The organism is Streptomyces sp. BBFR25, assembly GCF_044590125.1.
In the GTDB taxonomy this organism is placed as follows: domain Bacteria; phylum Actinomycetota; class Actinomycetes; order Streptomycetales; family Streptomycetaceae; genus Streptomyces; species Streptomyces canus_D.
In genome coordinates this window covers 7213839-7444524 of sequence record NZ_CP172447.1, presented here as the reverse complement: position 1 = coordinate 7444524, position 230686 = coordinate 7213839, and the positions used below count along the sequence as shown (strand labels likewise).

The window sequence follows — 230686 nt, the reverse complement described above, 5'->3', positions numbered from 1 at the left end:
CGCACTGGGCGCCGCCTCCCTCATGCTGGCGATCCCGGCGTCGGCGGCGGCCCACTCCCCCGGCGCTCCGGGCATCGGCGACCCCTACTACCCGGCCTACGGCAACGGCGGATACGACGTCTCGCACTACGACCTGCGCCTGAAGTACCAGCCGGCCACGGACCGGCTGGAGGGGACGGCGACGATCCTGGCCCGCACCACCGCGGACCTGTCGCGGTTCAACCTGGACTTCCTGCTGGACGTCGGCGAGGTGCGGGTGAACGGCGCGAAGGCGTCGTTCACGACCTCGGGCGAGCACGAGCTGGAGATCACGCCGAAGCGGCCGCTCGACAAGGGCACGCCCGTCACCGTGGTCGTCCGCTACAGCGGAGTGCCGTCCTCGAAGCAGGCGTACGGCTTCACCAGTTGGCACCGCACCCCGGACGGCGGGGTCGCCGCGAACGAGCCGGAAGCGGCGGCGTGGTGGTTCCCGAGCAACGACCACCCGCTCGACAAGGCCACCTACGACGTGTCGGTGCAGGTGCCGGACGGCACCCAGGCGATCTCCAACGGCACGCTCCAGTCGACGAGTTCGCGGCTCGGCTGGACGCGTTGGAACTGGCGCTCGGACCGGCCGCAGGCCACGTACCTCGCCACGCTGGCGGTCGGGAGGTTCGACCTCACCACCGGCACCACCGAGGGTGGCATCCCGGTCGTCAACGCCTACAGCAGGGACCTGGGCGCGAACGACGGCGCGGCGCGGGCCAGCGTGGAGCGGACCGGGGAGGTCGCCGACTGGCTGAGCGACTACTTCGGGCCGTATCCGTTCAACGCGCTCGGCGGCTACGTCCCGAACACCGACACCGGGTACGCCCTGGAGACGCAGACCCGGCCGTTCTACAGCCCGCGGCAGTTCGCGAACGGGTCGAACGTCTCGGTCGTCGTGCATGAACTGGCCCACCAGTGGTACGGCGACCTGGTCTCGGTGCGCGGCTGGAAGGACATCTGGATCAACGAGGGCTTCGCGCGGTACGCCCAGTGGCTGTGGTCCGAGCACGAGGGCGAGGGCACGGCGCAGGAACTGGCCGACTACACGTACGCCTCGCACCCGGCCGACGACGCGTTCTGGACGGTGAAGCCCGGTGACCCGGGTCCGGAGAACCAGTTCGGCGGCGCCGTCTACGACCGGGGCGCGCTGGCCCTCCAGGCGCTGCGGAACGAGATCGGGGACGAGGACTTCTTCGCGATCCTGAAGGGGTGGCCCGCGAAGTACGCCCACGGCAACGCGTCCGTCGCCGACTTCCAGCGGTACGCCGAGGAGGTCTCGGGCGAGCCGCTGGCCGCGCTGTTCGACACCTGGCTGTTCCAGCCGTCGAAGCCGGACGCCCCGGCGGCCCGCGCGCGGTCGCTCACGACGGCCTCCGAGACGCCCGCACAGCCCCGCTCCTGGCGGAAGATCGCGGCGACGAACGACGTGCACGAGCACTGAGTCGCGGACCGTCCTGGGCGGTGTCCCCGTGGTCGTAGACGGTCACGGGGATGCCGCGCCGGGCGAGGCGGTCGGATATGAGCGGCTCCACGCGCGACCACTTGCCGCCGGCCAGGCCGCAGCCGATGCGGGGCATGTGCACGGACGCGCCCAGCTCGGCCGCCTTGTCGGCGAGGCCGCCGAGCGCGGTGCCGATGGCCTCGTAGCGCACGGGGACGCCCTTGCTGCCGGTTCTCGTGCCGCGCTGGCCGATCATGTTGGCCACCCACACGTACGGCTCGACCTGGACGAACTGGACCGCTCCGAGGCCGAAGTCGTTGGACGCGCGGTCGCGGTGCCAGGCGCGGTACGCCGCCTCCGGCTCGGGCCAGCGGCGGGAGACGGCCAGGACGAAGCCCTTGCCCCAGCCGCCGAGGTCGTTGCAGACGTGGGCGATCACCTTGACGCCCTTGACCGAAGGCGCGGTGGCGTCACCCCGGACATAGCTGATCTCCGACATGACGCCACCGTAGAGGCTGCCACTGACAGTGGCCCCGGGCGCTACTTCTTCGGCGGCGGCAGCTCCTGCCCGGCCTGCTGCGCGACCCGGCGACGGACGCCGAACCAGCCGGCCACCAGCATCACCGCGATCACGGGGACCAGCAGCACGGTCTTGCGGCCGACCTCCTCGTCGTTCCACATCAGGCCGATGACCGCCAGCAGGAAGGCGATCGTGACGATCTCCGTGACGGGGCTGCCGGGCAGCCGGAAGCTCGGCCGTTCGACCAGGCCCGCGCGCGCCCGGCGGACGAACACCAGGTGGCAGACCATGATGATCACCCACGTGCTGATGATGCCCAGGGAGGCGACGTTCAGCACGATCTCGAAGGCCTTGCTCGGCACCAGGTAGTTCAGTCCGACACCGAGGACGCACACCGCGCAGGTCAGCAGGATGCCGCCGTAGGGGACCTGGCTGCGGCTCATCACGCCGGTGAACCGGGGTGCGGAGCCCGCCATCGCCATGGAGCGCAGGATGCGGCCGGTGGAGTACAGGCCGGAGTTCAGCGACGACATCGCGGCGGTGAGGACGACGAGGTTCATCACGTCACCGGCGGCCGGCACACCGATCCCCGACAGCACGGTGACGAAGGGGCTCTCGTCGCCCGAGTAGAGCGAACTCGGCAGCAGCAGGGCCAGGAGCACGACCGAGCCGACGTAGAACAGGGCCACCCGCCACATGATCGAGTTCACCGCGCGGGGGACGATCTTGTGCGGCTCGGCGGTCTCGCCGGCGGCGACGCCGACCAGTTCCAGGGCCGCGTAGGAGAAGATCACGCCCTGCATGACGAGGACGACGGGCATCACACCGTGCGGGACGATGCCGCCGTGGTCGGTGATCATGCCCACGCCCGGGGTCTGCCCGCTCACCTCGTGCTGGGTGGCGAGCAGGAAGATGCCGATCAGCATGAAGCCGACGAGGGTGGCGACCTTGACGATCGCGAACCAGAACTCCATCTCGCCGAAGATCTTCACCGAGATGAGGTTCACGGCCAGGACCACCGCGAGGGCGACCAGCGCGAGCACCCATTGGGGGATGCTCGTGAACATGCTCCAGTAGTGCGTGTACAGCGCGATCGCGGTGATGTCGGCTATGCCGGTCGTCGACCAGTTCAGGAAGTACATCCAACCGGCGACGTAGGCGCCCTTCTCGCCGAGGAACTCGCGCGCGTACGACACGAAGGAGCCGGACGAGGGCCGGTAGAGCACCAGCTCACCGAGTGCCTTGACGACGAAGAAGGCGAAGACGCCGGCGACGAGGTAGGCGATCGCGAGCGCCGGTCCGGCGTCGCGCAGACGCCCTCCGGCACCGAGGAAGAGGCCGGTGCCGATCGCGCCGCCGATGGCGATCATGTTGACGTGGCGGGCCTTGAGGTCCTTGCTGTAGCCGGCGTCGCCCGCGTCCGCGGGTCGTTCGGCCGCCTGGGGGTGGTCGGCGGCCTGTGCCGTGGCGACGGCGTCCTTGCTCACGGGTGGTTCCACTCTCTGGTGCGCCCGGGCGGAAAGGCGCCCGGGTCGTCCGTACAGTGACAAGGCCCGCACCACCCTCGCGGCACAGACCAAGGCAGCACCTTCCCACGACGCTGCGTAGACATGCGGTGTCTCATGTCACACAGCGTGACTTCTCACATGATCAACCGAGGGTCTCCACCTGGTGCACAAGAGATGTCACGAGAGGTGTCACAGCATTGGTGAGACAGCGATACTGCTGCGCATGACGACGAGCGACACCGAGGCGGCCGACGCCGGGGGGCAGACCCTCACGATCGACGAGCTGGCCGCGCGGGCCGGCGTCACCGTGCGCACGGTCCGCTTCTACGGCACCAAGGGGCTGCTGCCGCCGCCGGTGATCGGCCCGCGCCGGGTGGGGCGCTACGACGGGGAGCACCTGGCCCGGCTGGCGCTGATCGAGGAGCTGCAGCACCAGGGCATGACGCTGGCCGCGATCGAGCGGTATCTGGGGCAGCTGCCGTCGGACCTGAGCGCGCACGACTTGGCGCTGCACCGCGCGGTGGTGGCTTCCTGGGCGCCGGAGACGGTGGAGCGGGTCAGCCGCGACGAGCTGGCCAGGCGGGCGGGGCGGCCGCTCACCGACGAGGAGGTGGACCGGCTGGGGGCGATGGACGTCGCGGTGCCCGACGGCGACGGATACCGCGTCGACGCCGGGCTGCTCCGGCTCGGCGTCGAGCTGCTCGACGTGCCCTTCTCCCCCGAGACGGTCCTCGCCGCCCGAACCGCCCTCCTGGAGCACTCCCGCGCCGCCGCGCGCGACCTGTCGCGGCTGCTGCGCGACGCGGTCGCCGAACGCGACGCGCCGGACGTGCGGTCCCTGTCCGCGCACATGCACCCGCTGGTGGTGCAGGCGCTGCTCACCACGTTCCAGCGGTCGCTGCGCGAGGAGCTGCGGGAGTGGCTCGACAAGGAGGCCGGTGAATGATCCGGCTCAGCGGCCGTCCGTGAAGACCTCGCCCTTCTCCGCCTTCTCCACCAGCAGGGCGGGCGGGGTGAAGCGCTCTCCGTAGCGGTCGGCCAGCTCGCGCGCGCGGGCGACGAAGCCCGGGAGGCCTCCCTCGTAGCCGTTGATGTACTGGAGGACGCCGCCGGTCCAACCGGGGAAGCCGATGCCGAAGATCGAGCCGATGTTGGCGTCGGCGACGGAGGTCAGGACGCCCTCCTCCAGGAGCTTGACGGTGTCCAGCGCCTCCGAGAAGAGCATGCGCTCCTGCATGTCGGCGAACGGGATCTCGTACCCGGGCTTCGTGAAGTGCTCGCGCAGACCCGGCCAGAGACCGGCCCGCCTGCCGTCGTCGCCGTACTCGTAGAACCCGGCGCCGCCGGAACGCCCGGGGCGCTCGAACTCGTCGACCATGCGGTCGATGACCGCCTCGGCGGGGTGCGCGGTCCAGGTGCCGCCCGCCTCCTCCACGGCGCGCCTGGTCTCGGTGCGGATCTTCCGCGGGAGGGTCAGGGTCAGCTCGTCCATCAGGGACAGCACCTTGGCCGGGTAGCCGGCCTGGGCCGCCGCCTGCTCGACGGAGGCGGGCTCGATGCCCTCGCCGACCATCGCGACGCCCTCGTTGATGAAGTGGCCGATGACCCGGGAGGTGAAGAAGCCCCGCGAGTCGTTGACCACGATCGGCGTCTTGCTGATCTGCCGGACCAGGTCGAACGCCCGCGCCAGCGCCTCGTCCCCGGTCCGCTCCCCCTTGATGATCTCCACCAGCGGCATCTTGTCCACCGGCGAGAAGAAGTGCAGCCCGATGAAGTCGGCCTGCCGCTCGACGCCCTCGGCCAGCGCCGTGATCGGCAGCGTCGACGTGTTGGAGCACAGCAGGGCGTCGGGGGCGACGACGTGCTCGATCTCCTGGAACACCTTGTGCTTGAGCGAGGTGTCCTCGAAGACCGCCTCGATCACCGCGTCGCAGCCCGCCAGGTCGGCCGCCTCGGCCGTCGGCGTGATCCGGGCCAGCAGCGCGTCCGCCTTCTCCTGGCTCGTACGGCCCTTCGCGACGGCCTTGGCGCACAGCTTCTCCGAGTACGCCTTCCCCTTGAGGGCCGATTCCAGGGAGACGTCCTTCAGCACCACCTCGATGCCCGCGCGGGCGCACGAGTAGGCGATGCCCGCGCCCATCATCCCCGCGCCCAGCACGGCGACCTTGGTGACCTTCCGGGACTCGACGCCCTTCGGGCGGTTGGCGCCCGAGTTGACCGCCTGGAGGTCGAAGAAGAACGCCTGGATCATGTTCTTCGAGGTCTGCCCGGCGGCCAGCTCGACGAAGTAGCGGGCCTCGATGACCTGGGCGGTCTCGAAGTCGACCTGGGAGCCCTCGACGGCGGCGGCCATGATGTTGCGCGGCGCCGGGTAGGGGGCGCCGTTCGTCTGCTTGCGCAGGTTGGCCGGGAAGGCGGGCAGGTTGGCCGCGAACTTGGGGTGGGACGGGGTGCCGCCGGGGATGCGGTAGCCGGGCCGGTCCCAGGGCTGGGCGGACTCCGGGTGGGCGTCGATGAAGGCGCGGGCCTTGGCGAGCATGTCCTCGCGGCTGTCCGCGACCTCGTCGACCAGGCCGTTCTCCCGGGCGCGGCGCGGGTTGTACTGGGTGCCCTGGAGGAGGACCTTGAGCAGGGCGTCGGTGATGCCGAGCATGCGCACGGTGCGGACGACGCCGCCGCCTCCGGGGAGCAGACCGAGGGTCACCTCGGGGCAGCCGATCTTGGAGCCGGGGGCGTCGAGGGCGACGCGGTGGTGGCAGGCCAGCGCGATCTCGTAACCGCCGCCGAGGGCCGCGCCGTTCATGGCGGCGACGACGGGCTTGCCGAGGGTCTCGATGCGGCGCAGGTTGCGCTTGATGGCCATGCCGCCGTCGAAGAGGTCCTGGGCGGTCTCCGGGGTGACCCGGATGAGGTCGCGCAGGTCGCCGCCCGCGAAGAAGGTCTTCTTGGCGGAGGTGACGATGACGCCGCGGATCGAGTCCTTCTCGGCCTCCAGGCGGTCGGTGACCGCCGCCAGGGAGTCGCGGAACGCCTGGTTCATGGTGTTCGCGGACTGGTCGGGGTCGTCGAGGACGAGGGTGACGACGCCGGTGTCGTCCTGTTCCCAGCGGATGGTGGTGGGCTCGGTGCTCATGAGGGTGTGCTCCAGGTGGTCCGTCGTGGCCGTCGTATCCGTCGGGAGGGGGTCAGATGCGCTCGACGATGGTGGCGATGCCCATGCCACCGCCCACGCACAGGGTGGCGAGGCCGTAGCGCTTGTCCTGGCGCTCCAGTTCGTCGACGAGGGTGCCCAGGATCATCGCGCCGGTGGCGCCGAGGGGGTGGCCGAGCGCGATCGCGCCGCCGTTGACGTTGACCTTGTCCAGCGACAGGCCCATGTCCTTCGCGAAGCGCAGGACGACCGCCGCGAAGGCCTCGTTGATCTCGACCAGGTCGATGTCGTCGATGGTCAGCCCGGCCTTGGCGAGCGCCTTGCGGGTGGCCGGGGCGGGCCCGGTGAGCATGATGGTGGGCTCGGAGCCGGAGACGGCGGCGGAGACGATCCGGGCGCGCGGGGTGAGTCCGTGGCGGTCGCCGACCTCCTTGGAGCCGATGGCGACCAGCGCGGCGCCGTCGACGATGCCGGAGGAGTTGCCCGCGTGGTGGACGTGGTCGATCTTCTCCACCCAGTGGTACTTCTGCAGCGCCACGGCGTCGAAACCGCCCAGCTCGCCGATGTCGGCGAAGGACGGCTTGAGCTTCCCGAGGGAGTCGGCGGTGGTGCCGGGACGCGGGTGCTCGTCGTGGTCGAGGACGGTGAGACCGGCGCGGTCCCGCACCGGCACGACGGAGCGCTCGAAGCGGCCCTCCTTCCAGGCGGTGGCCGCGCGCTCCTGGGACAGGGCCGCGTACTCGTCGACGTCGCGGCGCGAGAAGCCCTCGATCGTGGCGATCAGGTCGGCGCCGATGCCCTGGGGGACGAAGTTGGTGGCGAGGTTGGTCATCGGGTCGTTGAACCAGGCGCCGCCGTCCGAGGCCATCGGGACGCGGGACATGGACTCGACGCCGCCCGCGAGGACCAGGTCCTCCCAGCCGGAGCGCACCTTCATGGCCGCCATGTTGACGGCTTCCAGGCCCGAGGCGCAGAAGCGGTTCTCCTGGACGCCCGCCACGGTCTCCGGGAGTCCGGCGGCGATGGCCGCGATGCGGGCGATGTCGGAGCCCTGGTCGCCGACCGGGCCGACGACACCGAGCACGATGTCGTCCACGGCCGCCGGGTCGAGGCCGGGGAAACGGGCGCGGATCTCGTGGATGAGGCCGACGACCAGGTCGACGGGCTTCGTGCCGTGCAGGGCGCCGTTCGCCTTGCCGCGTCCGCGCGGGGTGCGGATCGCGTCGTACACGTACGCTTCGGTGCTCACTGGCAGGCCTTTCACTGAGGGTTGTGCACTGCGGGATCGGGGAGGGAGGCCGGGGGCGGGGCCGCCCAGCCGGGGGTCAGCCCCCAGTCGCGGACCACGGCCGCGGTGTCGGCGCCGGGCAGGGCGGGCCCGGTGCGTACGGCGGTGGGGGTCGCGGAGAAGCGGGGCGCGGGGGCGGGCTGGGTGATGCCGTCGTGGTCGGTGAAGGTGGAGCGGGCCGCGAGGTGCGGGTGGTGCGGGGCCTCGCGCAGCGACAGGACGGGCGCCGTACAGGCGTCGGAGTCCGCGAAGACCGCTGTCCACTCGTCGCGGGTGCGGGTCCTGAACCGGGCGGCGACGGCCGCCCGCAGCTCGGGCCAGCGGGCCATGTCGTCGCGGGCCGGTGCCAGGTCGGGGATGCCGAGGAGCCGCGTGAACTCGGCGTAGAACCGGGGCTCCAGGGCGCCGACCGCCATGTACCGGCCGTCGGAGGTCTCGTAGGTGCCGTAGAAGGGGCAGCCGCCGTCGAGGAGGTTGGCGCCGCGCCGGTCCTGCCAGCTTCCGGCGGCGAGCATGCCGTGGATCATCGTGGAGAGATGGGCGGTGCCGTCGACGATGGCGGCGTCCACGACCTGCCCGGTGCCGCTCTCGCGCGCGTGGTGCAGGGCGGCGAGGACGCCGACGACCAGGTAGAGGGAGCCGCCCGCGTAGTCGCCGAGGAGGTTGGCGGGGGCGGTCGGGGGCCGGTCGGGGTCGCCGGTCATGCCGAGGGCGCCGGTGAGCGCGATGTACCCGATGTCGTGTCCGGCGCGCGGGGCGAGCGGGCCTTCCTGGCCCCAGCCGGTCATCCGGCCGTACACGAGGCGCGGGTTGCGGGCGTGGCAGTCCCCGGGTCCGACGCCGAGCCGTTCGGCGACGCCGGGGCGGTAGCCCTCGATCAGGACGTCGGCGCGTTCGACGAGGTCGAGGACGCGGGCCGGACCGTCCGCCGCCTTGAGGTCGACGACCACGGAGCGCTTGTTGCGGTTGGTGACGTCGTGGGCGGGGTCGATGCCGAGGCCGGGCCCGCCGGGACGGTCGACGCGTACGACGTCGGCGCCCAGGTCGGCCAGGAGCATGGCGGCGAAGGGTCCGGGACCGATACCGGCCAGCTCGACCACGCGCACACCGGCGAGCGGGCCCTCGGTGCCCGGCGTCCGCGTCGGCGTCTCCGCTTGCGACATTCAGCCCCCAGTCTGTGACACAACCGATGTAACACCAGTGATGCTAAGAACGTGTTCCACTGGGCACAAGACCCGGGCGAGCAAGCGCTTAGCCCATTATGGTGCAGGCTCCTCTCCTGGGCGCGCGTTCCTCACGCTAGCCTCGGCCACCGGCAACGGCGCGTGCTGCGGACCCAGGGGTTGCCGACGGGTGACGAAGGGATGTCATGAGCAGGCTGAAGGCGGCCGACCGGCCGTACGACATCGTGCTGTTCGGGGCGACGGGGTTCGTCGGCGAACTGACCGCGCGGTACCTCGCCGCGCACGCACCGGACGGACTGCGCTGGGCGATCGCCGGCCGCGGCGAGGAGAAGCTGCGCCGCCTGCGCGAGCGGCTGACCGGTGCGACGGGCACCGCGGCGGACGTCGGCGTGCTGCTCGCGGACGTGTCCGATCCGGCCTCCCTGCGCGAACTCGCCGGGCGGGCGCGCGTGGTGGCCACGACGGTCGGCCCCTACGTCCAGTACGGCGACGCGCTGGTCGCCGCCTGCGCGGAGGCCGGCACGGACTACCTCGACCTCACCGGCGAGCCCGAGTTCGTGGACCTGACGTACGTCCGCCACGACGCCCGCGCGCGGGAGACCGGTGCCCGTCTGGTGCACGCCTGCGGCTTCGACTCCGTCCCGCACGACCTCGGCGTGTACTTCACCGTGCGTCAGCTGCCGGAGGGTGTGCCGCTGAGCGTGGACGGCTTCGTCCGGGTCGGCGCCACGTTCTCGGGCGGTACGTTCGCCTCCGCGCTCGGCCAGTTCGCGCGCGGCCGCGCGCTGCGGGCCGCCGCGCTGGAACGCCGGCGGCACGAGCCCCGGCTGGTCGGCCGCCGCGTGGTGACGCCGGCGGGGGCGCCGCGGTTCGCCGGGGAGGTGGGGGCGTGGGCGCTGCCGCTGCCGACCGTGGACGCGCAGATCGTGCGCCGGTCCGCGAAGGCCCTGGACCGCTACGGCCCGGACTTCCGCTACCGCCACTACGCGGCCGTACGGCGGCTGCCCGTCGCGGTGGGCGGGGTGGCGGCCGTGGGCGCGCTGCTGGCGGCGGCCCAGGTGCCGCCCGCGCGGCGCTGGCTGTCCGGGCGGCTCGCGCCGGGCGAGGGACCGAGCGCCGAGCGGCGGGCCAAGAGCTGGTTCTCGGTCCGCTTCGTGGGCGAGGGCGGCGGCCGGACGGTGTACACCGAGGTCGCGGGCGGCGACCCCGGGTACGACGAGACGGCCAAGATGTTCGCCGAGGCGGCGCTCTGCCTCGCCCTCGACACCCTGCCGCCGACGGCCGGGCAGGTCACCACGGCCGTGGCGATGGGCGACGCGCTGACCGAGCGGCTGCGGGCGGCGGGCATCGGCTTCCGGGTGGCCGCGACCCGCTGACGGTCCGTTCCGCGAGGCGGACGGCGGTGCGGCGGTGCGGCGGTGCGGCGGTGCGGCGGCCTAGCCGGACCATCCGGCGATCGTGTAGATCATCCCGCCGATCCAGGCCAGCCCCGCGCCCACCGCCAGCACCAGCCCGACGACCACGGTCCGCTCGACGGGGCGGCCGGGCCGGGCCGAGTACTTGGGTGCGCGGTGTGTCGTCATGCCGTCCACCCTGCCGGGCCGCGGGCGGCGGCACATCCGTACGGATACTCAGCTCCGCCTGAGCGCCCGGACCGGCCGATTTGAGACTTACAGGGCGCCCTTCACGGTGTGATCGGGCATCGTGCGCGGCAAAGTGCCAAAAAGGAGTTCAATGAAACCCTTGAAGGCATGAAGTTCCTTCTCGAAGTCACCATGGACGAGGGCGCCCTCGCCGAGGACCCCGCGGGCGAACTGCAGCGGATCCTGCGGTACTGGGGCGGCAACCTGAAGCACTACGCGCTGCGGCCCGGCGACGGCTCGGCGGTCTACGACTCGGCGTACCGGGAGGTGGGCCGCTGGAGCATCGCGGATCAGGCCGGGTAGGCGGCGTCCCGCAGGGCCGCGCGGCACCGGGCGTCGGCCCTGCGGGTGGTCTCCGGCAGCCGGTAGGCGGGTGTCAGGGCCAGGGTGTGGGCGCAGGCCTCGGCGAGGCCCACCCGGTGCCCGACGGAGACGAAGACCGGCTTCACCCCGTCGCGGGTGCGCACCGCGCGCCCGACCTCCTCCGCCCCGGCGAGCAGCGGGGACGTACTGCCGCGCGGGGTCTGCGGGTCGTCGTACGTGAAGGTGAACGGGTTCTTGGCCACGCCGATCGTGGGCAGGCCGGTGAGCACGCCCAGGTGGCTCGCGAGGCCGAAGCGGCGCGGGTGGGCCAGGCCGTACCCGTCGCACACGACCAGGCCGGGCGGGCAGGGCAGCGCCTCCAGGGCGGCGAGCACGGTCGGGATCTCCCGGAAGGCCAGCAGACCGGGCACGTAGGGGAAGGAGATCCGCCCGACGGCCGTGGCCTCGGCGACGACGGCGAGGGTCGCGGCGTCCAGCACGACGGCCGCCGCGGCGACGACGTCGCGTTCGTCGTCGTAGGCGACGTCCACGCCGGTCACCAGGCCGGTGCCGGGCGGCGGGCCGGGCTCGTCGAGCACCACGCGGGCGCGCAGTTCGTCCTGGACCGCCCGGGCCCGTTCCTCGGTCGTGGGCCAGTCGGCGGGGGTCTGCGCGCTCACGGTCGTCATGGTGGCCGCCAGCCTAAGGGAGCGCGAGTAGGCTCGCGATCATGTTCGTACTGGAGCTGTCCTACACCGCCCCGCTCGACGCCGTCGACGCCGTGCTGCCGGACCACGTGGTCTGGCTCGACGGGCTGTACGAGCAGGGCGTGTTCCTGGCGTCCGGGCGCAAGGAACCCCGCGACGGCGGGGTGATCCTCGCCGTCGCGGGGGACCGTGCGCGGATCGAGGAGATCACCGCGGGCGACCCGTTCGTCCGGGCGGGCGTGTGCGAGTACCGCGTCACCGAGTTCGTCGCCACGAAGACGGCGCCCGCGCTGGAGCGCTACCGGGAGACGCTCGGCTGAGGGCGTCGGCTCACTTGCCGAGCGCCTGGCGCAGCTCGCCCTTCTTCATGCTCGAACGACCTTGGACGCCACGGCGCTTGGCCTCCTCGTACAGCTGGTCGTAGGTGGGTCCCTGGGGTCCCTGCCGGTTCCCGGACCGCTGGCCGCCGCGCTTGCTCGGCGACTTGTCCTGCGTCGAGGTACGGCTGGCGGTCTTCGACTCGCCGGACTGCGCGCGCTCCTTGTTCACCGTCCGCGCCGCGATCTCCTTGGCGCGGCCGGTGCTCTCGCCGCGGTCCTTCGCGCTCTTCTTGATGTGCTCGTACTGCCGCTCCCGCTTGGAGCTGGAACCGCTCGGCATGTCCGCTCACTTCCTCTCACGTTCAGCGAACGGTTACCCACGTTACGGACAAACACCCCCGCCCGCCCGGCGTCAGCGCTCCAGCCGGGCGACCCGGCCCTGCTCGCCCGCGGCCCAACAGCCCAGGTCCGGGGTGCAGTCCACGGTGTCGTAGGACCCGGTGTCGACCGTCCGCCAGGTGTGGCCGCCGTCCGTGGTGAGGTCGGTGCCGGTGGGGCCGACGGCGAGGGCGGCGCTGCGGCTGTGCGGCAGCCAGGCCACGCCGGAGCGGTAGGCGGGCGGCGGCCGGTCGGCGGGGCGCCAGGTGCGGCCGGTGTCGGCCGTCCGGGCGGCGGCCCGCGGTGAGGACTGCTCGGGGCGGTAGTCGCCGCCGACGGCGAGGCCGTGGGCGCGGTCGCGGAAGGCGAGGCCGAAGACGCCGCGGGCGGGGTCGCCGGCCGGAATCGGGGCGTCCGTGGCCGTCCAGGTGAGCCCGCGGTCGGCGGAGTGCAGAACGCGCGCGCGTGCGGCCCCGCCGGTGGCCAGCCACACGTCCCTCGGCCCGGCGGAGACCAGGCACTGGCCACTGGCCGCGAAGCCGGCCTCCCCCGTCTGCGCGGCCGGCATTCCCGCGGCGGGCAGCACCTTCCAGGAGCGGCCGCCGTCGCTGGTCGACAGGATGCGGAACCTCCCGTCCACCGGGTCGCTCATGGCGAGGCCGTGCCGGCGGTCGAAGAAGGTGAGGCAGTCGTAGAAGGCCCGCGCGTCGGTGTTGCGGAAGGACTCCGTCCAGGTCGCCCCGCCGTCGTCGGTGCGGTAGACCCGGGACGCCTCGCCCTCGCCGATGGACAGGACCACGGCCCGGCGGGCGTCGAAGGCCTCGATGTCCCGGAACTCCAGTTCACCGGCACCGGGCGGGGAGACGTCGCGCCAGGTGCCACCGCCGTCGGTGGTGCGCAGGACCGTGCCCCCGGTACCGGCCACCCAGGCGGTGTGCCGGCTGACGGCGGCGAGCCCACGGAACCGGACGTCGGAAACCCCGGTGTCCTTCACGTCCCACTGCGGCCGCGGGTGCGCCTGGGCGGGTACGGCCGTCAGCGCGGCCAGCGCCGCCGCGCAGACCGCCCCCGCGAGCGCCACCCGCCCGGTACGCCTGCCACCGGCTCGAACGGACCGTACCGTGCGTCGCGTGCTTCCCAAGCGCCTCATGGCGGGCGAAGCTAGCCCACGGCCCGCGCGCCGTCCAGAGGGCCGCGACCGTTCACGCGCGGGGTGCCGGGCGGACCCGCAAGTGCCCCGCGGGGCACGGGAGGAGAGGCGTGTCACTCCTGGGCCCTCCCGGGCATGAACGCGGTGACAGAGGTCACTCGCTCGTCGTGTGCACGGATGGGCTGATTCCGACGTCTCTTCAAGTGTCCGGCCCGCACCATCCGCGAAGCCCGTCCAGCCGTCACGAGGGAGCAAGGCGTTGTCCACCGTCATCGATCAGCCCGTCGAGGCGCGTCTCGTCGCCGCCGCGCCGCGTATGCCGAACATCCCCGCCACCCTGCACTACGACCGCGCCGACCCGTTCGCCGTCCGCATGACCTTCCCGGCCCCGGCCACCCTGGAGGGCGTGGAGGTCTGCTGGACCTTCTCCCGCGACCTGCTCATCGCCGGGATGCGGGAGCCGGACGGCCACGGCGACGTCCGGGTGCGCCCGTACGGGTACGACCGCACCGTCCTGGAGTTCCACGCGCCCGAGGGCACGGCCGTGATCCACGTCCGCTCGGGCGAGCTGCGCCGGTTCCTCCGCGCGGCCGACGAACTGGTGCCGGTGGGCCGGGAGCACCTCCAGCTGGACCTGGACCACGACCTGGCGGAGCTGATGCGCGGCAGCTGCTGACCCGCTCCCGGGTCCCGCGGCGCCGGACGCCGCTCAGCCGCGCGCGGACGCCGGGGTCCGCGCGCTCTCGTCGCTCACCGCGTCCCACACCTCACTCACGATCTTCCGCATGCCGGGTGCGGCACTCGCGCACCGCCGGGCCAGCTCCGTGGTCCGGTCCCGTCCGCGCACCCCGCCCACCGTGTCCCGCGGGATACCCAGTCCGGCGGCGGCCGCCAGCGCGGCCAGGGCCGCGTCCCGCTCGGAGACCTCCCCGGCCGGCACCGGCCCCTGGAGGACGGAGCGCGCCTCCTCGCGCAGCGCCCGCGCCACGGCGGCCCGCGCGAGCACGTACTCCACGGACGGGAACACGCCGAGCACGCGCTTCTTCTCGGCCCGCAGGTACCCCTCAGCCACCAGTTGCTCCCGCACGGCGTCGAAGGTGACCCGGGCGTGCAGCCGCACCCAGGTGCGCCACCGGTGCGGCAGCGACTCGCGGACGAGTTCGAGGAGCCCGTCGAGGACGGCGTCCCCGGTGCGGGAGTCGAGGTCGGCGGGGGTGGCGATGCCCTCGTCGTCGGTGAGCAGACCGCGCTGGGCCAGTTCGGTGAGCGCGCCGGCGCGCACCAGGTGGTGGACCCGGGCGGTGTCGGCGGCGGTGGACCCCGCGGGGTCCCAGGCCAGCAGGCAGAGCCGGGCCGGCAGTGAGAGCGAGCCGTTGGGCACGGGGGCCTCCTCGGGTTCCGCGTAAATGCGTTGACAGGCCAACCGGGTCTTTCCTAGATTCGACATCGCTTCTGTTGCCGCCGATTGGAGAAGGACGTTGCTCGTCTGAGGTCCTGAGACACCGCGTCACACGTATCTCACGTGTGTACGCCGCGTGCGACCTCGGCGTCCGAGCCGTCCCAGCCTCTGACGGAGCAGGGCTTCCTTCGTGCCCTCCCCTCGCCCGACGGCGGCCGCCCGCTTCCGGTGTCTCGATACGCGTTTGCCCCTGACCGCTTCGAGCAACCGCGGAGACCCGTATGTCTCATTCCCCCACTTCCCTCGTCTGTACGTCCCTGTCCTTCGCCTGGCCCGACGGCACCTCCGTCTTCGAGGGGCTCGACGTCGCCTTCGGTCCCGGCAGGACCGGGCTCGTCGGCGTCAACGGAGCAGGGAAGTCGACCCTGTTGAAGCTGATCGCCGGGCGGCTCACCCCGGCCGACGGCACCGTCCGGGTGGCCGGCGAGGTGGGCTACCTGCCGCAGAACGTCACGCTCGACACCGCGCTGCGGGTCGACGAGGCCCTCGGCATCGACGCGCGGCGGGCCGCGCTGCACGCCATCGAGGCGGGTGACGTGGGCGAGGAGCACTTCGAGACCGTCGGCGACGACTGGGACGTCGAGGAACGCGCCCTCGCCACGCTCGGCGAGCTGGGACTGGGCCACATCGGCCTCGACCGCACCGTCGGCGAGGTCTCGGGCGGCGAGTCGGTACTGCTGCGGCTGGCCGCGCTGCTGCTGCGCCGGCCCGACGTCCTGCTCCTGGACGAGCCCACCAACAACCTCGACGTCTACGCCCGCCGGCGGCTGTACACGGCCGTCGAGTCCTGGCCGGGCGTGCTGGTCGTGGTCAGTCACGACCGCGAGCTGCTGCAACGGGTCGACCAGATCGCCGACCTGCGGTCCGGCTCGGTCACCTGGTACGGCGGCAACCTCACGGCGTACGAGGAGGCACTGGCCGTGGAACAGGAGGCGGCCGAGCGCATGGTGCGGGTCGCCGAGTCGGACCTGCGCAGACAGAAGCGCGAACTGGCCGACGCCCAGGTCGTCCTGGCCCGGCGCAGGCGCTACGGGCAGAAGATGTACGACACCAAGCGCGAGCCCCGGGCCGTGATGAAGCTGCGCGCCCGCACGGCCCAGCAGTCGGCCGGCAAGTACCGCATCATGCACGAGGAGAAGCTCGCCGAGGCGAAGGAACGGCTCGACGACGCGGTGGAGGCCGTGCGGGACGACGACGAGATCCGCGTCGACCTGCCGTACACGGCCGTGCCGCCGGGCCGGACCGTGCTCACCCTGCGGGAGCTGGAGCTGGCCCACGGCGCCCGGGTGACGGGCGGCCTCGATCTGCACGGCCCCGAGCGGATCGCGCTGGTCGGGCGCAACGGGGCGGGCAAGACCACGCTGCTGCGCACCGTCGCCGGGGAGCTGGCGCCGGTGGCGGGCGAGGCGACGGCGCACGTGCCGCTGCGGTTCCTGCCGCAGCGCCTCGACGTCCTCGACGACGAGTTGAGCGTCGCCCAGAACGTGGCCCGGTTCGCGCCGGGCGCCACCCACAACCGGGTCCGGGCGCGGCTGGCCCGCTTCCTGTTCCGGGGCGCCCGCGCCGACCAGCGGGCGGGGACGCTGTCCGGCGGCGAACGCTTCCGGGCGGCGCTGGCGGCGCTGATGCTGGCCGAGCCCGCGCCGCAGCTGCTGATGCTGGACGAGCCGACCAACAACCTGGACCTGGCGAGCGTGCGGCAGCTCACCAGCGCGCTGGAGGCGTACGAGGGGGCGCTGATCGTGGCCAGCCACGACCTGCCGTTCCTGGAGTCGCTGGGCATCACGCGCTGGCTGCTGTTCGCGGAGGGAGAACTGAGGGAAATCACGCCAGAAGCTGTCGGGTATCCCGCCTAGCGTCCCTCGCATGAGCGAGTTCATCAGCATCACCGGGGCCAGGGAGAACAACCTCCAGGACGTCACACTCCGCATCCCGAAGGGTCGGCTGACCGTGTTCACCGGCGTTTCGGGATCGGGCAAGTCGTCGGTCGTGTTCGACACGATCGCGGTGGAGTCGCAGCGCCAGCTGAACGAGACGTTCCCCTGGTTCGTGCGCAACCGGCTGCCCAAGTACGAGCGGCCGCACGCGGACGCCCTGGAGGACCTGACCCCCGCGATCGTCGTCGATCAGCGGCCGGTCGGCGGCCACTCCCGGTCCACGGTCGGCACGATGACCGACATCCACTCGGTGCTGCGGGTGCTGTTCTCCCGGCACGGCACCCCCAGCGCCGGAGGGGCGACGGCGTACTCGTTCAACGACCCGTCGGGCATGTGCCCCGGCTGCGACGGCCTGGGCCGCACGGTGCAGCCCGACTGGGACCGGATCCTGGACCCGGCCAGGTCGCTGGCCGACGGAGCGGTCCGCTTCCCGCCGTTCGCGGCCGGGACCTGGCAGGGGCAGACCTACACCAACACGGAGGAGCTGGACACCGGCAAGCCGGTCGGCGACTTCACGGAGGCCGAGCGCGCCTTCCTGATGCGCGGGCGGCCCGGCGGCAGCAAGGTCACCGTCAGCGGCTCGGGCGGGACGTGGAGCACCGACTACGAGGGGCTCGCCGACCGGTTCGAACGGCTGTACCTCAAGCGGGACCTGTCCGGCATGAGCGAGCGGACCCGGGACCTCGTGCGCGGCTTCCTGGTCGAGGCCCGCTGCCCCGACTGCGGCGGGGCCCGGCTGAACGCGGCCGCGCTCGCGACCCGGATCGACGGGCGCTCCATCGCCGACTGCTCGCGCATGCAGATCACCGACCTGATCGCCGTACTCAAGGAGATCGACGACCCGGTGGCCCTGCCCGTCGCCGCCGCCGCGGTGGCCGCGCTGGAGCGGGTGGAGGCGATCGGCCTGGGCTATCTCAGCCTCGACCGGGAGACCGCCACCCTGTCCGGCGGCGAGGGGCAGCGGCTGAAGACCGTCCGGCACCTCGGGTCCAGCCTGACCGGGATGACGTACATCTTCGACGAGCCCAGCGTCGGTCTGCACCCGCGGGACGTCGGGCGCCTCGGCGACCTGCTGCTGCGGCTGCGCGACAAGGGCAACACCGTGCTGGTGGTCGAGCACGACCCGGACGTCGTCGCGCTGGCCGACCACGTCGTCGACATGGGGCCGCGGGCCGGTGCCGACGGCGGGCGGGTGGTGTTCGAGGGAACGCCGGGCGAGCTGGCCGCGTCGGACACGCTCACCGGGCGGTGCCTGGGGCGGCGTACGGCGGTGAAGGAGACCGTGCGGACGGCGACCGGTGAGCTGTGGGTCAAGGGCGCCGACCGGCACAACCTGCGGGATGTGACGGTGGCGTTCGCGACCGGGGTGCTCACCGCGGTCACCGGCGTCGCCGGGTCGGGCAAGAGCACGCTGGTCGCCGCGCTGACCGCCGCCCACCCGGACGCCGTGGTCGTCGACCAGTCGGCCATCGGCATCTCGGCCCGCTCCACCCCGGCGACGTACCTCGGGATCATGGACACGGTGCGGAAGATCTTCGCGCGGGAGACCGGTGCCGAGCCGGGGCTCTTCAGCTTCAACTCGGCGGGTGCCTGCGGCACCTGCGAGGGGCGCGGGATCATCCACACCGACCTCGCCTTCATGGACCCGGTGACGACCACCTGCCACGACTGCGAGGGACGCCGCTTCCGGGAGGAGGTGCTGCGGCTGACGATCGACGGCCGGTCCGTCGCCGACGTGCTCGCGATGACCGCCGACCAGGCCCTCGGCTTCTTCTCCGACACCGGCGTACGCCGTCGGCTGCGCGCCCTGCGCGACGTCGGCCTCACCTACCTCACCCTCGGGCAGCCGCTCTCCACGCTCTCCGGCGGGGAACGGCAGCGCATCAAGCTGGCCACCCGGCTGCACCGCACCGGCGCCGTCTACGTACTGGACGAGCCGACCACCGGACTGCACATGTCGGACGTGGAGGGGCTGCTCGCCCTGCTGGACCGGCTGGTGGACACCGGCAACACGGTCGTGGTGGTCGAGCACAACCTGGAGGTGGTGGCGCACGCCGACCGGGTGATCGACCTCGGCCCGGACGGGGGGCGGGACGGCGGCCGGGTGATCTTCGAGGGCACCCCGCGCGAGCTGCTCGCGGCCCGCGGCTCCAGCACCGCGGAGCATCTCAGGAGGGCTACGAGGGGCTGACGGGGGTTCCGTCCGCCCAGGTCCCCGCTGCATGATGGCGAACCGGCGCCCGTCACGGGCGCGCCCCCTCCGGCGCCCGACCCGCGCCGGTCCGCGCCGACACGAAAGGTCCCGCGTGCCCAGCAAGAAGGCCCTCGTCCGCCGCCCCAGCCCCCGGCTCGCCGAGGGGCTGGTGACGCACGTCGGGCGGGAGGAGGTCGACCACGACCTGGCCCTGGAGCAGTGGGACGCCTACGTCGAGGCACTCGGAGCGCACGGCTGGGAGACGCTGGAGGTGGATCCGGCGGACGACTGCCCGGACTCGGTCTTCGTCGAGGACGCGGTCGTCATGTACCGCAACGTCGCGCTGATCACGCGGCCCGGCGCCGAGTCGCGGCGCGCGGAGACGGCCGGTGTCGAGGAGGCCGTGGCCCGGCTCGGCTGCTCGGTCAACTGGATCTGGGAGCCGGGCACCCTCGACGGCGGCGACGTCCTGAAGATCGGCGACACGATCTACGTGGGGCGCGGCGGGCGGACCAACGCGGCCGGTGTCCAGCAGCTGCGGGCGGCGTTCGAGCCGCTGGGCGCCCGGGTGGTCGCGGTGCCGGTGAGCAAGGTGCTGCACCTGAAGTCGGCGGTCACGGCGCTGCCGGACGGGACGGTGCTCGGGCACATCCCGATGACGGACGCGCCCTCGCTGTTCCCCCGGTTCCTGCCGGTGCCGGAGGAGTCGGGGGCGCATGTGGTGCTGCTCGGCGGGAGCAAGCTGCTGATGGCGGCGAGCGCGCCGAAGACGGCGGAGCTGCTCGCCGACCTCGGCCACGAGCCGGTGCTCGTGGACATCGGGGAGTTCGAGAAACTCGAGGGCTGTGTGACGTGCCTCTCGGTCCGGCTGCGGGGGCTGTACGCCTGAGCAGGGTGCACCGGCGTCCGTACGGCCGTTGGACCTGCGGGTCTCGGGGCCTCGCGGGGTACCGCCGGACGGCGGCTGATCAGCGACCTTTACAGTGCGTTTAACCTACGCTCTCGTAACCTACGGTTTCGTAGCCTACGATCCCGTAGGTTCCCCGGCACCGCTCGCCGGCCGCACCGCACTGTCGTACGTCCCCCTGGAGTTATTCGTGACGATCGTCTCCCCGCACCTCGGCACTTCCGCAGAATGGACCGACGCCCGGCTGCTGTACGCGCTGGAGGAAGTGGTCGAGAAGGAACTCAACCGTCATCTGCAGGTCGCCAAGGACTGGATGCCGCACGAGTACGTGCCGTGGAGCGACGGCCGGAACTTCCCGGGGATCTTCGAGGACGGAGAGGCCTGGGAGAAGGGCCAGTCCAAGGTCACCGAGATCGGCCGGATCGCCCTCGTGGTGAACCTCCTGACGGAGGACAACCTCCCCAGCTACCACCACGAGATCGCCAGCCTCTTCGGCCGCGACGGCGCCTGGGGCACCTGGGTGCACCGCTGGACGGCGGAGGAGGGCCGGCACGGCATCGTGATGCGCGACTACCTGCTCGCCTCGCGCGCGGTCGACCCGGACAAGCTGGAGCAGTTCCGCATGGCCCACATGAGTGAGGGCTTCGAGTCGGACAACCGGCACTCGATGCTGCACTCGGTGGCCTACGTGGCCTTCCAGGAGCTGGCCACCCGCATCTCGCACCGCAACACGGGCCACCAGTCCGGCGACCCGGTCTGCGACCGCATGCTGGCCCGCATCGCGACCGACGAGAACCTGCACATGGTCTTCTACCGGAACCTGCTCAAGGCGGCCTTCGAACTGGCACCCGACCTGACGATGCAGGCGGTCCGGGACGTGGTCGTCAACTTCCGGATGCCCGGTCACGGCATGCCGGGCTTCGAGCGGGCCGCCGCGCAGATGGCGATCGGCGAGGTCTACAACCTGCGCATCCACCACGACGACGTGATCCAGCCCGTGCTGCGCTTCCTGAAGATCATGGAGATCGACGGCCTCGGTCCCGACGGGCAGGCGGCCCAGGAGGAGCTGGGGCTGTACATGGGCGGGCTGGACGCCGAGGCGTCCAAGTTCGACGAGAAGCTGGCGGCGCGCAGGGCCCGGATGGCGGCCCGCGCCGCGGGCTGACCGCACCCGGTCCCCGTTCCCCCACCCGGTTTCCGCGCGCCGACCCGGCGTCACTCGTAGACCGTCGTCTCCTCCAGCGCCGCGTCGCGCACGTCGGGGACCGGGTGCCGGCGCAAGGCGCGCAGCAGTTCCCGCCAGGGCGCGGGCCAGTCCTCGCGTCCGCCGAGCGCTCCGGTGACGGCGACGGCCATCAGCCCGTGGGCGTGGCCGCCGTGCTCGGCCAGCGCCCTGGCCTCGGCGAGCAGCACGGCGGCGTCGCCGGGCAGTTCCCGGCGCTGCAGGCGTTCGCCGACCTCCTCGGCGATCCGCGCGGCGAGCGCCGGGCGGTCGGAACCGACCAGAGCGGCCAGCCGGTCCAGGCGGGGCGGTACGGCGGTGAGGTCGACGTGGGCCGCCGCGAGCCCGGCGGCCCGCGCCACGTGGGCGTCGTACCCGCAGAGCAGTTCGGCGGCGGCGCGGGCGACCGGGCGGACCGCCGCCTCGGAGCGGAAGCCGGTGGCCCCCAGCCCGGAGACGAGGTATTCGACGCGCTGCCGGGCGGGCTGGTCCCGCCGCTCCCCCGCGTCGTCGTCCTCCGCGGTCTCCACCCCGGCGAGCGCGCGCAGGGTGTCCAGCAGGCCCGACCTTCCCTCCGGAGCGCTCAAGGCCGCGCTGACCAGTGCGTTCGCCGCCGCGTGCCAGGTGCCGCGGTTCGCGAGGTCCGTGACGGCCGCGGCCAGCACCGCGGCCCCCTCGGCCGACCAGGGGATCCACTGGCCCAGGGCGTGGAAGGCGAGGAGCGCGGTGGCGGGGTCGTCCTCGGTGGCGGCGACCTCGCGCACCAGGCGGGCGTACCGGCGGCGGTGCGCCTCGGGCAGGTGCTGCGGCACCGTCCGCAGCAGGGCGGCCCGCAGCACCGGAGCACCGCCCGCGGCGTCGTGCAGCAGGTCCCAGACCTCCTCGCGCGCGAGGAGCCCCGCGGCGAAGGCGACACAGGCGGCGCGTACGTCCGGGTGGGTGTCCGGGCGGGCGTAGACCTCGGTGATCAGGGCCGCCGCGTCCGGCACGGGGAGGCGGGCCGCGGCGAGCCGGACCGCTTCCTTGCGGCTGGTCACCTTGGTGTCCGACGCCCCCAGCACGTCCCGCAGGGCGCCCGCGAGGCGGGACGGGGGCGCCTGCCGGGACGCCTGGGTGACCGCGTACACGGCCACCCGGGCCCGGTCTCCTCCGGCGTGCGCCAGCAGCTCGGGCAGCGCCTCGGCGGCCCGGTCGGTGCGGGCCAGGGCGGCGAGCGCGGCCTCGGCGAGGACGACGTCCGCCGCTGCGGTCCAGCGGCGTACGAGGTCGGCGCCGTCGTCGGGCACGGCGGCCGCCCGGGCGACGGCGTTCGCGCGCGCGTGCAGCGGCAGTCCCGCGTCGGCGGCCAGGGCGGCGCACTGCCGGAGCAGCGCGGCGTGCTGGCGCGGCACCCACCGGCTCACCTCGTGCGCGGCCACGGGTACGGACCAGGGGGTGCCCTTGGTCAGGAAGCGGCCGTACGGAGGGGTGGCGGCGAGCAGCGGGTCGAGCAGGTCGGTGCGGCGCCTCACGAGCACGGCGCGCACCGGTTCCAGGGCCGCCGCCGAGGGTTCGTGGGCGAGGACGCGGGCCGCCCGTTCGTCGCGGGTGGCGGAGGGTTCGAGCCAGAGGCCGATCGCGGTGCGCGCGGTCGTGTCGTTGCCGTAGCGGACGGCCTGCCACAGCATGTCCTGGAGTTCCGCCATTTTGGCGGCGCGCGGGCCCACCGCGCGGGCGAGCGCGAAGACCAGACCGTAGTCGGCCTTCTCGGCGCCCGCCTCGATCCACGGGCGCAGCGCCTCGTACACCTGGTGCTCCTGGCCGCGCCGCAGGGTGCGGTCGAGGCGGCCGAGGTCGGCGCCGCCCGTGGTGCCGGATATCCGGACGAGGGTGCGCAGGGACCAGTTCACCAGCGTGCGGGTGCCGCCCGCCGCGTGCTCGCACAGCACGGCCAGGGCGAGTTCGCCGAGCGCCCGGCGGGTGTGGGGCGAGGAGTCGCGCGCCTCGACGGCGTCGGTGGCCAGGCGGGCCAGGTGCTCGGCGGCGTCCTCGGTGAACAGCGCGGCCGGGACGGTACGCACCGCCCACAGCGCGGCGCACCGCACCGGGTCCTGTTCGTTGCGCAGCCGCGTCATGTCCTCCAGCACGGCGGTGACGGCCGCCGGGTCGCCGGAGCGCGCGGCGTTGCGGATCAGCAGCGGCCAGGCCCGCGCGCGGTCGTCGGCGTCCGGGCGCCGGGTGGCGGCCAGCAGGCCGTCGTGCGCCTCGGCCACCGGGAGGAAGGACTCGGCGAGGAGGATCGTGTTCTCGCCCGCGCCCGCCTCCCGCGCGCGTGCGGCGGCCGTCCGGGCCTCGTGCGCGGCGTGTCGGCGCGGCAACACGTCGAGCAGTGCCTCGTCGACGCCGATGGTGCCGCCGGTCCCCCGCCCCTCGCCCACGGCCGTCCACAGGGCGTGGCGCCGGGCGGGCGGGAGCGCCTTCAGCAGCTTCGGAAGGTAGCCGAGGGGCAGCAGGGTCCGGGCGTAGGCGACGAGTTCGGGCGAGTCGGCGCGGGTCAGCCGGTGCAGCACCGTGCGTCCCAGTCCGCGCGCGCCGATGACGGAGGCCCAGGCAGGCGTGAGCAGCAGGCGCAGTACGCGCCGCGGATCGGCGCCGGCGAACGCGGGAAGGAGGCCGCGCAGTGCGTGCGGCAGGCGGCTGGGTCCCCGCTCCTCCAGCATCCGCAGCACCCGCGCGGGCTCGGCGGGTGCGAGCGTGGCCACCGCGGGCGCGTACCGGCGCCACCAGTCGTCGCGCAGGGCCTCGGGCCGGGCGTTCAGGTCCGCCTCCAGCACGGCGAACAGTGTCGCGCGGTGCCGCTTGGCCAGCGGGTTCCAGGACTGGACCGCGTAGAGGAGACCGGGCAGCAGCCGGGCGGCCTTCGGCGTGGTGCAGCCCGGCAGCAGACGGGTCGCCTCGGTGTCGCCCCAGTCGCGGCGCACCTCGTCGACGAGCCGGTCGGCGAGGGCGGTGCGTCCACCGGCGGCGACGGCGCGCAGCAGGCTCCGGCGGACCGCCTCGGGGGCGTCGTCGAGCCCCGCCTCGAAGGCGGCGTCGGGCACGCCCAGCTTGTCGGCCGCCCGCAGGGCGTGGCCGCGTACGTACGGGTCGGGGTCGGCGATCCGGTCCGCGATCCACCGGGTGTCGCGGACGGCGGACGCGGCGACGACGGCGAGCCGGCGTCCGTACGCTCCGTGCCGTTCCAGCTCGGTGAGGAGGGCCCGCGCGTCGGCCGACTCCCTCGCGCGCGCCACGAGTTCCCGCATGCGCCGCGGGTGGGCGAGCGGATCGAGGGCGTGCAGCAGGCTCTCGGCCTCGTGCTGTGCGGCGGTTCGGGACATGCCGGGATTCTGCCTGGCGGAACGGGTCCGGCACAGCGAATTACGGCGGGCGCGCTCGGGTGCGGCTCGGGCGTGTGGCAGAGGCGGGCGGCTCAGGCGTGTGGCACAGGCGTGCGGCTCAGGGTGCGGTGCGTCGCAGGGCCAGCCGCTCCTTCTCCGACAGGCCGCCCCAGACGCCGAAGCGCTCGTCGTTGCTGAGCGCGAACTCCAGACAGGTCGAGCGGATCGGGCACAGGGCGCAGATCCGCTTCGCGTCCCGTACGGAGCTGCCGGGCTCGGGGAAGAAGAAGTCTCCCCCGGTCTGGGCGCACAACGCCTCCTCCTGCCAGCTGAGGTCGGGCGTCGCGATGGTCTCGGTGTGCATGCGCAGCAGCGTGCCTTGGGGTGAAAAACGTTCGATCAACGCGGTATCAACGCCGTGCGTCCGCCGCCCCCAGCCGATCAGATCGTCCTCCGCCGCGCACGGCGGCGCACGGCGGCGCGCGGGAGCGGTTGTCAGTGGTCGGTGGAAGACTCGTGAGAGCAGGCAACGGGGACCATTCCGAGGAGGGCGATCATGCTCACCACCCGTTTCGTCACCGGCGCTCCGAACTGGCTGGACGTCGGCACCTCCGACCTCGACGGCGCCACGTCGTTCTACGGCGGCCTCTTCGGCTGGCGGTTCCGGTCGGCGGGGCCGGAGGCCGGCGGTTACGGCTTCTTCGAGCTGGACGGCCGGATCGTGGCCGGCGGCATGGGGACGACGCAGGAGCAGGGCCCGCCGTCCTGGACCGTGTACTTCCAGGTCCCGGACGCCCAAGCCGCCGCCAGGGCCTCCGAGCAGGCGCACGGCGGTGTCCTAGTGCAGCCGATGGACGTCATGGACCAGGGCACGATGGCGATCCTCGCCGACCGGGCCGGGGTGCCGTTCGGCCTCTGGCAGCCGGGGCGGCGCGGCGGGCTGGACGTGGTCGGCGAGACGGGCGCGCTGTGCTGGGTCGAGCTGCACACGGCGGACATCGCGGCCGCCGCCGCGTACTACCGTGCGGTGCTCGGCCTGGAGACCTCCGCCGTCTCCTTCCCCGGCGGCTCCTACACCTGCGTCAATCCGGCCGGTGAGGGCGAGGAGGCGATGTTCGGCGGCATGGTGCCGCTCGCCGAGGACCCGGCGGACACGGACCCCGGGTGGCTGCCGTACTTCGCGGTCGACGACGCGGACACCACGGTCGCCCGCACCAAGCAGCTGGGCGGCACGGTACGGATGCCCGCGACGGACATCGAGGGCGTCGGCCGCGTCGCCCACCTCGCCGACCCGTACGGCGCCCGGTTCGCCATCCTCAGGCCTGCGCCGGGCGAGGGGTAGGCGCAGGCACAGGGGGCGCCGGGCGGGGGCGCGGGTGGGCGGGTCCCTTCGGGCTTGGGGGGCGTGTGGGGAAACGCCGTGGCGTGACCGGCTCACGCCGTGGCGCGGTGGACCAGGGTGGTCGGCAGGATCACGCCGGGTGGGGCGGGGGCCGGTGCTTCCGCGCCGTCGGTCGTCCCGCCGTCCAGGCCGCGCAGCAGCAGGCGGGCCATCAACCGGCCCATCCCCTCGATGTCCTGGCGGACGGTGGTCAGCGGCGGCTCGGTCTGCTCGGCGACGGGCAGCATGTCGTCGAAGCCCACCACGGCCACGTCCTCCGGCACCCGTCGCCCCCGCTCGCGCAGCACGCGCAGCGCGCCCGCCGCGGTGAGGTCGTTGGCCGCGAACACGGCGTCCAGGCCGGGGCACCGGTCGAGCAGTACCCGCATCGCCCGCTCCCCGCCGCCCGAGGTGAAGTCCCCCCGCGCGATCAGCCCCGGGTCGGCGTCCGCCCGGACGTCGCGGAAGCCCTCGAGCCGGTCGGCCGCGGAGGTCTGGTCGAGCGGGCCGGTGATGTGCGCGATGCGGGTGCGGCCGAGCCCGGCCAGGTGGTGGACGGCCGAACGGGCGCCGCCGCGGTTGTCGCTGTCCACGTAGACCACGTCGTCGCGTCCGTCGTCCCAGTCGGGCCGCCCGCCGAAGACGGTCGGCACCCCGGCGCTGCGGACGAGGCCGGGCAGCGGGTCGTGCAGGTGCAGGGAGAAGACGAGGGCGCCGTCGACGTGTCCGCCGGCGAGGTAGCGCCCGACGCGGGCGTGGTCCTCGCGGCCCTCGGTGAGCAGCAGCACGAGCTGGTTGTCGTGAGCCGTCAGTTCCTTGCTGATCCCGCGCAGTTGCTGGGCGAAGTAGGGGTCGGCGAAGACCCGTGTCTCCGGTTCCGCGGCGACCACGGCGACGGCCTGGTGCCGCCGGGTCACCAGGGAGCGGGCGGCCTGGTTGGGTACGTATCCGAGTTCCTCCACCGCGCGCCGGACCCGCTCGGCCAGCGCGTCCCGCACCCCCTGGGCACCGTTGACCACGCGGGACACGGTGGCCCGCGAGACCCCGGCGCGCTCGGCCACGGCCTCGAGCGTGGGGCGCGGCGCGGTCTCGGTCACGTGCGGCTCCTCCTCGGCGGCTGCGGCTCAGAATAGCGGCAGGCCGCGGCGCGGGAGGGGGCGCTCCGGGGACCGAAAACGTTCTTGCGGGGAGGCGGGTGCGGTCGTCAGCATGGGCCTATGTACTGGAGAACGGTCCACGACAGCTGACCGGCGGCGCCGCTGGCGGCGCCGGGCGGCCTCGGCTCAGTGCTCGTGTTCGTGCGCGGGTGCCTCGCCCGACGCCGTCCCGCCGTGCTCGTGCGGCTCGTACCCGGGGATCGTGCCGTCCGGCTTCTTCACCAGGAACAGGCCCACCATCCCCATGTCGGAGTGGCTCTGCACGTGGCAGTGGTACATCCACGCCCCCGCGCCCACCCCCTCCCCCGCGATGATCTGGAAGCCGAAGGAGTCCGCCGGGCCGGTGATCTTGTTGTCGATGACCCGGCTCGGGTCGTCGGGGCCGGTGAGCAGACCGGTGCGGTTGTCCGCCCAGCGGTGACCGTGCATGTGGAAGGTGTGGTAGTACTCGCCGTGCGTGATCATGACGATCTCGACGCGGTCGCCCACGGTGGCCTCGAAGTCGGGCCCGGTGTGCGGTTTGCGGTTGTTGATGGTCATGTCGTTGAAGACGATCGTGTGTGTGGCGTCCGGCAGCACGTCCCCCTTGCGGCGCACGATCACCGGGCCGTACAGGCCGTTGCGGATGCCCCCGGTGCCGTGTTCGGTGCCGACGACGTGGTCGTGGTAGTGCCAGTAGCCCGCGCTGCCCGGCCGCCAGGTGCCGTCGTCGCGGCGTCCGGGCTTGTGGGTGCGCCAGGTGTAGGTGCGGGTGCCGCCCGGCTCGACGTCGCTCTTGTTCATCGCGGTGCCGTCGCTGGAGATCTCGTAGTCCAGGCCGTGGACGTGCAGACTGGCCCGTACGTCCATCGTGTTGGTGAACTCGATGTGCAGCGTGTCGCCCTCGTTGACCTCGATGAGCGGGCCCGGGACGGATGCCTTGCCCTTCTCGAAGCCGTAGCCCATCTGCCCGTCGGGCAGCTTCTCGGCGTACATCTTGAGGTGTCTCACCTCGCCCCCGGCCGGCGCCGTCCTCGCCGTGACCCCCTGGGCCTCGACTGCCGCGCCCACGGCCTCCGGTGCGACCGACAACGATGTCGCGACGGCCGCGCCGCCCAGCAGTACCCGTCGGTTGAAGCCTCGCCTGTCCATGCCGAACTCCCCACGCCGATACGGAATGTGCGCAGACCCAGGACCTGATTGGCTGTGATGAGCCTGTGGGACCGTACCGGTTGCCGCCGTGTTTATCCACACTCAGGACAAAGTTCGTTCGATCCCGGTCATACCTATTGGCGTACCGCGCAAAGAGGTCTAGCTTCCTTGGCGCTGCTGCCGTGACCGAGGAGGTGCCCATGCCCTTGAGAGGGTTGAGCGCGAGAAGAAGAGGCTGGGCGGCGTGCGCCACCGCCGCTTTCGTCGCCGCGGGACTGCTGGCTGGCCCTGCCGCCAGCGCACGTCCGGCGCCGGACCCATCCCTGACAACGATGTCGATCAAGTCGCCGCCCGGCGGCGCCAACGTACGGGTGCTGATCTTCTACGGTTCCGCCGCGGCCGGGGACGAGTCACCGGTCGTGAACGCCGGTATCTCGGCCATCGAGCGGATCGGTCTTTCCGGGCCTGCCAAGGAGCAGTTCACGGTCGAGGCCACGGACAACGCCAACGTCTTCACCAACGAGAAGAGGCTCGGCCGCTTCAACGCGGTCGTGTTCCTGACCGGCGGCGGTGACGTCCTGACGCCCGCTCAGGAGGCGGGCCTGGAAGCGTACATGGAGGCCGGCGGCGGGTTCGTCGGCGTCCACGACGCGGCCCGCGCGGAGCCGTACTCGGACTGGTTCACCGGTCTGGTCGGCGCCCGCCCGGCCGCCGGAAGCCCGACGAAGGTCCAGCGGGCCACGGTCGAGGTCGGTGACCGGCGGCATCCGGCCACCAAGGACCTGCCGCTGGAGTGGAAGCGCCCCGACGAGTGGCTGAACTGGCAGAAGAACCCGTCCGGTGAGGTCCACACCGTGGCCCGGGTGCGCGAGTCGACGTACGCGCCCGGGACGAGCGCCAACGGGGCCGACCACCCGGTCAGCTGGTGCCGGGACTACGACGGCGGCCGGTCGTTCTACACCGGCATGGGCGGCACGGTGTCGTCGTACGACGAGTCCGACTTCCGCACCCATCTGCGCGGCGCCCTGATGTGGACGACCCGCCTGTCGCAGGCCGACTGCAAGGCGACCATCAACGCCAACTACAAGGCCGAGCGGCTCACCGACCCCAACCAGCCCGGCCAGAACGACCAGATCGGCGAGCCGCACGGCCTGGTCACCGCCCCCGACGGCCGCGTCTTCTACATCGGCCGCGGCGGCACGGACTCCTCCCACCCCGTGGTGACCGACTGGAACGACCCGAACGTCGGCAAGGGCACGGGCGAGATCCACGTCTGGGACCCGAAGACCGACAAGGTCACCCTCGCCGGTGCGCTGACCGTCTTCGGCAACAAGGGCGGCGGCGACGAGCTGACCAAGGTCGAGGAGGGCCTGCTCGGCATCGAGCTGGACCCGAAGTTCGAGGAGAACGGGTGGGTGTACCTGCACTACACCCCGCACTCCCAGATCAACCGGGACACCCACATGGCCGAGCGGCGGGTCTCCCGCTTCACCCTCGACCGGGCGACCAACAAGCTGGACCTGGGCAGCGAGAAGGTGCTGCTGAAGTGGCCGGTGCAGATCCACAGCTGCTGCCACGCGGGCGGCGGGATGGCCTGGGACTCCAAGGGGAACCTGTACATCGCCACCGGTGACAACAACTCCAGTGGTTTCAGCGACGGTTACTCGGGCAACAACCCGCAGCCCAACTTCAAGGGCGTGTCCTTCGCCGACGCGCGCCGCACCGCCGGAAACACCAACAACCTCAACGGCAAGATCCTGCGCATCCACCCGGAGCCGGACGGAACGTACACGCTCCCGGAGGGCAACCTCTTCACCGGCAAGGAGACCGCCGAGGGCGGCGGCAAGACGCGCGGCGAGATCTACGTGATGGGTGTGCGCAACCCGGCGCGCATCTCCGTCGACAAGAAGACCGACACCCTGTACGCGGGCTGGGTCGGCCCGGACGCCGGTGCTCCGTCGCCGACGTGGGGTCCGGCCAAGTACGACACGTTCGCCACCATCACCAAGGCGAGCAACCGCGGCTGGCCGTACTGCATGGGCAACAAGCAGCCGTACCGGGACCGGAACCTGCCGGACCCGTCGAAGCCGCTGGGCTGGTACGACTGCGACCACCCGAAGAACGAGTCGCCGAACAACGACGGCCTGGTGAACCTGCCGCCGGTGACCGGAAACAACATCTGGTACTCGCCGCAGGGCGGCGGCCCCGACTTCCCGCGCGACGAGAACGGCATCCCGTCGTACGAGCAGGACGAGGCCACCTACAAGCTGCCCTGGCTCAAGGGCGGCGGCCAGGCCGCGATGAACGGCCCGCTCTACCGCTACGACGCGGACAGCACCAGTGACACCAAGTGGCCCGCGTACTGGGACGGCAAGTGGTTCGTCGGTGACTTCTACGACGCCGACCAGCCGCGCAACGCGGTGCTGATGGACCCGAAGACGCAGGGCGACGGCGGTCTGCCGGTGCACTCGGAGTCCCTGAAGAAGATCGTGCCGGTCGGCAACGACGGCATCAAGAACCTGATGGGCTGGAAGTTCGGCCCGGACGGCGCGCTGTACGTCCTGGACTACGGCCGCGGCTTCTTCACCTCGGACTCCAAGTCGGCCCTGTGGCGGGTCACCTACGAGGGCGGCGGCCCGACGCCGGCCGCCGGACAGCTGGCGAGGGGGACCGAGTGATACGTCAACGAAGAATGTGGGCCGCGCTGCTGGCCGGCCTGCTGATGGTGCTCGGACTGCAGGCGACGTCCGCCTCCGGACAGCCCGCGGCGGCACCGGCCGCGGCCGCCGCCGACCAGGTGCTGACCTGGACCGCGGGCGACGACATCACCAAGTACACGTCGGCGCCGGAGACGGCGGTGGCCGGACCGGCCACGATCGTCTTCGAGAACAGTGAGGCCACCGGCAACACCACCGGCATGCCGCACACGCTGACGTTCATGACCAGCGACCCCGCGTATAACCAGGACGTCCAGCTGAACATCCTGGCCAACCCGAACGACGCCCAGGGCGGCAAGCACACCGCCGAGGTCACCCTCACCCCGGGCAAGTACATGTACCACTGCACGATCCCGGGCCACGGCCAGATGACGGGTGTGCTCGTGGTCACCGAGGGCGGCGGCGGCGAGGACACCACGGCGCCCGCCACCTCGGCCGACGTGGGCGGTACCCAGAACGCCGACGGCGCGTACGTCGGTTCCGCGACCGTGAGCATCGCCGCCACCGACGAGGGCGGCTCGGGCGTGGAGCGGATCGAGTACGCGCTCGGTGCCGACGGCGCCTGGCAGCCGTACACCACGCCGGTCGTCGTCGACCAGGTCGGTGAGCACGTGGTGCGCTACCGGGCGTTCGACAAGGCGGGCAACGCCGCCGAGGAGAAGAGCGTCACGTTCGCGGTGGCCGCGCCGGACACCGACGACACGACCGCGCCGGAGACCTCGGCGACGGTCAGCGGGGAGAAGAACCCGGACGGCGCGTACATCGACATGGCGACGGTGACCGTCACCGCCTCCGACACCGGTTCCGGGGTCAACACCATCGAGTACGCGGTCGGCGACGGCGCCTGGACGGCGTACACGGCGCCGGTCATGGTGCACGAGGTCGGCGAGCACACGGTGCGCTACCGGGCCACCGACAAGGCGGGCAACGTCGCCGCGGAGAAGAGCGTCGCCTTCACCGTGGTCGCCGCTCCCCCGCAGGACACCACCGCTCCGGTGACCGGCGCGACCGTGGACGGCACCAAGAACTCCGACGGCGCCTACGTCGGCAGTGCGAAGGTGACCGTGAACGCCACGGACGAGGGCGGTTCCGGTGTCGCCGGTGTGGAGTACTCGCTGGACGCCGGGCCCTACCTGGCGTACACCGACCCGGTGGTCGTCGACCGCGTGGGCCGGCACACGGTGGCGTACCGGGCGAGCGACAAGGCGGGCAACACCTCCGAGCCGCTGACCGTGAGCTTCACGGTGGTGGCCGGCGGGGTTCCGGCGCCGCCCTGCCCGGAGTACGACGAGCGCCTCACGGTGATCGTCGGGACGGTCGACTCGGGGGTGCCGAACCGGGTGACCAACAACCGGTGCCGGATCAACGAGATGATCGAGGACGAGAAGGAGTGGACGTCCCAGGCACTCTTCCTCAAGCACGTCCGTGAGGTCATGGACGGCCTCCTGGACGAGGGCGTCGTCGACAGGCGGGAGTACCGGGCGGTCAACAAGGCCGCCAAGCAGTCGAAGATCGGGCTGCCCGGCCAGACCGAGGGCTACCGCACGATCATGGACGGCAGCCAGGAGTCCTTCGGCAAGTGGGAGCAGGTGGGCGGCGGTTCGTTCGGGCTGAACCCGGACGGGTCGATCACGTCCAGCACCAGCACGCCCGGCATGGGCATGCTGTGGTTCCCCGAGCGCAAGTACGGCGACTTCTCGCTGAAGCTCCAGTGGCGTGACGACGCGGCGGGCACCGCGAACACCAACGGCGGCGTCTTCGTGCGCTTCCCGCAGGTGCACGACCACCCGGAGGAGTCGCGTCCGGAGTGGGTCGCCATCAAGTACGGGCACGAGATCCAGGCGTTCGACAGCCCGACCGGCGACATGTACAAGTCCGGTTCCGTCTACGGCTTCGACCGGGTCGGCCTGGCCGGCGCGGGCGTCACCGAGAAGGGCACCTGGAACGACTACGAGATCCGGGTGGTGGACCAGCACTACTCGATCTACCGCAACGGTGTGCTGATCAACGAGTTCGACAACTTCGGCGGGCAGACCTTCTACCCCGAGCGCTCGGACGACCCGGGCACGGACGGGCGGCGGTTCGCCTCCGGCTACGTCGGACTGCAGGTGCACAGCACGTCGGACGTCATCTCGTACCGCGACGTCCGGATCAAGGACCTCTAGGGGTCCGCGTCGTGGCTCAGTCCGGGCCGGGAGCCTTCTTCCTGGCCCGGCTGGGCTGGACCCGGCTCGGCTCGCCCGGCATCTTCGGATACTCGGGCGGGTAGGGCAGATCACCGAGCCCGTGGTCGTGCTCGTCCTTCGTCGCCAGCTCCAGCAGGGCGTCGAGGGAGTACCTCGTTTCGTCCATGCCCGCGTGCACGTCGCCGAGTTCGGCGAAGCGCGCGGGCATCGTCGTGATGTCGAAGTCCTGCGGGTGCGCGACGCCCACCTCGTCCCAGGTCAGCGGCGCGGAGACCGGGGCGCCCGGGCGGGGCCGCACGGAGTAGGCGGAGGCGATGGTGCGGTCGCGGGCGGTCTGGTTGTAGTCGATGAAGATGCGCTCGCCGCGCTCCTCCTTCCACCACTTGATGGTGACCCGCTCGGGCATCCGCCGTTCCATCTCCCGGCCGACGGCGATGGCGGCGCGCCGCACCTGGGTGAAGGTCCAGCGCGGCTCGATCGGCACGAAGACGTGGATGCCGCGCCCGCCGGAGGTCTTGGGCCAGCCGCGCAGCCCGCCGAACTCCTCCAGCACGGCCCGCAGTTCGTGCGCGGCGCGGGCGGCGTCGTCGTAGTCGGTGCCGGGCTGCGGATCGAGGTCGATGCGCAGTTCGTCCGGGTGGTCGACGTCGTCGCGGCGCACCGGCCAGGGGTGGAAGGTGAGGGTGCCGTACTGCGCGGCCCACAGCACCGCCGCCTCCTCGGTGGGGCACATCTCGTCGGCGCTGCGTCCGCTGGGGAAGGTGATGTGCGCGGTAGGAATCCAGTCGGGCATGCCCTTGGGCGCGCGTTTCTGGTAGAACCACTCGCCGGTGACGCCGTCCGGGTAGCGCTGCAGCGTGGTGGGCCTGTCCCGCAGGGCGCGCAGGATGCCGGGGGCGACGGCCTGGTAGTAGCGGGCCACGTCCAGCTTGGTGTACCCGTGCTCCGGGAAGAACACCTTCTGCGGACTGGACAGCCGCACGGTCCGCCCACCCACCTCAAGCTCCACCGCTTCCGCCATGCGAGCCACGGTAGGCGTGCCGCCTTCGCTTCGCATATCGGACGTCACGGAGCAGACAGCACGCAGCCCACGGCTTGCGCGGGAGGTCGGCCGTCTACTTGCCGACGCTGATCCGGTCGTTGTCGAGGAGCGCGGTGTGAGTGGCAGCGGTGATGATCAACAGGACCATGAGGAATCCCGGGACGGGGTTGGTGTCATCGGCGTCGGGGCTGATCGCGATGGCGGCGGAGAAGACGGCGACCTCCCCGACGATGTACACCCCCGCCAACCAGGGCTTGACCACGCCCTTGACCGCGGCCACGACGAACGGAACGGCGGCGGCGAGCCCCAGGGTGACGACCGGAACCAGTGTCCAGATCACCTTGGCCAGGCTCGACGCGTACATGCGAGGGCGGGCCGGTGTGAGCGGCGCGTTGAGGTAGGGGCTGGCCATGGATTCTCCCTTTGCGTCGACGACGTGCAGGAAGTGTGGCGTCAAGGTGTCGAGCTGTCCGGCCGATTCGACAGGCTCGACCCGATCGAGTGAGCGAGGCGGCAGAGTCGCCTCCGATGAAGGCTCACGAGACGTCCACTCGCCTGACGACGGCGATGTCCCGGTGCGGCGCTCGACAGGCGGGATGCCGTCGGCGGCGCGCAGAATCGGACCATGGATCTCCCCATCATGCCGCCCGTGAAGCCGATGCTTGCCAAGTCCGTGGTGAAGATTCCGCCGGGGATGCACTACGAGGCGAAGTGGGACGGGTTTCGGGCCATCGTGTTTCGGGACGGGGCCGAGGTGGAGCTGGGCAGTCGGACCGGCAAGCCGCTGACCAGGTACTTTCCGGAGTTGGTGGCGGCGGTGCGGGAGCGGTTGCCCGAGCGGTGCGTGGTGGACGGGGAGATCGTGATCGCGCGGGACGGGCATCTGGACTTCGACGCGCTCACCGAACGGATCCATCCGGCGGACTCCCGGGTGCGGACGCTGGCGGAGCGCACTCCGGCCTCGCTGGTGGCCTTCGACCTGCTGGCGCTGGACGACGAGTCCCTGCTCGACGTGGGGCTGGCCGACCGGCGGGCGCTGCTGGTGCGGGCGCTGGCCGGGGTGACGCCGCCGGTGCACGTGGCGCCGGCGACGGACGACATCGAGGTGGCCCGGCAGTGGTTCGAGCAGTATGAGGGGGCCGGTCTGGACGGGGTGGTCGCCAAGCCGCTGGACCTGCGTTACCGGCAGGACGAGCGGGCCATGTTCAAGATCAAGCACGAGCGGACGGCGGACGTGGTGGTGGCCGGTTACCGCTTCCACAAGAGCGGGCCCGTGGTGGGCTCGCTACTGCTCGGGCTGTACGACGACCGGGGTGTGCTCCAGCACGTGGGGGTGTGCGCCGCGTTCACCATGAAGCGCCGGGCCGAACTGGTGGCGGAGCTGGAGCCGCTGCGCATGGACGACGCCGGCGGTCATCCGTGGGCCAGGTGGGCCGAGGAGGCCGCCCACGAGTCGGCGCGGCTGCCCGGCGCTCCCAGCCGGTGGTCCGGCAAGAAGGACCTGTCCTGGGTGCCGCTGCGCCCCGAGCGGGTCGTCGAGGTGGCGTACGACCACATGGAGAACGGGGCGCGTTTCCGGCACACGGCCCGCTTCCGCCGCTGGCGCCCGGACCGGGCCCCCGAGAGCTGCACCTACGCGCAGCTGGAGGAGCCGGTCCGGTACGACCTGGCGGAGATCCTGGGCGGGCCCTGACCCGGTGGGCCCCGCGCCGCCTACGGCTTCATCAGCACCTTGACCGCGCCGTCCTGCTTCTTCTGGAACATCTCGTACGCGTGCGGCGCGTCCGTCAGCGGCACCCGGTGGGTGGCGAAGCCGTCGACACCGAGCGGGTCCTGGTCGGTCAGGTACGGGACGATCTCGTCGCTCCAGCGGCGTACGTTGGCCTGGCCCATCCGCAGCTGGACCTGCTTGTCGAACAGGGTGAGCATCGGCATCGGGTCGGCCATGCCGCCGTACACGCCGGACAGCGAGATGGTGCCGCCGCGGCGCACCAGGTCGATCGCGGTGTAGAGGGCGGCGAGCCGGTCGACGCTGAACCGCTCCGCCAGGGGACCGCCGATGGCCCGGGGGATCACCGCGGCGGTCTGCTGCACCAGCTTGGCCACCGCGCCGCCGTGCGCCTCGGTGCCGACCGCGTCGATCACGGCGTCGGGGCCGCGGCCGTCCGTCCGGTCCTGGATCGCGGCGACGAGTTCCTTCTCGTTGTCGAAGGACCGCAGGTCGTACGTCTCCACGCCCCGGGCGCGGGCCCGCTCCAGCCGCTCGGGCACGAGGTCCACGCCGAACACCTTCTCGACGCCCTTGAGCCGGGCGATCCGGCAGGCCATGTCGCCGATCGGGCCGAGGCCCAGTACGGCGAGGCTGCCGCCCTGCGGGACGCCCGCGTAGGCGACCGCCTGCCAGGCGGTGGGCAGGACGTCGGAGAGATAGACGAAGCGGTCGTCGGCCGGGCCCTCGGGCACCTTGATCGGACCGTACTGGGCCTGCGGCACGCGCAGGTACTCGGCCTGCCCGCCGGGCACCGCGCCGTACAGCCGGGTGTAGCCGAAGAGCGGGGCGCCCATGCCCTCGCCGGTGACCTGGGTGGTCTCGCACTGGGTCGGCAGCCCGGTGTCGCACATGTAGCAGTGTCCGCACGCGATCTGGAACGGGACCACGACCCGGTCGCCGGGCCTCAGGTTGGTCACCTCCGGACCGACCTCCTCCACGATGCCCATCGGCTCGTGGCCGAGGATGTCGCCCGGCGTCATGAACGGCGTGAGCACTTCGTAGAGGTGCAGGTCGGAGCCGCACAGTCCGGACGAGGTGACGCGGATGACCGCGTCGGTCGGTTCCTCGATCCTCGGGTCCGGCACGTCCTCGACCCGCACGTCCCGCTTGCCCTGCCATGTCACTGCCTTCATCGCCCCGCGCTCCCTCCGTCGCCGTGCGCGTCGGTTCTGCGTGGCGGCCGGGTACCCCAGGGCTCCCGTCGCCGAACCCGGCGGTCTTTTCGGCCGAACAGCGGATTATCTGTCCCGTTCCGTGTGCCGTATCGGATTCGGTCAGGTATGGCACTAAATGCTTCAAGAAGCGCACAATCAATGACACGGGATGGGTGGACGGATGGTCGGGATGCGACGAGGGACGCGCGCAGGGCGGTATTCCGCCCTGCTGACGGCGGCGGTGGCGGTCTCGCTGGCCGCGGCGGGCTGCACGGCGGGCCCCGGACGTGAGGACGACGGGCGGGCGCCGGAACCGGAGCGCTCGCACAGCGCGGCCCCCGCCTCCGGCCCCGCGCTCGCCGTGAAGGTGGACAACGTGCGCGCGGCCCGCCCGCAGTCGGGTCTGGAGGCCGCGGACGTCGTCTACGCCGAGCCGGTGGAGGCCGGACTGAGCCGGCTGATGGCGATCTACGCCACGGAGCTGCCCGCGTCGGTGGGGCCGGTGCGCAGCGCCCGCGAGTCCGACCTGGAGCTGCTCGGCCAGTTCGACCGGCCGGTGCTGGCGTTCTCCGGCGCGCAGCGCAAGCTGCTGCCGCTGATCGACAAGGCGCCCCTGCGCGCGGAGCCGCCGGGCGAGGACTCCGACGCCTACGTCCGCGCCGCGGACCGGCAGGCCCCGCACAACCTGTACCTGCGGCCCGGCGAGCTGCTCCCGGAGCCCTCGGGGAAGGCGGCCCTCACCACTGGGTTCACCTACGGCAAGGCCCCCGCGGGCGGCCGGGCGGAGTCCTCGCACACGGTGCGCTACCCCTCGGCGAGCTTCACGTTCACCTGGTCCGGCAGCCGGGACCGGTGGCTGGTCTCCCTGGACGGCGACCCGGCCCGCACGGCCGACGGCGGGCGGCTGGCCCCGGCCACGGTCGTCGTGCAGCACGTGAAGGTGCGCGAGTCGGACTTCCGCGACTTCCGCGGCAGCAACTCGCCCTACGTCGAGTCGGTGGGCTCCGGGAAGGCCGAGGTACTGCGCGACGGGCGCGCGTACGAGGCGACCTGGAAGCGGGGGGCGGCCGCGGACGGCACCACCTTCACCACCGGGGAAGGCAATCCGCTGAACTTCGCCGAGGGCCAGGTGTGGGTGGTCTTCGCGGGCGACTCCTGAGCCGCCCGCGCCCGTCCGACGGCGGCGCCGGTCAGCCCGGTGCCGCCGTCGGCTCCGCCGGGTTGCGCAGCCCCTCCGCGGCGTCCGCGACCCGGCGGACGAGGTCGACGAACACCGTCTGCTCGTCGGGGGCGAGCGGGGCCAGGAACACCTGGTTCATGCGGGCGATGCGCACGCCCAGCCTGCGGTGCACGCGCAGCCCCTCGTCGGTGAGCCGGAGCAGGGACCGGCGGCCGTCCTGCGGGTCCCGGACCTTGTCGAGCAGCCCGCGGCGGCCGAGCCGGCTGACCACCTCGGCGATGGTGGACCGGTCCAGGCCCACCCTCTCCCCCACGGTGCGCTGGTCCAGTCCCGGCTCGGCGACGAGGGCGTTGAGGACGGCGTACTGCGGCGAGGTGGTCTCCTCCGAGACCATCGTGTTCCACAGCAGGTAGTGCGCCTGCTGCAGCCGCCTGGCCAGGTGGCCGGGGTGGGTGGTCAGATCGACCGCTGCCATGCGCACACTCCCGTGGTCACTTTCATCGGTGCACTGACGATACACGGCGCCCAGCACGAGCGCCGGGGAACACCTCATACGATCTACCTCGCACTTTGCGGGTCTTGACGCCCCGGCCGCCCGGTGGCAGCGTGTGGGCCACCTCGCTTAAATACTCAGTGCCCTGACTATCTCCTCCCGGGGCGCGCGGAAGAGATGGGGCTTCTCGGATGGACAAGGTGGTGGCCACGGCCGGTGCGGCGGTGGCCGACGTACCCGACGGCGCGTCGCTCGCGGTGGGCGGTTTCGGGCTGAGCGGTGTGCCGAACGTGCTGATCCAGGCGCTGTACGAGCGCGGGACCGGCGGGCTGTCGGTGGTCTCCAACAACTGCGGGGCGATGGACTCCGGGCTGGCCGTCCTGCTGGCCGCCGGGCGCATCGCCCGTGTGACCGGGTCCTACATCGGCGCGAACAAGGAGTTCGCGCGCCAGTACCTCGGTGGGGAGCTGGAGGTGGAGATGATCCCGCAGGGCACCCTGGCCGAGCGGCTGCGGGCCGGTGGCGCGGGGATACCCGCCTTCTACACCCCCGCCGGGGTCGGCACCCAGGTCGCCGACGGCGGACTGCCGTGGCGGTACGACGGCTCGGGCGGGGTCGCGCTGGCCTCGCCGCCGAAGGAGGTCCGCGAGTTCGACGGGACCCAGTACGTGCTGGAGCGCGGCATCCGCACCGACTTCGCGCTGGTCCGCGCGGCGAAGGGCGACCGCCACGGCAACCTGGTCTTCGCGAAGTCGTCCCGGAACTTCAACCCGCTGGCCGCGATGGCCGGACGGGTGACGGTCGCCGAGGTGGAGGAGCTGGTCGAGCCGGGCGGGATCGACCCGGACGCGGTGCACCTGCCGGGGATCTTCGTCCAGCGGGTGGTGGCGCTCACTGCGGAGCAGGCCACCGACAAGAAGATCGAGAAGCGGACGGTGAGTTCCTGATGCCATGGACGCGTGAACAGATGGCCGCGCGGGCCGCGCTGGAGCTGCGGGACGGCCAGTACGTCAACCTCGGCATCGGCCTGCCCACCCTGATCCCGAACTACCTCCCCGAGGGCGTCGAGGTCACCCTGGAGTCGGAGAACGGCATCCTGGGCACCGGCCGGTACCCCACCGAGGCCGAGGTCGACCCCGACCTGATCAACGCGGGCAAGGAGACGGTCACGGTCCGGCCGGGCGCCGCCTTCTTCGACTCGGCCCTGTCCTTCGGCATGATCCGGGGCGGGCACATCGACGTGGCGGTGCTCGGCGCGATGCAGGTCTCCGCCGCCGGCGACCTCGCGAACTGGGCGATCCCGGGCAAGATGATCACCGGGATCGGCGGCGCGATGGACCTCGTCCACGGCGCCCGCACCGTCATCGTGGTCATGACCCACACCGCCAAGGACGGCTCCCCCAAGATCCTTGCGGAATGCGCCCTGCCGCTCACCGGCAAGGCCTGTGTCGACCGCGTCATCACCGACCTCGGCGTCCTCGACGTCACCGACGACGGCCTGGTCCTGGTGGAGACCGCGCCGGGAGTGAGCGTCGACGAGGTCGTCGCCAAGACCGATGCCGAACTCGTCGTCCCGGAGGGCCTGAAGTGAAGGACGTCTACATCGTCGACGCGGTGCGCACCCCGTTCGGCAAGTACAACGGCGGCCTGGCGGGCGTCCGCCCGGACGACCTGGCCGCGCACGCGATCCGTGCACTCCTCGGCCGCACCCCCGGCCTGGACCCGTCCCGGATCGACGACGTGTACTTCGGCAACGCGAACGGCGCAGGCGAGGAAAACCGCAACGTCGCGCGCATGGCCGCCCTCCTGGCCGGCCTGCCCACCACCGTTCCCGGCGTGACGGTGAACCGGCTGTGCGCGTCCGGCCTCGAAGCGGTGATCCAGGCCGCCCGTGCCATCGCCGTCGGCGACGCCTCGGTCGCTCTCGCGGGCGGCGTGGAGTCGATGACGCGGGCGCCGTACGTGCTGCCCAAGTCGGACCGGCCCTTCCCCGCCGGGCACACCGAGATGTACTCGACCACCCTGGGCTGGCGGATGGTCAACCCGGCGATGGACCCGCAGTGGACGATCCCGCTCGGCGAGTCGGCTGAGCTGATCGCGGACAAGCACGGGATCACCCGCGAGCAGCAGGACGAGTACGCCCTCGCCTCGCACCACAAGGCTGCCCGCGCCCGGGCCGACGGCCTGTTCGACGCCGAGCTGGCGCCCGTACCCGTACCGCGGCGCAAGGGCGAGCCGGTGGACTTCGCCGCCGACGAGTGCGTACGCGCCGACGCCTCCCTGGAGGCGATGGGGAGGCTGAGGCCGTCCTTCCGCGATACCGGGGGCACCGTGACCGCCGGGAACGCCTCCCCGCTCAACGACGGCGCCGCCGCCCTGCTCCTGGTCGACGAGGAGGGTCTGCGGGCCACCGGACGCGAGCCGCTCGCCCGGGTCTCGGCCACCGGGGTCTCGGCGACCGACCCGCAGTACTTCGGCCTCGCGCCCGTCGAGGCGGTGAACCGGGCGCTGGCCAGGGCCGGACGGACCTTCGCCGACCTGGACGTGCTGGAACTCAACGAGGCCTTCGCCGCCCAGGTGCTGGGCTGCGTCGCCGAGTGGCCCAAGTTCGACCCCGCGGTCCTCAACCCGCGGGGTGGCGCCATCGCCCTCGGCCACCCCCTCGGCGCCTCCGGCGCCCGCCTCGCCGGCACCGTCGCCCACCAGCTCGCCCGCAAGGGCGGCGGCACCGGCGTCGCCACCCTCTGCATCGGCGTCGGCCAGGGCCTCGCCCTCGTCCTCGACCGCTAGCCACGTCACCCACGGGAATCACGATGACTCTCACCCAGCACGACATCGACGCGGAGATCGCGGCCGAGCACGCCGCCTACGAGAAGCGGGTCGCCGACGGCGCGCCCGTCGAGCACCACCCGCGCCGCGACTACGCCCCGTACCGCTCCTCGGTGCTGCGCCACCCGAAGCAGCCGCCGATCGCCATCGACGTCACCAAGGACCCGGAGCTGGTGGAGCTGTCCTCCCCCGCCTTCGGGGAGCGGGACATCACCGGCATCGACAACGACCTGACCCGGCAGCACACCGGTGAGCCGGTCGGCGAGCGCATCACCGTCTCCGGCCGCCTCCTCGACCGCAGCGGCAGGCCCGTGCGCGGACAGCTCGTGGAGATCTGGCAGGCCAACTCGGCCGGACGCTACGCCCACCAGCGCGAGCAGCACGACGCTCCCCTGGACCCGAACTTCACCGGCGTCGGCCGCACCCTCTCCGACGACGACGGCTTCTACCGCTTCACCACCGTGCAGCCCGGCCCCTACCCGTGGCGCAACCACGTCAACGCCTGGCGCCCGGCGCACATCCACTTCTCCGTGTTCGGCTCGGCGTTCACCCAGCGCCTGGTCACGCAGATGTACTTCCCGAACGACCCGCTGTTCCCGTACGACCCGATCCTGCAGTCGGTGACGGACGACGCGGCGCGGCAGCGGCTGATCGCGACGTACGACCACAGCCTGTCGGTGCCGGAGTTCTCGCTCGGCTACCACTGGGACATCGTGCTGGACGGCCCGAACGCCACCTGGATCGAAGAAGGACGCTGACCCGCCATGACGAGGATCGACACCAGCAGCGCGGAGACCGTGCCGCCCACGCCTTCGCACACGGTCGGCCCGTTCTACGGGTACGCGCTGCCCTTCCGCGGCGGCGAGGACATCGCGCCCGCCGGACACCCGGACACGATCACCGTGCACGGGTACGTGTACGACGGCGAGGGCGAGCCGCTGCCCGACGCCCTGCTGGAGCTGTGGGGGCCGGACCCCGAGGGCCGGGTGCCGACCGCCGACGGCTCGATGCGGCGCGACCCCGCCTCCGGTGGCTTCCTGGGCCGCAACGGCGTGGAGTTCACCGGCTTCGGGCGCATCCAGACCGACGCGAACGGCCACTGGTACGCGCGGACGCTGCGGCCCGGGGCACGCGGGCAGAGCGCGCCGTACGTGAGCGTGTGCGTGTTCGCGCGCGGGCTGCTGGTGCACCTGTTCACCCGGATCTACCTGCCGGGCGAAGCGGCCGTGCTCGCCGCCGACCCGCTGCTGTCCCGGGTGCCGACCCAGCGCCGCGACACGCTGATCGCGGCGGACGAGGGCCACGGCACGTACCGTTTCGACATCCGCCTTCAGGGCGAGGGCGAGACGGTCTTCCTGGAGTTCCAGTGACATCACCTGCCGACCCCGCCGAGGTCGACGCCGCCGCCGACACGGGCCTGCTCGCCCCCGGGTGGGCGGGCTCGCCGGCCGCCTCCGCGACCGGTGACCGCGCGTATCTGCGGGCCCTGCTCGACGCGGAGACGGCGCTGACCCGTGCCCAGGCCGCGCTGGGGCTCGCCCCGGCCGAGGCGGCGGACGCGGTGGGCGCGGCCGCCGCCGACCCGGACGCCTTCGACGCGCGCTCGCTGGCCGAGCGGGCCCGGGGCGGCGGGAACCCGGTCATCCCCCTGGTGGCCGATCTGACGCGGGCGGTCGGCGAGCCGTACGGGCCGTATGTGCACCGGGGTGCGACCAGCCAGGACATCCTGGACACGGCGACGATGCTGGTCGCCGCCCGCACCCTGGACCTGCTGCTGCCCGACCTCGCCCGCACGGAACGGGCGCTGGCCCGGCTGGCCGCCGAGCACCGGGACACGCCGATGCCGGGCCGGACGCTCACCCAGCACGCCGTGCCGACGGCCTTCGGACTGAAGGCGGCCGGATGGCGCGCGCTGGTGCTGGACGCACGGGACCGGATCACGGCGGTGCGCGACGCACTGCCCGCCCAACTCGGCGGTGCGGCGGGAACCCTGGCCGCCTTCGCGGCGTACGGCGCGACGGACCCGCTCGCGCTTCCGGCGGCCTACGCGCGCGAACTGGGCCTGCGCGAGCCCCTGTTGCCCTGGCACACGCTGCGCACCCCCGTCGCCGACCTGGCCTGCGCCCTCGCCTTCACCGCGGGGGCGCTAGGGAAGGTCGCCGCGGACGTGCTGACGCTGTCCCGCACCGAGATCGGCGAGGTCGCCGAGGGCAGCGGGGGCGGCTCGTCGGCGATGCCGCACAAGGCCAATCCGGTGCGGTCCACGCTGATCGCGGCGGCCGCCCGGCGCGCACCGCAGCTCGCGGCCACGCTGTACGGCTCGCTGGCCGCCGAGGACGAGCGGCCGGCCGGGGCCTGGCACGCCGAGTGGGAGCCGCTGCGGGACCTGCTGCGCCTGACCGGCGGCGCGGCCCGGGACGCCGCGGAGCTGGCCGAGGGGCTGCGGGTGCGCCCGGACGTGATGCGGGCGCACCTCGGGCTCACCCACGGGCTGATCGTCTCGGAGCGGCTCTCGGCCGAACTGGCGCCGGTGCTGGGGCGGGCCCGCGCCAAGGAACTGCTCACCGAACTGGCGGCGCGCGCCTACGCCGAGGACCGCAGCCTGGGCGAACTGCTGGCCCAGGTACCGGAGTTGCGGGAACTCGACCTGGCCGCCGCGACCGACCCCGCCCGCTACACGGGGGCCGCCGCCGCCCTCACCGACCGTGCTCTGGAGCGACGTTGACCCTCACCCTCAACCACCTGTCCGAAGGCCCCGATTCCGCTCCCCCGCTGCTGCTCGGCCCGTCGCTGGGCACCTCGTACGCGCTGTGGGACCAGGTGGCGCCCGAACTGTCCATCGGGCACCGCGTGATCCGCTGGGACCTGCCGGGGCACGGAGGTTCACCGGCCGAGCTGATCGGGCCCGGCGCCACCGTCGCGGACCTGGCCGACCTGGTGCTCGCGCTCGCCGACTCGCTCGGGGTGGAGCGGTTCGCCTACGCCGGGGTGTCCCTGGGCGGCGCGGTGGGACTGCACCTGGCCGTGCACCGTCCGGAGCGGGTGTCGTCCCTGGCGGTGATCTGCTCGTCGGCGCACTTCAACGGCGCGCAGCCGTGGGAGGAGCGGGCGGCGCGGGTGCGCGAGGAGGGGCTGGGGCGGCTCGCGGAGAGCGCCGACGCGCGGTGGTTCACTCCGGGGTTCACCGTGCCGGGGCTGGTCCGGGACCACCGGGAGGCCGATCCGGGCGCGTACGCGGCGTGCTGCGACGCGCTGGCCGCGTTCGACCTGCGGGACCGACTCGGGGAGATCTCCGCGCCGACGCTGCTGATCGCGGGGCGCGAGGACCCGGCCACGCCGCCCGCGCACCTGCGGGAGATCGCCGACACGGTGCCGGGCGCGACGCTGACGGAGATCCCGGGCGCCTCGCACCTGGCGCCGGCCGAGCGGCCGGAGGCGGTGCTGACGGCGCTGCGGGCCCACTTCGACGGCGGGGCCCGGCGGGGCATGGCGGTGCGGCGCGAGGTGCTGGGCGACGCGCACGTGGACCGGGCGCAGGGGCGGCAGACGCCGTTCACCGCTCGCTTCCAGGACTTCATCTCGCGCTACGCCTGGGGCGAGATCTGGACCGACGAGACGCTCTCGCGCCGCGAGCGCAGCATGGTCACGCTGACGGCACTGGTCGCGCACGGCCACTACGAGGAGCTGGCCATGCATGTGCGGGCGGCACGGCGCAACGGACTGACGCCGGACGAGATCGGGGCGGTGCTGCTCCAGACGGCGGTGTACTGCGGGGTACCGGCGGCCAACTCGGCGTTCGCGACGGCCCAGCGGGTGCTGGCCGAGGAGACGGACGCCGCCGCCGAGTGAGCGCGCTCGGCGCGGTCTGGGCGGGCGTCAGCCTGCGTGTCCCGGCCGGTGCGCGTCGCTGACGCAGATCCGATCGGACTCCGCACCTGACACCGGCCGAGCGGCCGGAGGCGGCGCTGACGGCACTGCGGGACGCACTACGCCCGCCACGGCCCAGCGGGTGCCAGCCGAGGAGACGGACGACGCCGCCGAGTGAGCGCGCTCGGCGTGGTCTGGGTGGGGCGTCAGCTCGCGTGGTCCGCTGCCAGGGCCTGGCGGGCGCGGGCCGCGAGGCCGTCGGCGCCGCAGGAGTCGGCCAGGGCCAGGCCCCGGTTCAGCTCGGCCGCCGAGCGGGACGCGATGCCGTACTCCACGCGGGCGGCGGCGTGCTCGTACTGGCAGGGTGAGGCCTCCAGGTAGGCGACGGCCTGGGCGGCCAGCCGGACCGCGCGCTGGCCGGTCTCCAGTGCGGCGGCGCAGCGCAGGGCCTCTCCTATCGCCGTGTCCGTGCCGAAGCGCTCGGCCTGGCGGCGGGCGTCCGCGGCCAGTTGGGCGGCGCGGCCGGGGTCCTCGGTGGCCAGCGCCCGCGCCAGTTCGGTCGCCCAGGGGACGACCACCGGGTTGTGCCGGCCGCGCGCCGCGGCGGCCTTCTCGGCGGCCTCCAGTTCGTTGACGGCCTCCTTGGTCCGGCCGGTGGCGAGCAGCAGCCGAGCGCGCACCGGGCGGGGGTCGGGCAACACGATCGTCGACGGGTAGGGCGGTGCGAAGCCGTACTGGTCGGCGAGGGTCCGGGCCTCCTCGACGTGGCCGCGGGCGAGCAGGGTGTCGATCAGGTTGCAGATCGCCGACCAGTACAGCGGCAGGCCGCGGCCGACGCGCTCGGCGATGCGCAGTGACTCGCGCAGCGACTGCTCGGCCTCCTTGAGGCGGCCCCTCCTGCGGTGGCCGAGACCGACGTAGGCGTGCGCCAGGGAGAGGTGGCCGCCGCTCCAGCCCGCGCTCTCGTAGGCGCGCAGAGCCTCGGTGAACAGGGCCTCGGCGCGGTCGAGCCGGTCGGCGTAGGCGTAGGAACTGGCCAGCATCATCGGCAGTTCCAGGCCCCACTCGGTGTCGGTCCAGCCGAGTCCGGGAGCGAGGCGGCCGTTGACCAGGGCGCGGTCGCACAGTTCGACGACCTCTTCGGCGCTCTCGCCGTGGGTCATGGCGTCGAAGCCGCGCAGGATGAGCAGGGCGCGCTCGGCGTTGTCGCGGCCGGTGCAGGTGGCGGCGAGTTCGGCCAGGCGGGCGGAGCGGTGGGGCGATGAGGTCTCGCCCGCGTGGATGCCCTCCCACATGTACTGGGCGGCCTGGAGGCGCAGCCGCGCCGAGGGGTCCGGGTTGCGGGCGGCCTCCGCCTCGACGGTGCGGACGGCCTCCTCCAGCTGGTCGTTGTGGAGGAGGGCCTGGGAGAGCCGGAAGACGGCGTCCACGCGCTGCTCGCCTTCGAGGCCGGGCATGGCGAGCGCGGTGCGCAGGTGGCCGATGGTGGTGGCGGGCGCGGTCAGGAGCGTGGCGCAGCCCAGCTCGAACAGCACGCGGGCGTGGGATTCCGGCAACGGCGGTTCCTGCAGGGCCCGTTCAAGGCAGCGCCGGGCCGCGTCGGGGGCTCCGACGGCGAGGTGCTCGCGGGCGGCCTCGCGCAGTTGGGCCACGACCTCCTGGTCGTCGTCTGGGTGCACCTTGAGCAGGTGCCGGGAGGCGGCGGCCGCGCCGAGCCCGGAGTCGGCGACCAGTTGGGCCGCTATGCCGTGCATCGCCGTGCGCAGGGCGTCGGGGATGGAGTTGTAGACGGCGGTGGCGATCAGCGGGTGGACGAACTCCAGCTCCCCCGCGCCCGGCTGACCGGCGGTGGCGTCGGGTACGGACAGGATCCGGGCGCCCCTGAGCAGTTCGGCGCAGCGGGCGGCGTCGGCCCGGTCCAGGGTGGCGAGCCGGGCCACCATGTCGACGGTGATGCCGCCGCCGAGGATGGCCGCGGCCCAGGCGAACCGGGTGGAGTCGACGCCGAGTTGCTCCAGGCGGGCGACGAGGCCGCCGCCGCGGGCGGTGCGGTTCAGGGCGCGCAGTTCGGCGGCCTCCGCCTCGACGGGTTGCAGTTCGCTGTCCTGGACCTTGGCGAGGAGTTCGACGGTCTCGTAGGGGTTGCCGCCGGTGACGGCCCAGACCTCGCGGCAGAAGGCGGCGTCGGCGTGGTCGCCGAGCGTGGCGCGGGTGAGTCCGGCCGTCGCTTCCGGGGTGAGGGCGTTCAGCGGGGCGAGGGGCCTGCCCACGGCGGTGGCCGCCTCCAGGTGACGGGCGCTGTCGCCGCTGACGTCGCCGGGGCGGCGGGCGATGACGACCAGGACGGAGGTCTCGTCGAGCCGTTCGGCGAGCGCGGCGAGCCAGCGCAGGGTCTCCTGGTCGGCCCAGTGCGCGTCGTCGATCAGCAGCACCAGCGGCCATTCCCGGCGGGAGAGCCTGCGTACGGCGGCGACCAGGCCGTCGCACACGCCCTGCGGGTCGGCCTGCCGCTCGCCGGGGTCCGCTATGCCGAGGGCGGGACCGGCGATGTCGTACCAGTCGCCGAGGTACTCGCGGGCCTCCTCGGGGAGCATGGACACCAGGGCGGGCTGGAGCAGTTGGCGCACCACGTTGAAGGGAACGGACCTGAGGGTCTCGCCGCCGCGTGCCGACCAGACGGTGCAGCCCCGGGCCTCGGCGATGCGGCGGGTCTCGGCGAGCAGCGCCGTCTTGCCTACCCCGGCCTCGCCTCGGGCCTCCAGCAGGGCGCCGGGGGACGAGCGGTCCGCGCACAGGGTGTCCACCGCACGCGTGATGGTGGCGATTTCCTCGTCGCGCTCCCAGAGGGAGGCCGGGACGGCGCCCACCCGCCGTACCTCCGTCATCCCGCTACCTCCCCGAGTCGCCCGAATGACGTACAGAGCCTGAGCCTAGCCCTCCGATCGCGCAAGTGGTGGGTGCTCCGCCGACCGGTTGCCGTGACGGGTGACATGCGGTAAAGCGCGGACGACGCGCCGGGCCCGTCATCAGCGGCGGTGCGGTCAAACGCCCGTCAACCTCGCGGGGCGTGCGGGCGTCGGCCCGACCCGCGCGAGGATGCGACCGGGCCTCTCATCCGGCTTTCACCGACGCCTCATACGGTGGGCCCATGACGCAGGCGACTCCTCCCGGGTGGTACCCGGACCCCGGACAGAAGAATGACGGTCCCGCCACCGAGCGCTGGTGGGACGGCACGGCGTGGACCGACCAGGTGCGCCCCGCGGGAGCGGAGGCCGCGGGGGCCCCGCCCGCGCAGCCGCCGGCGCAACCGGCGTTCGCGCCCTCGGTGCAGGACACCGCGGCCGGGCCGTATCCCGTGCACCCGGGTTATCCGGGTGTCCCCGCCCAGCCGCCGTCCGCGCGTCGGCGCCGGCTGCGTACCGGGATAGCCGTCGCGGCGGCCGTGGCGGTGCTGGCCGGCATCGGCGGCGGCGTGTACGCGCTGACCGACGGCGGTTCGGGCGGCGACGACGCGGGCACCGCGCAGCAGGACCGGGGCGACCGGAAGGACCCCTTCGGCGACTCGGGCGGCGGGAACGGCGGCGGCGAGGACGGCCGGTCGCCCGCACCCGACTCCCCGGAGCAGTCGGAGCCGCCCACCATCGACAGCGGCTCGGTGACGGACGCGGTCAGCGGCATCAGCCTGCCCATCCCCGACGGCTGGTCGGGGCAGGAGTTGCAGGTCGGCGCGTCGGTGACGTCGGACGACAGTTACAAGTGCCCCGGCGACACCTCCAAGACCTGCACCAAGGGCGGCGTCTACTCGGCTCCGGCGATGGTGCTCGGCACCAAGGGCGGCACCGCCGAGGAGGTCGCGAAGGCCGACATCGAGGCGAACGCCGAGGAGTCCTACGGCGGCAAGTCCTACGGCGAGATCACCTCGCACGACGAACTGCTCTCCAAGGCGGTCACGGTCGCCGGGCAGAAGGGCTACCTGGTCCGCTGGAAGGCGGTCACCGCCAAGGGCTCGGACGGCTATGTCGAGTCGCTGGCCTTCCCCTCGCCCGCCGATCCCGAGCGCATCGTCGTCGTCCGCTTCGGTGTCGACACCGACCAGGAGCAGACGGTGCTCGACGAGATCGCCAAGGGCATCGAGGTGGACACCTCCGGCGGTGGCGGGGGCGACGGCCAGGACGTCTGACCGGCCCGGCGGTGCCTCCCGGGGCGCCGCCGGAAAGCTGTCGGCCGGGTGGGGCGCCCTTCCGCTCAAAGGGAGCCCCACCCGGCCGGGGGTGCGCGCCGCCCCCGTCCCCACGGTGCGGCGCGGGCAGGCCACCGTCCAGTCATCCCGTGGACGGCGGCCTGAGTCTCAGGGCAGGCCGAGGGCCGGCAGCACGACGGCCTCCACGAACCGCACGAGGTACGCGGCGTCCGCCTGCTCGCCCTCCAGGACGGGCCGCATCCGCAGCATGCCGAAGAGCTGTGCGGGCACGTACTCCAGCGCCGGGTGCCCGGCCGGCACCTCTCCCCGTGCCACGCCGCGCGCGAGGATCGCCCGCAGCGCGGCGATCTCCGGCTCGACGAGCGCCTCGCGCAGCGCGCACTTGAGTTCCGGGTCCTCCATGACGGCGTGGCCGAGCGCCTGGAGCAGTCCGGTGTCCTTGCCCGCCCCCTCGCCCGCGGCCGCGGCCGCCTGGCGCAGGTCCTCGGCGAGCGACCCGGTGTCGATGTCGGTGAAGCGCATCCGGCGGCTGGAGCGCAGTGCGGCGGCCACGAACTGGGGCTTGGTCTTCCACTGCCGGTAGAGCGTGGACTTGCTGCACCGGGTGCTGGCGGCGATGCCCTCCATGGTGACGGCGTCGTAGCCGCAGGAGCGGAGCTGGTCGAGCACGGCGTCGAAGAACTCCTGCTCACGCTCCGGCGTGAGCTTGGAGCGGCGCGAGGTGGCGACCGTTTCCGGTCGCTCCGCGTCCTGCGGCGTCATCGGCTCCGCTCCCTCTCGCTCGCGCACGGAACTCTCGTCCGGTCCCGCGCCCAGTGTGTCGTATGTCTACCGATACGCCAGTGTACCGGTACGCCACCGTATCGGTACACTGGCGTATCGGAACGAGGTCGTATCGATGAGAACCGTCACACGCCCCCGTACCCGACGAGCCACACGCACCACCGTCAGCGAAGGGGCCGGGGGATGAACGCCCGCAGCGAGCCTGCACAACCGGGGCCGGACGCGTCCGCGCGCCCACCGCTCGTCCGTGAGCTGCTGCTCGTGGCCGGGCTCTTCCTCGTCTACAAGTTCGGCCGACAGCTGGCCACGGGACACACCGCCGAGGCGTTCCGCAACGCCCACCACGTGTGGGACTGGGAGCGCGCGCTCCGGCTGCCCGACGAGGGCGCGGTCCAGTCCCTGCTCCTGCACGGCGACACGCTGGTGCACGTCGCGAACACGTACTACGCCGCCGTCCACTTCCCGGCCACCCTCGCCTTCCTGGTCTGGCTCTACCTGCGCCGGCCCGCGCACTACGTCTGGGCCCGCCGGACACTGGCCGCCGTGACCGGTGCCGCGCTGGTGCTGCACCTCCTCTTTCCGCTCGCCCCGCCGCGCATGCTGGGGGCCACCGGCCTGATCGACACGGCCCGGCTCTTCGGTCCCTCGGTGTACGGGCCGCCGCGCACCGACGCGTTGTCGAACCAGTTCGCGGCGATGCCCTCGCTGCACTTCGGCTGGGCCCTGATGCTGGCGATCGGTCTGATCGTCGCGACGCGGACCCGGTGGCGCTGGCTGTGGCTGCTGCACCCGCTGGTGACGCTGCTGGTCATCGTGGGCACCGCGAACCACTACTGGCTCGACGTGATCGCCGCCACGGCGCTGCTCGGCCTCGCGCTGGCGGTGCTGCGGCTGCCCGGGCCGCGGCAGCGGACCCGGTGCGCCCTGCCCCACCGGCGGATCGAGGTCCGGCGCCGGACGTCGGCCGAGCGGCCCGAGCTGGTCGGGGCGGGCCGGTGAACGCCGCCCTCGTCGCCGTACTGCTGTCGCTCGTCTCGGCCTGCGCCTACGCGGCCGCGGCCGTCGCCCAGGAGCGGCTGGCCTCGCGCGCCTCCGGCGCCGGTGCGCTGCGGATGCTGGCGTCCGGCGCCTGGTGGTGGGCGGTCGCGCTGAACGCCTCGGCGGCACTGCTGCACGTGGTGGCGCTCAAGTACGGCCCCCTCACCGTGGTCCAGCCGCTCGGCGCGCTCACCCTGGTCGCGGCGGTACCCCTGGGGGCGCGGCTGGCGGGGCGCAGGGTGAGCGCGGTCGAGTGGCGGGGCACCGGGCTGACGCTGCTCGGGCTCGGCGCGCTGCTGCTCACCGCGTCGGGGCCCGCTCCGGACGACGTGCTGAGCGTGCCGGAGGCGCTGGCCGTGTCCGGCGCGACGGCGGCGCTGATCGGCGCGCTGTCGTGGCCCGGCGCCCGGCCGGGGCTGCGGCACGCGACGGCGTCCGGCATCGCGTCCGGCGTCGCCTCGGCGCTCACCCAGACCGTCACGGTCGCCGTCACCGACCGGTCGGGTCCGCTGCTGAGTGTCCAGGTGATCGGCGTGGCCGTGCTGGTGGCCGCCTTCGCGACGGGCGGACTGCTGCTGTCCCAGACGGCGTACCGGGGCGGTCTCGGCGCCCCGCTGGCGGTGGTGACCCTGGCCAATCCGGTGGCCGCCGCGGTGATCGGGCTCTCCCTGCTCGGCGAGCGGCTCAGGGGCGGCGCGGGCGGCGTGCTCCTCGCGCTGACCGGTGCGGCACTGGCCGCCTGGGGGGTGCTCCACCTGAGCCGGGCGGCCCCGGGGCGGCCGGAGCCCGCGAATCCGGTGGCCGCGGGTGCGATGGCCGCGGGTGCGGTGGCCGCCGGTCCGCCCGGGCCGCCACCGCCCGGACCGGTGCCCCAGCAGCCGGGGCCGGGGCACCTCACGCGGCTCTAGTCCGGGGCGCGGACCGGGCCTCAGTCCGTGATGATCGCCGGGTCGCTGGTCCCCGGCCGGCCGTTCTCCACGTGTCCGGCGAAGCGCCGCAGGAAGGCCGGGTCGGCCTCGGAGGTGACCGTCACGTCGTACCAGCGGCGGCTGCGCGCGAGGTCGACGGTGTGGCGCACGGTGGTGCCGGGGCGCACGGTGAGGGTCCGGGTACGGCCGTCGTAGGCGTTGGCGATCCGGAGGCGGGTCGTGCCGGTCCCGGTGTGGGTGACGGTCAGCCGGAGGTCGTCGCCGTCGTGCCGCGCGGTGACCTCGGGCCCGGCGGGCCCGGCGACCTCGTTGGCGCCCCGGAAGACCCGCAGGAACCCGGCCGGGCCGTGCACGGTCAGGTCGTAGGAACCGGCGGAGTACGCCGAGTTCCAGTTGTCCGCGAGGGTCTTGCCTGCCTCGGTGGTGTACGTCCAGGGGCCGTCGGTGCGGTTGCCGGAGGTGACGAGGAAGGCGGCGCCGGCCCGGGCGCCGGAGGCGAAGGCCAGGGTGAACTTCCCGGCCGCCGGGTCCACGGCACCGTCCACGTACGGCGCGTAGCGCAGCGGGCGGGAGGGGCGCGTCCCGCGTTCCTGCCGGGGCATGCCGGGGTCCGCGGGCGGCGTCGGACGGTAGTCGGGGTGGCGTTCGCGGTCCGGCGGCTCGTAGGCGTCGGTGTCCGGCAGGCGGGCCGGGCGGCTGTCCGTGCGGGAGAAGTCGAAGGCGGAGGTCAGGTCGCCGCAGACGGCACGCCGCCAGGGTGAGATGTTCGGCTCGCGGACGCCGAAGCGGCGCTCCATGAAGCGGATCACCGAGGTGTGGTCGAAGGTTTCGGAGCAGACGAAGCCGCCCTTGCTCCACGGCGAGACGACCAGCATGGGCACGCGCGGTCCCAGCCCGTAGAAGCCCTCGCGGTGGGTGGCGCTGCCCTTGAAGACGTCCAGGGAGGTGTCGACGGTGGACCGGCCCTGCGCGGCGGACTTCGGCGGCAGCGGCGGCACCACGTGGTCGAAGAAGCCGTCGTTCTCGTCGTACGTGATGAACAGGGCGGTCTTCGCCCACACCTTCGGGTTGGAGGTGAGCGCGTCCAGGACCTGGGAGATGTACCAGGCGCCGTAGTTCGAGGGCCAGTTGGAGTGCTCGGAGAACGCCTCCGGGGCGGCTATCCAGGAGACCTTCGGCAGCTTGCCCGCCTTGACGTCGGCGCGCAGCCGGTCGAAGTAGCCCTCGCCGCTCTTGGCGTCGGTGCCGGTGCGCGCCTTGTCGTACAGCGGGTCGCCGGGCTTGGCGCCCCGGTACTTGTTGAAGTAGAGCAGGGAGTTGTCGCCGTAGTTGCCGCGGTAGGGGTCGTCGATCCAGCCCCAGTGCCCGGCCGCGTCGAGGCCGTCGCCGATGTCCTGGTAGATCTTCCAGGAGACCCCGGCCGCCTCCAGCCGCTCGGGGTACGTCGTCCAGTCGTAGCCCAGTTCGTCGTTGCCGAGGACCGGGCCGCCGCCCTTCCCGTCGTTGCCGGTGTGCCCGGACCACAGGTAGTAGCGGTTGGGGTCGGTGGAGCCGATGAAGGAGCAGTGGTAGGCGTCGCAGACGGTGAAGGTGTCGGCGAGCGCGTAGTGGAAGGGGATGTCCTCGCGGGTCAGGTACGCCATGGTGGTGGTGCCCTTGGCGGGCAGCCAGCGGTCGTACTTGGCGTTGTGGTAGGCGTCCTGTCCGTCGGACCAGCCGTGCGGGAGCCCTTCTAGGAACTGCATGCCGAGGTCGTCGGCCTCCGGGTGGAACGGCAGCACCTCCGTGCCGTCGCCCTTGCGCTGGTGCCACACCGACCTGCCGTCGTCCAGCCTCACCGGGTGCGGGTCACCGAAGCCGCGGACACCGCGCAGCCTGCCGAAGTAGTGGTCGAAAGAACGGTTCTCCTGCATCAGGACGACGATGTGCTCGACGTCGTCGATCGACCCCGAACGGTGGTTCGCCGGGAGCGCGGCGGCGCGGTCGATGCTCGCGGACAGGGCGCTGAACGCCGTGGTGGCGCCCGCGAGTTGGAGGAATCTGCGCCGGTTCACTTCGGCCATGGGGTGAGGGACCTCTCGCCTTGGGGGGTGGTTCAACCGGCCGGACGGTGCCGGGTGATGACGGAATGCGCGCGAAAGGAGTGTTCCAGGAGCAGCAAACGTCAGGGAAGGGTCCGGTGGCGCTGGTGTGAAAGTCACCGGTACGCGAGGTGTGCCGGGCCCGCCGTCCGGGGATGGTCGCGATCATGACAGCCATGGACAGGGAGGCACCGGCACTCCCGACCCGACGACCCGTACGCCAGCTCCTCGCCGCCTCGGTGGGCAACGCCGTGGAGTGGTACGACTGGTACGCGTACACCTTCCTGGCCACCTACATCGCGGACCAGGTCTTTCCCGAGAGCGCGGACAACTCGCTGGTGCCGCTGCTGTCGACGTTCGCCGTGTTCGCGGTGGGCTTCTTCATGCGGCCCGTCGGCGGGCTGCTGATGGGCGCGATCGCGGACCGGCGCGGGCGGCGCGCCGCGCTGACCGTCACCATTTTGCTGATGGGCGGCAGCAGTCTGCTGGTCGGGCTGACCCCGACGTACACGGCGGCCGGTGTGCTGGCCCCGGTGGTCCTCGTGGTCGCGCGGCTGCTCCAGGGACTGTCGGTGGGTGGTGAGTTCGCGGCCTCGACGACCTTCCTGGTGGAGTCCGCGGGGCCGGGTCGGCGCGGCCTGTTCTCCAGCTTCCAGTACGTGTCGACCACGGCGGGTCAGCTGCTGGCGTCCGGGATCGCGACGCTGCTGGTGGACACGTTGAGCGAGGACCGGATGAACGGCTGGGGGTGGCGGCTCCCCTTCGTGTTCGGTGCCGTCCTCAGCCTGGTCGGCTTCTGGATCCGGCAGGGCGCGCAGGAGACCCGCAGCACCGAGCAGCAACGGGCGCCGCGTCCCGCGCTCTTCGAGGCCCTGCGCCGCCATCCGCGCGAGTCCCTGCTGATCTGCGGCATCACGGCGGGCGGCACCATCGCCTACTACACCTGGACGTCGTACCTGCCGACGTACGCCGAACTGAACGCGGGCGTCGCCAAGTCGGACGCGCTGCTCGCGGGGACGATCTCGCTGGCCTTCTTCGGGCTGCTCCAGCCGCTCGGCGGCATGCTCTCCGACCGGTTCGGGCGGCGTCCCCTGCTGCTCTTCTTCGGTGTGGGGTTCGCGCTGCTGAGCGTGCCGCTGCTGCACTCCCTGCGCGACTCCTTCGCCGTGCTGCTGCTCGTGCAGTGCGCCGGGATGGTCCTGCTGACCGGCTTCACCTCCATCAGCGCCGCCGTCAACGCCGAGATCTTCCCGCCCCGGGTGCGGGCGGCCGGGATCGGCTTCCCGTACTCGCTCACGGTGGCGCTGTTCGGCGGCACGGCACCGTACGTGGGCACGCTCTTCAAGGATCTGGGCCATTCCGGGCTCTTTCCCTGGTACGTCGCCGTGCTGTGTCTGGTGTCCTCGCTGGTGTACCTGCGGCTGCCGGAGACGGCGCACAAGGCGCTGGAGCGCTGAGGCACGGGCGCTGAGGCACTGGAGCGCTCGACGCCGGGCCCTCCCCTCCCGTCTCCGGCTCAGCCGTGCCAGAGGCCGCGTCCCAGGGCCGCTTCCGTGCCGGCGAGGTAGACGGCGGTGGCCAGCCACTGGGCCGCGTAGTGGTCGCGGTCGTCCCCGGCCGGGCGTCCGAAGGCGTCGCGGGGACGCCGGGCGGCCACCTCGCCGAGCGCGGCGAACAGGTCCGCGCCGGTGGCGAACCCGGCGCGGCGCAGGGCGGCGGCGTGGCCGTCGCGGTCGCTGTCGCGCGCGGGTTCCGCGGCGGCCCGGCGCCCTCCCGTGGCCGCCAGTTCGACCAGGTCGCGCACCCGCCGCAGCGGCGAGTCGACCGGGCGGTCCTCGGCAGCGGTGAGCGGCGGCGGGCAGGGAGCTTCCAGGGGGAAGTGCTCGTCGCCCAGCAGGTCGTAGCCGAGGTCGACGCGATCCCGCCACTCCCCGGGCAGGCGCAGGGTCGCCGAACCCGCGCCGGGCACCGGCCCGACGGCCAGCGGGCGCAGGGTCGTGGCCCGGTCGGGGTCGACGCGGCCGAGCACCCGTATCCGCAGCCCTGGACATGCCCCCAGTCGCCGGAGGTTGGCGGTGTGCGCGAGGGCGGGGTGCCGGTGCGCCGGTGCCAGCCGTACGGTCGGCCCGGTACCGGGAACGCCCGCCGTGACCACCCGGACCAGCACCTCCTCGCCGTCGGCGGCGACGATCTCCACGTCGCACCGGGTCAGCGGCGGGGCGTGCCCCGTGCCGTCGGGGACGGCGGCCGCGGGTACGACGTCGGCCCAGGGTCGTCCGGCGGCGAAGGTGGCCCGGACACCGGGCTCCGCGAGCAGGCGGCCGTCCGGCGCGACCACCGCCCCGGTGACGACCAGACCGCCGCGGGACAGCCGTTCGTGGTCGCTCAGGAAGGACCGGACGGCGACGTGGGCGGTCCCGGCGCGGCGGGCCCGCGCGGGGCCTCCCGGTCCGGCGTCGCGGAGTGTGTACCAGCGTCCGGTGCCGTCGACGAGATGGGTGACGACGCCGCCCGTGCCGCCGGGCCCGACGACCGGTTCACGGCAGACGCCGTAGAGGCGCAGGGGTCCGTCGGGGCGGTGGTTGTGGGGGACGCCGCCGATCAGGCGGGGGTCGGGGTCGGCCGCCCTCAGGCGGTGGGTGACGAGGAGGAGTTCACACAGGGCGGCGACCAACTCGTCCGGTCGGTGGGCCCGGTGGGCCCCCTGCGGGCCGCGCGCGTCCCGTACCCGGCGTACGACGCCGAGGGCCGCGCTCTCGGCGCGGTGCAGTCCGGCCAGACGGGCCGTGTGCGCGGCCCGGAGCAGCTCGGCCTGCGGGACCGCCCCCGCGGCGGCGGCTCCGGCGGCCAGGACTGCCGCGGCCGCCGTCCAGAGCACGCCGGCGGCACGGACCTGTTCGGCGGAGGGACGTCCCGGTGCGGTCGGCGCGGCAGGCTCGGTCGACTGCCCCTCCGCGAGGGACGGGGTCGCGTCCGCGACCGGGCCGGCGCCCAGGACCGCGGCGCGGTGGAGGCAGCGCGGGGACAGCAGGCAGGTGCAGTGGGCCTGGTCGGGGGAGGTGATCGTGCCGGACGGACCGGGTTTCAGGGTCACCCACGCGTCCTCGCCGCAGCGGATGCCGTACGTGCCGTCCTCGGCGATGTCGACGGGCAGGGCGGCCACCGACTCGACGGCCGGGTCGAGTCGGCGGCGCAGCCGGGTGGTCAGGCTCTCCACCGCGGCGGCCGACACCTCCGGAGCAACCGGCGGCAGCGAGACACCTGCGTCCGGGACGGAACGTGTCACCGGGAGCCCCCTAGGATCTGCTCGCCGACCCAGCGGGCCAGCGAGAGTGGCCTGAGGGCGGCCACCGCATCGACGGCCGCAGCCGCCCTGTGGCGCCACCGGACGGTCGGACTCCCGACCCCGGCGGCCCACACCTCCGCAACGACCGGCGACAGCAAGACACCAGAGCCCGGACCGGAACAGGTCATCAGGAGGCCCCCCGAACCTGCTCGCCGACCCAGCGGGCCAGCGAGAGTGGCCTGAGGGCGGCCACCGCATCGACGGCCGCAGCCGCCCTGTGGCGCCACCGGACGGTCGGACTCCCGACCCCGGCGGCCCACACCTCCGCAACGACCGGCGACAGCAAGACACCAGAGCCCGGACCGGAACAGGTCATCAGGAGGCCCCCCGAACCTGCTCGCCGACCCAGCGGGCCAGCGAGAGTGGCCTGAGGGCGGCCACCGCATCGACGGCCGCAGCCGCCCTGTGGCGCCACCGGACGGTCGGACTCCCGACCCCGGCGGCCCACACCTCCGCAACGACCGGCGACAGCAAGACACCAGAGCCCGGACCGGAACAGGTCATCAGGAGGCCCCCCGAACCTGCTCGCCGACCCAGCGGGCCAGCGAGAGTGGGCTGAGGGCGGCCACCGCATCGACGGCCGCAGCCGCCCTGTGGCGCCACCGGACGGTCGGACTCCCGACCCCGGCGGCCCACGCCTCCGCAACGACCGGCGACAGCAAGACACCAGAGCCCGGACCGGAACAGGTCATCAGGAGGCCCCCCAAACCTGCTCGCCGACCCAGCGGGCGAGCGAGAGTGGGCTGAGGGCGGCCACCGGCATTCCGGTGGTGGCGAGTCGGCGGGCGACGGGCACCGAGTAGCGGGGCGTTCCCTCGCCGTCGAGGGCGGCGCAGCCCAGTAGCCGGACGCCGGAGGACACGAGGGAACCGGCCTCGGCCAGCAGCCCCTCGACCGCGGCGCCCTCCTCGAAGTCGCTGACGACCACCACCAGGGTCCGGTCGGGCACCGTCACCAGGGAGCGGGCGTGGGCGAGACCGGCCGCGATGTGGGTGCCGCCGCCGACCTTCACCTCCAGCAGCAGTGAGAGCGGATCGGTGACCAGGCCGGTGAGGTCGGCGACCTGGGTGCTGAAGGTGAGGAAGTGGGTGGAGAGCGTGGGCGCCCCGCCCAGCACGGCCGCGGTGAGCGCCGACCACACCAGCGAGTTCTCCATGGAGGCGGAGACGTCGACGACGAGGATCAGCCGCCAGTCGTTCCGCCGCGCGGTACGGCTCTTGAACACCGGCCGTTCGGGGATGACCTCGACCCGTCCGTCCTCCCGCCTGCGGGTGTGGGCGAGGTTGGCCCGCAGCGTGCGGGGCAGGTCGAGCGGGCCGCCGGGGCGTCGGGTGGGGAGCGGGGTGGTCAGGCCGGTCAGCGTGGGGCGCAGTCGGACGGCGAGTTCCCGGGCGAGTTCCTCGACCAGCCGCTTCACGAGCGGCCGCAGCCGGGCCAGCCGCTGCTCGGGCATCCCCCGCGCCAGCGACAGCACGGTGGAGAGCAGTTCCACGGAGGGGCGTGCGGTGGCGGCGTCGAGGAGTTCGACGGCGTCCGTGCGTCCGTCGGCGACGGCACGGGCGAGGACCTCCTCCCGGATGTCCGCGCCGAAGAGCGCCCGGAGGTCCTCGGCCCAGTGCCGGACGCTGGGGTAGCCCCGCGACCGGCCGCCGGTCCCGTCGTCGGCGCCGACGCCGTCCCGGCCTTCCCCGCCCGGCCCTGTCTCCCCGCTCTCCCCGCCCGCTTCCTCCCCGTCCCGCTCGAACAGTTCGTCGAGGGCGTGCGCGTACCGCCGCAGGGTGGCGGGGAGTTGCGCGGTGTCGCGGGCCAGCAGCAGCCGCCAGCGGTCGGCGGGACCGATCCGTCGGGCTCCGGCTCCGTGCCCGGCCCCGGCGGCGGGACGCCGAGTCGGCGGCGCGGAGGCCGGAGCCGCCTCGGCGGGTGCCGGTGCCGAGGTGGGCACCAGGTCCGCCAGGCCCAGGTCCCGCAGCAGGGCGTATCCCTCGCCGTCGGCCGCGGTCCACCGCCCGACCAGCTCGGCCGGTGCGGGAAGGCGGAGGTCGGGCCGGTCGCCCAGCCGGTCGGAGACGGCGGCGAGCACACGGGTCCGCCCCTCCGGCGTGAGCGCCCGGAAGCCGCCGCGCAGGGCGTACAGCCGGTCGAGGAAACCGCGGTCGCTCATGGTCTCCACGCGCTCGAACAGCGGGCCGAGTGCGGTGGACGCGGTCTCGATCAGCGGTCCGGCCGCGAGGAGCACCCCGGTGAGCCGGCGTTCCAGCCGGTGCCGGCCCTCCGGTCCCGTCGCGGTGTCCACCCATCCGGCGAGCCTGGCGCCCAGCAGGTCAGAGCCGTCGAGGTCCAGCAGGACCCGGGCGGCCTGGGCGGCGCCCTGGAGGAGCGGTGAACCGGTGCGGGAGAGCGCGTACAGCTCGCCGTCGAGCCGCAGACCGAGCCGGTCCTCGGCGCTGCGGACGGCGAGGGCGACGACCGCGACGGCGTCTTGGGGCTCGTCGCTGCCCGCCAGTCCCGGCAGAACGCGGACGGCGGCTTCGAGCAGGAGGCCCGCGAGCCGGGCCGCCCTGGTCCGGACGGGTTCGGTGGTGCCGGGCAGGTGCCTCCGGCGCAGGGACTCCAACAGGTCCAGGGCGTCGAGCAGTTCGGGAAGGCGGGCAGCGCCCGGCAGAAGGCGCTCGGCCTCCGCGAGGACGTCCTGGAGCAGGCCCGCGAGCGCGCACCGGGCGGCGGCACCCAGCAGCGCGACGACCCGGGCCGGGGTGACCCGCCCGGCCTCGGCGGCCCTGCGGTGGTTCTCCCGGAGAGTGCCGTCGGCCGCCTGGGCAGCGGTGACCCCCCGGACGCCGACGAGGTCGAGGCGGGCGGCGACCGAGGGGGTCCATGCGGCCCGCCAGCGGATGGTGAGCGCGCTGCCCTCCCCGGCCGCGCTCACCTCGACGGGCTCCGCGTAGCCGACCCCGCATTCCCGCAGGCGCTGGAGGAGGATCTCGCGCCGGGCGTCGAGGGCGGAGCGGAGCGGCGTGAGCCGCACGTCCCGGCCGTCCGGGTGGGCCGGTCCCGGCAGTCGCAGGGCGGCCAGTTCGGCCTCCACCCAGGGCCCGAGGCCGGACCGGGGGGTGCCGGGCGCGAGCCGGCCGCGGCCCGTGCCGACGAGGACGACGCCCAGTTCCCGGTCGGGGGACGTGCCCCGGCCGAGTACGGACGTCACCGCCTCCAGCAGTTCCCCCCGGCCGGGGGCGGGCAGGCCGCGCAGGGTGCCGAGGTCGCAGGCCAGCCGCAGGGCCTCGACGGCCTCGCCGGTGCCCGCCGTGTCGCCGGACGCGCGGATCTCCCGGCACAGTTCGGTGAGGAACCGGGCGGCGGCGTCCCGGATGCGGCCGGGGTCGCCGCCCGCGTCGAGCACCGCCTGCCGCCAGCGCGGATCGCGGATGCCGGCCGGGTAGCCGGAGCGGGGGTCCAACAGAGCGAAGGCGTACGGCACGAGGGACGTGACGACCGGGGAGCCCGGCCCCGGCGCGGCGTCGGACCCGGCCTCCTCCGCCTGCCCGGGGGCGTCCGCTCCGGCCAGCCCGGGCACGTGGAAGGCACCGACCACCGCCGCGACCCGGCGCTGCCCCGCCTCGGCGAGGACCCGGCGCATGTGTGCCTCGCGGGCGAGGTCACCGGGCGCGAGGCCGCCGCGGGCCGCGGCCTCCCTGCGCAGCGCACGCCCGAAGCCGAGGGCGGCGCGCCGCACGGCCTCGGGGGCGCTGCCGGGCGCCAGGGCCTCCACGGTGCGGTCCCACAGCTCGTCGACGTCGACACCGGCCGTCCCCGCGGCGCCGCCCGGCAGCAGAGACGACCACTGCGGCGCGGCCAGCGGCAGGTCGCAGCAGATCACCTCCGCGCCCCGGTCCCGCGCCCAGCGGATCGCCGCCAGTTCCGGCGAGAAGTCGGCGAGGGGATGGAAGTGCAGCCGCCCGTCGTCGTACGCGCCGCTCAGGGCCACCGGTGCCACGGTGCGCGGATCGGCGAGGTGGGGCAACCACGGCTGGAAGTCGGCCGGCAGTTCCACACAGACGACCTCGGGGTCCGCGGCGTCCAGCAGCCCGGGGACGGCGACGGCCAGTGCGGGACTGTGATGGCGTACGCCGATCAGGTAGGCCTGCGCGCGGGCGGCCGGTACCACCGCCTCGGCGACGGTCTCTTTTCGTGCGGTCATGGGTCCAGGTGCAGGGGCGGTCGGGAGAGGGCGGAGGGAGGGGACGGCCGCCCGGCGGTCGTCCCCTGCCCCGGCAGTCGTCAGCGGCGACGCTTGCGCGGTCGCGGCACCTCCAGTTCCTCCAGGCGCGGCCCGTCCCCGTCCTGGACGCGCTGCCAGGCCTCCCGGTACACCGCGGCGACGGGCCGGGTGGGGACGACGACTCCCAGGACGGGCGTCTCCCCCTCCAGCAGGTCGTACAGCGGCAGCTTCCACCGCTCCAGCGGCAGGTGCGGATTGCCGGGCTGGGTCCAGCCGCCGGGCAGGAACAGGGAGCGTCCGGCCTTGGGACGGCTGCCCTCGACCACGAGGTCGGTGGCGGCGAGTTCGGCCCTGGCGGCACGCAACCGGGCGGTGCCGCCGCGCTGCCCTGCCCAGCCGGTCCAGCGTGCGGTGTTGCGGTCGGTGGGGTCCGGCATGGCGAGCAGCATCAGGTACAGGACGGCCGCGTCCTCGCCGACGCCGTACCGCTTGGCCGCCTCGCCGACCAGGTCGGGCACGGAGCGGGAGGGGTCCTGGGGCCACCACAGCCCGTCGGCGTCGCGCTCGCCGGCCAGGGGGTTGCCGGGGTCGGCCAGCAGTTCGGCGAACGGCCGGTCGTGGACCAGGCGCAGCGCGGTCTCCTGGGCGTTCGGCCGCTCACCGGTGTACAGCGCCGCCAGGTGGGGGTCGTGTCCGGCCGCGTCCAGCAGCGCCGGCCGGATGGCGGGGAGCGGTTCCGTCCGCCCGGTGCCCAGGACGACCGCGCCGTGGCGTTCGAAGTCGTCGCCGGTCTCGGCCGGGTCTCCGGCGGCCCGCCGGAACGCCTCCCAGTCAATCCCGCGCCGGTCCACGGCGAGCAGCAGGCCGGGGTGGGCCAGTCGCTCGCGCAGTGCGGTCAGCACGCCGGGCAGGGTGGCCCGGATCGGGTCGCCGGACGGGAGCCGGTGGGCGAGCCAGGCGGCCAGGGCCACCGATCCCTTGAGGACCGAACTGTCGAAGCGGGGTGTCTTCTCGGCGGTCTCCAGGTAGTAGCGGCCGAAGCTCCAGGTCAGGTCCTTCGTCAACCGGGGCTCGGTGGCCAGGTCCACGAAGCCCCGCAGGGCGTCGGCGGGTGCCCAGCCGACGGGTTCGACGGTGCGGACGGCGTCGTGCAGCACGTCTTCGGGCAGCGGGGTGCGTCTGCCCAGCCGCTCGTTCCAGACCTCGGCCGCGTGCGCCGTGTCGGGGCCGTGCGTCCAGAGCCGGGCCGGGTCGGTGGGCAGCAGTGCCGCCACGACGGCGCGCAGGGCGCCGCTGTCGAGGGACCTCAGCTCGTCCTTGGCGACGCGGGCGTCGGCCGACTTCACTCCGATGACCTTCAGGGTCGCGGCGGGCAGGCTCGCGCGCTTGTCGTCGGTCTGCGGCACGCCGGCGAGCACCAGTCGGGCCGTGGTCGGGGTGACGCCGGTGAGCCGGGCGAACTCCTCCGCGGCCTCGGGGCGCCAGGGCGCGGGACCGCGTGCGGCCAGTTCGGCGCGGAAGGCGGCGACCCAGCCGGGTGCCCGCGTCGGCTCCGGCACGAACGGCTCCTGGGACACGGGCGTGTAGGGGGCCGGTGTCTCGAAGCGGCCGGACGGGTCGTGGTAGGCCGCGCCGTAGTGCCTGCCCTTGACCTCGTGGGGTCCGTACTCGCGGACGAACTGGTACCAGTCGTCGGGGAAGACGAGGAACGCGCCGCCCTCCAGGTTGAGCACGGTCCCCCTCCGGTACCCGTACGTCTCGCCCGGCCCGTCGAAGGTGTCGGGGTCGAAGGCCAGGTGCACCCGGCGCCAGTGGCCGGGGTCCAGCTCCGTCAGCCCGTGCGCGTCCAGTTCGCCGAGGAAGGTGTCCAGGGCCTGCCGGTGCTCCTGCACGGTGGCTTGCGAGGCCGCCCGGAGCGCCAGTACGGCGGGCAGTTCCGGCAGGGCCAGCCCGTTGAGGTTTTCCAACGGCTCCTGCTTGGCGAGCGACAGGTGGAAGATGCCCGCGGGTGCCGGTTCGGCCAGGCCCTTCATCGACCGGGCGAGGAGTCGCGGCAACTCGAAGAGGCTGTGCTGGAAGTCGTAGTATCCGCGCGCGTCGCGTTCGGTCAGGCCGGCGCCGTTCAGCGCCGAGGCGAGCAGGCGGTCGCCGAGCGCGGGCCGCGGTTCCTCCGGGGTCTGGCCCTGGACCGCCGAGTCCAGCCGGGCGAGCAGCCCGTCCAGGACGCGCTGCTGCTCGGCGGCGTAGCGCGCCACGCCGGTGATGCCCCGGAGCAGCGCTTCGTGGCCGACCTCCGGGAACAGGGTGCGGACGGGTGCGAGTACCGCGTCCCGGTCCGCCGCCTCGTCCCCGGCGGCCTCGGCCACGGCCGCCGCCAGCAGCGCCGCCGCGACGTCGTCGCCGACCCGGCGGAGCGCCGCGGAGCCCTGCGGGTCGCGGGGCCGGAGCAGGTGCCAGTAGCGCAGGGGCGGCAGCAGGGGGGTACCCGCGGAGAAGGGGCCGGCTGTCTGATCACCCTCGAACTGGGCGAGCACCGCGTTGGCGGAGTCTCGCAGTTGGAGCCGGCTCGACCATCGCATCACGGTGACGGCCCGGTCGGTGCCGGGGAAGACCAGCGCGTTCTCCGGGTTCCCGCCCACGCGCCACGGCACGACGACCGAGTGGCCGGCCAGGTCCTCTCCTTGCTTCGAGCCGTCGGGCCGGACGATCACCCGCCAGCCGATCACCCCGTCCACCGGGGCGCACATCGGGCCCGGCTCGGCGGACGGGGCGGGCAGCAGCCAGGCGGTGCCGAGGGTGCTGCCCTCGGGCGCGGCACGCAGCCCTTCGGCGAACCAGTCGGGCCCTCCGCGCTCCCCCACCGTGTCGTCGGCCGGGTCGTAGGCGTGCCAGGTGCTGTTCCGCTCGGCGGACCAGTCCTCGACCCAGATCCAGTACGACGTGCCGTCGCTGATCACCTGTCGCCGCCACGGGACGTGCGTGTCCCCCGGCCGCAGCACTCCGCGGCCGCTGGTCCTGCCGCCCCCGGGGAGCGGGAGAGTCACGGGCGGCATGCCGTTCGTCCCGCCCTTCCCGTCCACGTGGCAGGCGTAGGAGGAGCGCACGTCGCCGGCGAGTTCCGTCGGCGGCGAGATGCCCGTGTCGGGGTGGTACCAGTAGCCGTACGAGGTGGACGGGCCGGACGCGTACCAGGAGACGAGCAGTCCGCCGTCCACGTACCGGACGTCGGGGTGGCCCGGGCCCTCCTCGTCCGGGATGCGCAGTTCGTGGCTGAGGACGGTGCCCTGCGGGCCGAGGACCCGGACGTGTGTGCCGTCGAGGACGACGAGGTGCGGCCAGGCCTCGGCCACGCGGGTCTCGCGGGCCCGCTCCGGGGACGTGGCCGAGCCGATCGCCTCGTCCCAGGCGGGCCAGCCCAGTTCGTCGAGCAGCCCGCTCCGCAGGGCGCGGGCGAGCACGGGCGCCATGCCGGTGCCCAGGGCGTCCCGAACCTCCTGCTCGGCGGTCGCCAGGATCTCGCCCGGCAGCCATCCCAGCGTCTCGAACGGGCCGCTGTTGAGGGCGAAGTCGCCCAGTCCGCTGGTGAGGTACCCGCGGCTGACCCCGGCCACCCACTCGGCGAGCATCGGGCGGCCGCCCGGCGACTCGGCCAGCCTGGTCACGGTGCGCTTGTCGATGCCCTTGCGCTCGTAGGTGGGGCAGCCGCTCCGGAAGACCTCCCGGAAGCGGGTGTCGGCCGCCAGGGCGACGAGGTCGCGCCGTTCGTCGAGGGCCGCCCAGTCCTGGAGGTTGAGCCACGGGCGGTCCTCGGGGTCCCCGACCGGGACGCCCAGGGCGAGGAGCTGGTCGAGGAGGTTGACGTCGCCGACGGGGGGCCGCAACGTACCGTTCTCGTCGTTCAGTTCGGCGCGGAGGGCATCGGCCATGCGGTCCACGAGCGGATACAGCCCGGGCGGTGCGATGTGCCGCTCGTCGGTGCGGCACAGGGCGAGGAACCTGCGGGTCCAGCCGGCGGTGCCGTCGGGGGACCGGGCCTCGGCGGGCAGCGTGGCGTCGCACAGTCCCTCGGTGGCGCCGGTCTTCTCCAGCAGGTCGAGCCACTGCCCCAGCTCCTCGTGCTCCCACTCCGAGGGGAGCAGACCGAGGAGGGTGCCGCGGACGGCGGGTTCGCGCCGGGTCAGTTCCAGCAGGGCGGCCCGGTGGGCCTTCCACCAGCCGGGCGGTGCCTTGAGGGTGCCGGGCAGCGGCAGCACCTCGCGCAGGTAGGCCATCTCCTCGGCGAGCGCGTTCTTGCCCGCGACGGCCTTCGCCAGCCTGCGCAGATCACCCGCGCCGGGGCTCGACGGGGCCACGCCGTGCGCGGCGAGCCGGACGAAGAGTCCGCGCAGGTGCCGGAAGGCGGTGGCGTCCGGCACCCGGGACGCCAGCCCCTTGGCGTAACTGGAGAGCACTTTGGTCGGCATGGCGTCGGCGAGGGCGAACTCCAGGAACACCGCGTCCATGCGGGCCTCGTCGAACGGCAGGGCGTGGGCCGTCTCGGCCTTGCGCGCGTTGACGAACATCTGAGAGGCGTACGCCTGCTCGCCGGCGGCCAGGAACACCCGGCCGGCCTCCTCGTAGAAGGTGGGCAGGAAGTGGGGCACGGAGCCCGCGAGGCGCTCGCCGATCGACTCGTAGGTGGCGCGGGCCCGCTTCGCCCGGGAGCGCACCGTGCGCGCGACCTTGTTCATCTCCTCGACCAGGGACATCGCGAGATGGCCGTCGGAGGGGTGGCGGACCAGCACCCACTCGGGGAAGCCCATGGCCCGGTGCTGTCCGACGCCGACCTCGACCGGCTCGCCCACGGGCAGCAGGCCGAGGAATCCGCCGCCGCCCCCGCCCGCCGGGTCTCCTGCGGCGGGCTCCGTGCCGGACGGGTCGGCGGGCGTCAGGCGTACGACGATCCGGTCGTCCAGGCCCGGATGCCGGTAGGCGCGGGTGAACACGGGCACCGCCCGGTCGCCTCCCCCGGTGGTGCCCGGCGGCAGTACCGCACCGGCGCGCAGCAGCTCCTCCACTTCCGCCGCCGTCCCGTCCCGTGTCGTGCCGTCGCTCATGCTCGCGTGCCTTTCGTGGATGTGCGTACCGCTGTGGCGTTCACTGGGCGTCGTCCGCGGGCGCGGTGCGGCCGGCGTGCAGGGCCGCCGCCATGCGCATGCCCTCGGACCAGGCGACGGGGCCGACCTCGTGCAGCGGAAGGCTCCGGTACCCGTCCCCGTGGCTCCAGGACAGGCCGCCGGTCCAGGCCTTCTCCTCGGTGTACGGGTCGCTCATGCCGACGGAGGCGGTGAAGACGCGGCCGGCGTCCCGGACGCGGTCGATGATGCGGCTCCCGGAGACCTGGTAGCCGAGGGACGTGGCCCGGGCGGACAGGTGGAACCACGAGCGGTACTCGGCGCCCGCGAACTCGGTGACCACGTCGGTGTCCGCCGCGTCGGTCTCCCCGGGGACCGGCCAGGTGGCCCGGTGGATCTGCTCCACCCCCTGGACGACTCCCAACTCGGCCGCGAAGGTGCGCAGTTCCTCCAGATCGGGCAGGAGCACCGGGTGGGGCATGGTCACCGTACGGGGGGTCAGGCGGACGGTCTCGCCGTCCAGGTTCACCACCCGCAGCCCGTCCGACTCGTCCGCGTCGCGCAGGAAGCCGACCTCGTCGGGGCCCTCGCCGACCACGACGATGTCACGCAGCGCCGCCTGCCAGGCCTCGTCGGGCCACACCCGTGCGAGCAGCCCGGTCGGCACCGGGAGCGAGGACACCATCCAGTGGTCGACCTGCGCCACGCACTCGGCGGCGTGCCGGTCCAGCCACTCGGCGAAGCGCTGGAGTTCGACCACCTCGGGGCGGTCCCGTATCTCCGCGGGCAGCGTTCTCTCCCGCTGTCCCTCCGCCGCCGCTGTCGACGACGCGGACCGCGCCACCACCCGGCCCTCCACCAGAGCGACTTCGTACGTGTCGCCCGCTGCCAGCCAACCCATCAGGTCTTCGCCTCTCCCGCTGCTAGGAACACACGGCACAGCACACGAGCCGACCCGGAACCGACACGCTCCGCTGTGGTGTTGGCCAAAGACTAGGGGCACCCACCGACAGCGGCGGGTGGCGATCGGCGCGGTGCTTTCGCGCCAGATTGGACAACGGCGGTTTTCGGCCGGGCCCGGCGTCCGTCCGGCGGCGGTCCGGTCGGGCCGGACCCCGCGGGGCGGCCGGCCCCGGGCGACGGGCCCCGCCCTGGCCAGGACACCAGGGACCGGGGCCCGGGGACGGCCGCCCCTCGCCGGTTCCGGCCCGGACCGCGGCCGTCCGCGGATTGGTGTGTTATCCGCCCTTCTTCGCTCGGTCACCCGTCCCTTCCCTCCCGGGACGAACCTCGGGAGACGGCGGATTGCCTCCGATGCGGTTCGCACGTGCGTACGTGTCGTGTTCCACCGTCCCGAATAGGGGCACATGGCCCGATGGCGCGGGGGCGCGCGGAGTCGGCGGTCCGAACGGGACCGCCGCCGACATGAGGTGGGGGAGATGGTTCGTGTTGTCGTGGTGCACGACGAGAAGCTGTTGCGCTCGGCACTGGTGCAGCTCCTGAGATCCGACGGCGCCTTGGAGGTGTCCTCGCACTGTCCGGACGCCGACGGCGCGGAGCGTGCGGCGTGGCCGGCCGACGTCTGCGTCGTGGACGGCGAGTGCCTGTCGGGGCCGGACGGACGCGGTGCGGGGGTGCGGGCCGGGTACGGTGACCGGCTCGTCGTCCTGACGACCGCCAAGCGGCCGGGTGTGCTGCGCCGGGCGTTCGACGGGGGCGCCCTCGGTCTGGTCGACAAGAACGCCCCGGACCATCGGCTGATCGCGGCGGTGCACACGGTCGCCAAGGGCGAGCGGTTCCTGGACGAGACCCTCACCGTGGCCCTGCTGGAGGGCGCGGAGATGCCGCTGACCACGAGGGAACTGGGTGTCCTGGCCCTGGCCTCCCAGGGGGCGCCGATCGCGGAGATCGCGGCCCTCCTGCACCTGTCCCGGGGCACGGTCCGCAACTACATGGCCACGGCGATCCGGAAGGTGGGCGCCCGCAACCGCATCGACGCGATCCGCATCGTCCAGAGCGCCGGCTGGACGTGAGCCCACCCCGGTCACGGCTGTCGGGGCGGCCCCGTGTGCCAGTGGCCCGTCAGCTCCCGGTAGAGGGGTGAACGGCTCAGCAGTTCCTCGTGCGTGCCGCACTCCGCCCGCACGCCGTCCAGGACCAGGGTCCGGTCGGCACGGACCGCCGAGGACAGACGGTGCGCCACCACGAGCAGGGTCCCGGGCCGCCGCGCGAGGTTCTCCTCCGCGCGGGCCTCGGCGGCGGGGTCGAGATGGCAGGTGGCCTCGTCGAGCAGCAGCAGGGGGGCGGGCGACAGATGTGCGCGGACCAGCGCGAGCAACTGCCGCTCCCCCGGTGAGAGTTCGGCGGGTCGCACCGTGCCGTCCAGCCCGCCCAGTCGCTCGACCAGGGGCCGCAGCCCGAACGCCTCGACCGCCGTGTCGAGTTCGGACCGGCTCGCGTCCGTCCTCAGATACGCGAGGTTGTCGCCGACGGTGCCGGAGAACACGTAGGCCTCCTGTGGGACCAGCACCCGCAGTGCGGCCAGTTCGGCGGCGGGGCGCCCGGTCACCACGCGGCCCGCCACGCGCACCTCGCCGCGGCTCGGCGCGAGCGTCCCCGCGACGAGGCGGGTGAGGGTCGACTTGCCGATGCCGCTCGGTCCGACGACGGCGAGGTGTTCGCCCGGGGCGACGCGCAGGTCGAGCGCGTCGAGCACGGGCTCGGCGCGGACGCCGTAGGAGAGGGTGACGGCGCGCAGGTCCACCGCCGGGGCCGCGGCGGTGTGCGCCGCGAAGGCCGCCGCCGCGGGCGGACTCACGGTGCTCGGCGCCGGGCCCGGCTCCCGCACCTGCTCCGGCGTCCGCGCCTGCTCCTGCTTTTGCTCCTGCTCCTGCTCCCGCTCCGGGCCGAGGATCCGGTCCAGGACGACCAGCAGCCGGGACCCGGCCGCGCCCAGCGCGGTCATCAGGGTGTGCAGGGCGGGCAGCAGGGACTGGACGAGGTAGGTGAACGCGCCGAGCAGCGCGCCCGCGCTCACCCCTCGCCCGCGCAGCCACCCCACCGCCAGCAGCAGCGCGAGCACGGGAAGATGACCCGCGACGCCGAGCGACGCCGTGCGCACCGCCGCCCATCCGGCCAGCGTCCGGGCCGCCGCGGCGGCCTCGGCGACCAGGTCCGCGCCATGCCGCTCCGCCCCCGGCCCGGTCCCGCAGGCGGTGAGGTCCCGCAGGGCCGCCCGGGCGTGCGCCGCGTGGTCGCCCAGCGCCTCGTCGGCCGCCAGGGCCCGGCGCTGGGCGGCCGCCATGGGCCGCAGCGTGACCAGGAACAGCGCGAGACCGGCCGCCAGCGGGGGCAGGACCACCACGAGGAGGGCCGGGTGCAGGGACAGCAGGCCGAGCAGCGCGCCGACGGCCGTGAAGACGAAGGACCGCAGGGTCAGGACGAGGCCGGCGAAGCTGTCCCGGGCGATCTCGACCTGGTTCGTCAGCCGCGAGACGGCCGCCCGGTCCGTCCCGCCGGGCCCGCCCCGCGCCGCCCGGGCCATGGACCGGTCGACCGCACGCCGCACCAGTGCGTCGCGCAGCGGTTCGGTCACCCCGGCGAGCTGGGCGAACACTCCCCGGACGACCGGGGCGCCGAACAGGACGCCGACCAGGGCGGCCCCGAGCCACAGCAGTCCGCGGCCCGGGTCACCGGCGAGGAATCCCTCGTCGACCGAGCGGGCCACTCCGTACCCCACCAGGAAGGCCTGTCCGGACTCGGCCAGCGACCAGAGCCCCAGCCGTACCAGCACGCCTTTGCGGTGGGCCAGGAAACGGCGCGCCGAGGGCGTGAGGCGGCGCAGCGCCCCGGCCCCGGCGTCGCGGTCCGGGTCGTCGTCCGGTGCCTGCGCGCGGCGGTACCCGGCGGACGTCACGGCCGCACCTCTTCGGGCTCGGAGCCGCGTACGGCCCCCGGACCACTGCCGCCGACATCGTCACCGGCAAGGGCACCGGCGCCCGCACCCGCACCCGCACCCGCACCGAAGACCGCCCGGTACCCCGCCGTGTGCCACAGGTCGCGGTGGGTCCCGACGGCGCGCACCGCCCCCTCCTCCAGCCAGAGCACCAGGTCGGCCCGGTCCGCGACCGACGGCCGGTGGGCGACCACGAGCCGGGTCCCCGGCCGCACCGAGCGGCACAGCGCCTGGTTCACCTCGTGCTCCGTGGCGGTGTCCAGACTGGACGTGGCGTCGTCCATCACCAGCAGCCGCCCGGCGTGCGCGAAGGCCCGCGCCAGTCCGAGCCGCTGGTGTTCCCCGCCCGAGAGGGGCGCCTGCGGCAGCGGGGTGTCGTAGCCGTGCGGCAAGCGGCGTACGAAGCCGTCGGCCCCCGCCGCGCGGGCCGCCTGCCGCACCCGCTCGCGCGAGGGCCGCCGGGCCCCGGCGGCGATGGCCTCCGCGACCGTGCCCTCCCCCAGTGCGGGGCGTTCGAAGGCGTGGGCCACCTCGGTGCGCAGCGCCTCGTGCGTCAGGAGGTCGAGCCGGACGCCGTCCAGCAGTACGTGTCCCTCGTCCGGGTCGATCAGCCGTCCCGCCACCGCCGCCAGGAGGGACTTGCCCGCGCCGCCGCGGCCGACCACCGCGACCGTGCTGCCGCCCGGCACCCGCACATGATCGACGCGCAGCACCTCCCGGCCGCCGCGCCGCACGCGCACCCCGAGCAGTCGCAGCTCTCCCGGCCCGTCCGAAGGCAGGAGCCGCGTACCGTACGCCAGCGCGGGCATCCCTTCCAGCTCCTGGGTCCGGCGCCGTGCCTCGCGGGCCCGGACGATCGCCCCGAGCAGGGACGCCGCCGCGCCGACACCGGCGGTGAGCTGTGCGTAGCGGCCGACGGCGAGCAGGTCCCCGACGCTCAGTTCGCCGGCCGCCAGCCGCAGTCCGCCGACGGCGGTGGCGACCAGGGTGAGGAGCGGGACCAGGACTCCGCTTCTGCCGAGCGCCCGTCCGTGCAGGGCCCACATGTGCCGTCCCTGGGCGGCCAGTTCGGGCAGCGGTGCCAGGACGCGGGCGCGCTCGCGGGCGCCGGTTCCCGCGGCGCCGATCGTGTCCGCGCCCTCCAGGGCCTCGAGCAGCCGGGAGGCGATCAGGGACTGGGTGCGCTGGTAGGCGGCGACCGTGGCGCCCGTGTCGCGGGCGAAGGAACGCAGCAGCAGGGCCAGGGCGGGCAGACCGGTCAGCACGCAGAGCGCCACCCACACGTCGACGAGGGCCAGCGCCACGAGGGCGCCCAGCGGGGTGATCAGTGAGGCCGCCAGCGCCGCCCGGGCCGCCGGGGCGCCGCCCGCGTCCGCGGCGTTGAGGGTCAGGCGGGTCCCGACGTCGCCCGGCGGATGCGGTCGCGCCCGGTCGGGTGCGGCGCGCAGCAGTCCACGCAGGGCACGGGTGCGGACGGACGCCGTCCAGGCGGCGTTGCAACGCCCGGTGAACAGCGAGGTCGCGCTGTCCAGCAGCAGTTCGCCCAGGAGCAGCCCGGCGCTCAGCAGGAGCCACCGGCCCGCGTCGCTGTCGCGCAGCAGCAGATCCAGTGTGCGGCCGAGGACGAGGGGCTGGGCCACGGCCGCCACGGCCGCCGCGACCGAGCACAGCAGCACCAGCGCTTCCAGCGCACGCCCGGGTGCCGCGCCGTCGGTCCCCTTCCGCCTCCCGGGCGCCTGCCGCGCAGCGGGCCTGCTCGTTCGCACCGGCGAAATCCTCCGTAGGTCCGGGCGGGAAGGCGGCGGCGCCCCGGGACGGAACCCGGGGCGCCGCGCCCGGCGACATGGCTCACCATGCCGCCGCGGCCGTGAACTCCCGCGTCAGTTACAGGTCGTGATGCTCAGGCTGCTGTCGCCGCAGAGCAGGAGGCTCGCGCGGCTACCGGTCTCGACGTCCCCCATGGCCTCTTCCTTCGGGGTCTCCATCGACTGCAGGTCGAACAGGTTCATGACTTTTCCCTTCGTACGGCAACGGGTGTGCTTTTCTCACGACCCCTGGTGGGGCCGGGTCACAGGGCCGCCGGTCGGGCTCGGCGGCGGCAGGAACGGCAGGGCGGCGGGCGTGTCGCCGAGGACGGAGGCGACGGCCAGCAGGCATCCGGCCGTTCCGGTGGAGAGGTCCATGGACAGGCGCATCATCTGCTCGCCGGGGAAGGCGAGCCGGTCGCGGTAGGACATGGCGTGCCAGGACAGGGCGTCGAGTTGGCGCCGTACGGCATCCGGGCCCGCGCCGGGCGCCGTGGCCGTGGTGCGGCCCAGGTACAGGATCATTCCGGCCACGCCCCGGTAGAGGCCCGGCTGGGCGTAGAACATCGCCTGGGCCGCGGCCACGATCTCGTTCCTGGCCCGCGCGAACTCGTCGTCCGCCCGGTGCGCCAGGTAGTCGTCCAGCACGATGCCGATGCCCACGCTGCCGGCGCCCAGGTAGGGCATGGTGCGCCAGCCCTCGTCGACCTGCAGCGCACCGCCCGCGCCGCGGACGCAGCGGGCGAGGTCCTGGCGCAGCGCGTCGCGGGCGAGGTCGAGGAGGGCGGAGTCCCGGGTGCGTTCGAACAGACGCAGGAAGAGCAGCGCCCGACCCGCACCGCCGTACAGCAGCCCGGCACGGGAGCGGCCGCGGCTCACGCGGTCGGCCGGTACCCGCTCGGCAGGCGCGCCGTCGGCGGTCAGTTCGGCGCAGCGCAGCGCCGCCGAGCGGAGCGCGTCCTGGCCGGTGGTGGCGGCGAGCGAGTCCAGGGCCAGACCGAGTCCCGCGGTGCCGCCGTGCAGGTCCGGGCCCAGGTGGTCGAAGGGCTGGTCGAGGAGGAGTTCGGTGAGGTCGAGGGCGCGGTCGCGGTGGCCGAGACGCTCCAGGGTCCAGGCGATTCCCGCGAGCCCGTCGTGGAAACCGAGCGGCATGCCGGACGGCGGCTGCTTGGTCCGCTCCAGCAGCCACTGCTCGCCCTCCTCGTCCCGTCCGGCCCCGCTCTCGGCCAGGGCGTACAGGACCCCCGCCGCGCCGTGGGCGAAGGCCAGCCCGCCGCCCGCGGAGGCGAACTGCGCGATGTCGCCGGGGAAGAGGCGGTCCGTGCGGGACGGCGTCGTGCAGGCGCGGATCGCCTCGGCCATGGAGTCCCGGCTGCGCGGCCAGTCGTCCGGCCGGACCGCTGCCACCGGCCCGGCGGGCCGCCCTGCGGCCGGTCCCGCGGACCGTCGCGTCCCAGGAGTCCCGTCGACGCGGGTGATCTCGTCGACCGCCGCGTCCAGGAAGGCCCGGTCCACCGGGAACTGCTCGGCCACCACGTCCGCGAGGTGCGCCGCCTTGTGCCGGTCGACGGCCAGCAGACTGGTGAGCGGGAGGAACAGCGCGAGCCGCAGACACGCCAGCGCGTACCGGTCCACCGCCACGCCCCGCCGGTCGGCAGGCGCCACGAACCCCGGGTTCGCCACGGTCTGCCGGCCGGGTCCGTCGACGTCGTGGGCGGCCTCGAAGTCCAGCAGGGCGACGCTGCCGTCGTCCCGGACCATGATGTTGAACAGGTGCAGGTCGTTGAAGACCACGCCCCGGGCGTGCACTTCCGCGACGGCGCGTTCCACCCGCGCGTGGATGTCGAGGGCCCAGGCCGTGTACTCGGCCAGTCTCCGCTCCCCCGGGTCCGCCTCGATGAGCGGGTGACGGCGGGCGAAGAACGTGTTGAGCGGCTTGCCGTCGATGTACTCCAGGACGAGGAAGTGGTGCTCCCCGACCGTGCGGTGGTCCAGCACCTCCGGTGTGCAGTCGAGGCCCGACAGCCGTTCCAGCGCCCGGCGTTCCCGGTGCAGCCGGGTCACGGCGTCGGCGCCGTCGGCCGCGAGACCGGCGTGCGGACGGGCCTCCTTGAGGACGACCCGCTCGCCGGTGCGGGTGTCACGGGCGAGGTAGACGCCCCCGCCGTTGGAGAAGTGCAGCGCCGATTCGACGGTGCAGGGCAGGCCGGTCACGGTCACCGCGGCGCGGGCGTCGAGGTGCGGGCGCAGGAAGGCGGGCGGGTCGACCCAGTCCGGGACGCGGAAGACCGGGCCGCGCAGGTCGGGCACCAGCACGCCGTCGGGGCCGGTCACGGCGGGTCTCAGCTGTCCGTCCGCGTCGTAGCAGTCGCGGCGGGTGAAGCCGCCGTAGCGGACGTGCACGGGTCCGTCGCCGATGCGCAGGTCGCTCAGGATGTGCGGTCCGGGCTCGCCGGCCAGCAGTGCTGACAGCTCCCCCGCGAGTCGTTCGCACTCCGCCTCGTTGGCCGGGTACACGGTGATGAACTTTCCGCTGCCGGCCCGGTCCGCGTACTTGGCGTTGCGCTGGTGCAGCAGATAGCGGCTGGGCACGAACTTGAAGGCCGTACCGCCGGCGACGCAGTGCCGCCACACGCGGTCGAGCACGGACTCCGCGTTGTCGAGGCAGGCGGAGACATGGATCTTCCAGCCCTGCGCGGGCAGGTCGGCGTCGATCGGGCGCAGCGCGAGCCAGTCCCCGCTCTCGTGGCGCTGCCACCCCTCGGGCACGGGCGAGGAGGCCGCGGCGTACCGGGAGCGCGAGGTCCCGGTCCGGGGGGCCGTGCGGTGCGGGGCGTCGTAGAAGTACGGGTCCGCGTCGCAGTACACGGCGTAGCCCTTGTTCACGGCTTCTCCCTCCCACCGGTCGCTGACGGGAACGACGCTGTCACGCGGCCTACGGCCCCGCACAGTTGCCGCTGTCATCACTCCGACGTGCGGAACGCACAGGTAACTTCACGGGAGGAGGAGGCCGGAACGGGATAATTCCGCCGGGCGGAAGTCCTGTTGCCGGGGCCGGGTGCCATGGCGATGGTGTGACCACACGACGTCAACGACGACGGGAGCCGCGCATGCCGCACCTGACCGCCTTCGCCAGGAACCAGTGGTACGTCGCCGCCTACAGTCACGAGGTGGGGCGCGAGTTGCTGGGCCGCACGGTCCTCGGTGAGCCGCTCGTGCTCTACCGCGCCGAGGAGGACGGGAGCCCGGTCGTCCTGCACGACCGCTGTGTGCACCGCCGCTATCCGCTGTCCGAGGCGCCGACCCGGCTGGACGGCGACCGGATCGTGTGCGGGTACCACGGGTTCACGTACGACACGACCGGGACCTGTGTGTACGTGCCGGGCCAGAAGCGGGTCCCGCGCACCGCCCGGGTCGCCTCCTACCCGGTGGCCGAACGGGACTCCCTGGTGTGGGTGTGGATCGGCGACCCGGCGTTGGCCGACCCGGAGGCGGTCCCGCGGGCCCGGCACCTGGACGCGCCCGGCTGGGTCACGGTCCGGGGCATGGAGCCGATCGACGCGGACTACGGGCTGCTGGTCGACAACCTCCTCGACCTGTCCCACGAGACGTATCTGCACGGCGGTTACATCGGCACGCCCGAGGTCGCCGAGACGCCGATCACCACCGAGGTCGACGAGGGCGCCGGGATCGTCCGGGTGAGCCGGCACATGGACGACGCCGAGTGCCCGCCGTTCTACGCCAGGTCGACGGGCATCGGCGGGCGCATCGACCGCTGGCAGGACATCGAGTACCACGCCCCCTGTCTGTACGTGCTGCACAGCCGGGTCGCCCCGACCGGTGTGGTGCCCGCCCCCGACGGCAGCGATCCGGACGGTTTCCACACCGAGATCACGTACGCCATCACCCCGTCCGGCGACGGCAAGGTGTACGACTTCTGGGCGGTCTCGCGGGACTGGGCGACGGACGACGCCGAGGTCACCGAGTTCCTGTACAAGAACAACCGCACGGTCGTCATGCAGGACGTCGACGCGCTCAACCTGCTCCAGCGCACGCTCGGCAGTGAGCGCACCGGCTACCAGGAGCTGAGCATCAACATCGACACCGGGGGCCTGGCCGCCCGCCGCATCCTGGCCCGGCTGGTCGAGGAGGGCGGCAAGCCCGTCGAACGGGCGGCCCGATGAGCGGGCGCACCCGCGAGGTCTACCGCATCGACTGGCTGCCCGGCACCGACGTGCTGCACGGCACCTGCCACTGCGGCGCCGAGCACACCGCCGAGGACCCGGTCGCGATGTGGGAGTGGATGCTCGCCCACCCGCGAGGACACGACCTGCCCGGGAGCGGTTCATGAGCCCGTACGAAGCCGAACTCGTCGTCGACCGCCGGGAGACCGCGGCCGACGGCGTGCTCGCCCTCACCCTGCGCCACCCGCTGGACGGACCGCTCCCGGACTGGGAGCCCGGCGCCCACGTCGACGTCGTCCTCGGTCCGGGCCTGGAGCGGCAGTACTCGCTGTGCGGCGACCCGGCCGACCGGGCGGTGTGGCGGATCGCGGTGCTGCGCGAGACGGACGGACGGGGCGGGTCGGCCTACGTCCACGAGGAGGTGCGGCCCGGGGACAAGGTCCGGGTGCGCGGCCCGCGCAACAACTTCCGGCTGGAGCGCGCGCCCCGCTACCGTTTCGTCGCGGGCGGCATCGGCATCACCCCGATCCTGCCGATGCTGGCCGCCGCCGAGCGGGCGGGCGCCGAGTGGAGCCTGCTGTACGGCGGGCGGACCCGGGCCGGGATGGCGTTCACGGAGGATCTGGAGCGGTACGGCGACCGGGTGACGATCGTCCCGGAGGACGAGTCGGGGCTGCTCGACCTCGCGTCCGTGCTCGACGACGTGCCCCAGGACACCCTGGTCTACTGCTGCGGGCCGGGTCCGCTGCTGGATGCCGTCGAGGGGCGCTGCCCGGCCGGGAGCCTGCGCGTGGAGCGGTTCCGTCCGAAGGAGGCCGACGCTCGGGACCCGGCCGGGGCGGAGTTCGAGGTCGTCCTCGCGCGCAGCGGCCGTACGGTCGTCGTCCCGCCCGGCGTCTCGGTCCTGGACGCGGTCCGCGAGGCGGGCGTCGAGGTGCTCTACTCCTGCACGGAGGGGACCTGCGGGACCTGCGAGACGGAGGTCGTCGAGGGGAAGCCGGACCACCGCGACTCGGTGCTCACCGAGGAGGAGCGGGCGGCCGGGGAGACGATGCTCGTCTGTGTGTCGCGGTGCCGGGGCCGACGGCTCGTGCTGGACCTGTGACTCCACGGCGGCGCATGCTCGGTTGAAACCTCAACGGCCCATCTCGGCACGGGCATTGACCAGGGCCGCACCCCGGCCCTACGTTCCCGCTGAGCACGTTCCCACTGAGCACGTTCCACTGAGCACGTTTCTCCAGGGGGAGTCATGCGTCGTCTGTTCGTCGGCCTCACGGCCGTGTCCGTCCTGGCCGCCGCGACCGCGTGCGGCTCGTCCGACGACTCCGGGGGGTCGGACGGGTCCGGCTCCTCGGGAGGCACCACCGAAGTGAAGGTGGGCCTCATCCCCATCGTCGACGTCGCACCCCTGTACCTCGGTCAGAAGAAGGGGTTCTTCGAGAAGCAGGGGCTGAAGCTGTCCTTCTCCGGCGCGCAGGGCGGCGCGGCGATCGTGCCGGGCGTGGTCAGCGGCCAGTTCCAGTTCGGTTTCAGCAACACCACGTCCTTGATGATCGCCCAGTCGAACGACGTGCCGGTGAAGGCGGTGGCCAACGGCATCGCCTCGACCGGCGAGGTGGGCAAGGACTTCGAGGCGCTCACCGTCAAGGGGGACAGTCCGCTCCGGTCGCCCAAGGAGCTGGAGGGCAAGAAGGTCGCCATCAACACGCTGAAGAACATCAACGAGACCGCGGTGCGGGCCTCGGTGCGCAAGGCGGGCGGCGACCCCGACGAGGTGGAGCTGGTGGAGCTGGCCTTCGACCAGATGCCGGCCGCGCTCGACGCCGGACGGATCGACGCGGCGATGGCGGTGGAACCGGCGCTGGCCACCATCAAGAGCCAGGGCGGCCGGGAGATCGCCTCCCCCATGATCGACGTGGCGCCGAAACTGACGGTGGCCATGTACTTCACCTCCACCCGGTACGCGCAGGAGCACCCCGAGGTGGTGAAGAAGTTCCAGGACGCCACCGCGGAGTCCCTCGCGTACGCCGACGCGCACCCGGACGAGGTCCGCGCGATCGTCACCACCTACACGAAGATCCCGGCGGACGTGCTGGCGAAGGTGACCCTGCCGAAGTGGCCGCCCGAGCCCAACCGCGCCGCCGTCGAGGAGCTGGCGAGACTCGGCGAGGCGGACGGCCTGTTCAAGCGGGCGCCGGACCTGGACAAGCTGCTGCCGTGAGGGGCGCGAACGCCGCACTGGGTGCGGCCGGGCTCGCCGCCTTCCTCGCCCTGGGCGAGGCGGTGCCGCGGCTCGGCCTGGTCGAGGAGGACTACTTCCCGCCCACCAGCCGCATCGCCGGCGCGCTCGGCACGGAGGTCGCGGACGGCGCCTTCTGGACCGCGCTCGGGGACACCCTCACCGGCTGGGCGCTGGGCCTGGCCGTCGCGGTCGGCGCGGGCGTCGTCGTGGGCGTGCTGCTGTCCGTGGTGCCGTACCTGCGCGAGGCGACGGCGTCCACGATCGAGTTCCTGCGCCCCATCCCGTCGGTGGCGCTGATCCCGCTGGCGGTGCTGCTGTACGGCACCGAGCTGCGGTCGGTGCTGCTCCTGGTGGTCTATGCCTCCTTCTGGCAGGTGCTGATCCAGGTCCTGTACGGCGTGCGGGACGTCGACCCGGTCGCCGAGGAGACGGCGCGCTCGTACGGCCTGGGCGCCTGGGCGCGGGTCCGGTACCTGCTGTGGCCGACCGCGCTGCCGTACGTCATGACCGGGGTGCGGCTGGCGGCGGCCGTGGCGCTGATCCTCGCGGTCACCGCCGAACTGGTCGTCGGGGCGCCGGGGCTCGGTGCCCGGATCGCCGTGGCGCAGACCTCGCAGGCCGTGCCCGAGATGTACGCGCTGATCGTCGTCACCGGTGTGCTGGGCCTGCTGATCAACGTCGGCGCGCGGTCGGTGGAGCGGCGGGCGCTGGCCTGGCACCAGTCGGTGCGCGGGGAGGTGGCGGTGTGAGGCGCCTGCTGCTGCGGCTGGTGTTCGTCCTCGCGCTGCCGGTGGTCCTCGTGACCGTCTGGTGGGTGACCTCGTCCGGCAGCGAGGACGTGTACTGGCCGCCGCTGCGGACGATCGTGGAGACCTTCCCGGACGTGTGGACCGGGGAGCGGTGGCGCGGTGACGTGCTGCCCAGCGTGCTGCGGCTGGCAGCCGGTTACGCGCTCGCGGCCGTCGTCGGCGTCGCGCTCGGCACGCCGATCGGTTCCTACCGGCGGGTGCGGGCGGTGTGCGAGCCGGTGCTGGAGTTCCTGCGGGCGGTGCCGCCGCCGGTGCTGGTGCCGGTCATCATGCTGTTCGCGGGCATCGGCGACACGATGAAGATCGTCGTCATCGCCGCCGGGTGCGTCTGGCCGGTGCTGCTCAACACGGTCGAGGGGGTGCGGGCGGTGGACTCGGTGACGGCCGAGACGGCCCGCTCCTACGGCATCACGGGCTTGGCACGGCTGCGGCACGTGGTGCTGCGCTCGGCGAGTCCGCAGATCTTCGCGGGACTGCGGCAGGCGCTGTCGATCGGCATCATCCTGATGGTGATCAGCGAGATGTTCGCCGCCAGCAACGGGCTGGGCTTCACCATCGTGCAGTTCCAGCGTTCCTTCGCGATCCCCGACATGTGGACCGGCATCCTCCTGCTCGGACTGCTCGGGTTCGTGCTGTCGGTCCTCTTCCAGCTGGTCGAGCGGCGGGCGCTCGGCTGGTACCACGGCCTGCGCGCCGCCGCCCGGCGGTCCCGGTGAAGCTCCTGAAAGGGCGGTCCATGCTCGACGTACGCGGCCTGAAGAAGGTGTACGAGGGTTCGGGGCGGCGGGTCGAGGCGGTGCGCGATCTGACCTTCACCGTGGCGGCCGGTGAACTGGTCTGCCTGGTCGGTCCGTCGGGCTGCGGCAAGACGACGCTGCTGAAGTGCGTGGGCGGGCTGCTCGAACCGACGGCGGGCGAGGTGTTCCTGGCCGGCCGCAGGGTGTCCGGTCCGCCGCCCGGGATGGCGTTCGTCTTCCAGGAGTACGGACGCAGCCTGTTCCCGTGGATGCGGGTCGGCCAGAACGTCGAACTCCCCTTGAAGCGCAAGGACCTCAGCCGGGCGCGACGCGGGGAGCTGGTCGCGGACGCCCTCGCCTCGGTCGGCCTCGCGGACGCCACCGGGGCCTACCCGTGGCAGTTGTCCGGCGGTATGCAGCAGCGGGTGGCCATCGCGCGGGCGCTGGCGTACGAGCCCGAGGTGCTGCTGATGGACGAGCCCTTCGCGGCGGTGGACGCGCAGACCCGCGCCGAGCTGGAGGACCTGGTACGGGCGTTGTGGCGGGAGCGGGGCATCACGGTCCTGTTCGTCACCCATGACATCGACGAGGCCGTCTATCTGGGGCAGCGGGTGATCGTGCTGTCCGCCTCCCCCACCGTCGTGCGGGAGCAGCTCCGCGTCGACCTGCCGGACGGGCGGGACCAGGTGCACACCCGAGTGGCGCCGCGCTTCGCGGAGCTGCGCACCCACGTGTACGAGCAGGTCCAGGCGGCGAAGCGCGGGGCGGCGGACGCACCGCCGGCGCACTGACCACCGGTCACTCGGCGGTGGGGACGACCCTGAGGTGGGACGGGGCGCGGTGGGCGCGCGGCGACCGGTGCGCGGTGCGGCGCGGCTCCCGCAGGACCAGCGTCATCCGGGTGTAGCCCAGCTCCTGGAGCGCCGCGGGCGTCTCGACCACGACCCGGCACTCGGTGGTGCCCCGGCGCGGGTCGGGGTGGTGCAGCGGCCGTACGGCGCCGTCGTGTTCGACGGCCCGGTCGCCGACGGCACGGATCCAGTGCGGCAGGCCCTGGCGGTAGGCGGCCTCCATGATCGGGTCCTGGGCGATGTCCCGGCGGACGGCCTGCAGGCCGGGGTCGTGGCCGTAGCGCTCCAGCGCGGCGGCGAAGTGCGCCAGCATGGGCAGGCACCAGCTCGACTCGTGCTCGCCGAGGACCGTGGCGGCGTCGGGGTGGAAGAGGACGAACCTGAGGAAGTTGTCGTCCGGCATGGCCGTCGGATGCGGTCCCGCGCCCTGGAAGAGTGTCCGGAAGGCGCTGTTGGCCAGCACCACGTCCCAGCGGTGGTCGACGACGAGGGAGGGGAAGGGGACGGCCTCCAGGAGGGTGGTGTAGTCCTGGAGATAGGCCTGGGCCTCGGGGGTCGCGGGGGTGGGCCGCGGCGCCGACCGCTGCCCTCCTGCCTGAAATGCCATCGGGAGGTCACCCCTCTTGCCTATGCGGCCTTCTCGCGGCGTCCCGCATCCTGGCGCCCCGACGCGAGGCGTGTCAACTATCGTGGCATTTCGTGCCTGTTGACGGCTGAAATAGGCCACAGTTGTGGCGATGCCTGGATGTGAGTTCGAGCGGCAGGCTACTCTCCGGGAAGTTCACGGCAACTGCTTGTGAGAAGCCTGTGAGGCCTGTGAGAGACCTAGGAGAGCAGTCGGTGACGGGTGGCTTCGAAGGTCCGGGCACCATGCCGACCACCACGCTGACCGCCGTCGTCGCCCGGGTCGGCGCACTCGCGGACCGGCTCGGCGTGCCGCACACCGAGGTCTTCGGCGTCGGCCGGCTGTCCGTGGCCTCCGGCGTTCCCGAGCCCGTCGTCGGGGCCCTGCTCGGTGGCCGCCCGGCGGGTGAGCCCGACGTCCGGATCAGGTTCGTGCAGCGCCTGGACCTGCTGCGCCGCACCCGGCTGAAGCCGAACGGCCGCAGGTACACCCAGCAGGAGATAGCCGACGGCGCCGGGATGTCGCGGCAGCAGGCCGGCGCCCTCATCAACGGCGACCGGCGTCCCACCATGGAGCACTGCGACGCGATTCAGCGCTTCTTCCGGGTGCACGCGGGATTCCTCACCGCCGAGGACCCCGAGGCGCTCGCGGGCGCCCTCCAGCGCACCGAGCAGGAACTGCTCCAGCAGCTCGCCGACCGGGAGCGGGAGGCGGCGGCCGTCGCCGGCGACCCGTTGGAGCGGCTGCTCCAGGACCACGGAGTGCGCGGCATCGCCTGGCGGGCCGCGCAACTGCCCACCGACCAGCACCGCGACAAGGTCGCCGAGTGGCTGGACATGCTCCTGGAGAGCGTCAAACGGCCCGAGTCCTGAGCCCGGCGAGGAGCCGCGGCCGAACGGGATTGTCAGTGGTGGACGGCAAGCTGGGAGGGTGCCGCCGCCGTGCGGGGGCGCGTGACCGCTGACGTCGTTGTGGGGAGAGCCGACCGATGACCACCGCCGTACTGACCGACCGTGAACGCATCGCCGTCCAGGCCTACTTGCGGCTCCTGCACACCGTGCGGGCCGGATTCGACGCCGGGGACGGTCCCGACGGCCCGCCCCGGCCGCCCGTCGTCCCGCCCTCCGTGCTGGCCGAGGCGGAACAGGCCCTGCGGGCCGCGGGACTGACGGGGAACGAGGAGGCGTTCTTCCGGCTCCTGCGGGACTGGTGCCCGCGTCCCTGACGGGGGCGGGCGGCCCGGTCGCCGCTCAGGTGCCGGGGACCGTCACCGCCGTGGTGACCAGGCCGTCCCGGGCGGTCCAGCGGCCGTCGAAGTGGGTCAGGCGCCTGCCCGCCACGGTCGGTCCCGGCACCAGGAGGTCGGCGTGCAGGGTGCCGCGGCGCGGGTCGTCGGGGTCCACGCGCAGCTCGATGTCCGCCTCCGCGAAGTCCAGCCACTGCCCGGTGAGGGGGAACCACGCCTTGTAGACCGACTCCTTGGCGCTGAACAGCAACCGGTCCCAGTGGACGCCGGGCCGCGTCTCGTCCAGTCGCCGCAGGCGGGCCGTCTCGGCGGGCAGGGCGACGGACCCGAGGACGCCGTCCGGGAGCGGCCCGTCGGGTTCGGCGTCGATGCCGAGGGAGGCCAGGTCGGTCAGGCGGACCAGGGCGGCGGCGCAGTAGCCGTCGCAGTGGGTCATGCTGCCGGCGAGGCCGTCCGGCCAGCGCGGGGCCCCGCGTTCACCGGTCAGCACGGGCTGCGGGGGCACGCCGAGCTTCTCCATGGCCCGGCGGGCGCAGGACCGCACGACGGTGAACTCCCGGCGCCGCTTGGCGACCGCGCGGGCGACGATCTCCTCCTCCTCCGGGTAGAGGGGCAGGTGACCGGCGTCGTCGTGGCCGAAGGCCTCCACGGTGACGACCGTGTCGGGCAGCAGTTCCTCGATCACCGGGTCACCTCCTGGCGCGACGGCGCCGTGGACGGCTGCGTCGACGGCAGGATGCGGCGCAGCCGCCCGGGCGGTCCCTGCCGCTTGCGCCACTCGCGGGGATAGCCCACCGACACCTCCTCGAACCGGACCCCCTCGTGCCAGGTGGTACGCGGGATGTGCAGGTGGCCGTAGACCATGGTGTCGACCCGGAACCTGCGGTGCCAGTCGGCGGTCAGCGAGGTGCCGCACCACATGGCGAACTCCGGGTACCACAGGACGTCGGTGGGGTGCCGGTGCAGCGGATAGTGGTTGACCGGGATCGTGGGCAGGTCCGCGGGGATCTCGGCGAGCCTGCGCCCGGTCTCCTCCACCCGCGCCCGGCACCAGGCCTCGCGGCTGGGATAGGGGTCGGGGTGCAGCAGGTACTCGTCGCTGCACACGATGCCGGTGCCCTGCGCGTACTCCAGTCCCTCGGCCTTGGTCGCGCATCCCGGGGGCAGGAACGAGTAGTCGTAGAGCAGGAAGAGCGGTGCGACGACCGCCGGGCCGCCCGCGCCCTCCCACACCGGGTAGGGGTCCTCGGGGGTGGTCACGCCCAGTTCCCGGCACATCTCGACGAGGTGCGCGTAGCGGGCGGCGCCGCGCAGGGTGACCGTGTCCTTGGGGTGCGTCCACAGCTCGTGGTTGCCCGGGGCCCAGACGACCCGGCGGAAGCGGTCCGCGAGGGTCCCGAGCGTCCAGCGGATGTCGGCGACGGTCTCCGCCACGTCGCCGGCCACCAGGAGCCAGTCGTCGTCGGTCTCGGGTCTCATCCGCTCGACCAGGGCGCGGTTCTCCTCGTAACCGACGTGCAGATCGCTGATGGCCCACAGCTTCCCCGGAGCACCGGCCCTCGACGTCATCCCCCACCCCTTCCCGACGCACACTCGACGCCACGAGATCACATCCCCGCCCCGGTCACAAGGCGGCCTTGGGGCCCCGCCGCGTCGGGGCCCCAAGGCCCTGGGACGGCCGCTCCGGCGCATCCGTGTGACGCGCGTTGCGCCCGGGGCCGCGCGTACCCCTATGATCGCCCCAACACCACCGCCACGACTCTCCCTTCGCGCAGAGCGGCTCGGTGTCCCTCCAAACCCCTGGCCGGGCATGGCCCGCTTAGCCCTGCCCGCGAACCCCGGAAGGCGGCTTGCATGGCTTCTCCCGTACGCGTCTGGCTCAACCGCACGTACGCGGAGAACGTCTTCTTCATGGATCAGCTGCGGAGAAATCCCGCCGACCGGGCCGTGGAGATCCATGCCACGCACGGCGACCCGGACTCCCCCGTGCTGGCCGCCGCGGACACCGCCGACCTGGAACCCGAAGGGCTCTCCCCCGCCGGTTACGTCGAGTACGCCCTGGCACAGTGCGCGCGGCGCGGCATCGACGTGTTCGTGCCGCGGCTGCACCAGTCGGCGATCGTGGCGCACCGCGCCGAGTTCGAGGCGGCCGGTACGGCGCTGCTCGCGCCGCCGCCGGAGGCGGTCGCCCTCTTCCGGGACAAGGTGATCGCCTACGAGGCGGTCCGGGCGATCGGCGTGCCGGTGCCGCCGTGGTGGCGGGTGCGCACGGCGGACGAACTCGTCGCCGCGGTGGAGGAACTGGAGGCCGGGGGTCACCGGGCGTGCTTCAAGCCGGCGTCCGGCGCGGGCGGCGTGGGCTTCAGGATGGTCACCCGGGACCCCTTCTCGCTCGCGCACCTGAACGGCTTCCCGAGCCCGTCCGTGCCGCTGCCCCTGGTCGTCGAGGCGCTGCGGGCGGCCGAGGAGCCGGTGGACTGGCTGGTGATGCCGCGCCTGGAGCAGCCGGAGGTCTCGGTGGACTGCCTCACGGGGCCCGACAACCGGGTCCGGCTGGCCGTGGGCCGCACCAAGAACGGCCGCCGCCGCGGGTTCACCCTGCACGAGCAGTGGCTGGCACCGGCGCGGCGGATCGCCGAGGCGTTCGGGCTGCACCACCTGTCCAACGTGCAGTTCCGGATGTTCGGCGACCGGCCCGTCCTGATGGACGTCAACACCCGCCCGGCCGGCGGACTGCACCAGCTGGCGCTGTGCGGGGTCAACGTGCCCTGGGCGGCGGTCCGGCTGGCCCTCGGGGACGACCCGGGTGAGCTGGAGCCGCCGTTCCTGGGCCGGGACTACGCCGTGGTGTCGGGGCCGCGTCCGCTGCGCCCGGTGTCCGTGCCCCACCAGCGCACGGACCTCCTCGCCGTTCCGCCCCCGGCCCCGGCGGCCCCGCAGGCACCGGCGCACGCTCAGGCGCCGTCGCAGGCACCGGCGGCCTCCGCGCCGGTGGGGCTCACCTGAGGTAGGCCAGCCCCGGGTGCACCGCCCGGTAGCCGTCGACGAGGCGGTGGGCGACGTCGACCGAGTCGACGAGGGGGTGCAGGGCGAAGGCGCGGACCGCGGCCGCGCGGGACCCGGTCCCGGCCGCGGTCAGGACGTCGCGCTCGACGGCCTTGACCGCGCAGACCAGGCCGGTGGCGTGGTCCGGCAGCGGGTCGACGGCCATCGGGTGGGCGCCGTTCGCGTCGACCAGGCAGGGCACCTCGATCACCGCGTCGTGGTCGAGGGCGGAGAGCGTGCCGCGGTTGCGGACGTTGAGGATGAGGGTGGCGCGTTCGTCGCGGGCGACGGCCCGCATCAGCGCGAGCGCCACCTTCTCGTAGCCGCCGGACAGGTCCTCGGCCTCGCGTTCGCCCGCGCCCGCCGTCTCGCGGTTCTCGGCCATGTAGGTGGCCTCGCGTTCGGCGCGGGTGCGGTCCCAGGTGGCCAGGGCCGGGGCGTCGGGGTGGCGCATCTCGTCGTAGAAGCGGGCCTGCTGGTCGCGCAGGAAGGCGCCGCGGGTGCGGTCGGCCTCCTGGTAGGCGCGGACGGTCTCGCGGTTGAAGTAGTAGTAGTGCAGGTACTCGTTGGGGACCGCGCCCAGGGAGCGCAGCCATGCGGGGCCGAAGAGGCGGCCCTCCTCGAAGGAGCCGAGCAGTTCCGGGTCGGCGAGCAGCCGCGGCAGCTCGTCCCGACCGTCGACGCGCAGACCGCGCAGCCAGCCGAGGTGGTTGAGGCCGACGTAGTCGACGAACGCCCGGTCCGGGTCGGCGCCCAGCACGCGGGCGACGCGGCGGCCGAGCCCGACCGGCGAGTCGCAGATGCCGATGACCCGGTCGCCGAGGTGCCGGGACATGGCCTCGGTGACGAGTCCCGCCGGATTGGTGAAGTTGATGACCCAGGCCTCCGGTGCCAGCCGGGCCACCCGGCGGGCGATGTCGACGGCGACCGGGACGGTGCGCAGTCCGTAGGCGATGCCGCCCGCGCCGACCGTCTCCTGGCCGAGGACGCCCTCGGCGAGCGCCACCCGTTCGTCGTCGGCGCGTCCCTGGAGGCCGCCGACGCGGATCGCGGAGAACACGAAGTCGGCGCCGCGCAGGGCCTCGTCGAGGTCGGTCGTGGCGGTGACCGCCGGCGCGTCGGGCACCCCGGCCGCCTGCTCCGCCAGCACCCGGGTCACCGCCGTCAGCCGGTCCGGGTCCAGGTCGTGCAGGACGACGTCGCTCACGCGCCCCTCCGCGCGGTCCCCGAGGAGCGCCCCGTACACGAGCGGCACCCGGAATCCGCCGCCGCCCAGCATCGTCAGCCTCACGTCCGCACCCTTCCGTCGCCCGCGGCCGCACTTCGTCCGGCGCCGATCATGGCACGGCCGGGTGCCCCCGCGCGTGCACCCGCCTCCCCTCTGTCCAGGGGCCGGGAAGGACACCTACCCTCGGCCCGGTGACCGCCCCCGCCGCCACCGCCCCCGACCGGCTGCTCTCCGTGCTCGCCGCGTTCGACCACGCGCACCCGGCCCTGTCCCTGACGGACATCAGCCGCCGCGCCGGGCTGAGCCTGACCACCGCGCACCGGCTGGTGGGCGCCCTGACCCGGTGGGGTGCGCTGGAGCGGGACGAGTCGGGCGTCTACCACGTGGGCCTGCGGCTGTGGGAGATCGCCGCGCTCGCCCCGCGCGGTCTCGGGCTGCGGCAGGTCGCCCTGCCCTACCTGGAGGACCTGTACGAGGCGACCCACGAGAACGTGCAGCTGGCGGTGCGGGACGGTGGCGAGGTCGTCTACATCGAGTGGCTGGCGGCGCGGTCGTCGGTCGGCGTGCACATCCGCGTCGGCGCCCGCTGGCCGCTGCACGCCACCGGGGTCGGGCTCGCCCTGCTCGCGCACGGCGAACCGGAGTTCCAGGAGGCCTACCGCACCGGCCCGCTGGCCGCCTTCACCCCGTACACGATCACCGACCCGGCACGGCTGCGCCGGGTGCTGGCCGAGGTGCGGCGCACCGGGGCGGCGGTGAGTGACCGCCAGATCACCGACGACGCCCTCTCGGTGGCCGCCCCGGTGCACGGCCCGGACGGCACCGTGACCGCGGCCGTGTCGGTCGTCGTGCCGCACGCCGACGCGCAGGTGCCGACGCTGGTCCCGGCGGTCCGGCTGGCGGCCCGCGGCATCTCCCGGGCCCTGGGCTGGCGCCCGAGCATCCCTCTCACCGTTGGGGACGCGGCCCCGTACCCCCACTGACGCACCGGAGCCTGCACACGAGGACCAGGGGAGACCGGCGGTGCGGATCGACACCGCGGTCGTCCGGGTGCCGCTCGCTGCGGCGACGACGGCGCCGCCGGGCCACCGCGCCCGGTGGGCCCCGAACCCCGGTCGGGATCTGCCCCGCCCGGCACTTTCGCGTGACGTTCACGACGTTCAGGGGCTGAACTCCCCTACTCCGCAAGGAGTTTCTCGGCTTCACCTCTTGACGGCCGCGGCGGCCCGGAGCACATTGGCCGCACTCTGAGAGCGCTCTCAAACGGCTCCCCCACGGAGCGCGCTCGGGGCGTACCGCTTCCCACCCCCGCATCGAGAGGCGACCCCCGCATGAGTAGGACATCCGGCAACCCGCCCAGACGCCGGCCGCTGCGCCGGGCACTGGTGGCCGTCGTCGGCACGCTCGGACTCGCCGCGGCGGCGACGACCGTCACCGGCCCGTCGGCGGGCGCGGCCGTTCCACCGCCCCCGTCCGGCTGGACGCAGGTCTTCGCCGACGACTTCGACGGCGCGGCCGGCTCCGGCGTGAACACCGCGAACTGGCAGTACGACACCGGCACCTCGTACCCCGGCGGCCCGGCCAACTGGGGCACCGGCGAGATCGAGACGATGACCTCGTCCCCGGAGAACGTCTCGTTGGACGGCAGCGGAAACCTGCGCATCACCCCGCGGCGCGACGGCGCCGGCAACTGGACCTCGGGCCGCATCGAGACCAGGCGCGCCGACTTCGAACCCCCGGCCGGGGGCAAGCTGCGGGTGGAGGCCCGCATCCAGGTTCCGAACGTCACCGGGGCGGCGGCCAAGGGCTACTGGCCGGCGTTCTGGATGCTCGGCTCGCCCTACCGGGGCAACTACTGGAACTGGCCCGGTGTCGGCGAGATCGACATCATGGAGAACACCCAGGGCCTCAACACGGTGTGGTCCACGCTGCACTGCGGCACCTCGCCCGGCGGGCCCTGCAACGAGACCAGCGGCATCGGCGGCAACACCCCGTGTCCCGGCGCCACCTGCCAGGCGGGCTTCCACACCTACCGGGCGGAGTGGGACCGCTCGACGAGCGTCGAGGAGATCCGCTTCTCCGTCGACGGCACCACCTTCCACACCGTCCGCGAGAACCAGGTGGACGCAACGACGTGGGCGAACGCCACGAACCACGGCTACTTCATCATCCTCAACGTCGCGATGGGCGGCGGCTTCCCGGACGCGTTCGGCGGCGGCCCGGACGGCGGCACCCAGCCCGGCCACTCCATGCTCGTGGACTACGTCCAGGTGCTGTCGGCCGGTGGGAGCGGTACCACGCCGCCCCCGACCGGCGGTGACCGCGACGCGTACAGCGCCATCGAGGCCGAGTCGTACGACGCCCAGTCCGGCACGATGACCGAGGGCAGCTCGGACTCGGGCGGCGGGAGCAACCTCGGCGCCCTCGCGAACGGCGACTGGGTGCAGTACAAGGGCGTGAAGTTCGGTTCGAGCCCGGCGACCCAGTTCAAGGCCCGGGTGGCGAGCGGGGCGGCCGCCGGGGTCAGCGGTCTGGTCGAGGTGCGCCTGGACAGCCGTACCGGCACGCCGATCGGCAGCTTCGCCGTGGGCAACACGGGCGGCTGGCAGTCGTGGCGCACGATCCCGGCGAACATCGCCTCGGTGACGGGCACGCACGACGTGTACCTGACCTTCACCAGCGGCCAGAGCGCCGACTTCGTCAACGTGAACTGGTTCGGCTTCGGCCGCTGAGCGGCGACCGGTCCCCCACAGGAGGGCGAAGGGGCTCCACGGTGCGTGGAGCCCCTTCGTCGTGCCGCGGAGTTCCTCAGCGCAGCTCCGCCCGGAAGGCCGCCGGCGTCTGGTCGGTGTGCTGCTGGAAGAACTTGGAGAAGTTCGCCGCGTCCGGGAAGCCGACCGCCGCGCCGACCCGGCCGATCGGCATCTCGGTGTGGGCCAGGAGCCGCTTGGCCTCCAGGACGACGCGCTTGTCGATGAACCCCTTGGGCGTCTCGCCGGTGGCGGCGCGCACCGCGCGGACCAGGGTGCGGCGGGAGTAACCGAGCGCGTCGGCGTAGGCGCTGACGCTGTGGTTGGTGGCGAAGCCGCGCTCGACCGCGTCCCGGAACAGGGTGAAGGTGCTGTCCCCCGGCGTGTCCGCCCGCCCCTCCCGCGCCGCGTGTGCCGAGCTGGCCGCGAGATGCGCCAGGCGCAGCAGGAACGCGGACAGCGTGTGGCGCAGTACGGCGGTGTGCAGGCTCAGCGGGAGCGTGGTCGCGTCCTCGTACTCGCGCCGCAACTGGTCGAGCGACGCCGTCAGTCCGGCGAGCCGCGCCTCGTCGGGACGGAGCAGGGGCGGCAGGTCGTAGCGGTAGAGGCCGGTCGCCTCCACGGTGGCGCGGGGCAGGAAGCCGGGCTGCATGGTGAGCACCGTTCCGCGGTACTCGGCCCCGGGCGCGAAGCGGTGGACCTGGCCGGGACGGATCCACAGCAGATCGCCCGCCGTCGCCTCGTACTCGGCGAAGTCGATCATGTGACGGACCGGTCCGCCGGTGAAGAGCATGACGACGTGGAAGTCGATGCGGTGCACGCGGTGCAGCGGGGCGTGCGCGTGCCAGGTGCGCCCGTCACCGAGGGGGCCGACCTGCATGCCGACGCCGAGGAGGCTGAGATCGACCGGGAAGGGGAACGTTCTGATCCCGTCGCCGCCGCCTTGATGTCTTTCGTCCGCCATGTCCGTCCCGTACCGTCCGCCCGCGTGCCCCGCGGCCGGGGCGTGTCCCACTTTCACCACAGGCTGGCACACCACGACCTTCACTCCAAAAAGTCAGACTTTTAAGTTTGAACGCGTCAGACCAGGTACTCCGCTCCGATCGAGGATTTCTTGAAGATGAGCACGCAGCCGAGCAAGCAGACAGTGGACAGCGCGGACCGCTTCGAATGGACCGAACTCGACCGGCGTGCCGTCGACACCGCCCGGATCCTCGCGGCCGACGCCGTGCAGCAGGTGGGGAACGGCCACCCGGGCACGGCGATGGCCCTGGCCCCGGCGGCGTACACGATCTTTCAGAAGGTGATGCGGCACGACCCCGCCGATCCCGAGTGGACCGGCCGTGACCGCTTCGTCCTCTCCCCCGGCCACACCTCGCTGACCCTCTACACCCAGCTCTTCCTCGCCGGGTACGAGGTCGGGCTGGACGACCTCAAGGCCTTCCGCACGCACGGCTCCAAGACGCCGGGCCACCCCGAGTACGGGCACACGGCGGGCGTGGAGACCACCACGGGGCCGCTGGGCCAGGGCGTGGCCAACGCGGTGGGCATGGCGATGGCCGCCCGCTACGAGCGCGGCCTGTTCGACCCCGAGGCCCCCGAGGGCGAGTCGCCCTTCGACCACACGATCTGGGCGATCGTCTCCGACGGCGACCTCCAGGAGGGCGTCTCCGCCGAGGCCTCGTCGATGGCCGGTCACCAGAAGCTCGGCAATCTGGTCTTCCTCTACGACGACAACCACATCTCGATCGAGGGCGACACCGCGACCGCGTTCTCCGAGGACGTGCTGAAGCGCTACGAGGCGTACGGCTGGCACACCCAGCGCGTCGAGCCCGCCGAGAGCGGCGACGTCGACGTGCACGCCCTGCACGCGGCGCTGACGGCGGCGCAGGCCGAGACCGGGCGCCCCTCCATCATCGCCATGCGCACGATCATCGCCTGGCCCGCCCCGAACGCGCGGAACACCGAGGCCTCCCACGGCTCCGCCCTCGGCGCCGAGGAGGTCGCGGCCACCAAGCGCGTCCTCGGCTTCGACCCGGAGAAGTCCTTCGAGGTCGAGGGCGAGGTACTCGCCCACACCCGCCGGGCCCTGGACCGCGGCGCCGAGGCGCACGCCGCCTGGGACAAGCGGATCGCCGCCTGGCGCGACGCCGCCCCCGAGCGCGCCGCGCTCTTCGACCGCGTGGTCGCCGGCCGGCTGCCCGAGGGCTGGGAGGACACCCTCCCGGTGTTCGAGACCGGCAAGTCGGTCGCGACCCGGGCCGCCTCCGGCAAGGTCCTCCAGGCGCTCGGCCCGGTGCTGCCCGAGCTGTGGGGCGGCTCGGCCGACCTGGCCGGCTCCAACAACACCACCATCGACAAGACCAGCTCCTTCCTGCCCGAGGGCAACCCGCTGCCCGGGGCCGACCCGTACGGCCGCACCGTGCACTTCGGCATCCGCGAGTTCTCCATGGCCGCGGAGATGAACGGCATCGCCCTGCACGGCAACACGCGGATCTACGGCGGCACCTTCCTGGTCTTCTCCGACTACATGCGCAACGCGGTGCGCATGTCCGCGCTGATGCAGCTGCCGGTGACGTACGTGTGGACGCACGACTCCGTCGGCCTCGGCGAGGACGGCCCGACGCACCAGCCGGTGGAGCACCTGGCCGCCCTGCGCGCCATCCCCGGTCTCAACGTCGTCCGCCCGGCCGACGCCAACGAGACCGCGACGGTGTGGGCGGAGATCCTCCGGCGGCACTCCACCCACCCGGCGCCGCACGGCCTGGCCCTCACCCGCCAGGGCGTGCCGACCTACGCGCCGAACCCGGACGCGGCGCGCGGCGGGTACGTCCTCGCCGACGCCTCCACCGGCACCCCGGACGTCGTGCTGATCGCCACCGGCTCCGAGGTCCGGCTCGCGATGGCCGCCCGGGAGGAGCTGGAGGCCGAGGGCACCGCCACACGGGTGGTGTCGATGCCGTCCGTGGAGTGGTTCGAGGAGCAGCCCCGCGCCTACCGCGAGAGCGTGCTGCCGCCGTCCGTGCGGGCCCGGGTCGCCGTGGAGGCCGGGATCGGCCTCACCTGGCACCGGTACGTCGGGGACGCGGGCCGCATCGTCTCCCTGGAGCACTTCGGCGCCTCCGCCGACGCCGAGACCCTGTTCACCGAGTTCGGCTTCACCGCCGGGCACGTGGCCGCCGCCGCCCGGGAATCCCTGGCCGCCGCCCGCGGCTGATCCCACCGGATCCCACCCCGATCCGATCGCAGAAAGAGAAGATGATCACTGTGACCGAAGCAACCGCCACCGCGGGAGCACTGCAGCGCCTGGCCGACCAGGGCGTGTCCGTCTGGCTCGACGACCTGTCGCGGCGGCGGATCGAGTCCGGCAACCTCGCCGAGCTGATCCGGACGAAGAACGTCGTCGGCGTCACCACCAACCCGTCGATCTTCCAGGCGGCCATCGGCTCCGGCGAGGGCTACGAGGAACAGCTCGCCGACCTGGCGACCCGGGGCGTCACCGTCGACGAGGCGGTCCGCATGATGACCACCGCCGACGTCCGCGCCGCCGCCGACGTGCTGCGCGAGGTGTACGACGCCTCCGGCGGGCGCGACGGCCGGGTCTCCATCGAGGTCGACCCGCGCCTGGCCCACGACACGGCGGCGACGGTCGCCGAGGCGCGTCAGCTGGCCTGGCTGGTCGACCGCCCCAACGTGATGATCAAGATCCCGGCGACGAAGGCCGGTCTCCCGGCGATCACCGATGTCATCGGCGCCGGCATCAGCGTCAACGTCACGCTGATCTTCTCCCTGGAGCGCTACCGCGAGGTCATGGACGCCTACCTCGCCGGTCTGGAGAAGGCGCAGGCGGCCGGGATCGACCTGGCGGGCATCCACTCGGTCGCCTCGTTCTTCGTCTCCCGCGTGGACAGCGAGATCGACAAGCGCCTGTCCCTGCTGGGCACCGACGAGGCGCGCGCGCTGCGTGGAAAGGCCGCGCTGGCCAACGCGCGACTGGCCTACGAGGCGTACGAGAACGTCTTCGCGGGCGACCGCTTCACCGCCCTCGCCGGGGCCCGCGCCAACCCCCAGCGCCCCCTGTGGGCGTCCACCGGTGTGAAGGACCCGGCATTCCGGGACACCCTGTACGTGGAGGAGCTGGTCGCTCCCGGCACCGTGAACACGATGCCGGAGGCCACCCTGGACGCCGCCGCCGATCACGGCGACGTACGGGGTGACACGGTCACCGGCGGGTACGCCCAGGCCCGGGCCGACCTCGCGGCGGTGGAGCGGCTCGGCGTGTCGTACGACGAGGTGGTGGAGCAGTTGGAGCAGGAGGGCGTGGCGAAGTTCGAGGCGGCCTGGCAGGAGCTGCTCGTCGCCGTGACGAAGTCCCTCGACAGCAAGGGAGTTGACGGGGAATGAGCGAGGAGCTTCCCGCCACGACGGTCCGGGAGACCAAGGCGACGAAGGAGTCCAAGGAGGCCCGGACGGCCCAGGACGCGGCCGGACCACTGCACGCCCAGGCGGCGGAGGAGGCCCAGGCCGCCGGGGCGGCGAAGGCGGCCGCACCTTCCGGGTCCTCCCGGAGCGCGAAGAAGACCGGGACGGCCCGTGCCGCCAAGGGGGCGAAGGGCAAGGGCGCGGGCAAGGAGGCCGTGGAGCCGGTGGCACCGCTCGACTGGAGCAACCCGCTGCGCGATCCCCAGGACCGCCGTCTGCCCCGTATCGCGGGGCCGTCCGGGCTGGTCATCTTCGGCGTCACCGGTGACCTGTCCCGCCGCAAGCTGATGCCGGCCGTGTACGACCTGGCCAACCGCGGCCTGCTGCCGCCGGGCTTCTCCCTGGTCGGCTTCGCCCGCCGGGACTGGGAGGACCAGGACTTCGCCGAGGTCGTGCACGACGCGGTCAAGGAGCACGCGCGCACGCCGTTCCGCGAGGAGGTCTGGCAGCAGCTCTCCGAGGGCATGCGCTTCATCCCCGGCGACTTCGACGACGACCACGCGTTCGAACAGCTGCGCAAGTCCGTCGAGGAGCTGGACGCCTCCCGCGGCACCAGCGGCAACTACGCCTTCTACCTCTCGGTGCCGCCGAAGTTCTTCCCGAAGGTCGTCCAGCAGCTCAAGAAGCACGGCCTGACCGACGGGCCGGACGGCTCCTGGCGACGTGCGGTGATCGAGAAGCCGTTCGGCCACGACCTGGACAGCGCCCGTGAGCTGAACGCGCTGGTGCACGAGGTCTTCGACCCGGAGCAGGTCTTCCGCATCGACCACTACCTGGGCAAGGAGACCGTCCAGAACATCCTGGCGCTGCGCTTCGCCAACCAGATGTACGAGCCGATCTGGAACCGGTCCTATGTGGACCACATCCAGATCACCATGGCCGAGGACATCGGCATCGGCGGCCGGGCCGGCTACTACGACGGCATCGGCGCCGCCCGCGACGTCATCCAGAACCACCTGCTCCAGCTGATGGCCCTCACCGCCATGGAGGAGCCGGCCGCCTTCGACGCGCGGTCGCTGCTCACCGAGAAGCTCAAGGTGCTGCGGGCCGTGCGGCTGCCGGAGGACCTGGGCGGGCACACCGTGCGCGGACAGTACGCGGGCGGCTGGCAGGGCGGCGCGCAGGTGCCCGGCTACCTGGAGGAGGAGGGGATCGACCCGGCCTCCACCACCGACACCTACGCGGCGATCAAGCTGGGCATCGACAACCGCCGCTGGGCGGGCGTGCCCTTCTACCTGCGCACCGGCAAGCGGCTTGGCCGCCGGGTCACGGAGATCGCGGTGGTCTTCCAGCGGGCCCCGCACTCCCCCTTCGACTCCACCGCCACGGAGGAGCTGGGCGAGAACGCGATCGTCATCCGCGTCCAGCCGGACGAGGGCATGACGGTGCGCTTCGGCTCGAAGGTGCCGGGCACGTCGATGGAGATCCGGGACGTGTCCATGGACTTCGCCTACGGCGAGTCCTTCACCGAGTCCAGCCCGGAGGCGTACGAACGGCTGATCCTGGACGTCCTTCTGGGGGACGCCAACCTGTTCCCGCGCCACCAGGAGGTGGAAGAGTCCTGGCGGATCCTCGACCCGATCGAGGAGTACTGGGCCTCGCACGACAAGCCGGCGCAGTACGCGTCGGGCGGCTGGGGACCGCGGGAAGCCGACGAGATGCTCGCACGAGACGGACGGAGCTGGCGCAGGCCATGAGGATCGACCTGACCGACACCACGGCAAGCAAGATCAACAAGGCGTTGGTGCAGGGCCGTCGGGCCATCGGCACCCCGGCCGTGGGCATGGTGCTCACGCTGGTCATCGTCACCGACGAGGAGAACGCCTACGACGCCATCAAGGCGGCCGAGGAGGCCTCGCACGAGCACCCCTCGCGCACCCTGGTCGTCATCAAGCGCCACCCCCGCAACCTGCGCGACCGCACCCGCTCGCACCTCGACGCCGAGGTCCGGGTCGGCTCCGAGGCCGGGACCGGCGAGACCGTCGTGCTGCGCATGTACGGGGAGGTGTCCGAGCACGCCGACTCGGTGGTGCTGCCGCTGCTGCTGCCGGACGCGCCGGTCGTCGTGTGGTGGCCCGTGCAGGCGCCGGACAACCCCGCGAAGGACCCGCTGGGCGCGCTGGCCCAGCGCCGGATCACCGACCTCTACACGGTCGAGCGGCCGATGGAGGTCCTGGAGCGCCGGGTGCGCGCCTACGCCCCCGGCGACACCGACCTGGCCTGGACCCGGCTGACGCTGTGGCGCTCGATGCTGGCCGCCGCCCTGGACCAGGCCCGGGTGCCGGTGACCTCCGCGGTCGTGGAGGCCGAGGCGGACAACCCGGCCGCCGAGCTGCTGGCCCGCTGGCTGGAGGCCCGCCTGGGCGTCCGCGTGGAGCGCGTGGTCACCGACGGGCCGGTCGTCACGGCGGTCCGGCTGGGCACGGCGGGCGGCGAGATCGTCATCGACCGGCCGGAGGGGCCGCTCGCCACGATGACCCTGCCCGGTCAGCCCCCGCGCTCCCTCGCCCTGAAGGTGCGCCCCACCTCCGAACTCATCGCCGAGGAGCTCAGGCGCCTCGACGCCGACGAGATGTACGCCATCGCCCTGCGCGGCGAGGCCGGCAAGGAGACCCCTGTTCATGTCTGACACCCCGAAGCTCGACCAGCGGCCGCAGTGGACCGCGCTCGCCGACCACGCCAAGGGCACGCTGCCCCACCCGGACCTGCGCGAGCTGTTCGCCCAGGACCCCGGGCGGGCGGAGCGGTACGTCGTGCGCGTCGGCGATCTGCGCATCGACTACTCGAAGAACCTCGTCACCGACGAGACGCTGGCCCTGCTCCAGGAACTGGCCGCCGCCACCGACGTGTTCGGGCTGCGCGACGCGATGTTCCGCGGTGAGCGCATCAACATCACCGAGGACCGGGCCGTGCTGCACACCGCGCTGCGGGCCCCGCGGGACGCGGTGATCGAGGTCGACGGCGAGAACGTGGTCCCCAAGGTGCACGCCGTGCTCGACAAGATGGCCGGCTTCGCCGACCGGGTCCGGGGCGGCGAGTGGACCGGTCACACCGGCAGGCGCATCCGGAACGTCGTCAACATCGGCATCGGCGGCTCGGACCTCGGTCCGGCGATGGCCTACGAGGCGCTGCGGGCCTTCACCGACCGCTCGCTCACCTTCCGCTTCGTCTCCAACGTGGACGGCGCCGACCTGCACGAGGCGGTCCGGGACCTGGACCCGGCCGAGACGCTCTTCATCATCGCCTCCAAGACGTTCACCACCATCGAGACGATCACCAACGCCACCTCGGCGCGCTCCTGGCTGCTGGACGCGTTCGAGGGCGACGAGAAGGCGGTGGCCAAGCACTTCGTGGCGCTGTCGACCAACGCCGAGAAGGTCGCGGACTTCGGCATCGACACGGCCAACATGTTCGAGTTCTGGGACTGGGTCGGCGGCCGGTACTCCTTCGACTCGGCGATCGGGCTCTCCCTGATGATCGCCATCGGCCCGGACCGCTTCCGGGAGATGCTCGACGGCTTCCGCATCGTCGACGAGCACTTCCGCAACGCCGAGGCCCCGGCCAACGCGCCGCTGCTCCTCGGTCTGCTGGGCGTCTGGTACGGCGACTTCCTGGGCGCGCAGTCGCACGCGGTGCTGCCGTACTCGCACTACCTGTCGAAGTTCACCGCGTATCTCCAGCAGCTGGACATGGAGTCCAACGGCAAGTCCGTCGACCGGGACGGGAACCCGGTGGAGTGGCAGACCGGGCCGGTGGTCTGGGGCACGCCGGGCACCAACGGACAGCACGCGTACTACCAGCTGATCCACCAGGGCACCAAGCTGATCCCGGCGGACTTCATCGGCTTCGCGCGGCCCGTGGGCGAGCTGAGCGACGAACTGAAGGCCCAGCACGACCTGCTGATGGCCAACTTCTTCGCGCAGACCCAGGCGCTCGCCTTCGGCAAGACCCCGGACGAGGTACGCGCCGAGGGGGTGCCCGAGGAACTGGTCCCGCACAAGACCTTCCGCGGCAACCACCCCACCACGACCGTCCTGGCCGCCGAGCTGACCCCCTCCGTCCTCGGCCAGCTCATCGCCCTGTACGAGCACAAGGTGTTCGTACAGGGCGCGATCTGGAACATCGACTCCTTCGACCAGTGGGGCGTCGAACTCGGCAAGGTGCTCGCCAAGCGCGTCGAACCCGCCCTCACCGAGGGCGCCGACGTGCCCGGCCTCGATCCGTCCACGGCCGCGCTGGTGGCCGCCTACCGTGAACTGAAGGAAGTGCACTGACATGCAGATCGGTCTTGTGGGTCTCGGCAAGATGGGCGGCAACATGCGCGAGCGGCTGCGCAACGCCGGCCACACCGTCGTCGGATACGACACCAATCCCGACCGGGCCGACGTCGACAGCCTGGTCGAGCTGGTCGACCGGCTGGAGCGGCCGCGCGCGGTCTGGGTGATGGTGCCGGCCGGCGGCGCCACCCAGCACGTCATCGACCAGCTGGCGACGCTGCTCAAGCCCGGCGACACCGTCATCGACGGCGGCAACTCCCGCTGGACGGACGACGAGAAGCACGCCGAGGAGCTGGGCAAGCGCGGCATCAACTTCGTCGACGCCGGTGTGTCCGGCGGCGTGTGGGGCCTGAAGAACGGCTACGCCCTGATGGTCGGCGGCGACAAGGAGACCGTCGAGGACCTCAAGCCGGTCTTCGACGCGCTCAAGCCGGACGGCCCCTACGGCTACGTCCACGCGGGCCGGGTCGGTGCCGGGCACTTCGCCAAGATGGTCCACAACGGCATCGAGTACGCCATGATGCAGGCCTACGCCGAGGGCTGGGAGCTGCTGGAGAAGGTCGACTCCGTGGACAACGTCCGCGAGGTCTTCCGCTCCTGGCAGGAGGGCACCGTCATCCGGTCCTGGCTCCTGGACCTGGCCGTCAACGCCCTCGACGAGGACCACCACCTGGAGAAGCTGCGCGGGTACGCGGAGGACTCCGGCGAGGGCCGCTGGACCGTGGAGGCGGCCATCGACAACGCCGTGCCGCTGCCCGCGATCACGGCCTCCCTCTTCGCGCGGTTCGCGTCCCGGCAGGACGACTCGCCGCAGATGAAGATGATCGCCGCGCTGCGCAACCAGTTCGGCGGCCACGCGGTGGAGTCGGCCAAGAAGTAGGCGGCGCGCGCGGCGCGTTGACGTGACCGGCCGGTTCGGGTCAGAGTCCCTCCCTGATGGAGATCAACGACCTGACACCGGCCGAGTCGCGCGTCTGGCGGGCGTTCGCCTCGGGCACCCTCGTGGACTTCCGCGCCCGCGACGACGAGGACACCACCGACGGCGGTTCCTGGGGCCCCGAACGGACCGTACGCGCGAGTGTGCTGCGGTCGCTGCTGCTGAACGGCCCCCGGGCGGAGGGCGAGGTGCCCGCGCTCAACCTGGCCGGCGTCCGCGTCACGGGCACCCTGGAACTCCAGTACGCGACGGTCGACCACCCCGTGCGGCTGCGGCACTGCCACTTCCAGGACGCACCCAGCCTGTACGCGGCGCGGCTGCGGGACCTGAACCTGAGCGAGTCGGTGCTCCCCGGGCTGATCTCGCACGCGGTCCGGGTGGAGGGCGTGCTGCGGCTGACCCGCGCCCGGTTCGGGGGCATGGTGCGGCTCGGCGGCGCGGAGATCGCCGGCAGCCTGTACCTGGAGAGCACCCGGATCCACGCGCCGGACACCGAGGAGCCGGTGCTCCAGCTGAACCAGGCCGCCCTGGGCGCCGACCTGTGGGCGCCCGGCCTGCGGGCGCGGGGCAGGGTGCGGCTCGACGGCGCCCGGGTGGCCGGGACGGTCAACCTCGCCGACGCCGTGCTCGACCAGCCGGGCGGCACCGCCCTCCAGGCCGAGACACTGGCCACCGAGGCCGACGTGCTGCTGCGGCACGCCGAGGTGCGGGGCCGGATCGAACTGCGCGGCGCGCGCATACCCGGCCGCCTCGACCTCTCGCACGCGCGCCTGGCCAATCCCGGGGGGACCGCGCTGCGGGCCAGCAGTTGCGTGATAGGCGAACTGTGGCTGCGGCAGGGACCGGTGGCCGAGGGCTCGCTGAACCTGCGCCGCTCTCAGGTGGAGGTGCTGTTCCTGGAACCCGACGTGGTACCTGAGTGGGTACAGTTGAACGACCTCACCTACACCGCGCTCATCCCGCACGAGCCCGCCGAACGACGGCTGCCGATGCTGGAGAAGGGCGACAGCTATCTGCCCTTCACCTACGAGCAGTTGACCGCGTCCTACCGCCGGATCGGCGACGACGACGCGGCCCGGCGGGTCCAGCTCGCCAAGCAGCGCCGGCACCGCCGCACCCTGCCCTGGTACGCCCGCCTGTGGGGGCACCTCCAGGACGTCACGGTCGGGTACGGCTTCCGTCCGCTGCGCGCGGGCGGCTGGCTGCTGTCGCTGCTGGCGGTCGGCTCGGTCGCGTACGGGCTGCACCATCCGCCGCCGCTCAAGCCGGAGGAGGCCCCCGGCTTCAACCCGGTCTTCTACACCCTCGACCTGCTGCTGCCGGTGATCTCCTTCGGCCAGGAGAACGCGTTCTCGCCCGAGGGCGGGTACCAGACGCTCTCCTACATCCTGATCATCACCGGCTGGATCCTGGCCACGACGGTGATCACCGGCCTGACCCGCACGGTCAGCCGCCAGTGAGGATCTCCGTGTCATGCGGGGCGTTCCGGGGAGGCGTGGGCGGGGTATGCCGGACGCGTCCCCGGACGAACGATCAAGGAGAGCGATGGCGGTGCCACCCCTGCGCCAGGAGGTCGACGCGGGTGCGGCCGGGCTGGACCCCGGCGCGCTGGACCGGCTCGACCTGCACTTCGCCCGGCAGGTCGACGAGGGCCGCCTGCCCGGGTTCCTGGTGGCCGTCGCGCGCGGCGGGCGCGTCGCACATCTGACGGTGCACGGGCTGCGGGACGTCGCGGCCGGGCTCCCGGTGACGGCCGACACCCTGTGGCGGATCTACTCCATGACCAAGCCGGTCACGTCCGTGGCCGTGCTGAGCCTGGTGGAGGAGGGCCGACTGTCGCTGGACGACCCCGTGGACCGCCACCTGCCGGCCTTCGCCGAGCCGCGCGTGTACGCCGGGGGGACAGGGAACGACGTCGTCACCCGGCCGGCCGCCGGTCCGGTGCGTGTCCGGCACCTGATGACCCACACCGCGGGGCTGACGTTCGGCTTCTACCGCACCCACCCCGTCGACGCGCTCTACCGGGCGGCCGGGGTGGAGTCCTCGGTGCGGCCGGGCGCGGACCTGGCCGAGACGGTGGACCTGTACGCGAGCCTGCCCCTCCAGTTCGAACCGGGCACCGAGTGGAACTACTCGGTGGCCAGCAACGTCCTGGGGCGGCTGGTCGAGGTGGTGTCCGGGCAGCCCCTCGACGTGTTCTGCGCCGAGCGGATCTTCGGGCCGCTGGGCATGACGGACACCGGGTTCCACGTCACCGACGCGCAGGCGGGCCGCCTGGCCGAGCTGTACGGCGAGACGGAGGACGGCGGCATCACCCCGGTCCCCGGGCTGCCGCTGCGGGGCCGGCCCCGGTTCCTGTCGGGCAGCGGCGGCCTGGTCTCGTCCGCGTACGACGTGCACCGCTTCGCGGAACTGCTGCGCCGCCGCGGCGCACTCGACGGGGTCCGGCTGCTCGCCCCGGCCACGGTGGACCTCATGACCCGCAACCACCTCCCCGGCGGCGCCGACCTGCGTTCCCTCGGCAGCCGCCCGGCGCACGACCAACCCGGAAACGACGGCGTCGGCTTCGGCCTCGGCGTCTCCGTGGTCATCGACCCGAGCCGCACCCGGTCGCCCTCCGGGCTCGGCACGTACGGCTGGAGCGGGGTGGCGACGACCACCTTCTGGGTCGACCCGGGCCGTGATCTGACGGTGCAGTTCATGACCCAGGTGCGGCCGAAGTCCTCGCACACGGTCTACCCGGACCTGAAGCGGCTGGTGCACGAAGCTCTCGTGGAGTGATCCGGCCCGGCGGAGCCCGGTCCCCCACGGTCAGGACGACATGTGCGCCATGGCGTCCAGGTGGGGCAGGTGGTGGTCGAGCCGTTCCCGCTTGGTGCGCAGATAGGTGATGTTGGACTCGCACGGCGGTATCAGCAGCGGCACCTGCTCGGCGACCTCGATGCCGTGCGCCACCAGCGCCTCCCGTTTGCGCGGGTTGTTGGACATCAGCCGCACCGACCGCACGCCGAGGTCGTCGAGGATGCGGGCGGCGGCGCCGTAGTCCCGGGCGTCCACGGGCAGGCCGAGGGCGAGGTTCGCCTCCACCGTGTCCAGGCCCTCGGCCTGCAACGCCATCGCGCGCAGCTTGGCCAGCAGACCGATGCCGCGCCCCTCGTGGCCGCGCAGGTAGACCACGATCCCGCTGCCCGCGTCGGCCACCTGCCGCAGCGCGGAGGCGAGTTGGGCGCCGCATTCGCAGTGCTGGGAGCCGAAGGCGTCGCCGGTCAGGCACTCCGAGTGGAGCCGGGTGAGCACGCCTTCGGCGCCCGGGTCGCCGTGGACGAGGGCCACTTGCTCGTCGCCGCGTTCGTGGTCGAAATAGCCGAACGCCCGGAATTCTCCGTACACGGTGGGCAGCGGTGTCACCACGATCCGCTCCACGTCCGTGCGAGGCGATCGCTGTGCTGCCCTCTTGCCGAGTACACCGATTTTTTCTGTCATGATTTTCGCGTTCCTCAACAGATTGCTCAACCGAGTTGGAAGGCCGTGCGGAAATGGATGTTTCACTGGTGCCTGCGGACACGAGCGAAGACGTGCGCGAACGCGGCTCGGCGGTCGCGGTGCTGCCGGTCGGGAGTTACGAGCAGCACGGTCCGTACCTGCCGCTGGCGACCGACACCCTCGTCGCCTGCGCCGTCGCCCGGGAGTTGGCCGCCGCGTACCCGGTGTGCCTGCTGCCGCCGGTGACGATCGGCTGCTCGCACGAACACGCGGGCTGGCCCGGGACCGTCAGCATCTCCGCCGTGACCCTGCACGCGGTGGTGCGGGACATAGCGGACTCCCTGCGCCGTTCGGGGATCGGGGCCCTGGTCGTGGTCAACGGACACGGCGGCAACTACGTGTTGGGCAACGTCGTCCAGGAGTCCTCCGCGCGCGGTGAGCGGATGGCGCTGTTCCCGGCCGCGGAGGACTGGGAGACGGCGCGGCAGCGGGCCGGGGTGGCCACCTCGCTGCTCACCGACATGCACGCGGGGGAAATCGAGACCTCCATTCTTCTGCACGCGCACCCTGAATTGGTCCGGCCCGGTTACGAGGCCGCCGATTTCGTCGCGGACGACCGGCGTCATCTGCTCTCCCTCGGTATGTCCGCCTATACCGCTTCCGGTGTCATCGGGCGTCCTTCACTGGGATCGGCGGAAAAGGGGAAGGAACTGCTGGCGGGCCTCGCGGATTCCTTCGCGGATTGTTTCGCGCTGCTGACGGCGGTGCGGGCGACCGTGTCCGACTCCGACGAGGAGCGCGCGTAGCGCACGGCGTGCCGGCGGGCGACGAGGACGACGGCGCCGGGCAGGCTCGCCACGAGGCTGAGCACGCCGTACACCACCGCCGTGCCCAGCCCGGTCCCCGCGCCCAGCCCCGCCGCGCCGAACGCCCAGGCGGTGACGCCCTCCCGGGGGCCCCAGCCGCCGACGTTCAGCGGCAGCCCCATGGCGAGCAGCGCCAGCACCGCCAGCGGGGTGAGTACGGCGACGGAGGCCGCGCTGCCGGCGACCCGGGCGGCGAGCACGAACATCGTGAGGTGCCCGGCGAGCACGACGACGGAGGAGAGCGCGACCCCCGGCAGGCTGCGCCGGGACAGCAGCCCGGCCCGTGCCGCACCGAGCGCCGCCCGCAGGGCCCGGCCCCGGCGTGCGGGCGTCCGGTTCATGCGCAGGGCGAGGGTCACGGCGAGCGCGCCGAGCAGGGCCAGTCCCGCGGGCGGTGCGATCCGCCGCGCCTCGCCGAGCACCGGGGACGGCATGGTGAGCAGGACGGCGACCCCGACGCCGGTCAACACGAGCTGACCGGCGGCCCGTTCGAGGACGACGGCCCGCACGCCGCGTCCGAGGTCCCCGGCGCTCCGCCCGTGCCGCACCGCGCGGTGCACGTCACCGAGGACGCCGCCGGGCAGGGCCGCGTTGAGGAACAGGGCGCGGTAGTAGTCGGCGACGGCCGCCGCGAACGGCAGCCGGATGCGCAGTCCCCGGGCCACCAGGGCCCAGCGCCAGGCGCTGAAGACCGTGGTGACCAGTCCGATCCCGAGGGCCGCCAGCACCGTGGCCCCGTCGATCCGGCCGAGCCCGTCCAGGAGGGCGCCGGTTCCCAGCCGCCACAGGAGCACGGCGAGGACGGCGGTACCGGCGAGGGTGCCGAGGTGGGTGCGCAGGGCGCGGCGGCGGGGCGCGTCCGGGCGCGGCGGCGTCGGCAGGTCCCGTGCCGGTACGGCCGGTGCCGTCGGCAGCGTCGGTGCGCTCACGGGGCGCCGCCCGTCGGCCGGCACAGCGCCAGCAGGTCGGTGTGGTGGACGACCACGCGCAACTGCCCGGCCGCGCAGGCCGCGAGGCGCTCGTCCAGGTACCGGTCGGCCGGCTCCCGCAGTTCCGGGCGTTGTTCGACGGCCGCACCGACCCAGCCCCGCAGCCACTGGGCGGTGAGACCGGCCTCGTCGGGGCCGAGCCGCCAGGGGCTGGGGTGCGCCCGGACGGCGGCGCCGTGCCCGGCGAAGGCCTCGGCGGCGGCGGTGACCGCGTCCGGACCGAGCATGCCGGTACGCCGCTGGTGGTCGTTGAAGGCCGCGGTGATCTCGGCGTCCAGCGGATGTGCCGGGGTGAGGTCGACGCGTCCGGCGACGGAGAGGGTCAGCAGCGCCGGGCAACCGGCCGCGGCACAGGCGACGGCGAGGGTGCCGACCTCCTCGGCGGTGAGGACGTCGAGCAGCGCGGACGCCGTCACCAGCGCGGCGCCGGTCAGGGCCTCCGGGGTGAGGCGGGCGAGGTCGCCGCGCCGCGTCTCGACGGTGACCCGGCTGCCGTCTGCGGCGGTGCGCGGGGCGGCGACGGCGGCGAAGTGCAGCAGGTAGGGGTCACGGTCGTGCAGCACCCAGTGCTGGGCGCCGGCCAGCAGCGGGGCGAGCCAGCGCCCCATCGACCCGGTACCGCAGCCCACGTCGTGCACCACCAGCCCGTCCGCCCGCCCCGGCAGCTCGGCGAGCCTGCCTCGCAACGGGTCGAGCAGAGCGTGCGCGCGAGCGGCGGCGTCGGCGGGCTCTCGCAGCCGCAGCCACTCGGGGGCGTAGCGCGGGGGGTCGTCGGGGTGCTCGCGGGCCTTCGACTCCCCCGCCTCCCGAAGCCGCACGGTGGCCCGCTCGGCGGCAGACCGCCCATGACCGTCAGGGAGCGGCCGGGCGGAGGGCCGTCCGGAAGGGGGTGCCGTCCGCGGGGCGGTGCCGTCCGGCCTCCCGGTCGCGGGTTGGCCGGGGTCGGCCTCGGGCCGATCGGAGGGCAGGTCCGCCGGATTCTCGCCCAGGCCGTCTCCAGGGTCGGGCGCAAGCCGCTGGACGGGGCCCGCGGCGGCAGGGCGGGGCGGGCTCGCGGCGGGGGCGGCGGCGTCGGGCGCGTCCTCGGGACCGGGCTGGGCCGGGACGACGACGTCCGCGGCCGGGCCGCCGGGCTTCCTCGCGTTCATGCCGCCCTCCTCGGTTCGCCCGGCAGCCGGTGCAGTACGGCGGCCAGGCGCTGGGCCGTGCTCGCCCAGCCGTTCAGGGCGGCCCGGCGACCGCGGGCGGCGGCCTTCAACCGGCGTCGTACGTCCGCCTCGCCGAACCAGCCGCGCAGCTCCGCGGCGAGCGCGACGGGATCCTCCGGCGGGACGAGGATGCCGGGCACCCCGCCGTCGGGTGCGCGTCCGACCGCCTCCGGGAGGCCGCCGACGTCCGTGGCCAGCACGGGGATGCCGCGCGCGAGGGCCTCGGTCACCGCCATGCCGTACGTCTCGGCGTAGGAGGTGAGGACCATCAGGTCGGCGGAGGCGTAGGTGGCGTCCAGGTCGGCCCCGGCCCGCGGCCCGGCGAGCACCAGCCGCTCCTCCAGGCCGTGCCGTGCGATCAGCGACCGCAGGCGGTCGACGTACTCCGGGTCCTGGCCGAGCCCGCCGACGCACACGCAGCTCCACGGCAGGTCGGCCACGGCCGCCAGCGCCTCCACCAGCCGGTGCTGGCCCTTGCGGGGCGTGACCGCGGCGACGCACACCAGCCGGGAGACGCCGTCGGTGCCGGGCGCGAGGGGCGCGATGTCGGCGCCGGGGGCGGCGACGTGGACCCGCCCCGGGTCGAGGCCGTGGTGGGAGACGAGGCGGCGCACCGCCCAGTCGCTGGTGGCGACGACGGCCGGAACGGCACGCAGCACCGTGCGTTCCCGGGCGTCCAGCTCGGCGGCCACCGCGGGGTCGAGGCCGGTCTCGTCGCCGAGCGGGAGGTGGACGAGGACGGCCATGCGCAGCCGCTCCGCCTCCGGAAGGACGATCTCCGGCACCCCGCAGGCGACCAGGCCGTCGAGGAGGACGACCGCGCCGTCCGGCAACCGCCGCAGGACACGGGCGAGTTCGGCGCGGGCCGCGTCGTCCGGCCGGGGCCAGTCGCCGGGCACGGGCAGCCCCCGTACCCGCCAGCCGAAGCCGGGCAGGTCGAGCCGTACCCGCCGGTCGTAGGCGTTGCCGCCACTCGGCGCGGCCGGGTCGTCGACACCGCCCGGCATGACGAAGTGCACGGAGCGCAGGGACATGGGGACGATTCCCCCGTTCGTCGAAGCAGGGGTCTGGGCCCCCTCTGGCCCGGAGATCTGGGCGGGGACATAGGCGAGCCGGGCCCGCCCGGCGGGCACACCGGTCGTCGCCTCCACCGAGGTGCCGGTCACAGCGCACGCTCGTAACTCGCCCAGGCGACATGCGACTCGTGCAGCGTGACGGTGAGCCCGGCCAGGCCCCTGGCCCCCTCGCCGAGCGCGCCTTTGTGCACGCGCTCGGCGAGCCGGTCGGCGATGACCTTGGCCAGGAACTCCGTGGAGGTGTTGAGGCCCGCGAAGTCGGGTTCGTTGTCGAGGTTGCGGTAGTTCAGTGCGCCCACGACGGCCCCCAGTTCCTGGGTGGCCAGGCCGATGTCGACGACGATGTTGTCCTCGTCCAGCTGCTCGCGCCGGAAGGTGGCGTCCACCAGGAACGTCGCTCCGTGCAGGCGTTGCGCGGGCCCGAAGACGTCGCCGCGGAAGCTGTGGGCGATCATGATGTGATCGCGGACGGTGATGCTGAACAACGGACGACCCTCCAGGTGTGGCACGTCTGGTCCCCCCGCCGGTCGCTGCGCGGGTGCCGTCTATTACGGCTGGAGGCCTTCCCCTGTTCAGTGGGCCGTACGTCTTTCCTCAAGGTCGGGCGCCGGTGCCGGTCCCCTCCCGGTCGTAACGGATCCGGTGGCACAGTGCGGGGATCTCGCCGGAGGCCAGCCGCGGCATCAGGTCCGGCAGTTCGGCGAACGCGGACTCGCCGGTGACGAGCGCGTCGAGGGCCGGGTCGGCGAGCAGTTCGAGGGCGAGGGCGAGCCGGTCGGCGTAGGTGCGGGTGGCGGCGCGGGCCGGGGAGACGGTGCCGACCTGGCTGCCGCGCAGGGTCAGGCGCCGGGAGTGGAAGGCCTCGCCGAGCGGCAGGGCGACGCGCCGGTCGCCGTACCAGCTCAGTTCGACGACGGTGCCCTCGGGCCGCAGCAGCTCCAGTGACCGGGCGAGTCCCGCCTCCGTCGCGCTGGCGTGCACGACGAGATCGCGGTCGCGGGCGGCCTCGCCCGGTGCGGCGAAACCGACGCCGAGCGCGGCGGCGACCTTCGCCCGGGCCGGGTCGGCGTCGACCAACTCGACGCGGACACCCGGGAACCGGGCCAGCAGGGCGGCCACCGAGCAGCCGACCATGCCCCCGCCGACCACGGTGACCCGGTCGCCGACCAGGGGCGCCGCGTCCCACAGGGCGTTGACGGCGGTCTCGACGGTGCCGGCGAGCACGGCCCGCCCGGCGGGGACCTCCGCGGGCACGGGGGTGACGGCGGCGGCCGGGACGACGTACCGCGTCTGGTGCGGGTGGAGACAGAACACCGTACGTCCGGCAAGACGCTCCGGCCCCTCCTCCACCACCCCCACACTGAGGTAGCCGTACTTCACCGGCCCGGGGAAGTCGCCCTCCTGGAACGGCGCGCGCATGGCCGTGTACTGGTTCTCCGGCACCCGGCCGTCGAAGACCAGGGTCTCGGTACCGCGGCTGACCCCGCTGAAGAGCGCGCGCACCAGCACCTCGTCGGCGCCCGGCACCGGCAGCTCCACCTCGCGGATCGCGCCCCGGCCCGGCGCTTCGAGCCAGAACGCACGTGCCCTGCGTGTCATCTCACGTCCTCCTGAACGGTCGGGAAGCCACTGACGTACCGAGGGATGCACGAGCCGCGCACAAGGTAGCGGCGTTGATCGACTCTGTCACACGGCCGGAGGATGTTCGGTGGCCCTGAACCACACGTACGACGCGTGCGAGGCGTATGACGTCGGTGCCGCGAGGTCCGTACAGCAGGAGACGGCGGTGGGGGCGGGCGCGCAGGTCCTGCTGCTGGCGCTGCTCGGTACCGCGATCGGCATGGGCACGGCGGGCTGGCTGACCGGCCTCGTGTTCGCGTTCGCGAGCTGGGCGGTGCTCTCCCGGGCCCTGCACCGCTCCCGGTTGCGGGCGTTCGGCCCGGCCAACCGGGTCACCCTCGGCCGGGCCACCCTGGTCGGCGGGGTCACCGCCCTGGTCGCCGACTCCTTCCGCAGCGCGCCGCCGGTCTCCCTCCTCGTCGGTCTGACGGCCGTGGCCCTGGTCCTGGACGGCGTGGACGGCAAGGTCGCCCGCCGCACCGGCACGTCCACCCCGCTGGGCGCGCGCTTCGACATGGAGGTCGACGCGTTCCTGATCCTGGTGCTCAGCGTGTACGTCGCGATGGACCTGGGCCCGTGGGTGCTGCTGATCGGCGCCATGCGGTACGTGTTCGTGGCGGCGGCCCGGGTGTGGCCGTGGCTGACCGCGCCGCTGCCGCCGAGCACGGCCCGCAAGACGGTGGCCGCGCTGCAGGGCGTCCTGCTGCTCCTGGCGGGCGCGGACCTGCTGCCGCGCGGGGCGAACGCCGGGGTGGCGGCGGTGGCACTGGGCCTGCTGGTGTGGTCGTTCGGCCGGGACGTGCGGTGGCTGTGGCGGCGGTCGCGGGTACCCGCCACCGTTGCCGCGATGGTGCCTGAACTCGTGGCCCGGTGAAGTGCCTCGACTCGGTCGAAGCACGCGGTGCGGCGATCGCGTGGAGGCGTGAGGGCGACTGCCGTCGCATGCGGCGATGGCCCTGCGGTGACCGGGCACTTCTGCGTAGCCTCGCACCATGGTCTCGGACACGGTCGCCGTGGGCGTCCTCACCTTCGTAGGGACCGGGTTGGCCACGGCGGCCGGTCTGTGGCAGTGGCAGCGAGCCCGGGTCCGCGAGGCGCGGGCGGACTTCCGCGCCCAGCGGGTCGAGGCGCTGAGGGAGGTCTGGGAGGCGTTGTCCGACCTTGAGGAGGCCCAGCGTCTCTCGCTCACCCGCCGGGAGCCACCCGTCGCCGCGGAAGCGAACAGGCTGACGCAAGTCAACCTCCTCCTGCTCCGGCGTTCGCCCTTCCTCCGGCCGGACGAGCAGGAATGGGCCCAGGCGTTCGCGCAGCACCTCACAGAGATCGACGCCCTGATCCGCGCACAGGCGCACGACGGGCAGTCCGGTGAGAGCGACGCGGAGTGGTTTGTGACGACCGCGCGGCAACCCCCGTCGTCACACGTTGCCGCCGTCGCCGCACACCGGCTCTCCGAGTTGCGCCTGAAATTGGGGCACCGGTACGCCGCGATCGTGCGAGGTGACAGCGAATGACGCCGGATTCCTGAGCGCGGCGGTCTCGTGGTCGGCGCCCGGCACGAGCCGTCAGCCCGCGGTCGGCCGCCCGGGCAGCATCCCCACCGCCACCAGTGGTACGGCGGCCAGCACCAGCCACGGGACCGCGGCCGGCAGGCCGGTGTCCATCAGCAGGCCGGTCGCGGAGCTGCCGGTCAGCACGATGATCCCGGAGACCGAGGACAGTGCCCCGGTGTAGAGACCGAGCCGCCCGTCCTCGGCGAGGTCCGGCACCCAGGCGCGGGCGACGGGTGCGACGAGCATCTGCCCGAGGGTGAGCAGGACGACGAACCCGGCGGTGGGCACCAGACCGCCCGCACCCGTCCACCCCGCGGGCCGCGCGAGGCCGACCACGGCGAACCCGACGGCGATGAGCACCAGCCCCGCCACCATCGACCGGCGCGGCGCCAGACGCTCCCCCGCCCACCGGGTCACCGGCAACTGCGCGGTCACCACCAGCAGCGACGACAGCGCGAACAGCCAGGCCAGCGGCGCCTGCGAACCGGCGGCCCGCTCCACCTCCGCGGGCAGGGCCAGGTAGAGCTGGTTGTAGGCGAGGAGGTAGGCGCCGTAGGCGCAGCACAGGGCGAGGAAGCGCCGGTTGCGCAGCACGAGCCGCGCCCCACCCCGCATCCGCACCTGGGTCCGTCCGGGTACGCGCTGCGGCAGCAGCCACGCGTGCCCGACGAGGACCAGCACGAAGACCCCGGCCCCGGCGAGGCAGGCCGTACGGAAGTCGACGGCGAGCAGCAGCGCCCCGAGCAGCGGCCCGCCGAAGGCACCGGCCTGCCCGGCGACGGTGAACAGCGCGAGCACCCGCGTCCGGTCCCCGCCCCCTTCCTTCTCCCACACGACGGCCTGCCGGGCGATCTCGGACTCGACGGCCGGCGAGAAGAGCGCGGCGGCGAACCCGATCAGCAGTACGGCGCCGACGACGGCCCAGGTCCGCTCGGCGAAGCCGAGCCAGGCGAACCCGGCGATCCGCAGTACGCATCCGGCGAGCACGACGGGCCGGATGCCGTACCGGTCGGTGAGCGCGCCGCCGACCACGAACAGCCCCTGCTGGCTGAAGGTCCGCAGCCCGAGCACGAACCCGACCAGCCATCCCGCCATGCCGACGGACTGCCCCAGGTGCTCGGAGAGGAAGGGCAGCACGGCGAAGAAGCCGATGTTGAAGGCGAGTTGGGTGAGGATGAGCAGCCGGAGCAGCGGGGAGAGTGTGGCGAGCGGGGCGGTACGGCGGCCGGATGCCCGCGCGGATCGCCCGGTGGACGCGAAGGTCATGTCACCGTGCTCCGGCCGGTTCCGACTTCCGCCGCCGCCATGGACCGCCGTTCGGCCCCGGTGTCCTTGCCGACCCCGTCGACGGTGGGTGCGGCACGCCGCCGGGACGGCCGCCGCAGTCCGCCCGCGGCGCTGACGGCCAGCGCGCCGAGCAGGGCGAGTACGGCGGCCGGGGCGAGTACGGCCCAGGGTGCGCGCTCGGCGTAGGGCTGGTTCTCGGCGAGGAGCAGGCCCCACTCGGGGGACGGCGGCTGGGCGCCGAGGCCGAGAAAACCGAGCGAGGCGAGCGCGAGAGCGACACCGGGCAGCCGCAGCAGGGCGTGCCTGAGGACCGGCGGCACCACGGCGGGCAGCAGCTCGTACCGCAGCAGGTGGACCCGCCCCGCGCCCAGCCCCTGGGTGGCGGTGATGTGCAGCGTGGCGCGCTCCTGGCGCAGCAGGGAGGCGGTGTGCGCGGCGAGCGGCGCCCAGGCGACGGCGCCCACGGCGAGCGCGGGGGTGGCCGCTCCGCTCCCGGCGACGGCGGTGACGAGCAGCGCGACGAGCACCGGCGGTACGGCGTTGACCGTGTCGACGAGCGGCGCGGAGACCCGGGGCACGAGACCGAGCAGTACGCCCGCGAGCAGGGCGGCGGCGCTGATGGCGGCGGCGAGGAGCAGCGTGTCCAGCGCCCCGTGGCCGACGCGGGCGAGCAGGTCGCGCCCGAGGGCGTCGGTGCCGAAGGGGTGGTCGAGGGAGGGTGCTCGCAGCCGCCGACCCGTGTCGAGGGCGAGCGGATCACGGGCCAGCCCGGTCCCGACGACGGCGAGCAGGAGGGCGCCGTAGAGGAGCGGCAGCAGTCCGCCGGCGGGTGGAGCGGGCCGGTGCAGCGAGGACAGGGCGCCGTCGCGCAGCGCGGGCCCGGTGAGCAGCCGGGCGGCGACGCGGGTGGTGCCGGTCGCGAGCGCGGCGAGCAGGACGAGGGCGAGGGTGCCGGCCTGGAGGACGGGGAGGTCCTGTGCGAGGGCGGCCTGGAGGGTGGTGCGCCCGAGCCCGGGGATGTCGAAGACCTGCTCGACGGCGACGGCCCCGCCCGTCAGCCCGACGACGAACAGTCCGAGGTTGGGCAGCAGCGCGGGCACGCAGCGCCGTACGGCCTGGCGGGCGATGGACCGCCCGGTGAGGCCACGGGCGGCGGCGGCCAGCGCCCAGGGCTCGCCGAAGGCGCCGGGCAGCAGGTCGTCGAGCAGCCGCCCGAGCACGGCCCCCGCGGGCAGCCCGAGCGCGAGCGCGGGCAGCACGGTCCACTGGGGCCCGTACCACCCCAGCGCGGGCAGCCAGCCCAGCTGTACCCCGACGACGGTGGCGAGCACGGAGGCGACGAGGAACTCGGGCAGTGCGGCGAGCACGGCGGACCCGCTGCCGCCGCCGCGCCGCCCGCCGAGCCGCCGCCGGGCGCCCAGGCGCAGGGTGCGCGCGCAGATCGTCCCGGCGACGAGGACGGCGACGAGCAGCGCGACGGCCATGAGCAGCAGCGAGGCACCGAGCGCCCGGAGCACGCCGGGCAGGACGTCGGCCCCGGAGATCCACGACTGGCCGGCGTCCCCGCGCAGGAGTCCGCCCAGCCAGCCGGTGAGGACGTGCAGGGGCCCGCCGTCGATCCCGAGCTGCCGTCGGATGTCGGCGAGCACCTCGGGCGTGGGCTCGCGCTCGGCGGACCGCGCCTTGAGCACGGTGTGCGCGGGGTCCGTGCGGGTGAGCCAGGGCAGCAGCCCGACCCCGCACACGAGCCCGCCCGCGAGCAAGACCCGCCACACCAGGATGGCCACCCGCTGCCGCACGGTTCAGCGCCGGGTGCCGGTGCCGACGAGGGTGCGCTCGTACGGGTCGAGGATCACGCCCTGCACGGAGTCGGCGACGCCGGTGATGATGCGCTGGTGCACGAGCGGCACGACGGCGTCGCTGCCGAGGACGCGGGCCTCGGCCGCCATGGCTGCGTCCTGTCGCTTCGCGGTGTCGGCGATCTTCTCGGCGTCGGCGACGGCGCGGTCGACGCCCTTGTCGCACAGCTGGGCGATGTTGAAGCCGCCGTCGCAGGTGTAGTCGCTGGCGAGGACGGCGACGGGGTCACCGGTGTCGAGGAGCGTGTTCCGGGCGAGCACGAAGGCGTCGAACTTCCCGTCGAGGGCGTCGCCTTCGAGCCGCGAGTACTCCCGCACCGTGAGCTTGACCTTGAACCCGGCCTTCTCCAGCTGCTGCTTGACCACCTGGGCGACCTCGGGCAGTTCGGGCCGGTTGTCGTAGGTGGCGAGGTTGACGGTGGCGCCACCGGCCTTCTTGGCCGCCGCCCGCCCGACCGGCTTGCTCCGCTTCCCCTCCGCCCAGGTGACGGCAGGTCCGTAGATCCCGGCGGCCGGGTCGGCGTACCCCTCGTACACGTCCTTGGCGAACACGGACGTGTCGAGGGCACCCCGGGCGGCGGCCCGCAGTCCGGCGTCCTCGAAGGGCCCGGAGGAGGCGTTGAGGAGCAGGCTGGTGGTCCGGGTGGTGGCGGTGTCGCGCCGGGTCTTCTCGTCGAGCGACGCCGCCTGGGCGACGGGGACGGCCTCGGCGATGTCCAGTTCCCCGGTCCGCAGGGCGTTGGCGCGGGCGGTGCCGTCGGCGATGAAGCGCGCGTCGATGCCGGAGGCCTGCGCGCGACCGCCCCAGTAGTCGTCGAACCGGTCGAGGGAGGCGGAGGTGGCGCCGTTGACCTTGGTCAGTTCGAAGGGCCCGGTGGCGTGGCCGACGGGGTCGACGCGGTCGCCCTTCGCGTACGCGCCCTTGGAGAGGATCGCGAGGCTGGGGCTGGAGAGCCGCAGCGGCAGTACGGGGTCGGGCTCGGCGGTGGTGATCCGGACGACCCGGTCGCCGCTCGCCGCGGCACTGAGGGTGACACCGGCGAGAGCGGCGGGGGCCGGCTCGGCGTCGGTGGCGCGCTCGAGGGAGTCGGCGACGGAGGCGGGGGTCACGTCGCCGCCGTCCTGGAAGGTGGCGTCGCGGAGGGTGAACTCCCAGGTCTTCTCCCCGTCCCGGCGCCAGGACTCGGCGAGCGCGGGCGCGGCGGAGCCGTTGGCGTCCAGGGCGGTGAGGCCCTCGGTGACGCCGAGGCGGCTGAGCAGGGTGGCGTCGGCGCCGTACGGGGACAGGTTCTCGGCGGGCGGGAAGGCGAGGGCGACGCGGAGACGGGCGCCATCACCGTCCTTGCCGCCGCCGGACCCGGAGTCGTCACCGCCGCCGGAGGCGAAGCAGCTCGATATGAGCGGGATCAGCAGGAGCGGGGCGAGCAGCCGGGGGCGGCGGTGGGAGCGCATGGTCCTCGGATCGATCAGGTGCGGGGCGGGCGGACGGACACGGGGCGAACGGGAGCCTACATGGAAACGATTTTCACGCCTACCTCATCCCAGCGGAACGTCGAAGTGCACGATCCCCTGCCCGCCGCCCGCGTCCTCCCGCTCGTCGTGCACGACCTTGGCCAACGACCGCCAGAAGGGCTCGGCCCCGGTGACGGCGGGATCGGTGTGCAGGTAGACGGCCCGGTATCCCCCGTCGGCGACGGCGAACGCCAGCAACTCGTCGACAAGTCGACGCGCGAGCCCACGCCGCCGGTGCTCGGGCCGGACGTACACCCGCCGCAGCTGCGCGGTCACACCGGAGGGGTACCGCTCGGCGACGTGCGCGGGGTTCGGCGGGTGCGCGGGGCCGCGGGAGTCGAGCGCACCGGTGGCGACGACCTCGCCGTCCGCGTCGACGGCGACGAGGAGGGTGTGCCGGGCGGGGGTGACGTACGCCCCGGCCAGGTCGATGACATCGGCGTGCCACCGCGGGACGTACCCGGTACCGAAGTCCCGGTAGACGGTGTCGAGCATGACGGCTCGGGCGGCGTCCAGGTCGGTGAGTGCTGCCGGGCGGATGGTGTAGTCGTTGATGCGCACTTGCACATCGTACGCATTAGCGTCTCCATGCTGGTCAACCGGGGGATGGGCAGCTTCGCCGTGCGAAAGCCACGGCGCCGGTCCCCCGCGCCAGGCTAAAGTTGCGCGTCAAGGGGAGGGCAGAACGGTCGTTGTACCGCTCGCCGAATCAACACGCGGACACGGTGGCAGGGGCAGTCACACGCCCGCGGCCCAGCCGGTCGCGGAACAGCCTGGGGGATGCGCCATGACGGACGCGCCGAAGCACACCGTCCACTCCGACACCGACTCGGACGGGTCCGACGAGGCCGCCGACCGGAAGGTCGTCGAGCAGGAGCAGGCCGCGATCAGGGATTTCGTCAAAGGGCTGAGCGGGGACGACATCAAGTCGGGCAACTGGTTCACCAAGCTGGCTGCTCACGCCATGAACACGTACACCGAGAAGGTCGACTGGCAGTACTTCCAGAACCGGTACGCGGGTGTGCCCGCGGACGCCGTCGTGGACCAGCGGATCAAGATGGCGGCCCGATACGCCGCGCTAGAAGGCGGGCTCTCCGCCGGCGCCTACACGGCGGCCGTCGCCGCCACCATCGGAAGCCTCGGGGGTGCCTCCCCGGCGACGGTCCCCGCGGCCGTGGCGACCGTGACGGTCGACGTCGCGTTCATCACCCAGCTCCAGCTCCGCCTGGCCTACGACATCTCCGTGCTCTACCGGGTCCCGCTCGACGTGCACGACCCCGACGACCTGTGGAAGCTCATCCGCGTCGCCCTCACCATCAAGAGCGGAGAAGCGGCCAACAAGACCGTGTCCAAAGCGGTCCCGCTCGTGGTGCGACCGTTGGTCAAGCGCTTCTACTCAGGATCGACACTCGCCGCCGGGAGGGCGCTGCCCGTCGTCGGAAAGCACCTCCTGCAACGCAACATCATCAAGATCGGCATCCCCCTGATCGGCGTCCCCCTCTCCGTCCTGCTGAACCGCTACACCACGCTCGTCGCCGGCCGGCACGCGCGGGCCGTCTTCCGCAACGAGGCGCGGGTGATCGAACTCGCCGAAGGGATCAGCGAGCGCAGTCGGCACCCGCAGCTGATGCTGTGGGTCGCGTGGCTCGTCATCAGGGCGAACCCGAAAGCCGGAATCGCCGACGACGAGGCGCTGCTGATGCGGCACCTGGTGAGGCTGGTCCGGGAACGGCACGAGGTGGTCGACGAGCGGCTCGCGCAGGTCGTCGACATCGACCCGGCCATGGTGTGGAAGCGTGTGGACGCCGAGCCGGGTGATCTCGACGACGTCCTCGACGCGGCGGAGCGGGTGGCCACTGTGGACGGTGACGTGGACTCCCGCGAGAAGGCGATCCTCGCAGAGCTTCGGGAGCACTGCAGTCGGGACTGAGCCCGTCACCCGGCAGCATGTGCCCCGGGGCGGCCCGTTCCCCCGGTGCTCAGGGAGAGCGCAGCCAGTCCAGTCTCTCCTCGGCGGCCCGCAGACGGGGGTGCCCGGGCCCGTACAGACGGCGGTAGTCGTGTACGCAGCGCTCGAGCAGTTCGGTGGCCTCCGCGTGGTGGCCGGCGTCGATCAGGACGTTGGCGAGGTTGTCCCGGGTGGCGACGGTGATCGGATGGTCGTCTCCCTGGAGTGCGACGCGCCCGTTCAGGATCGCGCGCAGGATGGGCACGGCTTCCTCGTAGCGCTCCTGGGCGTGCAGGACGGCGGCGAGATTGTTGCGCGCGGTGAAGGCGGTCTCGTGGTCCGGCCCCACCGTCGCCTCCGTCGACCGTACGACGGCGCGGATGTGCTCTTCTGCCTCGGCATGGCGGTCCAGGCGGACCAGGACGGCGCCCAGGTTGCTGCGGGCCGCGATCGTCTTCTCGTGGTCGCGCCCGTAGCGGTCTTCCAGTCGGGGCACGAGGGCGCGCAGGACGCGCTCTGCCTCCTCGTGACGGCCGCACTTGAGCAGGGAAGCGGCGTGCGCGTTGGTGGCGGACAGGACGTCGGGGTGATCACGGCCGAGTTGCCGGATGCGGCGTTCGAGGACGTCCCTCGCCAGTGGCTCCGCTTCGGGGGCCCGGCCGAGGTCCTCCAGGACCGCCGCGAGCCGGGTGGCGCTGCGAAGGGCGTCGGGGTGGTCGCGGCCGAGTGTCTCCGCCTGGGCGCGGAAGGTGTCCCGCCACGCCGTCTCGGCGAGGCCCAGTTGACCGGTGGTGTGGAGCGCGTCGGCCAACTCGGCGGAGGCGCGCAGGGTTTCCTCGTGGCGGTCGCCGAGCGTGGTCCACCGGGTGCGGGCCACGTGCTGGAAGAGCTCGACGGCCTCTTCGCCCCGCCCGGGGAGGGACACCAGGACCTGGGCGAGTTCGCGGATGGCGGTGAGGGCGTCCGGGTGCTCGGGGCCCAGGGTGTCGATGGCGGACCGGGCCCGCATGGTGTGGATCTCCTCGGCGGAGATCTTCACGCGGGCGATCTCGTGCTCCGGCCGGCCTTCTGTGACCTCCGTGATGGTGATGTGTCCCCCGGTCAGTCGTCGCGCGTTGCCGGGACCGCCCGCGGGCGGCTGTGCGTTCGGGTCCGACGGCGGCTGTGCGCCGACGCCCTCGTCGTCTTCCGCGGCTCGTCGCCGCCACCATCGGGTCATCGTGACCGCCTCCTCGTAGCTTCCGGTCTCCTCGTGGCCGTCGGTGCCGTCAGGCGCCCGCGTGCACGTGTGCCGCCCACAGGCTGGGACTGGCGGCGAAGGTGGCGCGGCACCCGAGGACCGCCTGGTGCAGGGCGTGGGCCGTCCTCGTGTCGTCCAGCTCCGGAGCGCCGCCGGTTCCTTCGACGCACAGCTCCCGGTAGAGGAGGCGGGTGACGCGGACGGCCACCGCGTCGTGCACCGGCCAGAGCGTTCCGACGGCGTTGGCGTACCCCGCGAGCTGGAAGGCGGAGGTGATGTGGATGGACTCGTCGGCCAGTTCCCCGCCGCCCCGCGCCGTCTCGCACGCGGACATCACCGCGAGCCGTGCCGCCGGCAGCTCCAGGTGGGAGATCGCCCGGACCGTCAGCGGGCGGGTGGCGTGGTCGTGCACCAGGAGCCGGCCGTTCGAGGGGGCGGCGGGCTCGCTGACGCCGTGGCAGGCGAAGTGCACGCACGGGTGACGAGGCAGGGCGTCCATCACCTGTTCGAAGGTGGCACGCTCATCGGACAGTACCTCGGTGGGCAGGAGTCCGCGCAGGACCTCCACCTCGCGCCGAGCGCCGCCGAGCGGCCGGGCACCGGGCGTGTCGGGAAGCGCCACGGCGAGCACCGGACCGTGCGGTCGGGGGGCGGCGGCCCGGGCCCGGGCGTATGCGAGAGCGGCGACGGTCGGCGTGTAGGAGGACACCACCCGGTCCAGTACCGTCCGTGGTTCCGGCGCGCCCACCGCCGGGGCGGGTGCGGTCCCGCCGTCCGGTACGGCGCCGGGGGTGGCGTCGTGGTGACCCGCGGCGTGCAGGGGCAGCGAGGCCAGTGCGCCTCCCGGAGACCACCACAACCGCTGCCACTCACCGTCGGGCGTGGGTCCGTGCACCCCGAGTCGGTGGAGCACGGGTCCGGTGACGTGGTCCCACGTCCAGGCCAGTACCTCGCCGACGGTCTGCTGGGCCGCCCGGTCGCGGGCGGGGTCGGCCGCGTCGGCGAGCGCCCGTTCGAGGCGGTCCGCCTGTTCGCCGACGGCCTGCGGGGTGGCGTACGGCAGTGGGACGAGGAGGACTTCGCCGTTCCGCAGCACGAGGGCGTCGCTGCGGAACTCGCTGCAGTAGGCGAGCACCACCGGGCCCTGGTCGGCGCAGTCCAGCACCACCTCCATGTTCGGCGGGCCGAGGAAGTCGGAGAAGCCGGGCCGGGTGCGGATCTCGGCCACCAGGTGCTCCAGCTCGGCTGCGAGGGCGTGCCGCCGGTCGGTGTCGGACGGCCGCCCGCCCTGGGCGGCGTCCGCGGTGTCCGCGGCCTCGAGCGCGTCGAGCCTTCTCCGCAGGCGGGAGAAGCGGTCGGCGAGGCCCGGGTGGGCACCGCGCAGCCGTCCGAGCCCGTCGCGGGTGGCCATGGCCCGGCTCAGCAGGACGCCCCGGCCCTGCTCCAGCAGCAGCACCGCGTGCTCCGGCCGGCCGGCGTTGACCGCGCAGGCGGCGGCTTCGGCGGCCAGCCCCCGCACCCGGGACAGGCCGCGTTCCTGGTCGCCGCGGAGCAGTCGGCCGGACGCGGCGAACGGCAGGAGTCCGAGGGCGAGTTCGTAGCCCGGCAGGGCGTCGTCCCATCGGCGGTCGTCCGCGGCGGCGGCGCCCCATTCCCAGGCCGCGAGGACCCGTTCGTAGGCGGGCAGGGATCTGGTCCGGGCAGCCTGGCGGTAGGCGTCCTCGGCGGCACGGAGTACTCCCGGGTCACCGTCCCGGTGATGCAGGGCGCGCAGCGCGTCGCCGTACGACTTCAGATAGGTGCCGTGGGTCGCGGTGCCCTCGGCGACGGCCCACACGGCGCGGCCCAGTTCGCTGACGGCCTGTTCCAGCTCGCCGGGCTCGCCGGTGGCGTGGTGTCTGGTGAGCCGGGCGGAGCCGAGGTTGGAGAGAATCACCGCGAGCGCCGGGTCGCCGTAGGGCACCCCTCGGGCGGCTTCCTCCAGCAGGTCGACGGCCTCGTCGAGGTCTGCCACGTCAGTGGTGGACGTGAACCGGGCCCGCAGGGCGTTGGCGAGGTGGTTCAGCCGGTCGGCGCGCGGCCCACCGGCCGCGGGCACCAGGGCCAGTGCCTGACGGGCGACGTCGATCGCCTCGTCGGCGGCCGTGGTGTCGCCGGTCACGCCGTGCCAGCTCTGCAGGACCACCCCCAGATTGCCGAGCAGTACGGCCTGGAGAACCCGGGGGTTCCGTGATGCGTGGAGCGCTTCCCTGGCCAGTCGGGCGGCTTCCCGCAGTGAGGCCAGATCGTCGGTCTGGACAGAGCGCTCGCGCAGGGTGACGGCGAGGTTGGCCAGGGTCCCGGCGTACGCGTCCGTGCCGGGCTCCTCCTCGGCGAGGGCGGTGCGCAGGGTGGTGACGGCCTCGTCCAGCAGGGCCGGGTCACCGGTCCTCTGGGCCAGCCTGTGCAGGGTGTTCCCGAGGCTGTTCAGCCTTCTGGCGCGTTGCGGGGTGCCGGGGCGGAAGAGGGGCAGGGCCTCGCGCAACAGCGCCGCGGACTCCTCCAGCAGCGCCTGCTCGTCGGTGTCCTCGGCGGCCATGCGCAGGGCGACGCCGAGACCGGCGAGCAGTTCGGCGCGCTCCGGGCGTCCTGGCGGGCATTCGGCCAGGGCCATGCGGTGGATCCGCAGCATCTCCTCGCGATGGGCCTCCTCAGGGACGTGCTCGTGCCGCTCGCGCAGGGCCTGGGTGAGGTTGCGCAGGACGAGCAGGCGGGCCGGCCCACCCGGGGGGACGGCTTCCAGTGCGGTGCGCCACAGGTCGAGGGCCTCGCTCAGGGCGCTGACGTCTCCCTCGGACACATACGCGTCGTGGCGCATCGAGGCGAGATTGCTCAGGTAGCCGGGCCGGTCCTCCGACTCGGCCGGCAGCGCGTGCAGCGCGCGCCGTTGGGCGTCCGTCGCGCGCAGGAGATCCGAGGGTGCGGGGGCGGCCGAGTGCGCGGGCCGGGTTTGCGGGGCGGGGGGTTCCTCCCGGGCCGTGGCGCGCTCGAGGGTGATCTTGTGCCGTGTGTGCAGCACCTCCGCGAGGGCGCCGAGCGACTGCGCCACGGTCTCGGCCTCTTGAGGGAGGCGGGCGGCCCGCTCGAACGTGTCGGCGGCTCGGTCGAGGTCGTCGGGCCGCCCGAACAGCGCGAACCTCTGCTGGTACGCGAGTCCCAGGAGCCGTACGTCCTGCGGGCGAACCGGTTCGCACGCCGCCCGTTCACGGCCCAGGTCGACCAGTGCCTCCAGGTCGTCCGGGTGCCCCAGCCGTTGGTAACGAGTCTGGAGGGCGACCATCAGGTTGGCGGCGACCCGGGCGGGACTCCGTCCCGGGTCGGGCGCCGCCGCGGTGAGCAACTGCTGGTAGAGCGCGATCGCCTGGTCGAGGGCCTGCCGGTCGCCCGTCCTGAGGTGGTGGGACAGCAGCCGGTCGGCGCGCGATTCCTCGTCCTGTCCGTCCGCCGCTCGAGCGCGGCCCGCGTCGAACACGCCCACCCCCCGGTGTCACACCGCCCGGCCGAGGTCTCTCGGCGCTGCGCGGCCCATGCTCACGATAGCGAACGTGGCCGTGGATGCGACGGCGTACGGCGAACCGCCTCGGGCAGCCGGCCGGCTGAGGAACCTGCCGTACAACTGACGGGAGCCGGACAACGGGTGGCAGGCGACAGCCGTCGTACAATCGCGGCCGACCGACATCGGCGTCCGAGGGGGAACGGTGGAGATCGAGGCTGACGGCGGAAGCGGACGGCGAGGCGGACACGCCCGGTTGGAGGAGCTCTGCCGACGGCTGACGGACACCTCGGGATCGCTGGTGCTCGGTGAGCGAGGGCTGCGGCTCGTCGATTCCCTCACCTCCGAACTGCGTGCCGGCCGGGCCCCCGAAGAACTCGATGACACCTTCGACGAGTTGGAGGAGGAGTTGCTCGCGGCCGGGCACAGCGCCGGCCTGGGCTCCTACCGCACCACACCGCCGCCGTTCACGCCCGGCTTCCAGCGACTTCCGATCGCCGGGCGGGGCCAGCCGCCGCTGCACGTGCTCGCTTGCCCGCGTGGTCACTGCGGGCGGGTGGAGGCGCCGGACGACGAGGGCCCGCACCCCGGCTGCCGGATCTTCGACCAGCCGCTGCGCACGGTGCCCCTCCGGTGACCAGCGGCTTCCTCAGCGCGCTGGGCGGCCGGATCGCCGAACGGTGGCTGGCCGCGCTGGCTCTGCCGGGGCTGCTCTTCCTCTCCGTCCTCACCACGGCCATGGTCCTCGGTCACGAGCACTGGTCCGACCTCGAGCGGCTGCGGTCCTGGCTCGACACGACGGCAGAGTCCCCCGCCTCCCGCAGCGCCGGGACAGTCGTTCTGGTGGCGGCGGGCGTGCTGGCCGGTGCCGCGGTGGCCGGGGCGGCCGCCCAGTCCCTGGGCACGGGCGTGGAGCTGCTCTGGTGTGCGGAGCCGTACGGGCCCGTGCTGCGGTACCTCGCCGACCGCCGGTCGCGCCGCTGGCGGGCGGCCGACGCGACCTTCCGCACGGCGCTGGTGGCGGCGGGCCGGGCCCGGATCGAAGGTGCGGACGACGCCGACCGGCTCGCCGACATCGCCGAACGCCGTTACGCCGACCGCGACCGCATCGGCGCGACAGCGCCCCGCCATCCGTTCGGGACGGGGGACCGCTTGGCCGCACCCGCGCAACGGCTGTGGCGCGCCCACCGGTTGGATCTGGCGGCTGCCTGGCCTCATCTGTGGCTCCTGGCCTCCGACGGCACCCGTGCCGAACTGCAGGCCGCCCGGGTCAGGTTGACGGCGTCGGCGCGTCTGTGCGCCTGGGGGGCGGGGTATCTGGTGCTGGCGCTGTGGTGGTGGCCCGCGGCAGTGGCCGGGGTCGTCGCCGTCGCCGCGGGCGTGCGGCGCGGCCGTGCGGCAGCGGATGCCTTCGCCGAACTCACCGAGGCCCTGGCCGACCTCCACGTACGCGACCTGGCGACCGCGCTGGGCATCGAGCACGAGGGGGTCGACGACCGGGTGCTCGGCGAACACCTCACGCGGCTGCTGCGCAAGGAGACCCGACCGGCCTAGGCCGGTATTCGTAGCCCCCTACGAGGCTCAGCCGGAAGAGGCGTCCTCCGCGCTTCGCCGATGGGCGCGATCCACCTCGGCCATGTGTGTCTCGGCCCACTCGCGGAGTGCGGCCAACGGTTCCTCCAGGGTCAGGCCGAGCGGGGTGAGCCGGTAGTACACGCGTGGCGGGACGGTCGCCTCCACCCGGCGGCCGACCAGGCCGTCGCGGGCCAGGCCCTGGAGCGTGGCCGACAGCATCTTCTGCGAGATGCCGGGCATCCTGCGCTGCAGCTCCGCGAACCGCACCTCCTCGGGGGATGCCTCCGCCAGCACCTTGACGGCCATGGACGTCCACTTGGTGCCGATCCGGTCGAGCAGGCGCCTAGTGGGGCACTGCGGGTCGAACAGGTCTCCCCGGGCGCCGTTCGGGGATCGCGACGCCTTCGACGTCGAGGAGGGGGTCACCTGTAGCTCACCACCTGTGGCAGAAGTGCGGTCTTGGCCCGCTCATCTTAGTTACCTATCGTTTTGTTGTCACTATTGGTAACCGCATGGAGAGGCATCCTGTGCCCGTCACCTCGCATCACACTTCGCATCGCACCTCCGATCCGCGCCGATCCGGCGTCGAACATCGGCGCGTCACGGTCAACGGCGTCGATCTCCACGTGGCCCTGCGCGGGGAGGGGCCCGCGGTGCTGCTGTTGCACGGCTTTCCGCACACCTGGCAGCTGTGGACCCATGTCATGGACCGCCTCGCCGAGCACCATCGAGTGATCGCGCCGGATATGCGAGGAGCGGGGTCCAGCGCGTACGCGGCGGACGGTTACGACGCCGGAACGCTCGCGTCCGACGCCGTGGCCCTGCTGGACGCCCTCGGAGAGAGCTCGGCGGCCGTCGTGGGCATCGACGCCGGAACGCCCCCGGCGTTTCTGCTCGCCATGCGTCGGCCCGGCCTCGTCCGGCGGCTCGTGGTCATGGAGTCACTGCTGGGCGGGCTGCCGGGGGCCGAGGAGTTCCTCGCACACGGCGCGCCCTGGTGGTTCGGTTTCCACGCGGTGCCCGGTCTCGCGGAGACGGTGCTGGCCGGGCACGAGGGCCGGTACATCGACTGGTTCCTCGACAGCGGTTCGCTCGGGGAGGGCGTCGATCCCGCCGTCCGGGACGCCTTCGTCCGGGCCTACACCGGAACCGACGCCCTGCGCTGCGCCTTCTCCTCCTACCGGGCGCTGCCCACGAGCGGCGCGCAGATCGAGGAGGCTGTCGCCGAAGGCCGGTTGACCGTCCCGACCCTGGCCGTCGGCGCCCATCCGGTGGGCCGGGCCCTCGAACGGCAGCTGCGGCCGGTCGCCGATCACCTCACCGGTCACGTGATCGAGGACTGCGGGCACATCATCCCGCTGCACCGCCCCGACGAGCTGCTCCGCCTCCTCGAACCGTTCCTCACCGCGCACCGGGACGGGTGACGGGGATCCCCTCATCGGGCGTACCGATGATTTCCGGGCCGGCCGGCAGTCGTTACCGGCAGGAGAGCAAGGAGACCTGCCATGTCCACGCAACGACCTGCCGCACAGCGGCCCACGACCGAGCTTGACGCCCGCTACAGCTCCGCACTGAATCCCCGGCCCGGCGCCGGGGACGTCACCGCCACCGAGTGGGCCGAGGCCCAGCGGCGTCTGGAGGCCGCCGAGATCTTCTGGGTGGCCACGACGCGGCCCGGCGGCGGGCCGCACATCACGCCGGTGATCGCGGCGTGGCACGACGGTGTGCTGTATTTCTCCACCGGACCGGGTGAGCAGAAGGCCCGGAACCTGGCGCGGGACGCGCACTGCGCACTGCTCACGGGCGGGAACTCGCTCACCGAGGGGTTCGACCTCGTCGTCGAGGGCGAGGCGGAACCGGTCGGCGATCCCGCGGTGCTGGAGGAGGTGATCACGGCGTTCGAGGCGAAGTACGGGGCACACATCACGTCGGCCGAGGGAACCTTCCACGGCATCGGGGACGCGATGCGGCGCGGGGACGACGTGCTGTTCGCGGTGGCCCCCGTCACCGCGTACGGGTTCGGCCGGGACGGCGGGGTCTACAGCCATACGCGGTGGGGGTTCTGAACCGCCGGTCGGGCAACGAGGGGTGCGCCTGCCGCATCGGGGGATCAGCTGCCGCCCACACCCAGCGCCCCCAGCAGCATCGGCAGTGACGCGTGCAGTTCCCGTTCCCAGTAGGCCCAGCCGTGGGTCCCCGGGCCGTAGAAGTTGGTTGTGACGTGCCTCGCGCCGACGCGCTCCAGTTCCGCCGCGAGCGCCTGGTTCTGCCGGTTGAAGTCGGCCTCCAGCGCGCTCGTGGCGCCCGGTGGGTCCAGGGGGCCGGTGGTGCCGTCGCCGCAGGACAGGTAGACCGGGATCGACCTGAGCCGCTCGGCGAGGTGGAAGGGGTCGTGGGCCTGCCAGATCCGGCGCTGGGCGACCGGGTCGCCCCAGACGCGGCGCGGGTCGTTGTCCTGACCTGCGAAGAAGCCCATGAGTCGGTCGACCGACTCGTCGTTCAGGAGGGGGTGGGCGGAGCCGGAGAACGCCGCCGTGGCCCTGAACATCCCCGGGTGCCGGGCGGCGTACAGCAGGGCGCCCTGGCCGCCCATCGACAGGCCGGCGACCACGCGGCCGGAGCCCGCGCCCCAGTCGCGTTCCAGGAGGTGGCGCAGTTCCTTGGTATGGAAGGTCTCCCAGGCCGGGTCGCCGCCCTGCCCGTGGTTCCACCAGTCGCTGTACCAGCCGTTCCAGCCCGCCTCGGGCATCACGACCAGGACGTCGCGCAGGCTGTCCGTCTCCGCCACGTCCGTCATGCTCGTCCACGACGTGTAGTCGCCGCAGCAGCCGTGCAGGAGCCAGAGGGTGGGCCAGTGCTGCCGGTGGCGCCTCTCGTGCGGGTTCCAGCCGTCGGGGGTGAGCAGGCGGACGTCGACCGTGCGGCCGCCCAGGGCCCTCGACCGCACCGACAGGTCGACCTGCCGGTCCGCGACCCGGGTGACGGCGACGACCTCCGCGCCGGGGCGGGTGGCCTCGCCCCGGTCCGCGGCGTGCGCCGGGGCGGTCGGTGTGAGGGTGGCCAGCAGTACGGCGAGGACCAGGAGGACTCTCACCCGCAGCGGGCTCGGGACGGTGGGCACGTTCGCGAACACGGCGGCTCCCTGGGTGGGTTGCTGTTCGTCGCGGCGGTGGTGCGGCGGCCGGTCGGTCAGTCGGTCGGCCGGTCGTGGGGGTTCGGGTCAGGTGCCGTCTCGGTGCGGCAGGATCAACAGGGCGTCACCGACCGGGCGTTCGCCCGTGGCGTCGGACGGGGAGTTGAGTACGGCACCCACGGCCACCATCGTCGTCGAGCCTCCGCCGTCCAGGTTGACCGCGTCGCGCAGGCCGAGTGACCTCGCGACCTCGGCGCTCTCGCCGATGCTGAGGCCGAGGGAGCCCGTGGCGCGTCCGTCGGCGGTGACGAGGACGGTGCGGCCCGCGGCGTCCACCCCGGCCAGGGTCCGCGGGTTGCGCTTGTGGACCCAGCCGTAGTACCAGCTCGGGTCGTCGGGGCGCACCATGCCGTCGGTGGCGGGGGTGACGTGGATACGGCCGTCGCGGACCAGTTCCGGGCCGGCGTTGACGATGTCGGTGCGGGGCGACGGGGTGATCCGGCGACCGCGGGCGTCCAGGAGGGTCGCGCTGACGCGCAGGCGCTCGCCCACGTGGGCCTGGGCCGCCAGGTCGGCGACGCGTGCGCCCGTCGCCTGGACGGTGCTGCCGCCCTCGGGGACCGTTCCGCCGCGCGGTGAGCGGAGTCGCACGACCCGGTCGTGGGCGTCCAGTACCGCCTCCACGCCCTCACCCCCGGGTGTGCGGCCGCCGTAGTCCGGGGTGAAGGCGACCAGCTCGTCGGGGTCGGTGCAGGTGACGTCGTGCAGCGGGAGTGAGGTCGGATTGTCGCCCTCGCCGCCACCGCAGTTCCTGATCAGGCCGGGTACGCGGTTGATGCCGTCGAGGGGGCGGGAGGAGCCGCGGGTGGTGACGCTGCCCTGCCAGGTGAGGCGGGTGATCTCCGTGCGGCGGCCGTCCTCGTGGAGGACGAGGCCGGGGCGCCCGGCGACCGGTTCGCTCAGCAGGCGTCCGTCGTACACGCCCACTCCGGCCGGGTCGCCCGGTGCTCCGGCCTTGGGGTCGAGGACGAAGAACCCGGCGTTGACCGCGGCGGTCGCGGCGGCGGACGCCGAGAGTGCGCTGGTCGTCTCGCGCTGCTCCAGGTCGGGGCCGTACGACGCGTCGAGGGTGCCCCGGAACCTGCGGGGGTCGATGGTGAGGACGTCGACGTGCCACGGGCCGCGGTCCGTCGTCTCGCCGTCCCAGCCGGTGTAGAGGGCCGTGCCGGTGTGGCCGGCCGCTCGCAGGCGGGTGCGTTCGGCCGTCGCGGCGGTCTGCGAGTCGAAGCTTCCGATGCGGACCCGCCAACCGAGGCTGCCACCCGCGTAGTCGGCCGTCCGGGGTGTCCTCACCTCCTCCACCCGGGCTTCGAAGCCGTCGCCTCGCAACTCGGCGGCGAGTTCGTCGGCGCTCGCCCGGTCCTTGAGGGCGGTCGGCGGTGCGTCGGGGTCCGGGGAGGTCTCGCCGCCGGGGATGGACACCTCGACGGTCCAGCGCAGCGCCGGGTCGTCCGCGTTCCCGCGCACGATGCGGGTGAGGGTGACGCCGGGCTGGAGGGTGGTCGTGGTGCGCGTCTCGGGGAGGTCGGCGGGCCCCAGGGGAAGCACGTGGCGGGTCGGCGAGAGGGGACCGCCCGGGTACGGGGGCGCCGCCGCGGCCGGTGGAAGTGCGGCCGCCGTCGTCAGGACGCCGAGAACGGCACCCGTGGCACACAGTCTCTGCTTCATCTGTCGTCCCGTCTCACGCCGCCCACGGACACCGACCGACCCGTGCTGCGCACAAGTATCGGTCGGTTCCGGCTCGCGTCAAGGCGGCCTCGGGAAGCGGCGATTCGTCCGGTCCGTATGCCGGTCCGGCTCAGGGGACTCGCGCCACGCCCACGTAGAAGCCGCTGCGTTCCCGCATCGGTGCCGGTTCCTCCCGGTACCACTCGGTGGCGAACACCAGGCCGGGAGCGACGAGTTCCAGCCCGTCGAAGAAGGGCTCGACCTCGCTGCGGGTGCGCATCCGCAGCGGGATGGCACCCTTCTTGTACGCGGCCTCGGTCTCCTGCTTCAGCTCCGGGTGCTGGTCGGCGGTGCCGTGCGAGAGGAGCAGGTAGCTGCCGGAGGCAAGCGCGTCCACGAGGGTGCGCACGAGGCCGTACGGGTCCTCGTCGTCGGGCAGGAAGTGCAGGAGCGCGATCAGGGAGAGGGCGATCGGACGGTCGAAGTCCAGTGCTTCACGGGCCCGTTCGAGAATCGTCCCGGGCTGCCGTACGTCCGCGTGGAGGAAGTCCGTGACGCCCTCCGGAGTGCTGGTCAGCAGCGCCTCCGCGTGCCGGAGGACGATCGGGTCGTTGTCCGCGTAGACGATTCGGGCGGCGGGGCGGATCGCCTGCACGATCTGGTGCAGGTTGGGTTCGGTGGGGATGCCGGTGCCGATGTCCAGGAACTGGTCGACGCCGTTCTTCGCCAGCCAGGCCGCCGCGCGGTGCATGAACGCCCGGTTCCGGGCCGCGTTGCCCCGGGCCTCCTCGGGGAGGGTCTCGCCGACCCGCTGGTCGACGGGGTAGTTGTCCTTGCCGCCGAGCAACCAGTCGTAGACGCGGGCGGGATGCGGCTTGCTCGTGTCGATGCGGGGACTGGGTATACCGGCGGTCACAGGACACTCCTCCGTACGCGGAACGGCACCGTCAGGGCGCAGCCTATCCGGATCCGGCCCAGGTCACCGGTCGTTGTCAGTGGTCGCCGATAGGTTCGATCTCGTTCCCGCCGAGGTGGCGAGAACGCCCCCCTTTCGCATGCATGGGAGATGGTGCGTTGTCCGTCTGGGAGAAGTCGAGCACGGTGCGTGTGGTGCCGTCCGCGCGGCCGCGCAAGCTCGCCAAGGTGCCGTTCGTGGAGCTGGCCGACGGGCGGTTGCAGGGTGTGGTGTCCAGCGGCTCGGACATCGGGCGGGTGTACGTGTCCTCGGTCGCGGCGTCGTCCTACGCCTTCTCGTGCAGCACCAACAACAACCGTCCCTGCGGCGGGGCGCGCGGCTCGTTCTGCAACCACATCCGCGCCCTCGTCGGCGAGGCCGTGCTGCAGTACGGCGCCGAGCGCGTGGCCCGCTACCTGAAGGCCGAGGCGGGGGACGCCGTCGACGCGCAGTCCCTCACCTCCGTCATGACGGCGGCGCGGCCCGGGGCCGGGGACGCCTCGGCCGCGGCCCAGGTGTTCAGCAGGTTCCTGCGCCAGCTCGCCTATCTCGAACTCGCCCCCGCCACCGCACCGTTGCCCGAGATGCACTGGTTCCCGACGACCGGGGCGGTGGCCGCCTGATGCGCGCCGACCTGCTGCTCGACGACGTCGAGGGGCTCGACGAGGCCCTCGCGGCCGTGGACGGGTTCGACGCGGCACTCGTCGGCGGTCTGCTCCGTCCGCAGCCCGCACAGGCGGGTGGGCTGTCGGGGCTCGCCGACGCCGTCGCCGGGACGCCGCTGGCCTCGCGGGTCGCCGAGGCCGCCGAAAAGACGTCCGCCGGGGGCGGTGACGAGGGTCACTTCGTCGCGCTCGCCGCCGCGCGCACCGCGCTGCTCGGGTCCGTTCACGATGCCCTGGTGGCGCGGGTGGACGAGGTCACCGGCCGCCCCGTCGCCGATGCGGCGGCCGCCGCACCGGGTTCCGGCGAGGACCGGCCGGGGAACCTGCTCGTCGCGGCGCGCGGTTGGCTGTGCGACCTGGCCAGGACCGGCTGGCAGGGCATCGACCACGATCTCGTGGGCGGAGCCGCGCCCGTCGTCTCCGCGATGCTGCCCGACCCGGCGCTGCGCCGGCTCGCGACGCTGCTCGACGGGTTCGCCGCCGAGCTGGCCGCCTGCTCTCCCGGGGCGGCCCTGGAGCGGGTGCCGGTGCGCCGCTGGGCCGACCTGTGGGCGCGTGCCCTGCTGCTGACCCTGCCGGGGACGGCGTCCGCACCCGCCGTGGACGCCGCCACCGGGCGGCTGCTGCCGCTCGGCGTCGACGTCCAGGAGCACGCCACCGCCGTACAGGCGCAGGTGCACGCGGTGTTCGAGCCCGCGGACGGGGCCGCGTCCCGGCTGGTGCGGGCCTCGGTGTCCGCGCCGAAGCCGGACACGGTCGTCGCGGCCGGGCTGTGGCAGTTGCTGCGGCCGCACATGTCGCTGCTGGCCGCGGTGGGCGAGGGCCGCTCCGTCCAGCTCGACGCGATGCCGCTCACCGCCGAGGGCGACCTGCTGTGGGACGACGCCCGTGCCCGCGCGGGCGAGCCCGCCGACGCGTTCACCACCGCCCGGGTGGCCCTGCCCGCCGCCGCCGCGTTCGCGGTGTCGCCGCTGGACCGGCATCCGGCCCGGATCGCGGTGCCCGTCCTGGTGGAGGGGTACGGCGTGGCGGACGCGGAGGACGGGGCGGGCGAGGTCGTTCTCGACGTCGCCGGGTGCCGGGTGCGGGTCGACACGGACCGGGTGCCGGCCGCCGGGCCGCTCACCCCCGCGGCCGTGGCGTCGTCCGGCGCCTGCCTGGGGCTGCTGCGCTGGGATGCCGGGGAGTTCCTGCTCCAGCCGCTGGCCGTGGAGCGGACGGTGCGCAAGAAGCCCGTCGCCGTGCACGCGGGGGCCTGGGCCGGGGGCACCACGGACAAGGCGGGGGTGCGGGCCGAGAAGGCCGCCACCGACGCCGTCACCGTGCTCCGCGAGCGCGCCGGAAAGCTGCTGCGGAAATGACCCACCGACCCCACACCGAGGATCACGGCGCCGATCCCCGAGACGATGCCCACGACAACCGCCGCCAGGTCCTGTACTGGCGCCTGCTGGCCCGGCTCTTCGACCCCGAGGAGCAGGCCGCGCTGGAGTCCGCGAGCCTCGCCGTCGTCGAGGACATCGGTCTGCCGTCCGCGCTGCTCGACCCCGGCGCCTCCGTCGACTCCGTCGTCCAGCGCCATCCGGAACTGGCCGCCGAGTTCGAGGGGCTGATGGTGCCCGAGGCGGAGGAGGACGACGCGCGGGACCGGGCCGCCGAGGTCCGGCGGGCGGCGCTGGTGTCCAAGGTGCTGTTGAACGTCTTCTCCACGGGCTCCGGCAACGTGACCGCCGAGCGGCTGGCCCGCTGGCAGTCCGACGCGGACTGGCTGGAGCGCGCCCTCGGCTGCCGGCCGGGTGAGCTGCGCGGCGGACGCGGGCCCGCGCTCGGTACCGAACTCGGCTCCGTCGAGGCCGACCTCGTCAAGCGCATGCGCCTGCGCGAGGTGCTGGCCGACCCCGCGCTGGCCGCGCGGCTGACGCCGAGCATGTCGCTGATGGAGCAGTTGCTGCGCGACAAGGACAACCTGTCCGGTGTCGCGCTGGCCAACGCCAAGGCACTCATCCGCCGTTACGTCGACGAGGTCACCGAGGTGCTGCGCACCCAGGTGGAGAAGTCCACGGTCGGTGAGCTGGACCGGTCCGTGCCGCCCAAGCGCGTCTTCCGCAATCTCGACATCGACCGCACCATCTGGAAGAACCTCACCAACTGGAGCCCGGAGGAGGAGCGGCTCTACGTCGACCGGCTCTACTACCGGCACACCAGCCGCAAGACGACGCCCCAGCGGCTCGTCGTGGTCGTGGACCAGTCGGGTTCCATGGTCGACTCGATGGTCAACTGCACCATCCTGGCGTCCATATTCGCCGGGCTGCCGAAGGTGGACGTCCACCTCATCGCCTACGACACCCAGGCGCTGGACCTGACTCCCTGGGCGCACGACCCGTTCGAGACGCTGCTGCGCACCAAGCTCGGCGGCGGTACCGACGGCACGGTCGCCATGGCACTCGCCCAGCCGAAGATCGCCGAGCCGCGCAACACCGTGGTGGTGTGGATCTCCGACTTCTACGAGTGGCGGCACCAGGAGCTGTTCGACTCCATGGCCGCCGTCCACCGCTCGGGCGCGAAGTTCATCCCCGTCGGGTCGGTGACCAGCTCCGGACGCGGCAGCGTCAACCCGTGGTTCCGGGAGCGGTTCAAGGACCTCGGCACGCCGGTGATCTCCGGCCACATCAAGAAGCTCGTGCACGAACTCAAGACGTTCCTCACCTGATCACCGAAAGGCCTCCCCTGATGTCCGAACTGCTGCGCGCACCCGCCGAGATCAAGTACGCCGAGGAGCTGGACTGGCTGGAGTCGATCGACGACGGACCCAAGCCGTTCTCGTGGCGTCTGTCGCCGAAGATGGTCCGGCTGTTCATCCTGGGTTCCGAGCGTTCCGACGGCCTGGACCGGGAGGTGGCGCAGAAGTGGTTCGGTGACCGGAGCTTCGTCGAGCGGTCCATCGTCACCCTCGCCTCCGACCGCGGCCTGCTGCTCATCGGCGATCCGGGCACCGGCAAGAGCTGGCTGGCGGAGCTGCTGTCCGCCGCGATCAGCCGCAACTCCACGCTGGTGGTGCAGGGCACGGCCGGCACCACCGAGGACCACATCAAGTACTCGTGGAACGTCTCGATGGTCATCGCCAAGGGGCAGTCCAGGGAGTCGATGATCCCCTCGCCGATCATGACCGCGATGGAGGCCGGGTCCATCGGCCGCTTCGAGGAGCTGACCAGGTCCACGAGTGATGTCCAGGACGCGCTGATCTCGATCCTCTCCGAGAAGTACATCTCCGTTCCCGAACTGGAGAGCGGTGGGGGCGACGACAACATCGTGTTCGCCAAGCCGGGTTTCTCGGTCATCGCCACGGCCAACAGCCGCGACCGGGGTGTCAACGACCTGTCGTCGGCGCTCAAGCGGCGCTTCAACTTCGTGCGGATCCCGGTGGTGACGAACAAGAAGAGCGAGGCGGAGATCGTCCGCTTCCGCACCGAGGAGCTGCTGCGCCGCCATTCGATCGACCTGGAGGTGCCGCCGACCCTGCTCGACGTGCTGCTGCAGAGCTTCGCCGACCTGCGCCAGTCGGCCGCCGCGGCCGGCAGCGACGACGAGCGGCTGGAGTCCGCGCTGTCGACGGCCGAGCAGATCGGTGTGCTGGAGGACGCCGTGCTGCACAGCAACTTCTTCGGCGAGCGCGCCCTGACCGCCCGCACCCTCGCCTCCTCGCTCGTCGGCTCCCTGGCCCGGCGCGAGCCCGAGGATCTCGCCATCTTCAACAAGTACCTGCACGGTGTGGTCGAGCCGCGCAGCAAGGAGCAGGGCGGCTCCTGGCCCGAGTTCCTGGAGGGCGGCCGCGACGCGATCGCCACGCTGTCATGAGCGGGGACCGGGAGAGCACGTCGTTCGCCGCGCTCCGCGGGCAGCTCCAGGAGGCCGCCGCCGTGTTCGCGGGCGGGCCCGACGCCCTGGAGGGCATACTCCTCGGCCTGGTCGACGACGTCGACCGCGCGGTGCGCGAACCGCTGGAGATCTTCCCCGTCTGCCACCACTCCCCCGCCTCGGCCACCGCCATGGCCCGTCGGCTGCGCGAGAAGCAGCCCAAGGTCGTGTATCTGGAGCTGTGCGAGGACCTGGCGCCGCTCCTGGCCGAGCTGCGCAACTGCCGACTGCCGGTGGCGGTGCAGGCGTTCGCCGGTGACGTGGACGGCTTCCCCAAGGAGTGGGCCCCGCTGTCGGTCGTCGCGCCGATCACCGAGGCGTCCGCCGAGTACCAGGCCATCGCCTACGCGCTGGACACGCCGGGGGTGGAGCTGGTCCTCGTCGACCGGTCCGCGGACCACGTCTTCCAGTGGGACGGGCGGCACGAACAGGCGCCGGACGAGGGCGAGACCGCTCAGGATGCCCGGGCCCCCGAGGCCGGTCTGCACGGTGAGGCGGTCGGCGTCGAGATCGGTGACCTGCGGCCGCGCTTCGCCGAGCTGGAGGAGCACCTGCTGCGCCACGGCAAGGTGCGGCACTGGTCGGAGTGGTGGCACCAGTACGTGGAGGTGCCGCTCGGCGAGAGCAGCGGTGACGCCGCCGTCGACCACGACACCTACCGTCAGGTGATGTTCCTCGTCGGCAGCCTGTTCCGGCGGCTCGCGCCCGGCGACGGCGCCCGGGTCCGCGTGGACGAGGACCGCGAGCGGTACATGTGGACCCGGATGCGCGAGCACCTCGACGCGACCGGCACCGATCCGGCGGACTGCCTGTACGTGTGCGGGGCCTTCCACGCGGCCAGCCGGGTCGAGGAGTTCGGTGTGCGGGGCAGGACGGGCACCTTCACCGTTTCCCCGCGCACCGCCACCTCCTGGCAGTACGGGCTGATCCCGTCCAGCCACGCGGCGATCGAGGCGCAGTTCGGCCTGGCCGCGGGTTCGGTGTCGATCGCGTCGACGGAGTGGGCGAAGGGTCTGAAGCGGACCCGGGTCAAGCCGTACCGGCTGGCGGGCCAGGCCGGGGCGAAGCAGGGCACGGCCAAGAAGGCGGTGGCGAAGAAGGCCGCCCCCGCGGGCCCGGCGGCGCCGGTCGCCGCACCGGCCGCCGCCGACCGGCTCTCCGGCTTCCTGCGCCGGCCGCCCGTGCTGGACGCGCTGGACGAGGCGGAGCTGCTCGGCTGGTCGGTGGAGATCGTGCGCGCGGCCCGGCGGGGCGGCTACCTCGCCTCCACCGCCGACGCCGTCGCGGTCTTCGAGACGTCGATCCTGCTGGCGGGCATGCGGGACCGGGCCAAGCCCACGCCGTACGACTTCCAGGACGCGGCGGTCACCTGCATCGAGAAGGACGTCGTGCCGGGGCGGCGGGACGTGCGGCGGCTGGTCGAGATCATGATGGGCGGCGACCGGATCGGCCAGGTCGGCTACGAGGCGCTGCCGCCGCTCGCCCGTGACGTGCACGACCGGCTGGAGCCGCTCGGGCTGCGGCTCCAGCAGCGCGGCGTGCGGCGGGCGCTGCTGGACATGGCGTCCCGGCCGGAGCTGCGGGCCTGCTCCGACGTGCTGTGGATGCTGCGGCGGCTGTTGCCGCACGGCGCGGCCCGCCCGATCATGGGTGAGCGGCGGCTCGGTGAGCGGTCGATCCAGGAGTCCTGGGACCTCGCGCTCGGCACCCACCAGCGGGCGTTGATCGAGCTGGGCTACGAGGGTGTCAGCGTCGAGCAGGTCTTGGAGCAGCGGCTGCGGCGCGACGCCTACGGTCCCGGGGCGACGACGGCGACGGTGCTGGCCGCGGTCGAGGACGCCACCCTGTACCTCGGCAGCCGCCGCCTCGCCGACGAACTCGGCACGCACGCGCTGAAGGTGCTGGCCGCCGAGCGCGGGGTCGACGGCGCCCCGGAGGTGCTGCGCCGGGTGCGCGCGCTGCTCGCGTACTACCGGACGAGCGAGCCGGTGCTGCCGTCGTGGATCGAGTCGTTCGTCAAGTCCGGTTACGCCCACTACTGCACGCTGCTGCCGACCGCGTTCCAGGACGAGGACGCGACGGTCGGACAGGTCGCGGCGATGCTGGGCTTCCTGTTCAGTATGGAGTCCCTCGCGCTGTCGCTGGGCTGCGACCGGACCCAGCTGGAGCTGGCGGTCGGGCAGTCGCACCCCGAGGACCCGTCGAAGACGGCCCTGCTGTGGGCGGCGCAGGTGCAGCTCGGGACCCTGTCCCGGGGGGAACTGCGCGACCGGTGCGACGCGTTGCTGGCCGACCCGTTGGTGGTGCCCGCCTATCCGCGCTACCTCAGCGGTTTCGTGCACGCCCTGGAACCCGTGCCGGGGCTGGCGGACGTGGTGGTGGAGGCGGTGTCGAACGCCTTCGGGCGGTTGCCGGACGCGGTGCTGCTGCCGTGGCTGCCGCTGCTCGTCACGACCTTGCGGTCGAACGCCGCGGAGCTGGCGCCGCTGCTGATCCGCGAGGCGGGCCGGATCTTCCCGGGGCGGCTCGCGGCCCTCGACGCCTGGGTGCCGCCGTGGCGGACTCCCCCGGCCGTACCGGGCTCCCGCCGGTCGGACCCCGGGGGCCACGCACCGAGGGGCGCGGCCCTGCTGCCGCTGCATCCGGCGGCCTGCGACGCGCTGGCCGGCCTGCTCGGGTGCGACGAGGGGTGGACGACGGACAGCGGCGGTCCGTCGGAGCGGGGCGCTCTGCTGACGACCCGTCACCCCGAAGCGGCGAAGGCGTGGGAGGCCGTACTCGCGCGCGCATGAGAGTCCGGGGCGGGTTCCGGCACAGTCCGGGACCCGTCAGGGCGCGCGCTCATGCCAAGATGATGTTCCGACAGGCACGCACCCAGGTGCTCACCACGCTTGTGCCGTGGGTGGCCCGCGAGTTGAGGACGGAGTCAGGCCGCATGACCTCCCTGAGCAGTGGTGAGAGCGCCGCCCACCCCGACCGGATCGACACCAGCAGGCCCCATCCCGCCCGGATGTACGACTACTTCCTCGGCGGGAAGGACAACTACGAGGTCGACCAGCGGGCCGCCGAGCAGTTCATGAAGGCGGCGCCCGAGGTGCGCGAGGGGGTGCTCGCCAACCGGCACTTCCTGCACCGCGCGGTGCGGTACGCGGTGGCCGAGTGCGGCATCCGCCAGATACTCGACGTGGGCACGGGCCTGCCCACCGAGCCCAACGTGCACCAGATCGCGCGGTCCGTCGCCCCCGGGACCCGGGTCGCGTACGTCGACAACGACCCCATCGTCGCCACCCACTCCAGGGCCTTGTCGGACGACCCGGACACCGCCGTCGTCCTGGCCGACCTGCGCGACCCGCGCGCGATCCTCGACCACCCCGAGGTGCGCGCGGTCATCGACTTCGACCGGCCGGTGGCACTGCTGCTGGTGGCCGTCGTGCACTTCATCGCCGACGCGGAGGACCCGGCGGGCATCGTCGCCACGCTCCGCGACGCGCTGCCGGCCGGTTCCTGCCTCGTCCTGTCGCACGCGACCGGTGACGTGCACGAGGACCGGCGCGAGGGCGCGGCGGCCGTCTACAACAAGGCCACCGCCTCTCTCCACCTGCGCACGCACGCCGCGGTCCTCGACCTGTTCGGCGACTTCTCGATGGTCGAACCGGGGCTGGTCCGGGTCACCGACTGGCGCCCGGAGGAGGCGCGGCGCCCCGACGCCCCGCCGATCGGCATCTACGGCGGAGTGGCGCGCAAGGACGCCTGACGCGCCAGGGCGGGGAGCCGTGGTGGGCGCGGACTCCCGCGCCCGGGCCCACCACGGGGTCTCAGGCGGCCTTGCGCTCCCTCCCCCGCGCCCGGCCGATGAGGTCGGCGTAGTGGTGTCCGCTGCCCTTGATGGTGCGGACCTGGGTGGCGTAGTCGACGTGGACCAGGCCGAAGCGCTTGTCGTAGCCGTACGCCCACTCGAAGTTGTCCAGCAGGGACCAGGCGAAGTAGCCCGCCAGCGGGGCTCCCCTGCGCGCGGCGGAGGCGCAGGCCGCGAGGTGGGCCGTCAGGTACTGCCGGCGCTCGGGGTCGTCGATCGTGCCGTCGGGGCGGACCACGTCGGGGAAGCTGGCGCCGTTCTCGGTGACGTACAGCTTGCGCGCCCCGTACTCCTCGGTGAGGCGCAGCAGCAGGTCCTCGATGCCGCCGGCGTCGATCTCCCAGTCCATGCCGGTGCGCGGCACGCCGACGCGGCGGACGGTGCGGACGTGCGGGGCGGGTTCGGCGGGGTCGTCGGCGACGGTCTGCGGGAAGTAGTAGTTCAGGCCCAGCCAGTCCAGTTCGGCGCCGATGAGCCTCATGTCGCCGGGGCGTTCGGGGAGTTCGACCCCGTACAGCTCGCGCATGTCCTCGGGGAAGCCGCGGCCGTGCACCGGGTCCAGCCACCAGCGGTTGGTGTGGCCGTCCATGCGGCGGGCGGCGGCCAGATCCTCTTCGCGGTCGGTGGCGGCGTGGATGGTGGAGAGGTTGTTGACGATGCCCACCTGGGCGTCGGGGGCCGCCGCGCGGATGGCCTCCATGGCCAGGCCGTGGCCGAGGAGCAGATGGTAGGAGGCGCGGACGGCCGCCGTCAGGTCGGTCCAGCCGGGCGCCATCTTGCCCTCCAGGTGGCCGATCCAGGCCGAGCAGAGCGGCTCGTTCAGGGTGGCCCAGTGGCCGACGCGGTCGCCGAGGCGTTCGGCGACGACGGAGGCGTACGCGGCGAAGTGCTCGGCGGTCGCCCGCTCGGGCCAGCCGCCCCGGTCCTGGAGCACCTGCGGCAGGTCCCAGTGGTAGAGGGTGACGGACGGGGTGATCCCGGCCGCCAGCAGGTCGTCGACGAGGCGGTCGTAGAAGGCCAGGCCCTTGGCGTTGACCGGGCCGTCGCCGCCCGGCAGGACGCGCGGCCAGGCGACGGAGAGGCGGTAGGCGTTGGTGCCCAGCCGCCGCATCAGCTCGATGTCCTCGTGGGTGCGGTGGTAGTGGTCGCAGGCGACGTCGCCGTGGTCGTTGTTGTCGATCTTCCCGGGGGTGTGCGAGAAGGTGTCCCAGATCGACGGCGAACGTCCGTCCTCCGCCACGGCTCCCTCGATCTGGTACGCCGATGTGGCCGTGCCCCACAGGAAGTCGTCCGGGAGTGCGGCGAAGTCGATGGTCACGAAGGTCCTTTCGGGTTGGGGAAGGCTGCGCGCGGGGGTGGTGGTCATTTGACGGCTCCGGCCGTCAGGCCCGCCACGAGATAGCGCTGGAGGAGCAGGAAGCCCGCGACCACGGGGACGCTGACGACCAGCGAGGCGGCCATGATCTGGTTCCAGTACACGTCGTTCTGCGTGGAGTAGCCCTGGAGTCCGACCGCGAGGGTGCGGGTGGCGTCGTTGGTCATGACGGAGGCGAACAGGACCTCGCCCCAGGCGGTCATGAAGGCGTAGACGGCGACCGCGACGATGCCGGGGATCGCGGCGGGCACGACGACCTTGAACAGGGCGCGCAGCGGTCCGCAGCCGTCCACGAGGGCCGCCTCGTCCAGGTCGCGGGGCACCGAGTCGAAGTACCCGATCAGCATCCAGATGGAGAAGGGCAGGGAGAAGGTCAGGTAGGTGAGGATGAGGCCGCCGCGGGAGCCGAACAGGGCGATGCCGGTGGCGTTGCCGATGTTGACGTAGATCAGGAACAGGGGCAGCAGGAAGAGGATGCCCGGGAACATCTGCGTGGACAGGACGGTCACCGAGAAGACGCGCTTGCCGCGGAACTCGTAGCGGCTGACGGCGTACGCGGCGAACACGGCGATGACGACGGAGCAGACGGTCGCCGCGCCCGCCACGATCAGCGAGTTCATGAAGTACTTCGCCAGCGGGACCGTCGACCAGATGTCGATGTAGGGGCGGACGGTGAGGTTGCTCGGCAGCCAGTGGAACTGGCTGGAGACGTCCTCGAGCGGCTTCAGCGAGCTGGAGACCATGACGTACACCGGCAGCAGGACGAAGCCGGTGAGCAGGGTGAGGAAGACGCGGCGGGTCCAGGTGAAGGAGCGCGGCGCCGCCATCGGGGACCTAGACATCGGCCGTCTTCCTTTCCTGGGCGTTCCGGGGCGCCCGTGGGGTCCTGGTGGCCCGGGAGGTCAGGAACAGGTACACGCCCGTCACCAGCAGCAGGAAGAGCAGCAGCAGGACCGACATCGCGGAGCCGGTGCCGAAGTTCCAGGTGACGAACGACGACTGGTAGATGTGGATGGAGATCAGGTCGGCGGCCTCCGGTGCGGCCTTGCCGAACAGGACGAACGGTGTGTTGAAGTCGTTGAACGTCCACAGGAACAGCACCAGGACGAGGACCTGGTTGACGGGACGCAGCGACGGCAGGGTGATGCGGCGGATCTGCTGCCAGACGCCGGCACCGTCCAGGGCGGCGGCCTCGTACAGCTCCTTGGGGATGTTCTGCAGGCCGGCCATGACGATCAGGAAGGCGAACGGCCAGCCCTTCCAGACCGACACGATCAGCAGCGCGACGAAGCTGTTGTCGCCGATCAGCCAGAAGGAGGGCTTGTCGGTGAGGCCGAGCTGGTCGTGCAGGACGTGGTTCACCAGGCCGTTGTCGTGCTGGAACATGAACGCCCAGGTGATGACGGCCGCGTAGACCGGCAGGGCGTACGGCACCAGGAAGATCGCGCGGAGCAGGCCCCGGCCGCGGAAGGCGTCCTGCATGCAGATCGCGGCGGCGGTGCCGATCAGCCAGCACAGGCCGACGGAGAGGACCGTGAAGGCGCAGGTGACGAGGAAGGAGTGGAGCAGCGCCTCGCCGACGGGGGCGTCGAAGTCCACCGACATGGTGAAGTTGTCGATGCCGGTCCACGGGGCGGTGGTCCAGTCGCGGATGTAGAACTGGGTGAGTTCCTTGAAGCTCATCACGATGCCGATGACCATCGGCACCAGGTGGACGAGGAGTTCGAGGAGCAGGGCCGGCAGGAGCAGCAGGTAGGGCAGGCCGATGCGGCGGATCCGCCCGGGACGGCGGCGGGGTCCGCGCGCCGTCCCGGGGGAGTCCTCGCCGACCGTCCGCCCGCCGGGCCGCGCCGAGGCGGTCGTGGTGGTCATGGCTGGGTCCGTGTCCGTGTCGGAGTCGTGGGAACGGGGCTCGGGGCCGGGCTCGGGGCCGGGACCCGGGTCGGGGTGCTCACTTGTTGGGCATCTGCTGCTGTGCCTTGGCGAGCTTCTCCTTGACGGACTCGGTGGTCACCTCGCGTCCGTTCGCGGCGTCGGCGAACAGTTCCTTGACGGCGGTGCCGACCGCGGTCTCGAACTGCGACTCGTCGGGCACCTGGGGCAGGGCCGCGGCGCTGGTGGCGAGGGTCTCGCGCAGGACGGCGGTGCCCTGGGTGTTGAACGCCGGGTCGGACTGGGCGGCCTTGACCGGCGGGATGGAGCCGTAGGCCTTGTTGAGGAGCTTCTGCTCGGCGTCGCTGGTCATGAACTTCACGAACTTCGTGGCGCCGTCGACGTTGTCGCTGTTCTTGAAGACGGCCATGTTGATGCCGGCGACCATGGAGTTGGTGGCCTTGCCTGCGCCGGGGGCGCCGGAGGGGACGGGGGCGGGGGCGACGCCCCACTCGTCGTCCTTCATGCCCATGGTCTTGAAGGTGGCGGAGGCGGTCTGCCACAGCACCATCGCGGTCTTGTCCTTGGCGAAGTCGCTCAGGGACTGGTTCTGCGCGTACTCGGCGTTGCCGGGCGCGATGACCTTGTCCTCGGCCATCAGGTCGACGTACTGCTTGACGGCGGCGACGGCGCCGTCCGAGGTGAAGTCGGGCTTGCCGTCGGCGGTGAAGAAGTCGGCACCGTGCTGCTTGGCGAGGACGAAGACCTGGTGGATGTTGTTGGACAGGTTGGAGCCCTCGGCGCCCAGGCCCCACTTGCCGTCCTTGGAGATCTTCTTCCCGGTCGCGACCAGCTCGTCCCAGGTGGCCGGGGGCTTGGTGATGCCGGCGTCGGCGAACATCTGCTTGTTGTAGTAGAGCGCGTACGCCATCGAGTACAGCGGGACCGCGGCGGGGTCCTGGCCCTCGACGCCGGTCGAGCCGAGCGCGGAGTCGACGAAGCGGTCCCTGCCGCCGATCTTCTCGAAGTTCTTCGCGTCCCAGGGCAGCAGGGCGCCGGTGGCCTGGAGGGAGGCGCTCCAGGTGTTGCCGATGTTCAGGACGTCGGGGCCCTGTCCCGAGGTGGTGGCGGTGAGGATCCGGTTCAGCAGGTCGGACCAGGGCACGACCTCCAGCTTGACCTTGATGCCGGTCTCCTTCTCGAACTTGTCGAGTTCGGGCTGGAGGACCTTCTTGTCGACCTCGACGCTGGCGCCCTGGTTGGACGCCCAGTAGGTGAGTTCCTTCGGCGAGTCGTTGGATCCGCCGCCCGAGGAGGAGCCCCCTCCGCAGGCCGTGGCGGCGAGTGCGAGAGACATGGTGACGGCGCCTACGGCCGCGGCTCGGATGCTGCGCATGGCTCCTGGGTTCCTTCCGGGAGTCGGTCGGGAAAGTCCCGACGGCGGCTTCGGCTGTTTCCCTTCCGAAGCCCCTCATGGCTTAATTTAGGACGTGAGTTAAACCCCGAGAGAAAGACTCGTCAAGGTCTCGCGCAGGGTCGGCGGTGGCGCGAGGGCACGAAAGGAAGGGCCCGGATGGCCAGGCACGGCGGGCGTACGGTCCGTGACCTGCGGCGGGAGAGCCGCAGCACCGTTTTGCAACGGTTGTATTTCGACGGGCCGATGAGCCGCCTCGCGCTGGGCTCGGCGGCGGGCCTGAGTTCGGGTTCCGTCAGCAACGTCGTCGCCGAGCTGATGGCCGACGGGCTCGTGGAGGAGGCGGGCAGCCTCGGCGCGGACGGCGGCCGGCCGCGCACCCTCGTCCGGGTCGCGGCGGACCGGGGGCGCCTTGTCGGGGTCGACGTCGGCGAGACCCGCGTACGCGTGGAGCTGTTCGACCTGTCGATGTCCGAACTGGCCCGGACGGAGCGCGCGTTGCCCGGTCACGGATCGCGCTCCTACGACGTCGCCGTGGTCGCCGGGCACATCCTGGACGGCGTCGCGGAGGTGCTCTCCGCCGACGCCACCGCGCCGGGCCCCGGCGAGCTGCTGGGCGTCGGCATCGGCGTCCCCGGCATCGTCGAGCGCACCGCCGACGGCTCCCTGGTGCACGGCCAGACCGTGGGCTGGGACGCGGTGCCGCTGGAGGCGCTGCTGCGCGGCTCGGGCCGACTACCCCCGCACGTACCGCTGTTCATCGAGAACGGCGCCAGGACGCTGGGGCAGGCGGAGATGTGGTTCGGCGGCGGGCGCGGCGCGCACAACGCCGTGGTCGTGCTCTTCGGCTCCGGAGTCGGCGCGTGCGTCGTCACCGACGAGGTGGAGCAGGGGCGTGCGCTGGAGTGGGGACATCTGACGGTACGGGTACGGGGGCGCCGCTGCCGGTGCGGCGCGCGGGGGTGCCTGGAGGCGTACGCCGGTGCGGAGGCGCTGCTCGCGCGGTGGCGGGAGGCGGGCGGTGAGCCGCCGCCCGGCGCCGACGAGGAGGCCGCGCTGACCGCCATGCTGTCCGCGGCCCGCCCCGGGAACGGGGGCGCACCGGACCCGGTGGCGACCCGTGTGCTCGCGGAGACGGCGGAGTACCTGGGCGCGGGACTGGCCGACCTGGTCAACCTCTTCCAGCCCGAGCGGATCCTGGTGGGCGGCTGGGCCGGACTCCAACTCGGTCCGGCTTTCCTGGAGTCGGTACGGGCCCACACACTGGCCCACGCGCTGCGGCACCCCGCCGGACGGGTGGGCATCGCGCTGGGCCGGCTCGGTCCCGACGCCGTGACGGTGGGCGCCGCGATCCTGCCGCTGGCGGCGTTCTTCGCCCGCGGCGGTCGGCGCCTGCCGGTCGACTCCCCCGCGCCGGTCCCGGCGTGGCGGGCGGCGCTGGGGGGACGGCTGGCGGGGCAGCGGGGCGGGGGATGACGGCATGGGCGCGGCGCGGGCAACGGCAGGTGGCGCAGTTCCCCGCGCCCCTCGAAGAAGGCACGTTGCGCTGACGTCCCTCAAGGGGCGCGGGGAACTGCGCGAGCGACCACGACGCACCCGCAGTCGAAAACGCACCGCAGCCGAGCCGCCCGGGCGGGACGGGCGAGAGCGACAGCCGGAACTGCTGCTCGCGGGCGGCGCTTCCCCGCCCCGGCCCACTACGCCGAGTCCCGTACCACCAGTTCCGGGTCGAAGATCACCGACGTGGGTTCGGTGCGCGCGCCCTTGATGTGGTCGTCGAGCAGGCGGGCCATCGTGGCCGCCATCTCCTCCACCGGCTGCCGTACGGTGGTCAGCCGGGGCAGGCAGGTCACGGCCACGCTGGAGTCGTCGAAGCCGACGACCGCGACGTCCTGCGGCACCCGGCGGCCGTGGTCGCGCAGCACCTGGACGGCGCCCTGGGCCATCAGGTCGTTGGCGGTGAACACACCGTCGGTGTCGGGGTGTTCGGCGAGCAGCGACGTCATCGCGGCCATGCCGCTGTCCACGGTGAAGCCGCCCTCGGCCACCGGAACGTAGGGGTGCCCGTGCCGGGCCAGGGTGTCGCGGAAGCCGGCCAGGCGTTCCTGGCTGGCCGCGACCGCCAGCGGACCGGTGACGGTGGCTATCCGACGGCACCCCCGCTCCAGCAGGTGCTCGGCGGCGAGCCGGCCGCCGTCGCGGTGGGCCAGGTCGACGTAGCTGAGCGGCACCGGGCGGCCCGGGCGGGCGAACAGCACCGCCGGCAGTCCGGCGTCGGCGAGCAGCGCGGGCAGCGGGTCGTCGGGGTGCGTGGACACCACCAGCGCACCGTCCGCGCCGCCCTGCCTGAGGTAGGCCACGACCTCCTGCCGGGCCTCGGGCGTCTCGGCGAACATCAGCACCGGATGCATCCTGCGCGGCCGCAGATGTCCGACCACGCCGCCGACGACCCGGCCGAAGAAGGGGTCGGCGAACACCCGGGTGGCGAACGCGTTCTGCTCCGAGTCCGAGGCGTCGCCCGCGCCCGAGACGACCAGGGCGACGGTCGTCGTGCGCCGGGTGACCAGCTGCCTGGCGGCCTGGTTGGGTGCGTATCCGGTCCGTTCGATGGCCCGGCGGACCAGGTCCTGGATGGCCGGGTCCACATTGCGGACGCCGTTGACCACCCGCGAGACGGTGGCCCGGGAGACACCGGCCTCCCGGGCCACGTCCTCCAGGGTCGGGGCCTGTCTGCTCATGCCCGCACCCTAACCGGCGGGGTCAGGCGCGTGGTAGAGCGCTCTCCGGCACCGCCTCACGCCGGAGGCGGGTGCACCACCTCCAGATCCGCGACCAGCGGCAGATCGCCCGCCGACCTCCCGGCCAGCACCCGGCAGGGCCCCGGCTCTGTGCGCCAGGCGTGCTCCGCCACCGACCAGTGGCACAGCGACCGCGCCGGGACCCGCACCGTCGCCGTCACCGTCTCTCCCGGGCGCGCCCGCACCGCCGCGTACCCGGCGAGCCACCGGGCGGGGCGGTCCAGCGCCGACGCGGGCCGGGCCAGGTACACCTGCACGACCTCCCGGCCCTCCCGCGCACCGGTGTTGCGCACCCGCACGCGCACGGTGAGGTCGTCGCCCGCACGGGTCACCGGCGGGGCGGTCAGCGCCTCGTACGTCCACGTGGTGTAGCCGAGCCCGTGACCGAACCAGTAGGCGGGCGTGCGGTGGTGGCGCAGCCAGCCCCGGTGGCCGAGGTGCAGGCCCTCGTCGTAGGCGAGGCGGCCGTCGTCCGGGCGGGTGCGGGTGACCGGGGCGTCGGCGAGGACGGCCGGCCAGGTGGTGGGCAGCCGCCCGCCCGGCTCGGTACGGCCGAAGAGCACGTCGGCGAGACCGGCGCCGCCCTCCTGCCCGGGGAACCAGGCCAGCAGCACCGCGCCCGCCTCCTCCCGCCAGGGCAGCTCCACCGGTCCGCCGCTGTTGACGACGGCGACGGTGCGCGGGTTGGCGGCCGCGACGGCGCGGACCAGCGCGTCCTGGGTGGCGCCGAGCGCCAGGCTCGTACGGTCGTGGCCCTCCGACTCCCCGTGCTCGGTGGTCCCGACGACCACGACCGCGGCGTCCGCCGCCCCCGCCGCCCGGGCGGCCTCGGAGAGCGACGCGGTCACGTCCGGGGCGGGGGGCGCCGCGACGACGACGGTGGCCCGACCGGTGCCGGGGGCCAGTTCGCGGCGGGCCACCAGCAGGGCGTCCCGGTCGGCGGCGAGGTCGGCGGTGGCGTACTGGGTCGGCGGGTTGACGTGCACCACCGCCGGGTCGTCGGTCAGGCGCGGGAAGTCGCCCTCCAGCAGGGTGCGTCCGTCCAGGGCCAGGCTCATCCGGCCGAAACCGGCCACGCCGAGGGTCCAGGAGCCCCCGGTGCGCGCGCCGAGCCGGGCGCGGATCTCGACGGTGTGCGCGCCCGGCACCGGGCGGGGCTCCAGCAGACGCCCGCCGCGGCGCCGTTCGGCGTACAGCTCGCGGCCGTCCGCGTCCAGCATCCGCAGCAGCACGCCCGGCAGGCCGGAACGCGGGTCGGTGCAGATGCCCTCGTCCAGTGGGGGCGCGGGCCCGTCCGGCCGGGGGCCGGGGACGTGGACGACGCGGGCCCGGCCGCGCAGCGCGTCCCGGACGCCGTCCAGGACGGACACCTCGTCCTGCGGGAAGACGCCCGCGCTGCCACCACCCTGGGTACGGGTCCGCACGGCGTGCGTGCCGATCACGGCGACCGTTTCGAGGCGCTCGGGGTCGAGCGGCAGGACGTCCCTGTTGGCCAGCAGGACAGCACCGGCGGCGACGGCACGGCGGGCCAGGGCACGGGCGTCACGGGTGCGAGACGGTTCCGGGGCGGACGGTTGCGCACCGCGCGCCGGTCCCCCGCTCGCGGAACCCTGCGTGCCAGGCGCCGCGCCCCGGCCCGCAACGCCCTCCGCGCCATGCGCCGCGCCCCGACCCGAAGAACCCTCCACGCCGGGCGAGAGCGCCGACGGCGACGAGACCTCCGTACCAGGCAACGCGGCGTGCCCCGGGAGGCCCAGCACGCCGGACGGCCGCCCCCGGCCCGGCAAGTGCCGCACGCCGGGTGGCACACCCCGCTCAGGGGAACCGTCCGCCCCGGACGGCAAAGCCGACGCCCACGCGGCGTCCTCCCCGCCCGGCAGCGGAGCTGGGTCCTGAGGGGGGCCCTGCGCGCCGGACGCCCTGACCGGGGTCCCCGGCCGGGGCGCGGCGCACTCCCCCAGCGCGCCCAGCCATGCCGCGAGCCGCAGCAGGCGCCGCGCCTTGTCGTCGACGGCCGCCTCGGGTACGTCGCCGTCGGCCACCGCCCGTGCCAGCGCCTCGCCCCAGGGTCCGTCGGGCCCCGGCATGGCGAGGTCGAGACCGGCGCGGGCGGTGTCGACGGTGCCGCGCACCGCGCCCCAGTCGGAGACGACGACGCCGTCGAAGCCCCACTCGCTCTTCAGCGGATCGGTGAGCAGGGCGTTCGCGGTCATGGTGGTGCCGTTGACCGCGTTGTACCCCGCCATGACGAGCCGGACCCCCGCGGCCACCGCCGCCTCGAAGGGGGCGAGGTAGACCTCCCGCAGCGCCCGCTCACCCACCCGAACGTCGACGGTGAGGCGGTCGGTCTCGGAGTCGTTGGCCACATAGTGCTTGGCGGTGGCGGCCACACCGTGGGCCTGGACACCGCGGATCAGTGCGGCGCCGATACGGCCGGTCAGCTCGGGGTCCTCGGAGAAGCACTCGAAGTGCCGGCCGCCCAGCGGGCTGCGGTGCAGGTTGAGGGTGGGGGCGAGGAGGACGTCCACGCCCTTGCGTCGGGCCTCGGCGGCGAGCAGGCCGCCGAGGCGTTCGACCAGTGCCTCGTCCCAGGTGGCGGCGAGCGCCGAGGCGGACGGCAGCAGGACGGAGGTGTTCCGCTCGTCCCAGGCCTCGCCCCGTACGCCCGCCGGACCGTCCGACATCACCAACTCCCGCAGTCCCACGGCGGGTTCCGCACGGGTGCGCCAGGTCGTGGCGCCGCCGAGCAGCACCGCGCGGGCGTGCGGTGTCAGCTTGCCGAGCAGCCGGTCGATCTCTTCGTCGCTCGTCCCCACCCGTGTCTTCTCCCTTTCTCGCTTCGCTTCCCGGCGTCAGCTGTAGACGCCGAACTCGTACAGCGAGTAGCCGTACCCCGTGCCGCGCGCCGTGCCGTTGACGCGGACGTAGCGGCCGGTGCCGGACACGGCGAGGGTGTCGACGCCGCCGTTGCCGTCGGTCACCGTGGACACGGTCCGCCAGTTCTGTCCGTCGTCGGAGGTCTGGACGGTGTAGGCCTTGGCGTAGGAGGCCTCCCAGTACAGCTGGACGTGCCGGAACGCGGTGCGTGCGCCGAGGTCCACCTGGACCCACTGCGGGTCGCTCCAGTCACTGGCCCACCGGGTGTTCGGGTTGCCGTCCACCGCGTTGGCGGCGGTGCAGGGGCAGTCGCCGTAGCTGGGCTGGAAGGAGGACGCGGTGGCCGGTTTGCCCCGGGCGACGTTGGTGCCGTCCACGGCGGGCGGCACGACCCGCGCCGAGAGGGTCTCGACGCCGACGTTCCCCTTGCCGTCGGTGGCCTTGACGTACAGCTTCCACACGCCGGGCCGGTCCGGGGCGGTGACCCTGAGGCGCCCGCCGCCCAGGTCGGTGACGGGCAGCGTGGTCAACTGCTTGCCCTGGTCGATGTAGTTGCTGTTGGCCAGCGCCTCGTAGGAGATCGGGTCGCCGTCCGGGTCGGTGGCGCGCACGGTGAGGACCAGGTCCTTGCCTGCCTCCACCTTGCCCGCGTCGCCCTCCACGCCGAAGCCGGAGACGACGGGCGGGGTGTTGTCGTGCGAGGTGTCACCGCCGTAGGCCCGCTTCACGGCGTAGTACGACAGCCGCTTCTGTCCCGCGGGCAGCAGGTTGAACCAGATGCCGCCGAAGTCGTACTCGGTGCCGTAGTGGAACAGGGTCGCGCCCAGGGCGACGCCGCGGTGCCCGGTGACGCAGTTCCACGCGTCGGTGTACCCCTGCGCCTTGGCCTGGTCGGTGGGCTCCTTCGGCACGCCGTTGGCGTCGTCCGGCACCTCCCACTCGCCGGCCGGTCCGGACTCGGTGACGATGTACGGCTTGGTGTAGCCGCCCTGCTCCCAGGCGGCCCGGACGTCGCAGACGGCGTCGTAGGAGTTGACGGCGTACAGGTCCAGGTCGGGGGCGTTCTTCTGGTAGTAGGGCCAGGCGCCGACCCAGGCGTCGGTGGAGGTGACCGGGTGGTTCGGGTCGACGGCGTGGATCTTCTTGGTGACGTCGTTGACGAAGGTGGTGTAGGCGTCGCGCTGGCGCTCCAGTTCGTCGCCGCTGTAGCAGTTCTGCAGGCCGAGCACCGACTCGTTGCCGACGTTCCACATCAGGACGCCGGGGTGGTCCTTGTACTCCTGCACCCAGCGCGGGAACTCGGCCAGCATCTGGTCCTTGTACGCGGTGTCGGTGAGGTAGTTGACGCAGCCTCCGCTGCCCGGGCCGCCGCCGGGCTGGAGCCAGAACCCGGCGATGACCTTGACTCCGTGGGCGGCGGCGGAGTCGAGGAGCGGGCGGCTGCTCGCGTCGGTGCCCCAGGTACGGATGGTGTTGACGCCCATGGATGCCAGGTCGGGCAGGTACCGGTCGGCGTCGGCGGGGGACGGCCCCCAGGTGAGGCCCTTGACCGTGTACGGGCTGCCGTCGACGGTCAGTTGCCAGTTGCCCTGGTCGCCGGTGACCTTCACGACGCTGCCGGCGGCGTGCGCCTGCGCCGCGGGCAGGGCGGTGAGCGCGCCGAGCACGAGCAGGCCTGCGGTCAGGGGGGCGGTGAGTCTGCGGGTGGGGGTGTGGGGTCGGCTCATCGGGGGGTGTCTCCGGTCTGCGGGATTTTGGGGGGTGAGGGATGGGGAGGTGGGGGTGGGGGGTTCCTCTTGGAGAGGGGCGGCCCGGCCGTGGCAGGGGGCATGGGTCAGGGGCCGTGGACGGCCGGGCCGGTTCGCGGGGGCGGGGCGGGATCAGGGCAGTTCGTAGTCCTCGTTGAGCGCCGCTCCGGCCTCCGGGTGGGTCTGGTCGTAGCCGCGCGCGTCGCACTGCAGCCCGCCGACGATGCAGTGGCCGACCATGGCGGCGAGGGTCGGCTCGTCCCAGGCGTTGAAGAAGTCGTAGTGGAACGAGTAGCTCGCACCACTGGCCAGCCGCACCCGGGAGAGGTCTCCGTTGACCGGGAAGGCCATCTTGAACTCGATCATCGGCAGGGCGACCGGGTGGTCGGCCGGGCAGACGTTGTTGTTGGTCCCCGGGTTGACCACCGGATACGCCATGTGGCTCTTGTGGTCCGGCGTGTCCAGGTTCTTGCCGTCCCAGCAACTGGGCGCCTGGAAGCGGATGTTGACCTGGACGTCCTGACGCTGTGGGCAGTCGGCCGGGAAGTCGACGTTGAAGAAGCTGTCGCCGCACTCCCAGCCCTCGACGAAGCCCGGGTGGTCGCGGAACTCCTGGGCGCTCTGCATCGGGCTGGCGACGACGTAGCGCAGCCCCTTCGGGAAGGGCCGCACGCTGGTGTAGTCGGTGACGCCGGCCTTGTAGTAGATGGTCTGCGGGCCGACCGGGAGCACCGGGCGGTCGCCGTCGTACATGGTGGGCATCCAGTAGCCCGATCGGTCACCGGGCGCCAGGCAGGTGGTGGACCCGGCGTCGAGCGAGGCGGTGGTGCTGTACGCGTTGGTCGTCGTGTTGCCCATGAAGGTGTGGTCGTGGGACTTCCCGGGCTGCTGCGCGTAGACGATCGGGTCGTCGGGCGCCGTGTGGCTGACCCCGCAGTTGGCCTGGAACTCGTGGAAGTAGCGGTGCGGCGGCTCCTTCGTGGACGGGGTGACGCCGGTGACCGGCGGGTTCGCGGGGATGTAGCCGTCGCCGTCCGGGTCCTCGGGCGAGGAGGCGGTCGAGACCGCCATGGTGTGCCCGGTGTGCGCGGCCGACGCCGGGGCGGAGGCGGCGGCGGGGGTGTTCGCGTTGGCGGCGACCGTGCCGATGCCGATCGAGGTCAGCAGTAACGCGCTCGCGACGAGGGTGCCGGACAGAACTTTCGATCTCCGTGGCATGGAGACCTCCTGAGAAGGTCGGGGAAATTCTCGGAGAGCGCTCTCCCGACTCGGAGTGTTGAGGCCGCGAGGGAGGGTGTCAAGGGATTCGACAGAAGGGGGCGGTGGGCGGGCCAACGCACCGCGTCCTCCCACTTGTTGAACGCGGCACACAAGAAACGGTCGCAACTCTTGACGTCCCCCGGCGGGCAGATGAAGCATGCACACCCAGAGAGCGCTCCCCCACCCCCACTTCGTTCACTTTCCGAACAAGGAGAGCCGCCCGCATGCCCTCTTCCCCCACACCCTCCCCCGCGCCCGAGCCCTCCGGGGTACGGCGCCGCAGCCTCCTCGGAGCGGCCGCCGCCGCGCCCGTGCTGGCCTCACTCGCCGGCGCGGGAACCGCCTCCGCCGCCCCCTCTGCCGCGGCATCCGCCGTCGACTCCCCCGACGGCCCTCGTGCGCTGCCCGGCGGCGGCGACCTCGGGCCGAACGTCATCGTCTTCGACCCGTCCACGGCGAACATCCAGGGCAGACTGGACGAGATCTTCAAGCAGCAGGAGTCCGCCCAGTTCGGCACCGGCCGCTACGCCCTGCTGTTCAAGCCCGGCACCTACAGCGGGCTCAACGCCCAGCTCGGCTTCTACACCTCCATCGCGGGCCTCGGCCTCTCACCCGACGACACCACCATCAACGGCGACGTCACGGTCGACGCGGGCTGGTTCGACGGCAACGCCACGCAGAACTTCTGGCGTTCGGCGGAGAACCTCGCCCTGGTCCCAGTCAGCGGCACCAACCGCTGGGCGGTCTCGCAGGCGGCGCCCTTCCGGCGCATGCACGTACGCGGCGGTCTCAACCTCGCCCCCGACGGCTACGGCTGGGCCAGCGGCGGCTACATCGCCGACAGCCGGATCGACGGCACGGTCGGCCCGTACTCCCAGCAGCAGTGGTACACCCGGGACAGCTCGGTCGGCGGCTGGCTCAACGCCGTGTGGAACATGGTGTTCTCCGGCGTGGAGGGCGCGCCCGCGCAGAGCTTCCCCGAACCGCCGTACACGACGCTGGAGACGACGCCCGTCTCCCGGGAGAAGCCGTTCCTGTACCTCGACGGAGACGAGTACCGCGTCTTCCTGCCGGAGAAGCGTACCGGTGCCCGCGGCGTCTCCTGGGGCACCGGCACCCCGCGCGGCACCTCGCTCCCGCTGACCCAGTTCTACGTGGCCAAGCCCGCCGACTCGGCGGCCACCCTCAACCAGGCGCTGGAGGAGGGCCTGCACCTGCTGCTGACGCCGGGGATCTACCACCTCGACCGGACCGTGGACGTCAAGCGCGCGGGCACGGTCGTCCTGGGCCTCGGCTACGCCACGCTCATCCCCGAGGGCGGCGTCACCGCCCTGAAGGTCGCCGACGTGGACGGCGTACGACTCGCCGGCTTCCTGGTGGACGCCGGTCCCGTCAACTCCGCGACGCTGCTGGAGGTCGGCCCCGAGGGCGCGTCGGCGGACCACTCGGCCAACCCGACCACCGTGCAGGACGTGTTCGTCCGGATCGGCGGTGCGGGCCCCGGCAAGGCGACCACCAGCCTGGTCGTCAACAGCCGGCACACCATCGTCGACCACACCTGGGTGTGGCGCGCCGACCACGGCGACGGCGTCGGCTGGGAGACCAACCGCGCCGACTACGGCGTGGTCGTCAACGGCGACGACGTACTGATCACCGGCCTGTTCGTGGAGCACTTCAACAAGTACGACGTGCAGTGGAACGGCGAACGCGGCCGCACGGTCTTCTTCCAGAACGAGAAGGCCTACGACGCCCCCGACCAGGCCGCGATCCAGAACGGCTCGATCAAGGGCTACGCCGCCTACAAGGTCGGGGACGACGTCACCGAGCACGAGGGCTGGGGCCTGGGCAGCTACTGCTACTACAACGTGAACCCGTCCATCGTGCAGCACCACGGTTTCGCCGCCCCGAACCGTTCGGGAGTGCGCTTCCACGGCCTGCTCGTCGTGTCGCTCGGCGGCAACGGACAGTACGAGTGCGTCATCAACGACACCGGGTCGCCCACGTCGGGGACGGACACCGTGCCCTCGAAGGTGGTGCAGTACCCGTAGCGGGGATCCCGCAGAGCGGCAGGGTGCCCCCGTCCGGTGGGACGGGGGCACCCGGCACGGCTACCGCGCGGCCGTCGCGGCCGGCGCCGGCGCGTAGCCGGTGGGCCGGGCGGTGAAGGTGCCGCGGCCCTGGGTGCGGCTGCGCAGCCGGGTCGCGTAGCCGAACAGCTCGGCCAGCGGGACCGTGGCCGTGACCACCGCCGCGCCGCCCCGCGTGTCGGAGCCGGTGACCCGGCCGCGGCGCGCGGCGAGGTCCCCGAGCACGCCGCCGAGCCCGTCCTCGGGCACGGTGACGGTGACCTCCACGACCGGTTCGAGCAGGACCATCTCCGAGGCGCGCAGGGCGTCGCGGAGACCGAACCGGCCCGCGGTGCGGAAGGCCGTGTCCGAGGAGTCCTTCACATGGGTCTGGCCGTCGGTGAGCGTGACCCTCAGGCCGGTCACCGGGTGCCCGCCGAGCGGACCCTCGGCAAGGGCGTCCCGGCAGCCCGCCTCGACGGCCCGGACGTACTCCTGCGGCACGCGTCCGCCGACGACCGTCGAACGGAACACGAAACCGTCGCCGCCCCCGGTGTCGCGCTCCCACGGCTCCACGTCGAGCACGACGTGCGCGAACTGACCGGCGCCGCCGTCCTGTTTGACGTGCCGGTGCACGAAGCCGGTGACGCCCTCGCCGACCGTCTCGCGGTACGCCACACCGGGGCGGCCGACCGCGACCTCCAGCCCGTGCTCGCGCCGGACGCGCTCCACCGCGACCTCCAGGTGCAGTTCGCCCATGCCCGACAGCACGGTCTGTCCCGTCTCCGGGTCGGTCCGCACGGCCAGCGAGGGGTCCTCCTCGGTCAGCCGGGCGAGCGCCGAGGCCAGCCGGTCGGTGTCGGTGGCGCGCCGGGCCTCCACCGCCACGTGCACGACCGGTTCGGGCACGCCCGGGGGCTCCAGGAGCAGCGGGGCGCCCGGCGCGCACAGGGTCGACCCGGCGCGGGCCGACTTCAGCCCGACCACGGCGACGATGTCCCCGGCGACCGCGCGCTCCAGCGGGTCGTGCCGGTCGGCCCGGACCCGCAGGATGCGGCCGACGCGCTCGCCGCGGCGCGTACCCGCGTCCCACACGGTGTCTCCCTTCTCGATCGTGCCCGAGTACACCCTCAGGTACGTCAGCCGTCCCGTCGGGGTGGCGTTCACCTTGAACGCCAGTGCCGCCATCGGCGCCGCCGGGTCGGCGGGCCGTTCCTGCTCCGTGCCGTCGTGGGTGCCGCGCACCGCGGGCACGTCCAGCGGCGAGGGCAGGTACGCCACCACGGCGTCCAGCAGCGGTTCGACGCCGCGGTTGCGGTAGGCCGAGCCGCACAGCACGACCACGCCGTCGCCGGTGCGCGTCAGGTCGCGCAGGGCGTCGGTGAGGGTGGCCGCGGTGAGCGTCTCCCGGTCGCAGAACTCCTCCAGCGCGGCCGGGTGGCGTTCGGCGACCGCTTCCTCCAGCAGCCGCCGCCTGCGTGCCGCCTCCTCGCGCAGGGCCTCGGGCACCGGCCCCTCCTCGGCCCCGTCCGCGCCGTCGGCCCACACGAGGGCGCGCATGCGCGGCAGGTCGACGACGCCGGTGAAGCCGTCCTCCGTGCCGATGGGCAGCTGCACGACCAGGGGTACGGGGTGCAGCCGCTCGCGGATGGAGGCGACGGCGGTGTCGAGGTCGGCGCCCGCCCGGTCCATCTTGTTGACGAACGCGATCCTGGGCACGCCGTGCCGGTCGGCCTGCCGCCACACGGACTCGCTCTGCGGTTCCACTCCCGCCACCGCGTCGAACACGGCGACCGCGCCGTCCAGCACGCGCAGGGAGCGTTCGACCTCGTCGGCGAAGTCGACGTGCCCCGGGGTGTCGATGAGGTTGATCCGGTGGCCCGCCCAGGCGCAGCTGACGGCCGCGGCGAAGATGGTGATGCCGCGATCGCGTTCCTGCGGGTCGAAGTCGGTGACGGTGGTGCCGTCGTGGACCTCGCCGCGCTTGTGGGTGGTGCCGGTGGTGTAGAGGATTCGCTCGGTGACGGTGGTCTTGCCCGCGTCGACGTGGGCGAGGATGCCCAGGTTGCGGACGGTGGTGAGCGGATCGGTGCGCATGGCCCGAAGCCTTTCGGAAGACCGGAGAAGGGCAGCGCGATCTCCCGCGACGCACGCGCCGGACGCCCCGGTGGGGGACGTCGGCTGTCAGATGTGCGTGACGGGCTTCCGGTGCCGGCCGCGCAGCGGGCACCGGACGGCCGAAGACACCAGGATCACCTCGTGCCGGGACGGGGGAACGACGGGTGCGGTGCGGATGCGCACGGCCCTGCTCCCCTCACTCGATCTCGGTGTCACGGTGAGTGTAGGGAGGCCGGGACCGGCGGCGCACGGCAATTTCGGCGGGCCGGGAAACGCGAAAACGCCGACCGGGAAAACTCCCGGCCGACGTCTCGTCTGCCTGATCTTGCTGATCTTGTGTCCGAGGGGGGACTTGAACCCCCACGCCCGATAAAGGGCACTAGCACCTCAAGCTAGCGCGTCTGCCATTCCGCCACCCGGACCAGGTGTCTGTCGCGGTGCGGGGGTGCTCCCCGCGGCGACATGGACAACCATACCAAGGTTTCGCGGTGCCTTTCACCTGCGTTTCCTTCCCCTGAGCGGCGTTCCGGGACCGGCGGCGCCGCTGCGCCTAGGGTCGCACCATGAGTGACTGGATGGTTACGCAGGGGCCGCTCCCGCGTCGTCGGCCGCGGGCGTTGTCGCCGCTCAGGGAGCATCTGCGGGACACGTTCTGGTTCGCGCCCACCGCGGCCATGGTGGGTGTCTTCGTGGTGTGGCTGGTGGCCCAGGAGCTCGACGCGGCGCTCGTCCGTTCGCTGCAGGACGACGGCGACTACGACACGCTCGCCGATCTGCTGCGCTTCGCGGACGACGCGAAGACGGTGGTCTCGGCGGTCGGCTCGGCGATGATGACCTTCATCGGTGTGGTGTTCAGCATCTCGCTGGTCGCGGTGCAGATGGCGAGCGGGCAGTTCAGCCCGCGGGTGGTGCGGCTCTTCGTCCGCAGCCGGATCACCAAGGCGACCTTCGCCGTCTTCCTCGCCACCTTCGTGCTGACGCTGCTCGTCCTGACCAGCTACGACAGCAACGCCGACCCCCGCACCGCCGCGTCCGTCCCGCTGGTGCAGTCGGTGCTCACCCTGCTCATGGTCGCGCTGAGTCTGCTGCTCTTCGTGATGTACGTGAACGCCACCCTGCGGCTGATGCGGGTCAGCCATGTGATCGCCCGCATCGCCGCCGAGTCCCTCCGGGTGGCGGCGCTGATGCCCGTGCCCGCGGACGGTGGCGGGGCGCCCGCCCTTGGGCCCGTGACGGCGTGGGTCGCCCACGACGGGCAGGGCGGTGTGCTGCGGGACGTGCACGTCGCCCGCTTGGTGCGGGTGGCCCGGGGGCACGGGGTGGTGCTGCGGCTGGTCCCGCGGATCGGTGACTTCCTGGTGCCGGGCACCCCGGTCCTGGCGGTGCACGGCGGGGCGGCGCCGCCGCGCCGGGCGCTGCGGTACGCCCTGTCCGTGGGGGTGGAGCGCACCTTCCACCAGGACCTGGCGTTCGGGCTGCGCCAGCTGTCCGACATCGGACTGCGCGCCCTGTCCCCCGCGGTGAACGATCCGACGACCGCCGTGCAGGCGCTGGACCGGGTCGTGCAGATCCTGGCCACGCTGTCCCGGCGGCCGCTGGACGCCGTGTCGCACCGGGACCGGCGCGGCGTGGTCCGGCTGGTGCAGCCCGTGCCCGGGTGGGCGGAGTTGGTGGACCTGGGGTTCGCCGAGGTCCGTGCCTGTGCCACGGAGGCGCCGCAGGTCACACGGCGCCTGCTGGCCGGTCTCGACGACCTGCTGCTGCTCGTGCCGCCGGAGCGGCGGACGCCGCTGCTGCGCCACCGCGAGTTGCTGCGGCAGGCCGTCGAGCGGACCGCGCCGACCCCGGCGGACCGGGCCTTCGCCCTGCGGCCGGACCGGCAGGGCATCGGCTGACCGGCCCGGGACGCCCACCGGGCGGGCGCGCCCGCCGGGCCGGTTCGCCCACCGGGCCGGTTCGCCGCCTCGGCTCCGTCTACGGCATGAGGTGGTGGTCCGGGAAGTTTCCCGGCAGCCGCTCCCCCGCCGGGCCGCGCGTCACGGCACGCACCAGCAGCTCACCGCCCACGAAGGCGCCGCGCCAGGACGCCCCGTGCCCGCCGAACAGCTCGTCGCGGTCCCCGCGGGAGCGCGGTACGCCGTGGCCGACCTTGAACGCGCGGATCTGCGGCGCGAGCCGGTCGTACGTCACCGGGTCGTCCGTGGACAGGGTGGCGACCAGCGCGCCGTTGGAGGCGTTCATCGCGGCGAGCAGCTCGGCCTCGGTGTCGACCAGGACGATGGTGTCGACCGGGCCGAAGGGTTCGGCGTGGTGCAGTGGCGAGGACCGGGGCGGGTTGAGCAGGGTGACCGGCTGGACGTAGGCCGAGGTGTCCTGGCCGGGCAGGAACAGGGCGTCGTCGGCGCTGGCGCGGTGCAGCGGGACGGCGCCGCGGTCGACGGCCTCGGCGACCTGGTCGTGCAGCTCCTTGGCCTTGGCCGCGTTGATCACCGGACCGAAGTCCAGCGCCGGGTACGGGTCGTCCGGTGCGGCGACGGCGAGCGGGTGGCCGAGGCGCAGGGTGCGCACGGCCGGGAGGTACGCCGCGAGGAACGCGTCGAACAGCTGCCGCTGGACGACGAACCGCGGGTAGGCGGTGCAGCGTTGCTTGCCGTAGTCGAAGAGCTTCGGGATCACCCGCGTGAGCGCGTCCCAGTCCGTGAAGTTCCAGATGCCCCAGGTGTTGAGTCCTTCCTGTTCGAGGATGTGCCGCTTGCCGAGGTCGGCGACGGCGGTGGCGACGGCGGCGCCCGTGTCCCGGCCGCCGACGAAGGAGACGCAGCCGATCTCGGGCGCGCGCACCAGCGCCTGGGACAGCTCGCCGCCGCTGCCGCTGACGAGGGTGACGGGAAGTCCCTCGCGGGCGGCGAGCGCGCAGGCCAGGGTCAGGCAGGCGACGCCGCCGTCGGTCGGGGTCTTGGCGATGACCGCGTTGCCCGAAAGTGCTTGGACCAGCAATGCGTGAACGAGCACGCTCATCGGGTAGTTCCAGCTCGCGATGTTGGAGACCGGGCCGTCCAGCGGGGCGCGCCCGTCGAGCATCTCGTCGATGCCGTCGACGTACCAGCGCACGCCGTCGACGGCGCGGTCGACGTCGGCCCGCGCGGACCGCCAGGGTTTGCCGATCTCCCAGACCAGCAGCAGTGCGAGCAGTTCGCGGTGCTCGGCGAGGGCGTCGAGGGTGGCCGCGACGCGGGCGCGGCGCTCGGGCAGGGGGACGTGGCGCCAGGCCCGGTGCTGGTCGAGCGAGGCGCGTACGGCGTGCTGGGCGGTCGCGGCGTCGATCCGGGGCGGGCCGGTGATCGGGGTGCCGTCGACGGGGCTGGTGGCGGGCAGGACGCGGCCGTCCGCCCGCCAGCCGGCCGCCCAGAGGTTGAGGACGCGGTCGTCGCGGAACGCCTCGGGCGCGACGGTGCGGCAGCGCCGCCAGGCGTTGGCCCAGGAGGTGCCGGACTTCAGGGTGAGGGCTTCGGTGCCCTGCGCTCCGGCCGCCGTCATGCGCGGGCTCCGTCGCGCGCCGCCGCGTCGAGTACGGCGAGCACGTGCCGTGCCGTCTCGGTCGGCGTGCTCCCGACCCGTACCCCGGCTGCCTCCAGCGCTTCCTTCTTCGCCCGGGCCGTGCCCGAGGAGCCGGACACGATGGCACCGGCGTGGCCCATGGTGCGGCCCTCGGGCGCGGTGAAACCGGCGATGTAGCCGACGACGGGCTTGGTGACGTGGTCGCGGATGTGGGCCGCCGCGCGTTCTTCCGCGTCGCCGCCGATCTCGCCGATGAGGACGATCAGTTCGGTGTCGGGGTCGTCCTGGAAGGCGGTGAGGCAGTCGATGTGGCTGGTGCCGACGACCGGGTCGCCGCCGATGCCGACGCAGGTCGAGAAGCCGATGTCGCGGAGTTCGTGCATGAGTTGGTAGGTGAGCGTGCCCGACTTGGAGACCAGGCCGATGCGGCCGGGCTTGGTGATGTCGGGCGGGATGATGCCCGCGTTGGACTGGCCGGGGGTGATCAGGCCGGGGCAGTTGGGGCCGATGACGCGGGTGCCCTTGGCCCGGGCGTGGGCGGTGAGGGCGACGGAGTCGTGGACCGGGATGCCCTCGGTGATGACGACCGCGAGGCCGACTCCGGCGTCGGCAGCTTCCACGACCGCGGCCCTGGCGAAGGCGGGCGGCACGAAGACCACGGTGACGTCGGCGCCCGTGCTCTCGACGCCCTCGCGGACCGAGCCGAAGACCGGGACGGCAATGGGGGCACCTCCCAGGCCGTTCAGGCACTGGGGAACGTCGAAGTCGACGGTGCGGCCCGCCTTGCGCGGGTTGACGCCGCCGACGACGTCGGTGCCCGCGGCCAGCATGCGGCGGGTGTGCTTCATGCCCTCGGCGCCGGTCATGCCCTGGACGAGGACCTTGCTCTCCTTGGTGAGGTAGATCGCCATGTCGTCCTGTCTCCTTATCCGGCGGGGGACGCCGCGGTGGCGAGTCGGGCGGCCCGGCGGGCGGCGCCGTCCATGGTGGTGGCCTGTTCGACCAGGGGATGCGCGCGTGCGTCGAGCAGGGCGCGGCCCCGGGCGGCGTTGTTGCCGTCGAGGCGGACGACGAGCGGCTTGGTCGGCCGGACCTCGTCCAGGGCCCGGACGATGCCGTCGGCGACCGCGTCGCAGGCGGTGATGCCGCCGAAGACGTTGACGAGGACGGACTTCACGTCGGGGTCGGAGAGGACGACCGACAGCCCGTCGGCCATCACCCGGGCGGAGGCACCCCCGCCGATGTCGAGGAAGTTGGCGGGGCGGGCGCCGCAGCCGGCGACCACGTCGAGCGTCGACATGACCAGTCCGGCGCCGTTGCCGATGACGCCGACCTCGCCGTCGAGCTTGACGTAGGTGAGACCCTTGGCACCGGCCCGCGCCTCCAGAGAGTCGGCGGACGCGGGCCGCTCCTCGCGCCGGCGGGGCTGCCGGAACCGGGCGTTGTCGTCGAGGGTGACCTTGCCGTCGAGCGCCACGATCCGGCCCTCGACCGTCCTGACCAGCGGGTTGACCTCGACCAGGAGGGCGTCCTCGCGGACCAGCACCTTCCACAGCCGTACCAGGGTGTCGACGGTCTGCGGGGGCAGTCCCGCGGCGTCGGCGATGCGCACCGCGGTGGCGGTGTGCACGCCCGTGGCGGGGTCGACGGGGATGCGGGCCACGGCCTCGGGCCGCCGGGCGGCGATCTCCTCGATCTCCATGCCGCCTTCCGCGGAGGCGACGGCGAGGAACCCCCCGGACGCGCGGTCGAGGACGTAGGAGACGTAGAACTCCCGCTCGACGGCGCAGGGTTCGGCGACCATGACGGCGTCGACCCGGTGGCCCTTGATGTCCATGCCGAGGATCTGCCGTGCCGCTTCCTCGGCCCCGGCCGGGTCGGCGGCGAGCCGTACGCCGCCCGCCTTGCCGCGCCCGCCGGTCTTCACCTGCGCCTTGACGACGGCACGTCCGCCGAGTGCGCGGGCGATCTCCCGGGCCCGTTCGGGCGAGTCGGTGACCTCGGCCCTCGGCACCACGATGCCGTGTTCCTCGAAGAGTTCCCTTGCCTGGTGCTCGTACAGGTCCATCTCGGCTCCTGACTGAAAGTGCCGCACGCCCCCTGGACACCACCCACCGGATGCGGGATAACAAGCTTCATACAGTATTCGTCGACTGTATGCAATGTACTGCGAAAGCGCCCCGACCCCTCGTGAAGGGACAGGACTTCGCCATGCCCGACGACACCCAGGACGTCATCTCCGGCGGCCACCTCGTTGCCAAGGCACTCAAGGCCGAGGGGGTCGACCGCATCTACACGCTGTGCGGCGGCCACATCATCGACATCTACGACGGCTGCGTCGACGAGGGCATCGAGGTCGTCGACGTGCGCCACGAGCAGGTCGCCGCGCACGCCGCCGACGGCTACGCCCGCCTCACCGGCAAGCCCGGCTGCGCGGTGGTCACCGCGGGACCGGGCACCACCGACGCCGTCACCGGGGTCGCCAACGCCTTCCGCGCCGAGTCGCCCATGCTGCTGATCGGCGGTCAGGGCGCGCACACCCAGCACAAGATGGGGTCCCTCCAGGACCTGCCGCACGTCGACATGATGACGCCGATCACCAAGTTCGCGGCCACCGTGCCGGACACCGCCCGCGCCGCCGACATGGTGTCGATGGCGTTCCGCGAGTGCTACCACGGCGCGCCGGGACCGTCCTTCCTGGAGATCCCGCGCGATGTGCTGGACGCCAAGGTGGCGACGGAGAAGGCGCGGGTGCCGCGGGCCGGGGCCTACCGCGCCTCCACCCGGTCGGCCGGGGACCCGGAGGCCGTCGAGAAGCTCGCCGACCTGCTGGTGCACGCCGAGAAGCCCGCCATCCTGCTCGGCAGCCAGGTCTGGACGACCCGCGCGACCGAGGCCGCCGTCGAACTGGTCCGCACGCTCAACGTCCCGGCGTACATGAACGGCGCCGGCCGCGGCACCCTGGCGCCCGGCGACCCGCACCACTACCAGCTCTCCCGCCGCTACGCCTTCTCCAACGCCGACGTGATCGTGATCGTCGGCACACCCTTCGACTTCCGGATGGGCTACGGCAAACGGCTCTCGCCGCACGCGACCGTCGTGCAGATCGACCTCGACTACCGCACCGTCGGCAAGAACCGCGACATCGACCTCGGCATCGTCGGCGACGCGGGCCTCGTCCTGAAGTCGGTGACCGAGGCCGCCTCCGGTCGGCTCAACGGCGGCGCCTCCCGGCGCAAGGAGTGGCTGGACGAGCTGCGCGCGGCCGAGCAGACGGCGCTGGACAAGCGGCTGCCCCAGCTCAGGTCGGACGCCTCCCCCATCCACCCCTACCGGCTGGTCAGCGAGATCAACGACTTCCTCACCGAGGACTCGATCTACATCGGCGACGGTGGCGACATCGTCACCTTCTCCGGGCAGGTCGTGCAGCCCAGGTCGCCCGGCCACTGGATGGACCCGGGACCGCTCGGCACCCTCGGCGTCGGTGTCCCCTTCGTGCTGGCCGCCAAGCAGGCGCGGCCCGACAAGGAGGTCGTCGCCCTCTTCGGCGACGGCGCCTTCTCCCTCACCGGCTGGGACTTCGAGACCCTGGTCCGCTACGACCTCCCCTTCGTCGGCATCGTCGGCAACAACTCCTCCATGAACCAGATCCGCTACGGCCAGGCCGCCAAGTACGGCAAGGAGCGCGAGCGGGTCGGCAACACGCTCGGCGACGTGCCCTACGACCGGTTCGCCCGGATGCTGGGCGGCCACGGCGAGGAGGTCCGCGACCCCGCCGACATCGGCCCCGCGCTGCGCCGGGCCCGCGAGTCCGGCAAGCCGTCCCTGATCAACGTCTGGGTGGACCCGGACGCGTACGCCCCCGGAACCATGAACCAGACGATGTACAAGTGAGGTGCCCCCATGACTGGCAAGAAAGGCACGACAGAAACGACCGGAACGCCTGCGAAGGCACTTGAGGGCGTCCGCGTCCTGGACATGACGCACGTGCAGTCCGGTCCGTCCGCGACCCAGCTGCTCGCCTGGCTCGGCGCGGACGTCGTGAAGCTGGAGGCGCCGAGCGGCGACGTCACGCGGGGGCAGCTGCGCGACCTGCCGGACGTCGACTCCCTCTACTTCACGATGCTCAACTGCAACAAGCGGAGCATCACCCTCAACACCAAGACCGAGCGCGGCAAGGAGATCCTCACCGAGCTGATCCGGCGTTCGGACGTCCTGGTCGAGAACTTCGGTCCGGGCGCGGTGGACCGGATGGGCTTCACCTGGGACCGCGTCAAGGAGATCAATCCACGGATCGTCTACGCCTCCATCAAGGGGTTCGGCGAGGGCCCGTACACCGCCTTCAAGGCGTACGAGGTCGTCGCGCAGGCCATGGGCGGATCGATGTCCACCACCGGTTTCGAGGACGGGCCGCCGCTGGCGACGGGGGCCCAGATCGGGGACTCGGGCACGGGCGTCCACGTCGTGGCGGGCATCCTCGCCGCGCTCTACCAGCGGGAGCACACCGGACGTGGTCAGCGGGTGAACGTGGCCATGCAGCACGCGGTGCTCAACCTCTGCCGGGTGAAGCTGCGCGACCAGCAGCGCCTGAGCCATGGTCCACTCGCCGAATATCCCAACGAGGACTTCGGCGACGAGGTTCCCAGGTCCGGGAACGCGTCCGGCGGCGGGCAGCCGGGGTGGGCGGTCAAGTGCGCGCCGGGCGGCCCCAACGACTACGTGTACGTCATCGTCCAGCCGGTCGGCTGGCAGCCGCTCAGTGAGCTGATCGGCCGGCCCGAGCTGGCCGACGACCCCGAGTGGGCCACCCCGCTGGCGCGGCTGCCGAAGCTGAACAAGATGTTCCAGCTGATCGAGGAGTGGTCGTCCACCCTGCCCAAGTGGGAGGTGCTGGAGCGGCTGAACGCCCACAACATCCCGTGCGGGCCGATCCTGTCCACGAAGGAGATCATCGAGGACGACTCCCTGGTCGCCAACGAGATGGTCGTCACCGTGCCGCACCCCGAGCGGGGCGAGTTCGTGACCGTGGGCAGCCCGCTCAAGCTGTCGGACTCCCCCGTGAAGGTGACCAGTTCGCCGCTGCTCGGCGAGCACAACGAAGAGGTCTACGTCGGCGAGCTGGGCCTCGGCGACGAGGAACTGCGGCTGCTCAAGTCGAGCGGGGTGATCTGACGTGATGGCCGAGGACCGCCTGGCGCGGGTGCGCGAACTCCTGGACGCCGTACAGGCCGAGGGACGCACCGCGCTCACCGCGCCCGAGGGCAAGGTGCTCGCCGACGCCTACGGGATCGCCGTACCGGGTGAGGAGCTGGCGCGGGACGTCGACGAGGCGGTGGCGTGCGCGGCCCGGTTCGGCGGCCCGGTCGTGATGAAGATCGTCTCGCCGGACATCCTGCACAAGACCGACGCCGGCGGTGTCGTCGTCGGTGTGGAGGGCGCGGCGGACGTGCGGGCGGCGTTCTGCCGGATCGTCGACAACGCGCGCGCGTACGACGCCTCCGCGCGGATCGAGGGCGTACAGGTCCAGGAGCTGCTGCCCGAGGGGCAGGAGGTCATCGTCGGGGCGGTCACCGACCCGACGTTCGGGAAGGTGGTGGCGTTCGGGCTCGGCGGGGTGCTGGTCGAGGTGCTGAAGGACGTCACCTTCCGGCTCGCGCCCGTGGACGCCGACGAAGCGCTGTCCATGCTGGACTCCATCCGGGCGGCCGAGGTGCTGCGCGGGGTGCGCGGGCGGGCGGGGGTGGACCGGTGGGCCGTGGCGGAGCAGATCCGCCGGGTCTCCGAACTGGTCGCCGACTTCCCGGAGATCGCCGAGGTGGACCTCAACCCCGTGATCGCCACGCCCGAGGGTGCCCTCGCCGCCGACATCCGGGTGATCCTCGCGACCGACACGCCGAAGGAGCGGCGCCGGTACACGCGCGAGGAGATCCTCACCTCGATGCGCCGCCTGATGCAGCCCTCCTCGGTCGCGGTGATCGGCGCGTCGGGCGAGCCGGGCAAGATCGGCAACTCGGTGATGCGCAACCTCGTCGACGGCGGTTTCGCGGGCGAGATCCACCCGGTGAACCCCAAGGCCGATGACATCTTGGGCCGCAAGGCGTACAAGAGCGTCACCGACGTTCCCGGTGAGGTGGATGTGGCGGTCTTCGCGATCCCCGCGCGGTTCGTCGCGGCGGCCCTGGAGGAGGTGGGACGCAAGCGGATCCCCAACGCCGTGCTCATTCCCTCCGGCTTCGCCGAGACCGGTGAGCAGGCGCTCCAGGACGAGATCGTGGCGGTCGCCGAACGGCACGGCGTCCGGCTGCTCGGCCCGAACATCTACGGCTACTACTCGACCTGGCAGGACCTGTGCGCCACGTTCTGCACGCCGTACGACGTCAAGGGCGGCGTCGCGCTGACCTCGCAGTCCGGCGGCATCGGGATGGCCATCCTGGGCTTCGCGCGGACGACGAAGACCGGCGTGTCGGCGATCGTGGGCCTGGGCAACAAGTCGGACCTGGACGAGGACGACCTGCTGACCTGGTTCGGCGAGGACCCGCACACCGAGTGCATCGCGATGCACCTGGAGGACCTCAAGGACGGGCGCGCCTTCGTCGAGGCCGCGCGGGCCACCGTACCGAGGAAGCCGGTCGTGGTGCTCAAGGCGGGGCGTACGGCGGCGGGCGCGAAGGCCGCCGGATCGCACACCGGGGCGCTCGCCGGGGACGACGCCGTGTACGACGACATCCTGCGGCAGGCCGGCGTCATCCGGGCGCCGGGGCTGAACGAGATGCTGGAGTACGCGCGCGCGTTGCCGGTGCTGCCCGCTCCCCGGGGCGACAACGTGGTCATCATCACCGGCGCCGGTGGCAGCGGGGTGCTGCTCTCCGACGCGGTGACGGACAACGGGCTGTCGCTCATGGAGATACCGCCCGACCTGGACAGGGCGTTCCGCGCCTTCATCCCGCCGTTCGGTGCGGCGGGCAACCCGGTGGACATCACCGGGGGCGAGCCGCCGTCGACGTACGAGGCGACGATCCGGCTGGGCCTGGAGGACCCGCGGATCCACGCGCTCGTCCTCGGTTACTGGCACACCATCGTCACGCCGCCGATGGTGTTCGCCGAACTCACCGCGCGCGTGGTGGCCGAGTTCCGCGAACGCGGCATCGAGAAGCCGGTGGTGGCCTCCCTCGCGGGCGACGTGGAGGTGGAGGAGGCGTGCCAGTACCTCTTCGAGCGCGGGGTCGTGGCGTACCCGTACACGACCGAGAAGCCGGTGGCCGTCCTCGGCGCCAAGTACCGGTGGGCCCGTGCCGCGGGCGTGTTGGGGGGCGGTTCATGACGTGAGACGGCGAGGGCCGGCCGACGGGTGCGCGTCGGCCGGTCCGGGACCCGCGCGCGCACGGAAGGCATGGGACAGGGGGCGCTGGCCAGATCTTTCGACGCTAGGGGTGCAAACGACATGACAACCACCGATGTCACACGGGTCGCCGCCTACCGGGAGGTGACCGACAGGAACGGACGCGTCTACCGCGTGGGCGAGTCCGACATCGACATCATGGGGCGCAAGCGCAAGTGGATGGTGATCCTGCCCTGGATCGGCATGATGGGCATCTCCTCCGCCGAGTACGCGTTCGCGTCCGCCGAGGACACACTGCACGAGGCCCACCACTGGTCCAGCGGCAGCATCTACTGGATGATGACGGCCTGGGTGTTCTGCCAGGCCGCGGTGGCGTTCCCGGCGGGACGGCTGCGGGAGAGCGGCAGACTCCCGGCGCGCTGGGCGATGATGCTGGGTTCGGCCGGCACGCTGCTGGGCTACCTGTCGCTGGCGTTCGCGCCGCACGTCTCGCTCGCCTTCATCGGGTTCGGCGTGTTCAGCGGCATGGGCGCGGGCATGGTGTACGCGACCTGCGTCAACATGGTCGGCAAGTGGTACCCGGAGCGCAGGGGCGGCAAGACCGGCTTCGTCAACGGCGGTTTCGCCTACGGCTCGGTGCCGTTCGTCTTCATCTTCCACGGCTACATGGACACCTCCAACTTCCGCTGGGTGCTCATTTGCGCGGGTGTCTTCCTCGCGGCGATGGTGGCGATCGCCGGTTTCTACTTCCGCGACCCGCCGAAGAACTGGTGGCCGGCCGCCATCGACCCGCTGAACCCGCCGGCCGACCCGCGGGCCCGGCGTTCACTGGAGAAGAACCCTCCGGCCGTCAAGCAGTACTCCCCGATGGAGGCCTGGAAGACCGGCCGGGTGGCGCTGATGTGGTTCTGTCTCGCCTGCACCTCCGGCGTGAACATCTTCGGCATCGCCTTCCAGGTCGACATCGGCGAGGAGGCGGGCTTCGCGGCCGGGATCGTGGCCGCCGCCATGTCGCTGAAGGCGATCGTCAACGGCACCGGGCGCGGCGTCATCGGCTGGCTCTCCGACCTCTACGGCCGCAAGCAGTGCCTGCTCTACGTGTGCGCGATCCTGGGTCTCGCCCAGTTCGGCATCATCTGGTCGGCCGAGATCGAGAACCTGCCGCTGTTCCTGGTCTTCTCCGCCATCTCCGGATTCGGCGGCGGTGCCATCTTCCCGATGTTCGCGGCGCTGACGGCGGACTACTTCGGCGAGAACAACAACGCCACCAACTACGGGATGGTCTACAGCTCGAAGCTGGTCTCCGGACTCGGCGCGGGCATGGGTTCCGTGGTGGTCGGCGTCTGGGGCTACAACGGCGCCTTCAGTCTGGCGGGCAGCATCTCGATCTTCGCCGGATTCGTGGCGCTGTTCCTGACGCCTCCGGGGCGTCCGAAGAGCAAGCGCGTCACTCCCAACCCCCGCCCGCTCGGTGAGGGGTGAGCGGGCGAGCCTTCCTCCGCACGGACCGGGCGGCCCCTCCCGCAGCACGCGGGAAGGGCCGCCCGGTCCGTGCTCCGGTCAGTGGCGCCGCTTGCGCAGGGCGGCCAGACCGTCGTAGCTGATCTTGGCCTCCCGCAGCGACTGCGCGGGGTCGGTCGCGCTCGGGGAGTTGTCGTCCTCGACCATCGGGTTGTGGTAGTTCCGCTGTCCGACCCGGGAGAAGAACGTCGTGTAGTCGATGACGCCCGTCCCGAAGGGCACCATGTCGTAGCCCATGCCGTTGGTCGTGCTGACGACGCCGTCCTTGGCGTGGAAGAGCGGGTAGCGCCGGTTGTTGCGGGCGACCAGCCCGGCCGGGTCGAAGACGCTCTTGCGGGTGGAGCCGTCGTGGGCGGTGTACTCGCGGAACTTGTACTGGGCTACGTGCGCCCAGAAGATGTCCATCTCCAGCCAGACGACCCTCGGGTCGGTGACCTTGAGGAAGTACTCCAGCTTCCGGATGCCCGAACTGCGGGTCGGCCGGCCCTGGTCGTCCAGCGGGCCGCCGTCGAGCAGGAAGCCGTAGGCGCTGTCGTGGTTGTGGGTGTAGAGCTTGATGCCCTCCCGGTGGGCGATCGCGCCGAGGGCGTTCCACTTGTCGGCGGCCACATCCCAGTCGGCGCGGTAGGAGCTGCCGGTGGGGTCGCCGCCGGTGCCCATGTGGTCCATGCCGAGGATGTTGGCGATCTCCAGGTGCTTCTTGAAGGTGTCCTTGTCCGCCGCGGTCAGCGGCCAGGAGGACGGGATGAAGCCGTGGTTGCCCTGGGCGCGCAGGCCGTAGTCGTCGAGCCAGGAGCGCAGCAGCCGGGCGCCCTGGACGGATTCCAGGCTGGCGCCACCCGGGGCGTTGGCGTGCTGGTTGTACCCGGCGAACTCCACCTGGCGGTAGCCGTGGCGGGACAGTTGCTTGAACACCTCGCGGAAGCCGGAGGGCAGGTCGGAGGCGAGCGGGTCGCGGGCGGTGGCATCACGGACGGTGTAGAGGATGATGCCCCGCTTGTGCTCCGGGACGAGGGCCTGCCCGTGACCGTGACCGTGGTCATGGTCGTGGTCTCTGTCCCGGTCGTGGGCGAGGGCTGGGGAGGCCCCGAAGACGGGGGCCGCCACGGCTCCGGCCGCCACGGCGGTGCAGGTGCTGAGGAAACGGCGCCGGTTCACGCCGAGGGCGCGGCGCAGGCTCTCGTCCGGGGCGTCGGCGGCCGGGCCGGCGTCGGTGCGGGAGGGGTCGGTGAACGGGGTCACGGGTGCCTGCCTTCTGAGGTCGTGGCCTGCGCCGATGCGGCTCGGGCGGGCCGTTGTCAGTGCCGTGTGTTTCACTCTCGGTAGTCGGATGTCGGAGGGCGAACCGGGTGGTGCGTCAGCCGAGTCCGGCCAGCCGGAGCAGGAGTTGTTTCACATCGGTGGCCGCGACGCGGTCTCCGACAGCGCGGGGGGTGGAGCAGATGAGGAGCGGACCGTCGTCGTCGCTCGCGGGGAGGCGGCCGTGGCTGCCTCGAATAGGTGAGGGGTCCAGGGGCACGACCGCCATGCGGTAGCGCATGCCGAGCTTCTTGCGGGCCAGGGCACCGGCCGCCTTCACCTTGACGTAGGGGTCGAGCGGGTCCATGAACAGCTCGACCGGGTCGTAGCCGGGTTTGCGGTGGATCTCGACGAGCTGCGCGAAGTCGGGCGCGCGGTCGTCGTCGAGCCAGTAGTAGTACGTGAACCAGGCGTCCGGCTCCGCGAGCGCGACCAGCTCACCGGCGCGTGGATGGTCGAGGTGCTGGGCCTTCTTGCCCTCGTCGTCGAGGAGTTGCTCGATGCCGGGCAGTCCGTCCAGGGCGGCACGGGTCGCGTCGAGGTCCTCGGGGCGCCGGACGTACACATGGGCGACCTGGTGGTCGGCGACCGCGAAGGCGCGGGAGGCCATCGGGTCGAGGTACTCCATGCCGTCCTGGGTGTGCACCTCGAGCAGTCCGGCGCGGCGCAGGGCGCGGTTGATGTCCACGGGCCGGCTGACGGGGGTGATGCCGTACTCGGACAGCGCGACGACGGTGCGGCCCTCGGCGCGGGCGTCGTCGAGCAGCGGGGCCAGCGCCGCGTCGAGGTCGGCGGCGGCCTTCAGGGAGCGCGGGTCGTCGGGGCCGAAGCGCTGCAGGTCGTAGTCGAGGTGAGGGAGGTAGCAGAGGGTCAGGTCGGGATGCCGGGTGGCCATGATGTGCCGGGTGGCGTCGATGATCCACTGGCTGGAGACCAGGTCCGCGCCGGGTCCCCAGAAGTGGAAGAGCGGGAAGGTGCCGAGTTTGTCGGTGAGTTCGTCGTGCAGGGCCGGGGGCCTGGTGTAGCAGTCGGGTTCCTTGCGGCCGTCGGCGTAGTAGACGGGACGGGGGGTGACGGTGAAGTCGGTGTCGGCGCCCATGGCGTACCACCAGCAGATGTTGGCGACGGTGTAGCCGGGGTGGGCGCGGCGGGCGGCGTCCCAGAGTTTGTCGCCGGCGACGAGTCCGTTGTGCTGGCGCCACAGCAGGACGTCGCCCAGTTCCCGGAAGTACCAGCCGTTGCCGACGATGCCGTGTTCGGAGGGCGTGGTGCCGGTCAGGAAGGTGGACTGGGCGGCGCAGGTGACGGCGGGCAGGACGGTGCCGAGCGGGGCGCGGGAGCCGGACTGGCCGAGCTGCTTGAGGTGCGGCATGTGGTCGAGGAGACGGGGGGTGAGACCGACGACGTCCAGGACGAGAAGGGGGGTCGGTCCGTCGGAGCTGGTGGGTCGGGTCATGGCAGTTCCTTCAGGCCGAGGTCCGTCAACAGGTCGCGGGCGAGGGTCAGCTCGGCGGCGATGCCGTCGGTGAGCTGGGCGCGGGCGCGGGGCCGCAGCTCGGGCGGGAGGGCCTGCCAGGTGTAGGTCTCGACCTCCAGGTGCCGGGTGAGGGGGTGCGGGCCGCCGACGAGCCGGGTCAGCGCGGCCTTGAGCACCGGAAGGGTGGAGGTGAGGGGCGCGGCGGGGGCCGCGTGCAGGGGGACGTGGAAGTGGGCGCGCCAGGGCGCGGTGTCGGGCAGCGGGCCGCCGTCCGCGAGGGCCTCGTCGAGGTCGTCGGTGCCGTGCAGGCCGCCGGACGGGGTGGTGGTGCGGGTCTGGTGCAGGAAGCGCGGCTCGGCGAAGGCGGCGAGGGCTTCGCGGACCGCTGGGTCGGCGGGGTGTTCGGCGTGCAGTGCGGCGGACAGCTGGGACTTGACGATGGGCACACGGGCGGCCGTGAGGTCGTCCAGGGCGGTGTGCGGGTCTTCGAAGGAGGTGGCGAGGTGGCAGGTGTCGACGCAGACGCCGATGCGGTCGTGGGCGATCGCGCTCAGCGGGGCGAGGGCGTCGTGGGTGGTCTCGACGACGCAGCCGGGTTCCGGTTCCAGGCCGACGCGGATGGAGCGGCCGGTCAGTTCCTGGAGCGCGTCGAGGCGTTCGGCGAGGGTGACGAGGGCGGCGCGTGCCTTGTCGGCCCGGGTCTCGTCGTACGCGGTGCGCCAGGCGAGCGGCAGGGTGGAGATGGTGCCGTCCGTGACGTCGTCGGGCAGCAGTCCGGCCAGCAGCCGGGCCAGGGAGGTGGTGTGGTCGAGGCGTTCGGGGTCGGCCCAGTCCGGCTTGTAGACGCGGTACTTGACCTCTTCGGCGCCGAAGCCCTCATAGGGGAAGCCGTTGAGGGTGACGACCTCCAGGCCGCGCCGGTCGAGTTCGCCGCGCAGGCCGCGCAGGGCGGCGGGGTCGGTGACCAGGGCGTGGGCGGCGTCGCGGGCGAGCCACAGCCCGATGCCGAGGCGGTCGCGGCCGAGGCGTTTGCGGACCGGCTCGCAGTGGTCGCGCAGCTGCGCGAGGACGCCGTCCAGGGTCTCGGCGGGGTGGACGTTGGTGCAGTAGGCGAGGTGGACGGTGGAGCCGTCGGGGTGCCTGAAGCGCATGGCTCACTCCCCGCCGCGCAGGATGGAGTTGCCCTCGTGCGTGGCCTCGGCGGAGGACACGTCGAGTTCCAGCCGTCCGCTGAGCCCGTAGAAGGCGACGGGGTTGCGCCACAGCACCCGGTCCACGTCGTCCTCGGTGAAGCCCTCGGCGAGCATCAGGTCGCCGACCTTGCGGGTCTTGAGCGGGTCGCTCTTCCCCCAGTCGGCGGCGGAGTTCACCAGCACCTGTTCGGGGCCGTACTCGCGCAGCAGGGCGACCATCCGGGCCTCGTCCATCTTGGTGTCCGGATAGACGGAGAAGCCGAGCCAGGCGCCGCTGTCCTTGGCCTCCTTGACGGTGGTCTCGTTGAGGTGGTCGACCAGGACCCGTTCCGTCGGCAGCGCGGACTCCCGGACCGCGTCCAGGGTGCGGCGCAGGCCGGCGAGTTTGTCGCGGTGCGGAGTGTGGACGAGTGCGGGCAGCCCGTGGTCGGCGGCGAGCTGGAGCTGGGTGGCCAGGGCGGTGTCCTCGGCGGGCGTCATCGAGTCGTAGCCGATCTCGCCGACCGCCACCACCCGGTCCTTGACGAGATAGCGGGGCAGCTCGTCGAGGACGGGCAGGCACCGGGGGTCGTTGGCCTCCTTGGGGTTGAGGGCGATCGTGCAGTGGTGGGCGATGCCGTACTGGGCGGCGCGGAAGGGTTCCCAGCCGAGCAGGGCGTCGAAGTAGTCCCGGAAGGAGGCGGGAGAGGTGCGGGGCTGGCCGAGCCAGAAGGACGGTTCGACGAGGGCGCGGACGCCTGCCGCGTACATGGCCTCGTAGTCGTCGGTGGTCCGGGAGGTCATGTGGATGTGGGGGTCGAAGATGCGCATCAGGACTCCTTGCCGTGGGGGTCGGCCGTGCCGGGCGCGGGGCGTCCGGACTCGGTCAGGGCCAGGACACGGTGCAGGTCTTCGGGGACGGCGCGGTCCGCGGCGGTGCGTTCGGCGGCGTAGTCGGCGAGCATCCGGGCGAGTTCGTCGTCGCCGCGGGCCCGGCGGGCGAGGTCCGCCACGCTGTCCACGGGGACGCCGGTGAACAGGCACTTCAGCACGGCGTGCCGCCACTGGTGGGCGTCGAGGTGCCGGGCGGCGTACGGACCGAGGGCGGCGGCGACCAGCCGGGTGTCGTTGGTGCGCAGGGCGTCCTCGACGAGCGGGAGGGCGTCCGGTCCCGGCACCAGGTGGGGCAGGGCGTGCAGGACGGCGCGGCGTTCGTCGGCGGTGCCCTGGCTGTAGACCCGGGTCAGGGCGTCGGTGTCGGCGCGGGCGGCGTGCAGGACGAGGACGCGGGCGGCGTCGGCGTGGGCGGGCCCGCAGCGGCGGCCGGCCTCGGCGAGGCGCAGTTCCCACACCGAGATGGGGCCGTGGGTGCCGGGGTGGGCGGCGGCCTCGTCGAGGGCCTGGTCCAGCCAGGCGCGGGCGGCTCCGTCGAGCTGGGCGGACAGGGCGGCGCGCAGGTCGGCGGGCGGGACGTGGGCGGGGGTGGTGCCCTGGGTGTCCTGACCGCCGGGGGTGCCTTCCGCGTCCTGGGTGCGGGGGGTGGCGTGGGCGGCGTGTGGCTGCGTCATGGGGTGGCTCCCTTCAGTGGGTGGCGGAGGGCTCGCCCGAGCGGTGGATGCGGCCCGGCGCCGGTGCGGCCCGGCGCAGGAACGGGAGGGAGCGTTCGGCGAAGTGGGGTCCCGCGTGGGAGTGGCGGGGCAGTTCGACGACGGTCAGGCCCTGGTAGCCGGTGGCGGCGAGGGCCTCCAGGACGGGCGGGAAGTCGATCTCGCCGTCGCCGAAGGGGAGGTGTTCGTGGACACCGCGGCGCATGTCCTCGATCTGCACGTGGCGCAGCCAGGGGGCGGCGGCGCGCACGCAGTCGGCGGGAGGGAGCGGTTCGAGGCACTGGCAGTGGCCGATGTCCAGGGTGAGGCCGAGGTGTCCGGGGTCGCCGAGGGTGCGGCGCAGGGTGTGGAAGTCGGCGAGGGTGGCGAGCAGGTGGCCGGGTTCGGGTTCCACCGCGAGGGGGACGCCCGCGGTGTCGGCGGCGTCCAGGACCGGGGCGAGGGCCTCGGCCAGCCGCTTCCACGCCGTGTCCTCGTCCGTGCCCGCCGGGGTCACGCCGCTGAAGCAGTGCACGGCGTGGGCCCCGAGGTCGGCGGCGACCCGGACGGCGCGCACCAGGAGGTCGGCGCGGCGGGCGCGGTCCTCCGGGTCCGGGTCGAGCAGGGAGGGGCCGTGTTTGCGGCGCGGGTCGAGTACGTAGCGGGCGCCGGTCTCCACGGTGACGTCCAGGCCGAGCGCGTCCAGGCGCCGGGCGAGGCGGCGGGTGCGGGCGGCGAGGTCGTCACCAAGCGGGTCGAGGTGCATGTGGTCGAGGGTCAGGCCGACGCCGTCGTAGCCGAGGTCGGCGAGGAGCGCGAGGGCGTCGTCGAGGCGGAGGTCGGCGAGACCGTTGGTGCCGTAGCCGAAACGGAGCGGCCGCGCGCCGCCCCCGGCCTCGCCCGCTCCCGGGTTCGCCGCCGGGTCCGGTATCCGCGTCGGACCGTGGTCCGGGTTCCGCCTCATGTGATGCTCACCTTCCTCATCGCGGACCTCCTCGCGAACAGCCGGCCGGCCGGGGCGAGGGCCGCGACCAGGAGGGACGTGGCCGCCGCACCGGGCGCGCCGGAGCGGGCGGCGAGCGCGGCCTGGAGCGGGATCGTGGCCCGGATGCCGCCGCCCACGGCACGTTGGGTGAGCGGGGGTGAGGGGTTGAGCACGGCGTGGACATAGGGGCGCGCGGCCGTCGCGGCGTAGACGGCGCCCAGGGCGGCCGCGAGGACGTCGGTGGCGGCGGGTGCCGGGGTGGAGCCCGACAGGCCGGGGGCGGCTGCTGCCCGCCGGCCTGCCGGGAGTCGGGTGCGGCGGCGGGTGACCAGGGCGGTCAGCGCTCCCGTCGTCGCGAGGGCGGCCAGCGGGGCCAGGACGGAACCGCCCGTGGTCTCCCGGCGGGAGACGGCCGTGACCGCGAGGGTGTGGCTGCCCAGCAGCGCGGCGGAGGGCAGCGCGGCCCGGGTACCGCCGCCGGTGGTGGCCGCGCCCAGGAGCAGGTCGAGGCCCCGGGCCGCCGCCATGGCCGCCGGACCGGCCGGGGTGTGCTTCAGGGCGAGGTCGTAGGCCCAGACGGTGGCCGCCAGCGGCGCCGCGACCGCGAGGGCGGGACGTCCGGCACCGGCCGCCAGCGCCAGCCCGGCGCCGGTGAGGGCCCCGGCGGCCGTGAGCGCGGCGGCAGGGCGGATACGGCCGGACGGGAGGGGGCGGTGCGGGCGTTCCGCGGCGTCCTCCGCGCGGTCGGCCCAGTCGTTGAGGGCCATGCCGGCCTCGTACAGGCACAGGGAGGAGCCGATGGCGAGCAGGGTGCGGGGCCCGGGGCGGGCACCGGCCGCCGCCGCGCCGGCCAGGGCGTCGCCGGGGACGGTGAACAGCGCGGGCAGGCGCAGCAGTTCGGCCCAGGCACCGAGGCGGGAGGAGCGGGTGCCGGAGGGGCTCGGCCCGGGACGGCCGGAGGGCGGTGCGGTGGCCCGGGAGCCGGGGGTGTCCGCCTGCGCCGCTCCGGCCTCCCTTGCGATCGCCTCCCCGCCCGCGGCGACGGTGCGGCTCATCGCCGCGCCCCGCGTTCGTCGACGGCGGGTGCCGCTTCGGCGGCGGCGTCGGGCGCCGGGTCGGTGTCGGCGTCGTCCGCCAGCCGTCCGGCGAAGCGTTTCAGCACCGTGTACTGCTCGGCCAGGGACGACGGGCCGTCCCCCACCGGGTCCTTGAAGTAGAAGCCCAGTTCGCCCAGTGGGCCGGTCAGGCCCTTCTGGTGGGCGCGGGCGACCAGGCGGGCCAGGTCGAGGACGAGCGGCGCGGCGAGGGCCGAGTCGCAGCCCTGCCAGGTGGTCTGGAGGATCATGCGGGCGCCGAGGAAGCCGTCGAAGGCGATGTGGTCCCAGGCGGTTTTCCAGTCGCCGAGCGCGGGCACATCGTCGATGTGCACCTCGCCCTCGACGGGGGCGCCGAGCGTGTCGGCGAGGACGCGTTCCTTGCCGGCGTTCTTCGCCGCGGCGGCCGCCGGGTCGGCGAGGGCGGCGCCGTCGCCGCCGCCCAGCAGGTTCGTGCCCGACCAGGCACGCACCGCCAGCGCCCGCTGCGTGAACATCGGTCCCAGCACCGAGCGCAGCAGGGTCTGCCCGGTCTTGCCGTCGCGGCCCGCGTGGGGCAGGCCGCTCGCCGCGGCCGGTGCGGACAGCGCCGGGTGGTGCAGGCCGGTCGACGGGGTGAAGTTGACGTACGGGCAGCCGGCGCGCAGGGCGGCGGCCGCGTACAGCGAGCTGGCGGGAAGGGCGTCACCGGTGGGCGCGGGCTCGGTGGAGGCCACGTTCACCACCACGGTCCGCTCCGCTCCCGAGCGTCGTGCGAAGTCGGTGATGTCCGCGGCGAAGGCGGCGATCAGCGTCTCCTCGTCACGGGTGTCGCCGGGCAGCGGGCCGCCCGGGCGGATCTCGCGGTCGGCCGTGGCCAGTTCGGCGCCGACGGCGGCGGGCAGTCCGTGCGGCAGCACGCCGCCCGCGGCCAGGGCCTCCGCCCGCTTGGGCAGGGGGCAGTCCACGGTGTCGTGACCGCCGAAGACGAGGGACGAGAGGGCGGGCAGTCCGGTGCCGGTGAAGTCGGGGGTCTCGGTGACCATGCCGGTCGGGGGATGCAGCCCCGCGGTCATGGCGGCGCAGCCCGCCACCACCGTGGTGGCGACGGAACCGCGGGCTCCGATCAACCAGACACCGGTACGGGAGCCACGGGAGGAAGCAGAGGGGGACGCGGACATGGGCAGCCTCCTTGTCGAGCGCGTCGGACACACACGAGCGGTGGTACGGCCGGGGGTGTTCCGTTCGGGGGTGACGGCGGGCGGAGGTCCGGCGTCCTCCGCCCGCCGCCGTTCCGGTCGCCCCCGCGGGGGCGGGGTCGCCCTAGGAGGGCAGGTGCTTCAACTGGATGTTACGGAAGGAGACCTGATCGTCCACACCGTGATTCTGGAGGCCGATGTAGCCGTCGGTCAGGCTCCGCTCGGGGTCCTTGTTGGTGAAGTCGTTGATCTTGACTCCGTTGAGGAACACCTGGAGGCGTTCGCCCTGCACCTTGATCTCGTAGGAGTTCCACTGGCCGGGCGGCCGCAGGACCTGGTCGCGGGCCTTGATGTTCGCCGCCTTGAACGTGTAGATCGCACCGGTGGTGCGGTCCACGGCGTCCGTGGCGTCGATCTGGATCTCGTAGCCCTTGTTCACCGCGGACCAGGGGTCGTCGGAGGCCGGGAAGCCCACGAAGACACCGGAGTTGTCGTCGCCCCGCATCTTCCAGTCGAGCTTGAGGGAGTACGACTTCAGCTCCTTGGCCTGGTACCAGAGCATGCCCATGCCGCCCTCGGACTCCAGGACGCCGTCCTTGACGTTGAACTTTCCGGGTCCTGCCTGCTTCCAGCCGTCCAGGGTCTGGCCGTTGAAGATGTCCCGGTAGCCCTTGGCCGGCTTGCAGTCGGCCTTGACCTGGCCGGTGGCGTACTGCATGCCGCCGAGCAGGTGGCCGCGGAAGGTCTCGTCCGCGTAGGACTCCTTGGTGTGGCCGAGGCCGGTGTAGAAGGAGCGGCCGCCGCCGTAGTTCTGGCACCAGGCGATCGGGTGGTCGCCCTTCATGTTCCCGCCCTGGTAGGTGGTCTCGTCGAGGGTGGCGAGGACCTTGGCCTGCTCACGCGGGTTGGTGCGGTAGTTGTACCACTCGTCGGTGCGCTCCCAGGCGTCGTCCAGGTGCGCGGTGGCCGGGTGGTCGTGGTCCTCGACGCGGACGGTGGCCTTCTGGATGGCCGGGTGCGAGTCGAAGTAGGCGCCGACGAGGCCGCCGTAGAACTCCCAGTCGTACTCGGTGTCGGCGGCGGCGTGGATGCCCATGTAGCCGCCGCCGTTCTTGACGTAGTTCTCGAACGCCTTCTGCTGATCGGCGTTGAGTACGTCACCGGTGGTGGACAGGAAGGCGACCGCGTCGTACTTGGCGAGGTTGGCCGTGGTGAACTGCCCTGCCTCCTCGGTCGCGGTGACGGAGATGCCGGCCGGGGTGCCCAGCTCCTTCAGGGCGGCGATGCCCGCCGGGATGGAGTCGTGGCGGAAGCCCGCGGTCTTGGAGAAGACCAGGACCTTCTTGCCGGCCTTGAACGGCTCCTTGGAGAACTCGAAGTCGTCGATGTCGTAGAGCGCGCCCTCGCCGCCCTTGAAGACCAGGTAGACGTCGGTGGTCTTCTTGGGCAGGGCCCGCAGCGGCACGTCGACGTTCTGGAAGGTCTCCCAGCCGCCGGTCGGCGGGATGTACGCGGAGCCGTGCAGCGGGCCCGTGGGCGAACCGGTGCGCACCTCGACGTAGCCTCCGGCGCCGCCGGAGGAGGCCCGCACGGTCAGCTTCTTCTGCCCGTCGAACTTGTAGGGGCTGAAGGAGATCCAGTCGCCGTCGTTGATGTCGCCGACGGTCTTGCCGCCGTTGGCACCGGTCTTGTCGATCGGCGACACGCCCTGCTGAGCGGTGAAGTGCTCGGCCTGGCGGTGCGGCGGCTGGATCACGGTGCGCGCGGTGCCGGTCAGGGCCTCCTGGCCGTTGGCCCCGCCGTCGGTGTAGCTGGCGCCGACGACGCCGTAGATGTTGGCGTTGGGGTCGTGGCCGCCGTCGCCCGGCGGCGGGTTGAGGGTGCCCTCACAGCCCATCTCGCTGGTCAGCTCGTGGGCGTGGGAGTCGTGGCCGAGGCTGTAGGCGACCTTGACCTTGGAGCAGTCGACGGTCTCCTCGGGGTCGGTGACCTTCACCTTGAAGGGGATGGGCTCCCCCATGGGGAGAAGGGTGCCGTTGCCGGGGGTCTCGATGACCACCTTGGGCTCGGTGTTGCCGACCACGATCCGGACGCTGGCGTTGCCGGTGTTGCCCTCGGGGTCCTTGGCGGTGAAGGTCGCGGTGTAGGTGCCGACCTTCTTGTACTTGTGCGTGGGCGTGAGGCCCTCGCCCATGGTGCCGTCGCCGAAGTCCCAGCTGTAGGTGAGGTCCGGGGAGTCGGCGTCCTTGGCGGTGGCGGTGAAGGCGACCTTCAGTCCGGCCGCGCCGGAGGTCTTGTCCGCGCTCACCTCGGCGATCGGGGAGAAGCCGTCCGCGGCGTTCTCGATCCGGTAGAGGGCGGAGTCCTTGTCGCCCTGGAACCAGGACAGGCCGTAGTCGAGGACGTAGAGCGCGCCGTCGGGGCCGAACTCCATGTCCATGATCTGGGTGCCGGTCCACGGGAAGTCATTGATCTTGGAGACCGCACCGTCCTCGGTCTGCTCGATCCGCTTGATCCAGCGGCGGCCGAACTCACCGGCGAAGAAGTCCCCGTCGAACTCCTCGGGGAACTTCACGCTGGAGTCGAGGTCGGGGTCGTAGCGGTAGACCGGGCCGCCCATCGGGGACTCGGAGCCGCTGCCGAACTCGGGCACGGAGTCGTCGTCGTACGGGATCCACGCGGCCTGCGCGGGCGGCAGGTCGGTGAGGCCGGTGTTGTGCGGCGAGGTGTTCTTCGGGGCCGCGCAGTCGAAGGTCTCGCCGGAGGTCTTGGTGGCGAAGTCGTAGTCGACGTACGGGTCGTTGTCACCGGTGCAGAAGGGCCAGCCGAAGTTGGCGGCCTTGGTGACCTTGGCGAACTCGACCTGTCCGGCCGGGCCGCGCTTCGGGTCGGCTGCACCCGCGTCGGGGCCGTAGTCGCCGACGTAGACCGTGCCGGTCTTCTTGTCGACGCTGATCCGGAACGGGTTGCGGAAGCCCATCGCGTAGATCTCGGGCCGGGTCTTCTCCGTGCCGGGCTCGAAGAGGTTGCCCTCCGGGATGGTGTACGAGCCGTCCTCGGCGACCTTGATGCGCAGCAGCTTGCCGCGCAGGTCGTTGGTGTTGCCCGCGCTGCGGCGGGCGTCGAAGGCCGGGTTGCGGTCGGCGCGCTCGTCGATCGGCGTGTAGCCGTCGGAGGCGAACGGGTTGGTGTCGTCGCCGGTGGAGAGGTAGAGGTTGCCCTCGGCGTCGAAGGCGATGTCGCCGCCGACGTGGCAGCAGGTGCCGCGGGAGGCCGCGACGTCCAGCACCTTCTTCTCGCTGGCCATGTCCAGCGTGCCGTTGGCGTTCAGGACGAAGCGGGAGAGGCGGTTGACGCCGTCGAACTTCTTGAAGTCCTCGGCGGTGCCGTTCTCCGGGGCGTCGCCCGCGGGGGTGTCCAGCGGCGGGGCGTAGTAGAGGTAGATCGCCCGGTTCTTCTCGAAGTCCGGGTCGATGCCGACGCCCTGCAGGCCCTCCTCGTCGTGGTTGTAGACGGGGATCTTGCCGGCGACCTTGGTGACGCCGCCCTGGTCGGTCAGGCGCAGTGTGCCGTCGCGGGCGGTGTGCAGGACGCTGCGGTCCGGGAGCACCGCGAGCGACATCGGCTCGCCCATCTCGGGCTCGCCCTTGGCGAGCGGTACCTGCTGGAACTGTCCCTCGGCGGCGGCCGTCTCGTCGTGCTCCGGGTGGCCCGGGTGCGCGCCGGCGACGGTCGCCGGGGTGCCCACGGCCAGCAGCAGGCCGGTGAACAGGGCGAGGGTGGTGCGAAGCCTGGGGCGCCTCGAGGTCGTGGTGCCTTTGAGTCTGGTTCTGTGCACGAAGTCCCTCCGGGAACGGGTGGGCCGTACGGGATGGGTGCGAAGGCGTGCGATGCGGGCGCCGGGGTGCGCCGTCACCCCGGAGGCGTGTGTGTCCTGAACACTTCAGGGACGGTAACCGCGTTCTTCCGCGGCCAACACCCCTTGGGCCAGGACCTGTTTAACTTTTACCCAACTCAGGACAAAGCAGGATTCGGGCAGCCCGGACCGGGGACCGGCGGTCGCTCCGGTCCCCGTCCCGACCTGCGCGGGGCGCGCGGATCAGCTGTTGAACGCGGCGTCGAAGGACGCGCTGGGCGGCTCGAAGTCGAAGGCCTTGAGGCGGCTCAGGGCCTCGGGCGCGCCCTGCAACCGGTCCATGCCGGCGTCCTCCCACTCGACGGAGACGGGTCCCTGGTAGTCGATGGAGCGCAGCATGCGGAACACGTCCTCCCAGGGGACGTCGCCGTGCCCGGCCGACACGAAGTCCCAGCCGCGCCGCGGGTCGCCCCACGGCAGGTGGGAGCCCAGCCGCCCGTTGCGGCCGTCGAGGCGCTTGCGAGCCTCCTTGCAGTCGACGTGGTAGACGCGGTCGCGGAAGTCCCACAGGAAGCCGACGGGGTCGAGGTCCTGCCACACGAAGTGGGAGGGGTCGAAGTTCAGGCCGAACGCGGGCCGGTGGTCGACCGCCTCCAGGGCGCGCTGGGTGGTCCAGTAGTCGTAGGCGATCTCGCTGGGGTGCACCTCGTGGGCGAACCGCACGCCCTCGGCGTCGAAGACGTCCAGGATCGGGTTCCAGCGGTCCGCGAAGTCCTGGTAGCCGCGCTCGATCATCGACTCGGGAGCGGGCGGGAACATGGCCACCAGGTGCCAGATCGCCGAGCCGGTGAAGCCGATGACCGTGTCGACACCGAGACGGGCGGCGGCCCGCGCGGTGTCCTTGATCTCGGCCGCGGCGCGCTGCCGTACGCCTTCGGCGTCGCCGTCGCCCCAGATGCGGGCGGGCAGGATCGCCTCGTGGCGTTCGTCGATGATGGCGTCGCAGACGGCCTGGCCGACCAGGTGGTTGGAGACGGCCCAGCACTTGAGGCCGTACTTGTCGAGCAGCTGGTGCCGGGATTCCACGTAGGAGGGGTCGGCCAGCGCCTTGTCGACCTCGAAGTGGTCCCCCCAGCAGGCGAGTTCCAGGCCGTCGTAGCCGAAGTCGCGGGCGAGGCGGCAGACCTCCTCCAGCGGCAGGTCCGCCCACTGTCCGGTGAAGAGCGTGAAGTTGCGTGGCATGTCGCTGCCGGCCTCCTCAGAGCATGATCGGGGTGTAGACGGAGTTCTTCTCGGCGCTCTCCTCCACGGCCGCGAGCACGCGCTGCACCTGCAGCCCGTCGGCGAAGGAGGGTTCGGGCGCGCGGCCCTCGGCGACGGCGTGGACGAGATCGCGCGCCTGGTGCACGAAGGTGTGCTCGTAGCCGAGCCCGTGGCCCGGCGGCCACCAGGCGTCCAGGTAGGGGTGTTCGGGTTCGGTGACGAGGATGCGGCGGAAGCCCGCGTGCTCCCCCGGCTCGGTGCCGTCGTGGTACTCTAGCTCGTTGAGCCGCTCCAGGTCGAAGGCGAGTGAGCCGCGCTCTCCGTTGAGTTCGATGCGCAGGGCGTTCTTGCGTCCGGTGGCGTACCGGGTGGCCTCGAAGGAGACCAGGGCGCCGGAGGTGAGGCGGCCGGTGAAGACGGCGGCGTCGTCCACGGTGACCTGCCCCGTCACCCCGTCCGCCGAGCCCGCGGTCAGGCCCCGGGGGGCGCCGGCGGGCAGCGGGCGTTCCCGTACGAAGGTCTCGGTGAGGGCGGAGACGCCCGCGATCCGCTCCCCCGACAGGTACTGGGCGAGGTCGACGATGTGGGCGCCGAGGTCGCCGAGCGCCCCCGATCCGGCCAGCTCCTTGCGCAGCCGCCAGGTGAGCGGGGCCTTCGGGTCGACCAGCCAGTCCTGGAGGTAGGTCACCCGCAGGTGCCGCAGCCGGCCGACGCGGCCCTCGGCGACCATCCGCCGGGCCAGCGCGGTGGCGGGCACCCGGCGGTAGTTGAAGCCGACCATCGCCAGCTGCCCGCGCGCCCCGGCCTCCTCGGCGGCGCGGGTCATCTCCTGCGCCTCCTCGACGGTGTTGGCCAGCGGCTTCTCGCACAGGACGTGCTTTCCGGCGGCGAGCGCGGCCAGCGCGATCTCGGCGTGGCTGTCGCCGGGGGTGCAGACGTCGACGAGGTCGATGTCGTCCCGTTCGACAAGCGCCCGCCAGTCGGTCTCGGTGCTCGCCCAGCCGTGCCGGTCGGCCGCGAGGCGGACGGCGTCGGCGTCCCGCCCGCAGATCGCGGCCAGCACCGGGTTCAGCGGCAGGTCGAAGACCCGGCCCGCGGTGCGCCAGCCCTGGGAGTGGGCGGCGCCCATGAAGGCGTAGCCGACCATGCCGACGCGCAGGGGCGGTCTGGTCGCGGACGCCCCCGTCGCCGCCCCGGCCCCGGCGTCGGTCCCGGTAGCGGTCCCGCTGTCGGTCTCGGCTGCTGCCTCCTCGGCGCCGGCCCCCTCGGGCTGCTGCGGCTGTCCCATGCGGATGTCCTCCTCGTCGTGGTGGCGCGGTGGGGGTGGGCCCCGCCCCGGCGGGCCGGCTGGTCAGGCCGCCGCCGGGACGGCACCCGTCACTTGAAGCCCGTGGACATGTACTGGTCGACGTTCTCCTTGTCGACGACGGCCGAGTAGCAGGTGACGGTCGAGGGGATCTCGAACTCGGCGAGGCCGCTGACGCCCTTGCCCTGGCCGAGCGCGCGGGCCAGGTCGATCGCGGAGGCGGCCATGGTCGGCGGGTAGAGCACGGTCGCCTTCAGTACGCCGCGGTCGGCCTTGATGGCCTCGAAGGCGGAGAGCGCGCCCGCGCCGCCGACCATCAGGAAGTCGTCGCGTCCGGCCTGCTCGATGGCGCGCAGGGCGCCCACGCCCTGGTCGTCGTCGTGGTTCCACAGGGCGTCGAAGTCCGACTGGGCCTGGAGCAGCTGCGCCATCTTGGCCTGGCCGGACTCGACGGTGAACTCGGCGGCCTGGCGGGCCACCTTCTTGATGTTCGGGTAGTTCTTCAGTCCGTCGTCGAAGCCCTGGGTGCGCTGCTGGGTCAGTTCCAGGTTGTCGATGCCGGCCAGTTCTATGACCTTCGCGTTCGGCTTGTCCTTGAGCTTCTCGCCGATGTAGTGGGCGGCGTTGAGACCCATGCCGTAGTTGTCGCCGCCGACCCAGCAGCGGTAGGCCTGGGGGCTGTTGAAGATGCGGTCCAGGTTGATGACCGGGATGCCGGCCCGCATCGCCTTCAGACCGACCTGGGTGAGCGCCTTGCCGTCGGCGGGCAGCACCACCAGGACGTCGACCTTCTTGTTGATGAGGGTCTCGATCTGGCCGATCTGCTGCGCGGTGTCGTTGGACCCCTCGGTGACCTCGAGGGTGACCTCCGAGTACTTCTCCGCGCGCTTCTTGGCCTGGTCGTTGATGGCGTTGAGCCAGCCGTGGTCGGCCTGCGGACCCGCGTAGCCGATGGTGATGGGCTTGCCGGGCTTGTCGTCGGCGGCCGGCTGGGTGTCCGCGGCGGGCTTGTCGTCGCCGTCGTCGGGGTCGTTGCTGGTGCACCCCGTGAGGACGGCACCGGCGGACACGGCGGCGGCTCCGAAGAGCAGCCCTCTGCGACTCGTGAGCTTCGTCATGACGGTGAACCCTTTCCTCAATGCGTGCTTGCGGTACGGCGCTGGACCAGCACGGCGGCGACGATGATCGCGCCCTTGGCGATCTGCTGCACGTCGGTCTGCAGGTTGTTCAGGGCGAAGATGTTGGTGATGGTGGTGAAGATCAGGACGCCCAGCACGGAGCCGAGGATGTGGCCCCGGCCGCCGGTCAGCAGGGTTCCGCCGATGATCGCGGCGGCGATGGCGTCGAGTTCGTAGAGGTTGCCGTTGGTGTTCTGGCCGGAGCCGGCCAGGACGATCAGCAGGAAGGCGGCGATGCCGCAGCACAGCCCGGACAGCAGGTAGAGGTAGAGCCGCTGGCGGCGGACGTCGATGCCGGCCAGGCGGGCGGCCTCCGCGTTGCCGCCGACGGCGACGGTGCGCCGTCCGAAGGTGGTCCGGTTGAGCACCAGCCAGCCGATGACGGTGACGGCCGCGAACACCAGGACCAGCGGCGGGATGCCGAGGATGTAGGCGTCGCGCTCGCCGAGGTCCAGGACGCTGGAGACCGTGACGACCTGGGTACGGCCGTCGGTGATCTGGAGCGCGAGGCCGCGGGCCGAGGCCAGCATGGCGAGGGTGGCGATGAACGGGACCATCTGGCCGAAGGCGATGAGCACCCCGTTGACCAGGCCGCAGCCGACTCCCACCACGATCGCGGTGAAGAGGATGCCGAAGAACCCGTACTCCTGGGTGGCGACCGTGGTCGCCCACACCGAGGCGAGGGCGACGATGGCGCCGACCGACAGGTCGATGCCGCCAGAGACGATGACGAAGGTCATGCCGACGGTGACGACGCCGATCACGGACGCCTGGGTGAGCACCAGCTGGAGGTTGCGGGTGTCGAGGAACGAGTCGGGCTGGGTGATGCCGCCGATGAGGACCAGCACGGCGAGCACGCCGAGCAGGGTGAGGGTGCGGACGTCGGCGCGGCCCAACCGGACCCGCCAGGCGGGCGGAGCGTCCACGGGTGCCGCCTTGCCGGTGCCGTCCCGCGGCGGGGACACGTGCTGCGTCATGACGCCGGACTTCCTTCCATCACGAGGTCGAGTACGCGGTGTTCGTCGAGTTCGCGGGCGGGGGCCTCGTGCACGACGCGGCCCTCGCGCAGTACCAGTACGCGGTCGGCGAGACCCAGTACCTCGGGCACCTCGCTGGAGACCAGCAGGACGGCGAGGCCCTCGTCGGCCAGCCGCCGGATGACGGCGTACAGCTCGGCGCGGGCGCCGACGTCGACGCCGCGGGTGGGTTCGTCGAGCAGCAGGACCCGGCAGCCGCGCAGCAGCCAGCGGGCGAGTACCGCCTTCTGCTGGTTGCCACCGGAGAGGGTGCGCACGGGCACGGACGGGTTGTCGGGCCGCAGCGACAGCTCGCGGGTGGCCTTGCGGGCCGCGCCGAGTTCGGCGCCGCGGTCGATCCAGCCGCCGCGCGAGAAGCGGGACATGGCGGAGACCGACACGTTGCGGGTGACGGACTCCAGCATCAGCAGGGCCTGGGCCTTGCGTTCCTCGGGGGCGAGTCCGAGTCCGGCGCGCACCGCGGCGCGCACGCTGCCCGGCCGGAGCGGGCGCCCGTCGACGAGGACCTGTCCGGCGCTCGCCTTGCGGGCTCCGTAGACCGTCTCCAGGATCTCGGAACGGCCGGAGCCGACCAGCCCCGCGAGGCCGACGATCTCGCCGGGGCGCACCTCCAGGTCGAGCGGGGCGAACTCGCCCTGCCGGGCCAGCCCCCGCACGCTGAGCACGGGTTCGCCCGCGGGCGGGGCGGTGGGCCGGTCCGGGAAGACGTACTCGACGTTGCGTCCCGTCATCAGCGCCACCACCTCGCGGGTGGGCGTGGACTCGGCGGGCAGCGCGCGGGCCACCGCCCGGCCGTCCTTGAGGACGGTGACCCGGTCGCCGATGCGGCGGATCTCCTCCAGGCGGTGCGAGATGTAGACGACGGCGACTCCGTCGGCGGTGAGGTCGGCGACGATGCGGAAGAGGTTGTCGACCTCGTCCGGGTCGAGCGCGGCGGACGGCTCGTCCATCACGATCAGCCGTACGTCGTGGGACAGCGCCCGGGCCATCGACACGATCTGCTGCTGTGCCGCCGACAGGTCGCCGACCAGCCGCGACGGGTCGACCTCGGGGTGCCCGAGCCGCTTGAGCAGCGCGGCCGTCGACGCCTTGGCCGCCTTGCCCCGGACGACGAATCCGGCGGCGGTCGGCTCGTGTCCGAGGTGGACGTTCTCGGCGACCGACAGGTGCTCGACCAGGTCGAGTTCCTGGTAGATGGTGGCGATGCCCAGGCGCATGGCCGCGATGGGCGAGCGCAGGGTGACCTCCTCGCCACGCCAGCGGATGGTGCCGGTGTCGGGCTGGTGGGCGCCGGCCAGCACCTTGATGAGGGTGGACTTCCCCGCGCCGTTCTGGCCGAGGAGGCAGTGCACCTCACCGGCCTGGACGTCGAGGTCGACGCCGTCGAGGGCCCGGACTCCGGGGAACGACTTGGTGATGCCGGACATGCTGAGAAGCGGTGGTTCTGGTGCCATGTGAGGTCCCCTCGGCGGGCGTGCGGGCCGGTGTCAGGGCAGAGCAGAGCAGGGCGTGGCGGAACGGGGCCTGACGGTACGGAGCAGGGCAGGGCTGAGTAGAGCGCTGTGCTGGGTGGAGCTCGTGAACCGAACGGTGGCTACGCGGGTGAGAACAGGTGGTCGCTGATCAGCCGGGCCGCGCCGATGACTCCGGCGGTGGGTCCCAGCTCCCCGAGGACGATGGGCAGGTTGCCGGTCGCCAGGGGCAGCGACTGGCGGTAGACCTGGGTGCGGATGGCGGCGAGCAGGTTGTGGCCGAGGCCGGTCACCCCGCCGCCGATCACCACCAGGCCGGGGTTGAAGAAGCTGACCAGGCCGGCGATGACCTGGCCGGTGCTGCGGCCGCCCTCCCTGATCAGGTCGAGTGCGGTGGCGTCGCCCGCGGCGGCCGCGGCGGCGACGTCGGCGGCGCTGAGGCCCCCGTTCGCCTCCAGCCGGTTCGCGAGTTCGGCCGACTGACCCTGCTGGGCGGCCTCCGTGGCGTCGCGGGCCAGGGCCGCGCCGCTGAAGTGGGCTTCCAGGCAGCCGCGGTTGCCGCAGGCGCACTGGCGTCCCTCGGGCACCGCCTGGATGTGCCCGATGTCGCCCGCGCTGCCCGTGGTCCCGCGGTAGACCTCGCCGCCGACGACGATGCCGCAGCCGATGCCGGTACCGATCTTGACGACGAGGAAGTCGTTCTGGGTGCGGGCGACCCCCGCGTGCTGCTCGCCCAGCGCCATCAGGTTCACGTCGTTGTCGACCATGACCGGGCAGCCGAGTTCCTGGCTGAGTGCCTCCCGTACGGGGAAGCCGTCCCAGCCCGGCATGATCGGCGGTGCCACCGGCACGCCCTCGGGGAAGCGGACCGGCCCCGGGACGCCGATGCCGGCGCCGTCGAAGCCCTCCGCGAGCCCGGAGGCGCGCAGCTTGGCCGCCATGGCCAGCACCTGCTCGAAGACCGCGACCGGGCCCTCGCGCACGTCCAGCGGCTGGTTGATGTGTCCGAGGATCTCCAGCTCGGCGTTGGTGACGGCGACGTCGACCGAGGTCGCGCCGATGTCGACGCCCAGGAAGCGCAGTTCGGGGTGGAGACGGACGTTGTGACTGCGGCGCCCGCCGCGCGAGGCGGCGAGTCCGTCGGCCACGACGAGACCGGTCTCCAGCAGCCGGTCCACCTCGACGGCCAGTTTGGACCTGGAGAGGTCGACCTGGTCGCCCAGCTGGGCACGGGAGTTGGGCCCGCCGTCGCGCAACAGCTGGAGCAGTCGCGCTTGGTGGGCGTTCGCGGGTCGTGCGGTCATGCGTCTCACGAGCCCCTCCCCGCCTCGATCGGCCTTGGGTCCGCCGGTTTCCGGCCACGTCCCTGACTTGCTCCCGTGGCGTGCTTTCGGAGGGAACGTAGCAGCGGGCGCCGGGTGTGGGAAGAAGTCACGCACGAATTGCTGCGAACTTTCTCCTCTGAGTGGACAAAGAAGAGTCCGGCGTCCGAGGGCCCGGGACGCGACGAGGCCGCCCGGCCAGGGTGCCGGACGGCCTGTGAACACCCCTCGAAAGGGCTCTGACCTCAGGATTCTCCGCGCTCGTGGTACGAACGGCGGGTGTGTTCGGTGTGCTCGCGCATCAGCCGGGTCGCCGCCTGCTCGTCCCGTTCGGTGATGGCGGCGATCAGCTTGCGGTGCTCGATCCAGGACTGCCGGCCGCGCTGCCGGGCGATCGGCGTGTAGTACCAGCGGACCCGGCGGTCGACCTGCGCGGCGAGTTCGGCCAGCACCGCGTTGCCCGCCAGCTCCATGACCTTGCGGTGGAAGCGGGCGTTGAAGGCGACGGCGGCGTCCACGTCCTCGGCGGCGACGGCCCGCTCCCCCTCCTCGCACAGCTCCTCCAGCGCGGCGATGCCGGCACTGGAGGCGTTGGCCGCGGCGAGCCGTGCCGCCTCGGCCTCCAGCAGCGTGCGCACCGTCAGGAGCTGGTCCGCCTCCTCCTCCGTCGGCTCGTGGACGAACGCGCCCTGCGCGGGGCGCAGATCGACCCAGCCCTCGGTGTTGAGCCGCTGCAGTGCCTCGCGCACCGGCTGCCTCGACACCCCGAGGTGACCGGCGAGTTCGCTCTCGACGAGGTGCTGGCCGGGTCGCAGGGCCCGGGTGGTGATGAGTTCGAGCAGCGCCTCGTAGACACGGTCCCGCAGCGGGCCGGGCCGTTCGAGCCTGGGCACCGCGCCCTGCGGCAGTCCTGCGGACAACATCAGTCCCCCTCGGCAGCCGGAAAGCAATCAACAGGCAAAGTATTGATTGTCTTTCGTCTACAGTCTACGGCGTGCTCGGCCGTGGAAGCGGGGTGTAGGCCACGTCACACCGGGGGCGCCGGGGTCGTCAGGGGCAGCGGACGACCTGTCCGGCGTAGGAGAGGTTGCCGCCGAAGCCGAAGAGCAGCACCGGGTCGCCGGTGGTGATCTCGCCCCGCTCGACCAGCTTGGACAGCGCGAGCGGGATGCTCGCCGCGGAGGTGTTGCCGGACTCGACGACGTCGCGGGCGACCACGGCGTTGACGGCACCGATCTTGGCGGCGAGGGGTTCGACGATGCGCAGGTTGGCCTGGTGCAGGACGACCGCGGCCAGCTCGGCCGGTTCGAGGCCGGAGCGCTCGCAGGCCTGGCGCGCGATGGCGGGCAGCCGGGTGGTCGCCCAGCGGTAGACGCTCTGCCCCTCCTGCGCGAACCGCGGCGGCGTCCCCTCGATGCGGACCGCGTTGCCCATCTCGGGCACCGAGCCCCACAGCACGGGGCCGATCCCCGCCTCCTCGCCCGGTGCGCAGCCCTCCACGACGGCGGCCCCCGCCCCGTCGCCGACCAGCACGCAGGTGGTGCGGTCGGTCCAGTCGACGACCTCGGACATCTTGTCCGCGCCGACGACCAGCGCCCGGCTGGAGGAACCGGCCCGTACGGCGTGGTCGGCGGTGGCCAGGGCGTGGGTGAAGCCCGCGCACACCACGTTGAGGTCCAGCGCGGCGGGGCCGGGGATGCCGAGGCGGGCCGCGACACGGGCGGCGGTGTTCGGGGAGCGGTCGATCGCGGTGGAGGTGGCGACCACCACCAGGTCCACGTCTGCGGGGGTCAGCCCGGCCGCCGCGAGCGCCTTCGCGGCGGCGTGGCCGGCCAGCTCGTCGACCGGCTCGTCGGGTCCGGCGATCCGGCGCGAACGAATGCCCACCCGGCTCCTGATCCACTCGTCACTGGTGTCGACCATGCCCGCCAGGTCCTCGTTGGTGAGGATCCGGGCGGGCTGGTAGTGGCCGACGGCGGTGATGCGGGAGCCTTGGTGCATGGGTGGAGTCCTCGCTGCCTCGGGGTACGGGATCCACCAGTGTGATCAGTGACCGACGGGTACGACGGCAGGTGATACGACAGGAAACCGGCGCCCGGCTTGTCGGCTTCGGTCAGCACCCTCGGCCGCCCCGGGCCGTCCCGGGTCGCCGGTGTCCGCGCTCACCCGGTGAAGAGCTGGGTCGCCTTCCGCACGAGTTCGTACAGCCCGTAGGCGAGCGGCGCGCCCACCCAGAGCCAGGTGAAGGCGATCAGCGGCCGCCGGTCGGGCACCTCGGCGGCCTCAGGCGGACTCTGGCTGCTGTCGGGTGACATCGTTGCCCTCCTTCGGCGCGGGGACGGTGGTCGCGGGGACGGTGGTCGCGGGCTCGTGGTGCCTGGCGTGGACGGGGCGGACGAGTTCGTTGGCGACGAAGCCGACGACCAGCAGCCCGATCATGATGAGGAAGGAGGTGCCGTACAGGTCCGAGCCGTGCCGCCCCGCCTCCTCCTGGTGATCGGCGATCCAGTTCACGATCAGCGGCCCGAGGACGCCGGCCAGCGACCAGGCGGTGAGCAGCCGCCCGTGGATCGCGCCGACCTGGTAGGTGCCGAAGAGGTCCTTGAGATAGGCGGGGGCCGTGGCGAAGCCGCCGCCGTAGAAGGACAGGACGACCAGCGCGCACAGCACGAACAGCGGCTTGGAGGAGTCGCCGAACAGCGCGATCAGGGTGTACATGAGCGCGCCGACGCCGAGGTAGACGCGGTAGATGTTCTTGCGTCCGATCAGGTCGGAGGTCGAGGACCAGCCGATCCGCCCGGCCATGTTGGCCGCCGACAGCAGGGCCACGAATCCGGCCGCCGCGGTCGCGGACACCGGGGTGGAGGTGTCGGCGAAGAAGTCCGTGATCATCGGCGCGGCCTTCTCCAGGATGCCGATACCGGCCGTGACGTTCATGCAGAGCACCAGCCACAGAAGCCAGAACTGCGGGGTGCGCAGGGCCGACCGCGCCGAGACCTGGACCCCTTCGAGCGGGGCGGGCCGGCCGTCCGCCCGCTGTCTGGGCCGCGGCACCCGCACCAGCAGCACACCGAGCAGCATGAAGACGGCGTACGTCAGTCCGTGGACGAGGAAGGCGAGGGCGATCCCGGAGTTGTCGGTGCCGAAGGACTTCAGCATCTGCGCCGACCAGGGCGAGGCGATGAGGGCGCCGCCGCCGAAGCCCATGATGGCGATGCCGGTGGCCATGCCGGGCCGGTCCGGGAACCACTTGATCAGCGTCGACACGGGCGAGATGTAGCCGATGCCGAGGCCGATCCCGCCGACGAAGCCGTAGCCGAGGACGATCAGCCAGTACTGCTCCATCGCCGCGCCGAGCGCGGAGAGCAGGAAGCCGGAGGAGAAGCAGACCAGGGCGACGGTCATCGCCCAGCGCGGCCCGTGCCGTTCGACGAGCGTGCCGCCGAACGCGGCCGAGAGACCGAGCATGACGATGCCGAGCTGGAAGGGCAGCGCGCTCTGCGTGCCGCTGAGGCCGAGCGCGGACTCCAGGGGCGGTTTGAACACGGACCAGGCGTAGGCCTGCCCGATGGAGAGGTGGACCGAGAGAGCGGCCGGGGGAACGAGCCAGCGGCTCCAGCCCGGGGGTGCGACGGGGGGACTCATGGGTCCCCAACCGTAGGCATCCGGAAAGCGCTTGAGAAGTCTGTTGAGCAGACAACTACAGAAGTCGAGCACACGACTACAGACCACCACTACTACCACCACTACTGCTGCACAAAGCCTTGCCGCCCCAACTTCCATACTGTAGACAATATTTCGTCGACATCATCGGCCGTCTCTCTGTTCCGCTTCCCGGTTCCTCGGTATCCCTCGACCGAACGGAGCTCCCCCGCCATGAAAGTCGCAGTCCTCGGCGCCGGGGCGATCGGCGCCTACGTCGGCGCCGCGCTCCACCGTGCGGGCGCCGACGTGCATCTCATCGCCCGTGGACCGCATCTCGCGGCCATGAGGCAGTACGGGGTACGGGTGCGCAGCCCGCGCGGCGACTTCACCGCGCATCCGCGTGCCACCGACGACCCGGCCGAAGTCGGCCCGGTCGACTACGTGTTCCTGGGTCTGAAGGCCAACTCGTACGCGGCGTGCGGGCCGCTGATCGAGCCGCTGCTGCACCGGACCACGGCCGTCGTGGCCGCCCAGAACGGTATCCCCTGGTGGTACTTCCACCGGCACGGCGGCCCCTACGACGGGCGCCGTCTGGAGAGCGTGGACCCGGCCGGCGCGGTCAGTGCGGTGCTCGCGCCCGAACGGGCCGTCGGCTGTGTCGTCTACGCGGCCACCGAACTGGAGCAGCCGGGCGTGGTACGGCATGTGGAAGGCACCCGGTTCTCGATCGGCGAGCCCGGCCGGGAGGTCTCGCCGCGGTGCCTGGCGCTCAGCGAGGCGATGCGGTCGGGCGGTCTGAAGTGCCCGGTCGAGCCGGACCTGCGGGGCGACATCTGGCTGAAGCTGCTGGGCAACATCTCCTTCAACCCGATCAGCGCCCTGGTCCGGGCCACCATGCGCCAGATGTGCCGGCACGGCGGCACCCGCGCGGTCATCGAGACCATGATGACCGAGACGCTGGCGGTCGCCGCGGCCCTCGGCTGCGAGGTCGGCGTCTCCATCGAACGCCGGATCGCGGGCGCCGAGCGGGTCGGCGACCACCGCACCTCCACGCTCCAGGACCTGGAGCGCGGCAAGCCGCTCGAACTCGACGTCCTGCTCGCGGCCGTCGTCGAGCTGGCGGAGATCACCGGGGTCCCGGTGCCCACCCTGCGCACCGTGCACGCCCTGTCGGACCTGCTCGCGCTGAGGAGCGCCGCATGACGAAACGCGACCGAACCCCCAAGACCTACACCCGCCTCACCCACCCCCTGGTCCGGGACGCGCGCGACGAGCCCTTCCGCCGGGCGACCTGGCAGGAGGCCCTGGACCGCACGGCCCGGGGTCTGGCGGCGGCGCGCGGCGCGTTCGGGATGTTCTCCTGCGCCCGGGCGACCAACGAGATGAACTACGTGGCGCAGAAGTTCGCCCGGGTGGTCATGGGCACCCACAACGTCGACTCCTGCAACCGCACCTGCCACGCACCGAGCGTCGCGGGCCTGTCGGCCGCCTTCGGCTCGGGCGGCGGCACCTCCTCCTACGAGGAGATCGAGCACACCGACGTCATCGTGATGTGGGGCTCCAACGCCCGCTTCGCGCACCCGATCTTCTTCCAGCACGTGCTGAAGGGCATACGGGGCGGCGCCCGCATGTACGCCGTCGACCCGCGCCGCACCTCCACCGCCGAGTGGGCGGAGAGCTGGCTCGGACCGAACGTCGGCACGGACATCCCGCTGGCCCACGCGGTCGGCCGCGAGATCATCCACGCGGGCCTGGCCAACGAGTCCTTCATCGCCCGCGCGACGACGGGCTACGACGACTACAAGGCCCTGGTCGAACCCTGGACACTCTCCCTGGCCGAGAAGGTGACGGGCGTACCGGCCGCCGCCATCCGCGAACTGGCGCACGCCTACGCCCGCGCCGAGCGCGCCCAGCTGTGCTGGACCCTGGGCATCACCGAGCACCACAACGGCACGGACAACGTCCGCGCCCTGATCAACCTCTCCCTGCTCACCGGCCACGTCGGCCGCTACGGCTCCGGCCTGCAACCCCTGCGCGGCCAGAACAACGTGCAGGGCGGCGGCGACATGGGCGCCATCCCCAACCGGCTCCCCGGTTTCCAGGACGTGCTCGACCCGGAAGTCCGGCGGAAGTTCGAGACCGCGTGGGACACGGTGGTCGAGCCGCGCCACGGCCTCACCCTGACGGAGATGTTCGAGGCGATGGACGAGGGCACGCTCCGCGCCGTCTACTGCATCGGTGAGAACCCGGCCCAGTCGGAGGCGGACGCCGAACAGGCGGTACGCCGCCTGCGCGCCCTGGACTTCCTGGTGGTCCAGGACATCTTCCTGACGAAGACCGCAGAACTGGCCGACGTGGTCCTCCCGGCGACGGCCGGCTGGGCGGAGACCGAGGGCACCACCACCAACAGCGAGCGACGCGTCCAGCGCGTGCGCCGGGCGGTAACCCCGCCGGGAGAGGCCCGGGAGGACATCGACATCCTCTGCGACCTCGCGTCCCACCTGGGCCACGACTGGAAGTACGCCGACGCGGAGGCCGTCTGGAACGAGCTGCGCTCCCTCTCCCCCGACCACCACGGGATGACGTACGCCCGCCTGGAGGAGCACCAGGGCATCCAGTGGCCGTGCCCGAGCACCGAGGAGCTGGAACCTACGTACCTGCACGGCAGGTTGTGGGCCCGGGACCCGGCCGCCCGGGGCCGCCGCGCCCCCTTCGGCCTCGTCCGGCACGACCCGCCGGTGGACCTCACCGACGAGCGGTACCCGATCCGGCTGACCACCGGACGCCGCCTCGACTCCTACAACACGGGTGTGCAGAGCGGGAGTTACTCCTCACCCCTGCGCCGCGGCGAGTCCGTCGAACTCTGCCCCGAGGACGCCGAACGCTACGGGGTCGTGGTCGGCGAGGAGGTCCGGGTGACCTCACGGCGCGGCTCGTTGCTGGCCCCGGTCTGGGTCGACCCGGCCCTGCGTCCCGGACTGGCCTTCATGAGCTTCCACTTTCCCGACGAGGTGGACACCAACCAGCTGACCATCGAGGCCAACTGCCCGATCGCCGGGACGGCGGAGTTCAAGGCCTCGGCGATCCGGATCGAGAAGGTGAGCACCGGTGGACCTGCGCTTCGGTGACGGCAAACCCACGGACGAGGAACGCGAGGCCGTGGACGCCCTGCTCGGCCCGCCCGAGTCCTCCTGGGAGGGCGCGGACCGCTCCGACGCGGACCTCAGATGGGCGCGCGGCGGCCGTGAGGCCCGGGCCCGCCGCGACCAGCTCCTCCCGGCCCTGCACGCGCTCAACGACCGGGTCGGCTGGATCAGCGAGGGCGCCCTGGACTACGTGTGCCGCCGCCTGACGGTCCCCCCGGCCGAGGCGTACGGGGTGGCCACCTTCTACGCCATGTTCTCCGTCCGCCCCCGCCCGGCGACCGTCCTGCACGTCTGCACGGACCTGGCGTGCACGGCGGCGGGCGCGAGTGAGCTGTGCGCGGCGGTGGAGACACGCCTGGGCCCGGAGAGCGGCGTGAAGGTCGAGCGATCCCCCTGCCTGGGCCTGTGCGAACGGGCCCCGGCAACTTTGACGATCCGGGCGGGCGATCCAGCCCGTCCGGCGCTTGAGGACGAGGCCGTCCAGGCCGAAAGCGGGGGTCCGGGGGCGGCAGCCCCCGGGGACGGGAACGGGAAGGGGCGGCGGGGGCGAAACACCCTCCACGCGACGGCGGTATGCGCCCCCGCAACCCCCGACCGAGCGGTCGCGGCGGCCACCGCCCCCGAAACCGCCCCCGCCGAACCCGCCCCCGAAGCCGCCGTCCCCCAGACCGGCGACCCGAACCTCACCCTCCTCCACCGCATCGGCACCACCGACCCCACCTCCCTCGACGACTACCGCGCCCACGGCGGCTACACCGCCCTCCGCCGCGCCTTCACCCTCGGCCCCGCCGCCGTCATCCGCGAGGTCACCGACGCCGGCCTGGTCGGCCGGGGCGGCGCCGCCTTCCCCACCGGCCGCAAGTGGCAGGCGACGGCCGCCCAGCCCGACCACCCGCACTACCTGGTCTGCAACGCCGACGAATCCGAACCGGGCACCTTCAAGGACCGCGTCCTCATGGAGGGCGACCCGTACGCCCTGGTCGAGGCGATGACGATCGCGGCCTACGCGACCGGCGCCCACCAGGGCTACCTCTACCTCCGCGGCGAGTACCCCCGCGCCCTCGCCCGCCTCACCCACGCCGTGGAACAGGCCCGCACCCGCGGCCTGCTCGGCGACGACGTCCTCGGCCAGGGCTACGCCTTCGACATCGAGATCCGGCGCGGCGCCGGCGCCTACATCTGCGGCGAGGAGACGGCCCTGTTCAACTCCATCGAGGGCTACCGCGGCGAGCCCCGCTCCAAGCCCCCGTTCCCCGTCGAGAAGGGCCTGTTCGGCAAACCGACGGTGGAGAACAACGTGGAGACCCTGGTCAACGTCCTCCCCATCCTGACGAGGGGCGCCCAGGCGTACGCCGCGACCGGCACCCCCACGTCCACCGGCCCGAAGCTGTTCTGCGTGTCGGGCTCGGTGGCCCGCCCCGGCGTCTACGAACTCCCCTTCGGCGCCACGCTCGGCGAACTGCTCACCCTCGCCGGGGTCCGCGACCACCTCCGAGCGGTCCTGCTCGGCGGTGCCGCCGGCGGTTTCGTCCGCCCCGACGAACTGGACATCCCGCTCACCTTCGAGGGCACCCGCGAGGCGGGCACGACCCTGGGCTCCGGCGTCGTCATGGCCTTCGACGACACGGTCCCGCTCCCCCGCCTCCTGCTCCGCATCGCCGAGTTCTTCCGCGACGAGTCGTGCGGTCAGTGCGTGCCGTGCCGGGTCGGCACCGTCCGCCAGGAGGAGGCGCTGCACCGGATCGCCGACCGCACGGGCGCCGCGGCGGCCGACGACATCGCCCTGCTGCGCGATGTCGGCCGAGCGATGCGGGACGCCTCGATCTGCGGTCTGGGGCAGACCGCGTGGAACGCCGTGGAATCCGCCATCGACCGTCTGGGGGCGTACGAATGACCGCGATACCGCTCGGAGTGCCGCGCCGCCTGGTGGAGTTCACCCTCGACGGGCAGGAGGCCAGGGTCCCCGAAGGGTCGACGATCCTCGACGCCTGCCGGGCGGCCGGGAAGGACGTCCCGACCCTGTGCGAGGGCGACACGCTCACGCCGAAGAACGCCTGCCGGGTCTGCGTGGTGGACGTCGAGGGCGCCAGGACCCTCGCACCGGCCTGCTCGCGCAGGGCCGAGCCCGGCATGGTCGTGCGCACGGACACCGAACGCGCCCGGCACAGCCGCAAGGTCGTCCTCGAACTCCTCGCCTCCTCGGTCGACCTCTCCACGACCCCCTCGGTCGCACAGTGGATCAAGGAGTACGCGGCCGAGCCCGACCGCTTCGGCCCGGACGCGGCCCGCGTCGACGAGGAACCGCGCGTCGACAACGACCTCTACGTACGCGACTACGGCAAGTGCATCCTCTGCTACAAGTGCGTGGATGCCTGCGGCGACCAGTGGCAGAACAGCTTCGCCATCTCCGTCTCCGGCCGCGGCTTCGACGCCCGGATCTCGGTCGAGCACGACGGCCCGCTGACCGATTCGGCGTGCGTCTACTGCGGCAACTGCATCGAGGTGTGCCCCACGGGGGCGCTCTCCTTCAAGTCGGAGTTCGACATGCGGGCGGCGGGCACCTGGGACGAGGAGCGGCAGACCGAGACGACGACGGTGTGCGCGTACTGCGGAGTGGGCTGCAATCTCACGCTCCACGTGCAGGACAATGAGATCGTGAAGGTCACCTCACCGCACGACAACCCGGTGACCCACGGCAACCTCTGCATCAAGGGCCGCTTCGGCTACCAGCACGTACAGAACCGGGACTGACCGGCACAAGGGGCACGACATGGGACGCGTCACGGAACGACGCAAGGTCATCCGCATCAGGGACGGGGCGGTCTCCTCCCGCCCGGACACGCTCGTCGCCGAGGAACCGCTGGAGATCCGGCTGAACGGCAAGCCGCTCGCCATCACGATGCGCACCCCGGGCGACGACTTCGCGCTGGCGGCGGGTTTCCTGGTGAGCGAGGGCGTGCTCGCCAAGCAGGCCGACCTCCAGAACATCGTGTACTGCGCGGGCGCCACGGTCGACGGGTCCAACACCTACAACGTGGTCGACGTGAAGACCTCCCCCGGTGTGCGAATCCCGGACATCACCCTGGAGCGGAACGTCTACACCACCTCCTCCTGCGGCCTGTGCGGCAAGGCGAGCCTGGACGCGGTGCGTACGACGGCCCGCTGGCCCATCGCCGACACTCCCCCGGTCCGCGTCACCCCGGAACTCCTCGCGGAACTGCCGGACCGGCTGCGCGCCTCCCAGCGAGTCTTCGACCGGACCGGCGGGCTGCACGCGGCGGCGCTGTTCACCGAGGACGGCGAACTGGTGGACGTACGGGAGGACGTGGGTCGGCACAACGCGGTCGACAAGCTGGTCGGGCGCGCCCTGCAGAACGGGGACCTGCCGTTGTCCCGGTCCGTGCTGCTGGTGTCGGGCCGGGCCTCCTTCGAGCTGGCGCAGAAGGCCGTGATGGCGGGCATCCCGGTGCTGGCCGCGGTGTCGGCGCCGTCCTCGCTGGCCGTGGACCTGGCCGCCGAGACCGGGCTGACCCTGGTGGGCTTCCTGCGCGGCAGCTCCATGAACGTGTACGCGGGTGAGGACCGGGTCGCCCTGCGGGCCGCGGCCGCCCAGGGCTGACCCACCTCTCCCCGCGGCACGGCGGCGGGGCCCCTGCCGGCGGGGAGCGCCCCCTGCGCCCCAGGGGCCCCGCCTCTTCCACGTCGGTGTCCGACACGCGGGGGACGGCGCGGTCCCCGCGGACACGGGACACCTCTTGTACTGATGTCCGGACGAAGGGTCCCCTCCCGACAGCAGCCCGAAGGGCAGACCGCGCCATGCCGCCTCGCTCTCCCCGACCGCTTCGGCTCGCGCTCGCCGCGTCGTGCGCGCTCGTGCTGTCCGCCGTCCCGGCGCACGGGCAACCCGACGACCGCGCACCCGGGTTCGAGGAGCAGGTGCTCTTCGACGCGGCCCGCGACCCCGGCGGCTACGCCTGCTTCCGCATCCCGGCGATCGTGCGCACGACGGACGGCACCCTGCTCGCCTTCGCCGAGGGCCGCGTCCTCGACTGCGGGGACGCCGGCGACATCGACGTCGTCCTCAAACGCTCCACCGACGGCGGACTCACCTGGGGTCCGCTCCAGGTCGTCAACGACGGCGGCGGCGACACCCACGGCAATCCGGCCCCGGTCGTCGACCGTGCCACCGGCCGCGTCCTGCTGCTGGAGACGTACAACGCGGGCCGCACGGACGCCGCCAACTGCGCGGTGCCCTGCGCCCGCACGCCGCACCTCCAGTACAGCGACGACGACGGCCGCACCTGGTCCGTGCCCCGCGACCTGAGCCCCGAGATCCTGCCGCCCGACTGGAATTCCTGGTACGCCACCGGCCCCGTGCACGGCGTCCAGCTCACCGGCGGCGCCCACCCGGGCCGGCTCGTCGTCGGTGTCAACGCCGAGACGTGGGACGGCGAGCGAAGCGAGATGGGGGTCCCCCCGGCCGGAGGCTGGGGGAAGGTCACCGCCAACCACGCGGCCCTCGTGGTCAGCGACGACGGCGGCGAGCACTGGAAGGTGGGTGCCACCGACACCTGGCCCGTCGCCGCCGACGGCACCTTCCGGCAGAAGCCCTCCGAACTGACCCTCACCGAACGTGCCGACGGCGCCCTCCTGGTCAGCGGCCGGGAGGAGAACGGCACCGACCTCGGCCACCGCACCCAGGCCCTCAGCCGTGACGGCGGCGACACCTTCGCGGCCCCCTTCCGGGCCCTGCCCGACCTGTACGCCCCGCAGGTGCAGGGCGCGGTGCTGCGCCTCGGCGACCGCACCCTGCTGTCCGCACCGGCCGACCCCGACCGCCGCCGGACCATGACGGTCCGCTCCTCCTGGGACGGCGGCGCCACCTGGGACAGCGTGGACCGCGGCACGCTCGTCACCCGGGACTGGTCGGGCTACTCGGACCTGGTGGCCGTCGACGACGGCACCGTGGGCCTGCTGTACGAGGGCGGGGCGCTGGACGCCCGCGACGAGATCCGCTTCGCCCGCTTCACCGAGGACTGGCTCGCGCCACGCCGGCCCGCCGACCCGACCACCCCCGACCTCGCGCCCGGTGCGGCGCCCGCGGCGGTGCTCGGCGGCGCCGGTACGACGGACGGCGCGGTGGGCGGCGCCCTCGCGTTCGACGGCGCCGACGACGCCGTACGACTGCCCTACGACGGGCGGCTGACGCTCGGGGAGGGGGACTTCACGGCGTCGCTGCGGTTCAGGTACTCGGCTTCCGGCGGGGAGCAGCCGCTGCTGTGGATGGGCGGCGTCGGCACGACGCAGCCCCAGGTGTGGCTGCGCGCCGAGCCGGGCAACGGGCGGGTGCAGGGCCTGATCACCGCGCGCGACGGCGCGGCGGCCCCGCGCTCGGCCTGGGTGCGCGCCGACCGGGCCCTCAACGACGGGCAGTGGCACCGTCTGGCCCTGCGTCGCGGCGGGGGACGGCTCACGTTGTTCGTCGACGGTACGGCGGCGGCGGACGCGGCGGACGTGCCGGGTTCGGCCAGCCGGAACTCGCCCTTCGGGGTGCACCTCGGCGAACGGGTCGACGGCCGGGCCCGCTTCACCGGCGCCGTCGACGACGTCCACGTGTGGAACCGGGCCCTGACGGACGCGGAGATCGCCGCGGGGGACCCGCCCGCCGCCACCGGGAACGCCGTCCTGCACCTGCCCCTGGACCGGGTGGACGGGGCGGGCACGGGCGGCTGACCGGCACCGCGCGGGCGCGCGGGTCTCAGCGGGAACGGCCGCCGGTGCCGACCGCGGTGCGCGCCGGGGCGGCCGGCTCCTCGGACGGGAGGGCCTCCGGGTCGCGCGAGCGCCGCTTGGCGATCACCGCGCACACCATCAGCTGCATCTGGTGGAAGAGCATCAGCGGCAGTACCGCCAGCGAGGCGTGGGCGCCGAACAGGACGCCGGCCATGGGCAGTCCGGCGGCCAGCGACTTCTTGGACCCGGCGAACTGGATCGCGATCCGGTCCTGGCGCCCGAAGCCGAGGCCCTTCGCCCCGTACCAGGTCAGGAGCAGCATCACGGCCAGCAGGACCGCCTCGACGGCCAGCAGCCCGGCCAGCCGCACCGGGCTCACCTGGTGCCAGATGCCCTGGACCATGCCCTCGCTGAACGCCGTGTAGACGACCAGGAGGATCGAGCCGCGGTCGACGAGCCCGAGCACCTTCTTGTGCCGGGCGACGAAGCCCCCGATCCAGCGGCGCAGCAGCTGCCCGGCCACGAAGGGCACCAGCAGTTTCAGCACGATCTCCACCACCGAGTCGGCGGAGAACCCGCCCCCGCTGCCGCCCAGCAGGGCGGCGGCCAGCAGCGGGGTGACGACGATGCCGACCAGCGAGGAGAAGGACCCGGCGCAGATGGCGGCGGGCACGTTGCCGCGGGCGATGGAGGTGAAGGCGATCGACGACTGGATGGTCGACGGGACCAGGGTGAGGAAGAGCAGGCCCTGGTAGAGGGGGTCGGTCAGGAAGACCGGGACCAGGCCGCGGGACGCGAGGCCGAGCAGCGGGAACACCACGAAGGTGCAGGCCAGCACGGTGACGTGGAGCCGCCAGTGCCGGACGCCGTCCATCGCCTCACGGGTGGACAGCCGGGCCCCGTAGAGGAAGAAGAGGAACGCGATCGCGCCGGTCGAGGCGCCGGAGGCGACGTCCGCGCCCGTGCCGCGGGCCGGGAGCAGCGCCGCGAGTCCCACCGTGCCGAGCAGCAGCAGGATGTACGGGTCGATCGGCATCCAGCGCGGCCAACTCAGGCGTTTCACGGTGCTCCACATGCTCGCTGTTCACTCGTTCCGCTCGTTCGACGGGTCACGGGTCCCCGCTCCATCGTGCTCCCCCGCCCGGCGATCGGGAATCCGGTATACCGCTCTGACTGTCATCGCGATCGCCGATGACCGCGCTAGTCTGGCGGCATGTACGACCCCTCCCACCTGCGTACCTTCCTGTCGGTGGCCCAGACGCTGAGCTTCACGCAGGCCGCCCGGCGGCTCGGGCTGCGCCAGTCGACGGTCAGCCAGCACGTGCGGCGCCTGGAGGAGGCCACCGGGCGGCAGTTGTTCAGCCGGGACACGCACTCCGTGGAGCTGACGGAGGACGGGGAGGCGATGCTCGGGTTCGCGCGCCGGATCCTGGAGGTGCACGAGCAGGCGACGGCCTTCTTCACGGGCACGCGGCTGCGCGGGCGGCTGCGGTTCGGCGCGTCCGAGGACTTCGTGCTGACCCGTCTTCCGGAGATCCTGGAGTCCTTCCGGCACGAGCACCCCGAGGTCGACCTGGAGCTGACGGTGGAGCTGTCGGGCACGCTGCACGAGCGGCTGGCGGCCGGGAAGCTGGACCTGGTGCTGGCCAAGCGGCGGCCCGAGGACCCGCGCGGCGAGCCGGTGTGGAGCGACCGGCTGGTGTGGATCGGAGCGCCGCGGCTGCGGCTGGCACCGGACCGGCCGGTGCCGCTCATCGTCTATCCGCCGCCGGGCATCACCCGCGCGCTGGCGCTGGACGCCCTGCAACGCCAGGGCAGGGCCTGGCACGTCGCGTGCACCAGCGGCAGCCTCAACGGTCTGATCGCGGCCGCCCGCGCGGGCCTGGGCGTGATGGCGCACTCGCGCGGCCTCGTCCCGCCCGGTCTCGTGCGAGTGCCGGACCGGGCCGGGCTGCCCGAGCTGGGCGGCGTCGACTTCGTGCTGGTGCACGGCCGGCGCCGCCCGTCCGCACAGGGTGCCGCGGACGCGCTGGCGGCGGCGATCCTGGCGGGCGGCGACCGGCTGCACCGGCCTCAGCGCACGGGGCTCGGATAGGTGAGCTGCTTGACCCGGCGCAGGAACGGCGAGGCCTCCACGTGCTGGAGGCCCTCCAGGCGGCCGAGCGGGCCGCTGAGGTAGGCGTAGAGGTCGGCGGTGCTGCGGAAGACCGCGGTGGCGACGATGTTGGACGGGCCCGCGGTGGCGGCGGCGTGGGCGATCTCGTCGTGGGCGGCGAGGGCCTCGCCGACCCGGTGCAGCGCGGCCGGGGTGGTGGTGAGCCACAGCACGGCGGCGGTGGGGTGTCCGAGGATCTCCGAGTCGTACTCCACGTCGATGTACACGGCGCCGGAGCCGAGCAGTGCGGCGAGACGGCGTTTGACCGCGGACTCGGAGCGGCCGGTGGCGCGCTGGAGTTCGGGGAGTCCGGCGCGCCCGTCGCGCTCCAGGACGGCGAGCAGCGGCTCGTCCTCGGGGTCGATGCGGGCAGGCCCCGGCGGGCGGGGCCCGGTGTCCGGGCGCAGCGCGGCGACCTGGTCGTCGCCGAGGACGCCGAACTTGCCGAGCCAGCCGCTCGGGCCGCCGTAGAAGCGGTGCAGGATCTGGTGGGCGTGGATCTCCAGGACGCGCGGGGTGCGCGGCAGCTTGCCGAGGAGCAGGTCGTCCCGGTCGCCGGGATTGCGCGGCCGGGTGCCGAAGACGACCTCGGTGCCGCCCGCGGCCAGCCCGATCCAGTTGGTGTCGGGCCGCTTGGCGAGGGCGTCCGCGATGGCGAGCGCGCTGTCGGGGACGCAGCGCAGGCGCAGCGTCCAGTGGTCCTGGCCGAGCCGCTCGGCGTCCCGGACGGCGACCACCCGCAGCCCGCCCTCGGCGCGCAGCCTGCGGAAGCGGCGGGCGACGGTCTGGTCGGAGACGCCGAGCACCGCGCCGATGCGGCTGAAGGAGGCGCGGCCGTTCACTTCCAGCGCGGCGAGCACGCTCAGGTCGAGTTCGTCGAAGGTGTCGGATTCCATCCGCAACGCGGTCTCTCCCATCGGATTCCGTCACGGGAGCGCCATGAACGGGGTCAATCTGCCGGTGCCGATCCATCGTACGGAGGCAGAGACACTCGTAGCACACAGGAAGAAGACGAAATATGCGTACATGGGGGCCGCTCACGGCGGTGTGCCTGGGGACGTTCATGCTGCTGCTGGACGTGACCATCGCGGTGGTCGCGCTGCCGGACATGGCCAGGGGGCTGCACGCGTCGCTGAGCGATCTGCAGTGGGTGATGGACGGCTACGCGCTGGCACTGGCCGCGCTGCTGCTGGGGATGGGCGCCGCGGCCGACGTCCTGGGACGGCGCCGGGTGCACGTGGCGGGCGTGGTGCTGTTCGCGGCGGCGTCGCTGCTGTGCGGGCTGGCCACCGGGCCGGGGATGCTGGTCGCCGCGCGCGGACTGCAGGGGGTGGGCGCGGCGGCGATGTTCGCCACCACGCTGCCGCTGCTCGGCTCGGTCTACCAGGGGCGCCGGCGGTCGATGGCGCTCGGGGTGTGGGGCGCGGTCAGCGGCGCGGCGGCGGCCGTGGGCCCGGTGCTGGGCGGACTGCTCACCGACGGTCCGGGCTGGCGCTGGATCTTCTGGGTGAACCTGCCGGTGAGCGTGGCGGCGGTCTGGCTGACACTGCGCGTGGTACCGGAGTCCCGCGGGGCGGCCGGGCGCCGCGTGGACTGGGCGGGGACGGCGCTGTTCGCCGCCTTCGCCGGGGCGCTGACGTACGGGGCGGTGCGGGCCGGGTCGCACGGCTGGACGGAGGGCGGCACGCTCGCCTCCTTCGGGCTCGCGGCGCTCGCGCTGGGCGTGTTCGTCGCCGTGGAGCACCGGAGCGCCGATCCGCTGCTCGATCCGCGGCTGTTCCTGCGGCCCGCGTTCTCGGGCGTGATGCTGGGCGGGCTGGCCTTCAACGCGGCGGCGTTCGGCGTGATGGCGTACACCTCCATATGGCTGCAGACGCTGCTGGGGATGAGCCCCGTGCGGGGCGGGCTGGTGTTCGTGTGGCTGTCGCTGGCGTCGTTCCTGGTGGCCGCGGCGGGCGGGCGGCTGCTGCACGGGGTGCCGGCGCGGCTGACCATCGGGGGCGGGCTGCTGCTGATCGCGGCGGGCCAGTTCTGCATGGCGTTCCTGGACGCGGGGTCCACCGCGTCCGCCCTGGTGCCGGGGCTGCTCCTGGTGGGTGTCGGGACGGGTCTGGTCTCGCCCGGGATCGCGGGCGCGGCGCTGGCTGCGGTACCGGCGGAGCGGTCCGGCATGGCCGGGGGCGCGGTCAACACCTTCCGGCAGCTCGGGTACGCGCTCGGCATCGCCGTGTTCGGCACGGTGCTGACCTCGCGGATGGAGGACGCGCTGCCGCACGAGGCGGCGCACGGTCTGGCGGGCGGTGCGGCGGGGGCCCTGCGGGGCGTGTTCGGCGAGCACGCGCTGCGGGCCGCGTTCGCCTCCGGACTGAACGCGGCGGCGGTGACCGCGGGCGCGGTCGCGGCGGTCGCCGGGGTGCTGGTGCTCGTCCTGGTCAGGGCCGACCGCGGCGGCCGGAGCGGCGGTGTGACGGAATCCGCGCAGCCCGCGCTGAAAGAGGAGGAGGCCGTTCCGGCACCCCCGTACCGGCGGTAAGCGGGTCGTACAGATTCGGTGGAGATTACGGCACCGAAACTTACTCAACCGTCAGGAATCTGTCCGACCCTTCCCCATGTGAGCGCATTTTCTCTCGCTGACCAGCGCGAACATGAGCCCTGTTCGATTTTGGCGCCCCTCCCGTCCCCGCGGCGGGTGGGGTAGCTTTCACCGCGCTGTGCGGGGACGTCATCGAAAAGCGGGGATCGAAAAGCGGGGAGCGGGGTTTGCGCGAGTTCACCAGTCCTCCGTTGGCGTCGGCACCACCGGTGGGCGGTCTGGCCGACGTCGTCTTCGAGCATGCCCAGGAGGACCCGCGGCACATCGCGCTCGGCCGCAAGGACGGGGCCGGGCAGTGGCGGGACGTCACCGCCGGCGCCTTCCGCGACGAGGTGCTGGCCCTCGCCAAGGGGCTCCTCGCCCAGGGCATCCGCTTCGGCGACCGGGTCGCCATCATGTCCCGCACCCGCTACGAGTGGACCCTCTTCGACTTCGCCCTGTGGACGATCGGCGCCCAGGTGGTGCCTATCTACCCGACCTCCTCGGCCGAGCAGTGCATGTGGATGCTCTACGACGCCGAGGTGACGGCCGCGGTCGTGGAGCACGAGGACCACGCGATGACCATCGCCACCGTCATCGACCGGCTCCCCCGCCTGCGCGGCCTGTGGCAGCTGGACTCCGGCGCCGTGCAGGAGCTGTACGACGCGGGCGCGCACCTCGACGACGAGGTGGTCCACCGGCACCGCAAGGCGGTCACCCCGGAGTCGGTGGCCACCGTCATCTACACCTCCGGCACCACCGGCCGCCCCAAGGGCTGCGTCCTGACCCACGGCAACTTCATGTACGAGGCGGACACCGTCATCGCGCGCTGGGAGCCGGTGTTCCACTCCAAGCGGGGCGACGAGGCGGCGACCCTGCTGTTCCTGCCGCTCGCGCATGTCTTCGGCCGGATGGTGGAGGTCGCGGCGATCCGCGGCAAGGTCCGCTTCGGCCACCAGCCGCAGCTCAACGCCTCGGCCCTGCTGCCCGACCTGGCCGCCTTCCGGCCGACCTTCATCCTGGCGGTGCCGTACATCTTCGAGAAGGTGTTCAACGCGGCGCGGCGCAAGGCCGAGAAGGAGGGGAAGGCCGGTCCCTTCGAGAAGGCCGTCGACGTGGCCGTGAAGTACGCGGAGGCGGTGGAGGCGAAGGCCTGGGGCATCGGGCCGGGACCGTCGGCGGGGCTGCGGATGCAGCACCAGCTCTTCGACAAGCTCGTCTACGCCAAGGTGCGCGCCGCGATGGGCGGGCGTATCCGCAACGCCATGTCGGGCGGCTCGGCGATGGACCGGCGCCTCGGGCTGTTCTTCGCGGGCGCGGGTGTGCAGATCTACGAGGGCTACGGCCTGACCGAGTCCACGGCGGCCGCCACCGCCAACCCGCCCGAGCGCACCCGCTACGGCACCGTCGGGCAGCCCGTGCCGGGCGTCACCGTGCACATCGCGGACGACGGCGAGATCTGGCTCAACGGCGGCAACGTCTTCGAGGGCTACCTGAACAACCCCAAGGCCACCGACGAGACCCTGCACGACGGCTGGCTGGCCACCGGAGACCTGGGCGCGCTGGACGAGGACGGATACCTCACCATCACCGGCCGCAAGAAGGAGATCCTGGTGACCTCCGGCGGCAAGAGCGTCTCCCCCGGTCTGCTGGAGGAGCGCGTCCGCGACCATCCGCTGGTCAACCAGTGCATCGTCGTCGGCAACGACCGCCCCTACGTGGCCGCCCTCATCACCCTGGACACCGAGGCGGTCGAGCACTGGCTGACGATGCGCAACAAGCCGCAGATGCCGCCGGCCGACCTGGTGCACGACGCCGACCTGGAGACGGAGGTGCGGCGCGCGGTCGTCGCGGCCAACACGCTGGTGTCGCAGGCCGAGTCGATCCGCACCTTCCGCATCCTCGCCCAGCCGTTCACCGAGGAGCACGGGCTGCTCACCCCCTCGCTGAAGCTGAAGCGCAAGGCCATCGAGAACGCCTACGGCACCGAGGTCGAGGCGCTTTACACAGCGTGAGTTCCACGGTCAGGAATGCGTCGGGGCTCGTGATCGTTGACGATATGAGTACCACCTGACCACAACCGAAGGATCAAGAGCTCGTGAGCAGCAAGGTCCCCCCGATCATCCTGAACAACGGCGTCGAGATGCCCCAGCTGGGCTTCGGCGTCTGGCAGGTGCCGGACGACGAGGCCGAGACGGCCGTCGCCCAGGCGCTGGAGGCCGGGTACCGCAGCATCGACACAGCGGCGATCTACGGCAATGAAGAGGGCACCGGCAGGGCGATCGCCGCCTCCGGCCTGGCCCGCGAGGATCTCTTCGTCACCACCAAGCTCTGGAACAGCGACCAGGGGTACGACTCCACCCTCCGCGCCTTCGACACCTCGATGGCGAAGCTCGGGCTGGAGTACCTCGACCTCTACCTGATCCACTGGCCCATGCCGGCCAGGGAGAAGTACGTCGACACCTACAAGGCGTTCGAGAAGCTCCTGGCCGACGGGCGGGTCCGCGCCATCGGTGTGTCCAACTTCCTGCCGGAGCACCTGGAGCGGCTGACCGCCGAGACGTCGGTGATCCCGGCCGTCAACCAGATCGAGCTGCACCCCCACCTCCAGCAGCACGCGGCCCGCGAGGCGCACGCGGAGCAGGGCATCGCCACCGAGGCCTGGTCCCCGCTCGGCTCCGGCAAGGGCATCCTGGACATCCCGGCGATCGTCGCGATCGCCCAGAAGCACGGGCGCACCCCGGCCCAGGTCGTGCTGCGCTGGCACCTCCAGCTGGGCAACGTGGTGATCCCGAAGTCCGTGACGCCGTCCCGGATCAAGGAGAACATCGACGTGTTCGGCTTCACCCTGGACACCGAGGACCTCGCGGCGATCAGCGCGCTGAACGAGGACCGGCGCCTGGGTTCGGACCCGGCGGACGTCAACTCCTGAGCGGTGCCGCACACGGAGGGGCCCGGACGCGTTCGCGTCCGGGCCCCTCCGTCTGTATTCAGTTTTCTGTATTCAGTTGGGCTGCCCCAGCGGCCGTACGACGACGGTGTTGACGTCGACCCCGGCGGGCTGGGTCATGGCCCAGACGACCGAGTCGGCGATCTGGTCGGCGGTGAGCAGCTCGCCGGGCGGCAGGCCGCCGGTGGCGTCCCAGAACGGGGTCTCCACCCGGCCGGGCGCGATCAGGGTCACGCCCACACCCCACTGCGTCACCTCGCGCCGGGTGTTCTCGGCGAGGCCGGTCACCGCCCACTTGGTGGCGCCGTAGATGTTGCCCGGCGTGTTCACGAAGCCGGCGACGCTGCCCACCAGCACGATCCGTCCCCGGGTCTCCTTCAGCGCGTCGACGGACGCCCTGATCAGCAGGGCCGGGCCCAGCACGTTGGTCAGCACCATCTCGGTCCAGCCCGCCGGGTCGCCCTCGGCGACCGAGTCGTGGGTGGCGAAACCGGCGTTGGCGACGACCGTGTCGAGTCGGCCGAACTCCTTGATCGTGGCCTCGACCGCGGAGACCACCTGGGCGTGCTCGGCGGCACTGCCCCGGATCGTCAGCAGGCCCTCCGGGTCACCCAGCTCCGCGCTGAACGCCCGCAGCCTCGCCTCCCCGCGTCCCGTGACGGCCACCCGCTGCCCGGCGTCCAGCAGTCGCCGGGCGACAGCGGCTCCGATGCCACTGCCGCCCCCGGTGATGAGCGTGACGGGTGTGTCGGTCATGAGTCCCCCTGTGTCTGTTCCCGCTTCTTCTCGCACGGACAGCGGGGAGTCCATCACGTGGAGCGCTCTCGAAGTCAAGCCCCGGCGTCAGACCGGCCGGACCGCCGTGTACACGGTGTGCGCCACCAGCACGAACACGTCCTGGCGCCGCTGCACGCCCGCCTCGTCGGCGGGGTCGAGCAGCCGGTCCAGGGTGGCGCGGTCCTCGGCGTCGAGACGCTCGCCGATCCGCTCGCGCAGCCGGGACAGCGACGTGGTGACGTACTCGCGGGCGGCGTCGGAGAGGGGGGCGGGCAGGTCGAGGAGGAAGCTGCGGGTGCCGGTGTGCTTCAGTCCGGCGGCGGTCAGCATCGCGGGCCAGTCCTCGGTCTCGGCCACGGAGTCCGGCAGGTCCGCGCGCATCTCGGTGAACGCGTCCTCCTCCACGGCGCGGATCCTGGCCTGGAGCCCGGGACGCCCGGTCCCGAGGTCGCGGGGCAGGAACCGGGCGGGCAGGCCGCCCTCCAGGATCGCCAGGGTGCCGCCGGGTGCGAGGTGCCCGCCGAGGGCGGCGAGGGCCGCGCGCTGGTCGGGCAGGTGGTGCAGGCTCTGGCTGGCCCACATCAGGTCGGCGGGGTAGTCCAGCTCGGACAGCGCGCCGGGCAGGTCCCCGGCGAGGGTGCCGAAGCGGTCGGCGAACCCCAGGCGTCCGGCACGGGCGCGGGCCCGTTCGAGCAGCGGTTCGGCGCCGTCGGCGGCGACGACGCGGGCGCCGGGGAAGGTCTCGGCGAACAGGCAGGACACGACGCCGGGTCCGCTGCCGACGTCGACGACCAGGCCCGGGTCGGTCACCTCCCGGGCCAGCCAGCCCAGGGCCTGCCGGTACAGCGGCGTGTACAGCTCGGCCTGCGCCTCCAGGTGCGGGGCCATCTCGGCCCAGTCGATGTCGGCGTGGTCGTGCGTGTGCGTGTGCCCGTCTCCGTGCCCGTGTCCCTGCTCGTGGGCGGAGTCGTGTGTGTCGTGGTGGTGGTCGTGCGCCATGCCGGTCAGCCTCCCGTTCGCGGTGCCGCCAGCGTGCGACGACTCACCGGCGGGGTGCAACCGGTGTTGCCGCTCCCGCAAAAAAGAGGAGGCCACCGGGGTCCGGCCCGCAAGGACCGGACCCCGACGGCTCACCCGCGCCGCGCGCGCGGGACCCCGGTCACGACAGGGGCGGGTAGGCGTTCTTCATCAGCTCCTGGAACTGCGCGGAGAACCAGGCCCCGGAGATCGGGGCGTCGGGCAGGGCACCCGACATGTTGTTGCCGTTGCGCGCGTTGCCCGTGTAGGTCGGGTCGCACATCCGGTCGAAGCCCTTGCCGTCCGGGTTGTCGATCAGCTTGCTGGAGCCGTCGGACTCGCCCGGGGGCTTCATCCACACGTACGCGTCGATCCCGGCGGCGGGGCTGGCCTGGGGGCGTTCACCGAGGCCGGCACCGGACTGGTTGCACCAGTTGCCGAGGTGGATGCGGCGGTCGTACTTGCCGCCGTTGACGTACGTGTCGACGTTCGTCGTGGCGCCGGGACCGGTGGGCCGCTGGGTGCCGCCCCAGCCGTTGCGGGAGGTGTCGATCAGCATGCCGAGGTTCGTGTCGAAGCCGAGCGAGACCAGCTTGTCGCGCATGGCCTGGGCGTAGGACAGTTCGTCGGTGTACTGGTTCCAGTCGATCCACTTGGACTGGCGCACGGAGGTCCCGTTCACCGAGTCCGTGATCTTGAAGTTCTCCTCCTTCAGGGCGCTGTAGTTGGCGGTGTTGACGATGAAGCCGTGCACGTCGTCGACGGTCGCCCCCTCGGTGGTGGCGGCGGTCTTGAACATCTCGGCGGAGGGGCCGAAGTTGCTGTCCCAGCCGAGCCAGCCGTGGTGACCGGCGTCGACGTAGTTGTAGACGTTGCCGACGTCGCCGAGCTTGTTCAGGGCGTAGCCGACGCCCTTCTGGTAGTTGCCGTTGGCCTTCATCACGTCGCAGTTCTCCGTGGCGGTGGGTCGCCCGGAGACGTTGGTGACCAGGTTGGGCAGCGAGTCGATCTCGACCGTGGTGACGATCCGGAGGTCCGCGTACTTCGAGTCGCCGAGGATCTCGGCGATCGGGTCGATGTACTCGCTCTTGTACCGGTCGATCTCGGTCGGGCCCAGTTCACCGTTGGAGGCGAGGGCGGAGCAGTCGCGTCCCGGCAGGTTGTAGATGACGAGCTGGACCACCATCTCGCCGGAGCCCTTCTGCTCCAGCGCCGCGTCCAGGTGGTCGCGCAGACCCATGCCGCCGTTCGCGCCCTCGATGGCGGCGATCCGGTCGAGCCACACGCCGGTCGGCTCGTCGGCGATGCGGTCACCGCCGGGCTCGGCCGCGGCGTGGGCGGACCACTCGGGGTTCACGTAGACCTGGGCGCCGTCATAGGGGTTGTCCACCCGGTCGGACGGCCCGGTGGGGTCGGTCGGGTCCGTGGGATCGGTCGGGTCCGTCGGATCGGTCCCGCCGTCCACGTTGCAGGTCACGCCGTTGAGGGTGAAGGTGGCCGGGATCGCGTTGCTGCCGCTGTAGGTGGCCTGGAAGCCGAAGCTCGCCGAACCGCCGGTGGACAGGGTGCCGTTGTAGGACTCGTTGGCCGCGGTGACGGCGGCACCGCTCTGACTGACCTTTGCGTTCCAGCTGTTGGTGACCTTCTGGCTGCCGGCGTAGCTCCAGCCCAGCGACCAGTTGGAAGTGGCGGCACCGTTGTTGGTGACGGTCACGGCAGCGGTGAATCCGCTTCCCCAGTCGTTCTGCACCTTGTAGTCGACGGTGCAGGCGGCGGCCGCGGCTCCGGCGCTCGCGGAATGGGCGGCCAGTGCCGTGCCGGAGGCGCCGGCGACCAGCGTCAGGGCGGCGAGCATCGCGGTTCTGGTACGGGTCATGAGTGCGGGTTCCTTCTTTCGTGGGGGTGCTGCTGTCGTCCCGGGACGCGCTTGGGTCGGCGCGGCCCGCTGCCGATCGGCATGGGGGTGCCGTCGTGATCGGAGGTCAGGAACGGCCCGCGGGCACGGCAAAGCGGCCCGAGGGGTGAGCGAACCGGCGCACCGGCCGGCAGGGCGTCGGACAGGTGGCGGCCACGGCTGCGGCAGCGGCTGGAAGTCCTGAACGCGGGGGGTGGAACGGGGGGTGGCGCATGAGCGACTCCTCGCAGTTCGGACGCGCCGTGACGGACGCGTCGACTGATGGAACCGCTCCCACTGGTGCAGCGAAGGTAGCGCCAAGTGACGGTAAAGAACAGAGGAGTTACCGACTTTCTCCCCGCCGGACCCGTCGAATCTTTTCGACTGTTCACACATCTTGACCGCACCAGGCGCCCTCTTCACTATGGGAGCGCTCCCACTGGTTCAAGGCTTGTTGCTCCTCCCCCACCCCCGCCCGAGCCGCAAGGAGGAACCAGCACCATGCACTCAGGACACAGACCCAGACGCCGCACCGCGCGGCGCTGGTGGACCGCCGTGCTGGCGGCGCTCGCACTCCCCGTCACGATGTTGGGCACCGGTTCGACTCCGGCCCAGGCCGCCGCGCTCCAGTGCAGCGTGGACTACAAGACCAACGACTGGGGCGCCGGCTTCACCGCGGAGCTGACGCTGACCAACCGCGGTTCCGACGCGATCGACGGCTGGACGCTGACGTACTCCTACGCGGGCAACCAGAAGCTCACGAACGGCTGGAACGGCACCTGGTCCCAGTCCGGGCGGAACGTCACCGTGAAGAACGCGTCGTACAACGCGCGGATCGCCGCCGGGGCCGCCGTCTCCACCGGCGGACAGTTCACGTACAGCGGCAGCAATGCCGCACCGACCGACTTCGCGGTCAACGGCACCTCCTGCATCGGCGCGCACCAGCCGCCGATCACCGTGCTGACCAGCCCCGAGGCGGGCGCCGTGTACTCGCGGAGCGAGGCGGTGCCCCTGGCGGCCACGGCGGCCGCCGCCGACGGTGCCACGATCAGCAAGGTGGAGTTCTACGACGACACCACACTGCTGGGCACCGACACCAGCTCGCCCTACACGTACTCGGCCGCCGGCTTGACCGTGGGCAGTCATTCCCTGGTGGCGAAGGCCTACGACAGCATGGGCGCCTCCGCGAACTCGACGCCGGTCGGCGTCACGGTGGCCGCCGGACCGACCGTCGTCGCGACGCCGGGCCAACTGGGCGTCCAGCAGGGCGAGTCGGGGACGTACGAGGTCAAGCTCTCGGAACAGCCGACGGCGAACGTGACCGTCACGTCCTCCCGCGCGAGCGGCAACACCGGCCTGACGGTGACCGGCGGCGCGAGCCTCACCTTCACCCCGTCGAACTGGGACACCGCCCAGCGGGTGACCGTCTCGGCGGACGCCTCCGGCAGCGGGTCGGCGGTCTTCGAGTCGACCGCCCCCGGCCACGGCAAGGCGGCGGTCACCGTGACCCAGCTGGCGGCGGCGAAGGACTACGACGCCCGCTTCCTGGAGCTGTACGGCAAGATCACCGACCCGGCGAACGGCTACTTCTCGCCCGAGGGCATCCCCTACCACTCGGTGGAGACCCTCATCGTCGAGGCGCCGGACCACGGCCACGAGACCACCTCGGAGGCGTACAGCTACCTGCTGTGGCTCCAGGCCATGTACGGCAAGGTGACCGGCGACTGGACCCGGTTCAACGGCGCCTGGGAGATCATGGAGACGTACATGATCCCCACCCACGCCGACCAGCCGACCAACTCCTCCTACAACGCCTCGAAGCCGGCGACCTACGCGCCCGAGCTGGACACGCCGAACGAGTACCCGGCGCCGCTGGACGGCACCGTGCCGGTGGGCGCGGACCCGATCGCCGGTGAGCTGAAGTCCGCGTACGGCACGGACGACGTCTACGGCATGCACTGGCTCCAGGACGTCGACAACACCTACGGCTACGGCAACTCGCCCGGCAAGTGCGAGGCGGGCCCCTCCGACACCGGCCCGTCCTACATCAACACCTTCCAGCGCGGCGCGCAGGAGTCGGTGTGGGAGACGGTGCCGCAGCCGACCTGCGACGCCTTCAAGTACGGCGGGAAGAACGGCTACCTGGACCTGTTCACGGGTGACGCCTCCTACGCCAAGCAGTGGAAGTTCACCAACGCCCCGGACGCCGACGCGCGCGCCGTGCAGGCCGCGTACTGGGCGGACATCTGGGCCGGGGAGCAGGGCAAGAGCGACGAGATCTCCGCGACCCTCGGCAAGGCCGCGAAGATGGGCGACTACCTGCGCTACGCCATGTTCGACAAGTACTTCAAGAAGGTCGGCAACTGCGTGGGGCCGTCGGCCTGCCCGGCCGGCAGCGGCAAGGACTCCTCGCACTACCTGCTGTCCTGGTACTACGCCTGGGGCGGCGCGGTGGACACCTCGGCGGGCTGGGCCTGGCGCATCGGCTCCAGCCACACCCACGGCGGCTACCAGAACCCGCTGGCCGCGTACGCGCTGAGCACCGACGCCGACCTGAAGCCCAAGTCGGCGACGGGCCAGTCGGACTGGGCCAAGTCCCTCGACCGGCAGGTGGAGTTCTACCGCTGGCTGCAGTCCGACGAGGGGGCCATCGCGGGCGGCGCGACCAACAGCTGGGCGGGCCGGTACGCGACGCCCCCGGCCGGTACGCCGACCTTCTACGGCATGTACTACGACGAGAAGCCGGTGTACCACGACCCGCCGTCCAACCAGTGGTTCGGCTTCCAGGCGTGGTCCATGGAGCGGGTCGCCGAGTACTACCAGCAGAGCGGTGACGCCGGCGCCAAGGAGGTCCTGGACAAGTGGGTCGACTGGGCGCTGTCGGAGACGACCGTCAACCCGGACGGCACCTTCCGGATCCCGTCGACGCTCCAGTGGTCGGGGCAGCCCGACACCTGGAACGCCTCGTCCCCGGGTGACAACGGCGACCTGCACGTCACGGTCGCGGACTACACCAACGACGTCGGTGTGGCGGCGGCCTACGCCAAGACCCTGACGTACTACGCCGACCGCTCGGGCGACACGGAGGCGGCCTCGACCGCCAAGGCGCTGCTCGACGGCATGTGGGAGAACAACCAGGACGCGCTCGGCATCGCCGTCCCGGAGACCCGCGCCGACTACAACCGGTTCGACGACGGCATCCACGTCCCGAGCGGCTGGAGCGGCACCATGCCGAACGGCGACACGATCGACGCGTCGTCGACCTTCGCCTCGATCCGCTCCTTCTACCAGGACGACCCGGCCTGGTCGAAGATCGAGGGCTACCTCCAGGGCGGTGCCGCGCCCACGTTCACGTACCACCGGTTCTGGGCCCAGGCGGACATAGCCCTCGCCATGGGTTCGTACGCGGAGCTACTGGAATAGCCCCCGCGAGGCGCTCCGCGGGGTGCGCGGGTTGTTCGGCTGCGGGGCGTGAGTGGCTGGTCGCGCTCACGCGGCGGTAGCCGCAAGTCGACACAGCCCCGCGCCCCTACGGGGCGCTTGACGGCTCCGCGTGCTCGGTCTCGTCACCGGACGACGGGACCAACCGACCGGGCGGCCCCTGCCCACGCCTGGGGCCGCCCGGTCCTCGCATGTGTTCTGTTCCTGACGGAAGGACGGTTCCCCACCGTGCGAAGAACCCGGATCCTCACCGTGCTGCTGGCCCTGGCGGCCGGGCTGCTGGCGGGCAGCCCGCCCGGCGCGCTCGCCGCGGAGGCCCCCAGGACGACGGTCGCCGCCGACAGCTACACCTGGAAGAACGCCCGTATCGACGGGGGCGGCTTCGTCCCCGGCATCGTCTTCAACCGGACCGAGAAGGACCTGGCCTACGCCCGCACCGACATCGGCGGCGCCTACCGCTGGCAGGAGGCGTCCCACACCTGGACGCCGCTGCTCGACCACGTCGGCTGGGACGACTGGGGCCACACGGGCGTGGTCAGTGTCGCCTCCGACTCCGTCGACCCCGACCGGGTGTACGCGGCGGTCGGCACGTACACCAACGACTGGGACCCGACGAACGGCGCGGTGCTGCGCTCCGCCGACCGGGGCGCGAGCTGGGCGAAGACGGACCTGCCGTTCAAGCTGGGCGGCAACATGCCGGGCCGCGGCATGGGCGAGCGCCTGGCCGTCGACCCGCACGACAACGACGTGCTGTACCTGGGCGCGCCCAGCGGACACGGCCTGTGGCGGTCCACCGACGCGGGCGTCACCTGGTCCGAGGTGACGGCCTTCCCGAACCCCGGGAACTACGCGCAGGACCCGGGCGACACGTCCGGCTACGCCTCCGACAACCAGGGCATCACCTGGGTCACCTTCGACGAGTCCACGGGCGGCGGCGCGGACACGCCGACGGGGACGGTCTACGTCGGGGTCGCCGACAAGGAGAACGCGGTCTACCGCTCGACGGACGCGGGCGCGAGCTGGGAGCGGCTCGCCGGGCAGCCGACGGGCTATCTGGCCCACAAGGGGGTGCTGGACGCCGAGAACGGCTACCTCTACCTGGCGTACAGCGACACGGGCGGCCCGTACGACGGCGGCAAGGGCCGGCTGTACCGGTACGCGACGGCGACCGGCACCTGGACGGACATCAGCCCGGCCGCGGAGGCGGACACGTACTACGGCTTCAGCGGCCTGACCGTCGACCGGCAGCACCCGGGGACGGTGATGGCGACCGCGTACAGCTCGTGGTGGCCGGACACGCAGATCTTCCGCTCGACGGACAGCGGCGCGGCCTGGACGCAGGCGTGGAGCTACACGTCGTATCCGGACCGGGAGAACCGCTACACGATGGACGTGTCGTCGTCCCCGTGGCTCACCTGGGGCGCGGACCCGGCCCCGCCCGAGCAGACGCCGAAGCTGGGCTGGATGACGGAGGCGCTGGAGATCGACCCGTTCGACTCGGACCGGATGATGTACGGGACGGGCGCCACGATCTACGGCACGGAGAACCTGACGAACTGGGACGACGAGGGCGGGACGTTCGCCATCGAGCCGATGGTGCGCGGCCTGGAGGAGACGGCCGTCAACGACCTGGCGTCGCCCCCGTCGGGTGCCCCGCTGCTCAGCGCGCTCGGCGACGTCGGCGGCTTCCGGCACACCAGCCTGTCCGAGGTCCCGTCGATGATGTACACCTCCCCGAACTTCACCTCCACGACGAGTCTGGACTTCGCGGAGACGAAGCCGGACGTCGTCGTCCGGGCGGGCCATCTCGACTCCGGTCCGCACATCGCGTTCTCCACGGACAACGGCGCCACCTGGTTCGGCGGCACCGACCCGTCCGGGGTGAGCGGCGGCGGCACGGTCGCGGCGGGCGCGGACGGCAGCCGCTTCGTGTGGAGCCCGGAGGGCACGGGCGTGCAGTACACGACGGGCTTCGGCACCTCGTGGCAGGCGTCGGCCGGTATCCCGGCGAGCGCGATCGTCGAGTCCGACCGGGTGGACCCGGCGACCTTCTACGGCTTCAAGTCCGGCACGTTCTACGTCAGTAGGGACGGCGGCGCGACCTTCACCGCCTCGGCGGCGACCGGGCTGCCCGCCGGTGACAGCGTCCGCTTCAAGGCGCTGCCGGGCGGGGAGGGCGACGTCTGGCTGGCGGGCGGGGCGGCGGACGGCCCGTACGGCCTGTGGCACTCGACGGACGGCGGAGCGACCTTCACCAAGCTGCCGGGGGTCGACGCGGCGGACACCGTCGGCTTCGGCAAGGCGGCCCCGGGGGCCTCCTACCAGACCCTCTTCACCAGCGCGGAGATCGGCGGGGTGCGCGGCATCTTCCGCTCCACCGACGAGGGCGCCACCTGGACCCGGGTCAACGACGACGCCCACCAGTGGGGCTGGACCGGCGCGGCCATCACCGGCGACCCGCGGGTCTACGGCCGGGTGTACGTGGCGACCAACGGCCGGGGGGTCGTCTACGGCGACACCGGCCCGGAAGCGGGCCCCGGCGCCTGCGAGGTGACGTACACGGTCACCAACCAGTGGCCGGGCGGCTTCCAGGCGGACGTCCGGCTCACCAACACCGGCACGTCGGCCTGGAAGGGCTGGTCCCTGGGCTGGTCGTTCCCCCGCGACCAGAAGGTCACCCGGATGTGGAACGCCGAGCACACCCGGACCGGCACGACGGAGACGGCGAGGAACGTCGGCTGGAACGCCACCGTGGCGCCCGGCGCGTCGGTGGGCTTCGGCTTCACCGGGAGCGGGTCGGACACGAACGCGAAACCCGCGTCGTTCGAGCTGGGCGACCAGGCCTGCGGTCGCACATGACCGACCAGGAGGGCGCGTACCGGCGACGCGTCCTCCCGGCTTCGTGACCGGTGCGCCCGCGCCGCTTGGCGCGGACGCGTGCGGGTCAGGGGGTGTGGACCGACGGCCTCGGGGCCGTGGGCATGTTCGTGCCGAGGAAGAAGCTCGGGTGCGGGGGCTGGTTGTAGGCCGTATTTTGCCAGGCCAGGGCGGTGCGGTACTGGGTGTCGTGGAGGAGGGTCGTGATGCGGGTGTCCGTGTCGTACGGGGTGGAGTAGACGCGCAGGGCGGTGTTGTCCGACGTGCGCCAGACGACCTCCTCGCGCCAGTCGCCGAGGATGTCCCCGGCGAGCACCGGGGTGGCCTTGGTGCCGTTGGTGGAGGCGACGCCGGAGCCGGTGAGGAGGCGAGTGTCGCCGGAGGTGCCGTACTTGTCGATGTGGGTGCCGTCGAGGAGTTCGCGGCCGGTGTCTCCGTCCCACCAGGACAGGAAGTTGGCGCTGGAGGGCTTGCGGCCGTTGACGACGGTGCCCTTGGGATTGCGGATGCCGCTCTCGGCGGACGACCAGGACTCGGCGCCCGCGCTGCCCGACCAGATGTCGCCCGAGACGCCGCGGCCGTTGTCGCCGCTCGCGCCGGTGGACCACAGGATCTGGCCCGTGCGGGCGTCCGCCATCCAGGAGGAGGGTTTCGAGGCGTCCTCGTCGACCTTGAACTCCTCCAGACCCGCGCGGGACGGGTCGAGGTCGCCGACGTGCATGGCGTCGCCGTGGCCGTTGCGCGTGGTCCACAGGGCGTTGCCGTTGTCGTCGACGGCCATCGCGCCGTAGACGATCTCGTCCCGGCCGTCGCCGTCGACGTCCGCGACGGAGAGCTGGTGGTTGCCCTGGCCGTCGTAGCCCTTGCCGCTGTTGGTCGAGGAGTTGGTGTCGAAGGTCCAGCGGCGGGTGAACTGTCCGCCCCGCCAGTCCCAGGCCGCGATCACCGTGCGCGTGTAGTAGCCGCGCGCCATGATGACGGAGGGCCGGGAGCCGTCCAGGTACGCCGTGCCCGCGAGGAAGCGGTCGACGCGGTTGCCGTAGGAGTCGCCCCAGGAGGAGACCGAGCCCCGCGCGGGGACGTAGTCGACGGTGCCCATGGCCTTGCCGGTCAGGCCGTTGAACATGGTGAGGTATTCGGGGCCCGACAGGACGTAGCCGCCGGAGTTGCGGTGGTCGGCGGAAGAGCTGCCGATGACCGCGCCGGTGCCGTCCCGGGTGCCGTCGGCGGTCTTCATGGCGACCTCGGCCCGGCCGTCGCCGTCGTAGTCGTACACCTGGAACTGGGTGTAGTGCGCGCCGGAGCGTATGTTGCGGCCCAGGTCGACGCGCCACAGGCGGGTGCCGTCGAGCCGGATGCCGTCCACGATCGTGTTGCCGGTGTAGCCGGACTGGGAGTTGTCCTTGGCGTTGGTCGGCTGCCACTTGAGGACGAGGTCGAGCGCGCCGTCGCCGTCGAGGTCGCCGACGGAGGCGTCGTTGGCCTCGTAGGTGTAGGAGACGCCGTCGGGGGTGGTGCCGCCGGACGGCGGGCTGATCGGTATGTCCTTGTAGCCGGCGCGGAACTGGATGGCGTGGACGGAGTCGCTCTGCTCCGTGCCGTTCACGACCGCGCGGACGGTGTAGTCGGCGTGGGAGGGTGCTCCGGCGTGGAAGTAGGTGGTGGAGCCGGTGATCGGGCTGGAGTTGACCTTGGTGCCGGCCCGGTAGACGTTGAAGGAGACGTCGTCCGGATCGGTGCCCAGCCAGCGCCAGCCGACCAGGTTGCCGTCGCCGGTGTGGACGCTGACGACGCCCCGGTCCAGGGCCTCGACCTGGCGCGCGGTGGCGGCCTCGGCGGTGTCGGGGGCCAGTGTCGTCAGGCCCGCGCCCACGAGTCCGGCGGCGGCGAGGGCCGCGGCCAGGACGCGTGGGCGTCTGCGGTGGGGGCGGGGAACGCGGGGGCCGGTGCGGGGGTGCCTCATGGGACGGACCTCCTGGAGGACGGACGGATTCCGCCTCTCGGTCGCCGCCCGGGGCGCCCGGGTTGCCGCCCTCGGCCTACGACTTCCGGAACGCCGCCAGGGTGAAGACCGGATCGGGCCGGGGCCGGTCCTGGTCCGGCAGGGCGGCCAGCCGGGCGGCGAACTCCTCGGCGAGCGGCTCCCCCGGCGGCAGCGTGACGAACCAGCCGCGCCGCAGGTCGGCGACGGTCCGGCGGGGGCTGCGGCCCTGGCCGTGGCCGGTGAAGCGGGCGCGGCCCGCGGGGGTCAGGCCGTGCTCGCGGGCGTACGCCTCGACGAGGTGGGCGGCGTCGTGCGCGACGCTGGGCGGGCGGGCGGCGAGCACGGCGTCGATGTCGCTGCCCACGTTGTGCGAGGCGCCCTTGTCGACCGTGGTCACGTACGTCCCGCCGGGCCGCAGCACGCGGGCGCACTCCGCGACGATCGCCCGCACGTTCTCCGCGCCACCGGCCAGGTGCAGCAGCCACACGCTGGTCACGGCGTCGAACTCCCCCGCGCCGAACGGCAGTCGGCGGCTGTCGGCGCGTACGACGGTGCCGGGCAGCCGGGCGGCGGCGCGGCGGACCATGGCGGGGGCGAGGTCGATACCGGTCACCCGCAGGTCGTCGCGTCCGGCCGCGATCCGCCGGGTGACGATGCCGGTGCCGCAGGCCACGTCGAGCAGTCGGCGGGCCTGCCGGGGCACCAGGTTCAGTACGGCGTGCGCGGCCGCCGCGGCCCGGGGCTCGCCGCCGCGGGAGTCGTCGTAGCGTTCGGCTTCCTTGTCGTAGTCGAGCACACCGTCAGTGTGCCCCGTGCCCGGCGGCCAGTTCCTCCACCCTGCGGGCCAGTTCGACGTCCTTCTCGGTGACGGCGCCGCCCGCGCTGTGGGTGTGCACGGCGAGGGCGACCGTCTGGTAGCCGAGGGTCAGGTCGGAGTGGTGGTCCAGTTCCTCCTGCACCTGGGCGATGTGGACGACCATCGCGGTCGCCGCGAAGTGGGAGCCGAGCCGGTAGGAGCGGGTGAGACGCCCGGCGTCGAGGGCCCAGCCGGGCAGGGCGGCCAGGTGCTCCTCGATCTCCTGTGGCGACAGCGGTTCGACGGGCATGGGCTGCGCTCCTTCGCTGGTGGTGTCCGAGGGTCGGGTCCGCCTCAGCGTGCCACAGTGCGGCCGCTGTGGCGCGGACCGCTTTCGACTACCGTGCTGCGTATGACCGCACTCGTGTCCGGTACCGCCCCCGCCACCGACCGTGGCGTGGGTCCGATGCTGCGTGCCTGGCGGGAGCGGCGGCGGGTCAGCCAGCTGGAGCTGGCGCTGCGTGCCGATTCCTCCGCCCGCCACATCAGCTTCGTCGAGACGGGCCGTTCGAGGCCGAGCGAGGAGATGGTGCTGCGCCTCGCCGAGCACCTGGACGTCCCCGTGCGCGAGCGCAACGCGCTACTCCTCGCGGCCGGTTACGCCCCGCACTACCCGGAGACCCCCTTGGACGACCCCGCTCTCGGTGCCCTGCGTGAGGGCATGGAGCGGCTGATCCGGGGCTACGAGCCGTATCCGGCGCTGGTCGTCGACGCGACGTACCGGGTGCTGGCGGCCAACCGGGGTATCGCGATGCTGATGGACGGCGTCGCGGAGCACCTGCTGGCGCCGCCGCTGAACGCGATCCGGCTGACGCTGCACCCGGAGGGCCTGGCGCCGCGCATCCGCAACCTGCGCGAGTGGCGCGGGCACCTGCTGGAGCAGATGGAGCGGCAGATCGCGCTGCACCGCTCGCAGCCGCTGCGGGAGCTGTACGAGGAGGTGGCGGCGTACCCGGTGCCGGAGGGCGCGCCGGGCGCCGAGCCGGACGAGCCGGTGCCGTACTTCGCGCTGCCGATGCAGATCGAGCACGAGGGCCACGTCCTGTCGTTCATCTCGTCCATCTCCACCTTCAACACCCCGATGGACGTGACGGTCGCCGAGCTGGCCATCGAGACGCTGCTCCCGGCCGACCCGGCGACGGTCAAGTACCTTCACTCGCTGTTGCCCTGACCCTGCCTCAGGGCGCCGTACTGGAGCAGGGCGAAGCCGGTGACGACGAGGGCCTGGAGCACCGTCCACACCGCTCCGGCCGTGGTGGGCGTGAGCCAGAGGCCGAGCGCGGCGAAGCTGACGGCCGCCCAGGCCAGGTTGGTCTCGACGACGGCCCGGACGGCGAGCGCCGGGGGCCGGGAGCGGGTGGCGAGCAGGCCCACGCACCCGGCGTACACCGCGAGGAAGGCGCCGAGGGCGAGGAGCAGCCCGGAGCCGGCCCCGAACCAGCGGCCGAGCGGACCGGACAGGGCGAGGTAGGCGAGGGCGTTGGTGCCGGTCACCGCCGCGTCGAGGGCGAGGAAGCGGCGGAGCATCAGCCGCGGCTCGGCCGTACGGGCGAGTGCGGCAAGCTGGTGCGTGGACATGACGAGTCAGCCTCCGTCGGGTCGGACATGCTGGGGTGTGGGCCGGGTTCCGGGCCGGAGTGCGCCGGTCCGGAACCCGGTGGCTCCACGATCCCGCCCGGCACGGGCGCGGTCGATTACCCGGCGGGTAATGCGTGCGGTCCGAGAAAGATCCACGACCACCCCTGTGAGACTGACAGAGGAACATGACAGACTGCGGTGTGACTTGGGCGCGTTGGGGAGGCGTGGCGTGAGCGAGCGGCGGGCCGCACCCACCGTGGGCCAGGTGGTCCTCGGCAGACGGCTGCAGGAACTGCGGGAGAGGGTGGGCCTCAAGCGCGAGGAGGCCGCCAAGGTGCTCCGCGTGGCCCCGGCGACGGTGCGGCGCATGGAGATGGCCGAGGTCTCGCTGAAAATACCGTACGTCCAGATACTGCTGACGGCGTACGGGGTCGCCGGCGACGAGGTCGCGGCGTTCGTCGCGCTCGCCGAGGAGGCGAACCAGCCGGGCTGGTGGCAGCGGTACCACGACGTGCTGCCGGACTGGTTCAGCCTGTACGTGAGCCTGGAGGGCGCGGCGCGGATCGTCCGCTCCTACGAGCCGCACTTCGTGCCGGGGCTGCTGCAGACCGAGGACTACGCGCGTTCGGTCCTGGAGGCGGGGACGATCGGCAACGCGGGCGGGGACGCGGTGGAGCGGCACGTGTCGCTGCGCATGGAGCGCCAGCGCCTCCTCGACCGCCCGGACCCGCCCCACCTGTGGGTGGTGATGGACGAGACGGTGCTGAAGCGGCCGGTGAGCATCCACGGCCGGGTGATGCGCGAGCAGCTGGACAAGCTGCTGGAGTTCGCCGGCCGGGACCGGGTCACCCTCCAGGTCGCCGAGTTCGAGGACGGGCCGCACCCCGGGACGTACGCGCCGTTCACCCTGTTCCGGTTCGCGGAGCCGGAGCTGCCCGACATGGTCTTCACCGAGTACCTGACGGGCGCCCTGTACCTGGACTCGCGCACCGAGGTCTCGGCGCACCTGGAGGTCCTGGACCACATGACGGCGCGCGCCGCCTCGACCCAGCGCACCGAGAAGATCCTGCGCGCGTACCGCGAGAAATTCTGATCCGCCACTCCCGCCACCGCAGCCCTTGAGGAGACGACACCGCATGCCCGGTTCCGAGCCCGCGCCCCTCGACACCAGCCGGCCGCACCCGGCCCGGGTCTACGACTGGTGGCTGGGCGGCAAGGACAACTACCCGGTGGACGAGGAGCTGGCCCGCAGGATCCTCGCGGCGGACAGCACGGCGGTGCGCGGGGCGCGCGCGAACCGGCGGTTCATGCACCGGGCGGTCCGTACCCTCGCCGAGGCCGGGGTCCGCCAGTTCCTGGACATCGGCACCGGCATCCCCACCGAGCCGAACCTGCACCAGGTGGCCCAGGCGGTGGCGCCCGAGTCGCGGGTCGTCTACGCCGACAACGACCCGATAGTCCTCCGGCACGCGCAGGCGCTGCTGCACGGGACGGCGGAGGGCGCCACCGACTACGTCCACGCGGACGTCCGGGACCCGGAGCTGATCCTGCGGCTGGCGGGCGAGTCCCTGGACTTCGACCGGCCCCTCGCCCTGTCGCTGGTGGCCCTGACGCACTACCTCGGCGACGCGGCCGACGGCGACGACGTGTACGGCCTGCTCAAGCGGTACACCGACGTGCTGGCGCCGGGCAGCTTCCTGGTCCTCTCGCAGGTCACGCCCGACCTGAACCCGGAGGCGGTGGGCAAGGCCGCGGAGCTGTTCGCCCGCGGCGGCACGCCCTTCCACCCGCGTTCCCTCCCCGAGTTCGCGCGCTTCTTCGACGGTCTGGAGCTGCTGGGCCCCGGCATCATCCCGGTCACCGGCTGGCGGCCGGACCCGGAGGACGTGGCGGCCCAGACGGAGGGCATCGTGCCGGTGTACGCGGGGGTGGCGCGCAAGCCCTGAGCCCGGCGCCCGGGCGGCCGACGCCCGCTCCCTTCCCGTCCGCCCGCCTGACCCGTACGGGCGCCGCGAACGGGTGCGCTCCCGCGCCCGGCCCTAGGTTCGGGAACCAGGGCGAGCAAGGGAGCGCACGTGACCGACACGCGGACACCGCCCACCGAGCCGGGCGCGGCGCTGCTGCGCGCGGGACGGTATTTCCGGCCGGGCACCGCCGCACCCGACCTGCACAGCATCGGGCTGGTCGGCGGCCGGGAGTCGGACGCCTTCTACCGGGACCGCTGGAGCCACGACAAGGTCGTGACGTCGACGCACGGCGTGAACTGCACGGGTTCGTGCCGGTGGAACGTGTTCGTCAAGGACGGCATCATCACCTGGGAGACCCAGGCGACGGACTATCCGTCGGTCGGTCCCGACCGCCCCGAGTACGAGCCGCGCGGCTGCCCCCGGGGCGCCGCCTTCTCCTGGTACACCTACTCCCCCACCCGCGTGCGCTATCCGTATGTGCGCGGGGTGCTCCTGGAGATGTACCGGGAGGCGAAGGCGCGGCTGACGGACCCGGTGCTGGCGTGGGCCGACATCCAGGGCGACCCCGAGCGCCGCGGGCGTTACCAGCGGGCGCGGGGCAAGGGCGGTCTGGTCCGGGCGAGCTGGGACGAGGCGGTCGAGATGATCGCCGCCGCGCACGTGCACACGATCCGCACCCACGGCCCCGACCGCATCGCGGGGTTCTCGCCCATCCCCGCGATGTCGATGGTGTCGCACGCGGCGGGCGCCCGCTTCCACTCGCTGATCGGCGCCCCGATGCTGTCATTCTACGACTGGTACGCCGACCTGCCCGTGGCCTCCCCGCAGGTCTTCGGCGACCAGACGGACGTGCCGGAGTCCGGCGACTGGTGGGACGCCGCGTACCTGATCATGTGGGGCACGAACGTGCCGGTGACCCGCACGCCGGACGCGCACTGGATGGCGGAGGCCCGCTACCGGGGCCAGAAGGTCGTCGTGGTCTCGCCCGACTACGCCGACAACACCAAGTTCGCCGACCAGTGGCTGCACCCGCACCCCGGGACGGACGCCGCGCTGGCGATGGCGATGGGGCACGTGGTGCTCAAGGAGTTCTTCGTCGACCGTGTCACGCCGTTCTTCGACGACTACGTACGCCGCTTCACCGACCTGCCGTTCCTGGTGACGCTGACCGAGCGGGACGGCGCGTACGTCCCGGGCAAGTTCCTGCGCGCCGCCGACCTGGGGCAGGGCGGTGACGACGCCCACTGGAAGACGGTCGTCCTGGACGAGGCGACGGGCCGCGCGGTCGTCCCGAACGGCTCGCTGGGTTTCCGCTGGAACGAGGCCGACCAGGGGAAGTGGAACCTGGACCTGGGCGACGTACGCCCCCGGCTGAGCCTGCACGGCCATGAAATGGCGTCGGGCGTGGAGGTGCTGCTCCCGCGCTTCGACACCGAGGGCGGCCCGCACGGGCAGGGGCGCGGCGAGGTGCTGCGCCGCGGCGTGCCGGCCACGCGGCTCGGCGGGGCGACCGGACCGCTGGTGACGACGGTCTTCGACCTGCTCCTCGCCCAGTACGGCGTGGGGCGCCCGGACGTGCCGGGCGACTGGCCGGCGGCGTACGAGGACGCCGACGCGCCCGGGACCCCCGCCTGGCAGGAGACGCACACCTCGGTCCCGGCGGCGGCCTGTGTGCGGATCGCCCGGGAGTTCGCCCGGACGGCGGAGCGGTCCAAGGGCCGCTGCATGATCCTGATGGGCGCGGGCACCAACCACTGGTTCCACTCCGAGACCATCTACCGGGGCTTCCTCGCGCTGCTCCAGCTCACCGGCTGCCAGGGCCGCAACGGCGGCGGCTGGGCGCACTACGTCGGCCAGGAGAAGTGCCGTCCGGTGACCGGGTGGGCGTCGCTGGCCGCCGCGTCGGACTGGTCGCGCCCGCCGCGCCAGGCGATCGGCACCGGGTACTGGTACCTGCACACCGACCAGTGGCGCTACGACCGCTTCCGCGCCGACGTGCTGGCCTCGCCGCTGGGCGAGGGGCGGCTGGCCGGGATGGCGGGCGCGGACTGCCTCGCCCTGTCGGCGCGCACGGGCTGGATGCCCTCGTACCCGACCTTCGACCGCAACCCGCTGGAACTGGGCGAGGCGTTCGGCGACCCGGTCGCCAACGCGGTGGCCGAACTGCGCGCGGGCACCCTCAAGTTCGCGGGCGAGGACCCGGACGCGCCGGAGAACTGGCCGCGGATCGTGACCCTGTGGCGGGCCAACCTGCTCGGCTCGTCCGGCAAGGGCGCCGAGTACTTCACCAAGCACCTGCTGGGCACCCAGTCCTCGCTGCGCGCCGAGGAGGCCGCGCCCGGCGAGCGGCCCCGGGACGTGGTCTGGCACGAGGAGGCGCCGGAAGGAAAGCTCGACCTGCTGCTGTCGCTGGACTTCCGGCACACCTCGTCCACGCTGCTCTCCGACGTGGTGCTGCCCGCCGCGACCTGGTACGAGAAGCACGACCTGTCCAGCACGGACATGCACCCCTACGTGCACGCCTTCTCCCCCGCGGTGGACCCGCCGTGGCAGGCGCGCACCGACTTCGACACCTTCAAGCTCCTCGCCGAGAAGCTGAGCGAGCTGGCCCGGGACCACCTCGGGGTGCGCAAGGACCTGGTGGCGGCCCCGCTCCAGCACGACACCCCCGGCGAGATCGCCCAGCCGGGCGGTGTCGTACGGGACTGGCGGCGCGGGGAGTGCGAACCGGAGCCGGGGAAGACCATGCCGAACCTCGTCGTCGTGGAGCGCGACTACACGGCGATCGGGGCGAAGTTCGCGGCGCTGGGACCGCTGGTGGAGGCCAAGGGCCTGCCCGCCAAGGGCATCACCCTGAAGCCGGACCAGGAGGTGGCGCGGCTGCGCGACCTGAACGGCACGGTGCGCGGCGGCCCGGCCGACGGGCGTCCGGCGCTGGACACGGCGGTGAAGGCGGCCAACACCATCCTGGCGCTGTCCGGCACCACCAACGGGCGCCTGGCCACCCAGGGCTTCCACACGCTGGAGGCGAAGACCGGGCAGGAGATGGCCCACCTGGCCGCCGAGCACGAGGGCAAGCGGGTCACCTACGCCGACACCCAGGCGGCGCCCGTGCCGGTGATCACCTCGCCGGAGTGGTCGGGCAGCGAGGCGGGCGGGCGGCGCTACACGGCGTTCACGCTCAACACCGAGCACCTCAAGCCCTGGCACACCCTGACCGGGCGGCAGCACTTCTTCGTCGACCACGACTGGATGCACGAGCTGGGCGAGGCGCTGCCGGTGTACCGGCCGCCGCTGGACATGCACCGGCTGTTCGGCGAACCGCGACTCGGCCCCGACGGGGACCGCGAGGTGACGGTCCGCTACCTGACCCCGCACAACAAGTGGTCCATCCACTCCGAGTACCAGGACAACCTGTTCATGCTGGCGCTGTCCCGGGGCGGCCAGACCATCTGGATGTCGGCCGAGGACGCGGCGGCGATCGGGGTCGCCGACGACGACTGGATCGAGGCGGTCAACCGCAACGGCGTGGTGGTGGCCCGCGCGATCGTCTCGCACCGCATGCCGCCCGGCACGGTCTTCATGCACCACGCGCAGGAACGCACGGTCAACGTGCCGCTGACGGAGACGACCGGGAAACGCGGCGGCGTCCACAACTCGCTCACCCGCCTGCTCCTCAAACCGACCCATCTCATCGGCGGCTACGCCCAGTTGTCCTGGGCGTTCAACTACCTGGGCCCGACGGGCAACCAGCGTGACGAGGTGACGGTGATCCGGCGCCGCTCCCAGGAGGTCGAGTACTGATGCGCCCGATGGCCCAGGTCGCCATGGTCATGAACCTCGACAAGTGCATCGGCTGCCACACCTGTTCGGTCACCTGCAAGCAGGCGTGGACCAACCGGCGGGGCATGGAGTACGTCTGGTTCAACAACGTCGAGACCCGCCCCGGACAGGGCTACCCGCGCCGCTACGAGGACCAGGAGAAGTGGCGGGGCGGCTGGGAACTGAACCGGCGCGGCGCGCTGAAGCTCAAGGCGGGCGGCCGGTTCAAGAAGCTCGCCGGGATCTTCTCCAACCCCCGGCTCCCGGAGATCAAGGACTACTACGAGCCCTGGACGTACGACTACAAGAACCTCACCGACGCCCCGCTCGGCACCGACTACCCGGTCGCCCGGCCGGTCTCCCAGCTCGACGGCAAGCCGATGAAGATCGGCTGGTCCTCCAACTGGGACGACAGCCTGGGCGGCGCCCCCGCCTACGGCGACCTGGACCCGATGGTGGAGCGCACCCGGCAGCAGGCCTCGGAGAAGGTGCGGTTCGCGTACGAAGAGACGTTCATGTTCTACCTGCCGCGCATCTGCGAGCACTGCCTGAACCCGTCGTGCGTGGCGTCGTGCCCGTCCGGGGCGATGTACAAGCGCGCGGAGGACGGCATCGTCCTGGTCGACCAGGACCGCTGCCGGGGCTGGCGAATGTGCGTGACCGGCTGCCCGTACAAGAAGGTGTACTTCAACCACCGCACCGGCAAGGCGGAGAAGTGCACCTTCTGCTACCCGCGCATCGAGGTGGGCCAGCCCACCGTCTGCTCGGAGACCTGCGTCGGGCGGCTCAGATATCTGGGGGTCGTCCTCTACGACGCCGACAAGGTGACCGAGGCCGCCGAGACGCCCAACGAACACGACCTGTACGAGGCGCAGTTGGGCGTCTTCCTCGACCCCGAGGACCCCGGGGTGCGGCGGGCCGCCGAGGAGGCGGGCATCCCGTTCGACTGGATCGAGGCGGCCCGGCGCTCCCCCGTGCACGCGCTGGTCAGCAAGTACAGGGTCGCGCTGCCCCTGCACCCGGAGTACCGCACGATGCCGATGGTCTGGTACATCCCGCCGCTGTCGCCGGTGGTGGACGCGCTGACGGAGACGGGGCACGACGGCGAGGACGCGGACAACCTGTTCGGCGCGATCGACACGCTGCGCATCCCGCTGGAGTACCTGGCCGAGCTGTTCACGGCCGGTGACACCGGTCCGGTGCGGGCGTCGCTGGAGAAGCTGGCGGCGATGCGCGCCCACATGCGGTCGGTCAACCTCGGCGAGGACCCCGACCCGGCCGTCTGCGCGGGCGTCGGCATGCGCCCCGAGGAGGTCCAGGAGATGTACCGGCTGCTGGCGATCGCCAAGTACGAGGAGCGGTACGTGATCCCGACGGCGGCCGTCGGGGACGCGCACCGGCTGGAGGCGTCCGCGCTGCCGGACACGTGCAGCCTCGACACCGACGGCGGCCCCGGCATGGGCGGCGACGGGCCGTTCGGCCAGGACTCGGGACGCAGGCGGCTGCCGCTGGTGCCGGTGGAGAACTTCCACATCCTGCGCAGACGGCAGACCGCGGACGACGAGAGGGAGGTCTGATCCGATGCCCGGCTTCGAGGTGCTGTACCAGGCGGCGGCGCTC

The 230686-nt window shown here is 72.9% G+C and carries 174 protein-coding genes, 1 tRNA gene and 2 pseudogenes (2 of these 177 only partly in view); 86 read left to right on the top strand and 91 right to left on the bottom strand.

Annotated features, from left to right (window positions below):
- Positions 1-1468: the 3' portion of a M1 family metallopeptidase gene (locus ACGH52_RS33295; RefSeq protein ID WP_399944799.1), read on the top strand. Its footprint begins 26 nt before the window's first position; the window shows 1468 of its 1494 coding nt (coding positions 27-1494); its start codon lies beyond the left edge, outside the window; its stop codon occupies positions 1466-1468.
- A gap of 22 nt (positions 1469-1490) precedes the next feature.
- Here the strand turns inward: ACGH52_RS33295 and ACGH52_RS33290 are convergent.
- A pseudogene (locus ACGH52_RS33290) lies at positions 1491-1967 on the bottom strand (macro domain-containing protein); the annotation flags it as partial.
- 41 nt (positions 1968-2008) lie between these two features.
- On the bottom strand, positions 2009-3475 hold the full coding sequence (locus tag ACGH52_RS33285) for an amino acid permease (RefSeq protein ID WP_210974782.1): 1467 nt from the start codon (positions 3473-3475) through the stop codon (positions 2009-2011).
- Between the two features lie 244 nt (positions 3476-3719).
- Between ACGH52_RS33285 and ACGH52_RS33280 the strand changes: the two genes are divergently transcribed.
- Positions 3720-4442, top strand: coding sequence for a MerR family transcriptional regulator (locus tag ACGH52_RS33280; protein WP_399944796.1), 723 nt, complete (start codon positions 3720-3722; stop codon positions 4440-4442).
- A 6-nt stretch (positions 4443-4448) separates the two neighbouring features.
- Here ACGH52_RS33280 and ACGH52_RS33275 read toward each other — a convergent pair whose 3' ends face one another.
- From ACGH52_RS33275 to ACGH52_RS33265, 3 genes are read right to left on the bottom strand one after another with little or no spacing between them, the layout of a single operon-like run.
- On the bottom strand, positions 4449-6629 hold the full coding sequence (locus tag ACGH52_RS33275) for a 3-hydroxyacyl-CoA dehydrogenase NAD-binding domain-containing protein (RefSeq protein ID WP_121701069.1): 2181 nt from the start codon (positions 6627-6629) through the stop codon (positions 4449-4451).
- 52 nt (positions 6630-6681) lie between these two features.
- Positions 6682-7896, bottom strand: a complete 1215-nt coding sequence (locus ACGH52_RS33270) for an acetyl-CoA C-acetyltransferase (RefSeq protein WP_059297179.1) — start codon at positions 7894-7896, stop codon at positions 6682-6684.
- A gap of 11 nt (positions 7897-7907) precedes the next feature.
- Positions 7908-9098, bottom strand: coding sequence for a CaiB/BaiF CoA-transferase family protein (locus ACGH52_RS33265; protein WP_210974779.1), 1191 nt, complete (start codon positions 9096-9098; stop codon positions 7908-7910).
- Between the two features lie 206 nt (positions 9099-9304).
- Between ACGH52_RS33265 and ACGH52_RS33260 the strand changes: the two genes are divergently transcribed.
- On the top strand, positions 9305-10495 hold the full coding sequence (locus ACGH52_RS33260) for a trans-acting enoyl reductase family protein (protein ID WP_121701740.1): 1191 nt from the start codon (positions 9305-9307) through the stop codon (positions 10493-10495).
- A gap of 60 nt (positions 10496-10555) precedes the next feature.
- Here the strand turns inward: ACGH52_RS33260 and mmpA are convergent, their stop codons facing one another.
- Positions 10556-10702 carry a morphogenic membrane protein MmpA gene (gene mmpA, locus ACGH52_RS33255; protein WP_076977577.1) on the bottom strand — a complete coding sequence of 49 codons (147 nt, stop codon included), beginning with the start codon at positions 10700-10702 and terminating at the stop codon, positions 10556-10558.
- Positions 10703-10870: 168 nt separating this feature from the next.
- On the opposite strand from mmpA, the gene ACGH52_RS33250 reads away from it, so the two are divergent.
- A complete protein-coding gene (locus tag ACGH52_RS33250; RefSeq protein WP_104636724.1) occupies positions 10871-11065 on the top strand; it encodes a hypothetical protein in 195 nt (64 codons plus the stop codon).
- On the opposite strand, the gene ACGH52_RS33245 is transcribed toward ACGH52_RS33250, so the two are convergent.
- Positions 11053-11754, bottom strand: coding sequence for an endonuclease V (locus ACGH52_RS33245; RefSeq protein ID WP_121701739.1), 702 nt, complete (start codon positions 11752-11754; stop codon positions 11053-11055). The two genes, ACGH52_RS33250 and ACGH52_RS33245, sit on opposite strands and share 13 nt — an antisense overlap.
- A 41-nt stretch (positions 11755-11795) precedes the next feature.
- Between ACGH52_RS33245 and ACGH52_RS33240 the strand changes: the two genes are divergently transcribed.
- The gene (locus ACGH52_RS33240) at positions 11796-12092 is read left to right on the top strand and encodes a YciI family protein (RefSeq protein WP_076977403.1); all 297 of its coding nucleotides are present in this window, start codon (positions 11796-11798) and stop codon (positions 12090-12092) included.
- Between the two features lie 10 nt (positions 12093-12102).
- On the opposite strand, the gene ACGH52_RS33235 is transcribed toward ACGH52_RS33240, so the two are convergent.
- Both ACGH52_RS33235 and ACGH52_RS33230 read right to left on the bottom strand, forming a co-directional pair.
- A complete protein-coding gene (locus tag ACGH52_RS33235; RefSeq protein ID WP_076977402.1) occupies positions 12103-12432 on the bottom strand; it encodes a plasmid stabilization protein in 330 nt (109 codons plus the stop codon).
- A 72-nt stretch (positions 12433-12504) separates the two neighbouring features.
- Positions 12505-13551, bottom strand: coding sequence for a WD40/YVTN/BNR-like repeat-containing protein (locus ACGH52_RS33230; protein ID WP_399946964.1), 1047 nt, complete (start codon positions 13549-13551; stop codon positions 12505-12507).
- A gap of 328 nt (positions 13552-13879) precedes the next feature.
- Between ACGH52_RS33230 and ACGH52_RS33225 the strand changes: the two genes are divergently transcribed.
- A complete protein-coding gene (locus ACGH52_RS33225) occupies positions 13880-14296 on the top strand; it encodes an SsgA family sporulation/cell division regulator (RefSeq protein WP_121701736.1) in 417 nt (138 codons plus the stop codon).
- A 33-nt stretch (positions 14297-14329) separates the two neighbouring features.
- On the opposite strand, the gene ACGH52_RS33220 is transcribed toward ACGH52_RS33225, so the two are convergent.
- Positions 14330-15001, bottom strand: coding sequence for a GPP34 family phosphoprotein (locus tag ACGH52_RS33220; RefSeq protein ID WP_399944786.1), 672 nt, complete (start codon positions 14999-15001; stop codon positions 14330-14332).
- A 299-nt stretch (positions 15002-15300) separates the two neighbouring features.
- On the opposite strand from ACGH52_RS33220, the gene ACGH52_RS33215 reads away from it, so the two are divergent.
- From ACGH52_RS33215 to ACGH52_RS33200, 4 genes are all read left to right on the top strand, one after another.
- A complete protein-coding gene (locus ACGH52_RS33215) occupies positions 15301-16935 on the top strand; it encodes an ABC-F family ATP-binding cassette domain-containing protein (protein ID WP_399944783.1) in 1635 nt (544 codons plus the stop codon).
- A 10-nt stretch (positions 16936-16945) separates the two neighbouring features.
- Entirely contained in the window at positions 16946-19207 is a 2262-nt protein-coding gene (locus ACGH52_RS33210) for an ATP-binding cassette domain-containing protein (RefSeq protein ID WP_399944779.1), read from the top strand.
- Positions 19208-19322: 115 nt separating this feature from the next.
- Positions 19323-20099 (top strand): dimethylargininase, encoded by a 777-nt coding sequence (gene ddaH / locus ACGH52_RS33205; RefSeq protein ID WP_121701732.1) that lies wholly within the window; start codon positions 19323-19325, stop codon positions 20097-20099.
- Positions 20100-20307: 208 nt separating this feature from the next.
- Positions 20308-21282: an acyl-ACP desaturase gene (locus ACGH52_RS33200; RefSeq protein ID WP_076977395.1), complete on the top strand. Its 975-nt coding sequence runs from the start codon at positions 20308-20310 to the stop codon at positions 21280-21282.
- Between the two features lie 50 nt (positions 21283-21332).
- Here ACGH52_RS33200 and ACGH52_RS33195 read toward each other — a convergent pair whose 3' ends face one another.
- Positions 21333-24698 (bottom strand): hypothetical protein, encoded by a 3366-nt coding sequence (locus ACGH52_RS33195; RefSeq protein ID WP_399944774.1) that lies wholly within the window; start codon positions 24696-24698, stop codon positions 21333-21335.
- Between the two features lie 118 nt (positions 24699-24816).
- On the bottom strand, positions 24817-25062 hold the full coding sequence (locus tag ACGH52_RS33190) for a WhiB family transcriptional regulator (RefSeq protein WP_076977393.1): 246 nt from the start codon (positions 25060-25062) through the stop codon (positions 24817-24819).
- Between the two features lie 192 nt (positions 25063-25254).
- On the opposite strand from ACGH52_RS33190, the gene ACGH52_RS33185 reads away from it, so the two are divergent.
- Positions 25255-26040 (top strand): VOC family protein, encoded by a 786-nt coding sequence (locus tag ACGH52_RS33185; RefSeq protein ID WP_399944771.1) that lies wholly within the window; start codon positions 25255-25257, stop codon positions 26038-26040.
- 92 nt (positions 26041-26132) lie between these two features.
- Here ACGH52_RS33185 and ACGH52_RS33180 read toward each other — a convergent pair whose 3' ends face one another.
- Complete coding sequence (locus tag ACGH52_RS33180) at positions 26133-27176, bottom strand: LacI family DNA-binding transcriptional regulator (protein ID WP_399944768.1); 1044 nt, start codon at positions 27174-27176, stop codon at positions 26133-26135.
- Between the two features lie 186 nt (positions 27177-27362).
- The gene (locus tag ACGH52_RS33175; RefSeq protein ID WP_076977390.1) at positions 27363-28367 is read right to left on the bottom strand and encodes a multicopper oxidase domain-containing protein; all 1005 of its coding nucleotides are present in this window, start codon (positions 28365-28367) and stop codon (positions 27363-27365) included.
- Between the two features lie 200 nt (positions 28368-28567).
- Here ACGH52_RS33175 and ACGH52_RS33170 point away from each other — a divergent pair, with 200 nt between their 5' ends.
- Positions 28568-31045: a ThuA domain-containing protein gene (locus tag ACGH52_RS33170; RefSeq protein WP_193777770.1), complete on the top strand. Its 2478-nt coding sequence runs from the start codon at positions 28568-28570 to the stop codon at positions 31043-31045.
- Positions 31046-31059: 14 nt separating this feature from the next.
- The gene (locus ACGH52_RS33165; RefSeq protein WP_121703256.1) at positions 31060-33249 is read left to right on the top strand and encodes an OmpL47-type beta-barrel domain-containing protein; all 2190 of its coding nucleotides are present in this window, start codon (positions 31060-31062) and stop codon (positions 33247-33249) included.
- Positions 33250-33265: 16 nt separating this feature from the next.
- Here ACGH52_RS33165 and ligD read toward each other — a convergent pair whose 3' ends face one another.
- Together ligD and ACGH52_RS33155 are read right to left on the bottom strand one after the other, a co-directional pair.
- Positions 33266-34291, bottom strand: a complete 1026-nt coding sequence (gene ligD / locus ACGH52_RS33160) for a non-homologous end-joining DNA ligase (RefSeq protein WP_076977387.1) — start codon at positions 34289-34291, stop codon at positions 33266-33268.
- A gap of 94 nt (positions 34292-34385) precedes the next feature.
- Positions 34386-34724: a hypothetical protein gene (locus tag ACGH52_RS33155; protein WP_076977386.1), complete on the bottom strand. Its 339-nt coding sequence runs from the start codon at positions 34722-34724 to the stop codon at positions 34386-34388.
- A 213-nt stretch (positions 34725-34937) separates the two neighbouring features.
- Between ACGH52_RS33155 and ACGH52_RS33150 the strand changes: the two genes are divergently transcribed.
- Positions 34938-36005, top strand: a complete 1068-nt coding sequence (locus ACGH52_RS33150) for an ATP-dependent DNA ligase (RefSeq protein ID WP_399944761.1) — start codon at positions 34938-34940, stop codon at positions 36003-36005.
- Positions 36006-36025: 20 nt separating this feature from the next.
- Here ACGH52_RS33150 and ACGH52_RS33145 read toward each other — a convergent pair whose 3' ends face one another.
- The gene (locus ACGH52_RS33145; RefSeq protein ID WP_076977384.1) at positions 36026-37216 is read right to left on the bottom strand and encodes a zinc-dependent alcohol dehydrogenase; all 1191 of its coding nucleotides are present in this window, start codon (positions 37214-37216) and stop codon (positions 36026-36028) included.
- Between the two features lie 211 nt (positions 37217-37427).
- Between ACGH52_RS33145 and ACGH52_RS33140 the strand changes: the two genes are divergently transcribed.
- A complete protein-coding gene (locus ACGH52_RS33140; protein ID WP_399944757.1) occupies positions 37428-38396 on the top strand; it encodes a DUF3048 domain-containing protein in 969 nt (322 codons plus the stop codon).
- 31 nt (positions 38397-38427) lie between these two features.
- On the opposite strand, the gene ACGH52_RS33135 is transcribed toward ACGH52_RS33140, so the two are convergent.
- Positions 38428-38892 carry a MarR family winged helix-turn-helix transcriptional regulator gene (locus ACGH52_RS33135; protein ID WP_399944755.1) on the bottom strand — a complete coding sequence of 155 codons (465 nt, stop codon included), beginning with the start codon at positions 38890-38892 and terminating at the stop codon, positions 38428-38430.
- Between the two features lie 209 nt (positions 38893-39101).
- Between ACGH52_RS33135 and ACGH52_RS33130 the strand changes: the two genes are divergently transcribed.
- Genes ACGH52_RS33130 through pcaD form a run of 7 tightly spaced genes read left to right on the top strand, consistent with a single transcriptional unit; the run spans position 39102 to position 45588 of the window.
- On the top strand, positions 39102-39857 hold the full coding sequence (locus ACGH52_RS33130) for a CoA transferase subunit A (protein ID WP_399944752.1): 756 nt from the start codon (positions 39102-39104) through the stop codon (positions 39855-39857).
- Complete coding sequence (locus ACGH52_RS33125; protein WP_076977381.1) at positions 39857-40501, top strand: CoA transferase subunit B; 645 nt, start codon at positions 39857-39859, stop codon at positions 40499-40501. The genes ACGH52_RS33130 and ACGH52_RS33125 overlap by 1 nt, the downstream gene beginning before the upstream one ends.
- The gene (locus ACGH52_RS33120; protein WP_399944749.1) at positions 40498-41700 is read left to right on the top strand and encodes a thiolase family protein; all 1203 of its coding nucleotides are present in this window, start codon (positions 40498-40500) and stop codon (positions 41698-41700) included. Before ACGH52_RS33125 ends, ACGH52_RS33120 begins: the two co-directional genes overlap by 4 nt.
- Before the next feature lie 23 nt (positions 41701-41723).
- Positions 41724-42497: a protocatechuate 3,4-dioxygenase subunit beta gene (gene pcaH, locus ACGH52_RS33115; protein ID WP_121703251.1), complete on the top strand. Its 774-nt coding sequence runs from the start codon at positions 41724-41726 to the stop codon at positions 42495-42497.
- A 6-nt stretch (positions 42498-42503) separates the two neighbouring features.
- Positions 42504-43109, top strand: a complete 606-nt coding sequence (gene pcaG, locus ACGH52_RS33110) for a protocatechuate 3,4-dioxygenase subunit alpha (protein WP_121703250.1) — start codon at positions 42504-42506, stop codon at positions 43107-43109.
- Positions 43106-44464, top strand: a complete 1359-nt coding sequence (gene pcaB, locus ACGH52_RS33105) for a 3-carboxy-cis,cis-muconate cycloisomerase (protein ID WP_399944745.1) — start codon at positions 43106-43108, stop codon at positions 44462-44464. The genes pcaG and pcaB overlap by 4 nt, the downstream gene beginning before the upstream one ends.
- Positions 44461-45588: a 3-oxoadipate enol-lactonase gene (pcaD, locus tag ACGH52_RS33100; protein ID WP_210974767.1), complete on the top strand. Its 1128-nt coding sequence runs from the start codon at positions 44461-44463 to the stop codon at positions 45586-45588. The genes pcaB and pcaD overlap by 4 nt, the downstream gene beginning before the upstream one ends.
- Before the next feature lie 224 nt (positions 45589-45812).
- Here pcaD and ACGH52_RS33095 read toward each other — a convergent pair whose 3' ends face one another.
- Entirely contained in the window at positions 45813-48491 is a 2679-nt protein-coding gene (locus ACGH52_RS33095) for an ATP-binding protein (RefSeq protein WP_399944742.1), read from the bottom strand.
- A 263-nt stretch (positions 48492-48754) separates the two neighbouring features.
- Here ACGH52_RS33095 and ACGH52_RS33090 point away from each other — a divergent pair, with 263 nt between their 5' ends.
- Positions 48755-49786, top strand: coding sequence for a DUF2510 domain-containing protein (locus ACGH52_RS33090; protein ID WP_210974765.1), 1032 nt, complete (start codon positions 48755-48757; stop codon positions 49784-49786).
- Between the two features lie 168 nt (positions 49787-49954).
- Here the strand turns inward: ACGH52_RS33090 and ACGH52_RS33085 are convergent, their stop codons facing one another.
- The gene (locus ACGH52_RS33085) at positions 49955-50569 is read right to left on the bottom strand and encodes a TetR/AcrR family transcriptional regulator (protein ID WP_121703245.1); all 615 of its coding nucleotides are present in this window, start codon (positions 50567-50569) and stop codon (positions 49955-49957) included.
- 204 nt (positions 50570-50773) lie between these two features.
- Here ACGH52_RS33085 and ACGH52_RS33080 point away from each other — a divergent pair, with 204 nt between their 5' ends.
- A complete protein-coding gene (locus tag ACGH52_RS33080; protein ID WP_121703244.1) occupies positions 50774-51589 on the top strand; it encodes a phosphatase PAP2 family protein in 816 nt (271 codons plus the stop codon).
- A complete protein-coding gene (locus tag ACGH52_RS33075; protein ID WP_399944737.1) occupies positions 51586-52536 on the top strand; it encodes a hypothetical protein in 951 nt (316 codons plus the stop codon). Before ACGH52_RS33080 ends, ACGH52_RS33075 begins: the two co-directional genes overlap by 4 nt.
- Before the next feature lie 20 nt (positions 52537-52556).
- Here the strand turns inward: ACGH52_RS33075 and ACGH52_RS33070 are convergent, their stop codons facing one another.
- Positions 52557-54620, bottom strand: a complete 2064-nt coding sequence (locus tag ACGH52_RS33070) for a phosphocholine-specific phospholipase C (RefSeq protein ID WP_399944733.1) — start codon at positions 54618-54620, stop codon at positions 52557-52559.
- 173 nt (positions 54621-54793) lie between these two features.
- Between ACGH52_RS33070 and ACGH52_RS33065 the strand changes: the two genes are divergently transcribed.
- Positions 54794-56095 carry an MFS transporter gene (locus ACGH52_RS33065; protein WP_399944730.1) on the top strand — a complete coding sequence of 434 codons (1302 nt, stop codon included), beginning with the start codon at positions 54794-54796 and terminating at the stop codon, positions 56093-56095.
- Between the two features lie 59 nt (positions 56096-56154).
- Here the strand turns inward: ACGH52_RS33065 and ACGH52_RS33060 are convergent, their stop codons facing one another.
- The 4 genes from ACGH52_RS33060 to ACGH52_RS33045 all read right to left on the bottom strand — a co-directional run bounded on the left by ACGH52_RS33060 (position 56155) and on the right by ACGH52_RS33045 (position 68215).
- On the bottom strand, positions 56155-57924 hold the full coding sequence (locus tag ACGH52_RS33060; protein ID WP_399944727.1) for a hypothetical protein: 1770 nt from the start codon (positions 57922-57924) through the stop codon (positions 56155-56157).
- Positions 57925-58675: 751 nt separating this feature from the next.
- Positions 58676-62179, bottom strand: a complete 3504-nt coding sequence (locus ACGH52_RS33055) for a DUF5682 family protein (protein ID WP_399944724.1) — start codon at positions 62177-62179, stop codon at positions 58676-58678.
- A gap of 80 nt (positions 62180-62259) precedes the next feature.
- On the bottom strand, positions 62260-67296 hold the full coding sequence (locus tag ACGH52_RS33050; RefSeq protein WP_399944721.1) for a DNA-binding protein: 5037 nt from the start codon (positions 67294-67296) through the stop codon (positions 62260-62262).
- 40 nt (positions 67297-67336) lie between these two features.
- Positions 67337-68215 carry a DUF4132 domain-containing protein gene (locus tag ACGH52_RS33045; RefSeq protein WP_399944718.1) on the bottom strand — a complete coding sequence of 293 codons (879 nt, stop codon included), beginning with the start codon at positions 68213-68215 and terminating at the stop codon, positions 67337-67339.
- 529 nt (positions 68216-68744) lie between these two features.
- Here ACGH52_RS33045 and ACGH52_RS33040 point away from each other — a divergent pair.
- Complete coding sequence (locus ACGH52_RS33040) at positions 68745-69347, top strand: response regulator transcription factor (RefSeq protein ID WP_171987494.1); 603 nt, start codon at positions 68745-68747, stop codon at positions 69345-69347.
- Positions 69348-69358: 11 nt separating this feature from the next.
- On the opposite strand, the gene ACGH52_RS33035 is transcribed toward ACGH52_RS33040, so the two are convergent.
- The 4 genes from ACGH52_RS33035 to lanKC form a co-directional block, all read right to left on the bottom strand.
- Positions 69359-71158 carry an ATP-binding cassette domain-containing protein gene (locus ACGH52_RS33035; protein WP_399946961.1) on the bottom strand — a complete coding sequence of 600 codons (1800 nt, stop codon included), beginning with the start codon at positions 71156-71158 and terminating at the stop codon, positions 69359-69361.
- A gap of 68 nt (positions 71159-71226) precedes the next feature.
- A complete protein-coding gene (locus ACGH52_RS33030) occupies positions 71227-73035 on the bottom strand; it encodes an ABC transporter transmembrane domain-containing protein (RefSeq protein ID WP_399944714.1) in 1809 nt (602 codons plus the stop codon).
- A 114-nt stretch (positions 73036-73149) separates the two neighbouring features.
- The gene (locus ACGH52_RS33025) at positions 73150-73278 is read right to left on the bottom strand and encodes a SapB/AmfS family lanthipeptide (RefSeq protein ID WP_003972313.1); all 129 of its coding nucleotides are present in this window, start codon (positions 73276-73278) and stop codon (positions 73150-73152) included.
- 36 nt (positions 73279-73314) lie between these two features.
- The gene (gene lanKC / locus ACGH52_RS33020; RefSeq protein WP_399944711.1) at positions 73315-75960 is read right to left on the bottom strand and encodes a class III lanthionine synthetase LanKC; all 2646 of its coding nucleotides are present in this window, start codon (positions 75958-75960) and stop codon (positions 73315-73317) included.
- A gap of 224 nt (positions 75961-76184) precedes the next feature.
- Here lanKC and ACGH52_RS33015 point away from each other — a divergent pair, with 224 nt between their 5' ends.
- The 7 genes from ACGH52_RS33015 (at position 76185) to ACGH52_RS32985 (ending at position 81837) form a co-directional block, all read left to right on the top strand.
- Complete coding sequence (locus ACGH52_RS33015) at positions 76185-77258, top strand: aromatic ring-hydroxylating dioxygenase subunit alpha (RefSeq protein ID WP_076977330.1); 1074 nt, start codon at positions 76185-76187, stop codon at positions 77256-77258.
- Positions 77255-77425, top strand: a complete 171-nt coding sequence (locus ACGH52_RS33010; RefSeq protein WP_076977329.1) for a hypothetical protein — start codon at positions 77255-77257, stop codon at positions 77423-77425. The genes ACGH52_RS33015 and ACGH52_RS33010 overlap by 4 nt, the downstream gene beginning before the upstream one ends.
- Positions 77422-78363 (top strand): PDR/VanB family oxidoreductase, encoded by a 942-nt coding sequence (locus ACGH52_RS33005; protein ID WP_399944707.1) that lies wholly within the window; start codon positions 77422-77424, stop codon positions 78361-78363. The genes ACGH52_RS33010 and ACGH52_RS33005 overlap by 4 nt, the downstream gene beginning before the upstream one ends.
- Before the next feature lie 144 nt (positions 78364-78507).
- Positions 78508-79479: an ABC transporter substrate-binding protein gene (locus ACGH52_RS33000; protein WP_399944704.1), complete on the top strand. Its 972-nt coding sequence runs from the start codon at positions 78508-78510 to the stop codon at positions 79477-79479.
- Positions 79476-80249, top strand: coding sequence for an ABC transporter permease (locus ACGH52_RS32995; RefSeq protein ID WP_399944701.1), 774 nt, complete (start codon positions 79476-79478; stop codon positions 80247-80249). The genes ACGH52_RS33000 and ACGH52_RS32995 overlap by 4 nt, the downstream gene beginning before the upstream one ends.
- Positions 80246-81025 (top strand): ABC transporter permease, encoded by a 780-nt coding sequence (locus ACGH52_RS32990; protein WP_210974753.1) that lies wholly within the window; start codon positions 80246-80248, stop codon positions 81023-81025. The genes ACGH52_RS32995 and ACGH52_RS32990 overlap by 4 nt, the downstream gene beginning before the upstream one ends.
- 20 nt (positions 81026-81045) lie before the next feature.
- A complete protein-coding gene (locus ACGH52_RS32985; protein WP_399944697.1) occupies positions 81046-81837 on the top strand; it encodes an ABC transporter ATP-binding protein in 792 nt (263 codons plus the stop codon).
- Between the two features lie 7 nt (positions 81838-81844).
- Here ACGH52_RS32985 and ACGH52_RS32980 read toward each other — a convergent pair whose 3' ends face one another.
- Complete coding sequence (locus ACGH52_RS32980; protein ID WP_399944694.1) at positions 81845-82504, bottom strand: hypothetical protein; 660 nt, start codon at positions 82502-82504, stop codon at positions 81845-81847.
- A 233-nt stretch (positions 82505-82737) separates the two neighbouring features.
- Here ACGH52_RS32980 and ACGH52_RS32975 point away from each other — a divergent pair, with 233 nt between their 5' ends.
- Both ACGH52_RS32975 and ACGH52_RS32970 read left to right on the top strand, forming a co-directional pair.
- Entirely contained in the window at positions 82738-83394 is a 657-nt protein-coding gene (locus ACGH52_RS32975; protein ID WP_076977323.1) for a helix-turn-helix transcriptional regulator, read from the top strand.
- A 116-nt stretch (positions 83395-83510) separates the two neighbouring features.
- Positions 83511-83747 carry a hypothetical protein gene (locus ACGH52_RS32970; protein WP_076977322.1) on the top strand — a complete coding sequence of 79 codons (237 nt, stop codon included), beginning with the start codon at positions 83511-83513 and terminating at the stop codon, positions 83745-83747.
- A 25-nt stretch (positions 83748-83772) separates the two neighbouring features.
- Here ACGH52_RS32970 and ACGH52_RS32965 read toward each other — a convergent pair whose 3' ends face one another.
- Entirely contained in the window at positions 83773-84453 is a 681-nt protein-coding gene (locus ACGH52_RS32965; protein ID WP_399944690.1) for a 4'-phosphopantetheinyl transferase, read from the bottom strand.
- Positions 84450-85337 carry a metallophosphoesterase gene (locus tag ACGH52_RS32960; RefSeq protein ID WP_076977320.1) on the bottom strand — a complete coding sequence of 296 codons (888 nt, stop codon included), beginning with the start codon at positions 85335-85337 and terminating at the stop codon, positions 84450-84452. The genes ACGH52_RS32965 and ACGH52_RS32960 overlap by 4 nt, the downstream gene beginning before the upstream one ends.
- Before the next feature lie 285 nt (positions 85338-85622).
- On the opposite strand from ACGH52_RS32960, the gene ACGH52_RS32955 reads away from it, so the two are divergent.
- Positions 85623-86774 (top strand): ATP-grasp domain-containing protein, encoded by a 1152-nt coding sequence (locus ACGH52_RS32955; protein WP_399944687.1) that lies wholly within the window; start codon positions 85623-85625, stop codon positions 86772-86774.
- On the opposite strand, the gene ACGH52_RS32950 is transcribed toward ACGH52_RS32955, so the two are convergent.
- Positions 86767-88104, bottom strand: coding sequence for a 6-phospho-beta-glucosidase (locus tag ACGH52_RS32950; protein WP_399944684.1), 1338 nt, complete (start codon positions 88102-88104; stop codon positions 86767-86769). The two genes, ACGH52_RS32955 and ACGH52_RS32950, sit on opposite strands and share 8 nt — an antisense overlap.
- 128 nt (positions 88105-88232) lie before the next feature.
- Between ACGH52_RS32950 and ACGH52_RS32945 the strand changes: the two genes are divergently transcribed.
- Both ACGH52_RS32945 and ACGH52_RS32940 read left to right on the top strand, forming a co-directional pair.
- The gene (locus ACGH52_RS32945) at positions 88233-89024 is read left to right on the top strand and encodes an IclR family transcriptional regulator (protein WP_399944681.1); all 792 of its coding nucleotides are present in this window, start codon (positions 88233-88235) and stop codon (positions 89022-89024) included.
- Between the two features lie 348 nt (positions 89025-89372).
- On the top strand, positions 89373-90773 hold the full coding sequence (locus ACGH52_RS32940; RefSeq protein ID WP_210974745.1) for a glycoside hydrolase family 16 protein: 1401 nt from the start codon (positions 89373-89375) through the stop codon (positions 90771-90773).
- Positions 90774-90849: 76 nt separating this feature from the next.
- Here the strand turns inward: ACGH52_RS32940 and ACGH52_RS32935 are convergent, their stop codons facing one another.
- A complete protein-coding gene (locus ACGH52_RS32935) occupies positions 90850-91755 on the bottom strand; it encodes an AraC family transcriptional regulator (protein ID WP_399944678.1) in 906 nt (301 codons plus the stop codon).
- A 156-nt stretch (positions 91756-91911) separates the two neighbouring features.
- Between ACGH52_RS32935 and tkt the strand changes: the two genes are divergently transcribed.
- The 8 genes from tkt (at position 91912) to ACGH52_RS32895 (ending at position 103268) form a co-directional block, all read left to right on the top strand.
- Positions 91912-94008 (top strand): transketolase, encoded by a 2097-nt coding sequence (tkt, locus tag ACGH52_RS32930; protein ID WP_399944675.1) that lies wholly within the window; start codon positions 91912-91914, stop codon positions 94006-94008.
- Between the two features lie 41 nt (positions 94009-94049).
- Entirely contained in the window at positions 94050-95195 is a 1146-nt protein-coding gene (tal, locus tag ACGH52_RS32925) for a transaldolase (RefSeq protein WP_121703999.1), read from the top strand.
- A complete protein-coding gene (gene zwf, locus ACGH52_RS32920; protein ID WP_399944671.1) occupies positions 95192-96970 on the top strand; it encodes a glucose-6-phosphate dehydrogenase in 1779 nt (592 codons plus the stop codon). Before tal ends, zwf begins: the two co-directional genes overlap by 4 nt.
- Positions 96967-97902, top strand: a complete 936-nt coding sequence (gene opcA, locus ACGH52_RS32915; RefSeq protein ID WP_076977312.1) for a glucose-6-phosphate dehydrogenase assembly protein OpcA — start codon at positions 96967-96969, stop codon at positions 97900-97902. Before zwf ends, opcA begins: the two co-directional genes overlap by 4 nt.
- Complete coding sequence (pgi, locus tag ACGH52_RS32910; protein ID WP_399944667.1) at positions 97895-99547, top strand: glucose-6-phosphate isomerase; 1653 nt, start codon at positions 97895-97897, stop codon at positions 99545-99547. Before opcA ends, pgi begins: the two co-directional genes overlap by 8 nt.
- Before the next feature lies 1 nt (position 99548).
- Entirely contained in the window at positions 99549-100430 is an 882-nt protein-coding gene (gnd, locus tag ACGH52_RS32905; RefSeq protein ID WP_059300223.1) for a phosphogluconate dehydrogenase (NAD(+)-dependent, decarboxylating), read from the top strand.
- A 56-nt stretch (positions 100431-100486) separates the two neighbouring features.
- Positions 100487-101947, top strand: coding sequence for a membrane-associated oxidoreductase (locus ACGH52_RS32900; RefSeq protein ID WP_399944664.1), 1461 nt, complete (start codon positions 100487-100489; stop codon positions 101945-101947).
- Positions 101948-102038: 91 nt separating this feature from the next.
- Positions 102039-103268: a serine hydrolase domain-containing protein gene (locus tag ACGH52_RS32895; RefSeq protein WP_399946958.1), complete on the top strand. Its 1230-nt coding sequence runs from the start codon at positions 102039-102041 to the stop codon at positions 103266-103268.
- A gap of 30 nt (positions 103269-103298) precedes the next feature.
- Here ACGH52_RS32895 and ribA read toward each other — a convergent pair whose 3' ends face one another.
- On the bottom strand, positions 103299-103970 hold the full coding sequence (ribA, locus tag ACGH52_RS32890) for a GTP cyclohydrolase II (protein WP_399944661.1): 672 nt from the start codon (positions 103968-103970) through the stop codon (positions 103299-103301).
- Between the two features lie 53 nt (positions 103971-104023).
- On the opposite strand from ribA, the gene ACGH52_RS32885 reads away from it, so the two are divergent.
- Entirely contained in the window at positions 104024-104776 is a 753-nt protein-coding gene (locus tag ACGH52_RS32885; protein WP_193777840.1) for a creatininase family protein, read from the top strand.
- A 95-nt stretch (positions 104777-104871) separates the two neighbouring features.
- On the opposite strand, the pseudogene ACGH52_RS32880 reads toward ACGH52_RS32885, so the two are convergent.
- The 5 genes and pseudogenes from ACGH52_RS32880 to ACGH52_RS32860 form a co-directional block, all read right to left on the bottom strand.
- Positions 104872-105630 (bottom strand): annotated as a pseudogene (locus tag ACGH52_RS32880) (YbhN family protein); the annotation flags it as partial.
- A gap of 131 nt (positions 105631-105761) precedes the next feature.
- The gene (locus ACGH52_RS32875; RefSeq protein WP_399944658.1) at positions 105762-106973 is read right to left on the bottom strand and encodes a hypothetical protein; all 1212 of its coding nucleotides are present in this window, start codon (positions 106971-106973) and stop codon (positions 105762-105764) included.
- Entirely contained in the window at positions 106970-108199 is a 1230-nt protein-coding gene (locus ACGH52_RS32870; RefSeq protein WP_399944655.1) for a glycosyltransferase family 4 protein, read from the bottom strand. The genes ACGH52_RS32875 and ACGH52_RS32870 overlap by 4 nt, the downstream gene beginning before the upstream one ends.
- A complete protein-coding gene (locus ACGH52_RS32865) occupies positions 108196-108594 on the bottom strand; it encodes a 6-carboxytetrahydropterin synthase (RefSeq protein ID WP_076977306.1) in 399 nt (132 codons plus the stop codon). Before ACGH52_RS32865 ends, ACGH52_RS32870 begins: the two co-directional genes overlap by 4 nt.
- Before the next feature lie 109 nt (positions 108595-108703).
- Positions 108704-109708, bottom strand: coding sequence for a zinc-binding alcohol dehydrogenase (locus tag ACGH52_RS32860; protein WP_193777451.1), 1005 nt, complete (start codon positions 109706-109708; stop codon positions 108704-108706).
- 109 nt (positions 109709-109817) lie between these two features.
- Here ACGH52_RS32860 and ACGH52_RS32855 point away from each other — a divergent pair, with 109 nt between their 5' ends.
- Both ACGH52_RS32855 and ACGH52_RS32850 read left to right on the top strand, forming a co-directional pair.
- Positions 109818-110603 carry a CDP-alcohol phosphatidyltransferase family protein gene (locus ACGH52_RS32855; RefSeq protein ID WP_076977304.1) on the top strand — a complete coding sequence of 262 codons (786 nt, stop codon included), beginning with the start codon at positions 109818-109820 and terminating at the stop codon, positions 110601-110603.
- Positions 110604-110721: 118 nt separating this feature from the next.
- Complete coding sequence (locus tag ACGH52_RS32850; RefSeq protein ID WP_121701029.1) at positions 110722-111240, top strand: hypothetical protein; 519 nt, start codon at positions 110722-110724, stop codon at positions 111238-111240.
- A gap of 51 nt (positions 111241-111291) precedes the next feature.
- On the opposite strand, the gene ACGH52_RS32845 is transcribed toward ACGH52_RS32850, so the two are convergent.
- The 4 genes from ACGH52_RS32845 to ACGH52_RS32830 all read right to left on the bottom strand — a co-directional run bounded on the left by ACGH52_RS32845 (position 111292) and on the right by ACGH52_RS32830 (position 116498).
- The gene (locus ACGH52_RS32845) at positions 111292-112545 is read right to left on the bottom strand and encodes an MDR family MFS transporter (RefSeq protein WP_399944650.1); all 1254 of its coding nucleotides are present in this window, start codon (positions 112543-112545) and stop codon (positions 111292-111294) included.
- The gene (locus ACGH52_RS32840) at positions 112542-114353 is read right to left on the bottom strand and encodes an ABC transporter permease subunit (RefSeq protein ID WP_399944647.1); all 1812 of its coding nucleotides are present in this window, start codon (positions 114351-114353) and stop codon (positions 112542-112544) included. The genes ACGH52_RS32845 and ACGH52_RS32840 overlap by 4 nt, the downstream gene beginning before the upstream one ends.
- A 15-nt stretch (positions 114354-114368) precedes the next feature.
- Entirely contained in the window at positions 114369-115877 is a 1509-nt protein-coding gene (locus ACGH52_RS32835) for an ABC transporter substrate-binding protein (protein WP_399944644.1), read from the bottom strand.
- Between the two features lie 84 nt (positions 115878-115961).
- The gene (locus ACGH52_RS32830) at positions 115962-116498 is read right to left on the bottom strand and encodes a GNAT family N-acetyltransferase (RefSeq protein ID WP_399944641.1); all 537 of its coding nucleotides are present in this window, start codon (positions 116496-116498) and stop codon (positions 115962-115964) included.
- 226 nt (positions 116499-116724) lie between these two features.
- Between ACGH52_RS32830 and ACGH52_RS32825 the strand changes: the two genes are divergently transcribed.
- On the top strand, positions 116725-117867 hold the full coding sequence (locus tag ACGH52_RS32825) for a hypothetical protein (RefSeq protein ID WP_210977037.1): 1143 nt from the start codon (positions 116725-116727) through the stop codon (positions 117865-117867).
- A 49-nt stretch (positions 117868-117916) separates the two neighbouring features.
- Here the strand turns inward: ACGH52_RS32825 and ACGH52_RS32820 are convergent, their stop codons facing one another.
- Positions 117917-119104 carry a tetratricopeptide repeat protein gene (locus tag ACGH52_RS32820; RefSeq protein ID WP_399944637.1) on the bottom strand — a complete coding sequence of 396 codons (1188 nt, stop codon included), beginning with the start codon at positions 119102-119104 and terminating at the stop codon, positions 117917-117919.
- 49 nt (positions 119105-119153) lie between these two features.
- Positions 119154-122636 carry a CHAT domain-containing protein gene (locus ACGH52_RS32815; RefSeq protein WP_399944634.1) on the bottom strand — a complete coding sequence of 1161 codons (3483 nt, stop codon included), beginning with the start codon at positions 122634-122636 and terminating at the stop codon, positions 119154-119156.
- A 226-nt stretch (positions 122637-122862) separates the two neighbouring features.
- Here ACGH52_RS32815 and ACGH52_RS32810 point away from each other — a divergent pair, with 226 nt between their 5' ends.
- Together ACGH52_RS32810 and ACGH52_RS32805 are read left to right on the top strand one after the other, a co-directional pair.
- Positions 122863-123294, top strand: a complete 432-nt coding sequence (locus tag ACGH52_RS32810; protein ID WP_399944631.1) for a hypothetical protein — start codon at positions 122863-122865, stop codon at positions 123292-123294.
- Entirely contained in the window at positions 123291-124211 is a 921-nt protein-coding gene (locus ACGH52_RS32805) for a hypothetical protein (protein WP_121702150.1), read from the top strand. The genes ACGH52_RS32810 and ACGH52_RS32805 overlap by 4 nt, the downstream gene beginning before the upstream one ends.
- A 27-nt stretch (positions 124212-124238) precedes the next feature.
- Here ACGH52_RS32805 and ACGH52_RS32800 read toward each other — a convergent pair whose 3' ends face one another.
- Positions 124239-124658, bottom strand: coding sequence for a helix-turn-helix domain-containing protein (locus ACGH52_RS32800; RefSeq protein ID WP_121702151.1), 420 nt, complete (start codon positions 124656-124658; stop codon positions 124239-124241).
- 86 nt (positions 124659-124744) lie between these two features.
- Here ACGH52_RS32800 and ACGH52_RS32795 point away from each other — a divergent pair, with 86 nt between their 5' ends.
- Both ACGH52_RS32795 and ACGH52_RS32790 read left to right on the top strand, forming a co-directional pair.
- A complete protein-coding gene (locus ACGH52_RS32795) occupies positions 124745-125656 on the top strand; it encodes an alpha/beta fold hydrolase (RefSeq protein ID WP_399944626.1) in 912 nt (303 codons plus the stop codon).
- An 81-nt stretch (positions 125657-125737) separates the two neighbouring features.
- Positions 125738-126298, top strand: coding sequence for a pyridoxamine 5'-phosphate oxidase family protein (locus ACGH52_RS32790; protein ID WP_399944623.1), 561 nt, complete (start codon positions 125738-125740; stop codon positions 126296-126298).
- A 44-nt stretch (positions 126299-126342) separates the two neighbouring features.
- On the opposite strand, the gene ACGH52_RS32785 is transcribed toward ACGH52_RS32790, so the two are convergent.
- The 3 genes from ACGH52_RS32785 to ACGH52_RS32775 form a co-directional block, all read right to left on the bottom strand.
- Positions 126343-127365, bottom strand: a complete 1023-nt coding sequence (locus tag ACGH52_RS32785; RefSeq protein WP_399944620.1) for an alpha/beta hydrolase — start codon at positions 127363-127365, stop codon at positions 126343-126345.
- A gap of 87 nt (positions 127366-127452) precedes the next feature.
- The gene (locus tag ACGH52_RS32780; protein WP_399944617.1) at positions 127453-129093 is read right to left on the bottom strand and encodes a phosphodiester glycosidase family protein; all 1641 of its coding nucleotides are present in this window, start codon (positions 129091-129093) and stop codon (positions 127453-127455) included.
- 130 nt (positions 129094-129223) lie between these two features.
- Positions 129224-130009 (bottom strand): SAM-dependent methyltransferase, encoded by a 786-nt coding sequence (locus ACGH52_RS32775; RefSeq protein WP_399944615.1) that lies wholly within the window; start codon positions 130007-130009, stop codon positions 129224-129226.
- Positions 130010-130152: 143 nt separating this feature from the next.
- On the opposite strand from ACGH52_RS32775, the gene ACGH52_RS32770 reads away from it, so the two are divergent.
- The 6 genes from ACGH52_RS32770 (at position 130153) to ACGH52_RS32745 (ending at position 138379) form a co-directional block, all read left to right on the top strand.
- Positions 130153-130671 carry a hypothetical protein gene (locus ACGH52_RS32770; protein ID WP_171987488.1) on the top strand — a complete coding sequence of 173 codons (519 nt, stop codon included), beginning with the start codon at positions 130153-130155 and terminating at the stop codon, positions 130669-130671.
- Complete coding sequence (locus ACGH52_RS32765) at positions 130671-132074, top strand: hypothetical protein (protein WP_399944613.1); 1404 nt, start codon at positions 130671-130673, stop codon at positions 132072-132074. The genes ACGH52_RS32770 and ACGH52_RS32765 overlap by 1 nt, the downstream gene beginning before the upstream one ends.
- Entirely contained in the window at positions 132071-133420 is a 1350-nt protein-coding gene (locus ACGH52_RS32760) for a VWA domain-containing protein (protein WP_121702157.1), read from the top strand. Before ACGH52_RS32765 ends, ACGH52_RS32760 begins: the two co-directional genes overlap by 4 nt.
- 20 nt (positions 133421-133440) lie before the next feature.
- A complete protein-coding gene (locus ACGH52_RS32755; RefSeq protein WP_399944610.1) occupies positions 133441-134565 on the top strand; it encodes an AAA family ATPase in 1125 nt (374 codons plus the stop codon).
- Positions 134562-137417, top strand: a complete 2856-nt coding sequence (locus ACGH52_RS32750; RefSeq protein ID WP_121701004.1) for a hypothetical protein — start codon at positions 134562-134564, stop codon at positions 137415-137417. The genes ACGH52_RS32755 and ACGH52_RS32750 overlap by 4 nt, the downstream gene beginning before the upstream one ends.
- 143 nt (positions 137418-137560) lie before the next feature.
- Positions 137561-138379: an SAM-dependent methyltransferase gene (locus ACGH52_RS32745; protein WP_059300183.1), complete on the top strand. Its 819-nt coding sequence runs from the start codon at positions 137561-137563 to the stop codon at positions 138377-138379.
- A 61-nt stretch (positions 138380-138440) separates the two neighbouring features.
- Here the strand turns inward: ACGH52_RS32745 and ACGH52_RS32740 are convergent, their stop codons facing one another.
- From ACGH52_RS32740 to ACGH52_RS32725, 4 genes are all read right to left on the bottom strand, one after another.
- Positions 138441-139847 (bottom strand): GH1 family beta-glucosidase, encoded by a 1407-nt coding sequence (locus ACGH52_RS32740; RefSeq protein WP_121701003.1) that lies wholly within the window; start codon positions 139845-139847, stop codon positions 138441-138443.
- Positions 139844-140683 (bottom strand): carbohydrate ABC transporter permease, encoded by an 840-nt coding sequence (locus ACGH52_RS32735; RefSeq protein WP_210977048.1) that lies wholly within the window; start codon positions 140681-140683, stop codon positions 139844-139846. The genes ACGH52_RS32740 and ACGH52_RS32735 overlap by 4 nt, the downstream gene beginning before the upstream one ends.
- 7 nt (positions 140684-140690) lie before the next feature.
- The gene (locus ACGH52_RS32730; protein WP_210977024.1) at positions 140691-141728 is read right to left on the bottom strand and encodes a carbohydrate ABC transporter permease; all 1038 of its coding nucleotides are present in this window, start codon (positions 141726-141728) and stop codon (positions 140691-140693) included.
- A 79-nt stretch (positions 141729-141807) separates the two neighbouring features.
- Entirely contained in the window at positions 141808-143124 is a 1317-nt protein-coding gene (locus ACGH52_RS32725) for an extracellular solute-binding protein (protein ID WP_399944604.1), read from the bottom strand.
- A gap of 177 nt (positions 143125-143301) precedes the next feature.
- Here ACGH52_RS32725 and ACGH52_RS32720 point away from each other — a divergent pair, with 177 nt between their 5' ends.
- Entirely contained in the window at positions 143302-144618 is a 1317-nt protein-coding gene (locus tag ACGH52_RS32720; protein ID WP_399944601.1) for an ROK family protein, read from the top strand.
- Positions 144619-144839: 221 nt separating this feature from the next.
- Here ACGH52_RS32720 and ACGH52_RS32715 read toward each other — a convergent pair whose 3' ends face one another.
- From ACGH52_RS32715 to ACGH52_RS32700, 4 genes are all read right to left on the bottom strand, one after another.
- A complete protein-coding gene (locus tag ACGH52_RS32715; protein WP_399944598.1) occupies positions 144840-145880 on the bottom strand; it encodes a LacI family DNA-binding transcriptional regulator in 1041 nt (346 codons plus the stop codon).
- A gap of 56 nt (positions 145881-145936) precedes the next feature.
- A complete protein-coding gene (locus tag ACGH52_RS32710) occupies positions 145937-148756 on the bottom strand; it encodes a glycoside hydrolase family 3 C-terminal domain-containing protein (RefSeq protein WP_399944595.1) in 2820 nt (939 codons plus the stop codon).
- Positions 148757-148792: 36 nt separating this feature from the next.
- On the bottom strand, positions 148793-150544 hold the full coding sequence (locus tag ACGH52_RS32705; RefSeq protein WP_399944592.1) for a discoidin domain-containing protein: 1752 nt from the start codon (positions 150542-150544) through the stop codon (positions 148793-148795).
- Between the two features lie 153 nt (positions 150545-150697).
- Entirely contained in the window at positions 150698-151783 is a 1086-nt protein-coding gene (locus ACGH52_RS32700; protein ID WP_399944589.1) for a DUF1996 domain-containing protein, read from the bottom strand.
- A 266-nt stretch (positions 151784-152049) separates the two neighbouring features.
- Here ACGH52_RS32700 and ACGH52_RS32695 point away from each other — a divergent pair, with 266 nt between their 5' ends.
- On the top strand, positions 152050-153873 hold the full coding sequence (locus ACGH52_RS32695) for a coagulation factor 5/8 type domain-containing protein (RefSeq protein WP_399944586.1): 1824 nt from the start codon (positions 152050-152052) through the stop codon (positions 153871-153873).
- Positions 153874-153933: 60 nt separating this feature from the next.
- Here the strand turns inward: ACGH52_RS32695 and fusA are convergent, their stop codons facing one another.
- Both fusA and ACGH52_RS32685 read right to left on the bottom strand, forming a co-directional pair.
- Positions 153934-155988 carry an elongation factor G gene (gene fusA, locus ACGH52_RS32690; protein ID WP_399944583.1) on the bottom strand — a complete coding sequence of 685 codons (2055 nt, stop codon included), beginning with the start codon at positions 155986-155988 and terminating at the stop codon, positions 153934-153936.
- A gap of 358 nt (positions 155989-156346) precedes the next feature.
- Positions 156347-156431 (bottom strand) — tRNA-Leu (locus ACGH52_RS32685).
- Positions 156432-156572: 141 nt separating this feature from the next.
- Here ACGH52_RS32685 and ACGH52_RS32680 point away from each other — a divergent pair.
- Entirely contained in the window at positions 156573-157904 is a 1332-nt protein-coding gene (locus ACGH52_RS32680; RefSeq protein WP_399944580.1) for a DUF2254 domain-containing protein, read from the top strand.
- Between the two features lie 79 nt (positions 157905-157983).
- Here the strand turns inward: ACGH52_RS32680 and ACGH52_RS32675 are convergent, their stop codons facing one another.
- The 3 genes from ACGH52_RS32675 to sucC are packed head-to-tail and all read right to left on the bottom strand — an operon-like array spanning position 157984 to position 161635.
- On the bottom strand, positions 157984-159546 hold the full coding sequence (locus tag ACGH52_RS32675) for an aldehyde dehydrogenase family protein (protein ID WP_399944577.1): 1563 nt from the start codon (positions 159544-159546) through the stop codon (positions 157984-157986).
- Positions 159543-160478: a succinate--CoA ligase subunit alpha gene (gene sucD, locus ACGH52_RS32670; protein WP_210977014.1), complete on the bottom strand. Its 936-nt coding sequence runs from the start codon at positions 160476-160478 to the stop codon at positions 159543-159545. Before sucD ends, ACGH52_RS32675 begins: the two co-directional genes overlap by 4 nt.
- A 14-nt stretch (positions 160479-160492) precedes the next feature.
- Entirely contained in the window at positions 160493-161635 is a 1143-nt protein-coding gene (gene sucC / locus ACGH52_RS32665; protein ID WP_399944573.1) for an ADP-forming succinate--CoA ligase subunit beta, read from the bottom strand.
- A gap of 143 nt (positions 161636-161778) precedes the next feature.
- Between sucC and ACGH52_RS32660 the strand changes: the two genes are divergently transcribed.
- The 4 genes from ACGH52_RS32660 (at position 161779) to ACGH52_RS32645 (ending at position 168388) form a co-directional block, all read left to right on the top strand.
- The gene (locus ACGH52_RS32660; RefSeq protein WP_076977362.1) at positions 161779-163461 is read left to right on the top strand and encodes a thiamine pyrophosphate-binding protein; all 1683 of its coding nucleotides are present in this window, start codon (positions 161779-161781) and stop codon (positions 163459-163461) included.
- A gap of 9 nt (positions 163462-163470) precedes the next feature.
- On the top strand, positions 163471-164739 hold the full coding sequence (frc, locus tag ACGH52_RS32655) for a formyl-CoA transferase (protein ID WP_399944570.1): 1269 nt from the start codon (positions 163471-163473) through the stop codon (positions 164737-164739).
- Between the two features lie 4 nt (positions 164740-164743).
- Positions 164744-166888 carry an acetate--CoA ligase family protein gene (locus tag ACGH52_RS32650; RefSeq protein ID WP_076977361.1) on the top strand — a complete coding sequence of 715 codons (2145 nt, stop codon included), beginning with the start codon at positions 164744-164746 and terminating at the stop codon, positions 166886-166888.
- Between the two features lie 120 nt (positions 166889-167008).
- Positions 167009-168388 carry an OFA family MFS transporter gene (locus ACGH52_RS32645; RefSeq protein WP_059300166.1) on the top strand — a complete coding sequence of 460 codons (1380 nt, stop codon included), beginning with the start codon at positions 167009-167011 and terminating at the stop codon, positions 168386-168388.
- Between the two features lie 78 nt (positions 168389-168466).
- Here the strand turns inward: ACGH52_RS32645 and ACGH52_RS32640 are convergent, their stop codons facing one another.
- From ACGH52_RS32640 to ACGH52_RS32550, 19 genes are all read right to left on the bottom strand, one after another.
- Positions 168467-169669, bottom strand: a complete 1203-nt coding sequence (locus ACGH52_RS32640) for a sugar phosphate isomerase/epimerase (protein ID WP_121700806.1) — start codon at positions 169667-169669, stop codon at positions 168467-168469.
- 115 nt (positions 169670-169784) lie between these two features.
- Positions 169785-171182, bottom strand: a complete 1398-nt coding sequence (locus tag ACGH52_RS32635; RefSeq protein ID WP_076977255.1) for a nucleotide pyrophosphatase/phosphodiesterase family protein — start codon at positions 171180-171182, stop codon at positions 169785-169787.
- Positions 171179-172354: a metabolite traffic protein EboE gene (gene eboE, locus ACGH52_RS32630; RefSeq protein WP_076977254.1), complete on the bottom strand. Its 1176-nt coding sequence runs from the start codon at positions 172352-172354 to the stop codon at positions 171179-171181. The genes ACGH52_RS32635 and eboE overlap by 4 nt, the downstream gene beginning before the upstream one ends.
- A 3-nt stretch (positions 172355-172357) precedes the next feature.
- Positions 172358-173206: a TatD family hydrolase gene (locus ACGH52_RS32625; protein ID WP_399944563.1), complete on the bottom strand. Its 849-nt coding sequence runs from the start codon at positions 173204-173206 to the stop codon at positions 172358-172360.
- Positions 173206-173943, bottom strand: a complete 738-nt coding sequence (locus ACGH52_RS32620; RefSeq protein WP_076977252.1) for an EboA domain-containing protein — start codon at positions 173941-173943, stop codon at positions 173206-173208. The genes ACGH52_RS32625 and ACGH52_RS32620 overlap by 1 nt, the downstream gene beginning before the upstream one ends.
- Before the next feature lie 13 nt (positions 173944-173956).
- A complete protein-coding gene (locus tag ACGH52_RS32615) occupies positions 173957-174925 on the bottom strand; it encodes a sugar phosphate isomerase/epimerase family protein (RefSeq protein ID WP_399944560.1) in 969 nt (322 codons plus the stop codon).
- Positions 174922-176001, bottom strand: a complete 1080-nt coding sequence (locus ACGH52_RS32610; RefSeq protein ID WP_399944557.1) for an SCO3242 family prenyltransferase — start codon at positions 175999-176001, stop codon at positions 174922-174924. The genes ACGH52_RS32615 and ACGH52_RS32610 overlap by 4 nt, the downstream gene beginning before the upstream one ends.
- Positions 175998-177200 carry an inositol-3-phosphate synthase gene (locus ACGH52_RS32605; protein WP_399944554.1) on the bottom strand — a complete coding sequence of 401 codons (1203 nt, stop codon included), beginning with the start codon at positions 177198-177200 and terminating at the stop codon, positions 175998-176000. The genes ACGH52_RS32610 and ACGH52_RS32605 overlap by 4 nt, the downstream gene beginning before the upstream one ends.
- Before the next feature lie 142 nt (positions 177201-177342).
- Positions 177343-181056 carry a ThuA domain-containing protein gene (locus tag ACGH52_RS32600; RefSeq protein ID WP_399944551.1) on the bottom strand — a complete coding sequence of 1238 codons (3714 nt, stop codon included), beginning with the start codon at positions 181054-181056 and terminating at the stop codon, positions 177343-177345.
- A 261-nt stretch (positions 181057-181317) separates the two neighbouring features.
- On the bottom strand, positions 181318-182316 hold the full coding sequence (locus ACGH52_RS32595; protein WP_059300158.1) for a sugar phosphate isomerase/epimerase: 999 nt from the start codon (positions 182314-182316) through the stop codon (positions 181318-181320).
- 16 nt (positions 182317-182332) lie between these two features.
- A complete protein-coding gene (locus ACGH52_RS32590) occupies positions 182333-183625 on the bottom strand; it encodes a Gfo/Idh/MocA family protein (RefSeq protein ID WP_399944548.1) in 1293 nt (430 codons plus the stop codon).
- An 89-nt stretch (positions 183626-183714) separates the two neighbouring features.
- Positions 183715-184761, bottom strand: coding sequence for a substrate-binding domain-containing protein (locus ACGH52_RS32585; protein ID WP_059300156.1), 1047 nt, complete (start codon positions 184759-184761; stop codon positions 183715-183717).
- Between the two features lie 17 nt (positions 184762-184778).
- Entirely contained in the window at positions 184779-185798 is a 1020-nt protein-coding gene (locus ACGH52_RS32580; RefSeq protein ID WP_059300155.1) for an ABC transporter permease, read from the bottom strand.
- Complete coding sequence (locus ACGH52_RS32575) at positions 185795-187312, bottom strand: sugar ABC transporter ATP-binding protein (RefSeq protein WP_123627234.1); 1518 nt, start codon at positions 187310-187312, stop codon at positions 185795-185797. Before ACGH52_RS32575 ends, ACGH52_RS32580 begins: the two co-directional genes overlap by 4 nt.
- Before the next feature lie 140 nt (positions 187313-187452).
- Positions 187453-188634 carry an ROK family protein gene (locus ACGH52_RS32570; RefSeq protein ID WP_399944543.1) on the bottom strand — a complete coding sequence of 394 codons (1182 nt, stop codon included), beginning with the start codon at positions 188632-188634 and terminating at the stop codon, positions 187453-187455.
- A 263-nt stretch (positions 188635-188897) separates the two neighbouring features.
- Positions 188898-189575 carry a GntR family transcriptional regulator gene (locus tag ACGH52_RS32565; RefSeq protein WP_063124378.1) on the bottom strand — a complete coding sequence of 226 codons (678 nt, stop codon included), beginning with the start codon at positions 189573-189575 and terminating at the stop codon, positions 188898-188900.
- 127 nt (positions 189576-189702) lie between these two features.
- Complete coding sequence (locus tag ACGH52_RS32560) at positions 189703-190653, bottom strand: beta-ketoacyl-ACP synthase III (protein ID WP_076977246.1); 951 nt, start codon at positions 190651-190653, stop codon at positions 189703-189705.
- A 161-nt stretch (positions 190654-190814) separates the two neighbouring features.
- Entirely contained in the window at positions 190815-190967 is a 153-nt protein-coding gene (locus ACGH52_RS32555) for a hypothetical protein (protein WP_171987485.1), read from the bottom strand.
- Complete coding sequence (locus ACGH52_RS32550) at positions 190936-192297, bottom strand: OFA family MFS transporter (RefSeq protein WP_210977008.1); 1362 nt, start codon at positions 192295-192297, stop codon at positions 190936-190938. Before ACGH52_RS32550 ends, ACGH52_RS32555 begins: the two co-directional genes overlap by 32 nt.
- Positions 192298-192528: 231 nt before the next feature.
- Here ACGH52_RS32550 and ACGH52_RS32545 point away from each other — a divergent pair, with 231 nt between their 5' ends.
- The 6 genes from ACGH52_RS32545 to ACGH52_RS32520 all read left to right on the top strand — a co-directional run bounded on the left by ACGH52_RS32545 (position 192529) and on the right by ACGH52_RS32520 (position 201176).
- A complete protein-coding gene (locus ACGH52_RS32545; protein WP_399944538.1) occupies positions 192529-193500 on the top strand; it encodes a 2-dehydropantoate 2-reductase in 972 nt (323 codons plus the stop codon).
- Entirely contained in the window at positions 193497-195425 is a 1929-nt protein-coding gene (locus ACGH52_RS32540) for a molybdopterin oxidoreductase family protein (RefSeq protein WP_399944535.1), read from the top strand. The genes ACGH52_RS32545 and ACGH52_RS32540 overlap by 4 nt, the downstream gene beginning before the upstream one ends.
- The gene (locus ACGH52_RS32535; protein WP_399944532.1) at positions 195406-197337 is read left to right on the top strand and encodes an NAD(P)H-dependent oxidoreductase subunit E; all 1932 of its coding nucleotides are present in this window, start codon (positions 195406-195408) and stop codon (positions 197335-197337) included. The genes ACGH52_RS32540 and ACGH52_RS32535 overlap by 20 nt, the downstream gene beginning before the upstream one ends.
- On the top strand, positions 197334-198194 hold the full coding sequence (locus ACGH52_RS32530; protein WP_076977242.1) for a 2Fe-2S iron-sulfur cluster-binding protein: 861 nt from the start codon (positions 197334-197336) through the stop codon (positions 198192-198194). Before ACGH52_RS32535 ends, ACGH52_RS32530 begins: the two co-directional genes overlap by 4 nt.
- Before the next feature lie 19 nt (positions 198195-198213).
- On the top strand, positions 198214-199062 hold the full coding sequence (gene fdhD, locus ACGH52_RS32525; protein ID WP_399944528.1) for a formate dehydrogenase accessory sulfurtransferase FdhD: 849 nt from the start codon (positions 198214-198216) through the stop codon (positions 199060-199062).
- A gap of 197 nt (positions 199063-199259) precedes the next feature.
- Positions 199260-201176 (top strand): exo-alpha-sialidase, encoded by a 1917-nt coding sequence (locus ACGH52_RS32520; RefSeq protein WP_399944525.1) that lies wholly within the window; start codon positions 199260-199262, stop codon positions 201174-201176.
- Between the two features lie 25 nt (positions 201177-201201).
- On the opposite strand, the gene ACGH52_RS32515 is transcribed toward ACGH52_RS32520, so the two are convergent.
- A complete protein-coding gene (locus ACGH52_RS32515; RefSeq protein ID WP_399944522.1) occupies positions 201202-202239 on the bottom strand; it encodes a bile acid:sodium symporter family protein in 1038 nt (345 codons plus the stop codon).
- 150 nt (positions 202240-202389) lie between these two features.
- On the opposite strand from ACGH52_RS32515, the gene ACGH52_RS32510 reads away from it, so the two are divergent.
- Positions 202390-203271 (top strand): LysR substrate-binding domain-containing protein, encoded by an 882-nt coding sequence (locus tag ACGH52_RS32510; RefSeq protein WP_121702682.1) that lies wholly within the window; start codon positions 202390-202392, stop codon positions 203269-203271.
- Here the strand turns inward: ACGH52_RS32510 and ACGH52_RS32505 are convergent.
- The gene (locus tag ACGH52_RS32505) at positions 203250-204248 is read right to left on the bottom strand and encodes an Lrp/AsnC family transcriptional regulator (RefSeq protein WP_193777697.1); all 999 of its coding nucleotides are present in this window, start codon (positions 204246-204248) and stop codon (positions 203250-203252) included. The two genes, ACGH52_RS32510 and ACGH52_RS32505, sit on opposite strands and share 22 nt — an antisense overlap.
- A gap of 101 nt (positions 204249-204349) precedes the next feature.
- On the opposite strand from ACGH52_RS32505, the gene ACGH52_RS32500 reads away from it, so the two are divergent.
- The 3 genes from ACGH52_RS32500 to ACGH52_RS32490 all read left to right on the top strand — a co-directional run bounded on the left by ACGH52_RS32500 (position 204350) and on the right by ACGH52_RS32490 (position 208835).
- Positions 204350-205864 carry an MFS transporter gene (locus ACGH52_RS32500; protein ID WP_121702683.1) on the top strand — a complete coding sequence of 505 codons (1515 nt, stop codon included), beginning with the start codon at positions 204350-204352 and terminating at the stop codon, positions 205862-205864.
- Positions 205865-206091: 227 nt separating this feature from the next.
- On the top strand, positions 206092-207918 hold the full coding sequence (locus ACGH52_RS32495; RefSeq protein ID WP_399944517.1) for an AMP-dependent synthetase/ligase: 1827 nt from the start codon (positions 206092-206094) through the stop codon (positions 207916-207918).
- 83 nt (positions 207919-208001) lie between these two features.
- Positions 208002-208835 (top strand): aldo/keto reductase, encoded by an 834-nt coding sequence (locus tag ACGH52_RS32490; protein ID WP_059300139.1) that lies wholly within the window; start codon positions 208002-208004, stop codon positions 208833-208835.
- A gap of 72 nt (positions 208836-208907) precedes the next feature.
- On the opposite strand, the gene ACGH52_RS32485 is transcribed toward ACGH52_RS32490, so the two are convergent.
- The 3 genes from ACGH52_RS32485 to ACGH52_RS32475 form a co-directional block, all read right to left on the bottom strand.
- Entirely contained in the window at positions 208908-209609 is a 702-nt protein-coding gene (locus ACGH52_RS32485) for an SDR family oxidoreductase (RefSeq protein WP_399944513.1), read from the bottom strand.
- An 87-nt stretch (positions 209610-209696) separates the two neighbouring features.
- Positions 209697-210629, bottom strand: a complete 933-nt coding sequence (locus ACGH52_RS32480; protein WP_076977234.1) for a trans-aconitate 2-methyltransferase — start codon at positions 210627-210629, stop codon at positions 209697-209699.
- Positions 210630-210789: 160 nt separating this feature from the next.
- Positions 210790-212523, bottom strand: coding sequence for a cellulose 1,4-beta-cellobiosidase (locus ACGH52_RS32475; protein WP_399944510.1), 1734 nt, complete (start codon positions 212521-212523; stop codon positions 210790-210792).
- A 519-nt stretch (positions 212524-213042) separates the two neighbouring features.
- On the opposite strand from ACGH52_RS32475, the gene ACGH52_RS32470 reads away from it, so the two are divergent.
- Both ACGH52_RS32470 and ACGH52_RS32465 read left to right on the top strand, forming a co-directional pair.
- Complete coding sequence (locus tag ACGH52_RS32470; protein WP_399944507.1) at positions 213043-215964, top strand: glycoside hydrolase family 48 protein; 2922 nt, start codon at positions 213043-213045, stop codon at positions 215962-215964.
- A 246-nt stretch (positions 215965-216210) separates the two neighbouring features.
- The gene (locus ACGH52_RS32465; RefSeq protein ID WP_399944504.1) at positions 216211-218841 is read left to right on the top strand and encodes a cellulose binding domain-containing protein; all 2631 of its coding nucleotides are present in this window, start codon (positions 216211-216213) and stop codon (positions 218839-218841) included.
- A gap of 85 nt (positions 218842-218926) precedes the next feature.
- Here the strand turns inward: ACGH52_RS32465 and ACGH52_RS32460 are convergent, their stop codons facing one another.
- From ACGH52_RS32460 to ACGH52_RS32450, 3 genes are all read right to left on the bottom strand, one after another.
- A complete protein-coding gene (locus tag ACGH52_RS32460) occupies positions 218927-220822 on the bottom strand; it encodes a rhamnogalacturonan lyase (RefSeq protein WP_399944501.1) in 1896 nt (631 codons plus the stop codon).
- Between the two features lie 76 nt (positions 220823-220898).
- Positions 220899-221639 (bottom strand): class I SAM-dependent methyltransferase, encoded by a 741-nt coding sequence (locus tag ACGH52_RS32455; RefSeq protein ID WP_399944498.1) that lies wholly within the window; start codon positions 221637-221639, stop codon positions 220899-220901.
- 4 nt (positions 221640-221643) lie between these two features.
- Positions 221644-221949, bottom strand: coding sequence for a 4a-hydroxytetrahydrobiopterin dehydratase (locus ACGH52_RS32450; protein WP_121701504.1), 306 nt, complete (start codon positions 221947-221949; stop codon positions 221644-221646).
- Positions 221950-222051: 102 nt separating this feature from the next.
- Here ACGH52_RS32450 and ACGH52_RS32445 point away from each other — a divergent pair, with 102 nt between their 5' ends.
- Entirely contained in the window at positions 222052-222870 is an 819-nt protein-coding gene (locus ACGH52_RS32445; protein ID WP_076977356.1) for a helix-turn-helix domain-containing protein, read from the top strand.
- Here the strand turns inward: ACGH52_RS32445 and ACGH52_RS32440 are convergent.
- Positions 222852-223277 carry a hypothetical protein gene (locus tag ACGH52_RS32440; RefSeq protein WP_076977227.1) on the bottom strand — a complete coding sequence of 142 codons (426 nt, stop codon included), beginning with the start codon at positions 223275-223277 and terminating at the stop codon, positions 222852-222854. The genes ACGH52_RS32445 and ACGH52_RS32440 overlap by 19 nt on opposite strands.
- Positions 223278-223506: 229 nt before the next feature.
- Between ACGH52_RS32440 and ACGH52_RS32435 the strand changes: the two genes are divergently transcribed.
- The 5 genes from ACGH52_RS32435 to narJ form a co-directional block, all read left to right on the top strand.
- A complete protein-coding gene (locus tag ACGH52_RS32435) occupies positions 223507-224370 on the top strand; it encodes a helix-turn-helix transcriptional regulator (RefSeq protein WP_076977226.1) in 864 nt (287 codons plus the stop codon).
- Between the two features lie 43 nt (positions 224371-224413).
- Positions 224414-225223, top strand: coding sequence for an SAM-dependent methyltransferase (locus ACGH52_RS32430; protein ID WP_399944493.1), 810 nt, complete (start codon positions 224414-224416; stop codon positions 225221-225223).
- Between the two features lie 129 nt (positions 225224-225352).
- Entirely contained in the window at positions 225353-229048 is a 3696-nt protein-coding gene (locus ACGH52_RS32425; RefSeq protein WP_399944490.1) for a nitrate reductase subunit alpha, read from the top strand.
- The gene (narH, locus tag ACGH52_RS32420) at positions 229048-230643 is read left to right on the top strand and encodes a nitrate reductase subunit beta (RefSeq protein WP_121701500.1); all 1596 of its coding nucleotides are present in this window, start codon (positions 229048-229050) and stop codon (positions 230641-230643) included. Before ACGH52_RS32425 ends, narH begins: the two co-directional genes overlap by 1 nt.
- 4 nt (positions 230644-230647) lie before the next feature.
- On the top strand, positions 230648-230686 hold the 5' portion of the coding sequence (narJ, locus tag ACGH52_RS32415) for a nitrate reductase molybdenum cofactor assembly chaperone (protein ID WP_059300125.1). It continues 456 nt past the right edge of the window; 39 of the gene's 495 nt are visible here — the first part of the coding sequence; it begins with the start codon at positions 230648-230650; the stop codon falls past the right edge of the window.

What these genes read in the sequence shown, in the direction of transcription:
- ACGH52_RS33280 (WP_399944796.1), top strand. Translation starts at nt 3,720, where the DNA reads ATGACGACGAGCGACACCGAGGCGGCCGACGCCGGGGGGCAGACCCTC.
- ACGH52_RS33275 (WP_121701069.1), bottom strand. Translation starts at nt 6,629, where the DNA reads ATGAGCACCGAGCCCACCACCATCCGCTGGGAACAGGACGACACCGGC.
- ACGH52_RS33265 (WP_210974779.1), bottom strand. Translation starts at nt 9,098, where the DNA reads ATGTCGCAAGCGGAGACGCCGACGCGGACGCCGGGCACCGAGGGCCCG.
- ACGH52_RS33260 (WP_121701740.1), top strand. Translation starts at nt 9,305, where the DNA reads ATGAGCAGGCTGAAGGCGGCCGACCGGCCGTACGACATCGTGCTGTTC.
- mmpA (WP_076977577.1), bottom strand. Translation starts at nt 10,702, where the DNA reads ATGACGACACACCGCGCACCCAAGTACTCGGCCCGGCCCGGCCGCCCC.
- ACGH52_RS33250 (WP_104636724.1), top strand. Translation starts at nt 10,871, where the DNA reads ATGAAGTTCCTTCTCGAAGTCACCATGGACGAGGGCGCCCTCGCCGAG.
- ACGH52_RS33245 (WP_121701739.1), bottom strand. Translation starts at nt 11,754, where the DNA reads ATGACGACCGTGAGCGCGCAGACCCCCGCCGACTGGCCCACGACCGAG.
- ACGH52_RS33240 (WP_076977403.1), top strand. Translation starts at nt 11,796, where the DNA reads ATGTTCGTACTGGAGCTGTCCTACACCGCCCCGCTCGACGCCGTCGAC.
- ACGH52_RS33235 (WP_076977402.1), bottom strand. Translation starts at nt 12,432, where the DNA reads ATGCCGAGCGGTTCCAGCTCCAAGCGGGAGCGGCAGTACGAGCACATC.
- ACGH52_RS33215 (WP_399944783.1), top strand. Translation starts at nt 15,301, where the DNA reads ATGTCTCATTCCCCCACTTCCCTCGTCTGTACGTCCCTGTCCTTCGCC.
- ACGH52_RS33210 (WP_399944779.1), top strand. Translation starts at nt 16,946, where the DNA reads ATGAGCGAGTTCATCAGCATCACCGGGGCCAGGGAGAACAACCTCCAG.
- ACGH52_RS33195 (WP_399944774.1), bottom strand. Translation starts at nt 24,698, where the DNA reads ATGTCCCGAACCGCCGCACAGCACGAGGCCGAGAGCCTGCTGCACGCC.
- ACGH52_RS33190 (WP_076977393.1), bottom strand. Translation starts at nt 25,062, where the DNA reads ATGCACACCGAGACCATCGCGACGCCCGACCTCAGCTGGCAGGAGGAG.
- ACGH52_RS33185 (WP_399944771.1), top strand. Translation starts at nt 25,255, where the DNA reads ATGCTCACCACCCGTTTCGTCACCGGCGCTCCGAACTGGCTGGACGTC.
- ACGH52_RS33175 (WP_076977390.1), bottom strand. Translation starts at nt 28,367, where the DNA reads ATGGACAGGCGAGGCTTCAACCGACGGGTACTGCTGGGCGGCGCGGCC.
- ACGH52_RS33170 (WP_193777770.1), top strand. Translation starts at nt 28,568, where the DNA reads ATGCCCTTGAGAGGGTTGAGCGCGAGAAGAAGAGGCTGGGCGGCGTGC.
- ACGH52_RS33165 (WP_121703256.1), top strand. Translation starts at nt 31,060, where the DNA reads ATGTGGGCCGCGCTGCTGGCCGGCCTGCTGATGGTGCTCGGACTGCAG.
- ligD (WP_076977387.1), bottom strand. Translation starts at nt 34,291, where the DNA reads ATGGCGGAAGCGGTGGAGCTTGAGGTGGGTGGGCGGACCGTGCGGCTG.
- ACGH52_RS33155 (WP_076977386.1), bottom strand. Translation starts at nt 34,724, where the DNA reads ATGGCCAGCCCCTACCTCAACGCGCCGCTCACACCGGCCCGCCCTCGC.
- ACGH52_RS33150 (WP_399944761.1), top strand. Translation starts at nt 34,938, where the DNA reads ATGGATCTCCCCATCATGCCGCCCGTGAAGCCGATGCTTGCCAAGTCC.
- ACGH52_RS33145 (WP_076977384.1), bottom strand. Translation starts at nt 37,216, where the DNA reads ATGAAGGCAGTGACATGGCAGGGCAAGCGGGACGTGCGGGTCGAGGAC.
- ACGH52_RS33140 (WP_399944757.1), top strand. Translation starts at nt 37,428, where the DNA reads ATGCGACGAGGGACGCGCGCAGGGCGGTATTCCGCCCTGCTGACGGCG.
- ACGH52_RS33135 (WP_399944755.1), bottom strand. Translation starts at nt 38,892, where the DNA reads ATGGCAGCGGTCGATCTGACCACCCACCCCGGCCACCTGGCCAGGCGG.
- ACGH52_RS33130 (WP_399944752.1), top strand. Translation starts at nt 39,102, where the DNA reads ATGGACAAGGTGGTGGCCACGGCCGGTGCGGCGGTGGCCGACGTACCC.
- ACGH52_RS33125 (WP_076977381.1), top strand. Translation starts at nt 39,857, where the DNA reads ATGCCATGGACGCGTGAACAGATGGCCGCGCGGGCCGCGCTGGAGCTG.
- pcaH (WP_121703251.1), top strand. Translation starts at nt 41,724, where the DNA reads ATGACTCTCACCCAGCACGACATCGACGCGGAGATCGCGGCCGAGCAC.
- pcaG (WP_121703250.1), top strand. Translation starts at nt 42,504, where the DNA reads ATGACGAGGATCGACACCAGCAGCGCGGAGACCGTGCCGCCCACGCCT.
- ACGH52_RS33095 (WP_399944742.1), bottom strand. Translation starts at nt 48,491, where the DNA reads ATGACGGAGGTACGGCGGGTGGGCGCCGTCCCGGCCTCCCTCTGGGAG.
- ACGH52_RS33090 (WP_210974765.1), top strand. Translation starts at nt 48,755, where the DNA reads ATGACGCAGGCGACTCCTCCCGGGTGGTACCCGGACCCCGGACAGAAG.
- ACGH52_RS33085 (WP_121703245.1), bottom strand. Translation starts at nt 50,569, where the DNA reads ATGACGCCGCAGGACGCGGAGCGACCGGAAACGGTCGCCACCTCGCGC.
- ACGH52_RS33080 (WP_121703244.1), top strand. Translation starts at nt 50,774, where the DNA reads ATGAACGCCCGCAGCGAGCCTGCACAACCGGGGCCGGACGCGTCCGCG.
- ACGH52_RS33070 (WP_399944733.1), bottom strand. Translation starts at nt 54,620, where the DNA reads ATGGCCGAAGTGAACCGGCGCAGATTCCTCCAACTCGCGGGCGCCACC.
- ACGH52_RS33065 (WP_399944730.1), top strand. Translation starts at nt 54,794, where the DNA reads ATGGTCGCGATCATGACAGCCATGGACAGGGAGGCACCGGCACTCCCG.
- ACGH52_RS33055 (WP_399944724.1), bottom strand. Translation starts at nt 62,179, where the DNA reads ATGACCGCACGAAAAGAGACCGTCGCCGAGGCGGTGGTACCGGCCGCC.
- ACGH52_RS33050 (WP_399944721.1), bottom strand. Translation starts at nt 67,296, where the DNA reads ATGAGCGACGGCACGACACGGGACGGGACGGCGGCGGAAGTGGAGGAG.
- ACGH52_RS33045 (WP_399944718.1), bottom strand. Translation starts at nt 68,215, where the DNA reads ATGGGTTGGCTGGCAGCGGGCGACACGTACGAAGTCGCTCTGGTGGAG.
- ACGH52_RS33025 (WP_003972313.1), bottom strand. Translation starts at nt 73,278, where the DNA reads ATGAACCTGTTCGACCTGCAGTCGATGGAGACCCCGAAGGAAGAGGCC.
- ACGH52_RS33015 (WP_076977330.1), top strand. Translation starts at nt 76,185, where the DNA reads ATGCCGCACCTGACCGCCTTCGCCAGGAACCAGTGGTACGTCGCCGCC.
- ACGH52_RS33010 (WP_076977329.1), top strand. Translation starts at nt 77,255, where the DNA reads ATGAGCGGGCGCACCCGCGAGGTCTACCGCATCGACTGGCTGCCCGGC.
- ACGH52_RS33005 (WP_399944707.1), top strand. Translation starts at nt 77,422, where the DNA reads ATGAGCCCGTACGAAGCCGAACTCGTCGTCGACCGCCGGGAGACCGCG.
- ACGH52_RS33000 (WP_399944704.1), top strand. Translation starts at nt 78,508, where the DNA reads ATGCGTCGTCTGTTCGTCGGCCTCACGGCCGTGTCCGTCCTGGCCGCC.
- ACGH52_RS32985 (WP_399944697.1), top strand. Translation starts at nt 81,046, where the DNA reads ATGCTCGACGTACGCGGCCTGAAGAAGGTGTACGAGGGTTCGGGGCGG.
- ACGH52_RS32980 (WP_399944694.1), bottom strand. Translation starts at nt 82,504, where the DNA reads ATGGCATTTCAGGCAGGAGGGCAGCGGTCGGCGCCGCGGCCCACCCCC.
- ACGH52_RS32970 (WP_076977322.1), top strand. Translation starts at nt 83,511, where the DNA reads ATGACCACCGCCGTACTGACCGACCGTGAACGCATCGCCGTCCAGGCC.
- ACGH52_RS32960 (WP_076977320.1), bottom strand. Translation starts at nt 85,337, where the DNA reads ATGACGTCGAGGGCCGGTGCTCCGGGGAAGCTGTGGGCCATCAGCGAT.
- ACGH52_RS32955 (WP_399944687.1), top strand. Translation starts at nt 85,623, where the DNA reads ATGGCTTCTCCCGTACGCGTCTGGCTCAACCGCACGTACGCGGAGAAC.
- ACGH52_RS32940 (WP_210974745.1), top strand. Translation starts at nt 89,373, where the DNA reads ATGAGTAGGACATCCGGCAACCCGCCCAGACGCCGGCCGCTGCGCCGG.
- ACGH52_RS32935 (WP_399944678.1), bottom strand. Translation starts at nt 91,755, where the DNA reads ATGGCGGACGAAAGACATCAAGGCGGCGGCGACGGGATCAGAACGTTC.
- tkt (WP_399944675.1), top strand. Translation starts at nt 91,912, where the DNA reads ATGAGCACGCAGCCGAGCAAGCAGACAGTGGACAGCGCGGACCGCTTC.
- tal (WP_121703999.1), top strand. Translation starts at nt 94,050, where the DNA reads ATGATCACTGTGACCGAAGCAACCGCCACCGCGGGAGCACTGCAGCGC.
- zwf (WP_399944671.1), top strand. Translation starts at nt 95,192, where the DNA reads ATGAGCGAGGAGCTTCCCGCCACGACGGTCCGGGAGACCAAGGCGACG.
- opcA (WP_076977312.1), top strand. Translation starts at nt 96,967, where the DNA reads ATGAGGATCGACCTGACCGACACCACGGCAAGCAAGATCAACAAGGCG.
- pgi (WP_399944667.1), top strand. Translation starts at nt 97,895, where the DNA reads ATGTCTGACACCCCGAAGCTCGACCAGCGGCCGCAGTGGACCGCGCTC.
- gnd (WP_059300223.1), top strand. Translation starts at nt 99,549, where the DNA reads ATGCAGATCGGTCTTGTGGGTCTCGGCAAGATGGGCGGCAACATGCGC.
- ACGH52_RS32900 (WP_399944664.1), top strand. Translation starts at nt 100,487, where the DNA reads ATGGAGATCAACGACCTGACACCGGCCGAGTCGCGCGTCTGGCGGGCG.
- ribA (WP_399944661.1), bottom strand. Translation starts at nt 103,970, where the DNA reads ATGACAGAAAAAATCGGTGTACTCGGCAAGAGGGCAGCACAGCGATCG.
- ACGH52_RS32885 (WP_193777840.1), top strand. Translation starts at nt 104,024, where the DNA reads ATGGATGTTTCACTGGTGCCTGCGGACACGAGCGAAGACGTGCGCGAA.
- ACGH52_RS32875 (WP_399944658.1), bottom strand. Translation starts at nt 106,973, where the DNA reads ATGAACGCGAGGAAGCCCGGCGGCCCGGCCGCGGACGTCGTCGTCCCG.
- ACGH52_RS32860 (WP_193777451.1), bottom strand. Translation starts at nt 109,708, where the DNA reads ATGACACGCAGGGCACGTGCGTTCTGGCTCGAAGCGCCGGGCCGGGGC.
- ACGH52_RS32850 (WP_121701029.1), top strand. Translation starts at nt 110,722, where the DNA reads ATGGTCTCGGACACGGTCGCCGTGGGCGTCCTCACCTTCGTAGGGACC.
- ACGH52_RS32845 (WP_399944650.1), bottom strand. Translation starts at nt 112,545, where the DNA reads ATGACCTTCGCGTCCACCGGGCGATCCGCGCGGGCATCCGGCCGCCGT.
- ACGH52_RS32835 (WP_399944644.1), bottom strand. Translation starts at nt 115,877, where the DNA reads ATGCGCTCCCACCGCCGCCCCCGGCTGCTCGCCCCGCTCCTGCTGATC.
- ACGH52_RS32825 (WP_210977037.1), top strand. Translation starts at nt 116,725, where the DNA reads ATGACGGACGCGCCGAAGCACACCGTCCACTCCGACACCGACTCGGAC.
- ACGH52_RS32820 (WP_399944637.1), bottom strand. Translation starts at nt 119,104, where the DNA reads ATGACCCGATGGTGGCGGCGACGAGCCGCGGAAGACGACGAGGGCGTC.
- ACGH52_RS32795 (WP_399944626.1), top strand. Translation starts at nt 124,745, where the DNA reads ATGGAGAGGCATCCTGTGCCCGTCACCTCGCATCACACTTCGCATCGC.
- ACGH52_RS32790 (WP_399944623.1), top strand. Translation starts at nt 125,738, where the DNA reads ATGTCCACGCAACGACCTGCCGCACAGCGGCCCACGACCGAGCTTGAC.
- ACGH52_RS32780 (WP_399944617.1), bottom strand. Translation starts at nt 129,093, where the DNA reads ATGAAGCAGAGACTGTGTGCCACGGGTGCCGTTCTCGGCGTCCTGACG.
- ACGH52_RS32770 (WP_171987488.1), top strand. Translation starts at nt 130,153, where the DNA reads ATGGGAGATGGTGCGTTGTCCGTCTGGGAGAAGTCGAGCACGGTGCGT.
- ACGH52_RS32765 (WP_399944613.1), top strand. Translation starts at nt 130,671, where the DNA reads ATGCGCGCCGACCTGCTGCTCGACGACGTCGAGGGGCTCGACGAGGCC.
- ACGH52_RS32760 (WP_121702157.1), top strand. Translation starts at nt 132,071, where the DNA reads ATGACCCACCGACCCCACACCGAGGATCACGGCGCCGATCCCCGAGAC.
- ACGH52_RS32755 (WP_399944610.1), top strand. Translation starts at nt 133,441, where the DNA reads ATGTCCGAACTGCTGCGCGCACCCGCCGAGATCAAGTACGCCGAGGAG.
- ACGH52_RS32750 (WP_121701004.1), top strand. Translation starts at nt 134,562, where the DNA reads ATGAGCGGGGACCGGGAGAGCACGTCGTTCGCCGCGCTCCGCGGGCAG.
- ACGH52_RS32745 (WP_059300183.1), top strand. Translation starts at nt 137,561, where the DNA reads ATGACCTCCCTGAGCAGTGGTGAGAGCGCCGCCCACCCCGACCGGATC.
- ACGH52_RS32740 (WP_121701003.1), bottom strand. Translation starts at nt 139,847, where the DNA reads ATGACCACCACCCCCGCGCGCAGCCTTCCCCAACCCGAAAGGACCTTC.
- ACGH52_RS32735 (WP_210977048.1), bottom strand. Translation starts at nt 140,683, where the DNA reads ATGGCGGCGCCGCGCTCCTTCACCTGGACCCGCCGCGTCTTCCTCACC.
- ACGH52_RS32730 (WP_210977024.1), bottom strand. Translation starts at nt 141,728, where the DNA reads ATGACCACCACGACCGCCTCGGCGCGGCCCGGCGGGCGGACGGTCGGC.
- ACGH52_RS32725 (WP_399944604.1), bottom strand. Translation starts at nt 143,124, where the DNA reads ATGCGCAGCATCCGAGCCGCGGCCGTAGGCGCCGTCACCATGTCTCTC.
- ACGH52_RS32720 (WP_399944601.1), top strand. Translation starts at nt 143,302, where the DNA reads ATGGCCAGGCACGGCGGGCGTACGGTCCGTGACCTGCGGCGGGAGAGC.
- ACGH52_RS32715 (WP_399944598.1), bottom strand. Translation starts at nt 145,880, where the DNA reads ATGAGCAGACAGGCCCCGACCCTGGAGGACGTGGCCCGGGAGGCCGGT.
- ACGH52_RS32705 (WP_399944592.1), bottom strand. Translation starts at nt 150,544, where the DNA reads ATGAGCCGACCCCACACCCCCACCCGCAGACTCACCGCCCCCCTGACC.
- ACGH52_RS32700 (WP_399944589.1), bottom strand. Translation starts at nt 151,783, where the DNA reads ATGCCACGGAGATCGAAAGTTCTGTCCGGCACCCTCGTCGCGAGCGCG.
- ACGH52_RS32695 (WP_399944586.1), top strand. Translation starts at nt 152,050, where the DNA reads ATGCCCTCTTCCCCCACACCCTCCCCCGCGCCCGAGCCCTCCGGGGTA.
- fusA (WP_399944583.1), bottom strand. Translation starts at nt 155,988, where the DNA reads ATGCGCACCGATCCGCTCACCACCGTCCGCAACCTGGGCATCCTCGCC.
- ACGH52_RS32680 (WP_399944580.1), top strand. Translation starts at nt 156,573, where the DNA reads ATGAGTGACTGGATGGTTACGCAGGGGCCGCTCCCGCGTCGTCGGCCG.
- ACGH52_RS32675 (WP_399944577.1), bottom strand. Translation starts at nt 159,546, where the DNA reads ATGACGGCGGCCGGAGCGCAGGGCACCGAAGCCCTCACCCTGAAGTCC.
- sucD (WP_210977014.1), bottom strand. Translation starts at nt 160,478, where the DNA reads ATGGCGATCTACCTCACCAAGGAGAGCAAGGTCCTCGTCCAGGGCATG.
- sucC (WP_399944573.1), bottom strand. Translation starts at nt 161,635, where the DNA reads ATGGACCTGTACGAGCACCAGGCAAGGGAACTCTTCGAGGAACACGGC.
- ACGH52_RS32660 (WP_076977362.1), top strand. Translation starts at nt 161,779, where the DNA reads ATGCCCGACGACACCCAGGACGTCATCTCCGGCGGCCACCTCGTTGCC.
- frc (WP_399944570.1), top strand. Translation starts at nt 163,471, where the DNA reads ATGACTGGCAAGAAAGGCACGACAGAAACGACCGGAACGCCTGCGAAG.
- ACGH52_RS32650 (WP_076977361.1), top strand. Translation starts at nt 164,744, where the DNA reads ATGGCCGAGGACCGCCTGGCGCGGGTGCGCGAACTCCTGGACGCCGTA.
- ACGH52_RS32645 (WP_059300166.1), top strand. Translation starts at nt 167,009, where the DNA reads ATGACAACCACCGATGTCACACGGGTCGCCGCCTACCGGGAGGTGACC.
- ACGH52_RS32635 (WP_076977255.1), bottom strand. Translation starts at nt 171,182, where the DNA reads ATGACCCGACCCACCAGCTCCGACGGACCGACCCCCCTTCTCGTCCTG.
- eboE (WP_076977254.1), bottom strand. Translation starts at nt 172,354, where the DNA reads ATGCGCTTCAGGCACCCCGACGGCTCCACCGTCCACCTCGCCTACTGC.
- ACGH52_RS32625 (WP_399944563.1), bottom strand. Translation starts at nt 173,206, where the DNA reads ATGCGCATCTTCGACCCCCACATCCACATGACCTCCCGGACCACCGAC.
- ACGH52_RS32620 (WP_076977252.1), bottom strand. Translation starts at nt 173,943, where the DNA reads ATGACGCAGCCACACGCCGCCCACGCCACCCCCCGCACCCAGGACGCG.
- ACGH52_RS32615 (WP_399944560.1), bottom strand. Translation starts at nt 174,925, where the DNA reads ATGAGGCGGAACCCGGACCACGGTCCGACGCGGATACCGGACCCGGCG.
- ACGH52_RS32610 (WP_399944557.1), bottom strand. Translation starts at nt 176,001, where the DNA reads ATGAGCCGCACCGTCGCCGCGGGCGGGGAGGCGATCGCAAGGGAGGCC.
- ACGH52_RS32605 (WP_399944554.1), bottom strand. Translation starts at nt 177,200, where the DNA reads ATGTCCGCGTCCCCCTCTGCTTCCTCCCGTGGCTCCCGTACCGGTGTC.
- ACGH52_RS32595 (WP_059300158.1), bottom strand. Translation starts at nt 182,316, where the DNA reads ATGCCACGCAACTTCACGCTCTTCACCGGACAGTGGGCGGACCTGCCG.
- ACGH52_RS32590 (WP_399944548.1), bottom strand. Translation starts at nt 183,625, where the DNA reads ATGGGACAGCCGCAGCAGCCCGAGGGGGCCGGCGCCGAGGAGGCAGCA.
- ACGH52_RS32585 (WP_059300156.1), bottom strand. Translation starts at nt 184,761, where the DNA reads ATGACGAAGCTCACGAGTCGCAGAGGGCTGCTCTTCGGAGCCGCCGCC.
- ACGH52_RS32580 (WP_059300155.1), bottom strand. Translation starts at nt 185,798, where the DNA reads ATGACGCAGCACGTGTCCCCGCCGCGGGACGGCACCGGCAAGGCGGCA.
- ACGH52_RS32575 (WP_123627234.1), bottom strand. Translation starts at nt 187,312, where the DNA reads ATGGCACCAGAACCACCGCTTCTCAGCATGTCCGGCATCACCAAGTCG.
- ACGH52_RS32570 (WP_399944543.1), bottom strand. Translation starts at nt 188,634, where the DNA reads ATGACCGCACGACCCGCGAACGCCCACCAAGCGCGACTGCTCCAGCTG.
- ACGH52_RS32565 (WP_063124378.1), bottom strand. Translation starts at nt 189,575, where the DNA reads ATGTTGTCCGCAGGACTGCCGCAGGGCGCGGTGCCCAGGCTCGAACGG.
- ACGH52_RS32560 (WP_076977246.1), bottom strand. Translation starts at nt 190,653, where the DNA reads ATGCACCAAGGCTCCCGCATCACCGCCGTCGGCCACTACCAGCCCGCC.
- ACGH52_RS32555 (WP_171987485.1), bottom strand. Translation starts at nt 190,967, where the DNA reads ATGTCACCCGACAGCAGCCAGAGTCCGCCTGAGGCCGCCGAGGTGCCC.
- ACGH52_RS32550 (WP_210977008.1), bottom strand. Translation starts at nt 192,297, where the DNA reads ATGAGTCCCCCCGTCGCACCCCCGGGCTGGAGCCGCTGGCTCGTTCCC.
- ACGH52_RS32545 (WP_399944538.1), top strand. Translation starts at nt 192,529, where the DNA reads ATGAAAGTCGCAGTCCTCGGCGCCGGGGCGATCGGCGCCTACGTCGGC.
- ACGH52_RS32540 (WP_399944535.1), top strand. Translation starts at nt 193,497, where the DNA reads ATGACGAAACGCGACCGAACCCCCAAGACCTACACCCGCCTCACCCAC.
- ACGH52_RS32530 (WP_076977242.1), top strand. Translation starts at nt 197,334, where the DNA reads ATGACCGCGATACCGCTCGGAGTGCCGCGCCGCCTGGTGGAGTTCACC.
- fdhD (WP_399944528.1), top strand. Translation starts at nt 198,214, where the DNA reads ATGGGACGCGTCACGGAACGACGCAAGGTCATCCGCATCAGGGACGGG.
- ACGH52_RS32520 (WP_399944525.1), top strand. Translation starts at nt 199,260, where the DNA reads ATGCCGCCTCGCTCTCCCCGACCGCTTCGGCTCGCGCTCGCCGCGTCG.
- ACGH52_RS32510 (WP_121702682.1), top strand. Translation starts at nt 202,390, where the DNA reads ATGTACGACCCCTCCCACCTGCGTACCTTCCTGTCGGTGGCCCAGACG.
- ACGH52_RS32505 (WP_193777697.1), bottom strand. Translation starts at nt 204,248, where the DNA reads ATGGGAGAGACCGCGTTGCGGATGGAATCCGACACCTTCGACGAACTC.
- ACGH52_RS32500 (WP_121702683.1), top strand. Translation starts at nt 204,350, where the DNA reads ATGCGTACATGGGGGCCGCTCACGGCGGTGTGCCTGGGGACGTTCATG.
- ACGH52_RS32485 (WP_399944513.1), bottom strand. Translation starts at nt 209,609, where the DNA reads ATGACCGACACACCCGTCACGCTCATCACCGGGGGCGGCAGTGGCATC.
- ACGH52_RS32480 (WP_076977234.1), bottom strand. Translation starts at nt 210,629, where the DNA reads ATGGCGCACGACCACCACCACGACACACACGACTCCGCCCACGAGCAG.
- ACGH52_RS32475 (WP_399944510.1), bottom strand. Translation starts at nt 212,523, where the DNA reads ATGACCCGTACCAGAACCGCGATGCTCGCCGCCCTGACGCTGGTCGCC.
- ACGH52_RS32470 (WP_399944507.1), top strand. Translation starts at nt 213,043, where the DNA reads ATGCACTCAGGACACAGACCCAGACGCCGCACCGCGCGGCGCTGGTGG.
- ACGH52_RS32460 (WP_399944501.1), bottom strand. Translation starts at nt 220,822, where the DNA reads ATGAGGCACCCCCGCACCGGCCCCCGCGTTCCCCGCCCCCACCGCAGA.
- ACGH52_RS32450 (WP_121701504.1), bottom strand. Translation starts at nt 221,949, where the DNA reads ATGCCCGTCGAACCGCTGTCGCCACAGGAGATCGAGGAGCACCTGGCC.
- ACGH52_RS32445 (WP_076977356.1), top strand. Translation starts at nt 222,052, where the DNA reads ATGACCGCACTCGTGTCCGGTACCGCCCCCGCCACCGACCGTGGCGTG.
- ACGH52_RS32440 (WP_076977227.1), bottom strand. Translation starts at nt 223,277, where the DNA reads ATGTCCACGCACCAGCTTGCCGCACTCGCCCGTACGGCCGAGCCGCGG.
- ACGH52_RS32430 (WP_399944493.1), top strand. Translation starts at nt 224,414, where the DNA reads ATGCCCGGTTCCGAGCCCGCGCCCCTCGACACCAGCCGGCCGCACCCG.
- narH (WP_121701500.1), top strand. Translation starts at nt 229,048, where the DNA reads ATGCGCCCGATGGCCCAGGTCGCCATGGTCATGAACCTCGACAAGTGC.